This is a genomic window from Priestia sp. FSL P4-0332 (assembly GCF_038005845.1).
Classification (GTDB): domain Bacteria; phylum Bacillota; class Bacilli; order Bacillales; family Bacillaceae_H; genus Priestia.
On record NZ_JBBOUA010000002.1, the window covers coordinates 1 to 222,349 of the forward strand.

Below are 222,349 nucleotides of genomic sequence, written 5' to 3' on the forward strand. Positions count from 1 at the left end.
ATTCATTTTTCATTCCCCCAGAAAGTTTTTATTAAGACGCTATGTCTTATACATTTAATTTACCAGACGCTTTTTTATAAAGAATCCGTATATACCGCAATAAGATTTTGTGAATTTCCGCATATGCAAAAAAATACATAAAAGTATAGTATTGAAAAATAAATAGTTCTAATGTACATTTTTACTTATAGTAGTTTAATAACCATTTTCTAGAAAGAGGGTTTTTCTTATGACTAAAACACTATGGAATTTTTTAATGGAGATGAAAAAAAATAATCTTACCTTTGAAAATTATGAGTTATGTCCATCTTTGAATGCCCTGTCACCTGAAGAAAAAGTTGTATTAAATGAATATGCAAGAAGTTTAGTTTTAGAAAACGAGGTTGGAAATGAATGGGTTTAGAAGCGATTTAATTGATCATATTAACCAGCATCTTTCTAGCTATAAGCAAAGTGGAAGAGCAGAAGTAGACCTTCTTGCTCTAAAGCACCTCTCTAAAAGAGGAAAATTATTAAACCAAGAACTTTCAGGATTCTCATGGGGAGAACTATACCTTACTCTCTCTTATTTTTTAAAAAGAAGAAAAATGACAGAAGAAGATTTCGAAAAAGCTTTTGGTATTGAATGTATATTCTTATCTGCCGACATAGTAGATGATATATGTGATCTTGATGATCCGAATCTTCCAACCTTTCAAAATGAAGATCGATATCTTATACTCATTTCTCAATATCTACTGGCAAAAGGCTTCTTCTATCTCAGACCTGTATCAGACTCTTATGAAGACAATTGCCTCTTTAGCCTCATAATGGATTCAGGATGTGGAGAATGGAAAGACCTCCACTTTCGTTTCTCTATAAATAAAAGAGTTATACCTACTGAAGAGGAGTATTTTAAACTGATTAAACAAAAATCCGGTAAATTAACAGAGATAATTTCTCAAGCTATCGATCCTTCACAACTTATATTAAAAAAAATCACTTATTATATAGGCATAGCTGGACAATTGAGAAATGATGCTGCAGACGTGCTAAATGACAAAAAAAGTGATCTTCGAGATTTAAAAGCGTATCTGCCTTTTTTAAAAGCTTATGAGTACAGTTGTGAAGTACAAGATGAATTCTTTCATAAGTTAAAAGATGAAGAAATCATGACCTCTCCTTTAAAAAGACAGTTGATAAGAGAATACATAGAACAATCTGGCTCTATCGATTATTGTCATATCTTATCCAGGTTTTACTATATGAGGGCATTTAAGCTTTTAGAGGAACATTTTAAGCTTTCAAAGAAAGAAATGAACTACTTCAAATCTTTATTTCTACAAAGGAGTCAACAGCATGAACAAGCATAATTTATTAATTTGTTTGCCTTTAGGCACTTTGTACATCATCATTTTTATGGCGAATGGTTATTATTTATATCTAAGCGATTTTAGAAGATTTGTGGATTCGGCAACTTTAAATTCTTTTTATGTAACAAGTGTTATTAGTTTGATATTTTTTAGCATCGGATTATTTAGCTTTTTTAAGAAACAAAAATCCATCGTGATAAAAAATTTCTTCTTATTAACATCTGTCTCTGGTATTGCTATTTCTACTTCTGTTTTGTCCAGTCAGGATATACCAGTTTTTAAAACTATAGAGATCATTAGTGTATTTATGCTCTCTTACTTATTACTAAGTTTCTTCGCCCACTTCCCAGTTTCGACTAAACCTAATTATGTGAAAATTATAATTTTTTCATCATTACTTTTCTCAACCCTGTCATCTGTAGTGTACTTAATTTGCAATTACCTTGGTTATGTAGAGCATTCTAAATTTTTTTACATATACAGAGTTTTATTAATCGGTAACTTGTTCTTTAGTATTGTGGGCTGTATTTTTCTTATCTCTTTACATCTAAAAACTAATTCATTAAAAGTAAGAAATCAGTTATATATCTTGATCTTTGGAATTGTTTTTAGCTTTGGTCCACTTTTTTTATTCAATTTAATACCTGGAATGATTTTTGGAGAATCTCAAATACCTTTTGTCTATTGTTTACCCAGCATTATAGTCTTCCCACTGACAACTTCTTACTTATTAGTAAAGCATGAAATTATTGAAGTTGAATTGGAAATTTCTAAGTGGATTAATATATTGATTTATTACATACTTAACTTTTTGCTTTTTAGTATTTTAATTAAACAATTTATGCACCTTTCTAATAGAGAATTATTTGTCATATGTAGCGTTGGCCTTTTATCTGCATGGGCATCTATTTTCCTTTATAAAATAGGTATTAACACTTTTATACAAAAGAAGACAAAAAATAGAGAGAACACGGACCTGAATGAAATTGAACTTTTCCAAACATTGTCTAAAGAAAAACATGCTAAAAATCTTGCAAAAATTATAGGAAAAGTCATTCATCAGAAGTTCGATATCAATGGTTTATGCATTGTGTGGAATTCTAATAATATATATCATTCATTACATGAGACGGGCATTTTTCAAACCATGAATCAATTTAACTTTCTTAATGAAATAAACAAACTTGAAAAAGATATACTTCTTGTTGAAGATCAAACCCCTAGCATACATATGCATTTTGAAAAATATCACTTAATCTGTTTTCCAATCGCAATAAACCAATTAGTTCAAGGTGTTATTGTTATAGGTGAAAAAAACAACCATACTCTCTTCCAAGGGAAAGAGTTCATTGAGCTTAAAGAACTAATATGTGAATCAGCAGATATACTTTCAAGTGCAGCTATTCTCAATATTAATGACAAACAAATACGTCGAACAAAGACAAGAGTTCAGAACTGGAACCAATTTAATCACCAAGTCATTCAGTCTCTAGAAAAAGAGAGGAAAAGATTGTCCATTTTCTTACACGATGAAATCCTTCAAAGTCTTATTTTGCAATTGAATGAAGTTAGAATAATGCAAACAAAAAGGAATTTCTCAGTAACATTACTAGACGAAATGGATGATCAGCTTGAAGGAATGATTTATAACATTCGAAAGATGTGTCATGACCTCCACCCTATCATCGTGGAGGATTTGGGTCTAGAGCCAAGTTTACAGTCTTTAAAACGAGAATTTGAACTAAATTATAGTATCTTAATTCATGTTCAATTTAATTGTGAGTTCAAAATCATTTCTAAAAATCATGAAATACAAGTTTATCGAATAATAAAAGAGCTGTTAAATAATGCTGTTAAACATTCAAAAGGTAAAAACATTAAGGTTCTTATTTTAGAAGAGAATGGTTTCTACCAGTGCAGCGTAAAAGATGATGGCATAGGATTTGATGTCCCAGACAATTTCTTTGATTTTAGTAAAGGTAACCACCTTGGTTTACTAACTATTCATCGTCAAATTGCTGAATTAAATGGGAGTATGAGAATTTCTTCTGATAAAGGACAAGGTACTTTTGTTACATTTACTATTCCACTGGACTGGGAGGATAAAAATGAGTATACGTACGCTACTAGTGGATGATCATTTACTCGTAATGTTAGGAATCAGAAGATTACTCGAAAGCGAAGAAGACATTGAGATTATAGATACAGTCAGTGATCCCTCGTCTTTAATAGAAGTTGTAGCAACTACATCCCCTGATGTAGTCGTTACAGATGTTCGTATGAAAGAATTTAACGGAATTGAGTTAACAAAAGAACTTTTGTCTAAATTTCCAGAAATAAAAGTTGTCATTTTATCAGGCTATGATCACGAGGAATACTACAATGCAGCATTTAAAGCAGGAGCTAGTGCGTATATTACAAAAGAAAGATCTGCTTTCGATTTAGCAAATGCTATCCGTCAAAGTAATATGGGCTATATACTATTCTCTAAAAACCAGATTAGCACGAAGGACTTTGAAACCCTTACTTCTGCGGAACAAAAGATACTTCTTTTAATTTCCAAAGATAAGACGAATTATGAAATTAGTATGGATCTTTCAATTAGTAAAAGAACAGTAGAATATCATATTTCTTCTATTATTAGAAAGTTAGATGTAGATTCACGAGTAGGAGCAGTAGTAAAAGGCATTAAAAAAGGGTTGATTGAAGATTTTTAAAATTTAGAAATAGATAAAATAGCAGAAAAAGATATATAAATAAATTCAAAACTAGATATTTCTATATCGTAAGTGTGCACGATGAAAGATTTATCAGATGGAATACAGTTAAAGGTGAGCTTAATGAAGATATAGTAGATGACAATTGCCTTGCCTAACTAAAAGAAGAAGATAAATAATTCATTAGAAAAATAGAAAAAATCCCTGGTGCGTTAGGGGGAGCTTTTCTGTTACACATATCTTATTTAAAGAACAAACTCCTCAAGTCATCTTGAGGAGTTTGTTCCAATTAATAATAATTTATTTATTGATGCCATCTCTTGTCTACATACTTCTTGAAAATTTAGATTTAGTTATTTTTTAACTCTTGTTACACTAAAAAGTTTTTCTCCATAATTAACTTTACTAATACCAACTCTTGCAAGTCCACCCACAATAGCAGGAAGGATCCATCCTGACCCTATTTCATACATGGGAAAATATAGAAGGAAATAACTTATTAAAATGTGTAGAACATGCACTTATAAGTCCTACACTGTTTGTTTTATTTAATAATGACAAACGGTGTCTTTTACTTCTTATGGTATACAGACCTATCCTCTACTTACCTTTTAAGAAATTGTTTTATTAAAGACAACCAAATATAAGATTTATAAACATTCAATGTTATTATCTTTTTAAAAATATATATTTAACTGAAAATATAAAAGAAATGTACTCTATACAAAAAAGTAAATATATAAACTTCTTTATAAAAAATAAAGTTTTAATATTTACTCTTTGTGACGACAAATACGAAGTTTTTCTATAACTCTTGTGAGACTAAAAAGGTACACCTATTTAGACAGTTAATAGCCTAATGACAACGCGTCTATTAACTCTCAAAACTAAACCTTTTTAAACCCATAAAAAATAATATACCTTATTATACGTTTTGTCATGGATGGGTACCGTCACATGCCCATCATGTCACTTTGACCTATAAATTGCACTTATTTTAAGTGTTATTTTGCACATTTAACTTTAATACCCGGCTACCTTCACATGAAAAGATTAGTATAATGTATTGAGCTCTCGTTCTTCGTTAGCTTAACGAAGAGGCCTTGATTTTTTCTTGTTTGAGATTATTATTTGCTTTTCGTTTTTAGACAAAATCCTGTCTGCAACCAATCGCTGCTGCTTTTTTCAACCCGTCTTGTCCTCTCTTCATATCTGTCTATGAACGGGGCGGGAGGCTGCCATAAAGAAAGAACGAAAGCCGCGTTTTCCGCGCAGCTTCCGTCCCGATCTTCCGGATAACTAACTCAAATACCGAGTTCGGATAACCCCCATGTGATGAATCTCGTGTCCTGCAATGCCGTACGCGAGGGCACGCGCCGTAATGCTTGCGTTGTTGGCTGTGCCTTTGCGGGACCACGCCTCCGCCGGTAACCCGCGCAGCAGTGTGATCGTCGATTGCCGTACAGCCCGGTAGTCTTCAGCCAACTGCGCGGTTGACCAGCATCCGAAAGGAGGCATGAACAATTCCTGGTCGAAACCGGACAGAGGCGTCTGGTCCCCTCTTGCGAACCGGAGCAGGCGGTAGGTCATGACGCGTTCTCCGTCTGCGATGTGGCCCACGACTTCTTTCAGTGTCCATTTTCCTTCCGCATACCGATACGCGCCATGGCTTTCGGTCAACGATGCCAGCAGTTCTGTCATTTGCTTTTCCTGGGAGAGCAGAATGTCGATGATGTTGCCATCCGGCACCAACCGGATATACTCTCCGATGGCCCAGGCATATTCTTCTTCTGACGGTCTTTGATTCATGCGTAATCACCTCTCTATGAAGTTATAGAAAATTAAAATGCTCTTTCCAATGCTCTACCGCGATTTTTTTGCGAATTTCGTAATTTCAGCATGTATAATGAATTCGCGAAAGGATAAAGCTTTCCTTCCAATAATTGAGTGTAAGCAACCACTTAGTTGGTCGATGGCCGCGCTAAACTTCCCTTTAACTTAATAATAATCATCTCAATTTTTTATAATTTCCATAATAAGTTATTCAATATAATGGCCCGATTATTGAATATGCACAAAACCCGGTTCTGGTGCAAAGGTTGAAGCTATATAAAAGAGGTTTATAAATTCCTATAGGATTTGTTCTTATGCAGCTATTACGAATAGTTGATGAATGAAACTTATTTGATTTTGGACAGACTTCACCTCTTGATAAACCTGTTTCTTTTTCATCATATGCATGACCTCTATTCCAGAAATAATGGCTTTTGCTGTACGAAACGTTTTTAAGCCTAACATCGTAGAAAGGCGCTTCTTAATAAACCTGTGATCCTGCTCTACAATACTATTTAGATATTTAATTTGTCTTATTTGGATGCCTTCAGGCATCTTTTTTTCCTTTTTTAGCTCCTGGATAGCAATGGGATAAGCAGGATTTTTATCTACTGTAATCGTACGAGGTATCGAAACGTGCGAAAAAGCCAAGGCTTTCTTAAAAAAGCGCTTGGCTGCTTGTTTATTTCTTGCTTTGCTTAGATAAAAATCAATCGTATTTCCCTCCGAATCAACGGCACGATAGAGATACATCCATTGTCCTTTTACTTTTACATAGATCTCATCAACCCGCCAAGAATCGTTCGTTAGCTTAAGATGGCGTCGTACTCGCTCATTTAATTCAGGACCATATTGATGAACCCAACGCATAATCGTTGTATGAGCAATACATAATCCACGTTCCTCCATCATTTCTATCAAGTCACGAAAACTTAAATTGTACCGTAGGTAACATCTTACATTTAACAAAATAAGATCAGGCTGATAATGTTTCCATTTGAATACATTTTCCTTTTCCATACCGATCACACACCTTTTTAAGAATAATAGTATCAGTATATCCAAGTTTTAGAGATTGCTTATAAGTAAATTGAAGTATTTGCACCAGAACCAGACTTTTTCTATTTTGTTTTCTTTCAAATAATTCTCAATCTCCCTATTTTTTCTGAATATTTTAACATTTTTATAAATATATGTCTTTGAAATGGTATAATATAGAGAACGTCAGTTCTGGAGGCTTAGTATGCAAATTAAAAAAGTTTATATTTATGTATTTAACACAATGTCAGATTGGGAGTATGGATATTTAATTGCTGAACTAAATTCAGGAAGATATTTCAGACAAGGTTTAGCCCCTTTAAAAGTAATGACAGTAGGAGTTAATAAAGAAATTATTAAAACAATGGGGGGGCTGAGTATACAGCCGGATATTTCTCTTGATGAGTGCACTCTTTTGGATAAAGATCTTTTAATTCTACCGGGAGGAAATACATGGAGTGAGGAGATTCATCAACCTATATTGAAAAAAGTTGGGGAAGTTTTAGAGCTTGGTACTATTGTAGCTGCAATTTGTGGTGCTACTGATGCCCTTGCAAATAGTGGATACTTAGATTCTAGAAAGCATACGCTTAATAACTTAGAATATACAAAAATGGTCTGTCCCAACTATAAAGGGGAGAAGTTGTATGAGGTTGGACCTGTAGTATCCGATAATAACATGATTACTGCTTCAGGAGTAGCACCTCTAGAATTCGCGAGGGACGTATTAAAAAAATTAGATGTATTCGCATCAAATACATTAGATTCATGGTATAGGTTAAATAAAACTCAGAAGTCCGAATACTTTTTTCAGTTAATGAGCTCAATATAGATCCCTAATTATATACAAGGTGGATTACAATAATTTTCTTTTTTATTTTTGTAGATACCTATAATCCGTTTTATGTTAACTAAAGATGTATATCTTACACACCTTAAAAATACAAAAAAACCTATCTCTTTCCAATCCAAAGAGGTAGGTTTTTTCTGCTCTATTGCTGTAAGGATTTTCGCTGATGCCTCACAGCGTCTCGTGTAGTTTGCTCAGAACAGAAAGATTCATGTAAAAAAGAAAAACTTAGTGTTTTCTTATATCCAATATCTTAATAACGTTGTTTAAATGCTTTTCTGATTCTTCTAAACGTTTTTGAGTATTTACTAAAGATTTTTGAACAGATAAAACAGAGGGAACTTTGATATTTTTGGCTTCTGTGCATACTAGATGACCTATACTGTCCTGCCATTGGATCGTACATTTGAAATTCATAAATAACTTGTTGCTTGTTTGCAAAATAAGATATTGGGTTACAGGGTAAGAATTTGTAATCTGTGACAGCATTAATATTGCTTTATTTCGGTCTTCTTTATAAATAATATTCCATATGCTAGAGGTAGATTGAAAATATGAATGAGTTATATTTGAAGAATTTAGAATTGTACCATCTTGCCTAATTTGAAAATAAGGAACAGGAATCCATTTAGCTATATTACTCATATCCATGTTCTAACTCCTTTAAATTAATGAATTTTTTCACTTGGGACAATATGTTTCTAGAGCAGTGACCATGGTAAATTAAGATGTATATAATATACATCTTAATTATCAAAAAAACTACCCTATCTAAAGGTATTCCGAAAATTTTTTTATGTTAACTAAAGTTGTAGACGATATTCATTTCATATGATTAGCTTTTTATAAACAATAAAATATAAACCGCCATGTATATTAATCTATAAATACGATTAGACTAGTAACGTATTCCCCCTATTCCGTTATAGTTGAAAACCCTTTGCTATTTTATAGCAAAGGGTTCTTTTTTTGCCCTTGATAATACTCATAATGAAATTAGCTCAGGTAGCAAATGTGAATATCATGACATAAGGTTAATGAAAGATGAAAATAGCTGTTCCTATAAAATATGTTGTTAATTTAGATGTATAAGAGATTACTAGTTGGGGGACAATAAAAAATAGAAACTTACATATAGGAGGTAAAACTAGTGAGCGAACATAAAAACATTTTTTCTACGTTTGTTAATGAAAATCAATTTGACTTACATTCATACCTTACTTATTTATTCATCAATGAATGCCAGGAAGGTGTAGTAAACGAATTAGAACAGAAACATATAAACCAATAAATTTATAAATAAAAATGTGAAATGAGAGGGTAAATCATAGTGAATGAAAAAATGGTGTAGACGACTTTATCTTTCTGGGAAGAAGGAATAAGTCGTCTATTATACTTGCCTAATCAGGTACGCATAAAACAAGGTATCAGTAAAAATTCTCCTTCTAGTTCCATAACATATCATAATAAAAAAGCCGAAAAGGTAAGCCTCGGCTTTTTGAATCACGCGGTATCTATATAATGTTGTATATCATTAGTAATGGACCTTAATCTTCCCAAACTTCATTCATTAAATCTTCAATTTCTTTTGCCAGTTTTTTTGTTTCAGTTTTATCAATCTTCACTTTATCCCCTGTAATATAAACGACATCTCCAACTTGTGTTTCTTTGGGGAAAATACTCTTAGGGTAATCCTTTGTCGTTCCTTCAATTTCAACAACAGCAAAGCCCTCTTCAAATCGATCAATAATACCTTTTATCTTTTTCATAATTACCTCGATTTTTTAACAGAATAAGATGTTCCATCACCTGTGATAATAATTGTACCACTTTGGTCTGTTCGTAGAATACTTGCTTTAGAGTTTTTTAGTAAGTTCACAACTTGAGAAGTAGCATGTGAATGAAGAAAGAGATCTTATTTGAATCGTATGTCTTGCTGTTTGATATTGAAATAACAATTGTCAGTATAATAGAAAAAGAAATGACCACACATTATGGACATTGATGGCGACAAATTTTTTTCGCTGAAGGTGGAACTCAACTCTGCGATAATCTCCCCTTATTATTCCGATTAAATCTTCTTCAAGATATCTTCACTGATCATGAATTACGCGACCTATTTATATTAGTAAATATAAAAAACACTTTGAATCAACAATCAACTATTTCTCAGGATGATTTTGCCCACCTTAAGTATTTCTCTCACCAACTAAACAAAAAGAAATTCCTCTCATTATCTATCTAACTTTATTCGCAGTGAAAAATCTTAAAAACACTTAAGCATAAATAATAAGAAGTAAATAGGAGTTATATTTTTAAGAACTTAATGAATATGAAAAGCCTACTTGTAGAAGAACAAGTAGGCTTTTCTGCTACGTTAAAGTCTATAAAACATTTACGTATCATTCCCAAGATAATTATAGCATTTCCTATTTATATTTGTAGAAAATCTTCTACTTTTACATCCTTCTTTAACTTTCGCAATCCTTTATTTATTCTGTAGATTGTGGAGTATTTAGGTATGTAGTCTCTATCGTTACAAAGCCTAGATATAGTTGGGCGACTTAACTTTGTTGCCTTTTCGAGTTCTAATTGATTAATATCTTCTTGATTATCTAACCATCTTCCAAATCTTGTTCGCTTCTTTCCTAAGCCTAGAATCATACAGCCATCTCCTTTAAGAAGAAGTATGGACATTATGTAACTTTTTTAATCATTAGAAAAAAAGTTACATATAGGACAAGCAGTAGTTCATATCATAAATTAAGACGTCAGAAAGAGACGTCAACTTAAACTATTAGGAATGGAGCGAATCAAATGACAAAAGAATTAGCAATCTCGCTACTAAGTCGAAAAGACGTCTATTTAACGCTAGAAGGAAAACAGATGTTAGAGGTCATCTTGAAAGAGAAAAACGCGTATGAAGAGAAATAAGAAGTCGAAAAATCAAGTTGACACCTATCGACCAACCGTGCGTTACCATTCTATGTATCGTACATATGTAGATAGTCTGTTTCAATCTACAGAATTAGATCGAAATCAAATTATGAGGTGTGCGCTTTTTACTGCAGCGCACAATCCTGTTTTCTTAGCATTAATGAATCAGTATAAAATGAATGACGTCCCTCTCCCCTCCTCTCCATGGCAGCCTTCTTCCCACCAGTTATGGATGGAACAAGAGCCCAACATCGAAGAGAAAGGAGGAGGAGAACATGATGACCTTGAGCGAAAAGGAACGGCTACAAACACTTCTACGATACTTAGAACATCAACAGATGGCCAATCAATGTCAGAAGCAACTATTCAATCCAAACAGCAGCCTTCTACCAGTGAAAAGGCAGCAGGGCCTGCAAGACGTCAGCAACCGATTGAGAGACGAACAAGGACGTTTCCTACCTTACAATTATCAAACAATGGAGGAATCAAACTTGATTTCAGGTAAAGAAGTAGCATTACAACGAAAACTAAAAATAGAACCGATTGAAGGTTCTTATAATAGTTATGCGGTAAATGAAAAGGAAAAGAGGGATTGGAGTGGGAATATCTATTTAGCTTGTGTGGCAGCGATTTTAGCGATCGCCTTTTTTACCTGACGTCTTTTTAGAATAGTGTCGATATTTTGGTCATAAACATATAGCATGAATACAGTTAAGACCGCCTTATAAACTGATACGTAATGGGCGGTCTTTGTTGTAAATATGATTAAAAACTCCTGGGAAGTGGAAAAACAAGTATAAAGATTCATATAAAATATATCTTTTATATCTTATAATATGGATGACACAGGAGGTATGTAGATGGAAAATAGTCCTCGTTTCGCAGAATTAGTCTCTGATTTTGAAAAACGGTTAGGTGGACATTTAAATGCCAAAGAAAAAGAACTACTTGTATGGATATAAAACAGAAAGTAATAAGTATGTTCAATAATCGACATTTATCCTCTTCACCTTTTTAGAAATTTTCTTATATGTAGCGTAGAATTACCTATACACGATAGGTGACAAACAGAAAAAATCCTACACACTGAGGTGTAGGATTTTTAAATCGTCCCGAATATTAGATTAGAAACAGAGGGTATTCGGTATTGCAAACGAAATGAAAGTTTAACTTTCCATATTATTCTATCAAAAGTATCTTTACTATTGAATATGGCAACATTCTCAATTTGCTACCTGTATCTGGAACAACAAAAGGTAATAAGTTACAATTCACCCTATTGTAGATTAAGTATTAATCGACAAATGCTTGTTTATCCTCTATTTCACCTGGCTTTGAATATGTAACATACGTGCCTGCCATCATGTCATGAAGACTTCTTTTATCTTTACGGAAAACCACCATGAATACACTCACAATTAGCGCAATACCTAATGTAAGACCGTAAACAATGCCGGCTACAAGAACTCGTAATAGCATTGCTCCAATTCCAAGTTTCTTTCCATTGACTTTGACAATTCTAACTCCAACAATTCGTTTCCCTATAGTATATCCATACCATAATATAGGTACAGCAACCGCATAGATGAAACCTATGAGTGAGGTAATGGGATCTTCACCATCAAAGTCTCCTGTAATAAGAAAGCCAATAAGCCCCAAAGGAATACTTACAATAATGCCATCTAACAGATTTCCTAATAGGCGTATCCAAAATCCTGCTGGTTTTGTTACTTGATCCACTTTATATTTCTTCCCTTCTTGTAAATTAACACTTTATCTATCTAAATAGCTCCTCAAATGATGATAACATGATTGAAGAGGAAGGTAAAAAATATAAAATATTTTAAATTTATCCACTAATAATAAAATACATGTCTCTAGTATTGATATTACTAAAGAGATATTCATAGAAAAGAGATAAAAGATTAATTAGGTTTTTTTAATTGTAAATTTCCCTTATTAAAGATAATAACAGCATTATAAGCTTCATATAAGGCATACAAAGGGTAACAAAAAGCCATAAATACAATCATAGTTGGTACCTTTTCAACAACACGAAAATGGCCGGACATGAAACTTTTAACCGCAATTCCTAGGTAAACCAATAAAGGAATGATAATAACAGCTAATAACAATAACCACGGGGTCATTTTGGTTTCCTTCAGTTTTTCTCGACAATGTGGGCATTTCATTGTAAAAGGACTTGAAAAATCTTCGAAATGCTCAACCGTAATAGGTTTTTGACACCCTGGACAAGGTGTTGATTTTTTCATATAAGCTTCTCCTTTTTGAAATGTAAAAGAGTAGAAATAACAGGGTTATTGAATATATAACATTGCTCTTTTAAAAAAAGCTTTAAATAAGTTTAGAGCTCTCTACTTTGATAGGCTCTACACGTTTCATATAGGTAGCTGCCATCAAATCGTGTAAACTTCGCTTATCCTGGCGGAAAACCACCATAAAAAAGCTAATGATAGCAACTATTCCTCTTGTAAGACCATACATAAGACATGGAATGAAGACATGTAAAACCATAGATCCAAAGCCTACATCTCGTTAAGGTTATAGTTAAATCGCTTATATACCTTGTTTTTATGTTGGTGATTCGTTTTCATAATATTGATGATGACATGTTGCTCACTTTTCCAATGTACATCAACGTCATGAATCATAAAAGGTTGAACTCCTTGAAGCTCTTTATATTGATTAAGAGTGCTTCCAGGTTGTCCGTAGTACATTCTAAGAGAATCAGCCTTTTCTTTTTGCTCATAATCAAAGTAATCAGTGGTTTGTTTATACATCTTTTTTACTTCAACAATGTTTTGTTGATTAGGAGATGTGCTGGTTGTAAGTGAGACGCTACGTATCATGTTTGGTTGCTGTTGGCTTTTATCCAAGAAATGGTTCATCACAAATACAAGAAAAATTACTCCAAAGGATAACATGATCCAAAGCCAATTTTTCATGTCGACACTTCCTCTTTTATGATTGAAAATCAAAATGAGTAGATGATCTCATTACAAAATAGCATTTTCTGCTATTTCGTATTCTTAGATAATAACATACTCAAAAACTCTTGGAAGGTCTCAGCAATCTTTGATGTAACTGGATCACACTCATATGATTCTTCGTAATCTAGAAAATCAACAGACGGATTGTTTTTATCATAGTGAAAGTTCAAACATAAATAATCTCCCCATGCTAGCTTCGCAATTGGAATTAATTCAGATCCAATGAGATCTTCATCATAAAAATTCCGGCCTTGTTCTCCTAAAGAAGTTTCGCAGCAACCAATGTCATACACACCATAAGGATGCTCACTGAAGTTTTTAATAATGCCTAAAAAACGTTCAATTTGACATCTCTTATTGATGATTGTTAATGGTGTAGAATCTATTACTGTACATGCGTTATAGTGTTTCAAGAATTCTTTATAGGCATTGGGCAATTGGATGCGAAAAGAAGCCTCTATTTCTGCAATGTCTTGATCCTATGGTAATGGATAAATGATGCTTTCCTTCACAAATCTCCTTGCAATAGGTCATCTTCAAGGAAATACATTACGACTTTTGATATTCATACATAACTGGAACTTTATCCATTTTAACGGTTTTAGCTACAACATAACGACGGTAACCGTCTTTTAAGACATTCGATCCTTTTTCAATCGTCAATGGCTCATCTAAGCGTCCTGTACGTTTCACAAAATCAATGACCTTTTGTGTTTTTTCAGCGTTTGGACGTGTCTTTAAGAATGCTTCAGGTACGATAATGTCATCAAAGTTCAACAGATCCTGTGTTCCTTTAGGTTGGTTCGGTAGTGTTTTCTTTTTAGGCTCAGCCTTTTTTTCTTCTGTAGGCTCTTGCTTTACTTCCGGCTGAACAGCTTTTGTTTCTTTCTTTTCTTCTTTTGGTGCAGGTTGAGAAGTAGTTACCGGTTTTTCTTCCTGTTTAGTAGCAGCAACTTCTTGTTGCGCTGCAAAAGCCTCTTGTTTGGCCTCTTTTTTATCGTTTGATTCATTGCCTTCTTTGTCTTTCTTATTCGGGAGAACGGTAATCTGGAAGCAGATTACGCCTACTTCACCAGGGCATTCATCAATCGGAATGTCTAATGTTGGTTCTCCTTGAATTAAGATTTTTTCATGCATAATACTTTTTTTCGTGAGACCTGTTTTGTTAAAAGCCTTCTTTGCAACAAATACCGTATACGAAATAAACGTACTCTTCTTCAACCCTTTAGGCGCAGATGGTGACCCTTTTTCACGCATATCAAAGGCAACATAGCGATCGTATTCTCGTAATGGTCCTGTGGCTGATCCGGTTAACGTAATTTTATGTGGCATAATGTTCTCCTCCTGCGTAGATATAGATTTATTTATTATTTAGAACAGTGTTCTAAGTAAACATGTCATAATAATAATTCAGCTTATAAGGGGTTTCTTTACTCTTTGCATTTACTCTTATCGTACATATAAACAGAGACTATGCGCATACTTTGAGTATGGACTTGTAGCTCAATGGCAGAGCAGCCAGTCGTATTACACTATACAACTTTGGCGTCTTGCGGGTTCAAATCCTGCCAAGTCCTCGCTATACTTTAACTATTTTTAAACATTAAGAAGCTGGTTCCTTTAATTTAGCATGTTGATGCAATAATTTTTTCTCCTCAGGTGTTAATGCTTGTCCTAAATCTTGTTTCAGTTCCACCATTTCTAATGAACTGTACGTAGAGCAGTGTTCCTGCAGCAAGCATTCCTCTTCTGGTGTAAGCTCTTGTTTTAAGTCTTGCTTTAACTGAATCATTTCAAGCTGTTGTTCTAAAGATATTTCTACTTTTTTTGTACCCTTCTCTTGATCCTGCTCAGCCTTTAACCAATCCGGTAAGATTTCTTTACGGATAATATGTTTTGGTATAAACAATTTTGTTGATGACTCTTCTTTATGTATAACTTCCTCATGAGTTGGATATACTGATGAATAATCCTCGTTTTTATGATTAACCAACTGATAGAATTGGTTTTTAGCAATCTTATAGAGTAATTGGCACATATTATCTAGGGACAAAGGCTTTCCTTTATGATTAGCTTCATGTACATATTTGTCTAATCCAATAATAGATGTATACGCAATTTCATGTACTTGCCCTTTGGTAATATCAATCTCTGTATCTCGTTTGACCGTTTTTGCAGCATTTTGAATGCGAGCATAAAAGTCTTTTAATTGATGACCATACTTACCTGCGTAGACTTGATTGACTTTCTTAGGAACACCTTTGATATAAGTAAATGACTGTGAAGCAGACATTAAATGATTATTTATATGATTTATAGGTAAATCAGGGTTAATAAAGGCATCAGGTGATTTATCGGCCTTTAAGCTTGTTGTATCAACGTTTTCAGCAATTTTAGGATACATCACAGGAAGCGTCACAGGAGTTGTCATTTCTTCTTGTTGGACCGTTTGTATACCTGTTGTATCATGGGCAAAAAAGATTTCTTCGCAAATGTGATTAAAGTTCTTATGGCTTTTAAGAATAAATACATAGCTATCAGGATGAGTACCTGTTGCATCCTCTTTAATGTATCGTGCTACAAGCACAAACGGTGTCGCTTTTAACGAACGTACAAAACGAGAAACCGTACTTTTAGAAACTTTAAATTTCTTCATGAGCGTTTCAGAACGAATGGCTTGGATACCTGTAGCCACTAGGTTATAGATGACATGGTCGAGCATTTCCATTCTTTTTTTAGGAAATTCTTTATGTATGGCTGATTGGTTCTGTTTATAATGAGTACGAATAATTTTCAAAAACTCTTCTTTCTTTTTCCGAAGTGTGGATTTGTTCTTCCATAACCACTTAAACCGTCCGTTGAAGGTGTCTACATCTTTTAAATAGCAGGTCAATATTTTTGTCATTTGTTCATTATCTCCTTTAAGGAACAAAAAAAGACACTGTTTCCCTGGAAAAAGGAAAACAATGTCGTGATTTTGATGAACTAAGCCCTTGAAATAGATAGCTATTTCATATAAAATAAAACCATAAGTTTTATTTTGTAGAAAAACTAACTCTATTAACAAGAGACTTCGACAAGTGTTTTCCCTACTGTTACTAGGGGGAACGGTTTAAGAGTGCTACCAACACGTCTTAAACAGTTGAAGTCTTTTTTCTATTCCGGTCATTTTTGTTAGTTTTATTATAGCGTTAATTAATCTCATAATTCAATAAGAATTAGTAATATATCTCAAAAGATTTAGTTTTACATCTTTTATGAGGTGAAAATCCTATCTATATTTAAATGAATTTATTGTTGAAGGTATTAAGAAAACTCTCTCTGACAACTGCTACAAAAACAATAAAACAGCTTCTAATTACTGGTCAGTAATTAGAAGCTGTTTTATTATTTTGTGAACATTCTTTTCCATATGCTTTTTCCTTGTTCTTTTTGAATTTCGGTCATAGCTGAATGGATAGAATCTAATTTTTTAAGTAATTGATCATTCACTTCTTTTAAACGCTGATTGTCTTGTTCAAGTTTATTCATCTGTTCTTTTATCTCTATAACATCTTTTTTTTCTGCCAAATTTTCAGATGGAAGCGTTAGTTGTTCTTTCTTTTCCATTTTTTTATCCATTTCTTCTATTTTTTTAGCAAGTAATAAAAATGCTTCTTTAAAGGAGTTTTCGTTTGTATCTTCTTCCTCTAAATCCTTGTTAATAATTTTTGTTTGTTCTTCGCTCATTAAATTTGCTTTAATTAATTCTTCACGAATCATTTCATTTGGTGCATGTTTTCCGAATTTCTCTTTTAGTTCAATAATCTTCTCAATTTTTTTATCTTCATCAGTAAATATGTATCTTATTCTTCCAATTCTTTTATGTCGTACTAACCCGACTTCGCACCAGTCCCGTAATTGATGATTTTCTATATTAAATTTTCTAGCAACTTCTGAAATAACCATTGTTTCTTCGCTCATAATTGTACCTCCTTCACAAACGAATTAATCTAACTGAGTTAGTATCCTCTTATATGGAATATTTTTAATAACTTAATTAAGTCTAACTTAATTGGTCCTAACTAATTAAATGCTACTTATTTTGAACCTTGTCTTTATTATTCTAGCAGATTTTACACTTAACTGAATTAGATTTATTATATTTTACGTTATGTAGTTCAATTAAATTTGAACTGAATCCTTTAAAAAACTATAAATGAATTTATAGTTTTTTAAAATATTACAATAAGTTTAATTAAAATGCAATTAAGTTCAACTAAATGCAATTAAGTTCAACTTAATTGCATTTTAATTAAACGGCTCTTTAGTGCCCTTTTAATTTAGTTTGACTTATTTTATTATAAGTTCAACTAAATTAGAGTTGTTTGCAACGAGATGGTTTTGAGTTAACCTTAAGTTTAACTATTGGATTTAAATCAATAATTTAGAAGCAAAAAAGTTATGTGTTAAGTTATTTTTCTCATTTGATCCTCAATCTATTGAGGAGTTTAATAGCTGAGACTACTGTTGATTCTGTTTAGATAATACACTTCTTCTGTAATATGGTGTGAAACATATCTATGGAGGCATCATCATAAAAGCAGTCTTTTTGGCTGAAAAGATGCTTTATCTCGTATTTGTGTACATGCTGAGTAAACTCACCACTTATGTATTGTGAACCGAAATCGTTACGAAGAGGTAATCCCTTTCAGGACTTTTGGGCAGTGTAAGCTTTTTGAAGTGCTTCAATGATCAACTCTGATGTGATTAAACGAGAAAAAATAGCACACAATTTCTTTAGTGTGAATTTAATGAAGATGTTAAACAGCACCAACCGCCTCATATCATAGGGACATACTTAATTTCAGGCAACCATTGTTTAGAGAGGTTTGATAATTTTTTGAAACGCTAGAATGTATTTTACTTTTTCGTGAATATGACCATAGTCTTTTTTTTTGAATATCTAGCTCTTGTTTTAGCTAGAGGTTTTCTAATGAATCTTAGCTAATTCTCTAGGTATTAGAGAGCATTCCTCTGTATTAAAATATGTTAATACATTCACGCAATTATAAATTGTTACTTCTGATCACCATATTCGCTGCTTGATTCTTTAACCAAGTTTCCAGCATGATATAAATACATAATCGTTTTCTTAAAGTCATCATTTTATTTTCTGCCTGTCCACTTATGTTCATTTCCCACACCTCCTCTCAAAGATTATTATAGGGACTCAATTAAATCGTGTCCACGAAACTATAATAAATCCAGTATAGGGCTTTATCCTCCCTATACTCAGGGAATGATCTTTTCTTAAGGAGAGATTTCCCTAATTTTGTCCAATTGTGAAAACTAATCCAGACTCAATTGAATCTGGATTAGTTATTTTATTTGAATGAACATTACTTTAGTAGAGTCAGCTTTTATTGGTGCATTTAGTCTGTATATACCTAATTGGAATTAGTTTAAATTAATTAATTACTAATTGAATGTAAAAGAATATAGACTCGGTAGCTTTTAATCAGACAAGTTGATATGCTGTATTTTAATTAAATTAAACTTCTTTTTTATTGAATTAATTTTAATTTATTTTAGTCTAAATTAGTGATAATTAACTTGGGTTTTAAAAGAGTTAGAGTTAGATTCTTGCAGCAGAAAAAAGAAAATCTAATTGTTTAATTGTATATTAGGATGATCATAAAATTTTAAAAAGTTATTTAGTGAATTAATGAAATGTTTTCAATTTGAAAAGTACATGCCTTTAATTTGTATCAAAAGAATAGAGAAACAGAAACAGGGATATAAAAGATTCACTTTGAGGGTCAAAGCATTCAGCTTCATGAATATAAGCAGAAAACTTTACGTGAAAAGATGAAAAAAATGAATGAAAAGCAACAAGATTTAGCCATGAAGTGAAAAAACACATGTTAACAGTAGGTCAACATGTGTTTTTTTGAGGTTAACAGCAGGTTCACATCACTGTTTTTTTATGTTCACAGTAGGTTCACAAAGGAGAGTTTAGGTCAACAGTAGGTTCACACTTTAGAGGTTTTCGCGATATCACGGTTTTGCTAGGCTCTGCCTAGCCTATCACCCCGTGTGATAGCAAAAACCCCTTATGCTCTTCTCTCTTTTTAGGGGAAAGAGCATTACTACAAAAGAGAGGTCGGATAAAATGGAAATTAAAATTCGATATGTTGATCCAGTAGTAACGGGAAAAACATGGGATAAAACACCCGTTGGCTTTTTTAAAGTAGTGAACAAGATTAAAAATCGTCCTTATTATATAGGACATATTCCTGACGGCGATCCTCGCAATCCGTTAGGAAAACGTTGGTTAGGGTTAAATGCGAACGGTACGTATGGTGGATACATACGGCATTCACGGCAATAACAATGAAAGCAGCATTGGAAAATACGTGAGCCGAGGTTGCGTGAGAATGCACAATGCAGATATTGAAAAGCTTTATGATAAAATTCAAGTGTTGGTACACCAGTTGCGATTAAGTATTCTTATAAAAGCTTTGTGGATCTTACGAACGTATACGGATATAAATTCAAAGGCTACAAGATAAAAAATAATTAATATCTGAGCAACATTCTCATGCGCAAATAGCATGGGAATGTTGCTTTTTATGCGAATAAAAGAATCACTCTGCTCGTTTTCTTTTACACCGGTGCATTTAACCCCTTATTATGGAAGTAGAATAAAAATAAGGAGGATCTACCAAGATGAGAGCAAAAACTGAGAAGGCAAACCGGGTGGTCATGTTTAAATCGATTGGTGAGGTTTATGCACATGAAGTTACGGAGGATATCAAGGTTGGTTTTTTTGCTTGTCCTTCTTGCGGAGTGAAAGTGTATTATCAACAAAATCATTTCTTTTCTCGTGACCATGAACGGAGTTGTGAGTACGTCCAAGAACAAATTAGAAGAAAAGCTTAAAGGGAAAGGGATGACATGTTGTGAAGAATCATGTGTATGAAAATGGGCTACTGATCCAAACCAATAAGAAATTTTCTGCATTAAAACAAAAGCAAAAAGAATGGATTACGAATGAATTAAGGCAACGTTATATAAGTGCTATTTATTACCCTTATACTAAATTACGTCCTAAGAAACGAGACCAAATCTTAGATGAGGTATATGACCTTATTCAGAAAAAAGAAATTTGGGTACCTTATGATGAAGTAGAAAAATACTACTTTAGCAAAATCCCTTCATTTATTCGTAAGAATAAATGAAGGAAGAAATGATAACAGGTAGGTCACAAGATGAACAGGGGTTATAACCAGTAGTCTTAGGGTTACATAAATACGATGGAGACTGTTTGTTTTCACGCAAACTGCTAGGATGTAGGAATATTTGGATAATGAAGCATAACTAGTCAAGATAGAGGAGACGAATAGTATGAAATCAACAGGTATTGTACGAAAAGTAGATGAATTAGGACGTATCGTTATTCCAGTGGAGCTTAGAAAGGTGCTGTCTATTAAAGAAAAAGATCCTATAGAAATTTTTGTTGATGGAGACCACATTATTTTGAAGAATTACATCCCCCATAATGAATGCATTATTACAGGTGAAGTAAGTCCACATAATTGTGAATACGCAAAAGGAGTTGTGTTAAGTCCAAGAGGTGCAGAAATTCTCAAGCATGAGATAGAATGTAGATTTGGTAGTAAGGCTTAATTTACATAGAAATTCATACGTTTTTATTTGATTCCTAGATGTGTTGCTTATGTAAACAAGGTAAGAACCTATAGATTTAATATGAGTAAGGTAAACATCATGTAAAACCTCCAGAATGGATTTCTGGAGATTTTATATAAGTGCTCTTTATTTAACAGCTTCTTTAAATTCTTTTCCTGCTTTAAAACCTGGGACCTTTGTTGCTGGAATCGTCATTTCTTCCCCTGTTTGAGGATTACGTCCTGTACGCTCTGAACGTTCACGCACTTCGAATGTTCCCAATCCTACCAGTTGAACTTTTTCGCCTTTTGAAAGGGTTGTAGAAATCGTTTCAAATAACGAGTCTACAGCTTTTTTTGCATCTTGTTTTGTTAACTCTGACTTTGAAGCAACTGCCTCAATGAATTCAGCTTTTTTCATATGTAACTACCTCATCTCTTTTTATAGGGTATGTAGATTAAGAATATATCATATGTGTTGAGAAAAGTTCAAACGTATGTTCTTTTTAGGTGGAATTAGAGGGAAATACATAACAATAAAAAAGAAGAAATGGAAACCCATTTCTTCTTTACATACACGGTTAGCTAGAATGATTACATTATCGGATGTTACTGCCACCAAGTTGTTGTTCTGCCATTTGCACAAGGCGTTTTGTAATCTCTCCACCTACTGATCCGTTTGCACGTGCAGTTGTATCAGGGCCAAGGTTTACACCAAATTCACTAGCAATTTCATATTTCATTTGATCGATTGCTTGTTGAGCACCATATACTAACAATTCATTTGTGTTGCTATTTTTATTGTTTGCCATTGTATTCAACTCCTTATAGTTTATAACATTAAAATGTGTAGAAGAAAGATCGTTTATTCATAAGATGGAAAATTTTTTAAAAAAGTTGTTTTAGAATATATATATATGTGGTAAACAGATAGTACAGAGCCAATATAAGAATTTTAGAGGCTGCTGTAAAAGGTTAAATACTTAACTTGATGAAGGGACTGGTTTGGTTTTGAAAGACGTAACAGCGACTTCAGCAAATGTATTACCCAAATTGACAAGTAGGTATTGTGATTTAACGAACGGCACTCTCCTTATGAATCGATATACGTAACGAAAGAGCCTCACAAGGGCAAATGAACATGAGAATTATTTTGTTGTAAGAGAGAGCAGCCTGCATCATTTTTTGATGCAGGCTCTTTTTATGTTGAAGCTATAAAGTAAGGTACATAAGGTATTGAATCTGAATATTGTTTGTAGATAAACGTTCTACTTAATTTAAATAATTGTTGATAGATGTAAGGTTTTGTAGATAACTAAGTTGCTCCCACATATTGAATATTTATCCTATATCAAGTAAAATAAGTTGAATATAAGTTCAACTTAAAAAATGAGGTGTTTAGAAATGAAAATTTCACGTTTTAATAAAGATTGCGGGAACTCTGTTGATATGAACATTATGGATGGATATCTATTCGATTTTCCAACGAATGTAGTTGAACTTCAAAAAGAAGCTGCAGATTCTTTTTTTACAGATGCTGTTACGGCTCCAGAAGAATTTAAGAAGCGCATTTTACTTTCTACAACCATTGAGGGTGAAGAGAAAGAGCGTTATTTCTTAGTAGGTGACATTGCAGCAAGTCAATTGCTTGCTAACAATCACATTAATAAATTACATAATAAAATTACAAGTCATATTCCATACATCACCTTTTTAGCTGCCATTGCATACTACCATGCGTTACATGCGAAAGATAAAAAAGACAATACAATTGAAATTGACTATTTTTCTACGATGTTACCAATCTGGCTCCTTAAGAAAGAGAGCACATTTGGGGCGGCTCAAAAAGCTATGGCTAATCGCTTCTTAGGCGACCATACGTTTACCGTGCACACGCCTGGTTTTGAAAATACGTTAAAGGTAGTAGTAGAAGAAAGTGCGTGCTTAAAAGAGGGAGAAAGCGCACGTTTTGCGTTAAAAAAAGACTTAACCCTTGAAAATCGTGAAGATGCCAATGAGTATGCAGAATGTGAAACAGTGATGGTAGACATTGGTGGCGGATCTATTGATGTCGTTATTCTACCGGAAGGGTTGAAAGCTGCGAATAGCCGTGAATCGTTTCAAAGCATCGAAGGAATTCCGTATTTAGCTCATATTGATAAATTGCGTAAAGAGAAATTCCTAGAATTATTTACAGATTTACGTGCCTTTGATCAATTTATTCTTGATAACTACAGCAAGCAAAAGTTTGTATTGAAAAACGAGAATACAGGTGAATCCATTGATTTAACAAGCACAATCAAATCTTCACTACGAGAATATGTGGAAATCTTATTGGCTAAATTAAATGATGTCGCGCCACCACCAGCGAATAAACTGCGTAAGTATGTATACTGCGGAGGGGTAGCTCCTACTCTAGAAGTCGCTATCATGAATAGTATGCGTGAAAAAATTGGAGAAGAACGTACAGAAAAGTATCATAAGGTTCCTCAAGATAGCCGCCATTTAAATTTATTTGGCTTAGAGATTCGTAGTATTGGTTACATTCAAAAGAAGCAAGAAGCAGTGAAGAAAGCCGTTAAATCCTAACAACGTAGGTGATAGGGATGTCAGAGCGTCAAAATGCGTTTACGATTAAGACAAATCGATTGAGTGATGAAGTTTATAATAAACTAGCTACATACGCTAAATCGCGTAAGTTAGGGGATTATATTTCATCTTTAATTCTACGTGATCTAGATGATTCATCTACTGAAAGAAAAGAAATGGAAGACACAAAAACCTACGAAATACTTGAACATATCAAGAATGAATTAGCTGATTTAAAAACATTAGCAAAAACAACAGATTTTGTAGGAAACGATTCCTTCAAAGAAGAAGAGCCTTCAAAGGTTCTCCAACTGAAAGAAGGAAAGATTGCAGATTTAGAAAACATATCCGGCTCATTAGACGATGACGATCTAGAAGAATATAACGATTTTTAAACAGAAAAACCACTAGAATTGCACTGCACCCCAATCCTAGTGGTTTTTCTGTTTTTAAGCTTTATATTGTATACATCTTTAGTTCAATAAATAATGGATTTAGTTAAACAACTAACTTTTCATCCATTACTCATTATCGTCAATATGTGTTGAAATTTGCCAAGTAACACCGAATTTGTCTGTTACTTGGCCATATGATGGACTCCAAAAAGTTTCTTGAAGTGGCATTTCTATTTGCCCACCTTCTTTTAGTTTTTCGAACACTTCTTTTGATTTTTCTACGCTGCCTATGGTGATAGCTATCGTTACTTGTGATCCAATTTGGTATGGTTGGCCTGGGAATGTATCAGAAAGCATTAAATCCGTATCACCAACTTTTAAATGCGCATTCATTACACGATCTATTGCTTCTATAGGAGTAGGGAATTCTGGATTTCCGGGCATTTCTCCGAAAGTCTGAACACCAATAACTTTTGCATTCAATGCCCTCTCGTAAAATTTAACAGCTTCTTGTCCATTACCGTTCATAACTAAATAAGGATAAATTCCTAAAACCATGAAAAACACCTCTTTTAAAATTTTATTTAGATTTCAATAAATTATAGCTAATCAAATTAAAGAACGTAGGTTCGTTTTCGGCGTAACACTTACTACGTATCTATACAACAAATTTATTGTGTTATCCTGCACAGTTAGTTTGATAAGAAAAAAATTGTTTTAAAAAGGTGTGTAATAAAGGATCTAATAAAAAGCAATCTCAAACATTGCTTTCTGTTAACGTTCATGGGTAAGCCAGAGCTAACGCTGTACCTTGTTTACCATGAATACCATAGTAACCTAATTGAGACTATATCAATCCACAATAACTTCTAGTTTAATGATCATGACGACTAGTTAGTTTTCTTTTCAACATTTGCAAACACATCCTGCTATCTTATAAAATAAGGGTAAGAAATAAGAAAGATAGGAAGAGGAATTCATGTCCACAAAATTAGTGAATTTACGAATTGATTTTGCTTTTAAACAATTATTTGGTACCAAAGGTAGCGAGGACATCTTAACAGGTTTTTTAAACGCTGTTTTAGAAAAGTCTCTAGAAGCACCCATTACGTCTCTTCAATTGGAAGACCCACACCTTCACAAGGCTTACGAAGATGACAAGTTATCTATCTTAGATTTACTAGCCACATTGAGTAACGGAACACAGGTGAATATCGAGATTCAACTTCGTAATACGCATGATATGGTCAAGCGTTCTTTGTATTATTGGAGTAAATTATATACGTCACAAATGCAAGAGGGGATGCCTTATCGTGCTTTACGAAAAACCATCACCATTAATTTATTGGATTTCATTTTATTCTCTTCAGATGAAGAATTTCAGACGACAGGTCAACTGTGGGACACAACAAAGCAACGTGTTTTAAGCGATGATATTGAAATTCATTTTGTGGAAATTCCAAAGCTTGTGAAACAGTGGCGGGAAGAAAAAGTCAACCCGTGGGAAAATGCATTCGTTCGTTGGATATTATTATTACCAGCTCATGAAGATGAACATTTAACTCAAACATTGGAGGAGATTGCTATGAATCAAGATCCAATTCTACAAAAAGCGATGCATAAATGGGAAAATATGAGTCATGATTCTTCATTCCGAAGCGCATATGAAGCCCGTGAGAAATTGCTACTTGATGAACAAGCTAAACTAGCCCATGCTCGTGAGGAAGGATTAGAAGAAGGGGTAGAAAAAGGGAAACTTCAATTGATTCGTAGCATGTATGAGAATGGTATGACTTTGGATGATATTGCAAAGTTTACGGGATTAAATATAGAAGAAATAAGAAGAGTAATCGGATAATATAGAGGGTTACAAAAGCTTTGCGAAAGGTTTCGTAAAGCTTTTTTATTTTATAATTGGCTCAAAATAAAATAGTCTAAAAATGCACACCTTTTTAGACGCAGAAAAAACTAATGATAAAAGGTCTATTTAAATCTCTAAACAGACCTTTTTAAACCTATAAAAAAGCATTGAAATTATTGTATATTTTGTTATATACCAAACTATCTAATAAAAAGGGGAACCCGTTCTTTTATTGTTATTTCGCAACTAAAAAAGTACAAACCATATATAAGGGTTTGCGCTTTTTTGGTTTTATAGCTATCGGTAAGCCAATTTACGATAATTGATGTACCCGGTAGCAACTAAGGGTTGCATTGTAGTGCAAATAATGTGCTACAACATTTGTACAAAAGATAAGGCGTAGCCCGGATCAACATACCAAGTATCATAGTGAATCAAGAATCTTAATTTGCCCGGATGGCTAAAGGAACTAATAAAATATCAACTATTACAAAAGGTCTGTCAGGGTAAATGATTAATTGGCACTCTTTTTTATCTCTATAAATAATTCCCCTCTCTATTTATAAGCGCTGGTATTTACTAAGGTGACCTTTACCTTAATAGAGTCAATGGAGTCTGAAGTTAATTCATTAAGCTCTTGGATAGTCCAATGATATCGGTCAAAGCGATAAGCTTTTTCAGATAGATTAAGTACATCAGTATGCAGATCAAGACCTTTTTGAAACGTTCGCTTAATCTGTTTCTGGACTTGGGCTGCGACGATATGTTTTATCTCTGTTTGGGATATTTCTTTTAAGTTTTCTTGAATCGTTACAGGAACTTTTACCGATATCCTATAATGAGGGGTCAATTCGGCTCCCATGACTTTAATTTTAACCCGTGGTCTTTTAACTTTCACGCCTATTTTTTTCTCATTATAGACTAAATAAAGTCTTGTTGTATCCTTATCAAGCCAATTTATTCCTTCTAGTTCGTTTATGTTTAACCAGCCTGTTATTTTCTTGTGAGCGAGAAGGTATCCTCCTGAAATCTTGACAATTGATTTAGGTTTTTCACCTTCTTGCCATTGGCTTTCTTCTACTTTTATAGATGGAATTAACATGGAGCCTACTGGTTGTCTGTATCGTTGAATAAGGTTTTGGTACGTAATGGTTGGAATAAAAGAATCATTTTCCAAAACTTCTCCAGGATTAAACGTAAATGAAAAAGCAGGAGATTTTCCGAAAAAACCATTTAAAGACATGGCTTCTTTTATGTCTTTTTTTATACTGAAAACACCCGTATTGTAACGGATTACTTCCGTACGCCCTGCGTAATCAAGAAATTCATTTAGATGGTGCTTTAACATTGAAGGAGTAAAATAGAGTGTACTGATATGACCAAAGTATAACGGAGAAGGAGAACTCCTTTGAATGTAATCAAACGCTTCTTCTAGGGTATCTCCTTTTCCCGTGCCTACTAAAACCGGAGGTTCTTCAGAAGAAGAAGAACCTCCTTCTTGTCTAGCTACATTTGAAAAGCTAAGTGCTTGAAAATAAACATAATATTGTCCCTTTTTAAAGTCTAACCCTAACGCTGTGATATAAATTTGATGTTGTACTTCTTTCATTCCCCAGCACCCAGATAAACAAAGTAGAAAAACACAACTTGTAATTAACAAAAATTTTTTCATTAAATTACTCCTTTTGACGATCAGAATCGACTGGGGAATAGGCATGATTTCGTTCCTTTAGGTATTTAAAGGGCGCTTTTAAAAAGGTTTTCAGCAAGTCTCCTTTTTCAAGCATCTGAAAACCAACCATATACGGTTGCCCAAAACTTTCTAAACTAGCGAGGTAGAAGAGTACAAAAAAGACCCCTATAAAGAATCCGTATAGCCCTAAGAACGAAGCCAATCCAAAGATGAAAAAACGTAGGATTAAAATGTTTCCCGCCACATTTTGATTGACTAATGTATAACTTGAAATAACTGTAACTGCTCCTATGACAAGTGTGGAAGGGGAGGTAAGCCCTGCTCTAATGGCTGCATCTCCTACAATAAGTCCCCCTAGTACAGCTACCGTCTGCCCTACAGACTTAGGCAATCGTATACCGGCTTCTTTAAACAACTCAAAAAAAACAAGCATAACAAATAACTCTAAAGGACCCGATAGGGGTAAGCCCTGTCTAGATACTGCAACCGTTGCAAGTAAAGGGAATGGAATTTGATCAGGTTGATAAGATGTTAACGCTGTCCACAATCCTGGTAATAAGATAGTCGTTACAAGTGCACTTAATCTTAGGAATCTTGAAATACTGGCATAAAAAAAGCTAAGTTGATTATCTTCCGGACTTTTAATAAGAAACTCTAAATTAACCGGTCCAATTAAGCAACTTGGGCTTCCATCCACTAAAATAGCAAACCGACCTTGGTTAAGGGACTGAACTACATAGTCAGGTCTACCTGAATAATCTAACAGTGGCAAGAGAGAAAACGTTCGATCATATAATAGTTCTTCCACCTGGTAACTGCTACTTATAATGTCCATTTTGATTTCGCTTAATCGACATTTTATTGTATCTAATATATCAGGGCTAATAATGTCATCCATGTAGAGAAGAGTAACATTCGTATTACTTCTTGTACCTAAGGTATATGTTTCTGTAACTAAAGAAAGTGTTTTTAAACGCTGTCGAATAAGTACGGTATTAATTTCTGCACTTTCTACAAATCCGTCTCGGGGCCCACGAATAGATACCTCCATATTTGACTCATCAACGCTTCTTTGAGGAGGGTTTGCAATATTTACCGAGTACATGCTCTCTGATTGACAGTCAAATACTAAGAGTTGGCCCGAGAATATTAATAGTGACAGTTCTTCTTGCAAACGCGAAGAGTATTTAATCTCTACCACTTCAAGAAATTGACTAAGGTTTTCCAAGTATAAGCGTTCTCCCTGATGAAACAGATCAAAAACACGAGGTAGAACAAACTCATAAATGAGTCTGGTCTCTATCATGCCTTTGGCATAAAGCAATAGGATCTCCTGTTTATGCTCTTCATGATCAAAGAGTTTTGAACTGATATGAACATCTGATTGAGAGTCAAACAGATAGTACAAGCCATTCTTTGATAAAATACGTTGGCTTTGCGGGGAAGAAGAATTCATACCTTATTCATCTCCTTTTCACTTTAATTAAGATGAGAAGCATAATAACATAGATACTTAAGGCACCAGCTATAATAGGAAAATAAAAGGTATAGAGCCAATGTGTGAAATCAGCTTGATTCCATGGAAGTAGAGACCCTATCATTAATAGACTATATAGAATAAGAAGAGAAAACTTCTTTTTCTTAAACTGAAATAGTTCATTCGTCAAAAAAACGAATAAGCTAACTCTAATCAGTGCTCCTGTTAGCCATTGAAAGACTGAAAGAAAGTCTACCCGGGTAATATAACGCCCAATAGATAGTAATTTCCATTCCTCGTAGGCTGGGTTATGAATTCTCGCAGCTTCTTCAGCACCAAACTCTGCAATAGCTCCCATTAAAGGTCCTAGTGTCAGCCCAATTAATATGAAACTTAGAAGAACAATCCCTTTAAACGAAAAGGGCTGTTTAGAATAACCTTGGAAAACTAAAAGTAATACGATTTCAAAGATACCTGCACATACATAGATCATTCCTTTTAATGTTGGTTCCAAGCCTTCCTCAATTATCGGAAATAATAATTGATAGTCTTTTTTAGGAATATTGCTTATACCTATAAAAAAGCCCAATAACGTAACAGCTATAAAGAAGAGAGGTGCTAAAATAGCAATTGTTTTTAGTCCCTTTGAAGAGGCATAATAGCAGAGAACACTTCCGCCTACTACAATTATCATACTAGGTACGTCTTTTGCGTAATTAGCTTTAGCCCAGAACAAAGTGTGCTTCATTGTGACAAAGGCTTCGGATAATAAAAGGATAGCCAATAGATACGCTAGAGCCTTCCCTACAGGGATGCTATAATGGTCTTTTAAAAATAGAAATAAAGGCTGTTGCTTTAGAGAACGAGATATAGAATAGATAAGAAAGCTAATCATTAAAATAGGAAAAATACTAAGCAACACGCTTACCCATGAGTCTCTTTTAGCTGCGGTTAAGATGTTCGGTAAAATCAGGACATGAACCATAAATCCTGTAGAAATAATCATTAAAAAATAGCCATGAAGAGGTTTAATTAATCTGTTCATCATAAGCATCCTTTTACACATTTATAGCATTAGTTTGTTTAGGAATCTCCAGACTATACCTATAAAAAGTCCAGAAAAATACGTTAACATAAGAAAAGGAGAAATGGTTTCCCATTTCTCCTCTCCATATCTATGAAGTTTAAAGCAGCCCTTTATCGGCTACTTCTTCCTCCGAGTTGTTGTTCTGCCAATTGTACAAGGCGTTTTGTAATTTCGCCGCCTACTGATCCGTTTGCACCAGCCGTTGTATCAGGACCAAGGTTTACACCAAACTCACTCGCAATTTCATATTTCATTTGATCAATTGCTTGTTGAGCACCATATACTAATAATTCATTTGAATTGCTGGTTTGATTGTTTGCCAGTTTATCCAGCTCCTTTTCTTTTCCCCCAAGGCTTTATATAAGAGATAATGACTAAAGATCCTAAAAGAATAAAACTTATTCCAATACCGATGAATAGCATTTGCCGGTTCTGAAAATAGAGTGGATTTTGTAAAGGTTGCAAGTCACTGGAAAGAATTTTTGGAAATAAATTATATATTACATTGCCAGTAATTGATGACCCCAATAGGATTGCACACATATTACCTATCCATTTTACTAAAACCCAATAATATTTTGTCAGCCCTCCCCAATGAGTACGTAAAGCTAACCATATTCCTGTGAATAAAGAGGCTAATGCACCGGGTATTGTTAAATAATGATCAAAAGAGCTAACAAGTAAAATTCCTACGTAAATCTGTGCTTTTTCAGAAAAGAAGGTCATTGCAACCGTGACTAAAAGCTGCCCAAAAATACCACTGAAATAAATAATGACAGAGAGAACATGAGCGATAAGCCACCATTGTTTCCTCTTACGTGTTAGCTTTTTGGATAATCTTTTAGAAATGAATACACATAATAAAGTTAGCAGGAGAAGTGTTGCTAGTAGTGTGAAAATAAAAACAAACAACTGTTAATCAACCCTCAATTACAATTTTTCAGCAGTATAATGAACAAATTTGCTATTCTTTAAATACTATGTAGCTACTGCTATAAGCTTTCCTATTTAAGCTTATAAATAAAAGAGAACATATACTACCTTATCAGGGAAAGATTAGATGAATATAGAATACAGAATTTGTTTTCTGATGCCAGGGACAGGTCTTTAATTTTATAACAGGGAAAATTATTTTTTCTGTCAATAACGGTTTAAGTTTTTGTATTCTGCAACAAGACTATTCAATACTCATAATGCTACTGTAACAATCCTTATTATGAATAAAAAAGCTTAAACGACTCATATTGAGGGAAAAAATTGAATATGTATAAGTTCCCTTTTTATAACGGCAATTATGTAGCCTTAATTTCACAGTCTTATACTATACCTTAATAAATTAAACAATAATTATAACTATACAAAGGAAAAGAATAAATAAGACTATAACTGAAAGGATTGCTCATGAATTATAAAAAGATCATTATTCGTATACTAGTATTGCTATTTTCATTAACTCAACCGTTGTTTACACTCTTAGTGTCAAGTAATAGCTTTAATGATAATGGGAAAACGGAACCATTCATTACTCCAGCAGGTTATACTTTCGTTATATGGGGGATTATTATAGTTGGATCAGTGTTGTATGGATTTTTACAGATACTTCCTTCTAGCTATAAAGAAAGTCTATATGATGAAATATCAATCTTTAGTATTCTTACTTTTATTGGATTTGATCTATGACTAATATGTGCGAAAGAGCAACTATTAGCTCTTACAGTTTTAATTTTTATTTTTATGGGTACCTTTCTTTTTATTATTTATTGCAAAATTATAGATAATCCCCAAAAAAGAATTTAAAAAAAGAATTGTATACGGTGCATTTTCTCTCTATTTTGGATGGACTACTGTAGCTGTATTTGCAAATATAGCTGCTGCCTTAAGTTTTTATGGACTTCATGTTTATAATTTAACAGGTGTATTATGGCAATTTTTTTATCCTTATATTAGCGACTATTACGTCATATAAAATGTTTAAAGGTTTTCATTATCCTGTGCTTTATTTTTTGACAATCCTTTGGGCCTTTGTAGGTATATTTGTTAACACATTAGGATTAACAAGTGAAATGCTACTTCTCAATATTGTTGTTATACTAGCAACTATTTTTCTTTTAATTACATTTATTATAGGAAAACTAGGAGGTGAATAGTTCAGGCTATACAAATTCATCAAATAAATGGAATTTGTTTTTTCGACGAACTATTCTAATCTAAGCAATTGAAGGTAAAAAATAGCTTCATCCCTTAACCGAGGTAAATTTTCATCTGTTTTCTTACTTTAAATGATAGCAGCTTCAACTAAATCACTCAAATTGATCTTTTCTCATTAAAAAAACCACCTCTTCTTAGAAAAGAGGTAGTTTTTTATAGTTTATTTATTCACCAGTTACATAATAGTCTCTTACTATATAGATTTTCACTTAATTGTTATATCCAATTTGCTTTATAGTCTCTAATATACGTTTTTATACTTATAGGCTGCTTATGTGTAAGTTTTTCAAAATCTTGAGTAATTCCTTTGGCTAAGCCGAGCTTAGTTGGAAAGTGAATACCAATTACTACATTAATGAACGCTTCATTCTCTCCTATCTGAAGCATAAACTCTTTGAACTCTTTCACAGAAGGGTTTTCGTAATGAATGTTAGTTTCTAATACCTCTGTCATGATAGTAGCTACTTCATAAAAGTCAACCGCTTGATCTCCGGTGATTACGTACTTTTGATTATGATGCTTTTGACTATCTCGTATGGTAATGTAAACAACTTCTGCAATATCTCTTGTATCTACAAAACTTGTCTTTCCTTTTCCTGCGGGTATAAAAATTCGGTTCCTTTCTTTTATCTCTTTTCCAAGAAAGTCATTTAAATTTTGCATAAAATATCCTGCACGGATAAAAGTATAAGGAACGTTCAGCTTTTTAAGCATCTTTTCATTTTTAAAATGATGGATAAAGGGTAAAAACTGCACATCTTTTACAGATAAATAAACAATATGATCGACGCCATTCTCTTTTGCTTGATGTAAAAATAATTCAAACTCAATTTGATCACCAGGAGGGTACATGAGAAAGATCTTATTAATATTTTTTAAGGCAGATTCAAATGTAGTGGGATCTGAAAAATCAAGAGCTATAAACTCATACTCATTTCCATATTTTTGTTTAGCCTTTTCTACATTCCTTACTGCGCAACTTATACGCATTCCTTTTCCTTTTAATTTTCGGGCTACTTCAAAGCCTACTTTTCCATTAAATCCGGTAACAAGTGTATTCATTTTATTCCTCCGTTATGAATGCTTTTCATTGTTCTATAAATGAGACGATCCTTAACCACTCCTTTTAGTTTAAGCTACTTCTCAGGTTTAAATGTAACTGACATAACAAAATCATTTCAGTTAATCCATCCTTTATTCCTTTACTTTTCTGTTAAATATGGTAAAATTATCTTTAATTTTATACTACTTATCGAGAGAGGTGGAGGGACTGGCCCTATGAAACCCAGCAACCTTCAAACATTTGTTTGAAAAGGTGCTAATTCCTGCAAAGTTAGTTGCTTTGCAAGATAAGAAACATATTGCAGAATATGTAACCTCTCTATTTTATAAATAGAGAGGTTTTTTGTATGGAAAATACTTTAACTTTAATGTACAGGAGAATAGAGATGCAGACTAAATTAGCGCTAGAAACGTATAAGCAACCTGCAGAATTAGTATCATTTGAAATCACCTCATTCATTTTTAATTTTTACAATCATATCTGGAATCAACATAAGCTAGATCAAATTCCTTCGTATTACGCTGGGGAAGGTGTTCTATATAATAATAAAGAGTTTACAACAAATGATCAGATAAAAGCTGAAATTATCAAAACGTTGTTCCATATGGGAGATAACTCGATACTAATAGACAGCGTAACTTGCAATAAGAGAGGGAGATCAAATGATTGGGATGTAACAGCTAATTGGAGTACAACATTATTAAGTGAAGGGGATAAGACTATACTCGGTACAACACACTTTCAAATTTGTAATGCTAAGATCGTAAGAGAAACCATAACATTTACTAAGGGATTCCTTATGGGTTCTTCTCTCTAAAAATTTCATTATCATTTGATAGAATCTTATCGTATTAATAATCCCTCAATAGACGTGACTTTTTGGAGATAAATAAGTTGAGCTTGAACTATGTAACAGTTGCTGAGTGGGTTAAAAAGGGAACTGATTAAAAATATGCGATACTTTTGCTTTTTACTACAGGGATTTTCGACACTGTATAGAAGTTTAGTTCTAAGGTTTGATCAATTGAAGACGTTAGAAATTTTCTCGTGCAAAATCAAAAAAAGCCTCTAGCTAAATAAAAGAGGCTTTTTTAAACAAATTTTCTTCCTACCCATTTTTCTGTAGTCTCCCTGCAAATAACATAGCAAATGCTAGGAAAAATCTTGTTATAGAGAAGATCATAACTACGGAATTGAGCTCCCCATCGAATCTGTTAACTAAAGGCTAATTAAATAAACTCTATGTGTAAATGGTTCTTAGTTCTATTTGGATAATAATCATTTCGAGAATAAGAATACCAGTATGAATATCCCCTCCTTTCCTCCCGTAAACAATTCCTCCATCTTGATCTGATATACTTAGAAAGTAGTTACTATTTATTAGCAAAGTTCTACATAATCCCTCTACTTACAAAGTGTTGAGTGGTAAGCTAAAAATTTAGTGTATCTAAAAGGAAGTGGAAGATACCGAGCCTTCTTATAATCCATCTTTATAATAAAAATTTTTTATAAAAATAATTAGTTAAGAAAAATGTAAGATTTTCGTTAGAGTTTTGTAAGTTATCCTAGGTATCTTATTGGTAGAAACCAAATAAGGAGGAGATTCTAATGAAAAAATATGTAGCAAGTATTGCAGGAGTAGCTGTACTTTCATGTGCAGGTTTTTTAGGTTTAGGACATGGGGGTCAGGTTTTACAAAAACTTGGTGATGGAAATACTGTAGCACATGCGGCAAGCAATCAAAGTGATTCAAAAGAAATGGAGAAAACACAAGCTCCAGCAAAACCAAAGGGCGGCCTTTCTACACATGTTCTTGATGAGGCAAAGGGTAAACCGGCACCTAATATAAAAGTAAAAGTATACCGTGTGAACGAAGATGGAAAAATGAACTATCTACACACGGCAAAAACGAATAACGAAGGTCGAGTTGATCTATTGCTCTCTCCAAAAGAAATGACAAAAGGAACATATGAAATTCATTTCTTTGTAGGAGACTACTTTGAGAAGCAAGGTACAAAAGCGTCGGATGAGTTTTTAGACGAGATTCCACTTCGTTTTAAAGTAACGAATCCAAAACAGCATTACCACGTGCCAATTGTAGCAGCACCAGGCGGATATAGTACGTATCACGGAAGTTAATATGAAGATTAAAAATAGAGAAAAAAGGGGATACGTAGGTATTCTCTTTTTTTCCTTATTTATTGAACGAATGAAGGTGACGTAATGGCGAAAAAAATTTTAATTGTAGATGACGAAAGCAGCATAAGGGATGTTTGTAGAAGGTATTTACAAAGAGAGGGATATAGTACGTTTCTAGCAGCTGATGGCGTAGATGCTATTACTCAATGGAAAGCACAACAACCAGATTTAATTATTTTAGACTTAATGATGCCTCATAAAACAGGTTGGGAGGTATGCGAAGAAATAAGAGAAATAGATGATGTACCTATTATTATGCTAACAGCTAGAGGGGAAGAGACGGACAGAATTATGGGCCTTACACATGGAGCAGATGATTATGTGACGAAACCTTTTAGCCCTAGAGAACTTGTATTAAGGGTTAAGTCTATTTTTCGTCTCTTAGGAAGAGACAACGTACAAAAAGCTCATCAAGAAACAAAGCAAAATATAATAAAAACAGGCCATTTAGAGGTAAACGAAACGACTAGGAGCGTGTATCTTAACCAACAACCTATTGAATTAACGATGAAAGAATTTGATATGTTATGGTTGTTGCTAACTCATCCCAGACAAGTATTCTCACGTTCACAGCTGTTAGAAAAAGTGTGGGATATAGATTTTGAAGGAGATACGACTACAGTTACTGTGCATATGAGGAGATTGCGTGAGAAAATTGAAAGTGACCCCTCTCATCCCAAAATGCTAAAAACAGTATGGGGAGTAGGATATAAATTTGAGGAGGAGAGTAACCAATGAAAATAAGAACTCAGCTACTTTTAGCTAATCTCGTCAGTATTGGCGTCATTGGTGTTTTCTTGATCTTTAGTTACATTGAGATGGTTCTTCCTCCTAAAGTTTTTAATTTATTAGTTTTAATTACTCTAGTCGCTACCGTACTATCAACTATTGTTCATTTTTATCTAACTCAGCCTATTATTAAATCCATTCAAGATATCTCAGACGGCGCAGAAAAGATTCGGGAAGGAAACTTTAATGATCAGTTAAAGGGAAGTAAAATCGTTGAGTTACATACAATGGCTGTTAACTTTAATGAAATGAATAACCAACTACAAAAAACATTTCAACATCTAACTAAATCTGAATCTTCTCGGAAACAGCTGATTGCTAATATATCACATGATTTACGAACTCCAATCGCATCCATTCAAGCGTTTACAGAAGCCCTTGAAGACGGCGTAGTAGAGGATCAAGAAACCTTTCAACAATATTTACGAACCCTAAATCTTGAGACACAAAGACTGAGCCATTTAATCGATGAGCTCTTTCAATTATCCCAACTAGATATAGAAGGGGTTACGCTTGATAGGCAATCCTATCATCTCGATCAACTTATTCTAGAGACGCTTCAAAATCAGTGGTTTCAAATCGAGAATAAAAAGCTTGAAGTTGATGTTGATTTACCAGAACGATTGATGCCTGTCCTTATAGATTCTGAAAAAATGAAACAGGCCATTATTAATTTATTAGAAAATGCGATCCGTTATTCTCCAATCAAAGGGACCATTAAAATTGTAGGAAGGCAAGACGTAAAAGGATATATGAAGATCTCTATAATAGACGAAGGACCCGGTATTTCTCCAGAAGATATCCCCCATATTTTTGAACGACTATACCGAGGTGAAAAGTCCAGAAATAAAGAAACCGGAGGGTCTGGTCTAGGACTCGCCATTGCGAAGTCTATAATAGAGCTTCATTCAGGTGAAATAGGAGTTGAACAAAATACAAAAGCAGGATGTACGTTTTGGTTTACGATTCCAGAAGGTAAATAAAGAGAGCATCAAATAAAAGTTAATAGAAGTCAAATTCTTTATATGAAAAATTTGACTTCTATTTTTATCAAAAAAGTTAAATAAAATCAAGTAGGTTCCCATACTCTTTCCCAACAATACGGTGGTAAGTATAATAAATGGTAACGTCATCATCCCAACCGCAGCAATGCCAATAAAATTAAAAGAAACAACTAGAGGCCATTAATTATGAATTGAAAATACAGAGCCGACTCCAACACCACCTAGCAATAAACTAAGGACATAAACTGCTAGAGAGTTCTAAGCTGTGCCAAATGTTCACTGTAACTTCTTTTCATGGTAAACATGACGATTTAATAGTCTCTCAATAGTATTCATTGCTTGTTCCTCATCTTTACCGTTGATTAACAAGGTAACTTCCTCTTCATGTCTAATTGCCAGAGACATCACTCCCATAATGCTCTTTCCGTTGACTAATTTTCCTTGTTTAATTAAGGATACTTCGCTATTAAAAGAAGAAGTTTTCTGTATAAACTGGATCGCATTTCGAGCTTGAAGACCTTGTTTAAGATACACAATAACCTTTTTTTCTACCATTGAATTTATCCTCCTCAAAGTTTAGTTTTTTATTGAGTTATCCTTATATCTTGCAATTTATATGCCAGAATATAAAAAATGAAATTTAAGGTAGATAGAGTATCCTGAAAATTATAAAATTAAATTTGGGTGTTTTAGGTTATTTAATAATCATTTAACGAATCAATTTTTAATATTTAAATTTATGTAGCTTAAAGGTATAGAAGAAAGTTGGGATTGCTATGAAAAGAAAATTAGTGTTAATCAGTGGCAGTAAACAGACTAAGTTGATTTTAAATAAACAATTAATAGATCTGTTAGGGGACTATATTTCAATTCATTGTTTTGCTATTGATGAAGGGTTACCAAAGGAAATTGAAGGTGATGTTGTATTATATTCATCAGAAAGCATTGAGGAAGAAGCCAAGGAAATTTTAGCTATTAATAGTCCCAATGAAATTGTAGGAAATAGAACGATTCATTAAGCATATCAGTCAGTTACTAAAGATACCTGTTCATACAAAGGTGTTAATAGTAAATGATGATGACAAAGAAACACTAAAACTAATTGAATCACTCTATCAATTAGGCATAACCATGTTCAATTTATTCCCTTTAAGAAGCAAAAAACATATTATGAGGGCGTAGAAGTGGCAGTTTCTCCAGGAGAATTACATCTTTGCCCTCCATATATTAAAAATGTAATTGATATAGGAGTTAGACTATTTGACATGGCCACCGTTTTTGAAATTATAAAGTCATTTGGGTTTAATCAGTCTAATCATTCAATTATTTGGGATAGATACTTAAGAAACATCATTGAGTTACAAAAAAAATTAATAGAAGCACAAGAAAAAATGAAAACGCTTCATTTTCATGTAAAAAGCGTTGTAAATACAGTAGAGGATGGTATCCTTGCAGTTGATTCTACTCAGAAAATAACATTATTCAACAAAAGGCTAGAAGCTTTATTTCAGTTAGCTTCATCAGATGTAATGAATCACGAAATTAAAGACGTTCTTCCTCAACGAGATGTTGCTGATTTTATTTTATTATCTGAAGAAAAAAGTAAATATTTCATCATAAACGGCTATGAAATCGTTATTTATAAATCTTTAATAAAAGAAGATAATACAATTGTATCAACTTTTAAAAGTGTTAACCAAGCCTTTGAAATAGAAGGAAAAGCACAATTAGAAACAAGAAAAAATGGTTCTTCTGCTAAATATAATTATAGAGATATTATAGGAGAACATAAGTCTCTGACTAACACCATTGCGTTATCAAAGAAGATGGCTCTTACCAATTATCCTATTTTAATTCAAGGTGAAACTGGAACTGGAAAAGAATTATTTGCACAATCTATACATAATTATTCAAACAGAAAAAATGGACCCTTTCTTGCAGTTAATTGCAGTGCCATGACAGATACTCTTTTAGAGAGCGAATTATTTGGTTACGACGAAGGAAGTTTTACTCGGGCCCAAAAAGGAGGAAAGAAAGGTTTTTTCGAAAACGCTAACAACGGAACGATCTTTCTTGATGAAATTGGTGATATCAGTTCACGCTTACAAACTCAACTGCTTAGGGTTCTTCAAGAAAAAGAGATTAGGCGGGTAGGAGGTAGCAGAGTAATTCCTATCGATGTAAGAATAATAACAGCAACTCATAACAACTTGTTAGGTAAAATAAAACAGAATCTATTTAGAGAAGATCTCTATTATCGTTTAAATGTTTTAGGGTTAACACTCCCTCCTTTGCGAGAGAGAAGAGCTGATATTCCCTTACTAATTCATCACTTTATCTCGAAATCTAGAACATGGGCCAATATAGAGAAAGAAGCTATGGATTTACTTATAGAACATGAATGGTTAGGAAATATAAGAGAGTTAAAAGGAGTAGTAGAATACCTACTTACAATAAGTGAAGAAAATGAAATTAAAACTGAGGATGTAGAAAGTAGGTTAGGGAAACAGAAAATAAAAAGTACTTTAAATGATTTTGAAAATGAATCCTTTGACCTGTTAGAACTACAAGAAAATAGGGCTATCCTAGAGGCTATAAAAGAGTGTAATGAAAATGGAAAAGCAGCAAGTAGAGATTGGATAACCTTCAATCTAAGAGATATAAGCTTTATTCTTACAAATCAACAGGTTAGAAAGCGTTTAGACTTACTAGAAGTTAAGGAATATATTATAAAGCGTAGAGGGAGAGCAGGAACAAAGATAACAGAAAAAGGGTTAAACTATCTTTATTACTTAAAAGCAAAGCAAAATTGCATAATAAATAAATCTATCTATTAATTTACTAATTAAAGGGAAACTTCAAATTTGAAGTTTCCCTTTTTCATCATAACTAATAGTATATATTTACTCATTATAGAGAAGTGAATTACCTGATATTCCAGGGTTAGTCATCTCATAAGGATCTAAAATAAGATCAAGTTCATTTTCTGTCAAAACATCATACTGCAGGCACAAATCACGTACGGATTTCCCTTCTACTATTGCTTGTCGAGCTATTCTTGCAGCTACTTCATAACCAATATGAGGATTAACGGCTGTTATTATTCCGACACTCCTCTCAACATATTCTTTTAATTGTTCTTCATTAGCTTGAATGTCTTTAAGGCAATATGTTGTAAATACTGAAAAAGCATTATCCATTATTCTAATTGACTGAAGTAAGTTAAAGACAAGAACTGGTTCCATCACATTTAGTTCAAGCTGGCCAGCTTCAGAGGCTAAGGAAATTGTATGATCATTTCCTATAACTTGAAAAGCAACCTGATTAATCATTTCCGGCATTACGGGATTAACTTTACCTGGCATAATAGAAGAACCAGGTTGACGTGCAGGTAAAGTAATTTCAGTTAGCCCTGCACGAGGGCCTGATGCCATTAAGCGTAAGTCATTAGATATCTTCGACATATTTACCATACAAATTTTTAGTGTGGATGACACTAGTGTATAAGCATCCGTGTTTTGAGTCGCATCTACAAGGTGCTCGGCATTAATCAGTGGTAATTTACTTATGAGAGCTAAATGTTCTACTACACTTTTAATATAATATGGATCTGCATTTAAACCTGTTCCTACGGCTGTAGCTCCCATATTCACCTCGTATAAATTCTCATATGATTGCTCAATTCTTTTAATATCCCGTTTAATTACACGTGCATATGCTTTGAATTCTTGACCGAGCCTTATTGGGACAGCATCTTGTAAATGAGTTCGTCCCATTTTAATAATAGAATCAAATTGTATTGCTTTTTTATTAAATTCATCATGCATATTGTTCATAGTAATAAGTAAACGATTTAATAAATTAAGAGTTGCAATGTGAATAGCAGTAGGAAAGACATCGTTTGTTGATTGAGACATATTTACATGACTATTAGGGCTTAAATGAACATACATCCCCTTTTCATGCCCAAGCAATTCAAGAGCACGATTACAGATAACTTCGTTAGTATTCATATTAAGTGAGGTTCCAGCTCCACCTTGAATGGGGTCGACTATAAACTGTTCATCCATCTTTCCGTCTATTACTTCTTCTGCAGCTTTTACAATTACTTCGCCTAGCCCTTCGTAAAGTCTCTTTACGTCCATATTAGCTAGGGCTGCAGCTTTTTTTACCATTCCAAGTGCTTTAATAAGTTCTTTATCAATGGGATAACCTGTAATTGGGAAATTTTCAACTGCACGCAAAGTTTGGATTCCATAATATGCACTTCTAGGAACTTCTTTTATTCCTAAAAAATCTTTTTCAATTCTAATTTCTACTTTTTTTTCTTCATTTAAATTTAACATAATCCTCTTCTCCTCCTAAATCCTTCATTGCTATTAAACTTTTACATGCAATTTCTGCGCCAACGTTTCAGTGTTTATACATTAAGAAGCAGGTTTACCTTTAGGTAAACCTGCTTCTTAATGTATAAAGGAATTGCTTATGATTTACAATTTAATTATGGCTGATTCCCTCCGTAAACATTGCCTGTAGAAGAATTAATAACACCATTGTTTACATTTAACGTATAAGATAAGCCGCCAGCTCCTGTCCAAGTTGAAAGGTTAAAGGTACTGCCATTAAACAATTTATAGACAGAGATATTATTAAATGTAAGAGGAGTACCACTTACACACGTAGTAGGAGCTTGATTGGTTTTAGCCATATAGACAGCTGCATTTGTAGCTCCAGGCTGTGTGACGACTTTTGCTGACCCATCTTTTTCAACAAGAAGAGCTGATTGTTCATTAACAGCAATTCCTTTTGCGCTTGTTCCCGTTTCTTCTCCATCTTGAATGTCACGTGCTAAAAATGTTAAGAATCTCCCCATTCGGTCTCTTTGTTCAAAATGGGTATCTGTTTGGATATTATTATTATTTGGTGTTTGTACTAGATAGTCTGTAAATGAAATAAGTGAACTGTATGGATTTCTAAGGGCTGTTGGAGAATCTAAAGTTGTGGAACCTGCTGAGATAGAATCATAAATATGATCGCCCTGAATCATCGTGCCTGCACTTGTACCACCAAAAGGAATACCTTGTGCAATGCGGTTATTTAAAGCCGTAAGTGCTGAAGAACCTTTCAGAAAATCTACATAATCAGCCTGATTTCCTCCAGCAAAAAAGATTCCTTCTGCTTTATTAATTTTATCTATGAGAGAAGAGTTTGATCCTGCACTTGCTAAATCATTCACAACAATTGTACTCACAGAATTAAGTGGCTTACCAATAGATTTTGCTAAGTCAAAAATATATTGATTATACGCATCTGTCCCTGTAGCACGTATAACTAGAAAATCCCCACCGTTTGCCTTTTGGATCATCCATTTAAAAGCCTCGTCTACATCCGTGCTTCCACCCATATACACTTGTCCAAACGTGGTACTAGCTGTTTTATCAGTCGAACTTCCTACTGTATAAAGTGTATAAGGTGAAGATGCAGCAGAAGTAGAGGCTGGTAAAGAAGGTAAAATAAGACTTGTAGCAAGTACTGCACAAGCTAATACTCGTTTGCCAATTCGTTTGTTACTTTTTATTTTTTTCATAATATTCCTCCTTGATAATTTAAGATGTCATAACTACTGTCTTGCAAGATTTATACCATATATTAAAAGACTGTAATATCGCCAATACCTTAACTATTTAAGGTGTTTATTTTTATTATATGGTTGTTTATGGTTAGTAATAAGGTTGTTAAATAGCCAATGTAGTGTAAGAAAACATGGAAAAGTCACTTTTAAAAGAATCTTAAATCCTGTATTAGAACTAAAATTGCTATGCTGGACTTATTCTTTATATATTTTTTAATCTGCTTGTATTTTTCACTTTAAAGCATTAAATTAAATGTGTACTTCAATAAAGGGAGGGAGAAGATTATGGTTAATCAAGTAGAAGATTATACAATGAAAGAGGCCGTATTCTTCAGTTTGAAAATGATGCAAATGAGTAAAGCTTTATGGAGAGCTGTAGAGGAAGATGTGGAGGTATTAACTAAACCTTATGGAATTAATGTCAATGAATACTATATCATGGGTCTTGTTAACGATTTAGGAAAACCGTCAATTTCTAAAATAGCAGCTCTAGGATCTATGCATATTTCTACAGCATTTAACTTTTCTAAAAAACTACAAAGAAGGGGGTATGTGAAACTACTGAAAGAAGAGCATGATAAGAGAAATACCTATATTATCCTCACACAAGAAGGCACAAACTTGTTGTTAGATATTTTACATAGTTACAATCCAGAACAGACGAACATACATAAAGGTATTTCTGCTTTAAAAGAAGCATATGGTATATATCCAGAACTTTTAGAATTAGAGGCGGTGATCCGTTTAATCTATGGTAGAGATTTAATTAATGTGGCTAACAACTCCCTCCAAAGTGTAAGAGAAAGTTTAATTGAACAAGAGGGCTTATTCCGAAAAAATAAAAAAGAAATTGCGAGTAAACCTATATAATCAATAGATTAAATATTATAAATAATCTTAATAATAAAATGCCATAAAAGATAAAACGATTATTGCTAAGAAAAAAGAATAAATCAGTACACAGAGGACAAACTAAACAAGATGTGATGGCACATCTACTCCAAGTTCAAAAAACGGGAACAGAAAAAACTTCCTCTTCCGACGGGAAGTTTTTTTAATTTTTATACTTTAAACAATATAAAAAGATACTACTTATTGATAAGCATTTTCTTTCCATGTCTTTAAATATATAAATAAATCTCTTTCCCCTTCCACAAGCATCTCTAAACTTTTTTCACCTTTTCTGATATCTATTTTTTCGTACATCCTTAGGAATAGTTAATTGTCCAAAACGATGTATTTTGCTTGCGTGCGGAACATTGACCTATATTCATCCTTTGCTTATGTAATAAATCACATAATATAATTGCAAGTCATATTCCATATATCACCCTTTGGAGGGGCTGGGGAGATACTTATGAGGAGAAGAGGAGCCTCTATCAAATGGATTATCCTATGATAAGGAATTATAATCATAGATAAGAGTTACATATACCAGAGAAAACAACCGTCTAAAGACAGTCGTTTTTCCTGATTTTTAGGGAATATATCTAATACAAAATTAGTTAACATAAAACATATTATTGGTAACTTCTACAATCTCTTTTCATGTAGCATATTACCTTTTTTATAAGTAAAGAAATGGTGTCCTTTTTGCTTCAATAAAACAGGTAGGTATTGAGGCACTTTTTCCGGTATGCCAAGATTATTTGGATTCAGTATCCAATCAATTTCCTTCCAATCTAAAATACCTTCTCGGATCATTTGCGGAGTATTATTCTTAAAGTCCCTGTTCAATTCTCCTAAAAAAACATGTATCCCATCAACTATACCCTCTGGGGTCTCCCATGTTATTACTCCTTGGGATACAAAACTATCTAATTGAATACCTGTTTCCTCCCACACTTCACGAATTGCAGCTTCTTCGGGAGATTCACCATTTTCGATTTTGCCTCCCACGCCGTTCCACAATCCCATAATCGGTGCTTTTTCTCGATTTAACATAAGGATTTTATTTCCTTTTTTAATAAAACAAACTGTATATTTGAATTTCATTTTGTAACATCCTTTCATTAATCTATCTACGATTATCATAAAAAAACTAAACTTTATGTATATTACATACAATTTCAATTCACATAATCACTCTTTTCGGAAAACATCAAAAAAAGAACCCTTGCAAAATTAGGGTTCTTTTTTGTCGTATGCAGCCTTTTGCAACCACATAGCTACTTAAGCCCAATTAATTGTCATTGTAAGTTGTTTTTAACATGTAATAATAAATTTATCAATTCCCAAATAACTAATACAACTCCTAATATTAATAAAAACAAATAAATTGAAGAGAAAAGTTGTTGTATCAATTTCACATCATTTTGCTCCTTTAATTAAATAAGTCCCGTATCACTTACATCTTTTATAAAACAAGTCTTTTTATGAACAATATGAAGTAGAAAAACAACCTCATGACTTATTTTTCTTTCTATTCACCTTGTAGTTTCACCTTGTAGAAGGTGAAGGATAGAAGGTGAATAGAGAATAGTAGTAGCGCAATAGACAAGTGTTGACGTAGTGAAAGTAATACTAATTTGATTCCAACTTTTTGATTAAACTTATATATCATAAAAGTCCAACCACCCGAGTATAGGGAAGACGCTAAAAAGTTAGCTAGCAGGTATTTTTTTAGCGAAAACTTTAGAATTCCAGCTATATAATGAATGGGGTGCCGAACTCCCGGGACAAAAAAAGCTAACATAATCGCCCAAGCTCCAAAACGATCAAGTAGCTGTTCGGCTTTTTGTAACCATTTTTTCGCCATCCATTTTTCAATTAGAGGAACCTGTCTAAAGAATCTTCCAACTAAAAAGAACGATAGAAGGGCTATAAAGAGTGTAATCCAAGACGACATCCAAACCATATAAGGATTGATTCTCTTAGAAGCCCAGATACCGACTTGAGTTAGCATTATGATATCATCAGAAATAGGCGTAAACATAATTTCTAATGCTAATCTAATTAGTTCATAAATCCTCATAGATGGTCTCTTTCTCCTTTGTATCAGGAGGCAAAGGCAAGGTAACATAAATTATTATTCTATTTCCTTCACTTTCTGCCCATATCTCTCCTTCGTGTAAATCTACAATTCGTTTAGCAATTGCAAGTCCGATGCCTGATCCTGAAACAGTACTGGAACGTGCTTTATCTATTCGGTAAAATCGCTCAAATAACTTATCTAACTCCTCTGGTTCAATATAATGGGTTTCGTTAGAAATACTAACAATAACTTGATTTAGAGATTTCTGTAATGCGATTTTCACATCAGATGACTTATAACTATATTTTTCAGCATTAGAAAGCAAGTTATCAAAAACACGTACCATCTTCTCAATATCTATAGAAACAAGGGTAGGTTTATCAGGAATTGTTAGATGTACACGTAGGTCCTGACTTTCAAAGATAGGTGTATACTCTCCTACTAGCTGATATAGTACTCCATTCAAATCTACCTGTTGAAATTGCGCCTCTACATCCGATAAAGATAGTTTGGTATACTCAAACAATTCATCAACTAGATTTTTAAATTTCAATGAAATATTGTAAGTTGTTTCTATATAATGTTGGCGCTCTTGTTCATTGTTATATTGTTGATCCTTGACCAACCTCAAATAGCCAATAATAGACGTCAAAGGTGTTCGTAAATCATGAGAAAGGTTGGTCATTAATTCATTCTTTGCTTGTTCAACTTCACGTTCTCTCTCAAATCGTTGTCTCAGCTGTTCTGTCATCCAATTAATATTTGTCGCTAATGAAGAGAGCTCATTTTTTCCTTTTACAGGAATAGAGTATGTCCAATCTTTTTTGACAATCCTGCGAATCCCCTGCTCAATTTGTTTAATATATCGTGTAATAGGATTCATACATAAAATAAACAAAAGAATAAAAATAAGAACACTACAGCCAAAAGCTATATATATTTGCCGATTATATTGAGCTGGATTAATTGTTAGTTTTGAGGTGGATGAGTCCATAATGAGATAGCCAAGTCCATCTCGAAATGAGACTGGAGAGATAAAAGAAGAGTAGGTGGTATTCGACACCCTATTATTACTAGAGTAAAGCGTTAGTTTTTCTCTAAGCATATCTCTGACGTTTTTAGTATGTATATGAATATTATTTGTACGAAAAATAACATCTCCTTTAGCATTAGCCACTAAAAAATCCAATGCAGGGTGGGTATTATTTATAGGTTTTATTGTCGAAGCAATAACGTTTATGTTATCTGATTTAATATTTTTCGTTTGGAGTTGATCCGTTAATTGAAAAAGAATTTTCTCTTTCTTCTCTTCTTTTTTTTGTTGCTCTTCGAACGTATTCAATGCTGAATACTTAAAGATAATAATAAAAAATGCAATAACAGCAACTGTTAAACAGATGAGGAAAATGAGAAATAGCCTCATATTTAAACGTATAGGAGGAAACGAAACTCTTTGTTTTTTTGGAATAATACGCAGGCTTCTCATGATTTATATCCCACCCCCCATACAGTTTGAATATAGATTGGTCTCTTGGGGTTTTCTTCTATTTTATCTCGAATCTTTGTAATATGAACCATCACCGTATTGTCAGATTTATAAAAAGGCTCATTCCAGACGGATTCGTAAATTTGTTCAATACTAAATACTTGTCCTTTATTACGTAGTAACAGAGCTAAGATGTCAAACTCTTTAGGAGTTAAACGGACTTCTCTATTCCCCACAAATAATTGTCTTAGATTTTCATCTAACTTTAAATCCCCTTTTTGGAGAATATGAGTGGAGTTTTCTCTTTCAGATATCATATAATAGCGACGAAGTTGAGATTTAATACGTGCCATCAGCTCTAAAGGATTAAAAGGCTTGGTTACATAATCTTCTGCTCCACTTGCTAGCCCATGAATTTTATCCATATCTTCTGTTTTGGCTGATAGAAAAATGATGGGCATGTGGTACTTCTGTCTAATTTTTAAACATGCTTCTATTCCATTTACTCCTGGCATCATAACATCTAGGAGGATAAGATCAACTTTTTTCTCTTTTAATATATCCATTGCAATTAACGCGTCAGAAGCTTCTAAGACCTCATATCCTTCATTTTTTAAATAAATAGAAATAAGGTTTCTTATTTCTATTTCATCATCTACAATAAGTACTGTTTTCTCTGACATTTCGCTTCACTCTTTCTATTCTCTAATTGAGCAGGTAACACAACTGTTTGTCTGATAAATAGTTATTACATCATAGTATATGGTATAAATCTTGCTACTATAGCTAAACAAAATCAATGCAGCCATTTAACAACTACAAATAAACACATAAGCCGGCGGAACATTCCAATATACCCGTTCAAAATCAATGTTATCAAAAAAAGAAGAAAAAAAGGAGCGCTTTACTTTCGAGTACTGAAACGTAATAAACTTTCCTTCTTTCCCCAATACATGGGCTGTCTCCTGTAGTATAAAACTAGATATTGATGACGGTAAACTTGTGAAAGGAAGCCCTGATACGATACAGTCCACTTTTACTATTCCATATTTGTTTAAATATTGTTTTATATTTTCAGCAGAGCCATGAATAATATATACATTCTCTACGTGGGCATACTTTTCTTTTAACATCTGATAAAAAGTTTCATTTGCTTCTATTGCAAGGAAGATTGTATCAGGATGTTTATGCTGAATAATCTCGTCTGTAAACACACCTGTGCCCGGCCCATATTCGACAATACATGTTACTTTTTCAAAAGGAATCGGTTTAACCATCTCCTTGGCTAATTGTTTAGAGCTTGGCATGACAGCTCCAACTGTTCGTGGATGTCGAATATATTCTTGGATGAAATGAATAGCATTCATGTAATTTCCCTCTCTTTTCTATATTATTGTGTGCAATTCTTACTTTATCTTGCAAACCTTAATATAGAACGAGGAAAAATCTTAACAATTCTTAAGAAACTCTTATGTATCATTAATAAGTGTTTAGTTAAGCTAACTTCAGAAAAATTCACACTATCGCAATTACCTTATTTTACCTGGTAATCAATCTATAAACCTTCCCTAATTAGTAAAAACTATTAGTATGAAATTCTTTAACCTATTGAAAGAGAGAGCAGCAGAAGGCGTGAAGATTAAGCTTTCTGTGGATCGTTTTGGAGGAAATGATATGTCCCGAACACTTGTAAATGATCTTAAGAAAAACGGAGTTGAATTTACATTTAGTCGAAAAGCCAGCATGCAGCACTTTTTTTATAGTATTAATCATCGGAATCATCGAAAGTTTGTCGTAGTGGATGGAAAAGAAGCCTACCTCGGAGGTTTTAATATAGGAGAAGAATATTTAGGAAACCATAAAAAATTAGGCTATTGGCGTGACTATCATCTACGGATAAAAGGAGAAGGTGTTTTTGAAATTGAACAACAATTTCTGAAAGATTGGGAAGAAGATACAGGACAGCGCCTTTCTCCTCAACATGTTCATACCTCTGACTCTAACAGAGCGAACTATCAACTGCTATTTTCAACTGGGGAAGAACTTGAGCAAAAGGTAATTAAGCTAATTAATTGTGCCAGAACAAAGCTTACCATTGCTACCCCTTATTTTATTCCGAGTGAACGTTTAATGGATGCGCTTATTTCGGCAAAAGAAAAAGGCGTTTCAATTGATATTTTACTGCCGGACAATACCGATGCCTGGTTTACTAAACCACCTAGTTATCCTAAAACAGAGAAACTATTAAGCAAAGGCATTCGAATTTTCTTATATGAAAAAGGTTTTTTTCACGGAAAAGTAGTGATCATTGATCATACAGTAGCCAATATCAGCACAGCCAATTGGGACCCACGAAGTTTTTATTTAAACGATGAAGCTAGCTGTATCATTTATGATCGTGAGATAATTGCCTACGTAGAACGAGAAATTAATGAAGATAAAGCAAATAGTCGCAGATTAACCAAAAGAGTAATAGATGAAATACCTAAATGGGAACGTTCTCTCTAAAAAACACCGGAATGGATTTATTATTATTTTTGATAAAATACTCCAATTAGGTTTTTGATAAATAGTTCATTAAAAAAGAGAGCACTACTTTGTTGTAGTAGCTCTCTTTTTGACTTCAAAAAAACTTTAAGAAAGCATAATACAACTCGTTCGCATAAGTATACTTTTGTGAACGTTATTTACTTTATGGGGAAAAAATACATTAGAGATATGCAATAAAAAAGATGTTTTAAACCGTCTCTTTTTAGTTAACATACCTATTTACAAATTTAATATTCTGGCGTATAGTACCTAACGTACATATATAATCTTGCTATTTTTATACCTTTTATCGCTTAATCTGTAAGGAGTGGGGGACCCATTTTTGTGCTTTTGCACTAGGGGTGAATCTTTCTGGAAAGAAAGTAGGGCTACTTTGAAGGCCCGAATCCGACAGCTAACCTCATAAGCGTTTTTAGAGAGGGGTTGCTTTTATTTGTCCTGAAAAGAACACTAAGCAGAACCTTAGTGTTCTTTTTTGTGTTTTTTTTCTGCCATAGGGAATGATAAAAGTAAAATAATACAGTAAATGGTAAAGGTTTCAGGAGGAATTTAGATGAGTTATTCATCCATAAAGCGCTTGTTAATTGGCAGGCCACTTAAATCAAAAGAGTTAGGCGAACAAAAATTAAATAAGGTCAAGGCCCTAGCTATTCTTTCATCTGATGCACTTTCATCCGTGGCGTACGGCCCAGAACAAGTCTTAATCGTGCTTGCCACCATTGGAATGATCGCATTTTGGTACTCCATCCCAATTGGTATTGGGGTACTTATTCTTTTAACGGCACTTATTCTTTCGTATCGCCAAATTATTTATGCGTACCCAGAAGGGGGAGGGGCGTATGTTGTATCGAAATATAATCTCGGAGAAAATGCAGGTCTTATTGCCGGAGGATCTTTATTAGTAGACTATATTTTAACCGTGTCTGTAAGTATTTCCTCTGGAACTGATGCGTTAACGTCTGCTTTTCCTGTCCTTCATGACTACAAGGTCATCATCGCTTGCTTATTGGTTATTTTTATTATGATTTTGAACCTAAGAGGGGTAACAGAATCTGCGTCAGCATTAGCGTATCCTGTTTATCTGTTTGTTCTTGCACTACTTCTCTTAATAGGTGTAGGAATGTGGAAAGTAGCGACTGGTCAGGTATCTCCTAATGTTCATCCTGCTATTGGAACTGCAGTGCCAGGAATCAGCTTATTTTTACTACTACGCGCTTTTTCATCAGGGTGTTCAGCCCTTACAGGCGTAGAAGCTATTTCAAATGCTGTAACAAACTTTAGACAACCGGCTGCAAGAAATGCAGTACGTACGCTTGTTGCAATGGGTATTATTTTAGCTATTTTGTTTTCAGGTGTCATGTTCTTGGCTTATTGGTTTGGAATTGTGCCTAAAGCAGAGGAGACGGTTGTTTCCCAGCTTGCTTCCCAAGTATTTGGACGAAATGGTTTCTATTATTTTGCTCAAGGTACGACGGCTTTAATTCTAGTGTTGGCTGCCAATACAGGCTTTTCAGCTTTCCCTTTACTGGCTGTCAATTTAGCTGTAGATAAGTATATTCCGCGTATGTTTACGATGCGAGGAGATCGCTTGGGTTATTCAAATGGGATTGTGACACTCGGAATTGCCTCTATTGCGCTCATCATAGCGTTTCAAGGTAATACAGAACGGTTAATTCCTTTATATGCGGTTGGAGTATTTATTCCATTTACGCTATCTCAAACAGGCATGATTGTAAAATGGCTTAAAGAAAAGCCAGCTGGCTGGCAAGGGAAATTAGTGACCAATTTTATAGGAGCTTTGATCAGCTTCACTGTGCTACTTATTTTCTTTACAACGAAATTCTCGCAAGTATGGGCTGTTTTAATCTTTTTACCTCTTATCGTTTATCTGTTCCACCGTATTAAGAACCATTATGAAGAGGTAGGAAAGCAACTCCGTATCAAGCCGGGAGATAAAGAAGCAGTAGCTATAGAAGGAAATGTAGTCATTATACCAGTTGCAGGTTTAACAAGAGCTGTCGAGAATTCCATTAACTATGCAAAAATTATTGGCGACACAGTGATTGCTGTCCATGTGGCATTTGACCGTGAAAGTGAAAAGAGGATGGAAGAGATATGGAACGAACGATATCCGGATATACGCTTAGTTACCTTCTACTCACAATATCGAAGCTTAGTTGGACCTCTTTTACGCTTTATTGATCGTGTAGAAGAGCGAGCTGATGATAGTCATATGGCTGTCACGGTTTTAATTCCACAATTTATCACAAGGAAAAGCTGGCATAATGCATTGCATAACCAATCAAGCTTATTACTAAGGGCACATCTTCTTTATCGAAGAAACGTTATCGTGACAACGTTACCTTATAAATTCAAAAAATAAATTGGATAAATAGCCCATTGACATAAGTTGATGGGCTTTGTCTTTCTTTCCTATATAAACCATTAGTCTAACTATCTTCTTCTTACCTTTAGTGTAGAAACATTTTTATTAACTCAAACATAATAAATCAACATATTAATCTTTCGTTCCTAATATATCTGTATTTGGAGGCTCATATCCCATCATTCGTAACTTGGATACAATTTGTCCTTTATGATGAAATTCATGAGTAATCGTGTGCATAAGCAACTTATTAGGCGTAATTGATATTATTTCTGGTTCTTCTCTCCAAGGGATCTTTCTTTCGATTCGTTCATTTAATTGGTTCCCATATAGTTTATATACCTCATTTACAATAGAATCCACCTGTTCAAATCGTCCTTTTATTTTGTTGAAATTGAAATTATGTAGTTCCTTTCTAGGTGTAAGAGGTTTCTCTTTCTTTAATAAAACAAATGAGCCAAGCCAAGCATAATAACAATCTGCTATATGTACCAATGTGTTCCTTACACTTTGCCAAGCAAATCTGTTTTGTTGATTCAAACCATTTGGTTCTAACTCCTTACAAAAGTCTAACAGCGTTCCTCGAGTCTTTCGAACCCACGTATATTGATATTGATGCATCGATACACCTACCTTCAAAGAATAAATATCACCTATTCTATATTGCTTAAGTCAAAGTTAAAAAGTTGAAGCTAAACGCAAAGTGGCAACTTCTCTCTTTATTTTATGCATAGGTTTTAATATTGAGGACTTTAATTTTTGAATTTACATCTATTAGGCGTTCAGCTGCAAACTCTTGGCAAGAAGGCGATTTTTCTGAACGTAAACATAACCACAATGTAAAAAAGTTTAATTTTATACATATGTTGTAACTTGTCTGAAATAGTCCTGTCATAAAGATATGTTATGATTTAGGGGCACTATACAACTAAATAAAGAATATAAGTAACTTACCATTTCATCAATATCTATATTTTTTTCAACATGTTTAGTCCTCTAATCCTCATCTATTAGAGGGCTTTTACTTTTTTGGATAAAAGGAGGGAAATCCTTGCCATATATACAACAAGAAAAACTACATGCAATTAAAGAAACAATTTTACAACGAAAAGAAAAGTTAGCTGAAAATAAAAGACTAGATCTTGCAACGTCTCATAATATCTATACAGAGTTGACTACTTTTCGCTTGGACCTTCTTACAACTTATGCCGGTTCTCTTTTGATGGAAAAAGAGGCAGCAAATGAAGTCATGGAACAGTGGGGAAACAATATGGCTAATTTATTAGTCAATCATGGACTACCATTAAACCTAGCTTTAGAGGAGATTAGCTATTACCGAGATGTAATCGGAGAAATAATAAAAGAAGAAGCAAAGAATAATGATTTTTCCCTCGATGCTTTTTACCAAATCATTTCTCACTTTAATAGCATTGTAGATAATGCCATCCAATTCGTAAGTAAGTCGTATGTAAAAGATTACACTGAAAAAATAAATTATGCTCAATATGCCATTGATGAATTATCTGTTCCCGTTGTTCGTATGACAGAAGATATAGGCATCCTTCCTTTAGTAGGTGATTTAGATACCAAACGGGCACAATATTTGATGGAGAGTGCCTTAGAGAAAGGAAGCCAATATAAATTAGAATGGCTTATTATTGATTTATCAGCAGTTCCTATTATTGATACGATGGTAGCAGATCAATTATTTAAAGTAATAGCTGGGCTACAGTTATTAGGAATTGAAGTCGTCATCAGTGGGATACGTCCAGAAATCGCTCAAACCATGGTGAATTTAGGAATAAAAGTTGAGGAAGTTAGAAGTTTCTCTAGTTTACATCAAGCTGTTCAGTATACGAACTCATTTACAGGATCTTTAATGTGAATATTTTTATGGATTATGAGCAAACTACTCAAGATGCTGAGAAGTATCTCCAATCTATAATCTCATTAACCTACAGAAAGACTCCTTAAGGAAATAGGGAGTTTTTCTGCTTTTCAATTTGTATATCGTAACTGCTTAAAAAGAGAAAAAACCTACTGCGGAAGAAAGTAGGTTTTTTCTGTTACATAATTAAATTTTATGAGTGATGCCCCATTGCATCCTGAGTAGTTTACTCAATATGTAAAAAAATTAATCACTTATATAAAAAGGGAGAAAACAATCCGTGGGAGTTAGATTGTTTTTTTAAAAGAAAAGATCAGGCCGGTAGCTCCTTAGTGTATTTTATGTTTCTTACTTTCTATTCTTTAAGCCTAGAGTTGATGTAGGTTGACATCAGATTTCTTAAGCTTTGCTCTATTTTTGAAGAAAGCTACAGTAAGGAGCAAAAGAGGAAGTATGACTTGAAAATGTATATTTAAAGAAAATGGTAGTATTTTAAGCGCGTCTTGTATAAGTTCCTCATAATTATTTGCTAAGCTTAGAGAATAAAGTAGAAGAACAAGTCCTAAGGGAAAGCATATCTTAGATGGAGATTTAACTTTGAATAAATTTGCTGTACCTATTACAGTAGCATAGAAAAACAAACTTATTTTAAAAAATCCTCCAATAACTGCTGTGAGCATGAAAAACACGTCAAGACGCTCTAAAAAATCAGCCACCTGAATACTTTCTACTGTACTTAGAAGAGGAAACTGTGAGCGAGCAGTAAGACTTACTCCCAATACACTGACATTTATAATCATGGTAATCATTAAATTGATGCCTGTTAATCCAATAGCGCTTAATCCAATTCCTTTTCTCATATTTTTCACGTATGGTAAAATCATCAAGAATACAACCGTTTCTCCAAATGGAAAATATATATTTTGAGTCAGAGCAACTTTTAGAGGAAGCCAAATCCCTTCTTCTAATACAGGTTGTAAATTTGTAAAATCAATTATACCGGCACATACAATAAGAATAAATCCAGAAATAGAAGATAGGTAGAACAAAATAAACAGAAGTTGACTGGATCTTGCCAAAACTTCGATTCCTTTGCTCACGGTATAGATAACAACAAGCACCAGTAAGGCATTTACAATAAATAAAGGAGTATCTGGATAGGCAAATGTCAATAACATGTCCCCAAAATCTCGGATTACTCTGGAAGCAATGTTTGCAAAGTAAAAAATGTAAAGAAATGAAATAAAACGACCAATCCATTTTCCCATGATTTTTTGTGTGAATTCGACAAGTAATAAGTCAGGATAGTAACGATAGAGTTGATAGTAGACTAAAAATAAAAGTAAACCGCCTATCATCCCAAACATAATGGAAAGCCAAGCATCTTGCTTAGCATCTATAGCAATAGGAAGAATAAAGGCACTTCCAAATTCAAACAATATCATTAAGGTAAATAGTTGACTTCCACTAATCTTTGCTTTCTCCACTAAATAATTACCTCTTTCCGATGGCTATCTTATTAACTAGAAGTTACTTTGATAACATTTCTTTTCCTCATTAGGTTTATATAAAAATTGGTTCTATGTGTCTAAGATACCCAAAAATGATTTTTTCTTGCACAATTTGCAAGTATGTAAATCTTCATCTATATACTTGAATGAATGATAAAACATTTAATATAAATAATTAATTTTATTACTTATAAATAAGGACACCAAATGGAGAATCATTTTGCATACTCAAAGCTGAAAATCCTCTTGATATACGTGGGGGTTGGTTCCTCTAAGGCGCATTATGGTAACTTAAGTTATATATGATATGCAGTCTAAAAAACAAAAAACCACTGGACCTATACAGTGTTTTTTTTGTTCGCCTAATGCAGAAAATAAACAAAATATATTGCGTATACAATGTTTTGTCATTGTTAGATACATTTACGTATAGAAAATGAAACATCTTGTAGCATTATTGACACATTGTTTCTCAAAAATAGGATTAATTTTGTTTTAATCTAAGGTTATTACTTCTTATAATTAACGTTATGTAAATTAGTTTTATATATCATATATCTTATAATTAAACAAAACATCCTTAGGATTGGACAAAAACAACTCTTTTTTTTCTGCTATTATCAATAAGATAACATTTAATGCAACACATTAATGAAAGGTAGACTAACTTATAAAGATGGCGAGGAATGATTGTGGCAATAATTGAAGATTTTTTGAAGTTAGATATAAGGATTGGTACTATTATTAAAGCAGAACTATTTTCTGAAACACGAAAGCCTGCAATAAAGTTAGCAATTGATTTTGGAGAGATTGGAATCAAACATTCTTCAGCCCAAATTACGCGCAGATATGAGACAGAACAACTTATAGGTCGTCAAGTAGTAGCAGTAGTAAACTTTCCTCCTATGCGTATTGCAGGCTTTAAATCGGAAGTGTTGGTAGTTGGTGGCGTTTCAGAAGAAGGGGATGTCGTCCTATTAAAGCCCGATGAACCTGTTAAAAATGGTACGCCAGTTGCTTAGTGTGAGGTTTGTATACATTCATTCCTCGCACGCTCTTTTAAACAAGAGACGTTAGGTTTTAATTGTGTATTTTAAAAGAGAAAGATCCATAATAGAAATTAATAAACACTAGAGACTATTAATTATTGGTTTTTTTAAATTTAAAGTACGCATATGTACTTAATATGACAGCTACCATCACTATACAAGCAAGAGGAAATAGAATTGTATTGATAAAATGATCATAAAACCAATTATACAGAAAAATCACCTCACATAATTTCAATCTATTACGATAAATAAGTACTAAGCTTATAACTATTTAATGAGTGGAAAAATTTATATCACCCAAAAGTGAGCAAACGAACTTGTCGTGTATCATGCTTTCTGTTGCTTTCTATTTTTAAAGAATGCAACAAGAAAAAGCAGAACAGGAATAATCGCGAGGAAGGGAATTTGTAAAAAAAACATCTCTACTCCTATTCCTTCATGAAGGTGCTCTTGAAAATTTCTAGAAATCATTAGAGACATAAAAAGAACAATTAATCCAATAGGATAGGACAATCGTGAAGGTGATTTAATTTTAAATAAGGTGGCTGTAGCTATCATAGAAGCATAAAACAGTACACTAATTTTAGAGAAACCACCAATGACTAAAGCAAGCATAAAAAACACATCAAGACGTTCTAAAAAATCTGCTACTTGGATGCTTTGTACAGTGCTAAGAAGAGGAAACTGTGAACGTGCAGTCAAATCAACTCCTAGTACACTAATGTTAATAAGCATGGTAATGGTTAGATTGATTCCACTTAATCCTGTGGCACATAACATGGTTACTTTAGCCTTTTTAGGATTGTTCAAATAAGGTAAAATCATTGTAAACACAATTGCTTCACCAAAAGGGAAATACAAAGTTTGAATAAAAACAACTTTTAAAACTGGTAAAATTCCGTCTTCAAGTATTGGTTGTAAGTTTTTAAAGTCAATTAATCCTGAACACACAATTAGGAGAAAACCTGTGACAGCAAGGACGTACATAAATATAAAAAATAACTCTCCTGATCGAGCTACTACTTCTATCCCTTTTTGAACCGTATAAATGATAACTAGAATCAGTAAAGCATTTGCAATGAATAAAGGAGTATCAGAGTAGGAAAACGTCAACAACATCTCACCAATGTCACGTAAAACCCTTGCCACATCATAGATAAAATAGGAGATATAAAGAAAGGCTAGTACGCTTCCTATTGCTTTACCCAAGATTTTTTGCATATATTCTGTAGGCAGAAGATCTGGATAATACGAGTAAAGTTTATAATAAATTACAAATAGAACTAAGCTACCAAGCATTCCAAGTAAGATAGCCAACCATGCGTCCTGTTTTGCTTCCATTGCCACAGGTAACAACAAGGAAGTGCCTAGTTCAAACAGAACCATTAAGATAAAGAGTTGACTAGCACTAATTTTGGCTTTTTCCATTCAACTGCCTCCTTTTGGATTTTATTAAAGCTATCTCCTGTTTTTTTGAATTGTTCTTTAACCTACTTGTCACTTAAAATCTTTTGAACATTATGTAGTAGAGATTAGATTGATTTTAGGGGTCATTCTGGACTAAAAGTATTATTTGTACAGGCAAGGTTTTAGTAGAGTTTTCACTGATAATGCCAATATTCCATATAAAAATTAACTAGTTCAATGTATTTTTCCCATGCTTTTTCCTATTTTTAATGAAAGCTACAAGAAGAAGAAAAAGGGGAACGATTCCAAGAAGAGGGATATGTATAACACGCATTGCTACCTTTAGTCCTTCATAGTTATGTTCTTGTAGGTTACTCGCGATGGTAATGGACAAAAAGAGAACAATTAGACCTAAAGGATACGATAACTGTGAAGGTGATTTAACCTTGAATAAATGTGCTGTTCCTATGACAGCTGCGTAAAATAATACACAGATTTTAAAAAAGATAGTGATGATTAAGGCAAGCATAAAAAATACATCAAGCCGTTCTAAAAAATTAGCTACTTGGATGCTCTCAATTGTGCTAAGAAGTGGGTATTGTGAACGTGCAGTTAAATCAACACCTAGTACAGAGACATTAATAAGCATGGTAATAATTAAATTGATTCCACTTAATCCTGATGCACATAGCATGGTCACCTTTGCCTTCTTAGGATTACTTAAATACGGCAAAATCATGGTAAATACAATGACTTCTGTAAATGGGAAATACAAAGTTTGAGTAAATACCACTTTTAGGACAGGGAATAAGCCTTCTTCCAAAATAGGTTGTAAATTTTTAATCTCAATTAAACCAGAAGAAACAATTAAGATAAAGCCAGCAACCGCAAGGACATACATAAAAATAAACAGCAATTCTCCTGATCGAGCTATGACCTCAATTCCTTTTCTAATTGTGTAAATAATGACAAGCATTAATAATGCATTCGCGATGAATAAAGGCGTGTCAGGATAGGCAAAAGTTAACAGCATCTCACCAAAATCACGTAGAACCCTTGAGGCATCATACATAAAGTAAAGAATGTAAACAAATGCTAGTACGGTGCCCATCACTTTACCTAAGATTTTTTGCATATATTCTGTAGGTAAAAGGTCAGGGTAATATGTATAAAGCCTATGATAGACTAATAAGAGAACGAAACTGAATACCATTCCAAGCAGAATCGCAAGCCAAGCGTCTTGTTTTGCACCTATCGCAAGAGGTACCAGTAAAGCACTACCCAGTTCGAATAGGATCATTAAGATAAAGAGCTGACTAGAACTAATCTTAGCTTTTTCCATTCAATTGAGACCTCCTTTTTGGTTTTATTAAAGCGACCTTCTGTTTTTTTGAATCGCTCTTTAACCTTTTCATCACCTACGATCTTCTGAACGTTATGTAGTAGATATGAAATTTGCTTTAAAGGTAACTCTAATGTAGAGAGAATTTTTTTGCAGGTAATTACCTTATTAGGAAATGTTGCTATAAAGACAATATTTTATATGAAAACTAGCTAGTCAAACATGTTTGCCCCCATGGTCCTTCCTTTTTTGTAAGAAAGCTATAAAAAGAAGGATAGGAGGAATTATTATGAATAGAGGAATATGTAGAATAAACTTGGCTATATATAATCCTTCATGGAGGTGTTCTTGGAAATTACTCGCGATTGTGATAGATAGAAATAGAATAACAATACCTAAAGGATACGCTAGCTTTGAAGGTGATTTAATTTTGAATAAGTTAGCTGTTCCTATAGTGGCTGCATAAAATAATATGGTAACCTTAAAAAAAATGCCAATCACCATAGCAAGCATAAAAAATACATCAAGCCGTTCTAAAAAATCTGCTACTTGGATGCTCGCAACTGTACTAAGAAGTGGAAATTGGGAACGAGCAGTTAGATTAACACCAATTACACTGATATTAATGAGCATCGTAATAACTAAATTGATTCCACTTAATCCCGTTGCACATAGCATGGTCACCTTTGCTTTCTTCGAGTTATTTAGATACGGCAAAATCATTGTAAATACGATAGCTTCGGTAAATGGAAAATATAAGGTTTCAGACGCTGCAACCTTTACCGTTGGTAATATTCCTTCTTCCAAAACAGGTTGTAAATTCTTGAAATCAATTAAACCAGAAGAAACAATTAAGATAAAGCCAGCAACCGCAAGAACATACATAAAAATAAAAAGCAATTCTCCTGATCGAGCTATAACCTCAATTCCTTTTCTAATGGTATAAATAATGACAAGCATTAATAATGCATTCGCGATGAATAAAGGCGTGTCAGGATAGGCAAAAGTTAACAGCATTTCACCAAAATCACGTAGAACCCTTGAGGCATCATACATAAAATAAAGAATGTAAACAAAAGCCAGTACGGTGCCCATCACTTTACCTAAGATTTTTTGCATATATTCTGTGGGTAAGAGGTTGGGATAATACGTATAAAGTTTATGATAAACTAAAAATAAAACAAAGCTTCCTAGCATGCCCAGCAGAATCGCAAGCCATGCATCCTGTTTAGCTCTTATGGCAAGAGGTACCAGTAAAGCACTCCCCAGCTCAAACAGAACCATTAAAATAAAGAGCTGACTGGCACTAATTTTTGCTTTCTCCATTTGACTGGCACCCTCTTTTCCTTACTTTTGATTCTCTTTTACCCCTGAAAGAAACGATTTATTTCGTAAGCCAGCTCGACGTACATAGGCTTCCACTGTAATATCTACATCTAACTTTGGAAAGTACACATCATTCCATTCCGTTTTTAATTTCCTAAATTGATTTGGTCTCGTACGGTGAACTACTTCGCCAAATCCCAAAATATCCGTTTTGTTTTTTTGCGCACGTTCAATAGCTGTCTTGAGCTCTTTTTTAATTTCTTTCCTTACGGATTGTTCGATTTTTGTAATGACCTTTGGATTGGTGATATCAACAGGTACCTCCATGTCACCGATATCTCCTTCAACACGTGTATGAACAGAAATATGAGGTTTCCCATTCTTCACTTGGGCAGATACACTTGTTTTTTGTCGTACAGTTTGATAAGCAATAGCTTCTTTCTTTCCTGCCCAATTAATATTAATATCCGTTCCTTGGATTTTGTCGAGAATCCATACCGTTCCTCTTGCTGATTCTTTATACAGCCAATCCACTAATTTTCCTTGCTTTAAAACAGCAATTCCCGAAGCTCGAAGCGTCGCTTCAGGTGCACTTTCTTGAAGGTTATCCAGCTTTTGTGCTTGCTGGGGATTCCCATCTAGACGAAATCCTGATACGACAGTTCCTCTTCCGGGAGATTCAAGGCTCTTCATCACGTCTTGAAGCGATGTTTTTACATTCTCTCCCCATTTTCTTTCCGTAAATTCTAAGGTTTTTAGCACTTTATTCGCTGGAATCTTATCAACTGGCGTTAACGTTTTCACAAGATCAGCTGCGGACGAATGGTTGGCAATCACGAGGGTGGAAGTATTTCGAAATTCTGGATCTCGATCAAACGCATCCACTAATGTATTAATTCCTTCTTCTTTGGCCAGTTTTTCACCAACCACGACCAAGTTTGTATGCGCATAATACAATCGTCGAGAAATTCTGCCCGAAGCCCGTCTACTTGCTTCGACTACATTGTCTCCTGAAGCTGAATAAATGGTAATAGGAGGGCTCTGGGTACCACCACCACCTCCTTGCATACCTCCTGCCACATTCCCTGGATTAATAATTTGGAGCGTTATGTGATATCTTCCATCTTTTGTTTTATCGACGCCCAGAGCTGCCACGATGGCAAGGTCAGTTAACTCCTTTTTACTCCAACAACTTGTGAGCAAGATGGTTATCGTCATCATCAACAAAAGAAAAAATCCCTTACGCTTCATTGTTGTCACCTTCTTCAAGCTCCCGATTTACCATACCACGAGATGCAGGAGGATGTGGGTATTGATTTGCTCCTTCTCGAACCGTATTAGCAGTAATTAATCGTGGTCTTTGTCTCAGCGTCCACCACGGTAATCTTACGATAGTATCTCCATTATTTACGGGGATGAAGGGAGCAAATGGGGCCATATAGGGTACTCCAAATGAACGTAAGCTGCATAGATGGACAACCATCATTAAAAGACACAAAATGATGCCGTAGAAACCAAATGTTGCTGCACCAATCATAAACAAAAAACGAATTAAGCGAGCTGAAATCGCCATATCAAAAGAAGGTGTGGCAAAACTAGCAATGGCTGTGATCGATACAATGATAACCATTGCTGGTGACACAATACTTGCTTGAACGGCTGCTTGACCAATTACAAGGGCCCCGACAATGGATACTGCTGAACCAATGGCTTTGGGTAAGCGTATCCCTGCTTCTCGTAAGATTTCAAAAGTTAATTCCATTAGTAGAGCTTCCACAAATGCTGGGAAAGGAACAGCTTCCCTTTGTGCCGCAATGGCTACAATCAGCGTTGTGGGCACCATTTCCTGGTGGAAGGTTGTAACGGCGACATAGGTAGCAGGTGCAATTAAAGAAATCATAAACATAAAAATACGCAAAAGACGAATCGAGGTTGCAATGTCGAACCGGGCATAATAATCTTCAGCCGATTGGAAAAATTGCATAAATATAGCTGGCGCAATAAGTACAAAAGGGGTCCCATCCACAAATATAGCAATTCGTCCCTCTAACAGGTTTCCAGCTACAACATCAGGTCTTTCCGTGTTATACATAGTTGGAAAAGGGGTGAATGTTTGATCCTCTATTAGTTGTTCAATATAACCTGATTCCAAAATGCTATCGATATCAATTCGGTGCAATCGCTGACGAATCTCTTTAACGACTTTATCATTAGCGATGCCATGTATGTACATAATTGTTACATCTGTTTTTGTTACACGTCCGACTTTTAAAGACTCCATCCATAAATCGGGGGTCTTAATAATACGGCGTACCATGGCTGTATTGGTCCCCAGAGACTCGGTAAATGCTCCTTTTGGCCCTCTTACCACCATTTGGGTAGTTGATTCCGAAATGGAACGTTTTTCTCCACCTTTGGTGCTAGCACTCAGTGCTCGGTCTACTCCGTCTATTAAAATAAGAGTATCGCCTGCCATTAAAGATGCAAACAGGTCATCCAAGTTAGTGACGGAAGATATATTTCCAATTGTCATCATATCTTCAGAAAGCAGGTCTAACGCAGTGTGCTGATTTATTTCTCCTTTATGATCATCCTTCATCATAGATTGCAGTAGATACTCTTGAATCGACTGATTGTCTACAATTCCATCTACATAGACAATGGCTGTTTTAATATCGGAATTGCTCCCCATTTTTATCTCACGAATAACAACATCTGAACTATTTCCCGTTTTCTTTTTAATGTTATTAAGGTTTCCTGATAATGAAACTTCTATCTGTTCTATTGGATAATCAGTAGTTTGATTCTCACCATTCTGTTGTCGTTTCTTTTTGGGTTTTCGATCTTTAAAAAACGAAGGCATAGATTCAAGCACCCTTCTATAATTTTTTATTATTTTAACCATATTAATGTATTTTATGTAAAAATTAACAATAAATATTTATGTATCATCATAGAAAAAAGAGAAGACCCTATTAAATGGAGCGTGATAAATATGAAAATCATGGGTATTAGTCTTTTAATGATGGGATGCTTAATGGGTTTTTCTTTAGGCATCGATATTCTTCAAGGGTTTGATGTTTCTCAGGCGTTGTATAACGCCGTGAGTCCTTTTCGGGTAATGGAGGTTGCCGAATTATTTGTGCTCTTTTTTCTTCTTTTTCTTTTTTTTGCTGAATCTTTATATCTTTTTATGAAGAAGAAAAATCAAAGCAAGTAATTACATACTCTTATAAATGGTTATTTTTTCAAATAGGAAATAAAAATAATAGGAATGTAGTTCAAGCTATCCGTTTCAATCGGTTCTTTCATTAATCAAGATTCACATAAAATAATCCATCATCTAGATTATTTAGTTGATTTTTTATCCATTTTCTTACATTATTCATTCTGGAATCAAAAGCCATTTGAAAAAGACCCGTTAACTGAAAATTAGTGAAATGATTTCTTTTTAATTTGAGAAAAGCCTCGTGATAGGAAGAGAAATGAAGCTGTTTGAATAAGAAATCATCCATTGCCTCTCGAATATATTCTTCATTTTTCCAACAATTCATGGGAACATGAGCAAATTGCCAAGGCCTAAAGACACCAGGATAAATAGCTTCAACTATTTGAAAAGGGGAATAGCCTAAAAGAGTAAAGGCGCCACCTAAACCATGTTGTTTAAAAAAATGAAAATTAACTTGAAAGGGGATTTCTTCCATCGGAATCTTCATTTTTTCCTCTATTACATATCTTACCGCCTCAATGGCCCTTCTCTTTCCTTCTTCTCCGTCCCAATATTTATCAGGAGTTTGTTGAAACTCCCAAGGTTTAAATTTTCCTGGGTAAGCATTATCTATGACTTCATAATAATTCCATCCATATAGCATGGCAGGGGGTCTAAGACGATGAGACCATAATGTGTTTGCTCCTACTTGAAAAGGGATTTCAACGATGGAGATCGATAAGTGTTGTTCAAGTAAGTAGCATGTCATGTAGCGCATATATTTTTTCCCTTCATTACCTACAAAAAAATAATTAGGAAATCGTTTTCTCCTCTTTTCTAGAACATCTTTATAAACTTCAATGACTTGTTCTCTTTTCACTATCGAAAGCCCCTTTTAAGAAATTATATTTTATTATTATTGTGTATAATAATGGCATTTATATGCAAGTAAGGCTAAATCTCTATGAAATACATATTAAAAAGACAAGAAAAGCTACTGATTCTTTATCAGTAGCTTTCCTTGATATATGTTGTCAACTCGCAACAATGAGGATTTCCAAATAGACGCTTTATAGCGTCTTGAGTAGTTTCCTCCACTTATCGAGTGTTTATTCTTCATGAAGGAAACATTCCTTCTAATTACAAGAGTTTCCGCCTTTATATAGAAAATAACCTTAAGGTTTCATTAAAAATATGATACTGACTTCTAGAGAACTTATTTATAAAAGTTTTACTAGACGGTCAGGCCTTCAGGACTGGTCCCTCCTTGTTACCTAACGTAATTTCCGCACCGTCTTTTGTTTACTGTTTTCGTTTTTGCTACAGACGTTATAGGTCGTGCATTTTTTAGTGTAAAACTTCTTTCTCCTTACACTCGTTGTAAGCCTTCGACAATGATAATTAGAGAGACAGTTTAGAAAATTTAACAAAAGAAGAATTGCACAGCTTAAATAAGGTCGAATCAATTAAGCATCTTCAGGAGAAGAAACTGTTATACGCTAAGAAGTTAATGTATTTGCGGACTGGTATCAAGAGGAATTAATTCGTATAATAAAAGAAAATTAGTAGCAATACCATGGCGAGTGAGGGGGTGAGCGAATTATGAGTCTACGAGAAGAACTATTGGCACAGGAATATGACGAAAGAACAAAGCCGAGAGGATTCGTATACTTTACAGACGCTGACGGCCAAGTTGTCGCTAAGACTTGCCGTAAATGCCGCGAATTAAAACAGGCCGAGAACTATCATTATAAAAGCGATGGATTCGGTCAACTTGGTCCATACTGCAAGGTTTGCGTTTCGGATCGGGATCGAGAGTATTACGTTACAAATAGAGAGCGAGTAAAACGAGTTAAAAATGCTTATTACCATAGAAAAAGGTCCAAGCAACTTTCTCTGAATTTATTCAGGAATAGCGAGTAGGGTGATGGCGGCCAACAAGGTCGCTTTTTGTTTATATACTGATAAATCGTTTGAAATCTCCTTGTTGATCAAGTCTAAAATTTCCTAGCGTTGTCATTAACGGTAGCACTATCGATAATGATTCTATAGAGTAGAAGAATAATGGCGTCTTTTTCATCGTTAAGCTATCATTTATGACTATGTTATTTAATACAGATATTGTTCAGTTATAATGAAGTAACATAAACAGATTCGTTGTAGTCATATTACTTCCATTTAGAATAAACGTAGATGGTATTACATAAGAATAAGGCATGATCTCTACTGAAATAGCAAGATTAACAGGAATTCCAGAAGAAATAATTTAAAAGCTACTTCAGCAAGAATCAATTTACTAATCCATGATAAAGCTTAAGCAGTGTAATTTTTTTTATAATCAGCGAGTTTATTCTTTATTTCTGGTTAAAAAAGCGATATAAATTGAACATACATAGAGATGCCTAAATCTAAAAAGTAGACAATTGACCGTATATATTCTATAAAAATGTAGTTAACTTAATAAGTTACCAAACTCAATTTATAATCTCTTTTTAGGGTTATTGACGTCTTTTCACAAATAAAAGCAAGCTTCTTCAAAGTAAGCTTGCTTTGCTTATCCTTATTCTTATCCTTATCCTTATTCTTATCCTTATCCTTATTCTTATTCTCTTCTAAAATCATACTTGTCTTTCTCAACATCCAATGTATGACCATTTATAGTTACTGTACGATTATTTTCCCACGATACTGTATCTTTTTCTTCGTCATATCCCCAGTAAATATTTTTTGATTCCTTATTTTTATTATTACTGACTTCTCCTCTAAGAGTATAACTCGTAGTAGCACCACCATTGGCTCTGTAAAGCTCTACTTTATACGTATTATTTGGTGAATTAAGTGAATAGAACAAAAGAACGAAAGCGCTTTATTTATATTTTTATCATGTTAAAATACTTAAATTGTTTTAACCCGATTAACATATGTAATTTCTTTCTTGAGTAGAGCAAGCTACCTTTTTCTATTTGGAGGTAGCTCTTTTTATTGTAAAGAACGTCCGGTTTAATTATTTACTTGACCTAATGGAAATCATAAACACAAAGCATAGAAAAGCAACGTTCTCTTATACAGCCTTCATAAAATTACCGGTTTTGATAGATGAAAATGTGGAATATCAAACGTAAGATTATTTTAAAATGAAGGGAAGACAGGTATGTTTGGATGGAGTGATATGCCGAAATTATTATTTTCTTTTTTAATTGTCATTCCACTTGTGTCTGTTATTCACCAACTGGGGCACTCACTTATGGCTATTATTTTAGGAGGAAGGGTCGATTTTACCATTGGACAAGGGAAAACGATTTTTAAGTGGAAAAAAATTAAAATAAAATCTATTTATTTTTTGCACTCCTTTTGTATTTATGAAAAATTAAAGTATGATAACAGGTTTACTCATGCTTGTGTTTATGCTGGAGGTACCATAGCTAATTTAGCGTCTATCCTTCTTGTGTATGGTTTAATTATGTTGGGTGTTCTCTCAAAGAATCTCTTTTCTTACCAATTTGTTTATTTCTCTATTTATTATATTGTTTTCTCGCTCTTACCCTTTGAATATTCAGAAACGAGTTTAAGTGATGGGCGAGCTATCTATGATGCATTGAGATATGGAAAGATAACGTGTAATCCGGATTAACAAAGGAAAAGTGGCTAATTAAAACTGTACGTCCACAACGTGTATTAATGCGGCAACGGTACTGAAATAGATACTGATTAGTAATCAAGTCGTAATTCTTTAGATACTATGATGCAGCTACTGCAGTAAGCTTGTCTGTCCACTCAAAAAATAACAAGGAGCCCTTACTGCAGTAGGTAAGGGGTAGATGGTCATAGAATATGTGCTGGGTTTTTATATGCTGAGGGTTGTCCTAATCGCTTATCTTTTTCACGAAACAGTCGAGAAATGAGAAGGTATCCTTTTATATAAGAGAAAAGCTCTAATCAGGAAAAAAATAACAAGGTTAATGAGTTTTAGTGAGGGGTAAAGTCAACTAAACAATTTAAAAGGAGGGAAGTATTAATGGAGATTCTATGGATGCTAATTGTAGGTGGAATTATTGGGTGGCTCGCTGGTTTAATTACAGGACGCGACGTTCCTGGAGGTATTATTGGTAATATTATCGCTGGTTTTATTGGTTCTTGGCTAGGTGGCCTTATCTTGGGAAGTTGGGGGCCAGTCATTGGCGGTTTTGCAATCATCCCAGCAATTATTGGATCAATCATTTTAGTATTAATTGTAAGCTTTCTTTTAAGAAAAATGGGTCAAAAAAAGAATCATGGTCATCATGTATAAAAATTGAAAAAACTTAAATGGGAGTGACTAAAAATGAGAGAAGAAAATAATTCTATGCTATATGATTTTGTTGAAGGTAATCAATTTGAACTAGATTCTTATCTTACTTATTTGTTCGATCAAATTAATAATGATAGCGAAATTTTGTCAGAAGATTAATGAGATTACAGGTATTTTATTATAAAGAAACAGACAAAAAAATAATAAATCAGAATATAGTATAAGCGACCTTAGTAACTTTGTTTACAGTATATAGGGTCGCTTATTATTATGGGAAATATTCGAAAATAAAGTACAGATATGCTTCTTTACTGCAGTAGGTCAGGAGTAAACGGCCCTAGAATATGCGCTTTTTTTATAGGTTGGGTATTAGCTTCCTCACTTAAACTGAAGTATCTATTACTCAACCTTATTGAACATAAACAAAAGGCCCCTTTAAATTCTGAAGGGCCTGGTTATTATATATTTACATTTTATATACTCTTCTTCATGCCACATTCTCTACATTCACGTAAGAAAACGCCACCTTTTACGGAGCTTTTGAAGTAAGCTGAGTTACAGTTATCGCAACGGCCACTAACCTTATCTGGAAATTCCACGTAGTCATACATTTTTTCAAGATCGATTTTTTGCTCTTTTATTTCTTCCAGGTTGATCACTCTTTTCTATTTGACTTTTATTAGACTAACACAATTAGGTCTATATAAAAGGTGTATGTTAAAATTACTTTGGTTTTTCCACTAGTTGCATCTGAAAAATTTGTTTTTCTTGAATACCTGCTCTTTGGAGTTCCTCTTTAAATGATTCTCCTTCTTTTAGTTTAATGATTCTCTTTGAACCGTCACGTAACGTGTATACTCTGAAATTGTACATGAATGTACCTCCACCCAAATAAGTGATTCCTGCATACGATTTCTTGAGGAACTAAGCTAAGCGAACATCGATTAGCTCGCTTAATCTCATTTTATTCTTTAATTCAAATACGTCATCAATAAAAATAAATAAATCCCCAAGAGAATCAACAAACTGAATGAATCCTGTCTCTGTTATGCAATGACCTTGCTTATAGTATTTCTTAAAGGCATAGACTATTTCACGCTACGGAAGGTTAATATTTAAGTAACAGTTCTTCGTTATTAAAATATTATTCACTTCTATGAGACCTGTCTAAATAAAATGTACGCGAAATGAATAATAATTTTCTTGATTTATCTGTTGCATATAAATATAATGTAACTGAAGTACGCAAAAAGAGAACATGAAATTAAAAATAGACTTTTCGTTATTATCATTTTTTTGATTCCATTCATTACCTATATACAAGAAACGCATGTTTATTATAATGAGATTACAGTATGAAGAGATTAAAGGAGATACCCCAACTTAATGCTGCAGTTTCGTTAATTAAGTTGCACATGGAATAAATCCTAAATTCCTTTAGCTTTCGGAGAAGATATATGTAGTTACTACGATTGAGATTTTTTGAAAGCGATATCATTTCATTCGAAGAAAAACATTTTAAGAGATTTAATTATTTTAACAAGTTATAGAGATATCTAGTGTTATTGCTACCTTATCTCTAGACACTAGATAAAGAAGAAGATATTTCTTTATCTGAAATGAGGGAATAATAGATTAGAATATTATTGTCTGACATTCATATAAATCTAGAAGTGACTGTTACTAAATTCATATGGATGTTAGACAATAAACAGGATTTCAAAAAGGTTAAAAGGATAATAGAAAATCTCTTTATAAACGATACTATATGCTCAGGTATATAAGGTGAGTCGAAAAAGTGTATTTTTACAATGAAGATTTTGAAAACGCTTTACTGAAGGGGGGAGTTAATTTCAAATCATATTATTACCATTTATTTTAAAGATTCTTCACATATTGGACTTATTTTTAATTATTGTCTTTTTTATAGACGCTAGCCTAAGCATAGGCTCTCTTTAAGTGTTTTAATGAACCGCAAATTGAAAGGGGTTACAACTATGAAGAAATTGGGATTAGCTACACAAATATTTATTGGACTTGCGTTCGGTATTGCTATAGGCGCTATTTTTTATGGAAATAATACAGTGATGGCCATTCTTCAACCTTTAGGAGATATTTTTCTTCACCTAATTAAAATGATTGTTATTCCTATCGTTGTATCCGCACTCATCGTATCTATAGCTGGTGTAGGTGACATTAAAAAGTTAGGAAGACTAGGTGGAAAAACCATTCTTTATTTTGAAATTGTTACTACAATTGCATTAGCAGTGGGTTTATTAGCTGCAAATTTATTCCATCCAGGTAGTGGTATAGATATGGGGAACCTTGAGAAAGGTGATATATCCAAATATGAAGAAACATCTAAAACAACTGAGAGTACAGGTGTAGCAGCTCAAATCGTTCATATTATCCCAACTAATATATTCCAATCGTTGACTGAAGGGAATTTATTAGCGATTATCTTTTTCTCAGTCTTATTTGGTCTAGGAGTTGCAGCAATTGGAGAAAAAGGCAAACCAGTTTTAAACTTTTTTGAAGGCGTACTAGAATCCATGTTTTGGATGACAAACTTAGTTATGAAATTCGCTCCATTTGGCGTATTTGCTTTAATTGGTTTGAATGTCGCGAAGTTTGGAATCGGTTCATTAATCCCTTTAGGAAAGTTAGTACTCGTTATATATCTGACCATGATTTTCTTTGTTTTTGTAGTATTAGGTATTATTGCAAAAATGGCTGGAACTAATGTTTTAGTCCTTATAAAAATCTTAAAAGATGAGTTAATTTTAGCGTTTACAACCGCAAGCTCTGAAGCAGTATTGCCAAGGTTAATGACTAAAATGGAGAACTTTGGTTGTCCGAAAGCTGTCACATCATTTGTTATTCCGACAGGATATACCTTTAACCTTGATGGGTCATCCATTTACCAAGCCATTGCTGCCCTTTTCATTGCACAAATGTATGGGATTCATTTATCTTTCATAGAACAAATTACACTTTTACTTGTATTGATGTTGACTTCTAAGGGAATGGCAGGAGTTGCAGGAGCATCATTTGTTGTTGTATTAACAACACTGGGCTCAATGGGATTACCTCTAGAAGGTATGGCATTCATTGCTGGTATTGATCGCATTTTAGATATGCTTCGTACATCTGTCAACGTAGTAGGTAACGCATTAGCTGCTATTGTGATGTCTAAGTGGGAAGGCGGATTCGATAAAGAAAAAGCAAAGCATTATACAGATTCTATTAGAAAATCGGACGTAGCATAAAAAATTTCTTTTTATGTAAAGAAGGAGATCAATATTATGGCAAATATAGAAATACCAGAAAAACAAAATGTAAGAATTGAAAAAGATTTCTTAGGAACAAAAGAAGTTCCTACTTATGCTTATTATGGGATTCAAACTTTACGTGCAGTTGAAAACTTCCCAATAACAGGATATCAAATTCACCCAGAGCTTATTAAAGCATTAGGAATCGTTAAAAAGGCTGCTGCTCTTGCTAATATGGATGTTAAACGCTTATATGAAGGTTTAGGAAGTGTAATTGTTAAAGCAGCAGATGAAGTTATTGAAGGAAAAAAAGATGAGTATTTCATTGTTGATCCAATACAGGGTGGTGCCGGTACTTCAATAAATATGAATACAAATGAGGTTATTGCAAATCGGGCTTTAGAATTGCTTGGTCATCCAAAAGGATCCTATTCGGAATTAAGTCCAAATAGTCATGTGAATATGTCGCAATCTACAAATGATGTATTCCCAACAGCGATTCATATAGCAACGCTCAATTTATTAGAAAAGCTCTTAAAAACGATGAGCGAGATGCAATCCGTATTTCAAGAAAAAGCCCAACAATTTGACCACATTATAAAAATGGGACGTACTCACTTACAAGATGCTGTTCCAATCAGACTTGGTCAAGAGTTTGAAGCTTATAGTCGTGTTTTAGAGCGTGATATGAAACGTATTAAACAATCATTTGACCACTTATATGAAGTCAACATGGGAGCCACAGCCGTAGGAACAGGTTTAAACGCAGATCCTCGTTATATTGAATGTGTTGTGAGACATCTAGCTCATATTAGTGAGTTACCATTACGAGGTGCCGACCATCTTGTTGATGCTACTCAGAATACCGATGCTTATACAGAAGTCTCTGCTAGCTTAAAAGTTTGCATGATTAATATGTCTAAAATTGCGAATGATATCCGATTAATGGCATCTGGCCCTCGTGCAGGATTAGCTGAACTTATTTTACCAGCTCGTCAACCTGGTTCATCCATTATGCCTGGAAAGGTCAATCCTGTCATGCCTGAAATGATTAATCAAGTAGCTTTTCAAGTTATAGGTAATGATCATACAATTTGTCTGGCATCAGAGGCAGGTCAACTTGAACTAAATGTGATGGAGCCTGTTCTTGTGTTTAACTTGCTTCAGTCAATCAGTATTATGAATAACGCATTCCATGTCTTCACAAACCATTGTCTAAGAGGCATTGAAGCAAATGAGGGACGTTTAAAAGAGTATGTAGAAAAAAGTGTAGGGATTATTACAGCCGTAAATCCCCATATCGGATATGAAGTAGCAGCACGAATTGCTAGAGAGGCTATTTTAAATGGAAAGTCGGTACGAGAACTATGTTTGCAATATGACGTGTTGACTGAGGAGGAACTTGAATTAATTTTGAATCCCTATGAAATGACGAACCCAGGTATATCTGGCAGCTCTCTTTTTGACAGAAATTAATTTTTAAAAGCGTACTCCATATTAAGTTTATCGTATAAGCCACCTACTTTGGATATCCCTAGGTGGCTTATTTTCTGTATACACATCAAAAAATACCACCTAAATGCTTTTCTTCATGCCACACTCTCGACATTCACGTAGAAAAATGCCACCTTTTACAGAACTTTTGAAGTAGGATGAATTGCAGTGATCGCATCTTCCACTCACCTTATCCGGGTATTCGACATAGTCATACACTTTATCAAGATCGATTTCTTGCTACTCTTTCTCTTCTATATAGTAAGAAAGCAGTCCTTGAATAGTTAAAGGACTGCTTTTTTACTTTATTCTATGACTAAGCTAACTCTTTCTTCTTCGTTCTCATGTGAAAAATAATTTTAAATCTGTATAGCAGAAAGGAATTTATAGAAAAACTGTTAGGATTTATTTTCTTTAAATATGATTTTTCTTTTCTCCTGTTTAATCCGTTTTAACCGTAGTTCTATCTTTTTATCTAACGCTCTATACAGTATTTCGCTAGTTGCGCATATTAAAAATAAGATTAGAGTAATAATTGCAGCCTGTGGTACATGAAAATAGAAACAAAGTACGACTACAAGTAGGGACATAACGTAAATGGAGTTGGTTACCCATCTTCTACTTCTATGAGCTTCTAGGTTTCTCTCAAGTAATTCTTTTTGCCCTTCTTCTTTTTTTGTATCTTTTAAATGATGGTATGTAGAATTCATCGCTTTTTCTCCCCCATGAAAACTAATTGTAAATTATCTCTGTATTAAATATCCTATATGTTTCAATTAAGGAAAAATATGAGGTTTTTCCTTTTTCATATTATATACGAACGAATGTTCTTTTTCAATAAAAACTCTAAAGTTTTCCCGATTATTGGCTATTGCCTCTACTTCATCTTTCTACATTTTATAATTCAAGGGTCATTTACATAGTCATCCGTATCAAGTTTTAAATAGAAACCCACTGGGTACATGATATACACAATAAGGATGGAATAAAATGTGAAAAGAAGTTTTCGTTTAATTAAAATTTAAGGAGATGAAAAAATGAGAACGAGAAAACGAGTTGCAGGGACTTTTCATTCGAAGCAAGAAGCGATCCATGCAATTAAGGGGTTAAAATGTCAAGGATATCGTGAAACAGATATATTGGTAGTAGCAAAGGATAGAAGTAAAACACTACAGTTAGGAGCCGAAACACATGTAATGATAGAAGCTGGAACGCCAGCTGTAAGTTCATTGGCAGGCGTGATGGTCGATAGCTTTCTTACCATGATGACAGGTGGAATGGCTACTACACAACCTGATGGTCTAACTTCAAAACTTGTTAGAATGGGTATTCAAAGTTTTACTGCAAAACAGTGTGAAAGGGATGTAAAGGAAGGGAAAATCCTTGTCCTAATTGATGTGGATGAATCTCAAACAATTCCTTCATATACTACAGTTAGGGAGTCGCCATACGAGACAGAGGGGCATAGGTCAGTGCAACTTCGTGAAGAGCAACTCGAGGTAAGGAAAGAACGTGTTCAAACTGGGGAAGTACAACTTCGTAAGGAAATTGTAGAAGAACTACGAACTATCCAGGTTCCGGTTATGCGTGAGGAAGTCTACGTAGAACGTCGACCGATTATAGACGGTGAGTATGATGGTAGCCCATTGACAGAGAACGAGATCATTCGTATTCCTATTATGGAGGAGCAAATTGAAGTAACTAAGAGAGCTGCGGTTGTGGAAGAAGTGATCATTGGTAAGCGTAAAATTCAAGAGATTAAAGAGATGAAGGATACTGTCCGAAAGGAAAAAGCACAAATTGAACAGTCAGAGCTTCCTGTGGTTCATGAACTTGCTGACTCTGAAATCTATCAGAACATGGATAATCACGTTGATCAAAGTTATCAAGAAGTTGCTGCTGCAATTGCCTCTGATGCTCCAAAAGAGGAAAAAGTTAAACTTTCACCCAACAAGAAACAAGAAGCTCAACTTAAAGTGACAACTTCTCCTGTTATTAAAGAGATTGAAGAGATTGAAAAGGTTACAGCCTCAGTAAACAATCAGAAACCAGAAAGTCAAATTAAAGACACGGATATTACGACTTCTGAAAAAGGGAAAAACAATGAGAAATCAACAAACAAGCAAAAGAAATAAGTATATCTCCTCTATAGTTTATAATAGAGGGAATAATTGAGAAGATTTAAGGAAGGGCTGCCTAGCTGTATTGGCAGCTTTTTTTATTTCCCTTTAAATTAACATAAGTAATGTTCCTAAAATCAAAAAAGAACCAAAATAACTCATTAAAATGAGCATAACCAGGCAATAAAATAAAAGAAATGACTTTCATTACTGGGGGTCATTTCTTTTATTCCTAAAAGTCTTGGAGATTATATCAAATTCCAACAGGCATTCTCACTAAATTCTAGAAATATTACTTATCAAAATAACGTATAAATATTTCCAATTATGATAAAAGAAGGTGATTAAATGGAACGAAAGAAATTTATTGAACACATTGATAAGTTAATAGAACAATCTGATGCGTGGAGAAAGGATGCGGAGAAAAGAGAAGACTGGAACAGTGCATGTTTTTACCAAGGCGAGGTCAAAGCTTATGAGAGAGTAAAGAGATTGGTTAATCAACAGTTACATGCATAAATAAAAATTACAACCCTAACTCAGAAATGAGTAGGGTTGTAATTTTTATTTTTCTAGTTTCCATAAGTTTGATTATAGGAAGTAGACTTTTCAATCTATTACTTTGCTAAAAACGTTCGTAAAACTACATGTATTTTAAAGAACGTTCGTAAATTATTTTTAAATTTAAACGAACGTCGAGAATGATAAATTTTTTATACAAACTCAAAGTCCGTAAAAGTATACTTTTATGAACGATATATTTTGTGTTATTGTTAAATTTATACAAATAATCCTATTTTAAATTTGGGTTTAAATATTATATCTATAATTGCATAAAAAAACCTATTCCCTGGTGCTGTGATGTGGGAATAGGCTCAATGAGTTAAGATGACATTTCGAAAAATCTCCAATTAACATGCCTTTTTTATTTTACAACAAATCAAAGTAGAAAACGATTACATTTTTGTTTTAAACACAAAAAATTCGTAGCTTAGAAAGGATGGCGGACTCGTTGGAGTTTGGTTTCAAGAACCAATATGCACGCGTATATTATTTTTCCTTTATCAATTCCCCTATCCCTATTTACATAATAAAAAGAAAAGTTACTGATAAAGGATCAGTAGCTTTTCTTTTTATTATGTATCTTATCAGATTCAGCTCCATCCGTATATAAATCCCATTATTATACATAATAATAAACAAATATACTTTCTTAAAAGGGGCTTTCGATAGTGAATAGAGAACAAGTCATTGATATTTATCAAGATGTTCTAGAAAAGAAAAGAAAACGTTTTCCTAACTATTTCTTTGTAGGTAATGAAGGAAAAAAATATATGCGCTATATGACATGCTATCTACTTGAGCAACGATTATCGATTCCTATTCACGAGATTCCTCTACAGGTAACGGCAGGCACTTTATGGTCTAACCGTCTTAAACCACCTGCTATGCTTTATGAATGGAATTATTACGAAGTCATTGATAACGCTTATCCAGGAAGATTTAAAGCTTGGCAGTTTCAACAAGTTCCTGATAAATATTGGGATGGAGACGAAGGAAAAAAACGAGCTATTGAAGCAGTAAAGTACGTAATAGAGGAAAAACTAAAAATCCCTCTTAAAGAGATTCCTATTCAGGTTAATATTCACTTTTTTAGTCAACATAGTCTGAGAGGTGTCTTTTCCCTGTTCGGCCAATCCCCTTTTCAAGTAGTAGAGGCTGTTTATCCTGGAGTCTTTAAACCTTGGCAATTTGCTCATGTTCCCATGAATTGTTGGAAAAATGAAGAATACGTTCGGGAGGCAATGGTCGATTTTTTATTCAGACAGCTTCATTTCTCTTCTTATGAGGAGGCTTTTCTCAAATTAAAAGGAAGTCATTTCACCGATTTTCAGTTAACTGGTCTCTTTCAAATGGCGTTTGATTCCAGAATGAACAATGTGAAGGAGTGGATAAAAAACCAATTAATGAATATAGACAATGAATTATCTTATGTGAATCTTGATTAATAAAAGAACCAATTGAAACGAATAGCCTGAACTACATCTCTATTATTTCCATTTCCTTTTTTCAAAAAGCGATTTATAAGTATGCAGTTACTTGCTTTGATTCCTCTTCTTTATAAAAAGATACGCAGATTCAGCAAAAAAAAGAAAAAGAAGAAAAAAGAGCACAAATAATTCGGCAACTTCCATTACTCGAAAAGGACTCACGGCGTTGTACAACGCCTGAGAAACATCAAATCCTTGAAGAATATCAATGCCTAAAGAAAATCCCATTAAGCATCCCATCATTAAAAGGCTAATACCTATGATTTTCATATCAATCACGCTCCATTTAATAGGTTTTTCTTTTTCTTCTATGATGATACATAAATATTTATTGTTAATTTTTACATAAAAAGTTTCTATATGGTTAAATTAATAAAAATTTAAAGAAGGGTGCTTAAATCTATGCCTTCGTTTTTTAAAGATCGCAAACCAAAAAAGAAACGATCACAGGGTGAAGAGAATCAAACTCCTGATCATCAAATAGAACGGATACAAGTTTCATTATCAGACAACCTTAACATGATTAAGCAGAAAACCGGAAATAGTTCAGATGTCGTTATTCGTGAGATAAAAATGGGAGGGGATTCCGACATAAAAACAGCGATTGTCTATGTAGATGGAATTGTAGACAATCAGTCGATTCAAGAGTATTTACTGCAATCTATGATGAAGGATGATCATAAAGAAGAATTAAATCAGTACAATGCGATAGACCTACTTTCTAAAGATATAATGACAATTGGAAATATATCTTCCGTCACTAACTTGGATGACCTTTTTGCATCTTTAATGGCAGGCGATACTCTTATTTTAATAGACGGAGTAGACCGAGCACTGAGTGCTAGCACCAAAGGTGGAGAAAAACGTTCCATTTCGGAATCAACTACCCAAATGGTGGTAAGAGGGCCAAAAGGAGCATTTACCGAGTCTCTTGGGACCAATACAGCTATGGTACGCCGCATCATTAAAACCCCTGATTTATGGATGGAGTCTTTAAAAGTGGGACGCGTAACAAAGACAGATGTGACATTTATGTACATACATGGCATTGCCAATGATAAAGTCGTTAAAGAGATTCGTCAGCGATTGAAGCGAATTGATATTGATAGCATTTTGGAATCAGGTTATATTGAACAACTAATAGAGGATCAAACATTCACCCCTTTTCCCACTATCTACAATACGGAAAGACCTGATGTTGTAGCTGGAAACTTGTTAGAAGGGCGGATTGCTATATTTGTGGATGGAACCCCCTTTGTACTGATTGCGCCTGCTTTGTTCATGCAATTCTTCCAATCGGCTGAAGATTATTATGCGCGTTTTGACATTGCAACTTCAATTCGTCTTTTACGTATTTTTATGTTTATGATTTCGCTTATTGCGCCTGCTACTTATGTCGCTGTTACAACCTTCCATCAGGAAATGGTGCCAACTACGCTCATTGTAGCTATTGCGGCACAAAGGGAAGCAGTTCCTTTTCCAGCATTCGTGGAAGCTTTACTCATGGAATTAACTTTTGAAATTTTACGGGAAGCAGGGATACGCTTACCCAAAGCCATTGGTTCAGCCGTATCCATTGTCGGGGCCCTTGTAATTGGCCAAGCAGCCGTTCAAGCAAGTATTGTGTCACCAGCAATGGTTATTATTGTATCAATCACAGCCATTGCGAGTTTTGCCACACCATCTTTTGATATGGCGATTTCGGCCCGTTTAATTCGTTTTTTGTTTATGATTGGTGCAGCAACATTTGGTTTCTACGGCATTATTCTGTGCCTTCTAATGATGGTTGTTCATCTATGCAGTTTACGTTCTTTTGGGGTACCCTACATGGCTCCATTTGCTCCCTTCATCCCTGTAAACAATGGAGATACCGTTATAAGATTACCGTGGTGGACACTGAGACAAAGACCGCGATTAATTACTACTAATACGGTTCGAGAAGGGGGAAATCAAAACCCGCATCCTCCTGCATCTCGTGGTATGGTTAATCGGGACCTTGAAGAAGGTGACAATAATGAAGCGTAAAGCAGTTTTTCTTTTATTGATGATGACAATGACGTTCTTGCTCACAAGTTGTTGGAGTAAAAAGGAGTTAACTGACCTTGCCATCGTGGCAGCTCTGGGCGTCGATAAAACAAAAGATGGAAGATATCACATAACGCTCCAAATTATTAATCCAGGGAATGTGGCAGGAGGTATGCAAGGAGGTGGTGGTGGTACCCAGAGCCCTCCTATTACCATTTATTCAGCTTCAGGAGACAATGTAGTCGAAGCAAGTAGACGGGCTTCGGGCAGAATTTCTCGACGATTGTATTATGCTCATACAAACTTGGTCGTGGTTGGTGAAAAACTGGCCAAAGAAGAAGGAATTAATACATTAGTGGATGCGTTTGATCGAGATCCAGAATTTCGAAATACTTCCACCCTCGTGATTGCCAACCATTCGTCCGCAGCTGATCTTGTGAAAACGTTAACACCAGTTGATAAGATTCCAGCGAATAAAGTGCTAAAAACCTTAGAATTTACGGAAAGAAAATGGGGAGAGGATGTAAAAACATCGCTTCAAGAGGTGATGAAGAGCCTTGAATCTCCCGGAAGAGGAACTGTCGTATCAGGATTTCGTCTAGATGGGAATCCCCAGCAAGCACAAAAGCTGGATAACCTTCAAGAAAGTGCACCTGGAGCGACGCTTCGAGCTTCGGGAATTGCTGTTTTAAAACAGGGAAAATTGGTAGATTGGCTGTATGGAAAACCAGCAAGAGGAACGGTATGGATTCTCGATAAAATCCAAGGAACCGATATTAATATTGATTGGGAAGGAAGGAAAGAAGCTATTGCTTATCAAGCTGTACGCCAAAAAACAAGTGTGTCGGCTCAAGTAAAAAATGGACAACCTCATATTTCTGTTCATACGCGTGTTGAAGGAGACATCAGTGAAATGGAGGTACCTGTTGATATCACCAATCCAAAGATCATTACAAAAATCGAACAATCCGTGAGGAAAGAAATTAAACAAGAGCTAAAGACAGCTATTGAACGTGCGCAAAAAAACAAAACGGATATTTTGGGATTTGGCGAAGTAGTTCATCGTACTAGACCAAATCAATTTAAGAAATTAAAAACGGAATGGAATGATGTATACTTTCCGAAGTTAGATGTAGATATTACGGTGGAAGCCTATGTACGTCGCGCCGGCTTACGAAACAAATCGTTTCTTTCAGGTTTAAAAGAAAATCAAAAGTAAGGAAAAGGAGGTGCCAGTTAAATGGAGAAAGCAAAAATTAGTGCCAGTCAGCTCTTTATTTTAATGGTACTATTTGAGCTGGGGAGTGCTTTACTGGTACCTCTTGCAATAGATGCAAAACAAGATGCGTGGCTTGCGATTCTGCTTGGAATGGTATTCAGTTTCGTTTTATTATTAGTCTATCATAGGCTTTATACCTATTATCCCGATCTTTTGCCTACAGAATATATGCAAAGGATTCTAGGAAAAGTACTTGGAACCGTACTAGCCTTTGTTTACATTCTTTATTTTATGTACGATGCCTCAAGAGTTCTACGCGATTTTGGTGAGATGCTGTTAACCTTTGCCTATCCGGACACACCTTTATTCATCGCGAATGCATTATTAATGCTTGTCATTATTTATACCATTAGAAAAGGAATTGAGGTCATAGCTCGATCAGGAGAACTGCTTTTTATTTTTATGTATGTTCTTGCGATTGCTGGTTTTATCTTAATTGTATCTTCTGGATTAATCGAGATAAAAAATTTACAACCTATTTTGGAAGAAGGTTTATTCCCTGTTCTAAAAGTGGTATTTACTCAAACGTTGTATTTTCCATTTACAGAAGTCATTGTATTTACGATGATCTTACCCTATTTAGACAACCCCAAGAAAGCAAAGGTAACTATGTTATGCGCAACAGGATTAAGTGGAATCAATTTAATTATTACCATGCTTATTAATGTCTGTGTACTCGGGGTTGATTTAACTGCACGTTCCCAATACCCACTTCTTAGTACAATTGAGAGCATCCAAGTAGCTAATTTTTTAGAACGTCTTGATGTATTTTTTATGCTCGCATTAATCATCACGATTTTCTTTAAAATCTGTGTATTATTTTACGCAGCTGTCGTAGGAACTGCTAGTTTATTTAAGATTAAATCCCCTTCACGATTATCATATCCTTTGGGGCTAATCATTCTCTTTTTGTCTATTACCATTGCGAGCAATCTTCAAGAGCATAACCATGAAGGACTAAAGGTGGCCATGTTTGTTATACATATTCCTCTTCTTGCAATTGTTCCTCCTTTTCTTCTTCTTGTTGCTTTCTTTAAAAACAGGAAGAAGCATGGAGAAAACACATTGAACTAGCTAATTTTCATATGTAATATTATCATTCTTGTTAAATTCTTTAGTAAAGTTCTTACCCGTGGAAAGAATACTTTTAGCCTAGAATTAACCTTAAAGCAAATCTACTATCTATTACATAATGTTCGAAAAATCGGAAGTGGTGAAAACAATAAAGAGTAATCCAAGAAAAGTAAAATATTCCCTTGAATATAGTTGAAAAGGAAGGCGTATTGAATGGAAAAAGCTAAAATTAGTGCCAGCCAGCTTTTTATCTTAATGGTTTTGTTTGAGCTGGGTACTACTTTATTGTTACCTATTGCCATGGACGCAAAACAAGACTCTTGGCTTGCGATTCTGCTTGGAACAGTATTCAGTTTTGTTCTGTTTCTAGTCTATAATAAACTTTACTCGTACTATCCAGATATTTTACCTACAGAGTACATGCAAAAAATCTTAGGTAAAGCAGTAGGAAGCGTACTGGCCTTTCTTTATATCTTTTATTTTATCTATAATGTAGCAAGGGTTCTACGTGATATCGGTGAGATGCTGTTAACCTTTGCTTATCCTGATACCCCTTTGTTCATTGCGAATGCTTTATTGATCCTTGTTATTATTTATACAGTTCGCAAAGGTATCGAAGTAATAGCCCGATCAGGAGAAATCTTTTTTATAATCATGTATATCCTAGCCATTACTGGCTTTATTCTGATTGTATGTTCGGGGTTAATCGATATTACGAACTTACAACCAGTACTTGAAGAAGGGATATTCCCACCCTTGAAAGTTGTTTTTACTCAAATCTTGTATTTTCCTTTTAGTGAAGCAATTGTGTTTACAATGATTTTACCGTATTTAAAAAACCCGAAGAAGGCCAAAGTGACCATGTTATGTGCATCAGGATTAGCTGGTATCAACTTGACTATTGCCATGCTTATTAACATTAGTGTACTTGGGGTTGATTTGACTGAACGTTCCCAATTCCCTCTTCTTAGTACCATACAGAGTATCCAGGTAGCAAACTTTTTAGAACGTCTTGATGTATTTTTTATGATTGCTTTAGTTACCGGTGGTTTCTTTAAGATAAGCGTGTTGCTTTATGCGGCTGTCATAGGGACGGCCAACTTATTTAAGATCAAATCATCTTCACGACTTTCATACCCTATAGGACTTATGATTCTATTTATGTCAATGACGATTTCTAGTAATTTTCAAGAACACATCCATGAAGGATTGGGGATAGAGATGTTTGTTTTGTATATTCCCCTTTCTGCGATCATTCCTCCTCTGCTGCTTCTTGTTGCTTTCTTGAAAAATAGAAAGGACCATAAGCAATAAAAGGTTTATTTGCATTATTCCCTTCAAATATGAGGTGGTTCTTACAATCTGTTAACCCCCTCTAAGACAAGGATTATTAGGGGGAATTTAAACTATTTGAGGTGATTTTTATGTATACCTGGTTTTATGATCATTTTGTTAACACTATCCTGTTTCCTCTTACTTGTATAGTGATGGTAGCCATCACGTTAAGTGCATATGCATACTTTAAATTGAGGAAAACAAGTAATCAATAGTCTGTAGGAAGTGTTGATTTTTAATATCGATCTTTCTTCCCCCTTTAAAAAAGCTAAATATGTTTAGTTTTACTTTTCGTCATATCATTAAGTAAAACTAAACATATTTTATTAAAAATAGTGTTATTGATTTTACTCCAACACTAATAGATGCGAATAAGCCACGTACTTTCATACCTTTAACAAAAGATAGTCTCTTCTCTGGTTGAAAACGATGCATTACATAAAAGTAACCGTTCTCGGATAGGTAAGCTGAAATTTTTTCATCTATAATAGTCTGCATATCTTCCACCTTATTTGGGATACAATAAAATTTGACCTATCGGGCGACATTTTATCGACACAAGAAGTAATAAAGAACTTACCTAGCTAGGAATATTCTATACAAAGATGGAGGAAGGTATTATGAAAGGAAAGGATATTCATCCTGGGTTTCTTATTCTAGGAACGATCATTGTCCAAATGGGACTAGGAACAATTTACACATGGAGCTTATTCAACCAGCCCTTAGTTAATAAATTCAATTGGGAGCTCAGTTCAGTAGCTATAACTTTCTCTATAACAAGTTTTGCCTTAGCTTTTGCTACTTTATTTGCAGGAAAGCTACAGGAAAAATGGGGAATTCGCAAATTAATCGCTTTATCTGGATTTATTCTTGGGCTAGGATTAATTCTTACTTCACAAGTTTCCACCTTACTAATGCTTTATTTACTGGCGGGTGTTATCGTAGGTTTTGCAGATGGCACGGCCTATATTACATCTTTATCTAATTTAATTAAATGGTTTCCTAATCGAAAAGGACTGATTTCTGGAGTTTCTGTATCTGCATATGGATTAGGGAGTTTAGTTTTCAAATACATAAATGCAACTCTGATTGATACTGTAGGCATTTCTCAAACCTTCTTCTATTGGGGCATAATCGTTGTGATAATGGTAGTTGGAGGCTCTCTACTTCTAAGAGAAGCTATTGTAGTGGAAACACCAATTAATGCGGAGAATGCAGAGAATAAACGAGATTATACAGTTAAAGAAATGTTAGCAACAAAAGAGGTTTATTTCCTTTTCATTATGTTCTTTACAGCATGTATGAGTGGTCTATATCTTATTAGCATTGTTAAAGACATAGGTGTTCAATTAGCTGGTTTAAATGTTGCCGTAGCTGCTAATGCAGTAGCTATGATTGCTATTTTTAATACAGTCGGTCGCCTCATACTTGGTTCACTATCTGATAAGGTTAGTCGTTTAAAAGTCATTGCCTCTACTTTTTTCATTACAGCTATAGCTGTTCTCACGCTGAGCTTTGTTCAGTTAAACTATGGGGTTTTCTTCATTTGTGTTGCAGCTATTGCCTTTTGTTTTGGTGGCAATATTACAGTGTTTCCTGCTATTGTGGGTGATTTTTTTGGTTTGAAAAACCATAGTAAAAACTATGGAATTGTTTATCAAGGCTTTGGCTTAGGTGCACTTGCTGGCTCTTTCATTGCAGCATTTCTAGGAGGATTCAAACCAACCTTTATTGTCATAGGAACTCTTTGCGTTCTTTCGCTCATCATAGCTATATTTATTAAACCACCTAATCATTCAAAAAGGGAAAATGAATTAGAAGATATCTCAAAGGCTAAATTAGTTTAATAATGATTCTAGGAAGTAAATAGAGCACACATCTGTTAATTGACAACGGATGTGTGCTTTTTCTTTTCATATAGCTATACTTTGTTGAACACTCCTTAAGCACCAATGGAGTGCTTTTTTAATTTGTTCTGGAAAAATCCATTGCGTAAAGTAAATTTTTTACAAACTAAAGGGTTTAAGACTTGCAAGCAAGAATTTTCCTTATAAGTAATCTTAAATTAGATGATAAGGAGGGAAAAAATGATAATAGGCGATGAAAAGTTTGGGATTCGAGAGCTTTTGGAATCGGATAAACTTTTTTTGGTAAAGTGGCTAAACGATCCTCTGATACTTCAATATTATGAAGGGCGTGACAACCCTCATGATACTGAAATGGTTAATCAAAATTTCTATCAACAAGAGGATAATGTTACGTGCTGCATCATAGAGTTTGAACAAAAAGCTATTGGTTATATTCAATTCTATCCCTTAGATTCTCAAGAGAAAAAAGAATATGGATATGACGACTTAGATGATATATATGGAACAGATCAGTTTATTGGGGAGATAGATTATTGGGACAAAGGAATTGGAACACGTTTAATGAAATTAATGATTGATCACCTAATGTATAAGAAGCATTCAGAAAAAATTGTACTGGACCCACAAGCATGGAACCAAAGAGCAATAGCATGTTATGAGAAATGTGGCTTTAAGAAGGTTAAATACCTTCCCAAGCATGAATATCATGAGGGGGAACTTAGAGACTGTTGGTTAATGGAGTATAGTAGATAGAGCGTATAGACTTAGTATTCTATGCGCTTTTTAATTACAATAATACGTCTTACGTTAAGTGAATTTTTTCTAGAGGAAGACAGACTCGTCCTCTAGAAAATAAAAAGAAAGTTTTTTTATTGGAATTCATTTTAAATTTGGAGGATTACATATGTCATTTGAAAAATGTAAGTACATTACCTCTCTTTTATATGATTTTGACAAACCTTGGTTTTTTGCTGGCGGTTGGGCTATTGATCTTTTTATTGGCAGGGAGACAAGAAACCACTCAGATATAGAAATTGCATTATACCGAAAAGACCAATTAGAAATAAAGGCCTATTTAAAAGAATGGGATTTTAAAAAGGTCGTTAAGGGTGAGTTCTACCTCTGGAAAAATGAATTCTTAGAGCTCCCTATTCATGAAATACATGCTTTCAATAATCGAAATAAAGATATTATGGAGATACTCCTTAATGAAACAACTGAAGGTAACTGGTTATTTAGAAGGAATTTTAAAATATCATATCCTCTCAATTCATTATGGAGTTACTCTAACGAAGGTATGCCATACTTAAATCCTGAAATTACTCTTTTATATAAAACAAAGAATACAAGGAAGAAAGATCACGATGATTTTATTACTGTTAAAGACTTTCTTAGTGAAAAACAAAAAGAATGGCTTAAGAATGCAATCATATTACAAGAGCCAAACCATAGATGGATTGATTTATTATAGTAATTGAAAAAGGATTGCTACTAAGGGTGAGCTGAAGGTATATCTCAAAACTGGGGGGCATTGGCATGTTAGGATTAGAACGTGGTTTAGTAAAACTCGAACCTTATAATGATAAATGGAGTAAGTTATTTGACGAAGAGAGGGAATTGTTATCTTCTCAATTAAAGGAACTTATTATGGCAATTGAACATATGGGAAGTACGTCTATTGAGGGCGTCTTCGCTAAACCGATCATTGATATTGCAATTGGTGTTAGTTCTTTGGATAAGGTTATAAAAATAAGAGAAAAAGTAAAGGGAATTGGATACTTTAAGGTTCCCGTAAGTATAGATGGCAAGCACGTATTTGCAAAGAATAAAGAAAATAAGATCACTCATTTTTTACATATAATGATATATAATCAGGGATTATGGAGGGATCAAATTTCCTTCAGAGATTATTTAAGGTCCTTTCCAGATGCAAAGATGGAGTATGTAAAACTAAAGGGAGAACTTGCAAATAAATATCCTAATGATGGTGTTTCATACACAAATGAAAAGAAGAAATTTGTGGACAACATATTAAAAAGGGAAAAGGAATTGGAATGAAAGAAATTACTTCTATTAGGATTGATCCAGCAATAAAAAGGCTGTTATCTTATGCGACTTCAGAAGAGAAAATTGATGAAGAATATAATAAATACATTTGTTCGCCAAACCGAAAATTATATAGTGGTGGAGTTAATGGAAAAATAATTAGTTGTATAGGAGTTGAAATTCTTAATTCCAGAGATGGTGTAATAAAACACATTGCTGTTTTACCAAAAGAAAGAGGAAGTGGAATGGGAAGTAGCATGATTAGATTTATCTGTAAGGAATATAATCTAAATTCGATTTCGGCTGAGACTGATAAAGATGCAGTATTGTTTTATGATAACTTTGGTTTTCGCATAACTAGCTTGGGTGAAAAGTATCCTGGAGTGGAACGCTTTTTATGTGAGCTTGATTTGAAATGAATTCTTTAAGGTGACTTAGTGCCAGTAATGTCTGTTATGGTAACTTGCAAATAATGATAGTAGTAAAACTAGGCATATTGATTTTTTAAAAGGAGGGATCCTTCTTGTTAGAAAATTACCTTGGTAAAGAGGTAGTTGTAAAAGTAGACAGACCTTTGGGGTCGAAGCATCCAACGTATAATTATATTTATCCTTTGAATTATGGTTACATCCCTGGAACAAAGGCTGCCGATGGCGAAGAGGTTGATGCTTATATATTAGGGGAAGCTCATTCTTTAGACCAATATAAAGGCATTGTAATAGGGATAGTACGCAGAAAAAACGATATAGAAGATAAGCTTATTGTATCTAATAAAAGCTTTTCTTTAGAAGAGATTAAACAAGCCGTACATTTTCAGGAGCAGTACTTTAATACTGAAATTATTATGAACAGAGGCTTCTTATAAGGAGTCTTTTTTTATTAATACCGATAAAATTATATAAGTAAACAAGAACTTACTTTTGTTCTTTTTATTGTTTTATCATTTACACTTAGTGACTGTACGCATGTACATATATAAAATATAGTGCTGAGTTATAATTTGTCCAATCAAAAGGTAAGCAAAATAAAAAGCCACCCAGTATTTGCAGGACAGGTGGCTTTTTACTATAAAATGCATGTGCAGATACATAATATCACATTTTTTCCATATATACTATATTTTTCCTTACGAGCATATGTATAAAAGGTGCACTTCTTATACATTAGTTTCTCAACCACCTACTGAGAAAGCGTTGATAAATCAAGGATGTATAAAAAGCTGCATACTCCGGAAAAAGAACCCTTGTCAGAGTCCTTCTGCCATACGGGTTCTTTTTGTGGTGTCTTCCGGAAAGAGGTATTATGTTAACTTGTTTTGTATATGGTATGCAGTTCTATTATGTACGAGTCTTAAAGTAGTTTCGGATCTTTAAACAATATTGTAAATACTCATTGCAATAATAGTTTGGACCACTGAAATGATACTTAGCTGTATAAAAGAACTATTTCTTTTAGTAATATACGTATCGTATAAAATATTGACAATAAAGAAGCAAATGAGGCCTATAATAGTTTCGATTATAAACATTTTTCTACCCCTCCATTTTTAAATATTCACCATTAGATTTAACTGACTTCTACCTCCATATAACGGATACCAAAAAAGGTGTAATATATAACGCGATAATTTTTTATTGATTTTTGTTTCACACTGTTCCAATCGTGTCCATTCGGTTTCGCTTGATAAGCTTGCACCATAAATTTATCTAGTGGTCTAAGTGACCATTTTCTGAAATCCCCTTCAAGTTGTGCTACCTTTTTCTCTTCTTCTGGTGAACTTAAATAGCGTGCTTCATTACTTGTTACTCTCGGTATACTGATAGCTAAAATAATAATAACCCCAATGAAGATGACCCAATTCAACAAGCGTTTTTCCATCTTGGATATTTCTCCCTTTTTTATTTCATTATATTATATCTATCTATATACGACTAATATATTATGTCAATTAAATTAGTAAAGCTTCTTCGTCATATCTGTGCCGATAAATGACATTATGGTAACTAAGATTTTATAAGGTATGTACAGTCTTTATTAGGATTAATTACAACAAGAATCGATTGTGTAGATATCTTATAATTAGCAATCCTATATAAACAATAAGAACTGAAAAGAAAAAGGGGATTTTAAAGAAATAAATGTCACTTACATTTTCTAACATACCAAAGCTAATGGTAAACTTATGGGGATAGTCCACTGCATAATCTCCGTAAATTCTCATTAAATCTTGTTGAGCAAATGGAAAAGGATAACCAAACATTGCTACGCTTAGCTCTTCGCGTTCATCAATAGTAACTGGCATGAGGATAGAAATAAGAACTAAAAATACGCTTACAAACAAGAGATACAGCCATATAAATAGTCTATCTAGTAACTTACTCATTATTTTTGACCCCCTATCACCTTTGGCAGTTCCTTATAAAATGATATATAGGATCATTAAATTCTATTCATGTGTTTTGCTTCTGATAATATGGATTATGGTAACTGGATTGGTATATTATATTCATTCTGAATCAATACATAAATTTTGATATAATGTAATTATTAGGTAAGTGATAGTTAGGAGTGCTGTATTTGCATTTAAATTATATTGGGATGTTAGTAGGACTAATAATAGCTTTAATAAATATTTTTGATCCCCAATTTGAAGGGTTTATGCGTTGGGTTATTGTTAGTGTTGGATTATTAGCATGTATACTTCATTTAAAAATAATTTTAGGGAAAAAACGTAATAAAGCAGTTAAGGAAAATGGAACAAGGAGTTAAAAGTTAGAAAAAGGATTATCTATGGGACATAAAGTTCCCTTTGTGGTACCTAGAAATGGTTTTATGGTGCGACAAGAAGTCGCTTTCTTACAGTGTAGCTAACGCTACTCATCTAGACGCAGAGATGATCTCCATCCGAAACGGCATTCTTGGTAACGAGTCTGTCGGTTGCATGAGGAAATGTGGAAACAGAGGACAAATGCATGGTCCGGAATACTGCTAGGAGAAGATAGGTATGGTAAACGAAAGTGAAGGTTTATAAGCTTCGTCACAGTTAGCTCAAGATAATGCATATTCTTGCTTGGGTCTTGGTAAGAGGAAAAGTAGAATCATAAAGCTACTCTAATGCGTCCCGCATCTTGCCCGGAGTAAAGAACCTGCCTACCCCCATCGAATCTGGAGGAAGTGAAACTTGGTAAGCCCTACGTCATCTGCATAAGCAGTAGGATGACTGCAAAGTCAAACAATGTGACAGAGGGTATGGGATATGAGAAAAAGCTAAGGCCGTTACCCTGAAAAGGAACAGGAAAGCAGAATCATTGTATAACTGGACGGATACTGTCGGCTTTACAGACAAGGACAGGCTCGAAAGAGCGCCCACTTCTCATTGGTCTTCAACACGAAAATAAATTTGTGGCTATCTTCTAACGAAAAGGAGCGTGCTGTTATGAATACCTCTCTACGAGCGTCGGCGCACGTCTCGCATAAAGATTGGTACTCTATTGATTGGAGTATGATACAAAAATATGTAGCGAAGTTACGACAAAGAATTTATCGTGCCGAACAACAAAATCAACAAAGAAAAGTAAGGAAACTTCAACGTTTACTCCTTCGGAGTAAAGCAAATCTACTGCTTTCTATTCGCAGAGTAACACAACAAAATAACGGTAAGCGAACACCCGGTGTAGATGGCTATACTGCCTCAAAACCAAATGAACGTATCAATCTGTACAAACAACTAGTTCAATGCAATGTCTTTCGACATCGTCCAAAACCAGCAAAAAGAACATTTATTCCGAAGAAAAACGGAAAGCTACGACCTTTGGGCATTCCTACGATACGAGATCGAGTCTATCAAAACGTATTAAAAAACGCACTCGAACCCCAATGGGAGTTTAAGTTTGAGCCCACTTCCTATGGTTTTCGTCCTAAACGAAGTACACACGATGCTATAAGTAATCTTTTTAATAAGCTTAACACCAATAGTAAGAAAAAGTGGGTGTTTGAGGGAGATTTCTTAGGATGTTTCGATCATCTTAACCATAATTGGATAATGGAACAAACATCTATGTTTCCGGGGAGCACTCTCATTAAAAGGTGGCTTAATATGGGATACATAGAGCAGGATATGCTTCGTATGACAACAGAAGGAACCCCTCAAGGGGGAATTGTGTCTCCCCTTCTAGCTAATATCGCCTTATGTGGTATGGAAGAAGAGATTGGTATTGTTTATAAAAAGACTTACAAACCAAACGGAGGATACGCAATTGATCCAAAATGTAAGATAGGGCGTGTTCTCTACGCAGATGATTGTGTGCCACGAAAGCAAACACTAAGTGCTTGAAAAGCACTCTAGCAAGCTATGCTGCACTTAAGATGAGAGAAGGCCTCTCGCAATCGCTATACAGGTAGAGGTTGCAAACCACCCTAAGGTGCTATAGTCAAAAGCTATGGTATTGAGCGTTAGGGAAAAGGCAGAGCAAGACTCTGTCAGGTGTGTATTAAGGAGACGAAAGCCATTGAACCACTGACGAAGTATCGAAAGCGTATTGACGTCATCAAAACTGAGGGGGAGTCGTTAACTTAGGATAAGTTCGGAGGAAACCTGTTTACTGTCCGTTCGGTGACCGGTATAAAGGTGGCGTGAACTTAATATAGGCTTTAGTGTGGAACGTGGGAACCTACGACATGGATGCTAAGGGAGAGATTACAAGTGGAAGCCCCACAAGAATCAGAGTACCAATGCCATGTATAGGGGCGGAATAACTCGTAGTAGCAAGGAAGTCTCCTAACGGAGATGGAGCAAAGGGGTTATGTTATTCGGTTTTATTAACAAGTCAACCATCTAAGTGGGAGGAACTTATGGATAAAACAAAGCCATATGCTATATCAAAAAAGGTAGTTTATGAAGCCTTTCTAAGAGTAAAAGCGAACAAAGGGTCAGCAGGAATTGATGAAGAATCAATAGAAGAATTCGAAATGAATCTAAAGGATAATCTCTATAAACTATGGAACAGGATGTCCTCAGGAAGTTATTTTCCTCCGGCAGTTAAAGCTGTAGAAACACCGAAGAAAACTGGAGGTACGAGAGTATTAGGTATCCCAACAGTTACGGATAGAATTGCACAAATGGTGGTGAAATTGTATTTCGAACCTTCTGTGGAACCATTCTTCCATGAGGACTCCTATGGGTATAGACCTAGGAAAAGTGCTATTCAAGCAATAGAGATTACTCGCAAGAGGTGTTGGAAATATAACTGGGTTCTAGAATTCGATATAAAAGGTTTATTTGACAACATTGACCATCAGTTACTGATGAGAGCAGTAGAAAAGCATACCAAAACAAAATGGGTAAAGTTATACATCGAAAGATGGTTAAAGGCACCTTTTCACACGAAAGAAGGTGTAAAAGAGCGTACATCTGGCACGCCTCAAGGTGGAATTATAAGTCCAGTATTAGCAAATTTATTTCTTCATTACACGTTTGATAAATGGATGTCTATTAATCATCTAAACAATCCGTTCGCTAGGTATGCGGATGACGCAGTCATCCACTGTAGGACAGAAAGTGAAGCAAGAAAGCTGCTTAAATCCCTAAATAGGAGAATGAATGACTGTAAGCTTGAGCTACATCCAACTAAAACCAGAATTGTATACTGTAAGGATGAGGATAGAAAAGGAAACTATGAAACCATAGCGTTTGATTTTCTAGGGTATACGTTCAGACCAAGACTGGTAAAGAACAGATGGGGAAAACACTTTGTGGGCTTTACACCTGCCATTAGTAATAAATCTAAGAAATCAATTCGGCAAAACGTAAGGGAATGGAAACTACAATTAAAAGCAGAAAAGGACCTTACGGACCTATCAAATATGTTTAACTCAAAAATTAGAGGTTGGATTAATTACTATGGGAAATTCTACAAATCCGAGATGTACTCAACATTAAGGCATGTTAATAAAGCCTTAATTATGTGGGCAAGAAAGAAATATAAAAGGCTCACACGCCATAAGAAAAAGGCAGAATACTTTTTGGGTAGAATTGCAAAACAGAATCCCAGACTTTTTAAACACTGGGAATTAGGCATCAAGCCTACGGCTGAATAATGGGAGCCGGATGAGCTGAGAGGTTCACGTCCGGTTCTGAGAGGGGCTGCTGGGGAGGTTCCAGTGGTCTACTTGCCTCGTCATCGTAACGGAAACGAAGGAACAAGCTGAAAGTATGTATGGGAAACTCACCCCTTACCTACGAAAACGAGGAATTACACTTAGCATGGATAAAACTAGAGTTACACATATTGAGGGCGGGTTTGATTTTCTTGGCTTCTCGCTGCGTCAATACAATACGGGACAAGGAAAGAAGTTATTTATCAAACCTAGCAGAGACAGCATTAAAAAGGCTAGAAACAAGATAAAAGATACGTTCTCTGTGATGAGAGGACGACCAGTAAAAGAACTAATACGTGTTTTAAACCCGATTATTCGTGGCTACGGCCAGTATTGGAAACATGTCGTATCTAAAAAGACTTACAGCTATATGGACAATTATATTTTCCTAAAAGTGAGAAAACATCTTAAACAACTGCATCCAAAGAAGTCGAGAAAATGGATTAGCAAGCGTTATTTTAAGAAGCCCCACCACGGTGGAAATAATAAATGGATTCTCACATGTCCACTTACTAACATTCAATTGTTAAAGATGTCCTGGATTAAGATAGAACGACATGTCATGGTAGCCTACAAAAACAGCCCAGATGATCCGAGTCTAAAAGAGTATTGGGAAAAACGAGACCGTAAGGTCTTTAACAATGAAAATACATTCGATAGGATGAAACTTGCAAGAAAACAAGGATATCGTTGTGCATTGTGTAAGCAGACTCTACAAAATGGAGAAAAAGTTACAGTGCGAAACCTAGAGGTTTCTACAGGTCAATTTGCTAAATTAGTACATGTACCATGTATTAAATAAGTTGTTCGGATAAAAAGAAGGCTTGAGCCGTATGACGGGAAATCTGTCACGTGCGGTTCTTAGGGGGGCGGGCGCTCGTGAGAGTGCCTGCCTACCCGACTTAAGTAAATAGTAAAGTATTTATTGAAAATAATTAGTTTAACCATTTACTCTTACTGACGACAAAGAGGGCGATTTTTCTACATGATTCATTTACATAATATAACTTACCTAACTTTATAAATTAGTATGGATACTCTCTGTTAGGCAACTTACTCTCCTCCATTTCTATACCCTCAATAGCTTTATTAGTAAATATTAACCTATTATTTGGACTTAAAAACCTAATATTCTTCTAAAAAATCACTCTTTTAGAGTGACTTAAATTACACAAATGTTAATGTATTCTTAACCTGTAAGAAAGCAAGTAAAAAAACGCTTAAATAATTTTTTAAGCGTTTTTTTTATTATTTTACATTATTTAGCTGGTCGATATTGTTCGGAGACGATGAAATCATCTTCTACTAGGATATATGGATGTGTTTCCAACAAAATCGTTTTCAGATATTCTGGCATTCGCTCACCTTTGTACGCGCAGATTAACGGAAACGATAGCTGATTTACAGCCTCATCCACTATTTTTTCAAAATCTTCTATTAGATGTAAAGGATCTTTCATAGTGGTCCACTCTACATGTGCCCATGATCTAAAAGAGATTTTATTTTCTACATAAGGTTGTATCATTTTATTAAAGTAACTCTCGATTGAGGGAGGATGATAACTCCCACTTGAATAATAAAAATCAAAGTTATTTATACAGTGTACCAGTTTCATTTGATCTTTTGTTAATAGCGTGTCCAGTTGTTTTTTTATGAGGGGATAAATACGGTCATTTTCAATAAGAATAATGTAGTCTCCAGCGTAAATACCGTCTTTTATGTAATCTACAACTTGGTTAATGTAATTTTCCATTTTATTATAGGAATACAGTACATGAACATTCTTTTGATCTTTAAACAACTGATTTATTTTATTTTTCAAAAAATCATCCTTTCTCTTTGTACCCCTTAATTATATTAGTGTTCTTTGTATGGAGTAAATAGTGGATTTTTTAGTGAATTGAGCAAGATAAAATTAAACAATTATATTATTTCTATTCGATTTTGAAAAGGTGTATTACTTTCCCAATAAACGAACAAAAAATCTACCTCATTTTACAACCATTGGATGGATTGAGGTAGATTTTTTCTGAAATATTTTATAGAATATGCTGATCAATAAATCCTAACATATTTTTATAACAGGGACATTTCAGACAAGTTACAGCATATGTATAAAAGGCTGCATAATTATAATTTAGTTATAAGTATTGATTTATTGCGTGATTCACAAAGAGAATTGGCTGGGAATTTAATGATTAAATGCGTATTCAGATCTTATACTTTTTACGCTAAATGTAAAGAGGCGGGGTAATTTTACAAACTTTTTTATAGTGACCGTTATATATAATAAGTTACTCTATCCTGCTGATTCAATAAGAGAGTTTGTATATGTCACAGCTTGATGCAGACTAGAGAACGTTTTAATACTATTCATTTCTATTCCTAAATTGACCATAGTTTGAGCTATTTCTGGACGGATACCACTAAGAACAACGTTGATTCCTATTAGTCTCAAAGCTGCGATGACTTTAAAAACCTGGTCCGCGACCATGGTGTCAATAATAGGGACAGCTGACAAGTCAATAATGAGCAATTTTAAATGATACTCACTACCTTTTGTTAATGCATTTTCCATCAAAATTTGTGCTCTTTTTGTATCTAGATCTCCTACTAGAGGGAGGATGCCAATTTCTTCAGTCATACGAACAATAGGTACGGAAAGCTCATCAATAGCATATTGGGCATGTTTAATTTTATTCGTATAATCTTGGATGTAAGATTTACTCAACCATTGTGCAGAATGGTCTACAATCATGTTAAAATGCGAAATAATCTCATAGAAAGCGTTAAGAGAGAAATTTTTATCATCTGCTTCTTCCCTAATAATTTCTCCAATCGTATACCTATAAAAGCTAATTTCGTTTAAGGCTACTTCTAATGGCAGTTCGAGATCCACTAATAAGTTAGAAACGTCTTGGCCCCATTCGGAGATCACTTCAGCAGCACTATCTTTGTCTAAATCGATCGAGTCAGCATAAACTGTCAGAAGGTTGCTGCGAAATGCTGTCAAGTCTGTGCCAGTTCTATGAATATTGGTAAAATCTTGTCTTTTTCTTTCAACAAGTTCTTTCCTACGTTTAATAATACTTTCTTTTATAGGCTGTAAATACTCATTTTTTTTAAGCTGCATATCATCTATCTCCTTTCGTTTTATTTATATAAAGAGATAAAACACCTAACATTTATTCTTATTTAAATAAAAAAAGCACTCTAACTTTTATAAGTTAGAGTGCTTTTACATTATATCACACTTTATTGATACCTGTGAGTGAGTTTATACATATTACTATTACTGATAAAAGTAATTATGTTAACTACGTTGTATATAATATTCTTGTCTTACACGTACCTTACTCATTGTTTAGATCTCTCAGGGTGTCTTAAGTAGTTTGCTTAAAATATGAAAAGTTATTTAATGCTCACTGTTCGTTTTATTTACCTTGAAGAAAAAGCAGGGCCGATTTAACCGTATTAAATGTGTTTAGATTGTTAAAGGTAACTTGAAGGTCACCCATCTTTCTTGCAAGTGAAGGGTTGATCCCTGTAATAATAACCGTTGTACCTGTAAGAGAAATCAAGTTATTTAAATTATAGATACAATTTACTACGAATGTATCTATTTCAAGTAAGCCAGAAAAATCGACAATGAAATAATCATCTTTAGCTTCAGATATATACATTGACACTTGCTCCATTAAAGCGTCATATCTCTGTTCACTTAATACCCCAATAATAGGTAACACCGATATTCCGTCTTTAATAGGAACGATAGGGGTAGAGAGTTGAGTGATTTGCTCATGAAAATCGTTAATTAAATTCCCTAGTTTTACTTTCTCTGTAATATCTTTCTGTACGCCAACAAAATATAACTTTTCGTTCATCCACATGGGGTCTATAAATAATTCGTTCCAAAACGGCCTGTTGTCTTTTGTATAATTCAAGATTTGTACGTTGATGGACGTCTGGTTTGAAATCCCTCTTTTAATATCCTTTATAGTAGCTGGATTAGTTTCTTTCCCTTGAAGAAAACGACAATTATGCCCTATAATTTCCTCCATTTTATATCCTGTTATGTCAGCAAAACCTTTATTTGCATAGACAATTGGATTATCTAAAAGTGAGGCATCCGTAACTATTACACCGGCTCTGGTAAAATCTAATGCTTTTTCTAGAAAAGAAAATTTTGCTACACCACTTTCCTCTGAAATCATAATATCACCTCTTTTCTTTTTTATATTTCCTATCCGTATAGAATATATAAAGGATAGACTAAAAGCTATTTATAATAGGTAAATAAAAAATTGATTTATGATACAGATTAAAGAAGGTACTATTACTATTGTACGTGTTGCTTGTTGATGGAGTATATTATTGCGTATAATGCTTCTGCAGCAGTGTCAACGTCAAAATAAGTGGAAGTGTTTTTAGTAAGAATCGTATTAATTTGAAAAGCCTTAGATACTTTACAATAAGAAAACTCTACAAATCGAGGGATAGTATGAGTTATGTTACTGTCTTCATAGTAGAGTAAAGTTTTAAGTGTTTCTTTAATTTCAAGTAAAGTCATGGATTAACAAGCTCCTTTCTATTATAAGGAGACTTTAGAAGGCAAAGAAGCCAAATAATGAAATTCCTACCTTCACCCTATCATTACTCATAGAATAATGATAGGGATTTCATTAAATGTATTTATTATTTAATAATGGTATTGTTATGTAGAACTACTTATTTAAAAAATCAAACTAAAAATCTCAATGACTCTATAAGAAACAAAAAAGTCCTTTGCTTTCAAAGCTAAGGATTTTCAAATTTATCGAATAGGGGGAATACGTTATTAGTCCGGCCAGATTTGTAGATTCATATACATATAACTTTAAAAATAAATATGATGATCGACTCTGTTTATAGAAAATAACTTTATATAAGTTCTGTTGTTATTTGAGTAAATATTAGATTATTTATCATATTATTAAGGTTTTACTTTTTATTTATTGAATCTGTAATTTTTCATAAACCATAATAAATGTTCGTTTTATCCTGAAAACCGTTCGTAAATGTCGTATGTTAGATTAAAGGCGTTCGTATAATATTTCTATACATAAACGAACATCAATAAGCGTTCGCCAAATGAAATTGGAGTTTGTTCGTAAAGGTACACAAATACGAACGTTTATTTTACGAACTGTCTGTTTGTGATCATTTTTGTATTGATTGTTTATCTAATAATTGCATAGGAAAAATATTACGCTCTGTGATGTCTGACAACTTCAGCTCCTCTTGATGAGAGCGATCCTTCACCTTTTTTATAGTTTTTATTGTTTCATCTCTTAACGCAAATTCTTCTTACATTGCCATTCCATTTCCTCCTTTAATTTAAAACGTTCCTTTTATAATAGTATGCGAACTATTTTAGACTAATGGTCAAAACAGCTTTATAAAGCACAAATAAGGCAACGGAATAACCTGTTGCCTTTTAAATAACAGATGATTTTAGGATATTAGTCTAGGACCCGTACACGTACTGCTTCTAGACCCTTTTGACCTGTTTCTACGTCAAAAGAAACCTTTTGACCTTCTCTCAGGTCTGCATAACCATTTCCTTCAATAGAGCGATAAGAAACAAAAATCTCAGTTTCATCTTCTGTTGTAATAAAACCATATCCTTTATTAAAATTGTACCACTTAATTGTTCCATTTTGTCTTCCCATATAATCTTCCTCCTAAATTATCAGTCTTTTTATATTTTATAATATTTGTATCATATCGAGGGAATTAATGGGAAAAATTGAATTGTGTCATTATTATTAAGTATGGTTTTTCTAATCTATAAAATTAACGTAAATTCATTTTCCTTAATACACCGCCCGTAAAAGCATACAATTACAATAAAAAATATAATACAAAAACGCTTTAACTATTATAGTTAAAGCGTTTTTGTTTACTTACAGTTGTTATGAATTTTGTATTACACAAAACATTGTGATTTAGAATCATACTAACATAGCTGCTATTTTATTAAAACGAATAATACAAATTTTGTAATTTAAATCCTGAAATTGTTTTATATAATTAAGTTATATGTGCCTCATAAGACAGCTACAGTTACAGCCTTAGTTTCCACGATTTGGTGAAAATGATGGAAGAATGAGAATTATTTATGGCTCACATAACGATTATGCACGGGGTGCATCAATCTGGCCCCAAATTAGATGAACGTGTACGATGTCACCTTAAGCCAACAAACGATTATTGGCGAGTCGATATTTGGATTAGCTTTATAATTTAGCAATTTAAAGAAAACGGGTGCTCTATGTTTCTAAGAATAGGTTTTTTCACCAGAACCACTTGACTTATAGGAACAAAAGTATTACTATCTTTTTAATTGCTTAGTACTAAGAAAAATATTGAAGGTTGAAATATAAATCACTAGTCAATTGGACTACCAAAGGCTCTAAAAGTTCTCTTATTTATGAACTTTTGGAGCTTTTTTAATGGTAGTAAGTAAAATTTTAATTCAAATAAGTTAATAAAAAAGGGTCTGATACAAACTTCGGATTTTTTCAAAATACGAATGAAAACATACAACCAAATTCCAAGTATTAAATTTTTATAATAATTTGAATTTATTATGGCAATTCGGGAGGATTTTCATCTGGGATTGAAAAAGAGAAAGTGAGGTTTGAGTAATATGTCAAAATATCAGTTAACTCTGGCAAATCGAAGTATCGAATGGGGAACACAGTTTGATATCAATCCTCTTGTCGGTCAATTTGCTGAAAAATCGATAAAATCACATGAGGAAAATGGAAGTTTCGATTGGGATCTTCCAAGTGGAGTGTACCGAGCTAAAGATATTGTCCGTGAATTGAACATTCTTTTGGAAGCCATAATGGTTCAACTTGGAGAAGCAGCAGATTCGAAAGCGATGTTAGACAATCTTGAGGCTAATTTAGCAATCTCCGGGCGAGAATCAGTTTTGCCTCTTGGCCAGCTTTCTCTTAATGATACGTCCGGAATAGAACTTACTAAACAAGCAAAAAGTATAGGTGAAACTCTAACACGTTGGGCAAGTGAATTCAACTCACAGCAGCTAGCATTAAAAGAGTATGGTGAGGCAGTTCTTAACAATTTGAACTTTAGAAGCCACTGTGATAATCATCCATGGACGCCTAAGGTAGCCAATTTACTTTTGGGATCAGCAGGTAGTCCAACTGTCATGCAATTGTTTAATGAATACCTGCATCAGCTAGTGCTTTTAAGAGACGCACTCATTCCGTTCGAGAATTGGGAAGAGATACCCATTAAAATCGATGAAAGAAATAGTGTCAAGGGATTAAGATTTATGGAGCAAGCACACAGTGAATTTTTATATAAATTATTGGGAAAGAGAATGTCTCATAAGGCACTAGTTAAATTCGCTCAAAGCGTATTAAGTTCTGAGCTGACAACAGTAGGATATGGATTTCAGTATCACCTGGGTACCATACTTCCTGCAAGTTTGGGAGCTCTTCCAGCAACGGCGCCTAGATACCTTCTCTACTGGCACCCAGTGTGGACAATTGTGGATGATAATTTTGATGTTTCCATTCCTATCACTTTCAACTATGAATTTCCAGACTACCTTTCTGCACCTCGCAGCAATGCAGGTGACGGACAAGTTGCCTCTGAATTAGATGTTTTAAACCAGGAGCTTGAGAACGTCTATAAAGCGCAAATTCTAACAACTGGTAATCAACAAAGTGCTGTTCTTAAATACCATATCCAACTTGGTTCCAATGACTTTGTGGTTGATCTTGGTCAGATATTTAGAGGCCAGCGATTTATGTATCGGCCAGCGACGAATTCTAAGTCAGTTTCAGGAGCACATTCTGAGAAACCAGCAGATTTCAAAGAGCATCACGTATGGGGTATTTTGGAAACTCCGGGTTTAATAACGAACGAGTCTGGTAATCATCTTATTTCTGCAAGGGGCAATTATCTAATACTCTGGGCGTTGTTGGGCAAGCTGTACCCTGAGAATGTAATCATTCTTAATAGCCTTAGTGAAGAAGAGTTTAAGGCAGCTAATATTACAGGTAAGGGGTTTGGTGCGAAATTCTTAATTCATTAATCTAGATAATGTTGTATATCGTAGTCATCTTAAAAAACAGAAAAACCTATCTCTTTCCAGTCAAAGGAGGTAGGTTTTTTCTGCTACATTTATTTAGCCAAAGGATTGAAGCCTTACAACTTCTTGAGTAGTTTGCTCAAATCATTAAACATTATCCTTAAGAAATACAAAATAACCCATATTTCCACTTATAACTACAGGGATTTTCGACTTTATAGAGAAGTATTAGTTTTAAGATTTGATCAAACATATGATAGTAACTGCTAGAGATCTTATTTATAAAAATAAGTTGGGGGATATCATATCAGTGTCGAATGAGAAAAGGTTATCACCAAATGAAGTCCAATGGATATTTCTTATGAAAGAAGCTAAAGATTTAGGTTTATTAATTAAGGATGTTAGGAGTTTTATAGTACAGAATCAAAAGAAGCCTCTTTCTAGATAAAAGAGGCTTTTTTAAATTGATTATTTCCTATAAGGCTCATTATGTTACTAAATGAAAGGACTCATAAACTGAGTCAATTGTGATTTAGGTTGCCCTCCAATTTTGTATTTTACTATTTTTCCGTTTTTAAAAAGAATGAGCGTTGGGAACACGTCAACAGGAAACTTCTTAACTACATTCTTTTCTTCTTTACCGTTGATTTCTACTACCTTAATATCTTTTCCTATATGTTTCTCTAAGGCTTCTAAGTTTGTTCGAGTAGTTTGAGATTCTTCATTCTCTGGGTTTGAAAAATAAGCTAATGTTATACCTTCTTTTATAAGGGTGAAAAAGTTTTCATTTGTTCCTTTTAAAATGGTCATTTTAATCCCTCAAATCACTAATTAGTTTAGAATGAAAATTTTAACCATGTTTTATTTACTGTCTTGCTGATGATTGGCATTATGAGAACTTAAATAAATGTAGTGTTTTTCAAGATGAAGAACATCTAAAAAAGTAGTATAATAAGATGGAATGTTAACCTTAACCAAGTACATTCATTCGGACTAGGGAAAGTCTTTCTCATCTGAGAAAGACTTTTTCGTTTTTTCTTTAATTTTGATAAATAGAAAAGCTACCTAGTGGTTGCAATTGGTAGCTCATTAGAGAATTTGTCTTTGAATACAAATAATAACATGTTTTATTCGTGTACTTCAAACGCTTTGCCCCACTAGATATCTAATGGGGCTATTTATGGTTGGTTCTTCCTATAATTTTGATTATGTGAACTAATTTTGCATGTGATATACATTTTTTACCTCATTTTTTACTGTGTAATAATTCCCTTAGGATATTATTCTAGGACCCGTACCATTTCTGCTTGCATACCTCTTTGGCCATTCACTACTACAAAAGTAACCTTTTGCCCTTCTTTTAAGCTTTTAATAACAACCCCTTCAGTCCCTTTAGTCCGTTCAATAGCTGTAAAATGGACAAAAAGATCAGGTCCACTTTCTGGTGTAATAAAGCCAAATCCTTTCTCATCATTGAACCACTTAACTGTTCCAACTTGTCTTTCTGCCATATAAATCTTCCTCCTAAAGTATCAGTATTTTTTTGTTTCGATAATGGTGAATATGTTAGCTGAATTTGTATATTATATACATGCTTTATTGGTGAATATTCTTATTGCCTTTTCCTTTTAAAGCTTCCACTACAGATATGATTATTAGGGAGAGAAGTGATGAGATGAAAGCAGTAAAACTAATTGCTCCTACTCCCATACCAGTCCATCCTCCGATAAAGAAACTTACTATAAAAACAATAACACTCAGTATTCCTACTATTAGAGGTACTTCATATTTTAGGGTAGAGTTCTTTCTGCCAATTATATATGACAGTATGATTAAGATAGCGATCATGATTATGGAAATTATGTACAAATTATCCGTTATTAACCTCCTTTTAGTTTACGATATACATATTATCATAATCTTCTAAGGCTTATCGAATGAATATCTGGTTTATTTCCGATAATACCTGTTACGTTAACTAGCTATACGTTGTCCACCTTGCCCATTTAATTATGTTCCAGTGAGGAAGGGTTTCTCCAATTTTTAAGGAATTAATTATCAGTAGCAATAAACTTAACGAGGTATCTAGAGTAGTGAAATAAATGGAAAATAAAATTAATTATTGTTACATGTAAATATAGGTGTTTATTCTGAAAGGGGCTGGGACTATGAGTGTTTCTATCTTAACTAATTTAATGAGAAAAAGAGTATCTAAAAAGGACAAAGGGGAGTTCAACCAATGGACAGAAATAAATTCTCATCAATTGCCCACAGTAAACATTTATTTAGTAACCCGATAAGTGAAACTAAAATCAATAGAATTATAGATTTTCTTCAGTTAGAACCTCCTGCAAAAGTGTTAGATATCGGGGCTGGGAAGTGTGAACTGTTAATACGTTTAGTTAAAAAATATGGTATTGAAGCAACAGCCGTAGAGTTATATGAAGGTTCTATTTTAGAGGCAAAGCAACAGGCCCAAAAAAGAATCCCTGAAGAAAAAATTACGTACATTGTAAAAGATGCCAAACAAGTGGTAAGTGAATACGTCAATCATTTTGATGTAGGAATTTGTGTTGGTTCTACTCATGCTTTGGGTAGTCTGGAATTAACGTTACAATCTCTTAAAAGAAATGTTAAAAAGGGCGGCTTTATTCTAGTAGGAGAAGGATACTGGAAGAAGAAACCTAGTCAGGCATATTTAGAAGCACTTGGTGGAGCAGATGAGTCAGAATTAAAAGAACACCATGAGAATGTTTTTATGGGAGAAAGTATGGGGCTCGTGCCGATTTGGTCAGTTGTTGCAAGTGACGATGATTGGGATGAATATGAAGGACTATATGCTATGTCTATGGAAAAATATTGTTATGAAAACCCGAACGACCCTGATTGTAACAGTATGTTAAATAAAATTAGGTCATGGAAACGTACTTACCTTACATGGGGTAGAGATACTTTAGGATTTGGTCTCTATCTTTTTCAAAATCAATAAATTTTAACGGAACCTGAAATCACTTCCATTATGGAACAGGGAATTTCAGGTTTTATATTTTCTGTAATCACATTATGATAACTAACTACTTGTACGTTATACATATTTCTTTCATCAACTAACAAGCCAAAATATTTGAAGAAGGAATTAAAAAATATAAACAGAAATAAGCATTTATTATTAATATGGTTAATTACGGAAAATAAAGACCGGATATGATTAATCACCTGATAAAAAATTACACCTACCATGTATGGTCTCTAAAACAATATTATTGAATATTAAAGTCATTTAATTTATTTAATAAAGATTATTTAATAAGAAAGGTGAACTAGATATGAAACTTGAAACTAATCGACTAATACTGAAAACCGTTGATCTTAATCTAATCGAGGCGGCAGCCCAACGTAATACACAAGCAATCGAAGCTTTAGGATACAAAACCAACGGCGAATGGCCCGGCCATGATTTTTTTGAAGCTTTACCTTACTTTCGAGAGCTCCTTCTTAAAAACAATGGTACTAAAGGATTTGACTCATGGATTATTGTGTCGAAGAACCACAATGAAACAGTTGGAGGCATTGGATTTTTTGGAGACCCAGATCCAAATGGTATGATTGAAATCGGTTTTGCTACTAATAAAAGCCACTGCCGCAAAGGTTATTGTTTTGAAGCCGCCCAAAAATTATTAGAGTGGGCCTCAAGTCAAGATTCAGTTAAATGTATTCGTGCTAGATGTGATCCTGACAATATCGCTTTTAAAAAAGTATTAACGAAATTGGGATTCCAAATTGACTATAGAGATACAGAATTGATTTATTGGAAATATCGTAGGGTCATATAATAGTCTCATTATTAATGACATATTTGATTAATCGTTAGAAGAAGTTAAGGTAGATTCAAAGAAATATAAAAAATTTTCATACGTTACTTCAAAGTTCTTTAAAAGGTAATGTTTTTTTACGTGAATATAGAAAACACAGTATGGAGAAGATTAACTAAGCATAAATGATGAAGAAGGATATCTAAGAACACTATGGAATGATAGTATACCTGTATGTTAGAGGTGGATGGATGAAACTAAGAGTAGCAAAAAAAGAAGAACATAAATTTACTGAAAGTTTTGTATATGAGATATTCAAAAACACCAGTTACTCAGACGGAATAGTTGAAAAAGCTTTAGTAAAAGAGATTCGAGAAAAACAATATTATATTCCTCAGCTTGATTTGGTTGTTGAGGAAGGTGGAGAAATTATAGGACACCTTATCCTTTCAAAACTACCAATCAGTGCTAAGTACGAAGATGAAATATTGATGTTATCACCTGTTTCAGTAGCCATCGATAAACAGCAACAAGGTGTTGGTGCGTATATGATACAAGAAGGTATTAGATTAGCTATTGAAATGGATTATAAGGGAATTATTGTGGAAGGAGATTATCGATACTATCGACGTTTCGGATTTAGAACTTCAACTGAATTTGATATACATGCGTCCAGTAAAAATCCTCCACCTTCTAAGGAGAATTTGATGGTTATGGTACTATGTGAAAAGAGGATAAAGAACATTTCAGGAGAAGTAGATTATTCAATTTATAATGCATTAGCACATTGAAAACATTACGTTTTTTATGAGTTCTCATATCAGAAGAATTCCATTAGAAAAGAGAAGAGTTTTTCTTCTCTTTTTTATTTATTCCTATAAGAGCCGTATTATGGTAACTAAAATTAATATATGATTTTGTATACTTTGAATGTATTATAAGGAATGTAAATGGAGGTAGTTTATGTTCTTTAAAAAATTATGGAATAATAAAAACTGTAAGCATGATACATATAAATTAGAAGCCGATTTTTCCACAGATCCTATTTGGTGCAATAAATGTGGAGAAAACCTTGATATTGAGGATTTCTCATTGTCTAATATTCTCCAAGAAGAACTTGAGTGCTGGGTTAGTGATTATGGGGATTGGATCGATTTTGGTAATGATTCTTTAAAGGAAAAAGGAATTGAAATGGAAAACGAGCATAATAAAAAAGGTTTAGAGCTCTTACGAAAGATAAAAGAAGAACTAGGAGGAGATTACCCTATTGTATTTAGTCCTTCTAAGTCTAGAGAGCTATATCAAGGTGTAAAAAAATAAGACTGGTATGGTTTACGAAGGGTGGAGTTTGATATAGACAAAATGAAGTTAATTAACAATTTAAAACAACTTGAAGTTGAATTGTATCACCCCTTTCCTCACGACGATGTTGATAAAATGAAAAATGAATTCAATGAAAAGTTTCGAGAAGATGATGTACTAACTGCGGATCTAGACAGTTATTGGGCCAATATAGCTGGGAGTTTAAGCTATGTTTTAAAAGGCAAAACGAAAAAAATTCCTCAACATCAAATAAATGAATTAAGGTTGACCTTCTTTGAAGTTTTTCCTCAATATTCTTTTTTAGAAAAAGAAATCTTTAGGTACCCAACTTTTTATGAAGAATATAAAATTTATGAGAAAACCAGATTGTTTATGTTAAGTTATTTATTTAATACAAGCCAACAAAAAAAGCGCTGATAAATTAATTTATCAGCGCTTCTTTTGTTCTTAGGGATAGTATGATCTCTATTAGAAATTTAATTAAAGCAGGTTACTGTAATAAAAAGATGTATAATAACTCTATATATCTATTATTTTTCATATATTTTCTTTATTTGTAGTGCTATATTGATATTAAAAAGGAAAAGGTATACATTTTATGATAAAGAAAAGAAAAAAGATTTTTGCTGTTGTTATCATCGCACTGTTATTAGGCAGTTATTTCAAGCTAGCTTATACTCCATCTCCGGATGTTGAGGGATTTCCTATACCTCGCGAAGCTCACTTAGTAAAAACAACTGTAGGTGAGGACTATATCACTGAAAAATATAAATGGTTTATTGCATCTGAGGCAGGAAGTATTCCTCCTTGGTACGAAGTAAGCATTTGGTTGTGGGGATGGAGAAAGGGAGAAACAATGGGGGCAGATCAAGTTTATAAAAAAGGATCTAGGGAAGTTGATCTATCTACTTTTGATAATGAATTTTACCTTAGTAAATAAAATAAAGGTATGGAAAAGGACTTAATATGACTAAAGGCTCCTTAAGAGGAGTCTTTTTTATTAGCGATAACGTTTGTCATGTGAACTAACTTTGTGGTTTTTTGTAATTTCATCAAATATTTGTACTGAAATTGAAGGAGTAAAGAATGAAAAAAATCGGATACATATTTGTGGGCTTATTGCTGTTAGTTGGTACAATCTATTTTTTGTTTTTTCATGAACGAAGAGGAATAGATACCGTATATTTAATCCCGAATGGTTATACAGGTTGTGTTGGCGTCTTTTATGATGTAGAAGGCAAGCCACCTTTAAAAGTCCAAAATGAGAAAATTATTCATAAAATTTCTAAGGATGGAAAGCTAAAAACGTCTTCCCCAGAATCTTTTGGTTGGTATTCTAGGGTAGATTCAGGTTGGCATAACTCAGAATATTATTATGTAGATGATCAAGGGAAAAAAGTGAAGAAATTAAATTGGGAAAAGGATATTAATTGGGAAATGACTGCTGAAGATGATTACAACGGAAACTATTTTACCTTTTTTGTGGGTGGAAAAGATGATGCTAGTACACCTCAACCCGAATGTTTCAGTCAGTAAATTTAAATTAGTGTTTTTATATTCTTCTACCGATAAGTTACATTATGGTAACTAACTTTCTATAGAGTATACAGTTAATTTTGTCACTTTCTTCTTTTTCTTGGTTTATAGTCTTTCATAAAAGATCTAGCTGCTTGATTCTCCGGATCTACTTCTAATATGGATTCAGCTGTTTCCAGACTTTCTTCACGAGTTAATAATTCTTCTGGAAGATCAGGACAGATATAAAGAAATAGCAACATCTCTTTATGACCTATATTAGTTGGATTTAATCTTAAAGCTTCTCTAGTATGATATAAAGCGCCTTTGTATGCTCCTTCTATGCGACATAGGGGGTTAGCAAGAACGTCGCACGCTAAAGAATGAAGATCTTCACTTTCTTGTTGAATAAGAAGATGACAAATGAATGTATAGTATATAAGATCGTAATCGTCCTCAAATGCCCACAATATAATTTGCTCTTCAAATTTTGAGAACTTCATTTGTTTAACTTGCTTATTTGCTTCCTGAAAATTAGCATTTAGAATATATTCCCTAAGTGAATTTTTCATTCTTATTCCCCTATACTCTTTTTAGAAATTATAGCATAGGGACAATGTAAACTATTAAAAGGTACCTAGAAAAAAACATTATGTTAATTAGAAACTATATGATACGCAGGGTCGACTAATATACTAAAGAGATTAACCATTACAACGGATGGTGTAGAGACAATGAAAGTAAAATACTTCATATTAGACACCTCTAATTCTTTTCTTTAGTAAACTGACCTTAAAAAAGATGTAATAAGGTGTAGAAAAACAACAAATGGTATAATGACATGAACTATTTATATTATAAAAGGAGGAATTAAGATGGGAAAAGTTTTATTCCTTAATTATCCTGGAGAAGGTCACGTCAATCCTACCATTGCATTAGTGGAAGAACTCCTAAAAAAGGGTGAAGAGGTTGTCTATTACTGTGTAGAGGAATATAGAAATAAAATTGAGAAAACGGGAGCTACATTTCGTCCTTATAAAAATTTTACACGCAATGGAGATCTAGTGAAAAAAATGGCGAAAAGAATGGACCCTCTTGAAATGCTATTATATATGGTACGCTCTGCGGATACAGTCATAGAAGGTGTTCTAGAGGACATAGGAGCTGAAAAATACGACTACGTTATTTATGATAATAATTTCGCCGCAGGATGGATGATTGCTGATATATTGAATATACCTAAAATATCCTCTTGTACAACGTTTGCTATTGATGAAGAGGTCTTTTCGAACGTGATGAAAAGTCGAGGAGAAATTAATAAGACACCTCCAACATATCAAGAACTTGAAGAGATATTAAAAAAATGGAGACAAAAATATGGTATAACAATCAACGATAATCATAAGCTGATGTCTTGCCCTGGCGATATTACTCTTGTATATACTTCAAGATCATATCAACCTCGTGCTGAAAAGTTTGATAACTCTTTTATTTTTGTTGGTCCTTCTATTGCGCCTCGAAAAGATGTAGAAACTCTTTCATTAAAAAATATTCCTGGTAATAAGCTTATCTTTATTTCAATGGGAACAATATTTAACCAGCAACCTGAGTTATATACTACCTGCTTTGAAGCATTCCAAGAAATACAGGCTACAGTTATACTATCAGTAGGGAAACAGACGGACATTAGCCAATTTAAAGATATTCCATCTAATTTCATTATACGTAATTATGTACCTCAGTTAGAAATATTAGAACAAACAGATGTTTTTATTACTCATGGTGGAATGAATAGTACGAGTGAAGGGCTTTATTTTGGAGTTCCTCTTGTGGTTATGCCTGTTGTGGGCGATCAGCTAATAGTGGCTAATCGGATTGAAGAATTAGGAGCTGGTCTACAACTTAATCGTCAAGAATTAGATGCTATTACCTTACGAAATACAACAGAACAAGTGCTATCGAACTCTTCATTTAGAGAAAAAAGCTTGGAAATTGGAAAATCGTTAAGGGATTCTGGAGGATACAAAAAGGCAGTAGAAGCCATTTTAAAATTTAAAAAGGAAGCTAAAATAGAAGGTCTTATTTAATTTTATCAGATTTTTAACCCTAACATTTAAATCAGTCTAAAAAGAAAAATTAATGAAGATAGAAAAGAAGTCTCAATGGGAGACTTCTTTTACTTACTGTCTATATTATACATTAGGTTACCAAAGCCCCTTTATTCTATGCAGGATAGAGGGGGCTTTTGTTCCTGTAATACGTTTTATGTTAACTAAACTTGATATAGGATTTTATATACTCTGAGTGTATTATAAGGAATGTAGATGGAGGTAGTTTATGTTCTTTAAAAAATTATTTGGTACTCGAACTTGTAAACATAATACGTATAAACTAGAAGCTGACCTTTCAGTAGACCCTATCTGGTGCAATGAATGTGGGGAAAATCTAGATATTGAGGATTTCACTTTATCTGGAAGTCTTCAAGAAGAGCTAGAGCATTGGGTTAGTGAATATGGAGAGTGGATTGATTTTAATACTGATACCTTAAAGAGAAAAGGAATCGAAATGGAAAACGAACATAATAAAGAGGGGCTAGATTTATTGGAAAAAATCAAAGAGGAGCTAGGCGTAGATTACCCTATTGTATTTAGCCCTTCTACATCTGGAAAACTATATCAAGATTCAAAAGAAAAATAGTTTATAAAGAGGAAATTTATGAAACCAAAAGATTTACTAAAATCATACATTGAGACCGATCTTCTTCACTTGTTGGAGCCTTTAGGCTTTAGATATGCTAAAAGTGGCCCAAAATTCTCTAGAAAGTCAGGGGTATTTACCTTAAGTTTATCTTTTTGCATAAGTCAGTATAGCTCACAAGATGAATGTGTTTTTTGGAGCGTGTGGGATGTATCGTCAAAATATTATGAAAAATGGTATGAGCAAGTATGGGATACCAAGTTAATCGACAATATAGTTGTTGCTAGTTCAGATTGGAATATTCCTAATTGGTTGGAAAATGATGAGGATCATTTTACACTTTACAATACGGAGTCAGATAAAAAAGAGTTTAAAAAATTTGTCCATAAGGTGATAAATGTAGGTATTCCTTATTACGAACAAATTATTGATTGGAATACAGCAGCAGATTTAGCCCTGCACGAGCCCGATGTATTTTATGACAAAGTCTGTGATTTTTATTTAATGGCCAATGAAAAAAAGAAAGCAAGAGATATTCTTAAACATGGCATGGAACAAGCTACAGATGAGAACTACGAAGATTTAAAAGGAAGAATGGACAAGTACTTTAATTAAAGACTAGGTTAAACAACATTATTGTTTTCAGTGTAAAAGTTAGAGTTAACCAATAAATTCGGTCAACTCTAACTTTGTTATGATACCTCGAAAGGCTAATAAATTATAATAGCCCTAGTTTTCTATTCTGATGAAACATTTCTCATAAATTTCTATAGTATCTATTTGTAGATTATTTAAATCAATTTTCAAATTACCCTCGTACTCTTCCTCTTCTTCTCCCAACCAGCATATATAGATTTCACAATAATCACCTTTTGGAAGTAATTTTTTTAGAAGATCACATAAATAGAGGAAAGTTTTTTGTGATTTTTCGTAGTTATGTGGAGAGTGAAACTTATGATATTCGTTCATTTCCCAAATTGGATTCTCTTTTTCAGCAACTTCATAGAGATAAGGTGTAGTAAAATATTTCTGCTGAACTACCTTACGATTTTCTTCATCTGAGAAAACATAGTCAAATTCAACCTCATCTTCCGTATAATATTCATTAAGTTTTACTGCAAAATTTAAACCAATGTAGGTTGCAATGCTCATTTTCATTAACTCCTCATTATTACTTCCTGCGATTCCAAGATCTTATGTTTAATCCTGGATAATTGTATCATAGTTTTTTGTTTTAATTTTATTTATGGGTTAGGTATTAAACCTTTTTATATTGTTTAACTATAATAAAACTAACTCAATCTTATAAGTAAATATTAAATTAATTATTAAATAATAAAAGTTTTATCATTTACTCTAACTGACGACAAATACGCAGTTTTTCTATAGGGTATTAAATGATAAAATCACCTTTTATAAGTACAATAAGGTTTATTACAAATGTTGAATCGATTTTTTATTATTGGCTTTTTCACCGTCTAAATATGTGTATCCTTTTGGATGATTTATGTTGAACATCGTTAACAATTGATTAAGTATTTTATACTCAGTAGATCACTCTTACAAAATAAGTACAACATTCAACCCTAGAGGCTGGAGAGACAAATAAAAACAGCCATAAAATTGGCTGCTTTTATTTTAATCCAAATATTTCATCTCTTAGAACCTTCACATATATGTATTTATAAAATAGAAAACCAATTCCAGAACCAATTGTGTTTAGTAGTAGGTCATCTACATCAAAGCTTCTATATGTAAATCCTATAATTGAAGAAATAGTAAACTGTGATGATTCAATAAGAAGAGAGACTAAAAATCCTATAAGTACAATTGTCTTACATTTTGTTAGTTTAGGAAACAAAATTGGAATAAAAATTCCCAAAGGAAACAATAGGATAAGGTTTCCACCTAGTTGATGAATCATTGACATAATGAAATTTCCATCTATCGCTCCAATAATAGATTTTAAAGGAATCAAGTTATTTACTTCATTATCTCCACTACTAATTCGATATTGGATTAAATTATCATCTACAGGCATAGGAAATAATGTTACAGATATTAAACCTATTAAATAAAAGATTGATAATAATAACATAAAAACCTTTTCGAATTTATATTTCTTTTTCAAGACTATACGATTAAACAAAAGAATTAATATAACAATACCTAAAAACCACGAACCATAAATGAAAGGAAACATTTCTGTTAGCATTCTATTTTAACACCTACCATATACAAGATTATAAATTCTTTGGATTAATTGTTGTCAATATACCCATATCCTCCAGTACCTAGAGAAGTAGCAGATTTTTTAAATATCATGTAAAAGCTACCTTTTGTACCATTTGAATAAACTCGGGAAGTCGTTCCATTTTTACTAAACGTTTTAGCATCTAAGAAAGTAGATTTTCCGCCACTCTTTAGTCTGTATAATTCAATTGTAAAGTTACCTGCTTCGCCATATGTATCAGCTGTAGTAGTGATTTTTACATCTTTACCACCTAAAGCGTAGCTTCTTGATGTTAACTGATGTTTAAATTCAAAATTAAAATCAGGAGTTGATGCTGCACTTGCAGCAACTGGAGATAAAAGTGTTGTGGCTAAAGCAGTTGATAGAATAATTTTCTTTAATTTCATTAATTGCACCTCTTATAGAATAAATTTCCTTATAACAATATAACAATTAGAGATGCATGTAAACATGTATTTTATATTTTAGAAAAAGAAGAAAATTTTGTTTAATCTATTCTGTAAGCGATTTATCATATGGGAGAGTAAGAGATGGTGGATTTTTAGATGTGGTTATAAATTATATTAAAATAATTTTCTGGATTTAAAATCTTCAATTATAAAATGTGAAATTTATCTTTCTACAAAGAATATACATACAGAAAATGAATTTTTATATGCTTTTCTTTCAAAAATCTAGAGGAAGAGACTTATTAGATTAAGAACATATAAAGAGCTGTATGCTTTAGAAAGAGAAATTATGGTAACTAATTCACGTGAATCCAAATTGTTAAATTAAAGATTAATTTCTATATATTATGTTATACTTCTAAACATGTATTATGATTGTAGAGGAGTTTTCAATTGAAACGTAGAGAGATTTTTTCATGGATCAAATCAATTATTATTGCTTGTATCTTGGCTTTTGTTGTAAGGGAGTACGTACTTGCTCCTATCGTGGTGAACGGCGAGTCTATGATGCCTACTTTAAAAAATAATGAACATATTATTCTTAATGAAATAGGTAAAAATAAGGCAGCCAATATAAAAAGGTTTGATATTATCGTTTTTCATGCTACAAAGGAAAAAGATTATATTAAAAGAGTCATTGGTTTACCAGGTGATCATATAGAATATCGCAATGATACGTTATATATAAACGGCAAAAAATATGAGGAACCTTATTTAGATCAATATAAAAAAGAAATCGTAACAGGTCCATTAACTGAGGATTTTAAACTTGAAGAGTATACAGGTAATAAAACAGTTCCAGAAGGCCAGTTATTTGTTATGGGGGACAATAGAATGTATAGCCTAGATAGTAGATCTCCTAGAGTAGGAACAATATCCGTAGATAAGATTGTAGGAAAAGCGAAATTAGCTTATTGGCCTTTAAAAGAGTTCCAATGGATTAAGTAACTTCCTTAAAAGTTCCCTTATCAGAGGGAGCTTTTTTATTAGTTCCTGTAAATCACATTATGTTAACTGCTAATGTATGTCTCATATACAAAATTCAATTTATTTAATCTTATATATTCTGCTACTATTCCTATCTTACTTAAGGCTCTTCTATGTTATAATTATAACTTCGTTTACATTTATGGTTAATAAATGATAATTAATCACATAATGGTAATTTCATTTAATGGTAGGAGTGTTGTATGAAGTACGTAGAAGTTGTCACAGAAAGTAGAGTAAGAACAATCTCTTTAGTGCTACTACTTGTCTTTATGAGTTTAGGGTGGTATCTAGATAGTTCTTTTTGGTACAAGGCAGTCATCATGGTTGTCTCAATTGCATTTATCTTACATAGTTTACATTATTATTTGACAGGACGAAATAAAACAGTAGGTACTATGGCTATAGTAGCAAGTTCAGCCTTTGGTTTGTTTAATTTATTGAGAACTTTTCTCTAAAATCATATGTTTTATACTGCAAGAAATGAGGATATTTCAATGTTTAAAAAGGTTTTAAGGTGTTATGACTACAAGCTTATTATAGCTTTAGTTATCTTAAGTATGATTGGTTTAATTATGGTTTATAGTGCTAGTATGGTAACAGCTATTGCTCGATATGGATTCACGGGTGATTACTTTTATCAAAAACAAAAGCTTGCACTTATAGCAGGTTTTTTCTTTTTTTGTGTTACAGCTTTTATTCCTTATAAGATATATCAAGAAAAAAAAGTGTTGAAACTTGCATTAGGAGGAGTAACTACACTTCTAGTTCTGGTGCTTGTATTTGGACATACAGCAGGAAATGCCACAAGTTGGCTTGTACTTGGTCCAATTAGAATACAACCATTAGAATTAACAAAACTTGTAATTATTGTGTATTTATCAGCTGTTTTTACAAATAAGCAGCAATATATAAATGACTTAAAGCGTGCTATTATTCCACCTATTCTTATCGTCTTCTTTCTTTGCTTTTTAATTGCAATGCAGCCTGACTATGGAGGGATTCTCCTTATTTTAGGAATGGTTGCAGCTATTGTCTTATGTTCTGGTATTTCTAAAAAATCAATGTTAAAGATTGCGATGTTAGGAGTAGTAGGAATAGGAGTTATGCTTTTTGTTTTATTAGTAACTGGCCATATTGCTACAGTCTTTTCGCCAGTACGTATTTCTCGTTTTACAGGATTCTTACATCCATTTGAAAATCAACAAGGCGACGGTTACCAACTTGTTAACTCCTATTTGGCTATAGGAACCGGGGGACTACAAGGATTAGGCCTAGGACAAGGTGTGCAAAAAGCTGGTTATCTACCCGAATCTCATACGGATTTTATCATGGCAATTATTGCAGAGGAATTAGGTTTCTGGGGAGTACTTATTGTCCTGGGATTATTGTTTTTTATCATTGTAAAAGGGTTAAGAATAGCACAAAAGTGTAAAGAACCGTTTGGAGCATTATTAGCTATAGGTATTTCAGTTATGATTGGCATTCAAGTATTTGTTAATCTCGGCGCAGTAACTGGTATCTTACCTATTACAGGTGTAACTTTACCATTTGTGAGTTACGGTGGATCTTCCCTCACTTTGTTAATGTTGTCTATGGGAGTACTAACTAATATCTCTATGTTTAATAAGTTCGAAGAAAAGTATAAGAATGAATTAGTTAGGCAAAGTAAGTTAAAAAGCGTTTAAATTGAGTAAACAAGGCATCTTATTTCATAGGATGCCTTGTTTCGTTTCTGATAAAGTACATTATGTTAACTAACCTTGTATATGGTATACATTATAAAAAATAAAATATTTTTTTAAAAAAATGAAGATAGTGAAACTTTTCGTGTGTTGAGACGACTCTAATTAATGAAAGGAGTGGTAATACTGTGAAACATGATATACATACAGTAAAAAAAGCAATTAGTGGAGACGCTAAGGCTTTTGAAGAATTACTTTTCCAAGAAGAGAAAATGCTTTATTATAAAGCTCTTTCTTATGTTGGAACAAAGGAAGATGCTCTTGATGTCATACAAGAAACAGCATGTAAAGCCTTTTTGGCGATAGGTAAATTGAGAGAACCAGAGTATTTTTCAACTTGGCTATTTAAAATTCTTATACGAGAGTGTTACAAGCTATTAAAGAAACGGGAACAAATCGTACCTTACGAAGAGCATGAATTGTTAAAGAGGTTAGATGAGAAACAAGAAAGAGAAATTGAATCTTTTCATTTAAGTGAGGCATTATCTAAGCTTAATTCATCTTATCAAACATCTATTATCTTATTTTACTATCACGATCTATCCATTCAGGATATTTCGGATGTGATGGAAAAACCAATTGGTACAGTAAAAACGTATCTACGTAGAGCAAAGAAAAAATTGAGAAGTGAATTAGAAAGGAGCTATAAATTAAATGAAAGAATCTCGTGAGCAGGTAGAAAAATTTCCTAAAGAACAGGTTAGATTAGCTATTCAAGCAGGTCTTAGCCAAGCAGAATCACAAATGAATAGCAACAAGATAAGTTATAAATATAGCCATAAAATTAGCAATAAAAAAAGAAAAGGCTTATATGCTATGTCTAGTGTGGCAGTCGCTTTTGGACTATTAGTTGCTTCTTCTTATCAATCTCCAGCTCTAGCAAGCACCTTGTCTCAAATACCTGTTATCGGTTCTATTTTTGCAGATTCTAATTATGTTGGTTTGAAACAAGCTCAGAAAAATGGATTAGTCAGCCAAGTTGGAGAGACACAGACTGTCAATGGAATCTCTGTGACGCTTGAAGAAATTTTATACGACCAAAGTGGCATTAGACTTAGTTACATTATAAAATCAGACAAAAAATTAGAAGAATACTATTGCGGTAGTGGAATGGATTATACTGTGAATGGGAAGACAATTGGTGGATCGGGTGGATATGAAGAAAAAGTCCAATCTCCTACAACTCGAACCGCCATTCAGGAAATAAACATATCTAAAGATATGCCAAATGCTTTTGAGCTTGGATTAATCCTGCATGGACAAAACGGAGAAACGTGGTATTTCTCAAATCCAGTCAAAAAAATTAAAGATGTTAAGAAGGTTCCAATACATTATTCACAAAATGTAGACGGCATTGGCCTTAATATTGATGACTTATCCTTCAGTAAAACGGGGACTAGTATATCTTATGAGAGTTCTGAAAAAGGAGAGGACTTCGAAGCAAGTAGAGCTGGAAATATAGAACTTAAAATAGTTGATCAAGATGGTAAAAAGATTAAGAGTTATTCAGGTGGAGCAGAAGGTAGACAAGTAAAAGATAAACTAGTGTTTACCAGTAATAAAAAGTTTGACCCACTCAGCTCAAATGTTACCGAATTGACTGTTACTCCTTATTTATTCCTTCCGTCACAAGGTGGAGGAGTGGAGTACGATGAAAATGGTGAGTCAAAAGAGATAGGATTTAAGGGTGGTTCTTCAAAACCTGTTAAATTCAAATCTTTTAAAGTAAAGATACCTCAGTAATTATACGCAGCTTTTAAGAAATAATTTTTAGTTCTTAAAAGCTGCATTAATTATAGGAACGGAACTCATTGTCCCTTTGCGCTACAAAAGGGTTAGTGAGTTCTGTTCCTATAATACCTGTTATGTAAACTGAAAATGAATATAATAGACAAAGGGTATTTTGTTTAAAACTAAGGAGATCAGTATGAAAAAAAGAATTAAATCTGAATTAGGGATATTAGTAGGGTCTAAGTTAAGCAATATTGGCAGAGCATCTAATCTGTTTTGGCTTGAATTTGGAGAAGCTTTATCTGTAATTAGAAGAGGAAGAACTCAAGAATTAGCTGAATATGTTTTACATATTCAATGCTCATGGCGTATTACCAAAAGTAATAAAATTTTAGTAGCCTCACGGGATTTCTATTCTCCAAGAACAGGATTAGATGGTGAAGACGAGCATTTCGAATGGGATGTGCAAGGAAATAATCGATTTGATGAAAGAACTGAATACTTTATAAAAAGCTTAAAAGAACCATTAACTGTAAAAAGTATTGATTCAGACGAAATTGGAGGACTAAAGGTTATTTTGTCTAATGGCTTTACATTAAACGTATTTCCGGATATTTCAGAGGACGATGAATACAGTGAGTTTTGGAGATTCTTTACTCGTGGTAAGGATAGTTTCCATTTTGTCGTTGCAGGTAATGGGATTGAGAAGGATTTTAACTAAGAAATACATAAAACAAAAATGGTCCCTTTACTAAGTACCGTTTTTGTTTCACTACCTATAATTTACATTATATTAACTACACTTATATAGGAGAATTAAATATGGATTCTAGACAGCTATTTTTACGAGAAATACATAACATTATCAAGGAATACTCAGAGGTGGGAGAACAATTAAAGCAACCTTCCAAAGAATTATCATGGGAGGAATTTAATTTAACTAAAAATGAAATAAGTGCTTTAGACGCTCAGAAATTCACCGACCAAAGCATTAGTGCAATTGAAAAAATCGTCAGAGATAATATTATGGGTGCTTTTCATAGTGCTTTTTGTTTACTAGATGGTGTGAGTGACCCTGTATCAGAAAATGAGGAAGACGTATGGGTTGGGTTAAAGTTAGAAGAAAAACAAGAAGATGAAGAAAATGAAGAATTTTTACATGACGAACTGTATAGTTCATATTGGGACTGGCACGAGTCAAATAATAAAGACAAATAAAGTTATAACAAAAACCTTTGTTGGAGAACTAAAATGATTACAGATTCTTTAAAAAGAGAAACGGGAAAAAAACTGAAGGTATTGATAGATCAACTCGTTGAAGGTAATATAGAGAACATTGTTTCTTCTGGTTTTTCTGAACTAACTGAGGCAGAGATTAGAGAAGAATTGCAATACTACCCTGGTAAAATGAATTTACCTCCAAATGCAGCATATCAGAATTGGGGAGAGGAAATAGATATATATGAGATAGGATATAAGCCCCCTCCTAACTATGAAGGAACCATTAATTTATACTACGATGGAGAACAAAGTGATTTAACTTTAAAATTCAATATATATGTGGAAAACAATGATGAAATTTTAATTAAAATACGTGACTTAGATGTAATGTGAAAACAAAAGGTCCTTCATTAAAAGGACCTTTTGTGCTGCCTATCGTGATTATGTTAATTAAAAATGTATGTTCTATTCGTCTTTATTTTTAATTTTAGCCAAGTGTTTTTCTTGCATCTTTCTAAAGATTCTTTCATATTTGTCTAACTTTTCCTTATCTCTTTGATAATTTAAAAGAGGCTTTCTTTTACCGACTACCATAGTATTAAGCTCATAAATTGGGTAAGTTAATTTGAAATAAGGCTCAAATTTATTGCAATGTGTATTAGGCAATAGGACAGAAAGCATCGCAAATTCTTCAGTTGGAAATTGATTAGACGTTTTAAAGATCTCCAAGCCTTTTAGAACTGAAATAGGTTCTAAAGATTCATCCATTACTCTAATATTAGACAATGCTAAATACTCTAGGTTTTGAAGAGATTTTAGTGGTTGTAGATTCTCTATTTTCAATTGATTCGAATCGTTCCCTTCTAAATTTAATATCTTTAGGTTAGATCCATGTTTTAAATATTGAATATTAGTAAGTTTAGAAAACCCTCTAATTAATAAAGATTCTAAAAATGGATTAGCTTTTAAATCCCACAACTCCTGAGCTCTTGTATTAGATTCTAATCCAAGAATTTTTAGATTTGTTAAGTTTTCTAGCCCAGATAAATCCTCTACTCTCATACCATAGATATAGAGGGATTCAGGGTTAATTAACTCGATGAGTTTATCGAATTCCCTTTGGTTCACAAACTCAATCCATAATTTTTTTATTCTAGACAGTTCTGTAAGTTTTGAAAGGTTTTTTGTATCGCCTCTAATCAAAAGTTCTGTTGCTGATGTCTCTACATTTTTTAAGTCATATGTAATATCAGGTCTTTTATTATCATGAAATACATATTCTACATGTTTCTTTTCTAAATCCATACATTCTCACTTTCGCTCCACAAAGTATTTGATTATTACTATTTATTAAAGCACATAATTAATGAGTAAAACATGCTTTTGTACCGATAATACATTTTTGATAAATTAGAGATGAATAAGATATACATAACTAATAGAATTATAGTATCTTAATAAAGCTGAATAGATTATAGATTAATTGAGGAGCATGAAACATGTTTAATTTTAGAAAAAAAGAGAAGAAATTTTATTTAGATGCAAGCCAAATCAAACAACTCATTGATTCATATGAAGGGTGTATTGCAACTGATAGGATTACAGTAGATGGTTGCAAGGTTGGTTATATGTATAGAGAAGAACCCTATGAATATAACGAAGCAGATAGTGGTTGGAGATTTCTTTCTGGAGATGAAGATGATCGTTATATGGATAATTCTAAAAATCATGGTGTTTATCTGGTAAATACAATATGCAATTATGATCCAGATATAATGCCGTTTCTTGATGCAAAACCGGGTACTGCATATATTCGTGATGAAAAAGGTAATTTCATTCTTGATGAAGAATAGATACTGGCTGCCGAAAATCTGAATTGTAGTAATAAGAAATAAATAGAATATACATAAGATAATAAGAAAAAGAGGTATCATAATGAGAGAAATTTATTCAATTAGGATTGATCCTACCATAAAAAAGCTATTATCTTATGCAACTTCAGAAGAGAAGATTGATGCAGAATACAAGAAATACATTTGTTTACCGAATCGAAAATTATATAGTGCCGAGGTAAATGGAGAAATAGTTAGCTGTATAGGAGTTGAATTTCATAATTCCAAGGAAGTTGTGATAAAGCATATATCTGTTTTACCAAAGGAAAGAAGTAGTGGAATAGGAAGTAGCATGATTAGATTTATTTGTAAGGAATATAATCTAAATTCTATTTCGGCCGAGACAGATAAAGATGCAGTAATGTTTTATTCTAACTTTGGCTTTCATGTAACAAGCTTAGGTGAAAAGTACCCTAGAGTGGAACGTTTTTTATGTATATTTGATGTCAAATGAGTCACCTTAAGGTGGTTTAGTCCCGATAATTAGTATTGCGTAAACTTACCTATAATAAATTACATTTAATAAAAAAAGAATCCTTTGTCCATATAGACAAAGGATTTTCAAATTTATTGGAATAGGGGGAATACGTTATTAGTTTGGCCAGATTTGTAGATTCATATACATATGCCTTTAAAAATAAATATTGTAATTGATTTTTTTAGGAGAAATAACCTTGTCTATGTTTCGTAATTCGGTAAGTAAATATTAAAGCATTTATTATATTGTTTAAGTTTTACCATTTACACTTAGTGGCGACAAATTGTAGGTTTTTCTACAATATATAAAAGCTAAAATTTGTTTTTATAAAATACGTTTAGTTTGACTTAACAATATAGTGAAAAGGAAAACTAATCATAATCAGAATTATGTAAACTAAAAAACTTCAAAAATGAATTTCACTCGTTAAAGTGTAAAATCCTATTTAGCTTCTTTGTTTTATTTTCATTCATCTCAAATCAACTGGAAACCACATCACTAATTCCTCACATTGTTAGCTCGACTCTTAGAGGACCCATCTGCATGAATCGTAACACAGCCGATTGTAAGTGATAGAAATCTTATTTTTCGTCCGTATTAACAACCTCCAAAATACTAATAAGTATTCATCTCATTATTAATATGATGCGTTATTAAGAAATGTATGTTCAAAAACTGAAAAGTGGAGAATAGATTTAAGTCTACCCTCCACTTCATGCCATTTTTTCCTATAAGTTAAAAAATTATATCCTTATCTCTTTCACTACATAGGCAAACCAAAAGACAATAGTAATTATTGAAGAGAAAAACAACTGAGGGTAAGTTAGAAATATAGGCATTGCAACTGCTACAACAACTACTACGACTGATCCGGTTATTCTTTTTTTAGAAAACTTATATGCTAAATAGCCTAATAGAATACTAATTCCTATTACAAAAAGACTGAAAAAAATGGTAGTCATTATCAGAAACTCCTTTACCTTTTATTTGAATATATGTTATTATTTAACACTGTAAACATATATATGTTAATTTACTATAAGTAGGAGGAGATTTCAAGAATGAAGAAGGTTGTTACATTTTTAGTTGCACTTGGTCTAGTTATTCCGAGTACAATGACTTCAGCAGAATCAAACTCAAAAGACGACGTCGATTATGACAAAATCGCAGCACACATGAAGGAAGACGGATCTTCGCAAGAAGATATCGATAATGTTATTAAAAAAATCAAAAATGGTGAAGAGTTAGATGCAGATAAGCCTGAAAATCAAAAAAAGTTAACTTTATCTAAAGCACAGCTACATTCTACTTTGACAGAAGGCGATGAAGACTCAGAAGATGACGAAAACGATTCTTTTAGTATCACAGATGCTGAGCCTACAAAAAAATTCACTTTTGATGATGGATCCTATGTGAAGCTATCAATTGAAGTTGTTGATGAAGATGCAGATTCAGTTAAATCATTAGGTGGAAACATGTCTACTATGGCTACAAACGAAAAAACAATTAAGGTTACTGGTAAAAGTACTTGGGGAGATGCTTGGTATAAAGCTAAGATTTATTTAAGTGATAGTCCAGTAGGGAATGACTATATCTCAAAGGTATACGACAGAAACATTCACACCTACTTTGGCACTTATTCAGATCCAAGCTTGAAAATCTCTAGAAAGTATGAAGTTCGTAGCAAAAGTATAAGTGCTAAATCTTACCTATTCTATAAATATACTAATATGACTAATTTTAGTTCGAAAACAAAGTATTTGAAAATGCATGTCGGAGATGCTATCAACGATAAATATGGTATTTATGTTTCGTACACAGATGGAAAAGCTAGTTACAAATAAATATTAGAACAAAGAGAGGATAGACATGAAATTCTATCTTCTCTTTTTATTTCTTTGTTATAATTACTTCTTTTCCTCATAAGCCCTTACCTTATTGTAAAACGTCGCTTTTTTCATGCCCATTTCCTTCATAAATGCGACAGCCGTAATTGTTCCAGACTTCCATTCTTTATATAACCTATCCCATTCTTTAGGAAAAGCAATGATGGGACGTCCCAAATGTTTTCCTTTTGCCTTAGCAACGGCTATTCCTTCTCGTTGGCGCTGTAAGATGGTTTCTCGTTCCTGTTCCGCCATAGATGTATAAACCTCTATAATGAATCAATGTAACACCATAATAAATATAGTATTATATATTTTTGCTACAACAATATTAGAGGTTCCAGAGATTCATTATAAAGACAACTTGACTTATGGGAATAAAAGTATTATTATTTTTTTAAATTGCTTTAGTACTAAAAAAATATTGAAAATTGAAATACAAATTACTAGTCGATTGGACTACCAAAGGCTCTAAAAGTTCTCTTATTTATGAACTTTTAGAGCTTTTTTAATGGTAGTACGTAAAGTTTCAGTTCAAATAGGTTAATAAAAGTGATCTGGTGCAAACTTTCAATTTTTTCGAAATACGAACGGAAACATACAACTAATTCTAAATAGTACATTTGTATAATAATGTGAGTTTATTATGGAATTTCGAGAAGATTGAAAAAGAGAAAGTGAGGTTTAAATACTATGTCAAAGTATCAGTTAACTCTTGAAAACCGAAGCATTGAATGGGGAACTCAGTTTGATATCGGTCCTCTTATAGGCCAGTTTACTGAAAAAACCATAAAATCACATGAGAAAAAAGGAAGTTTCGATTGGAATCTTCCGAGTGGGGTGTACCGTGCTAAAGATATTGTCCGTGAATTGAACCCTCTTTTAGAAGCCATAATTGTTCAACTTGGAGAAGCTGCAGATTCGAAAGCGTTGTTAGAGAATCTTGAGGCTAATTTAGCAATCTCCGGGAGAGAATCAGTTTTGCCTCTTGGTCAACTTTCTCTTAATGATATGTGTGGAATAGAACTTACTGAGCAAGCAAAAAGTATAGGTGAAACTTTAACACGTTGGGCAAGTGAATTCAACTCACAGCAGCGAGCATTAAAAGAGTATGGTGAGGTAGTTCTCAACAGTTTAAACTTTAGAAGCCACTGTGATAATCACCCATGGACGCCTAAGGTAGCCAATTTACTTTTGGGATCGGCGGGTGGTCCGGCTGTCATGCAATTGTTTAATGAGTACCTACATCAGCTAGTGCTTTTAAGAGACGCACTAATTCCGTTCAAGAATTGGGAAGAGATACCCATTAAAATTGATGAAATAAATAATGCCAAGGGATTAAGATTTATGGAGCAAGCGCACACTGAATTTTTATCTAAACTGTTAGGAAAGAGAATGTCTCATAAGGCACTGGTTCAATTCGCTCAAAGCGTATTAAGTTCTGGTCTGACAACAGTTGGATATGGATTTCAGTATCACCTAGGAACCATACTTCCGGCAAGTTTGGGAGCTTTTCCAACAACGGCTTCTAGATATCTCCTCTATTGGCACCCAGTGTGGACAATTGTAGATGATAATTTTGATGTCTCTATTCCTGTCTCCTTCAACTATGAATTTCAAGACTACCTTTCTGCACCTCGCAGCAATGCGGGTGACGGACGAGTTGTCTTTCAACTAGATGTGCCAAATCAGGAACTTGAGAACGTCCATAAAGCGCAACTTTTAACAGCTGGTGATCAGAAAAATGTTGTTATCCAATACCGTATCCAACTAGGTTCCAATGACTTTGTGGTTGATCTTGGTCAGGTATTTAGAGGCCAGAGATTTATGTATCGTCCAACTATGAATTCTAAGTCAGTTTCAGGAGCACATTCTGAGAAAAAAGCGCATTTCAAAGAGCATCATGCAAGGGATATTTTAGAAACACCAGGTTTAATAACGAACGAGTTCGGTACACATTTTATTTCTGCTAGGGGAAATCATCTTATACTATGGGCGTTATTGGGTAAGCTTTATCCTGAGAATGTAATCATCCTTAATAGCCTTAGTGAAGAAGAGTTTGAGGCAGCTAATAGTACAGGTAAGGGATTTGGTGCGAAATTCTTAATCCATTAACCTATATAATAAAGAAGATATTCGGTTCTGGTGCAAGAAATGTTAGTTAGAAACATAGAGTAGCAGTTTCTTCTACATTTCTTGCATCAGAACCACTTTTTCTATGCTTATCATGGATTTCTTCCTCCTTCTTATTGTGTATTGGTTAATTTTTAGTATATAAAATGGATATAGATAATCTAACCTTTTTTTAATTAACTAGTCTTAAATATTTACAAAATTAATTCATAACGGAGTTATTGAGTAAAATAGTTAACGATAATTTCTAGGTATGTATATTAAAATACATACCTTTATCAAAACAAACATTAAAATAAAAATAGAAAATGTTATACAATGTGAAAGCTATTAATTGATTGGAATATTTAGTGATTTTATTATTATACCAGAAGGAATTATTAATGTATTTTATAAAAATATAATTCAATTATTACCTACAATGTAGAAAAACGTTGTATTTGTCGTCATTTTGAGTAAATAATAAAACTATTATTTTTATAAGTTATTTTATACATTTACTTCTTTGTATAAAATACAATGATTATGTATTTAAAGTTGAAAATATTTCACTAAAAATATATAAACATTAAGTGTTTTTGAATTTTATGTTGAAGTTAGAAGGAATAAATCGATTTTCTAAAAGGAAAGTAGAAGATAGATTGGTATATGATAAAAGGCAAAAGTCTCTATTTTCCGTAAATAAGTGTAATTAATAAAACATTAATCTTTAAAAGCTAATTTTTATCCTTTCTCTAATAAATAAAATTAATTGTTAATCACCATTATTTCTCATTAATCAATTAGTTATTAATTATGTGGTCATATCTTTTTTTTTCTAATTGAAGAAATATGAAAAATATCTAAAAGGAATATAGGAACGTAATCATGCATATTACTCTATATCTCACTTCATCTATCAACCTTGCATAAAAAAACGGCAAAAGGGAATACTGTTTGCAAAAGAGAAAAGATAAAGGGGTTGACGTTTTATGGAAAATAATATGCTTAATGAAATGGACCGAATTGATCCAAATTTACGTGATGAAATGTTGGCTGAACTGTTTTTGAATCAAATGATGAATGACTTCAAAAGAAGTAAGATTCTCGAGGAAATTGATCAGTCCTTAAAGAATAAAGATAAGGAAGCTTTTTTACGTTTAGCAGAGAAGCTTAAAACTGTGTCTTAATAAAATACGCATCATATAATAGAAGAAATTGGTCAAAAAGAAGCCTTTGCAGTTCCTGCAAAGGCTTTAATACTGCGCTTAAACGTGAAGCTCAGTTAGGGAATTTCTACATGGTAGACTAGTCAAAAGAATTTAATTAATTGTCCTTCATGCATCAATTTTGTCCAATAATGAAATACAGCTAATTTTTGAAAAGTATTTTTTCTAAATCGGCAATGCTCCCGTTAATGTATAAACAGCGAGGTATATAAATAGAATTGGCCAAGCATATTTTATATATGTTTTTTGAAAGTCTATAAAGTTTGTTTCAGTCGAAGCAACTAACATATATAGAGCTGGAATAACCGGTGAAATTAAACGAAATGCCTGTCCCACCATGGAAGCTACCGCAGCTTCACCAGCAGAAATTCCATATTGACCCATAACATCTGATATAACTCCGGCTATTCCAAAGTAGAAGGCATCTTGTGGTAAAAATGTAATTGCAGGTGCTGCAATCAACGCGTAAATTGGTGCCATATTTGATCCTAATGATTCCGGAATAATAGCTGTAATAGATGTTGCCAAAGCACTTGACATCCCACTACCTGTTAAAACACCAGAAAAAACGCCAGCAGCCAAGGTTGCCAAAGCTGGTGCTAAAGCATCTGCTGCTAAAGCATCGAGTCGTTCGTTGATAAGACTTGATGACTTATAGTTTACCGTAAGTGCAATTGCTGCACCTATACTAAACAAAACACCGCCATGTGCAACATCCATCACGAGCATAACTAAAATAACAAGCGTTAAAATCAAATTAAAAGCATATAACTTGGGTCTCTTTAATTCAGGATCTTTTAGACGAATAGCGTTTAACATACTTTCCATTTGCTCTGGGGAAATGTCTTTAGCAGTTTTAGGATCAAAGTTTAAGCGTTTTCTTTCTTTTATACCAATAAAATAAGCCATACAAATTGCAAATACTTCAGCAACTAGCATACCTGGTAATAAGTCTGCGAACAATTCACTAATACTTACGCCCATTGCTGTGCTTGCAGCTATTGTTGGGCCTCCCCATGGTAACTGATTAAAAATTCCAATAGGCGTAACAATAATTACGGCTAAATAAATTAGTTTAATATTCATTTGTTTATAGAGTTGAAGGAAGGCAGCCACACAAATAATAATAGTGGTAGTAGTATCACCATTCATAGTGACTACTGTCGCAGTTAAAACTGTTGCCATTGTAACTTTCAATGGGTCACCTTTTGCTTTTTTAATAAAGAATTCGCATAAAGGATCAAACAAACCGACATTAAGCATCAAACCAAAGTACAACACCGCAAATAAAATAACAATCGCAGGTGAAATAACACCCATAGAAACCTTTCCTGTTTCTTCATTTACACTAAATAAAACACCATCTTTAATCCATTCAAAGAGATCCAAAAAGGAGGCACCCGTTACAAAGGTTGCAATTGCTCCAAAAACAAATGGAACAATTGTTAATGCCCCGAATACAGATAACTTATTTTTTGAGAGAAGTACAATGAATACAATAATCATTAATAATGCTAGGAATGTTAACATATAAACCAGCTCCCGTAAAAAGTATGAAATTAAATTATTTGTAATTTTGAATAGTTAAGTGTTACTAGGTTAGTAAGTTATACATATGTCAATCTTTTATCCAGAACCTTATTAGAAGGATTAACTTTTAATGGGGTTCTAGGTTTTTATTCATTTGCTTGACGAAACTAACTCATTAAAAATGGAAGCGTATACAAAATGGTTATTACTTAAGAAATTACGAAAAGATAAATCATGTCATGTAGGAGATAAATTGGCAGGGAAATGTTGCTCAAAGGATCTCTTTTTACCTACACCTCCATTTCCTTAGTTTTTTAAAAGCATAACTGATAATATTAATCCTTATATTTCTAAGTTAGATTTTATGTTAATGTATACATTAGTGTCAACATAATTTTTAGAATATTTAACTTTTTAAAGTGTGGTAATTATACTAAATTTATACTTTCTATATATAATAGGATTTATAGATGGATGAGCATATCGTATTAAAATTTATTGTGTTAAAGTAAATCAAAACTATTGACTTTAATGTATACGTTATTTAATAATTAACTCATAAGATATTTACATGAAAGAGATGCAGATAGTGGTAGAAGCCCTATCAATGATTGAAAAATGTGTTTTGCGTCTAGCCATTATCTCTGATGAGGAATTTGAAAAGTGGTAAACAGTACTGTTACATGTACTGGCTGATTTAGTTCAGGCATCAGGAGAGAACTTTTTTTGAAAGCGATTTCTTGTTGTGGGGTGGTGATTATTACTTAGAAAGTTGGCGTAGGGTGGATGAGAAATGATTAAAAAAACTTAAATATGATTTTATTATTTGTAGGTTCACTCAAGTTAGCTAAAGCAATCAATATAGCTGAAGTAGGGAGGTATCGCAGATTCTACCCCTGGAGTTTTAGGAATCACCAATCTGCTTCTCTTTCTACCCAAAAAATTAAAGATAAAAAAGGAGAGTTATTATGAGCGTTATTATGGATAAGATACAGCAAAAAGAAAAGATGACTAATTTGATGGCAAAGTTTGTATCTCTTGTCAGTTATAAGCTTCCTGATGATGTAGAAAATAAACTAAAAGAGCTAAGTGAAGATGAGAATAACAAGCTTGCAAAAACTATATATAAAACTATGTTTGAAAATCAAAAGCTAGCTTACGAGTTAAAGAGACCTTCATGTCAGGATACAGGTGTTCTTCAGTTTTTTGTTAAATGCGGACAGAACTTCCCTTTGATTGGGCAGTTAGATAGTATTCTGAAGGATAGTGTGTATAAATCAACTCAAGAGACGCCATTGAGACACAACTCTGTAGAAACATTTGATGAATATAATACAGGAAAGAACATTGGTGACGGTTCACCAAGTATCTTCTGGGAAATTGAAGAAGATAGTGACAAAGTGGAAATCTATACTTATATGGCAGGAGGAGGCTGTACTCTACCTGGAGTGGCAACGGTTCTAATGCCGGGTGAAGGCTATGAAGGTGTGGTAAAGTTTGTGCTTGATCGGATGACTAGTTATGGAATTAACGCATGTCCTCCACTTCTTGTAGGTGTAGGGGTCGGTACTTCCGTTGAGACAGCTGCCATGAACTCTAAAAAAGCTCTTATGAGACCTGTTGGAAGTCATAACGAAAATGAAAATGCTGCTAAGATGGAAAGACTTCTTGAAGATGGAATTAACGCTATCGGTCTTGGACCACAAGGACTTAAAGGAGCTAAATCTGTCATGGGCGTAAATGTTGTAAACACGGCAAGACATCCTTCTACGATTGGAGTTGCAGTGAATACAGGCTGCTGGTCCCATAGACGAGGAAAGATTACCTTTGACAGTAATTTGGACTATGAAATCAGTACTCACGAGGGGGTAACACTATGAGTAAAAAAGTATTAACCACACCTATAAAGGACCAGGATCTTAAGGGCATAAAAATTGGAGACATTATCTACCTAACAGGGACACTGGTTACTTGCCGAGATGTTGCCCACAGGAGACTTATAGAAGAAAAAATTCCTTTACCTGTAGATCTTAAGGGCAATGCTATTTTTCACGCTGGACCGATTGTTAGAGATCTAGGAAATGAAGAGTATGAAATTGTTTCTATCGGTCCCACAACGAGTATGAGAATGGAGAAGTTTGAAAAGGAATTTATTGAAGAAACAGGCGTTAAACTCATTGTCGGAAAAGGTGGAATGGGTAAGAATACAGAGGAAGGATGCAAAACTCATAAAGCACTTCATCTTGTCTTCCCAGCTGGAAATGCTGTTTATGCAGCAACAAAGGTTGAGCAAATCAGAGAAGTACATTGGAAAGACCTTGGTATGCCTGAATCCCTTTGGGTTTGTGAAGTAAATGAATTTGGTCCTCTTATTGTGTCTATTGATGCGGAAGGAAATAACATCTTTGAAGAAAATAAGGTAGAGTTTAATAAAAAGAAAGAAGAACAATACAAGTTAATCAGTGAGCAGGTAAGGTTCATCAAATAAGTTATGAAGTTGGTGTGAGTATGCAGGTACTACAAAAAACACAAACGATAGTTCGCTATCAGCGACATAACAGGGAAGTATATTACGGGATTGTTGCAGGTGATGAAATTGTACAATTGTCTAGTAACTTTACTGAAATTGTAAACGATAAATTGAAATATGATGGATCAAGAGTTAAATATAATGATGTAAAGATTTTGGAGCCAGTAATACCCTCAAAAATTGTTAATTTTGGCTGGACATATGCTGAACATGCAAAAGAAACTGGGGGGAGAGCCAACCTGAAAGAACCGTTTTTATTTTTAAAACCGACGTCTTCGGTAATCCCAGATCAGGGAGAAATCATCCTCCCCTCAAGTGATTTAACCAAGCAAGTGGAAATGGAGGGGGAAGTGGCACTCATTATTGGTAAACGCGGCAAAAATATAAAAGAAGAGGAAGCATTAGAATATGTTTTTGGCTGTACTGTATTTAATGATGTGACTGCAAGAGATCTCACAAAAGCTGATCCTCAGTTTACACGTGGCAAAGGTTTTGATACGTTTGGCCCGTTGGGTCCGTGTATTGTAAAAGGTGTAGATCCTACTAATTTAAAAATCGTTACAACTTTAAACGGTAAAGTTGTACAAGAAGGTAATACTAATCAGATGTCACTTTCAATTCCTTTCCTTATCAGTTGGATTTCACAGGTTATGACATTAGAGCCGGGTGATGTTTTGGCGACTGGTTCCCCTTCTGGAAGTCGTCCAATGAAGTCAGGAGATACTGTGGTTGTTGAAGTAGAACAGATTGGTAAGCTTTGTAACTACGTAAAATAGAAAATATTATAATGAAACCTAATGGTTACTAACCCACCTTTAGGTTAGTTGCTGATAAACATCATACCATAACTGGTTTATTAATATTAAGTATGTCTTTCCAACGAAAAAAGCTGTAGTTGATTTCGAAGAAATCTCTACAGCTTTCTTTTTATTATTTAGGGATAGAGCGAATCGCCTCTAGGATTTCATTGCGGGCTCTATGACGATGGGATTGTAACAGCGTTCGCACTGCTCCAGGTTCGTTAGCTCTCATGGCTGCTAAAATGGCTTTATGTTCTATTACTGAATGAGTGGGTTTTGGTCGAAGACCGATGGTATATAAGCGCGCTCGATAGAGTTGATCAGACTGGCTATCTACAATTCCTCTCAAGCGTTGATTCTCCGCCAAATCAACAATAAAATTATGAAATTGGTCATCTAATTCTGTCCATTCCAATAGATTATCTAACTCTAGGGCCTTTTCTTGCTCTTGGATGAGTTGTTCAAGATGGTTTAACTCTGTAGCAGTGACTTTTGGAGTAGCAAGGTATCCTGCAACGCCATCAAGGGCTTCTACAACTTCGTAAATTTGTTGAAGGTCATCTGCCACAAGTGGAGCTACAATAAATCCTCGGCGTGGAATTAAACGTACCCAACCTTCTGTTTCTAAACGAACAAGAGATTCTCGTACTGGAGTCCTGCTCATACCTAGAATTTCAGCCATTTCTCTTTCTAATACAGTTTGACCTGGTTCAAGCTTGAGATGGCGTATTGCATGTCTAATAGCTAAATAAGCACGTTGTGGTAAGCGTGATTCATCATTCGTATCTAATGTTGATAAAAATGAACGAACGGATGAGAAAAGGGGTGACTCCTCTTGCGTACCTTGTTTGAACTCAGGGGTTTGAGGTGTTGATGGTTTATTCATTTGTATTCCCTCACTCCGAAAAACGTTAAATTTGATATCACTATAAAAAAGTGTAAAAGCAATGCACAAAAAGATTTGTTAATTTATAAATAAAATCATAACAAATGAGATTTATATTGCAAACTCTAAAAGTAATATTTACGAGCTATTTTCATCCTGAATTAAAACAGAATTAAATATACCGTCCATAAAAGTATACGTTTGTAGTTAACATAAAACAATTTAACGGAATCAAAAAAAGACATTCAATTAAGATGTCTTTTTTGTTGGAGATAAGAAATTATCCAACTAGTAACAAAAGTAACAGGAAATATAAGGAGAATCCTAATGACAAATAATAATTCAGGAAGTGGCAACAATCCGCCACCAGCTGGTACAAATCCCCCGCCCCCGCAGGCTTACAGACGTAAGGAAAGTCACATCAAAAGAGAAACAGACTTTACGAAAACAGGGGATAGCTCAAAAAGTAAGTGAAGTAATGTGTAAAAAAAAACGGTGCTTGTACCGTTTTTTTATTTTTAAAAACATTTTGTTGTTCAGTTACTTAAGAAACAACGATACTTGCTATTTGTTCATTTCTATAATCATAGCAATAACCGTTATGACCCATCCAATAACCAGCAATACAGGTAGTGCAAGCGTTAAAATGAAATCCAAATTATCAAGTTCCTGTTTCTCTTTTAAATCATTCATGTTAAATACATCCTTTCCCTGTATAAGCCTAATTATGAACCAAATCCCTCTCCAATGTGTAACAACAAAGCGAAGCCTGCTAATATTAGGTTAAAAGACACTCCTAGAATAATAAAATAGGAAATTCTTGAGCAAACGGCAAATGCCACTCCGAGTACAGCTAAAATAGTTAAAACCGTATCCATTTGATTATTAAACGCGCTTGGACCTCTGTGTATTAAAACATAAAGGCAGCCTGCTAAAAATGTAACGACTGATAGATACCCACTTATAGTCTTCAATAGAGTTCCTCCAGTCTGGCATAACAGCAAGTAGCCAACTAGTTTATTTTTGTGATTCCTTATATTTAAGTGTTTTCAAATCGTAACGAGCAATTTCTTCCTTGTTTCGGTAAAGGACTAGATCTCCTTCTCTTGCTTTTTTTCTAAGCTTTTCAAGCTTATCTTTTGGTGGAGAAAGAGGGACAGCGTCATTCTTTTCGTTAGCACCTAACTCATAATCTAAGTTAATATGACCTTTACCTTTATCGTTAAAATCGTTAATTCCAATACCTGTTCCTAAGCCTTCTTTCGTATGAGCAAATACATTGTACCCTAGTACTTCTTTTGAAGTGGAAACTAAGGAGTCATTCGGAATAACTTTAACATCCATCTCCGAGTTAGGTTTGTGTAATTGCTTACGACCGTTCTTATAAATGTCCATTGAATAATAAAGTGAGTTACTTACGATTTGTTTTGTTTTACCGTTCTCATCTTTTCCTTCTGTACTGCCTGTTAGTTTTGCATCGTTGACAATGGACACGTCAAAATTTTTAATACTAAAAGGTCCTTCTTCTTTTTTTACTGAAGAACAACCTGCCAACCCTCCGATTGCTAACATGCCAGTTAAGACACATACCATAATACGCATTTAATTTCCTCCGTTCGTAGCTGTTGCGTTTACTATATATATATGTATTGAATAAGCGATTCATAAGCAGTTACGCTTATTTTTCAATAGGTTTTAAGTCTTCTAATGAATAGCGAGCAATTTCTTTTTTATCTCGTGTTAACACGAGTGTCCCATGTCTCGCTACTTTTGCTAGTTTCTTAAGTTCTTTATCCGGTGGCGCTAGAGGAATATAATTATTTTTAACCGTTGCTCCTACTTCATAATCGACACTTACTTTTCCTAATTTTGTAGCATCGAAACCTACCATGCCCATGCCATATCCATATTTGTCGTGGTTCTTCTTAAAAATGTCCACGCCAACAATATCTTTAGATGCTTTTTTTAGGTCTGGATCAGGAATGATAGTTGCTTCAAGAACATCCTTGTCCTTTTTAAATTTGTCGCGGTCTCCGTTTTGTTTCATCTTAAACTCGTAATATAGTGCTTTGTTCTTTACATCAACCTTTTTTCCACTGTTGTCTTTCGCAAAAGTTTGGCCAATAAGATGAAAGTTATCTGTAATGGCTACATTTACGTTTTTTACTGTATAATCTGGTTGCTTCTCGCTTGTTGAATTGGAGCAAGCTGCTAAGGATGTTGCTAGAAATATACTAACTAACACTATTGCTATTTTCTTCATGTTGTCACCTCTAGATTATTTTACCATATAAGGAATTTAGATGGGGGTTTAATAAAATTATAAAAACTATAAATCTATATAGTTTTATAGTGATATAAACATATTTTTAAAGAGTTTTATGGAATGTCTTTTAATACATAAAAAACATGTGTTAGGAGGGGAAATTATGACGGATATTCATACTACCGATAATGTGTTTTATGGTGCGACATTCTAGGTACTCTTAGTAGCCTGAAAGTCTAACTCAACCACTGGTTTATATAGGAGTTTACTAAAAACAACTAATATTATGATGATTGTCTTCCTAACTTCGTCTATATTGGGAATGAAGGAGGAGAGACAAATGAATTTAGGAGATAAATTAAAAGAACTTCGAAAAGAACATAATTACTCTCAACAACAATTAGCAGAAAAACTACATGTAACTGCACAGGCTATTTCAAAATGGGAAAACAATAAATCAGTTCCAGATATAATCAACCTTGTCCAGTTAAGTGAAGCATACGGTATTAGCCTAGATTATCTAATAAAATCAGATAAACAGTTACAGAAGAAGCTATCTATCAACAATATTCGTTTAAAAATTTTTAACTTTTTTGTAGTAGCTTTTATTTTAGTTATGATCTTAACCTTTAGTATCTTGATAAAAGCTCAGTTTTTTATGTCTAATCATAGCTTAGGTGGATGGCTATTTGTAAGTTTGGGATTTTTATTTATTATCTTTTCGTTTTTAAGCCTGTATTGCTATATAGTAAAGAAAAAGTATTTTATATTCCTTTGGAGTGCTTTTTTAACGTTAGGCTGCATCGTATTTGTAGGGCTGTTTTATGACTATATTATGCAATTACTATTTCCCTTATAAAGTGGTTGTAATTAATGAATACCATATACAAAATCAGTTAACATAATGTTAATTATCGGCATTCTTATTATGATTTTTATAAAATTCGATCCACCTACAATGTTATAATAAGATTCTTACAAATATAGAAAATATATGAATAAGTGGGTGGTAATGATGGATAACAAAAGAAAATACTTTAAATACAATGAACAAGATATTCTTGAGATACTGTCTGAGTACCTTTATACAAACTCTAACTCTGAAACTATAAGCTCAAAAGCAATATTACTTGGTGAGACTGCGAAAGATTTAAGATTAGTTGCAGTTATAGGCGATGGTGAAGATGAAGAGCTTTTTGAAACGGATTTAGAGGAAATCGATAAGAAAATAGATTTTAATGGTTCACATTAAAAATACACTCTAGTTAACGTAATACCAATTATAGGAAGAAATCTAACAACGAACGATTACGAGTTTAATTAGAATAATGTATTAGTGGTATACCAACAGATATAATATAATGAAATAAAAAGGGAGAAATATCCAAAATGAAAAAACGCTTGTTGAATTGGAGCATTATCATTGGAATTACTACTATTTTGGCTATTGGTATACCACGAACAATAAGTAATGAAGCAGAGGGTTTGAGTTCGCCAGAAGAAGAAAAAAAGGTAGAACAACTTGAAGGAGATTTCCGAAAATGGTCACTTAGACCACTGGACAAATTTATGGTGCAAAGTTACCAAGCTAAATCGAATGGACATCAGTGGAACACCGTAGAGCAAAAATCAATTGAAAATTATCGCGTCACATATTACACCTTTTTTGGCATACGTTACATGGAAGTAGAAGTTAGTTAAATCTAATAAATATATATAAACATAAAGATAAGAAGCCGTGGGAACAAGTAGTTCCTACGGCTTCTTATCTTTATGTTGCCCCCAAAACTGCAACTATTGTGATTGATAAAACAGTGCTTAATAACAAAGAGATGATCCAGTCTTTTTTATCTGTCATTTTCAAAAGTATATTTAAGGTTGAACTAATCGCAAGCAGAAAAAGAAAAACGAATAAAGTCATAATAAATTCCATTTCCTCATCTCCTTTTTTCCTTATAATTACATTTTATCACATTAGAAAGATAGAAAAGTGAATGAATACAATATTCATTGCTAGTTTAGTCGGGTAGGCAGGCACTCTCACGAGCGCCCGCCCCCCTAAGAACCGCACGTGACAGATTTCCCGTCATACGGCTCAAGCCTTCTTTTTATCCGAACAACTTATTTAATACATGGTACATGTACTAATTTAGCAAATTGACCTGTAGAAACCTCTAGGTTTCGCACTGTAACTTTTTCTCCATTTTGTAGAGTCTGCTTACACAATGCACAACGATATCCTTGTTTTCTTGCAAGTTTCATCCTATCGAATGTATTTTCATTGTTAAAGACCTTACGGTCTCGTTTTTCCCAATACTCTTTTAGACTCGGATCATCTGGGCTGTTTTTGTAGGCTACCATGACATGTCGTTCTATCTTAATCCAGGACATCTTTAACAATTGAATGTTAGTAAGTGGACATGTGAGAATCCATTTATTATTTCCACCGTGGTGGGGCTTCTTAAAATAACGCTTGCTAATCCATTTTCTCGACTTCTTTGGATGCAGTTGTTTAAGATGTTTTCTCACTTTTAGGAAAATATAATTGTCCATATAGCTGTAAGTCTTTTTAGATACGACATGTTTCCAATACTGGCCGTAGCCACGAATAATCGGGTTTAAAACACGTATTAGTTCTTTTACTGGTCGTCCTCTCATCACAGAGAACGTATCTTTTATCTTGTTTCTAGCCTTTTTAATGCTGTCTCTGCTAGGTTTGATAAATAACTTCTTTCCTTGTCCCGTATTGTATTGACGCAGCGAGAAGCCAAGAAAATCAAACCCGCCCTCAATATGTGTAACTCTAGTTTTATCCATGCTAAGTGTAATTCCTCGTTTTCGTAGGTAAGGGGTGAGTTTCCCATACATACTTTCAGCTTGTTCCTTCGTTTCCGTTACGATGACGAAATCATCTGCGTAGAGAACACGCCCTATCTTACATTTTGGATCAATTGCGTATCCTCCGTTTGGTTTGTAAGTCTTTTTATAAACAATACCAATCTCTTCTTCCATACCACATAAGGCGATATTAGCTAGAAGGGGAGACACAATTCCCCCTTGAGGGGTTCCTTCTGTTGTCATACGAAGCATATCCTGCTCTATGTATCCCATATTAAGCCACCTTTTAATGAGAGTGCTCCCCGGAAACATAGATGTTTGTTCCATTATCCAATTATGGTTAAGATGATCGAAACATCCTAAGAAATCTCCCTCAAACACCCACTTTTTCTTACTATTGGTGTTAAGCTTATTAAAAAGATTACTTATAGCATCGTGTGTACTTCGTTTAGGACGAAAACCATAGGAAGTGGGCTCAAACTTAAACTCCCATTGGGGTTCGAGTGCGTTTTTTAATACGTTTTGATAGACTCGATCTCGTATCGTAGGAATGCCCAAAGGTCGTAGCTTTCCGTTTTTCTTCGGAATAAATGTTCTTTTTGCTGGTTTTGGACGATGTCGAAAGACATTGCATTGAACTAGTTGTTTGTACAGATTGATACGTTCATTTGGTTTTGAGGCAGTATAGCCATCTACACCGGGTGTTCGCTTACCGTTATTTTGTTGTGTTACTCTGCGAATAGAAAGCAGTAGATTTGCTTTACTCCGAAGGAGTAAACGTTGAAGTTTCCTTACTTTTCTTTGTTGATTTTGTTGTTCGGCACGATAAATTCTTTGTCGTAACTTCGCTACATATTTTTGTATCATACTCCAATCAATAGAGTACCAATCTTTATGCGAGACGTGCGCCGACGCTCGTAGAGAGGTATTCATAACAGCACGCTCCTTTTCGTTAGAAGATAGCCACAAATTTATTTTCGTGTTGAAGACCAATGAGAAGTGGGCGCTCTTTCGAGCCTGTCCTTGTCTGTAAAGCCGACAGTATCCGTCCAGTTATACAATGATTCTGCTTTCCTGTTCCTTTTCAGGGTAACGGCCTTAGCTTTTTCTCATATCCCATACCCTCTGTCACATTGTTTGACTTTGCAGTCATCCTACTGCTTATGCAGATGACGTAGGGCTTACCAAGTTTCACTTCCTCCAGATTCGATGGGGGTAGGCAGGTTCTTTACTCCGGGCAAGATGCGGGACGCATTAGAGTAGCTTTATGATTCTACTTTTCCTCTTACCAAGACCCAAGCAAGAATATGCATTATCTTGAGCTAACTGTGACGAAGCTTATAAACCTTCACTTTCGTTTACCATACCTATCTTCTCCTAGCAGTATTCCGGACCATGCATTTGTCCTCTGTTTCCACATTTCCTCATGCAACCGACAGACTCGTTACCAAGAATGCCGTTTCGGATGGAGATCATCTCTGCGTCTAGATGAGTAGCGTTAGCTACACTGTAAGAAAGCGACTTCTTGTCGCACCATAAAGTCTCTTCTAGGAAGTTAAATATTATGTAGTTAATTGTTTAATCCAGGAAGAAGACAGAAACTCAGGAGCAAAAGCGAAACGACTTGTCTTGAAAAAAGCTCGCAAAGATTATGAAGAATTGCAAAGTGAAGCTAAATATGGACGTGAAAATCTAAAAGAACTGGGCTATAAAGGACAACAAGGTTTATAACAACAACAAAGCCGTATGAACACAATGGAGAAAACAGTCGTCCCATGGTTAGAAAAAGAAATAAAAACATATGAGAGCAACATAAACGCTCTAAATAACCTTTTTAATGCTATTCACCAAGCTACTTGTAGTCAAGAGCAAGCACAACAAAGACATCAATTGAGAAGAATGAGAAGCACAAATATAAATAAATCGAAAAACCAAGGACTAGATTTTAGCCGTTAAATAGTTAAACGAAAAATAGCCTTAAGGCAATTAGAAACAACTTAAAGTTGTTATTGCTCCTAGGAGATACTCTTTATATGTTAAAATTCGGTGATTTTAGACTCTATAGATGAATTTCTTTAAGTCTTAAGAATTACAATAAAATTCCTGATTTTTGAACATTTCTAGTAATTTATTTTCAAATTAACAGGAATGCAACTCACCCTTATTAATATCTGGTAGGATAATACATATAAAGTATATTTTAGGGGTTGGGGGATTTTATAGAGATGCGATTTATGAAAAAAATTAGACTTTCCGTATTTACGACTTTAACTGCTGGTATATTACTTACATCTACTGCTTTTGGAACACATTTAAATGCGAATGCAGCAGAAAATACGGAACTTTCTAAAGCAGAGCAAGAAGAACTTAATACCGTATTAGAGCATTTAGAATTTAATAAGGACGATAATCAAATTACGATTGTTAATGAAGATGAATTAAAAGATGATCTTAATGATTCTACAGTTTACAATCAATTAGAAAGTTCAGTTGAACAGCTCAATAACATTTTAAAGTATGTAAATTTCGATGAAGATGAAAATCAAGTAGTCATTGAGGATAAGGACAAGGTAAAGGCTGACCTTGATTCTACGGCATATAATCAGTTAACAGCTACAGTTAAACAATTTAATGAGATTATAGATAGTCCAGAGGGTAAAGAGTTACAAGAACAAATCTTTAAAGAATTAGGTGAGAGTAAATCATCTTCAAATACAGTTTCTATTCAAGGAATTAGTGGTTGTGGAGCAGCTTCAATTGCCGGTTTTGCTCATACTGCTGCTTTCAGTGGGCTAATGACTGTTGCTGGAGTAAGTGGACCAGCAGGTTGGGTTATTGGAACCGGAGTTGGTGCTGTATGGTTAGGTGCTAGTGCTGCTGCTGGCTGTTTATCATAATAAGGTGGTGATTACATGAATCCTGATAACACTTTTAAAGAGTTTTTAGGCGGTAAAATAGATCTATTTGCAAGAGGATCTTTTCAGATGTTTACTTTTTTGATTCTATTCTCTCCACTTTTCACACATACGTTTAAGGAAAATGTTTTACTTTATGTGATGTTTTCTTTACTCATTACGATTAATAATTTAGGAGTAGAATTCTTTACTATCAAAAAAAGAGGCCCTGAACCTAAAAAATATATGCTTCTTTTTCTGAGTATTAGTTTGCCTATTGATATTTTGTTACTATGCTTATTCTATGTTTTAGGTTAACTGATTAAAGAAGCCATCTATTAACTAATAGATGGCCTTTTTTTACCACAATGTCTATTACAGTAACAGAAAAACCAACCTTTAGAGCTCACAGGTTGGTTTTTCTGGTTTTTAGATTTTATATCTTATACATTTTTGTAGTTAACATAAAACGTATTATCGGTATAAAGATTATGTTTATAGTAAAAGAAAACAGGGCCTTGATAATCAAGGCCCTGTTTATCATCACGTACTTCTTTTAAATAAATATATACTGTAGACTAACAATAAAATTACTAAAGATAAGGATATCCAATAAATACTCATTAGACTATTCGGAAAATAAGTAATAGCTCCATATAAAAGAAAAGCAGCTATCAGGAAAAAACAAATGAAGCGACCTAAATAACGTATCGAAAAGCGAACAACCTCTCTCACTTAATTTCCTCCTCCAAACAACATTATCTATATTTTACCAAATAATCTTACTAAAGATTACATGCAGTACAATTTTAGATTTACATAATCCACATTATAGGCACCAAAACAAACAGCTTTGAGTTAACTCAAAGCTGTTTGTTTATCTGCATTTCCTCTATACAATTATTAAGAGTTTCTTTATCAATTCCATTCACGTTAAAATATTTTTCTTTATAAAGAGATATTATGGCCTTATATAAGACATCCCTTTTTATTTCACTGTGTCCATAATTTTTTACAAACAAATTAAGGGGAAATGAAGGTTCGCCTTTATGTAAAGGGGGCTGTTTGTAATCAATAAAGTTAATGTAATTATATTTATTTCTCTCAAAAAACTTATTTCTTTTAAAACAGTCTTTTTTTTCACTATCAGTATGGACCATTTCTATTGTTTCTGTTTCTAACATTATTTTATCTATACACTTAAAACCTGCTTTAATGGCATCTTCATTTAATAGACCTTCAATTTTTCTAAGTGTTTTAGAACCTAATCCTCGACTTCTTGTATAAGGATCTGTAACGATATAAACTATAAATCCCGTATTAACATCAGCTAAAAAGTGTCCAGTTGTAAAAGACACTACTTTCCCATCCTCAATTCCTACCAAAAAACGAAAAGTATTTGGAAAGCTAGTTTTGGAATATTCTAAGCTACGAAGAAAAATATCCTTTGATTCCCTTACTTCTATCGGAAAAGTCTCTTCATGTAATTTCATCACATGTTCAAAGTATTTTGTATTTCCTTTAGTAATCTCAAACCATTCTAACGACACATAATCACCATACCTTTATTCCCTAAAATATAATAAGTTAAATTTACCATATTTTGTTTATTTTGTATCGTTATCTTTGTTGAGCGCTCTGTATATGATATACAAAGCTAGTTTACATAATGTCTCTTCAAGGAACCAAGCAAGCAAAAGAACCCTTGGGGCAGTAAGATTCCACCAAGGATTCTTTTTCCGGAATATGCAGCTTTTTATACATCGTTGATATGACTACATTCTTTGAATAGTTGAAAGAAACGAAAATGTATAAAAAGCGCACCTTTTATACATATGCTAGTACACCAAAAAAATAGTCCTTATGGCAAAAATGTGCTATTGTTTACTTGCGGTTATATTTTGGTACTTTATAATTAGCAATCCTAATAAAAGGCTATCTCATTCTATGAGATAGCTTTTTACTTTTATTTTTTATAGCATGCTTTCAGTAAATTCAAGTAAAGTAATAAAAACAATAAGCCCTATTATAGTCCCTAAAATTAGGGAAATAATATTAACCCACCATCTATTATTTGACTTGAGAAACCATAAGCCAGCAAGTATTATAAATAAATATTTTGCAACAGTCTCATTTACATGTAAAACTTCAGGTAAAAAGATGACTGATAAATAAAGACCCACAGCTATTATTAAAGAGCTTTTAATCAAAATCAGCAAATAGGTATCCTCCGTTAAATATTTTTAAATATAAATTTTATAACCTATATTGCGTTAGGTTGTTTGCTCAACACATTAGTCACTGCTTATTGCATATGAGATTGATTGTATTATGTCAATAATTTCTCTCTTATAGGCTCTAACTTTTTGAATTTCTTATGATAAGATTTCCGTTGTAATAAACTCTCCACTAGCTTAAGAGCATCCTCTTTTCTATTGGCTTTTACATAGCTCTCAATAACTTCTATAAATTGTTCATCATATGGAAATTTCTCTTCTTGAACCAGTTCAAAAGCTTTATCAAAACAAAGACTAGCATTGTTATAATCCTTCAAATAAAGGTATGTTCCTCCATTTCCAGCATATAGTCCCGCGTGCTCGGCATTGTTCAACCCTTTAAGCTTTAGACCTTCATTTCTAATTTCAAGTGCTTTCCCATAATCTTTTTCCGTTTCGGCAATAATAGCCGCATTATGAAAGTGCTTAAACTTTGTTCGTTTTTTCTTAGGACGAGTGATCCTAAAGATAATCCAAATGACAATTAAGTCTCTTATTACTGAGGAGACGTCATAACCAAGGTTCTCAAGGCTATACTTTGTTACAGTCCTATAGATTAAACGGACCACATCATAAATAAGAGAGAAATATAGCATATAAAGAAGAAATTTTTTCAATTCGTTCCCGACTTTCTATTATTAAGTTCCTTTATTATACATGATGTATGGTAAAATGAGTCGATAATATGGCAAATGAAGAAATTTATGGAACTTAATCATTCTACTAAACTACTAATGTCACTAAAAGATTGAATGCGAGGAAATAAGCATGAATGACTACCCTAGAACAGGTTTAAGATTAAGGAGTGAGCCTGGCGTAGACCCTGAAGTAAGAATAGCGTGCATTAACTTTTGTAAATGGTTAAGGATGCAAATGGAGTTTCCTATTCGAGTTGTTATTTACCTAAAAAAAGATGATCAAATTAAGAACCGGACAACAAAGGAGATGGTAACAGCTACTTTCTTTGCTCCCTACGAAAAAGATGTTGAACCATATATCCGCATTGCTACTGGGGATTATAAAGATTTGATTAGAGAAAGAGGAAAAATAGATGCCTTGTATGCGATGTTAGACAGCATTGCCCATGAACTTTGTCATTATCAACAGTGGTTGGAAGATAAGGAATTAGAGGAGGAAGAAGCTGAAGAGAAAGGGGCTCAACTAGTTGATGAATATGCCGAAAACATTGATTCAATTTTAGATTTCTAACCATCTTCACTAACTTTTTATGAAGGCTTGAAGTACCTAGAATATACACTAATTGGACGGGAGGAGATAGAATGAACCCAACTATTGTAGATGCACTCATAAAGAAGCTTTCCTTACTCAATTCAAACAAGGAATATGTTGAATTAGCAGTTGATTTAAACGACATTTACGAAAGTAGTAATAAACTTGATCGATTGATTACAGACACTCTTAGTTCTTCACTAGACCAAGAGAAGCTAATAGAGCAATTAATTGAAATAGAGGTCGAGCTTGATCATATTAATTGGCATTATAAAAGCTTGAAAAAGGAACTAAAACAATTACTTAACACTTAAAGCGAAAGAAGGTAAAGATTTTGAAAAAAGAATTTTATCAGGGAGATAGTTTTTGGAGCGACGATAGTGAATATAAGCGTATAGATTACCCGATAAATGATGAAATCATAAAGCAAGCTGAAGTTATTTTAGGTGTTAAGTTACCTAGTTCATTACTGGATTTAATGAAAATAAGAAATGGTGGGGGATTAAACTACCCGTACTTTATGTTACCTGATGGAGATGCAGAAAGTATTCCTTATGGAGGCAGGGCAAGCATTAGTACAATTGATCCTATACATTTCGAAAATGATGATATAAGTATCTTGTCTTCCAAAGAACTATTGGAAGAAGTCAAACTCAAGGGTGAATTTGTGGTTTTGTGGACGGATTTTCACTATTGGGTTGTGTTGGATTATCGTAATAGATTTCAAGATCCTGCTGTTATGTATATCGCAGAAAACTTCTCAGCTTCAACAGACGATACTACAGAATGGGAGTATATCAAAATAGCAGACACTTTTGATGATTTTCTAAAGCAATTATTTCGTGTACCCCCATTAGATCCAAAGCAATTAAAAAGCAGTTATAGACGTAAATAATTAATAAGCTAAGTTGGACTTGTAGAAACTACATATTTTGCTCCGAAATAGCACGGCTTTATTTTAGTAAGCAATAGAAAATCACTTCGATTTAATGTCCTTTTTCAACCTATAATAAGAGCTATTATTAACCTGTATGATATAATTAACAAAAATAGGAAGTTAGGAAGGGGTAGACCTATTGTTTGGAGGAATGATACTTGGCATTGTTATAGTATTAATTATATTTTTCGCTATGGCTAAAACAATAAAAGATACTCAAAAAGCCAATGATAAAAAGAGGCGTTAAATCCATATATATGCTATCCATATTTTGTACCTTCTCATAACAAAAAGGAGAAAATAACTAAAATGAAAAAATACTTATGGAATTATGGTATTCTCGTTGGAATCATTATATTTCTAGCTGTTGGTATACCACGAATAACAAGTAATGAAGTAGCATCTTTACACTCTCCAGAAGAAAAAAAGAAAGTGGAACAACTTCAAGAAAGTTTTCGAAAATGGTCACTTAAACCACTGGATAAATTAATGGTGCAAAGTTACGAGGCTAAACCGAATGGGCATGAATGGGACAGTGTCGCAAAAAAATCAATTGAAAATTATCGGGTTACATATTACACTTTTTTTGGAATCCGTTATATGGAAGTAGAAGTGAGTTGAATGTAACTTAACGATAGTACGTGAAACGGAAACAAAAATCCCTTAGAAACAAATTTTCTAGGGATTTTAATTGCCATTGTTGTTGTCATAAAACCATATTTCCTACATCAAAGCTAAAAAATAGTTATTTTTCTCCAATGAAGGAATGGGAAATGCTTTACATGAAGCTTGCCATATTCGGATTTATAGCTATGTAATGCGGCATCCAGCAATCTGAATTCTCAGTACCAATTTCATGACCATTTGAACAGACTCTGTTCATACCGTCTAATCCATCTAAACCGCAGCATCCGTTTAAACGATCTCCATCTGGATGATGCTTAGAATTGATTAGGTCCTTCATATTTATAATAATTGTACCTTTTTTATCAACTTCATCATCTTCACCAACGATCAAGAAATAACCTTGAGGGATATAGTCTAAAGGAGTATGATCTTCTCCAATTTCTTCGTTAAGTAAGCTTAAATCCCGTAGTTCTGTTAATACGTTAGAAATTTCTATTTCACAACTTTTACAAACTAACTTCAATATAGTAAAACCCCTTTAACTAGTTTATATTCAAGCACAACACTTATAAATATGATGCTTTTCCAATAATTTGTCTACTTAAGTGGTTTTCTATTTAGAAATTCATATTACTTTGTTTCTTATATGAAATTTCCGTTTAGTCTACTTTATACTACACATACTTCCAATAACAAAAATTATCGGTTCTTTAACTTTAAGGAAACATTCATAGACCTACAACATCATCTTTAATTTGAAAAAGAGTTCGCAAAAGTATACCTTTACGGACTTTTCTTTTTCATAGAAACTCTATCATCTTTATCGTTCACATAAGTTAAAAAACAAATTACGAACGTCCTTTGGTAGGTAAACACTTTTACGAACATTTTGATAGAGTGATAGGACTATAATTGAAAACTAGTGCAATAATTTAATTTAGGCTAAACTAATCGATGGACCCCATTAAATATGACTGTTAAAAGTTAGTTTGGAAATTTCTTTTAACAAGTAAATAAAAAAGCTTTTTGCTTCCTTTAGAATTTATAATTATGAAATAAAAATGCGGTTAGCAGGAGAGTTATAAATATATATTAAATACTATTTGATTTCTTACTGTATCTATCAAACTCATATAAAAATGTTCGAAAAAGACAAAAGAAAAAGAAGCCTTGATATATCAAGACTTCTTTTTAATAATATTTTAATTTATCTCTTTACAAAGGTCGTTAAAATAGTCTCAATTCTTTTTAGTACACAATAATTTTAAGAGGAGAATAGAAATTTATTACTATCTATTCACTAAGTCGAAATATGCAATAATTCCGTCCTTCTCAGAAGAGAATAAACTAATTGGCTAACAATTATCCCGAACTGATAATGATTTTGTAATTATAATTTCACCCTATTAATGTGACATCCTCTTAAAAATGAAAGTTAGCTTTCGTACTCCCAGATTGCATATCGATTAATTATTTTAGCTGATTCACTCCAATTACTTCTTCCACAATGTAAAATCAATTTCTTTAATCTTTCTTCTATCTTTTTAATATTGAAATCATTCATTATAAAAAAACCACGTCCAAGTTCTATATCAGCCGTTTCGAGCATTGTATTTAACCTCAATGGACTAACAGCATAAATAGTAAATATTTCTGCAGAATCTTCATCATTTTTTATACCAATATCAGCTTCTAATTCAATCCAAAAATCTTGTGGGTCATCACCCCAAACTTCATCAATAGAAGTTAAATTAAATAATTCCAAACTTAACATTTATTAAATTACACCTCACTATCTAAAGTTCAAATGAGCATTTCTTATTTTATATTTCTTTTTACTTATCTCGTGTCTACCATACTCTTCAAAGTTGGCTTGGTGTACCCCACGTTTCTTCTTGTAATGTAACCTGAACGTTTTAGTACCATCTTTACTGCTATAACCTATTACTTTTCCTTTTTTCATCATAGGTTTAGCACCATGTCCTACCCATGCCTGGCCAGCTTTTTTAGCAACTCTTTTACTTACTCTCCCTACATTGATAGTAGTATTACCTTTTCCTTGCTTAGCAGCCATTAAAACTCTAATAATTTTCCTTGTTTCTCTAGCTTTATATATTCTGTAAGCAATTTTTCCAGCCTTATATCCTCCACCGCCGATAAGTCCTAGACCAGCAGCAACAGCTACTTTTTTCCATCCCTTACCTGATTTATATGCCTTGTACCCATCATAAGCTGCAAATCCTGCATTAACTGCTAACCACACAAAATGGCCATCTGGATCTACGTGCATGACAGGATTGTTATCTGCATAAGTATATCCATTTTGAGTAATTGGGTCATCATCATCGCCTGGATCTGGGTCAGCTGAAATGAAGACAGCTTGCTCTGGATTATAATAACGAGCAATTAGATAATACATACCCGTTTCATCATCTTGCATGTAACCTGCATAAGTAAATGGGTTTTTAATATCTGTTTGACCAGATACCACTTGCTTTTTCGCATTTCCCCATGCATCGTACGTATATTTTACCACAGCAGCTCCACTGTCATCAGTCATTGCTACGACATCACCATGTGGGTTGTAGTGATAATAATACGATTTTCCACCTGTTTGCATGGATAGACGTACGCCATCCATCGAGTAAACATAAGAGCGTAGGACGTTGCCATTTCCGTCTGTTTCATATAATGGGTTGATACTATCGCCATCATAGTAGAAACGCGTAATCGTACCGTTGACATTTTTCTCAATACGACGATCATCATCATCATATTTGTATGTCGCAAAGGCTTTGGTTTCGCCTTTTTTAGTAATAGATGTTAATTGATCAGCTGCATTCCATGTGTATGTGTATTTACCATCTTCTAGACGATTACCATTCTCATCATATTTAATTGTATCATTACCAAATTTGACAAGTTCATTTCCGATATTAAACTCGGCATTCGTTTGAACAGCTGATTTTCCTGGCTCTGTTACTTTAACCGATGTTCGATTTCCAAAACCATTATAACTATATTCTTTTACCGTTCCATCTGGTAGCGTTTCTTTTAGTAATTGATCCAAAGAATCATAAACATAAGATGTTGTACCATCGACTGAACCATCTGCTTTATAAGATGTAATCTCTGTACGGTTATCATTTTCATCATATTTGTATGACTCTGATAGAATGCTATCGTTATTGGTGTTACCAATGTCCAATGACATTACTTTTCCTGTCACGTCATACGTAAAGGCTGAACCAGCATAATTGCCAGCTGTGTAAGCACGCACGTTGCCTTTTTCATCATAATCAAAAAGGTACGTTTTACCTTTTGAATCTTTTACAACCGTGTTTTGATCTAACGCATTATACTCATAAGTGTTCTCATTTGTAGTACCACCTTGAGAGAATTTTGATTTGACAATTTTGGTCGAATCTTTTTTGTATTCCCAGCCAAATGTGCCACCACGGTCTGCCATGCTCGTAATTTGTCCAGCTTTATCATAAGCTTTTGTGCGAACACTACCATTTACAGAGTCCGTTACTTTCGTTTCATTCCCATTCTTACGGTGAGAATGTGATAAATCACTGACGAACTCGCGAATGTACGCTTCGATAGCTTTACGGCTTAGAAATGAGTCGGGTCTGAAAAGATGACTTGGTTTAAGGAAACAAAGGTAATCGAAGATGCCCTAATTCTTACACTGTTATAGGCGGTGGAGCAAACTACGGAGTAGAGTGAGCACCTAAGTATAATTAATGATAGCTGAAAAGGAACGTCGGAAGCTACCAACGTATAGTGTGAAATAAAACTAGGCAGGCATGTCGAGTTAGAGGGGAAAATTCCGTAAGGATATAACTCTCTTTAATGGTAGATGAAAGTAGTGGCACGACCGATGAAGGTTATGTAATAGAACTGGAGGAACAGCCACGAGGCAATAACTAAGGTTAAAACATGATTTCACTAAATCCTAGCATGGATTCTGGTAGGACTAAAAAGGTCACTGAATTTCAAAGGACGGTGACAAACCATGAATAAACACTCAGTAGGAAAAAGGCTTAAAGACAAAAGTATCCGAAACTCAGAATACTACAGTATGACAGAGACTTTCGATAACTTGTATCAGAGGGCTAAGAACAAAGAAAACTTTCGACAACTAATGAAAATAATCGTTTCTGAAAAGAATATCCTACTAACCTATCGAAATATTAAGCGAAATAAAGGAAGTAGAACACCATCAGTCGATAAGATTACCATTAAAACTGTCGAAAAAATGTCCCAAGAAAGTTTTGTTAAGTCTGTTAAAATGCGATTTAAAAATTACACACCAGGTAAAGTTAGGCGTAAGGAAATTCCAAAACCAAACGGAAAAAACAGACCTCTTGGCATACCATCGTTTTGGGATAGACTTATCCAACAATGTATCCTGCAAGTTCTGGAACCGATATGTGAAGCACACTTTTGCCCTAGGAGCTATGGATTCAGACCTAATCGGTCTGCCGAACAAGCTATTGCAGATTCAGTTAGAAAGATTAATCGGCAGGATTTAACTTTCGTGGTAGATGTCGATATTAAAGGCTTTTTCGATGAAGTAAACCATGTAAAGCTAATGCGACAATTATGGACATTGGGAATACGAGATAAACAACTGTTAGTAATTATACGAAAGATACTCAAAGCCCCAATTATAATGACTGATGGTTCAACCATATATCCTACAAAAGGAACACCGCAAGGTGGAATATTAAGTCCACTGCTCGCCAACATCAATCTGAATGAATTTGATTGGTGGATAAGCCGACAATGGGAAACGTTTGTGGTAAAAGAGAGGACGCCCAAGCTAACAAAGCAAGGAGCGCAAAACCGTTCACACGAGAATGTCGAACTTAAAAAAACCAGACTAAAACCAATGTACATAGTGAGGTATGCAGATGACTTCAAAATATTTACGAATATAAGAAGCAACGCCGAAAAGATTTACAAAGCGTGTAAACGATGGCTCGAGGAAAGATTGAAACTTCCTATCTCTGAAGAAAAGTCCAAAGTGACGAACCTAAAAAGGGAAAGAAGCGAATTTCTTGGCTTTACCTTAAAGGCGACCAAGAAAGGTAAGCGTCTTTCCACGGGGAAAACCAAATACGTGGCAGAGACTCATGTATCACCAAAAGCTATCAAAATTCAAATAGCTAAATTAACAGACCAAATCAAAAAGTTACAAAAATCAGCAAGCCATCGAGAGATAATTAGGAATATTGGAAAGTACAACAGTATGGTGATTGGAGCGCACAACTACTATTGCATTGCCACCCATGTAAGTCGAGATTTTCATTGGCCCGGAAGAAACTTAACTAGGAAAATGTACAACCGGCTTCCAAGAGCTAGCAAAGCAGATACCTTCGGTTTCTCAAGGGTAGGTAAATATAGTGGCAAAGATAAAGGAATTATTCCCTATCTCGGATCAAAAACCATAAGATTCTACATGAAAAAACCAATTCTTCCTTTTGCGTATGTTCTGCATAAGAATCCTATGAGCAAACGTATAGCTATTAATAAGTACACACCAGAAGGACGAAAACTAATCCATAAAGGACTGGAAAACGTGACCGAAGCAGAATTAAGGTGGCTAAGGGAACATCCAGTAATTAATGACAGAGCAACAATTGAGTTCAATGATAATCGAATCTCCCTATTCGTTGCACAAAACGGAAAATGTGGGGTTATGAATGAAAAGCTTGAACTGACAGACATGCATTGTCATCACAAACAATTATGGAGTGAAACGCAGGACGACAACTACGCAAATCTTATTCTCGTAAAATCAGAAATTCACAAGCTGATACATCTAACTAATGAACCTCTGGCCAAAAAGCTAGTGGACAAACTAAAAATGACAGATAAACAAATCGAGAAATTAAATAAACTGCGATTTCTTGTGAAAAACAATTTAATCTGTACTAACAAAACTTACTATGAACAACTAACTTTGTTCTAATGAACTAAACCAATAAAGTGTTTATGACTTAGTAGAAATCAAACTTAGGAATTGCTGGAGCGCCGTGTGAGGTGAAAGTCTCACGCACGGTGTGGAACGGGGGAAAGCCCAAAAGAGAATGGAATCATACCAGATTTTACACTTAGTAGGCTACCTATCGTTATCTTCGGTTTCATCTGTCATACGGGGGTTAGATCCGTTGAAAACAAGGCTTGCTGTTGTAGGAGATATCAAACGGTCGGGATCTGTTGTCTTAGCTGCCACACCTTTATTAAAGAAAGAAGGGATCAAAACAGGAAGTCGCCTCTTTGAAATTCCTAAAAGGAAAGATATCCATGTGGTGAATCCATCCATGGAGAGATACATCAAGGCTTCGAACTATATTTCGAGTTTGGTGTTACAGTATGTGGCTCCTGAGGATTTTCATGCGTATAGCATTGATGAGTTGTTCATTGATGCAACGGCTTCTTTACATTTATTTGCTCAAACACCAGAAGAGTTAGCTCATCGAATTATCAATGAAATTTATCGAAAGACCTTTCTTACAGCTACCGCAGGAATCGGTCCTAATCTTTTATTGGCTAAAGTCAGCTTAGATCATGAAGCGAAGCACAGTCCCACAGGGGTTACTTATTGGCGATATGAAGATATTCCCTTTAAATTATGGGCGATTCATCCAATGAAGGATTTCTGGGGGATCTCGTCAGCTACCGAAAGACGCTTAAACCGTTTAGGCATCCATACTATAAAAGAACTCGCTCTTTCTTCGAAGGAGATGTTACAAAAAGAATTTGGCATCATGGGAGAGGAACTTCACCAACATGCGAATGGGATTGATTTTAGTCGCATTTCCGATGTGTACATCCCTAGTTCCCGTTCCTTTGGGAAAAGTCAGATTCTCTTTCGAGATTACACAAGCCGAAAAGAAGTGGAGTTATTACTATTGGAGCTATTGGACGATGTTTGTTTTCGTTTACGCATGCATCAAGTGGTGGCTCAAACGATCCATTTATCCATTGGCTATAGCAAACAAACAGGTGGAGGCTTCTCAAGACAAAAGAAAATGGGGAGAGCTTCGAACTTAAGCCAAGATATTTTCCCCTATTGTTTAACCATATTGCATACTTTTGATAGTGGAATGCCGATTCGCTTCATTGGGATTTCGTTATCCAATACTAGCATTGAAAAAGAGGAGCAAATGAGCTTATTTGAAGATATCGATCAGCGAGAAAGAGCCTATGCTCTTGCCAAAACGATAGATGAAATCCGGCTGCGTTATGGGAAGAATAGTGTTCTACGAGCTTCAAGCTATTTGGAGCATTCAACAGCTCGTTATCGAAACGGCCTTATAGGAGGCCATCAAGCCTAAAGGAGGATTATATCATGAATCACGATAGAGGAATGAAAAAATGGCGCCCGTTTGCGAGTATGCCCGAACAATACATAGGATTACAGGAATTCATAAACAAGCAAGTAGAAGTACCTCAACCTCTTTTAACAGAAGAGCAAATGGAACAAATCAATTTCACCTTGATTGAAGCCTTACATACAAATAAACAAGTTTATCTTACATACTACAAAAAGGGACAATGTATTACAGAAAAGGGATTCATCCAATTTGTTGATTTCCTGGGGAATTTGTTTGTTTTTATCGATGAAGTATTTGAATTAAAAAACAAAATGAAGTTAAGTGAACTAATTGATGTTCGTTTTACATAATATGATTCCACCTTCAATTTTTGTGGTAATCTAATAAAAGTCAATTAGAAAAGAGTGATCAACATGGAAGAGAAACAGCAGCAAGAAATCGATCTTACTAAAGTTTATGATTACGCTTTACTTCAAGAGTTCTGTAAAAGGTGGCATTTTCTTACGTGAATGCCGCGAATGCGGAATGAAGAAGAGTATATAATCGTGTTTTCACTCTTAAAGCATTATTATATAAAATAAGAGCCTGACTAGTTATAGCCAGGCTTCGATAATTAATCATATCTTAGTTCTGTATAGTGCAAGACTTCTGGGTCACTATCAAAGAAGCGTCTGAGCAGAGAATCCCATTTCTTGAATTTAGCACTCCCCACGAAGCTATCCAGATGATCGTGTAAACTATTCCAATGAACAACGAGTATAAAATGAGTTGGCTTCTCTTTATTTCGAAGCAGTTTGTGAGATAAGTGCCCCTCAGAACTGCTTAAAATAGGGAATGCTTCGTTAATTGTCTGTACAAATTCTTCCACTAACTCTTCTTTGCTGGTCAACAATGCATGTTCGATAATCATTCGTTCATTAACCCCTTATTTTTTCAAGAAACGTTTTACTCCCTCAACAGCATAATCATGATCAAGCTGAGGGGTAAGTCCTGCTACTGTTACAGTTCCAATTACGCCTACGTCTTTAATACGAATAGGGAAAGAGCCGCCTACAGCTTGATAATCTGATGATTGAAGAAGAGAGCTTTCATCATGAGTCGTTCCTTGCTCTGCGAATCTTGCTCCAATATAATGTGAGCTTCTGTTGTAATGATCCACTGTGCGTTTTTTTCGATATAGCCAGAATACATTTTCTTCAGATGTACCATCCATTAAGTGGGTGAATAAAGGTACTCGATTACGTTCAATGTGGATAGCTACTGCTTTATTATTTTCTTTTGCATAATCAATTAATGTCATACCAAGATTTAAAGCATCTTCGTTTGTAAATGTTTCAAATTGTAATTCATTTTCTACGTTTTCTAGTTGTTGTAAGTTCATTAATAAACTCTCCCTTAAAATAATTTTTGTTTTTTATCTAATTTATAATTCAGTACGGATAGAAGAAATGCGAATGCCACCATAATGGCACCAATCCATGCCGTATCTAAATACGTTAAATAGTCTACTGCTACTCCACCTAAGGTAGATCCTGCAGCAATCCCTACATTAAAAGCTGATATATTTAATGCAGAGGCAATATCTTTTGCAGAAGGTACTAATTTTTCAGCAAGCGTTACAATGTACGCTTGAACTCCTGAAGACATCATAAATGCAAATAAACCTAGCAAAACAATAGATAAAATACTTAATCCTTTACTAGGTAGTAGTACCATTTGTAATAAAAGTACGATTCCTTGAAATAAAAATACAAAACGTAACGATTTAACAGGATGCTCGTTGGCCATTTTTCCACCTATTATGTTTCCAATTGCCACGGCAACCCCATAAACTAAAAGTAATAATGAAATAGATCCTGATGAATACCCACTAATTTCTTGGAGAATAGGGGCGAGATAGGTAAACAAAGCAAAGGTTCCACCAAATCCTAGGGCAGTCATTAATAATGCCAGTAGAATACGTTTATTTTTCACAAGTTGCCCTACATCTTTTAGAGTAGGAGGATTTGTTTGTCTGTTCACTTTATCAACGGCAAATATATTTACAATTAGCCCAATAATGCCGAGTACAGCTACCGCACCGAATGTAGCGCGCCAACCAAAGTGTTGTCCAATATAAGTCCCCATTGGAACACCTGCTATGGTTGCTAGTGTTAACCCAGTAAACATAATTGAAATAGCTGTTCCTTTTTTGTTTTCTGGTACGATATCGGCAGCGACTGTAGCTGCAATAGCAAAAAATACACCATGAGCGATAGCAGTAATAACCCTTGAAATCATTAATAATTGATATGTTTCAGCAATGGCTGACATTGCATTACCCAATATAAAAACCATCATTAAGATGAGTAAAAAGCCTTTTTTAGGAATGCGCCCTGTAATAACTGTTACAATCGGAGTTCCAACAGCTATTGCTACTGCATAACCAGAAATTAAAGTACCAGCTTTTGTCACAGAGATAGATAGATCATCAGCAACTGTTTGAAGTAAGCCAACAATGACGAACTCGGTTGTTCCAATAGCAAAGGCACTAATAGCCAAAGAAAATAAAGCAATGTAGACTTTTGTTGACATTTCTTTCATCTTACCTCTCCCCCATATTTTTCATGTTTTCTATCAAAGCATTTTTGATATACGTGAACTACATTGAATAAGTTTTTTACTAAAAGTCTTATCTAATTTTTTATTTAAACGAAGTGCTGGACCAGATATCGCCACAGCTGAAACCACATTCCCCTCAAAGATGACCGGGGCAGCAATACAGCGTAGGCCTATTTCTGTCTCTTCGTCATCTACTGCGTATCCTTGCTTACGAATGACCTTTAGGTGCTCTTTTAATAAATGCAAGTCTGCAAATGTATTTTTGGTATTTTGCACTAATGTCAGTTCTTTAAGGACACCTTCGAGTTTGCTTTTGTCTAAAAAGGCTAATATGACTTTTCCAAGAGCGCTTAGGTGTACAGGAGCCCGGTCACCAACCTCTGAGTGTGCCCTCATAGAATGGGGGCCATCAACAACTTGTGCTGTGACTACATCCGTTCCATAAAGGATTCCAACATAGGCTGTTTCCCCAACTTCTCTACTCAACTCATGTAAAGGTGGAACCGATAACCAATTTGCTTTTGAGTTATAGGAAGTAGATAAAGATCCCACTTTATTAGTAAGGCTATAGGAATTATCAATTTTTTTGATATAGCCCATTATTTCAAGCGTATATAACAAACGGAAAGCTGTTGATTTATTAAATGAGAATGTTTGTATAACTTCACGAAGTGTCATATTTTTTTCTTGCAAAGCATCTAAAATTAGAAGTCCTTTTTTCAGTGTAGCTACTTCGTATTGCTTCAATGGATTCACCTCTTTTTCTTACGTTGTTCATAATAAAAGGCTGAGAAATAAAAATCAAAAAAAGAAAAAAAGTTTCTATATTTGAAACAGAAACTTAAAAATAACGATTGTATGAAGAAATGTTTACCTTCTTAAACGTAGTATTCAAAAATATGGAATGAATTATTTAGTATTGAAAGAATTATTAAGGTTGAGCTTACTTGTACATAAATTCGACAAAGAAGTAAAAAATAATGAAAAGAGAAGGTAAATACCTTCTCTTTTCTAATTTAATCTTATTTTCACTCTTTTTAAAACTTGAAGCATTTGATTCACCAAGCTTCCACTGATCCTACTTACGTTCTACTTTAGCTGTTGAGACATCTTTCGCTCTCTCATCCATTTCATGAAAAAGATAGGACACTAGGCAACTCCCAGCATATAAAACCTGAATACATCTTACACCAATACTTACTCCTCACATACTGCAGTAGGGTTTCTTTTTTATTTTTCACGTGGACAGGCAAGCTTACTGAAGTAGCTACATGGTATCTAAAGAATCATAGCTCCAGGTATCTATTTCAGTAGCGTTACCCCGTTAAAATCGGTTTTTTTTATTCTTATAATGAGACATTATGTTAACTATCTTTGTATATCATATACAATCTGAAAACAAAAAAACGAACAGAGGTTAACCCGTTCGTTTTTTTGTTTTATTTTAATGTTTCATTATTATCTTTAAAGATTAAAAATAAAGCTAACAACATAAAGACCAAACCAATGAATCTTGAAGAATCAAAGTGAACAATTTCCCCACCGAATAATCCAAATTGATCAATAATAAAACCTGCGACAACCTGACCTACAATAGCTGTTAAGTTTGTTGCAGTAACCCCAATTTTAGGAACAGCTAATATAGTCAAAAACATATAACCTACCCCTAGGAAAACAGCAAGTAGTTGCCAAGTTGGTGCTTGAGCTATAGCTAATAAATTACCTTTACCAAAGAAGATTAGCCATAATGCCATAAATAAAGTTCCCGTTAGAAATGTAACAAGGGCTGTTTCTAACGTCCCTAACTTATTACTTAATTTACCGTTAATAGATGATTGAGCACTTAAAGTAACTCCTCCGAGAAATGTAATAATAACTGTTATGATACTCATGAAACTTCCTCCTAGTATATAAAGATTAGTGCTACCAACATAAACACGATAGCTAGAGATCTTTTTTTAGTGATTGACTTTTTTTCACTGCCCAACCAACCAAAGTGTTCAATAATCATGCTCATAATCATCTGACCTACGACTATGGCTATCATAGATATACCTACTCCTACTTTAGGAATTCCAAATACAAGAACGGTTAAATATATTAACCCTAACAAACCTCCTAGTAAGTACCATTTAGGAACTTTAAAAGTATGAGTTAGATTACCTTTACCGAAAAATAATACAATTAACGTGAGTAGAATTGTACCTACAAAAAAGTTATAAAAGCTACTCTCGAACTGACCAATAATTTTACCAAGCTCTCCATAAATAGCACCTTCCATACTTAATGCAATTCCTGAGAATAGTGCTACCAAATAAAATATTGTTTTCTTCATAATAACCTCCAATAAATTAAATATCTAAATATATAGATATAAAGATTAAAAATATAATGATACAAAAGAACACTTTAAATCAGTTCTTTTATATCATTAGCAAATTTTTTAATTGCTTCTTCATTTCTTCTGTAATAAGTCCACTTACCATGCCTTTCGGATTCTAACAAACCTGCATCTTGTAATGTGGAAAGGTAAGAAGAGATAGTTGATTGAGAAAGGCCAGATTTTTCTTGAATATCTCCAACACATACACCACCCTTATCACTCAAAGTTTTTGATAATAAAGCTGTAGGTTTATCAAAATGTTTTAAAGGCTCTTTTAACCAATCGAGTATCTCTAATCTAGTTGGATTCGATAATGCTTTGAAAACTTTAGGATTAATATTCATAAGTAACATTATATCTATTTTTTTCGATATGTCAATAAGCTCTGTTTTTTAGTTCTTCTTTTAAATATTATAGTGTATTTCTGGTATTTCTTTGTAATATCCCAATAAGATGAAAAATAATAAATAATTGCTGTATGTGATACTTCCAACTATCTACAATGTAATTGTTCTACATATTATAAGCTGCAAAAAGCTCTTGATAAAAGAGCTTTTTGGTTCCTGTAAGAGGTATTATGTAAACTTGTTTTGTATATGATATACATATTTAATTTCTATAAAAAGGGTAGTTTGCTTAGATAACTTCTGTTAAATTAAAGTAATTAAGGTATATAAAGTTATGTAAGGGGCATTTCATGAAGAAGAAAAGTGGTTTAAAATCATTTTGGAATCTTAGTATTATCGCAACTATAATTTTTGCTTTTATTCCAAAGATTGGTATTAGGGTTGAAGGACCTTATCATTATTTTGGCTTTCCTGCTGATTGTTTAATATATTATAAAGGTCCAAGATTAACTCCTGATATAATAGGCATCGTATTTAATATTGCTTTCTTTTATTTTGTTTTCTTTATTTTAAACAAAATATTTAACAAGATTTTAAGAAGTACTATAAGGTAATGAGGAAAGGAGCACATTAAGTGCTCCTTTTGATTCCTGTAATTTTGATTATGTTAACTAGAAATGTATGGGGTATACAAATAGTTTTCTAGTGAGAAGAAACCGTTTTAAATGCATATTTCAATATAATTGAACTAAGTCCAAAGGGTACTGAGCAGCTTAGACCAAGAATAAGAAATGTTTTAAACATCAGGAAAACACTTATGCCATCACCTAACGAAAATAGTAACAACACAACTGAAGTACCTATAACTCCAGAAAGGACGTACAGTAGGAGTTCAATTAAAACTTTATATTTCTTTATATCTCTTATGATTGTGTCAACCATAAGAGATAATGGGATACCAAATACTAAAACAAATGGAATAATGATAAATCCAGTCACCAATTGACCAATAAAATCATTAAAATCCATATATCCACCTTCTAAGAATAAAGCTGAAAAAACTAAACTACCGCAGATAGATGAAATAATTACTGGTATAACCTTTGTTTTCATAAATGTAGTCTCCCAATAAAGTTTTATTATTTATATTAGCACTTTAAGTAAATAAACACTCTGTTTTTATTTGCTGCCGATAAAAAACATTATGGTAACTAGCTTTGAGTATGGTATACAGCTTAAAGAAATAAAAAAAACTACCAATCGGAAAGAGATAGTTTTTCTATAGCGCAAATGGAATCGTGCTGATGCTTCATTGCATCTCGAATAGTTTGCTCAAGATATTAGAGTTATTATTTATTTTTTATTGTTTTTCTTTTGCAATTTCTTTTCTATTAGGAGCAAGTGGTGGCTGTTCTAGCCACTTGTTTTTCACCATAATATCAAACCAGTTTTTGGTGATTACTAGACTTTTTAGAATGGCTTTTTCATAAGCTACACCAAGGTCTGTTCTCATGGCTGATGCTAGACCTGTCCCGTGATATATTTGTGCAGTTTGAGTCAAGAAACCAATATGATACAACATTAATTTATCCGAAAAAGGAGAGTCTTTTGACGTTGTAACTTCTGATTCCCACGACATTGGAACTGGCAAATTATCCTTGTGCATAATTTTTGTTAAGGCTTGTATGTTTTCATCAGCCGTTTTTTCAGAATGCTCCAAGAACTCTCTTACCTCTTTCGATTCAGTGACTTGACTGAATCCGATTGAAAGAGCTTTAGCCATAATGCTCTTTTTAATGTTAAGAGAACTACTGATCATTTCGGTAGCAGATAAAACTCTACCTTTTCCGAAGAATCCATCAGAAAAATCTTTGGTAGATATAAATTCAGGGCTCTCGTTAGGATAGAAATAGGGGTCTCTTTGGAATTTTCCTTTTTCAAGCAATAACTCAATGGTTAAATCGTACATATTTTTTGCATCATTATCACATGAATTGTAAAATTCCCGTAAGTCCTTTCTAACAGAAACACTTAAAGAAGTTGTATGTCCCAACAAACCATGCACAGTCATAAGATGCAAATAATTTAAGCAGAATGTGTCAGAAAACAATCTCTCTGCACTTTTATTAAGGTCGGACTCAGTAAATCCAATTGGAACGGGAAATCCATCTTTCTCAAGGAAGGAAACAATCTGCTTCTTTTGCTTTTCGAAGGTCTCAAGGGCAATTAAAAAAAGGTTTTTTATTGATTCGTCTTCAATAATAGAAAACATATACCTATTTACTATATCAGTCATTGTTCCGTTTACATACTCCCCCCAAAGTGTTCCTATTTCAGAAGATGTAAGTTTTAAATTATCATTTTTCATTTTCTCACCTCTTGCGTATTATTTACTAATTTATTAATAGATATGAATTATTTCTTGAATTAATGGGACTTGAGTTAAAGAAGGACAATGAGAAATCACATATCCTTAATGCCACGTATTGAATATATCTAATACAGAAAAAGGGAAGCTCACATTTATGAGCTTTCCTTTTAGTTTATAGGTTCCTGTAATGTCTGTTATGTTAACTACTTTTGTATACACAACTAAAAAAACAGAAAAACCAACCTTTAAGTCCCTGAAGATTGTTTTTTCTCACTACTTTATCCAAAGATACTTCACGGCATCTTGAGTAGTTTGCGTAAAGGTTGCAATATCCTCTTGCATAGATATTTAATGCGTTCCGAAAAAATCAATCATGATAACTAAAAATGTACACGTTTACGGACAAGATAGTGAAATCCGTTATAAGATGTTAAAATAAGTATTATTTTTAACCAAATAAAAAGCCACCTAGCGTGAGGTAGCTTACTTTTTACTCTATATTATTTTGAATTAGCTTTGCTTCTTTCTTCTTAAACTAAAGATCAAAGAAATAATGCCTAATACTAATGCAATAATGGAAAGAGTAGTAGGAAGTGTAACATTTGAGTCATTGTTAGTTGCTTCATTAGTAACAGTAGTTTCGTTAGTAGCTGATGCATGAGAATCTCCTTCTGCTCCATTCCCTTTTACTACTGTTGTAATAGATGCAGGTGTATCTGCATCAGCTGGCCCTTCCCATGCTACTGTTGATCCATCTTTATATGTTTGATAAGCCTTCCAAACAATCTTCTTAGCATTATCGCCTACTTTTCCTTGCATATTGAATTCCCCAAACTCTGTAGGTGACAAACCTGCATCAGTAGCTGTCCATGTCACACTTGTAATCAAACCTGAAGAGTCTTTTTGAAGTTCATATTTCCACCCTTCTTTAGGCTCGAATCGAGATATTTCTACATCTTTTGGAATCTCAATTTTCACTTTTGTAGTTGGGATCTCTTTTTCAGTTGGAACGCGTACAGTAAACTTTTCATAAGAGCCTTGTGTCGCTTCCTGAGGATATACGACAACATGTGCACTTGCTGTTCCCGCAAATGCAATCGTTGAAAGAACTAATGCAGATAAAAGAGTTGTTACTTGTTTTTTCATTTCTTTTCCTTCTTTCTAAAATCATTATTTAACATCATAAACAACGATGTCCTTATAGATCACAATCTCATCTAGGTTTGATGTCACAAGCCGTACGGCCATTTGCCATCTTCCCGCATAAGGAATGACAAGGTTGTTTGTTTCATACATCTTATACTGTACTTGTTGTTTCTTCTGACTTTCGTCTTTATTTACTTTTAAGGGCACATCAATTGGTGCAAGTTCTCCTTTGTCCTTAGGAGAAAGTGCGATGTCTATCGATTGAATGGAAGATCCATCCTGTGGTAAAGATGCTTTTACCCAGAGAGAGCCCCTGCCAGGAGATAAGGTTGACGTTTTTACGAGAAACTCTATGTCTTGCTTATTTTCTTTCCATACCAAGGGTTCATTCTGTGGAACGGGGTTTAAGTGTGTAATCGTTCCTATAATTAATACAATAATCAGCATAAAACTTATATCAGAAATTAAAAACTTTGCAAGGCTTGGCGAATCATTCTTTCGGAGATGTTCTCTAATGAGTATCCCTACACCAGCTACTAACATGACCATAAATATTTTAGCTAACAATAACAGTCCCCATGTGGTTTTAAAGAGTGCTGTTATATCTGGAAGAAGCTTTAATGTATAAAGAACACCTGACAGGATTAATAGTATAAGGCTCACAAAGGCTATCCGAGAAAAAATCGGAAGAAAAGCTAGAGCTTGTTCTCTCTCCTTACGCCAAATCATGAAAAGGTAAACCAACCCAGATGCCCATAAAGAGGCTGTAATCAAATGTATGAAGTCTAGAATGATTGTATAAGCTGGTATACCTGATGCTACAGCGTGACCATTTAAGGTAGTAGCTACTAACAGCAAACCTACCCATATAAAATCAAGCCACTTATTCTTTAGTAGGAAGAGAAAACCTACACATGCAAGAAGAATACAAGTCATCCATGACCAACCAGTAGAAGAATGCATGACAAATGTTTTTATTTGGGAAAGGCTGGAACCTTTTAATAGCGCAGTACTTTGAACTCCTATACTAACCAGTAAAAAAATGATATAACCAACTTGGAGATACCTTACATTCGTTTTATACTTTTGTTTTTGTTGATCTGATTGATAAGGAACATACCATTTCCATAGAACAAAGCCAACTAACCATAATAAAGCCAGATAATAGAATGTCTGCACTAAAGAAAATCCTATATTATAAAAAGAACTCTGCTTACCGTTTTCGCCTTGATCACTAGTATCATTTGTAATAGCTTGATCTATTTTTTCTCCTACAGAAAAGACGTACGTTCCTTGTACAGGATGGCTATCTGCAGAAATGACTGAATAGCTAACGGTGTAAATACCTTTTTTGGAAGACGGTACATCTAGGGAAATGGTTTGGTGAGTTGGATTCATTGTTGCTTTCTTAGTAGTAATAAGCTTCCCTTCATCATTGCGTACTTGAAGACTAAAAACACCTTCTCCTAGTCGTTCATTAAACGTCAATGACACCTTATCAGGCATTTGCTTTAGTTGACTTCCTTCTTTCGGTGATGCATCCAAAAGGACTGCGTGTGCTGATACATTAAGAGGAGCACCTAAAGCAAAAAAAGATATGGATAGGAGTAGAGCTATCTTTTTTAACATACATTTTTCACCTATATATTCTTAATTTTTTACTATTCATTCTTAGTATAAGTTTAGCCTTAAACAAAGAAAATCACTCAGTAGAGTGATTTTCTTTAAATAGTAGACAAAAATATTGAACATTTTAGAACAAATGAGAAGCAACACAATGAAGTAGAAAAGCTTTTTTAGGTATTAGGTTCCTGGAACATGAATTATGGTAACTAGAGATACATGTTCTATAATATGTGATTTATGTAAATTTAAATTCAAATGAAGTTGACATAAATTACGTATTTCATGCAAACTAGTAAGAGTAACTAGAAAAGGGGAGATTATTTGAAACCAAGAAACTGGGATACTTGTACAAGTTTTCATCATGGGTATTCCAATCGCACAAGCCATTAAAATCAGCTTAATCTATATTCCTGGTGATCTTATAGAGGCTCTTTTAGCCTCATATCTCGTATACAAACTTCAAAAATCGCCAGTACTATATCATGTCACCTTAAAAAAGCGCAAGTCACAATAGTGCCTTGCTTCTTACAAAAAGATATGTTCAAAGACAGTTATACTTATAAGGAACAGTTATAGTGAAAGTAAGGAGAATTAAAATATGTATGATATCACAATTGTTGGCTCAGGTGTAAGCAGTATCTTTTTGGCTTACACCTTGTTACAAAGCGATCAAAAGATTTTAATCCTCGAAAAAGGAAAACCATTGGAACAAAGAGATTGTGCATCAGATCACGGTGAACCATGTCATTGTGACTTATGTGAAAAATATTTTGGCTTTGCCGGCTTAGGAAAGTCCGAAGGGAAATTTAATTATACGAGTAACTTCGGCGGAGAGTTGGCACAAAAGATAGGGAAAGAACATGCCATGCAAGCGATGAGAGAAGTGGATGACATTCTCTACTTGTTTGGAGGTAAAGAAATTGCAAAGTATTCTACAGTAGATGCCCATCTTGCAAAGAAAGCTCAATCATGTGGATTACAGATGTTAACAACAGAAGTGAGACACTTAGGCACTTCTCTTTCAACACAAATTTTTCAGAGAATGTATGACATGCTGTCTCACAAGATTGAAATTCGATTTGAGGTAGATATCACAGAGATAAAAAAAGAGGCACATTCTTTTATAATTACTACAAATCAGGGAATGATACACTCACATAAAGTCGTACTTGCGACAGGTCGTTCCGGTACAGAATGGTTACAAAGACAATATTCTATGCTAGGTGTCAACCAAGGTACAACCCGATTAGATTTAGGCGTGCGAGTGGAGATGAAAGAGCAGCAGCTTCGGTCTATCTTGCAAGATACCTTTGAGACCAAACTTTCTTATACACATGAGGATCTTGTGTCTACCACATATTGTATGAATCCACGAGGAAGAATTATTCGTAAACATCAAGAAGGGTTTGTTATGCCAGATGGTCAAAACTTTCGAGAGAAAGCGAACGGCACTTCGAATCTAAATTTCACTTTATTCACTTCCCGTTACTTCTCTACTCTTGTGGATGCCAATGCGCATGCACAAAAAGTGATTGGAAGCATTAATGACAATAGAGAGCGCATTATTGTGCAACGTTTAGGAGATTTACGGGCAGGTCAGCCGACAACAGTGAAACAGATGGAGGTCAATCGTATTTTTCCTACCCTGCAAGCAGAGTGTGGAGATCTCACTGCACACGTCCCTTCCCTATATATACATATTTTGCAGGAATTTCTACAGTGCCTAGAAGCATTTATCGGCGAAACAATTGATGAGGATACGCTACTCTACGGGATGGATGGGAAGTTTTATTCTCCTATCATAGAAACAACTACACATTTTGAAACGAGTGTATCTGGTTTGTATCTCGTTGGAGATTGTTCAGGTATTACACACTCTTTATCACAGGCGTCGGCAAGTGGAATCTATGTAGGACACCACCTATGTGATAGTGGTAGTCACAGGTAAACAGAATGAGCATTAGAAAACTGTTGGGTTCTGTGCTTATTCTTAATAGGCAGGGTCTCAAGGAATCTACCCTAATATTGATTTAGTCTAGAAAAAGCAAATTTATAGCATTAAGTCATTATTTATATAAAACAGCCTAAATTCTAAGTGTTTAATACAAAGAATTTAGGCTGTTTCTTAAAAGTCGTAAATATTTAATGATTACTTTCACTAGGAATAAAATTAACTTCAAGGTACATAAATTTAATGAGTTAATATTAAGTGTTTTATCATTTATAGTTATTAGCGACAAATGGTTCGTTTCCCTTCTTATCATATACCATTCTATCTTCTGCCCCTATTTTAAGAAATTGTTTTATTCATGATAACCCAACAGAAAAATTAGAAGTATTTAACGCTAACATGTTTTTAATAAGATAAATACAATTGAGAATACAAAAATAATGTATTTTACTTAAAACAGTAAATAGATAAACTACCTTATAAAAAATAAAGTTTTACTATTTACTCTAGATGACGACAAATATGGTCTTTTTCTTTTCGCACGTATAAAACATAAAATTTTATTAAATATGATATAAAAAACGAAACCTATAACACTAATTTGTGTAAATGTAATTTAATGTTAATAATAAGAGTAATGCTTAACGTATTTCATTAAAAAATAGTTTAATAATTACTTACTTTGTAGAAAAATCTCCTATTTGTCATTATTAAGAGTAAATGATAAAACATATATTTTTATAAATTAGTTATAGAATTTACATATATACAAAAATAACTTTTAAACTATAACTCTATATAATTATGGTATAATATATTATTGACTAGAAGAAAAATAAAAGGAGTGTATATCATGATTGATAATCCTACTAAAATTATTACTATTGAAGATGTGATGGAGATGTTAGCTATTTCATCGAAGAAAACCATTTATACATATATCCAACAAGGAAAATTAAATCCTATTAATAAAGATGACTGGCATATCGAAGGACGTTATGAATTTGATATCGAAGATGTCGTTCGTTTGCAAGAAGAGTTAAAAAAGCCTGGATTTACAACAAAAGAGGTAGCGCAGCAACTAGATATCTCAGTTACAACAGTCAATAAGTATATTAAACAAGAATTGTTACCAGCGTTCCAAGAAGAATACAGAGGAATCAATTGTTATTTTGTGAATGAGGAAGATCTAGACGCGTTTAAGCGTACGCATGAAGTGGGGCGCAAGCCAAGTAAACGTCATTTCTATCATGCTGAACAAAATATTGCGCTATTTCAGCTTTTTGTGAAGAAAAGCGAAGAAAAAGAGCAGTTTGCTCGTATCATCTCGGTAGAAGATCCAATTATGGCGGTTACAGAACAACATGAAGAGATAGCATTAGAAGAGTTACTTCACCGAGGCTTTGAAGCAGCCTATGAGATTGAATCAAAAAAAACGATTACTAAAGAAGGCTATGCTACATTTGCTTTCAAGCAAACAGCCTATGCCAAATCACAGCTTTATAAGCTCATGGATTTATTTTATCAGTACCTAAGCCCGACCAATATGAGAATTACGCCACAAGAAGAGAAAGAGCAATTCATCATTGAAATCAAACCTGTATTATTAACAGAATCAACACAAGAGCTCGTTGAGTTATTAGAGTCTGTTCTTATCTCAGGGAAAATTAACAAGCGCACCCGTGGCATTTATATTGATAGCGATTTAGAAGTTGTACGAGTGAAAGTAACAAGTGATTTGAAGGAAGAATTGCAGCAAAAAGCGAAGGAATTAGGCAAAAAGAATGTGGAAGAATTGTTACTATATGCTGTACAAAAATTATAGATGGATTAATAAATTTTAAATCTTAAAACCAACGAAAAGGGATTATATATATATAAAAGAAATTCATCTAATTGAAAAGGAGCCTTTGCTTTATTTAACAAGCAAAGGCTCCGAGCTTTTATTGTCTTGTATTGGTAAGCTTATTCATAGGAGAAGTTAGCTTGTCATTCATATTTAGACCATTTAATTAGTCTTTCTAACAGAATAGATATTAATATACCGGTTAGTAATCCGTTACTAATTAGTGGGCGAACGTAAAAAGAAATGTTTTTGAAAACGTTGGGTGACATATTCATTAAAGATACACCTATTAAAACTGGAAAAGCAATACGATAGATAGTCCTTGAATTAAATGAATAACTTTGGATACTTCTTAATGCTGTCCCAAATAGTTGCAAATAAGCCACAAATAGAACAGCATTTCCTACTGCGACTGGTAACGTTGAAAAGAATGCTCCTAATGGAGCAATAACCCCCAATAGAGCAAATAGACCGCCACTAATAATAAAAGGTTTTTTACTCAAGATTTTTGTACTTTCTAAAAAACCAATAGTAGATGTAAAAGGAGCATAAGGAACAAGCCCAAACATGGCACCTAAACAAGTAAAGATTCCTGTAACGGTAAATGAAAAACGGTATTGTTTGCTATGTGTCTTTATTCCATGTAAACTTTCAGATGCTTTAAGTGACGCAATTGTATTGCTAGCGTTCAGTATACCTGCTAAACAAGCAGTAATGGCTATGCCCATTTGTAAATGGGGCTTTCCCCATGGGAAAATGGAAAAATGGAAATTTGTATAGTTAACTGATGGATTACTAGGAAATAGCCATACATAAAAGATCCATCCTACTATCATTCCTATTAGAATTGCAAAGTTACTAAAGATGCCTTTTCCTTTAATACTAATAATAATTACTAGAATAACCAGACCTGTGGAAAAGGTACTGACAGATATATCAAGTGAACCATTCGGTGTTAATTTTAGCATTCCTTTAAAAAAAATTAAGATAAGCTGAATGGTTAATAAAAATAAGTATATACTCATCACCATCGGTGTAAAAATTTTTTGTAAAAGAGGAACAAGGTTAAATGCTCCTACTATTATAGTTATTATACCTGCAAGAAAAATTCCTAATGCAAGACTGCCCCCGAGTTCTACGTATGTCATGCCTACCGAAGAAGCTGAGGTACACAAACTAAGTATAAGTCCCCACCACATACCTGAATGACCTTCTAACAGAGGATAACGGTGTCCAATCCAGGCCTGTAATATACAAGCAATTCCTGTAAGGAAAAATGAACTTCGGATAGTCATAATTATTTGATCAGAACTTAATTGAAATGCATCTCCAATTGAAATTGGAACGACCACTGTATTAGCAAAAATAAAGAAAAACCATTGAACGGAAGCTAAGAGAGTTGTCGATGAAGATAATTTACTCACACTTTCTCCTTCTTTCGCTATATTTAACAATCTGTTGTAACATATTTCTTTTTTAATTTAGATGATTATTATTAACGATAAGAATATTACCTTGATGAGAAACCAGGTAATGAACTGGATAATAATACTCGTTTCTTGGTACTTATATATATGTTCTATATATAACACTCGCTCAAAAAAACTTATTTAAACTTACAAAAACTTATTATACATTAATTTTTGTTGATTAAAAACTTATTATTACTTATAATAAGGAATATAAGTTTTTGATATATCAGTTTTCTTATCTCAGTGAAAAATAACATCTTTATTTTTCTGAATAATTGCTCTAGAAAGAAAATTTTAGATTGAATTTTCATTAATATGTTTGCAGGAGAGGTGGGTTTAAGGTGGAGCAAAAAAATAATGAATTATCACGGAGAAGTTTTATTGGCAAAGCTTCCAAGATTGGAGGAGCTTCAGCAGTTTTAGGGATGTCAGGAGCTATGGGACTTTTTATGGAAGACGATAAGGAACATGTAGAGGCTAAGCAACTAGACAAACAAAAACATCAAAAAAGCCCCAAAAAAGGCGATACATATATGCTATTGAATGTTCGCTTAGAAAGTGGATACGAGTATGAAAATGGAAATGTAGTTGCTACTCGCTCTACAATTCGAAATCTAGAGATAAAAAAAGGTATTATATCAAAAATACTAGATACCAAGGAAGCTTACCGTAGAGACATAGACTGTTATGATGTTCAAGGTATGCTATTACTTCCAGGATTTAAGGATATGCACATTCATTTAGATAAAACTTTCTATGGAGGACCATGGAGAGGAGCAGTACATAGAAAAAATATTTTTGACATTATTGAAGTAGAAAAAAAGCTTCTTTTAGAGTTATTGCCCACTGCCCAGGAAAGGGCAGAAAAATTGATTGAGCTTATTATGAGTTTTGGATCTACTTATGTTAGAAGTCACTGTAATATAGATCCAACTGTTGGTCTTCGTAATCTTGAAAAACTAAAAAAAGCCCTAGCAAACTATTCAGATAAGATTTCACACGAGATCGTTGCTTTCCCACAACATGGACTCCTCCTCTCAAACTCTGAGTCACTCTTACGAGAAGCAATGCAGTTAGGCGCTACTCATGTTGGAGGACTAGATCCTACCCTAGTTGATGGAAATATGGAAAAATCTCTACAAACTATGGTACAGATTGCCGTTGATAATAATGCAGGCATTGACATTCATCTTCATGAAGGTGGAGAAACAGGTTTAAAAGCAGTAAATCGCCTTGCGGATTTAACTGAGGAGGCTGGACTTCAAGGAAAAGTAACAATTAGCCATGCCTTCTCACTTGCTTCGTTATCCCCAGATCAGGCTAATGAAATGGCAAATCGTTTAGCTTCCCTGGGGATTTCTATCGCTTCAACCATTCCAATTGGAAAAAACGCTATGCCTATTCCAATTCTACAGAAGCAAAAAGTAAACGTTATGCTTGGAAACGATAGTATCATGGATCATTGGTCTTCCCTTGGAATTGGTGACACCCTAGAAAAAGTACACCTTGCCGCAGATTTATACGGTTGGTCTTATGAATACGAATTATCTCAAGCGCTTTCACTTGCTACAGGAGGCATTACACCGTTAGATAAAGCAGGAAAGCAAGTGTGGCCAAAAGTAGGAGACGAGGCTTCGGTAGTTATTGTTCCTGCAACCTGTTCAGCAGAGGCTGTAGCTCGTTTGCCAAAACGCGCGGCGGTTCTTCATAAAGGTGTATTGTCATCTGGTGAGCTTAGCCACGTAAAAAAATAGACATTACATGTGAGGGGATAATAGAATGCTTCAAAACATTGGAATGCCAGGTTTAATTATTATTTTAGTTATCGCACTTATTATTTTTGGACCTTCAAAGCTTCCCGAAATAGGAAGAGCATTTGGATCAACTTTACGTGAATTCAAAAAATCTACTCGAGATTTAGTAGGAGAAGACATAGAAAAAAAAGAGAAAGAAATAAAATAAAACAAAAAGAAGGTGTAGACTAATAGTCTTACACTTTCTTTTTTTACGGAGTGATAGGAACATGTCTGAAAAACAAAACATGAGTGCAATTCAACATCTTGAAGAATTACGAAGACGAATTATTATTATTTTAGTTTTTTTTATAGTTTTTCTACTTATAGCCTTTTTATATGTGCAGGATATCTATCGTTCCCTAGTAAACGATTTACCGTTTAAGCTTGCTTTATTAGGTCCTACAGATATATTATTCGTCTATTTGATGATTGCCACAGTCATAGCAATCGCGGCTACATTGCCTTTCGCATCCTACCAGCTATGGCTTTTTGTAAAACCTGCTTTAACAAAGAGAGAAAGGCAAACAGCTTTAGCTTATATACCAGCTTTATTTCTCTTATTCTTAGGAGGGATTAGCTTTGGATACTTTATCTTATTTCCAATGGTATTAAAGTTTTTAATGTCATTATCCGACGAAATGTTTGCAACTCTTTTTACTACCGAGAAATACTTTAGATTTTTACTTCATATGACATTGCCTTTTGGCTTGTTATTTGAACTTCCAGCTGTTGTGATGTTTCTGACTAGCCTAGGGTTTATTAACCCTCATCGTTTGCAAAAGGTTAGAAAATACGCTTATTTTTTATTAATTATTATATCAATTTTAATAACCCCACCTGACTTTTTATCAGATGTTCTTGTAACAATTCCATTGTTGCTTCTATATGAAGCTAGTATTACACTATCTAAAATTGTATATAGAAAAAAATTAAGGGTTAAAGGAAATACAAGCCACTCTTTCAAATAAACTGAAAATTGATCAGTTCCAATTTTCTATCCTCATGTTGTAACGAATCAAAGTTGAACCTATAATTAGGGGTATGAGGTGAACTTATGTTACAAGATGAACGATTAGAAGCTATTCTTCTCTATCTAAAAGATCATGAACGGATCACGATAGAAACTGTATGTGAAATAAATAATGTATCTAAAGATACTGCACGAAGATATTTGATTAAATTAGAAGAATTAGGAAAGGTTGTACGAATAAGAGGAGGAGCTAAAAAGTTATCTTATTCTAATGAACTGTATGATTACAGTCAAAGACTACATATGTCCTCTACAGTTAAAGACAGAATAGGTGAATATGCAGCAACTTTAATTAAGGATGGAGAAAGTTTAATACTAGACGCTTCTACCACAGTACAGTGTGCGGCTAAATATTTGAAAACAAACAATCATACTGTAATTACAAATTCTATAAATGTAGTAAATGAATTAGTGAGGAAAGATCGTATAAAAATAAACATACTTGGAGGGACCCTAGACCCACAGCATCAAGCTATATACGGATCAAGAGCTATTAAGGATATTCAACAATATAAAGTAGACAAATGTATCATCGGTACTTGCGGAATCTCTGAAGAAGGTATATCAACTTCGATAGAAGAAGAAGGCCTTTTGCTTAGAGAAATGATTATGCGTTCACAACAAACTATTTTACTGGCGGATTCAACCAAATTTAACAAATTATTTTTTCAAAAGGTCTGTGGTCTAGAATTGATTGATACGCTTATTACCAACGAAAAACTTCCAAGTAATTTAAAAAAAGAATTAAGCAGACATTCAGTTGAGGTAATTGATATAACTGACCATTCTTTAAGTCCGCAAATAAAAAAATAAGGATTTCAGAGATAATTCAGTAAATAGACTTCTTAAATATTGTTATAATGAGGATGAAGCCAGGAGACACTGTTATACAGTACACCCTGGCTTTTAAGTTTCCTTAATACAATGACTTATATAATGAAACGATTATACACGCAGAATTTTGGGTTACTTCTTACTTCGTCCACTACATACGTCAGTATTATTCAAAAGTGAGTATCTATATTTTTGATTTACAAGGTGCCGGAGTAATATTTCCTAGAACAACAGAATATTTAGCTCCAGTTGCTTTTAAAACATTGCTACTTTTTCCATGATATGTTTCATTAGCTAAAAGTGCAAATGCCACAGCTTCCTTCGCTTCAGACGAATAACCAATTTCCTCCTGAGTAAGAACAGAAATAGAATTCCCAATAAGCATTTTAATCATTTTCATTAATGTGAGATTGTAACTTCCTCCTCCTCCTACTATAATTTCGTCAATATCAGTCTTTGGTAAGATAAATTTACGATAGCTATCTACGATAGAACTTGCTGTAAACATAGTGGCAGTGGCTAGAATATCTTCCTTAGATAAATAAGAGAATTTTCTTAGTAGAGTTTCCACATATTGTTTGCCAAACATCTCTCTTCCAGTTGTTTTAGGAGGAGAAGCTGCAATGTAGGAGTGTGACATGCAATAATCCAATAAATCTTTATTTACGTTTCCTTTAGCAGCTAATCGCCCCTCTGTATCATAAGGAATGTCAAATAGTTGTTGACATACTTCATCAATAATCATATTGCCTGGTCCTGTGTCAAAAGCATACATATCATTCAATAGTGCTTCCTTAGGCAACACAGTTACATTTCCAATTCCCCCTATATTTTGAAGCAGTCTTCCCTTTTGTTTATCCTTGTATAGAATATATTCTGTATAAGGTACTAAAGGAGCCCCTTGACCTCCTGCTGCCATGTCCATCGTACGAAAATTTGATATGACTGTTGTATTTGTTTCGTATGCAATAACTGCAGGTTCACCAATTTGAAGCGTTGAAGGAACAAAATTAGCTTCTTTCATAGGCTGATGATAAATAGTCTGTCCGTGAGATCCTATTAAATCTAATTTTTCTAGAGGGAATTTTGCCTTTTCACATACTTTTTTTACTGCCTCTGCAAATAATTTTCCTAATTTAAAATTCAGGCTGCAAATTAACTGGACATTTGATTTTTCTAATGATAAGGCAAGTTTAATCTCATTCTCTATTTCTTTTGAAAATGGATATGTAATAAATTCAACTACCTTTAATTTCGTATCTGTACCACTATTCTCCACAATAATAAGCGCAGCATCAATTCCATCTAGTGATGTACCAGACATTAAACCCACAATATACATAATACTCTTCCCCTTTATGAGTAGATATGTGAATTTTATTTTTCACATCCCCTTGCGAATAACTGCTGTTTACGGAAGTTATTCTCGTTAATAAACGTACAATTAAAATAGATTATTATCAATATTTTATAAAAAAAAATTTTAATTTAATTTAAATATATTGAAATTTAATTTTAAATAAGTTATTCTGTACGTGAGAACGATTTCATAATAAATGAAAAGATAGGATGGTCAATGATGTTAGAACATTTAACTACTGAGACTCGCAATGAAAAAACAATGAATCTGGATGAAATGTCTATTTTAGATTTTCTTACAACCATGAATGAAGAAGATGAAAAAGTTGCGAGTGCGATTAAAAAAGAACTTCCTTCTATTGCGAAAGCTGTAGAAGCTATTATAAAAGCTAAAAAACAAGGTGGTCGTCTTATTTATATAGGAGCAGGAACCAGTGGCCGCATCGGCTTGCTAGATGCTGTTGAGTGTCCACCTACATTTGGTACGAACCCAGATGAAGTAATAGGCTTAATTGCTGGCGGGGAAAAAGCCTTTATCAAAGCAGTAGAAGGAGCAGAAGATAGTAAAGAGTTAGGCATGGAAGACTTACAAAACATTCGACTTACTAAGATGGACATTGTTGTGGGGATTGCAGCAAGTGGTCGTACACCTTATGTCATTGGAGCATTAGAATATGCTAACTCAATTGAAGCTCAAACAGTAGCAGTTAGTTGCAATAAAGATTCTGATATTGGAAAAGTAGCAAACATTGCAATTGAAGTTGTAAACGGTCCTGAAGTATTAACAGGTTCTACTCGTTTGAAAGCTGGAACAGCACAAAAACTGATTTGTAATATGCTTTCGACAGCTTCTATGGTAGGTATCGGAAAAGTGTATGGAAATCTAATGGTAGACGTGCAGCTGACGAATGAAAAGCTTGTAGAGCGCGCAAAACGAATTGTGATGGAAGCAACTTCATGCACGTATGATACGGCAGAAGAGTACTTAGCAAAAGCAAATTGTAATTCTAAGCTTGCTATAGTCATGATTTTAACAGGCCTTTCATACGAGGAATCTTTACATCGTTTAGAACAAACACAAGGATTTATCCGTCAAGCAATCGTTAATTAAGTAGCGAAAATATAAGGGAGATGGGAACAACTATGAGTAAACATCATCAAACAGCTAAAGAACTGCTTCAAGCTCTTGGAGGCAGTTCTAATATAGCTAATTATACACACTGTATGACAAGACTCCGAGTCACCCCAGTGAATCATAATAGAATTGATGAAGCCAGTATAAAACAAGTGAAAGGAGTGGTAGGGGTTGTCGATGATGATACGTATCAAATTATTTTAGGACCAGGAGTAGTTACTAAAGTTGCTGAACAATTTGGTATTGTACTCCAAGAAGATTCTGCAGCTCCTTCACAAGAAGAAGCTTCACCTGAAGATTTGACGTCAAAAGGTGCAGATATGAAATCTGAGCTAAAAAAGAAAAACAATACACCATTTAAAAATTTTTTACGAAAAGTTGGAAGCATTTTCATACCTCTCATTCCAGCATTCGTAGGTGCAGGTTTAATAGCTGGTATTGCCTCTATTTTAGCTAATAGCATAACCGCGGGAGACCTTGATAAAGATACTTGGCAACAATATGTTACGATTCTTAATGTTATTAAAAATGCAATTTTCAGCTATTTAGTTATTTATGTAGGTATTAACGCAGCAAAAGAGTTTGGCGCTACTCCGGCCCTAGGTGGAGTTATCGGGGGTATTACCCTTTTAACGGGAGTTACAGAAGAGTTTCCTATTATGAATATCTTTACTGATCAGCCCTTAACTGCTGGGCAAGGCGGGGTAATCGGCGTTTTAATTGCTGTATGGTTACTCTCATTTTTAGAAAAATTCTTACGTAGATTTATTCCTGATGCAATCGATATTATTGTAACGCCTACAATTGCTCTTCTGACTGTCGGATTGCTAACGATTTTCTTTATTATGCCTTTTGCAGGTCTCATTTCTAGTAATTTAATTGGTGGAATAGATTGGACACTTGAACGTGGAGGGATTTTTGCAGGTTTTGTACTAGGAGTGGCATTTTTACCATTGGTAATGCTAGGCCTGCATCAAGTATTGATCCCTATTCATATTGAAATGATTAATACAGCTGGTATGACCATCTTGCTTCCGATTCTTGCAATGTCTGGTGCTGGACAAGTAGGTGCAACTTTAGCGCTTTGGGTTCGTTGTCGTAAAAATAAATCACTTGTTACCATTATTAAAGGGGCTCTTCCTGTCGGAATATTAGGTATTGGAGAACCACTTATTTACGGAGTTATTCTTCCATTAGGACGCCCGTTCATTACTGCTTGTATCGGTGGAGGAATTGGAGGAGCCGTAATTGGAATGTTCGGAAATGTTGGTTCCATTGCTATCGGTCCATCCGGTCTAGCTTTAATTCCATTAATTGCTCACGGTTTATGGCTGAAATATATCGTCGGCTTACTTGCAGGATATGCTGGAGGGTTCATCTGCACATATTTATTTGGCATACCAAAAGAGGCTATTACAGAAGGATCTAATAATAAAGAAGTACCTGAAACAAAAGCAAAAACTGAAGTTGCTCCAACAGCTGAAATAGAAGGTACAAATTACACAATTTCAGAAAGCGCCTTCATCCTTCCGTTTGATGGATATGTTATGCCTCTAGAAGATGTTCCTGATGCGGTGTTCTCTTCAAAGATGATGGGAGATGGTTTTGCCATCGAACCAACTAATAATACTCTTGTTTCTCCTATTAATGGCGAGGTCGTTAGTATCTTTCCTACGAAACATGCCATAGGTTTGAAAACAGATGAAGGATTAGAAATATTAATTCATGTCGGAATCGAAACTGTAGCTCTAAAAGGACAAGGATTTACATGTCTAGTGGAAGATGGACAAAAAATTAAACAAGGAACGCCTCTTCTAAAGTTAGAGTTAGATTATATTAAAGAGAATGCAAAGTCGATTATAACGCCAGTTATTTTCACAAATTCACCTAAGGAAACGAAGGTAGAGCTAAATAAAACGGGCTATTTTAATCAAGGAACAAATAATATTTTTACATTTTAAATCCGAAAAAGCTGTTCAGTTAGTGAACAGCTTTTTTATATTATTACCTTTATAAATGGTGTTTAATAAATACTTAACATGCCATTTATTTTGGGATTTTCTAATTCTGAAGATAACTTAAACCGATCTCCTGCATAAGCTAAGGTAACATATACAAATGGTCTTTTATTCGTGAGATATAGAACATCCTTAATAACTAATAGTGGGGCATTTTTTTTCAATTGCAAGCACTCTGCGTCTTTTTTGCTTGCAATACTTGCCTCTATAGACTGTTTTCCATGCCCGATCTGAACATTAAAGTTTTCTTCAATAAATCGATGTAAAGAGCAGTTAATATTTTTATCTATTATATGCCCTTTGTATTCTGTAGGAAGAAAAATAGTTTCAACAGCTAGAGGAGTATCATCGGCAAAACGGATACGTTTAATGCATAAGACCTCTGAATGTTTGCTAAGATAAAGGATTCTTTGTACAGTTTTAGGAGGAGAAATTTTTTCAATAGAAAGGGTTTCATTTCTAGGAACTTTCCCCTGCTCTTCCATTAGAGATGTAAAACTAGTGGTTGTTAATAATTTTTGTTCAATTTTCTTTTCTAAGATAAAGGTTCCTCGTCCTCTTTGTTTTGATAAGTAACCTTCATCTACTAATTCTTGTATAGATTGTCTTACAGTTAACCTGCTCACTGAAAATAACTCACAGAGCTTCTTTTCAGACGGTATTGTACTTCCAACTACCCATTCTTTTAATTCAATTCTTTGCTTTATGCTTTCTTTAATTTGATAATAAAGGGGGATGGAAGAATTTTTATTAATCATAAATTACACCCTTTATCTAAATAATAATTATACGGAATAACTGTATTAAAAAATTTTGCTAAGTAAAATTTCATTTATTTAAGCTTTTATTTCTTTTCTGTTAACTTAGATATAGATTCTCTTGAACGCGCTATTTCCTTAATGTTCTCGTCAAAATAATTAGAAACATATGTGTAAAATAAAATATCTATCGTCAAAAATTGTGCAAATAATGACGTAGTAGCTGCACTACGATGCTTAGCTTCAGGCGCACGCACATGATGAAGAGAAATATCTACCTTATTTGATAGGCTATTGTTTCCTAAGCGTGACAATCCAATGGTTTTAATTCCAGATGACTTAGCAATATCCACCAACTGTAAGACCTCTTTTGTCTCTCCACTATTAGAAATACAAAAGAAAAGTGCATCCTTATGAGATGAAGCAAGAGCTGTAGCAGTAATATGTGAATCTTGATAAGCACTTATTATTTTCCCTACACGCAGCCACTTATGAGAGATATCTTCTGCTACCAACCAAGATGCTCCCACACCATATACATAAATAACAGGTGTGTCTTTGATAATTTTAATTGTTTGATGAATAATATCTTCGTCTAAGTTTAAGGCTGTTTCCTGAATCACTTGGACGGAGTTAGAAACGATCTTATCTTTAATTGATGCAATTGTTTCATTAGGTTCAATATCATAAAAACCTGCTTTTTCAGGTCGTGAGATATGTGAAGACAATGATACTTTCAATTCAGAAAAGCTACCTACCTCTAGAGATCGACACAGCCTTGTCACAGCTGAACTACTAGCGTTAGCTTGTGCAGCTAGTTCATGTATAGTCATCCGAACCACTTGTTCAGGATGTTCTAAAATGTATTGAGCTACCTTTCTCTCTGATTTTGGTAGTTCGTATAATGAGCTTTCAATTCTTAGTAATACATTTACAGCGTTCATCGTAAATCACTTCCTCAACTTTCTTTATTCATACTTTTTAAGGCCAAATAATAGCAACCCAATGTTGACGATGTATCTTTTAAAATAAATGTTGTATCAGGCTTATATTTTTTAATCGTCTTAACAAATGTATCTCGAACGAGAGGAATATTTGTTAAAATACTACCTTTAGCAGCAACTTTTATATTATCATGAAAGTGACATTTCTTATAAACGGAAAGTGTAGTTTGAGCTAAATGCTCTCCTGCCTTTATTAAAATAATTTGAGCTAGCTCATTTCCTTTTGAGGCTTGATCTACCACTATAGGTACAAAAGAGGCGATCTCCCCTTTAGATGCACTGTAAACGAACTTTTTAATTTCTGGTATGTTATAATAATGAAGTTTTTCTAGGATTTCTTTACTTAACGGACTAACAGGTAAACCATAATCATCCTCCCGGCACATTTGAATAAAAGCTTGTAAAGCAATCCAATACCCACTTCCTTCATCTCCGAGAATGTGTCCCCATCCACCACACGCACATTGAAGGTCTTTATTAATTCCTACGCTAATAGAACCCGTTCCTGAAATAGTTAAGATTCCATCCTCGCCTTTTAAAAGGGCTGCATGTGCAATCACCGCATCACTTACAATTTTAAAGGGAACATTAAATGAGTCTAATAAGGAGTTTTTTAAAAACTCTTTATCTGAAACTCCTTCGTACCCTGCTAAACCCATATAAATATACCTACATCCTTTTAGAGGCAGGGCATTTATACATTGCTTAATAGCATCCAGAATATTGTAAGTAGCCTGTTTTTTATCTACCAGTAAATTTCCATACCCTGCTTTACCTTGACTTAGTATATTCCCATCTAAATCATAAGCAATTGCCTCCGTTTTTGTCCCCCCACCATCTACTCCAATAATATAATTCATTTAACTTTCTCCTTCTTTTTTATATTAAAAAACGGAAGGGACCTGATATCTCCCCCCTCCGTATCATTTAGTTAGACAATTTTTTATCTCATTTAATTAAGAAAGCAAATTTCCCCCAAGGTTCTAGATAGTCAAGCAAAAAGATTTCTTCTTTCACTATGTGTCCGACTACATTTGTTTTCCCCGAATTCTCCATATCTCTTAAAGCAATTTGCAATTCGCCTTTATATTGTCCGTAAAGTTCATTCTCAATGAGTATATCCCCACGTCTAATATTTGGAGTATAAGTAGGTTTGAATTCTTCTTGCTTATATTTTACACGTGATTGAGTAGAGCGAATAAGGTAATCTGAAACATCCCCCCGGTAAAAATGGGGCTCTTCTAATACGATTTTTCTTTCTAACTCCGATATTGTATTATACAACTCTACATTAAACGTAAGTTTTTCGCTATTTAGCATACTTAGTTGTTTTAACTCTTCCTCAGATGCGTAAGCATTAGCAATAATCACTTCATTGATTAGTTCTGTAGCAAATAAATGTTTTGCTTGAGTTTCAATAGGTAATGCCCTGTGCATTTCCAAAGTACATAAACCCTCTGTGACTGGCCAAGGGCCAAATGTTGCGTCGTTTGAACTAATAAAAGCTGCAGTAGGAATGCCATGCTTCTTGAATTGTTTGGTGCATTTTACAAAATGATCATAGCTGAGTCCTGCATAACGATGAGGATAAAAATTATGCGACCCTACTAAGTTACTTATTTTGGGTTTATACGCCATGATATTATCTAAATAGCTTGTGGCGTTACTCATTGTAATCTCAATTTTTAAATTATACGGGTTATACGTCATCAGAGACTCTTCATTACCTGTAAATCCCATATCAAGTCGAATACCATAAACGCCCAAATCTCCAAAGAATGATAAATCATCATATGAAATGCCTAATTTATTAAAAATACGAGGTGTGATATCCACCATGACTTCCATTCCTAATTCATTGGCAAATTGAATTGACTCTTTAAATTCTCTAATAATAGTTTCTTTATCGCCTTCCACTGAGAGCAAACAGGTAAAGATTTTTTTAAATCCGTATTTATGTGCTAGTGCGATATATGCTTTATCCTTCTCTACTGTAGAATGCTCAGGGTAGATTGAAATACCTAACTTTTTCATAACTTTATTTACCTCTCTTTAAAATTCTACATCATTGTTTAGGAGCTAGTTTTTTAATAATACGAATCATATGTTCAATTAATTTTTGCTCACTAATAGCCGTCATAAGGTGATCTTGCGCATGAATCATTAATAAAGTTTTTTCTGCAGCTTCACCATTAAGCTCAGCTTGAATTAATTTGGTTTGAGTTTTGTGAGCTAGACCTAACTCTTCTGCAGCTTGTTTAATTAGATCTTCTGCTTTCTCAAAATCAAATTCTTCTGCAGCTTGTAAGGCTTCATAAGCTAAACCTCTAGCATTGCCACCATGAGAGATTATCTCAAATATTTCCATTTCATTTTTAGTAGTACCTTCTGTCATATCTTAACACTCCTAAACTTCTATATATTTCAAGTATAATTTCTTTAAAATTTAAAACTATGATATCTAGAAGAATAAACGTAATTTACCTTCTAATTTATTAATTATTGCTTAAAAAACAACGGTAAGTATTCCTTATGTGCTTCTAACAAAGCTTGTAAAACATCTTCGGCTAAATCATCACTAGGAATTAATGGATTAATCGTTAATGCTACTAATGCTTTTTCGAAAGAACCTGTAACAGCTGCTTCAGCACCTAATATTTCAAAAGATTTAATTTGTTGTACAAGCCCTTTAATTTGAACAGGGAGTTTCCCTACCGTAAGTGGAATAGGTCCATTTTTAGTAACCATACAGTTTACCTCTACTGCTGACTCATAATCAATGTCTGCTATAGCACCTTTGTTTTGCACATTTAATACTTGGATATCTTTTTTATCGTTGTAAATAGAAGAAATAACATTACATGCTGCATCGCTATAGTAAGCTCCCCCACGTTTCTCTAATTGAGGAGGTTTAATGTCTAACATCTCATCTTCATATAGTTTAAAGAGCTCTTCTTCTAACTTTTTTACAACCTCAGCTCTTGTTTTTCCTGTTTTATACGCTTCTAATTCTTCTTCTAAAATATCTTTTGTCTTATAAAAATATCGATGATATGGACAAGGAACAACGCCTAGCTCTTTTAAAAATTGCGTGTTCCATGGTAAAGGCGCAATATTTTTCATATTCATTTGAATATCTGGATCTCCAAGCATTTCAAGCACTTTTTGAGTTACTTCTTGATCATCGACGTAAACGTGTAACCCAAACAACATATGATTTAATCCAGCAAACTCAATATATACACGTTCCATTTCTACACCTAGCATCTTAGAGATAGATAGATGCATATTAAATGGTACATTGCACACGCCAATGACATTTTTATGATTGCTATAACGAAGTAACGCTTCCGTTACCATTCCAGCAGGATTAGTAAAATTAATTAACCAGGCATTTGGACAGAGTTCTTGCATTTCTTCTGTGATTTCTAAAAGAACGGGGATAGTTCGCAATCCTTTAAACAAGCCCCCTGCGCCATTTGTTTCTTGTCCAATCATACCCATTTCTAATGGAATACGTTCATCCTTGACTCTAGCATCCAATAATCCTACACGCATTTGAGTTGTTACAAAGTCAGCATCTTTTAAAGCTTGACGACGATCCAATGTTAGGTGGATTTCTATAGGAACCCCTGCTTTTTCAACCATTCGTTTAGCTAAGTTTCCTACTATCTCTAACTTTTCTCTGCCTGCTTCAATATCTACAAGCCATAATTCTCGCACCGGTAATTCGTAGTAACGTTTAATAAAGCCTTCAATCAGCTCTGGTGTATAACTAGAGCCTCCTCCAATTGTAACAATTTTAATTCCCTTCCCCATGTTGCTAACACCTCATTCTAACTTCTTCTAATTTCCTTACGCGTATACAATGAAATAACAAGCTATAGAGCTTAAAAGCAATAAAGACAAGAATAGAATGTAACCTTGTTTCTTGTTCTTAAGCTTACCTTCAACGAAAACAATAAGAATTGTTAGTCCTAAACTGATAGCAAATGTATTACCTATATAAAGAGACAATTGCTTATCGATTCCTACAATATTCATTAGAGAGTTAAAGATAAGATTAAAAATAAGAATAAAACTGAAAAACAAAAATGCGCCCTTATAACTAAAAAAATGAAATCTAGATGTTTTGCTCACTCTTCTTCCTCCTAGACTATTATTAATAAAGGAAGTCTGAAGCCACTGTTTCAAACTTCCTTTCATTTACCTTATAGTGCTATATTTGTATCTTCCGATGTTTCAATATTTCCTTCTTGTGCTAATAATTTGCGATCGTACATCTTAAAGAATGGAAGATACACAAAGAAAGAAATCGCAATATTTACAAGTACAAGAATTATGGCTCTCCAATCTCCTCCGGTAGATAGATATGCACCTATAGGAGCTGGTAACGTCCATGGGACCATTACGTATGTTGGATTCACTAACCCTATCGTAGTTGCGATGTAAGCTAACGTTGCACCAATTAAAGGTGTTACAATAAACGGAATAATTAAGATTGGATTTAATACGATTGGCATTCCAAAAATAACAGGCTCATTAATATTAAAAATACTTGGAACAATTGTCGCTTTTGCCATTGTTTTGCTGTAACTTGATTTAGCTACTAGTAACATTGCGAGTACTAAACCTAATGTGGCACCAGAACCCCCAATCCAAATAAACCATTGAAAAAATGTTTCAGGTGCTACGTGTGGAATAGCTTTTCCAGCTGCAACTGCTGCCGAATTGTTTGCTAAATATACTTCCCACACAGGACGTGCTACAGCACCTACAACTGATACACCGTGAATACCAAATGACCAGAAGAATGTAATTAAAAACACTGGAATTAATACTCCTGGAAGTGTGTCACCAGCCTTAATAAGTGGTGCCACTGCTTTATCTACAAGTGAATGCAAATCAATTCCAAGAACAACTGTGATGATTGTCATTACAATTAATACAATTGTTACCGGTATTAATGCTTCAAATGAACGTGCTACTGAAGTTGGCACAGAATCAGGCATTTTAATTGTCACATTCTTTGTTTTACAAAAACGTAAAATTTCAACTGCAAAAATAGAAACAATCATTCCTACAAATAAACCGTGTCCCCCTAGGTTTGTCATTGGTAGTACAAACCCTATTTTATCCATCATTTCAACACCTATTGTGAATAAAAAGGCAGCTAAAGATAAAAGTCCCCCGGATAACGGATCGAGCTTATAACTTTGAGATAAGCTATACCCAATCCCAAACGTAATATATAACGTCATGATAAACATTGTTAGACGGTAAGGTATTAAGATGTCTGCTATATGTTTTGCTGACCACTCACCAATTGCCGATTCGGCTGAAACAGGTGGAAATGCAATAATAAGAAATAGACTTCCAAAAATAATGAAAGGTAATGCAGAAACAACACCATCTCGTATTGCACGTAAATGTTTCTGCTCAGACAATTTAGCCATGGGTGTTGATAAATTATTTTCTAAAAAAGCAACAAATTTTTCCATTCATTGTTTTCCCCTTTGATTGGTTAATAGTTAAACTTATCTATTTCGTTACTTTTCTAAAAGTTCGTTTACTAGTTTTAATAGTGTTGGACCACCAAGTGGGCTGTAAGCTTGAGGTGGAATAACTTGACATGGAACTCCAACTTCATCTGCAGATTGCTTAAAACCATCAAATCGATGTTTTACTTGGGGTGCTACCATGGCTACATCCCAACCATTGCGAACTTCTGAATCAAATTCTTGAGTTCCTACTGCTAAGACCTCTAGATTTAGATCATGCTTTTGTCCTTCTTTTTTTAAAGCGTTTACAACAATAGCACTCGACATTCCACCTGCACATACGAATAAAACTTTCATCTTTATTCCTCCTAATTATATCTTTTGTTTTTTATGTAACTTTTCTCATAAAGCCTTCAGCGTGTTTTACACACTCCAGCTCCCTTCATACGAGAGACTTGTTAATGTGATGACTGTAGCAATTACAAGTTGAGCGTATCCTTTAGTCAGATAATCTGCTTCTATTTATAGTTACATTCAGTAGCCTCCATCTTTATAAAGTAAACGACCTTTATATCATCTTCATTATTCACCTCCAACAATTGAAGTCTACCCTTCTCATTCAAACTGTTCGTTTTTTTATTAGAGCATTCTGTCTTTAAATGCTCCAACATTACGACCATCCCTTATTTGTTGTAGAAATCAGAATTGAAACCGTTTTCTATAAAAAAGAATATATCACTTTTGAAATTAATTATCAATATTTATTTTATTTTTTGAAAACAAATTTTATTTTAGTCTATGCAACTAGTAATTCAGGAGGTATAATCTTAAGTTGGTAACGCTTACAAAAATATGAAATGAGGTTATGTGATTGTTTAAGAAACAAAGCAAGAATAAAAGAGCAAGTAAATTACTAGTTTCAACTCTTTTAGGAGGTTCACTCCTCTTATCACCTTCTGTAATGGGGCATGCACAAACATATTCTAAAAAAAGTTTTCAACAAACATCTTACTTAAAGCATGAGCTAAGAGCTACTTGGATGGCCAGTGTATTAAATATAGATTGGCCGTCTAAACCTGGTTTGTCGATAGCTCAACAAAAGTCTGAATTTATAAATTATTTAGAGGAACAAAAAAAGATGGGAATGAACGCGGTTGTTATGCAGATTAAGCCAACTGCAGATGCTTTTTATCCCTCTGAATATGGACTGTGGTCGGAATATTTAACTGGTACACAAGGAAAAGACCCAGGTTATGACCCTTTATCTTTTATGGTAAAAGAAGCTCACAAACGTAATATGGAATTTCATGCGTGGTTTAACCCTTACCGTATTACTATGCCTTTAGGAAAAGAAGCAGCTCTTTCCGACCTTGATAAATTACCAGAAAATCATCCGGCTCGGAAACATCCTGAATGGGTAGTGCCTTATGGACAACAACTTTACTTCAATCCGGGCATTCCCGAAGTACAAAATTTTGTAATCGAAGGTATTATGGAAGTGGTCAAAAACTATGATATAGATGCAGTTCATATGGATGACTATTTTTATCCCTATAAAATTACCGGAAAAAATTTTCCAGATCAGGAAGCATACCAAAGATATGGTGCAAGTAAATTTAACAACATAGAAGATTGGCGCCGCGATAACGTAAATAATCTTGTTAAAAATATTAATAGATCTATTAAAGAAGAAAAACCATATGTTAAGTTTGGTATTAGCCCATTTGGCGTTTGGCGTAATAAAGCCGTTGATCCTACTGGATCGGAAACTACTGCAGGACAAACAAATTATGATGATTTATATGCTGATACAAGAACGTGGATTAATAATGGATATGTTGATTATATCGCTCCTCAGTTATACTGGAATATTGGTTTACCCGTAGCTGACTACGCAAAGCTTCTTGACTGGTGGACAAAGGAAGTAGAAGGAAAAAATGTACAGCTTTATATCGGTCAAGCTGATTATAAGATTAACACAAATTCAAATGGAGTACAGAACTGGTTTAATCCAGAAGAGCTACCCAATCAGCTAAAACTAAACCGTGCATATAATAATTTTAAAGGAAGTATGCATTTTAGTGCTAAAGATTTGAGAAGTAACCCTCTTGGCATTGCAGATCGTTTAACAGAAGATATTTATAAGCAACCTGCATTAGTTCCCCCTATGCCGTGGATTGATAACGAAGCTCCTAAAAAACCTAAGGTTCTTCAGATTAAGAAAAAATTAGGAGAAACGAAATTTAAAATTAGAGAAAACGATCCTGAAGAGGTAGCCTATTATGCTATTTATAGATTTGAGGGTAATCAGGTAGGAAATATCAATGATTCCAAACACCTTCTAACTACCGTTCGAAAAGAGCATAACAATCAAGTATACGTTGATCCAACTTCGGAAAAGGGAGAAACTTATACATATGTCGTAACATCATTAGATCGAAATCACAACGAAAGTAAACCTTCTAACCCTATAAAAGTGGAAGAAAAGTAATTTTCCAACATATATCAAAAACAATATGGAGAGTATTTCATATTTAATATGTTGAAAAAAGCTTAATAAGTAGAAAGAGCAGTGATTACTACTGCTCTTTTTTAAGTTAAAGGAATAAAATTTTGAAGTAGTAAACAATAGATTATTAATATAGCATTTGGTAAGTTTTTTAGGGTCTCTCCCCTTCTTATCGCTAATTCTAATATTCACCTAACCGTAAAGTATTCTTCTTTTTTATTTTAACAAAAAGGAAATATTATTTAAAATTTTATTTTTGTTTTTTATATTTTTATTGAAATTTATTTTCGTTAAGTGGTAATCTAAAACATGAAATTCTTCCTTCAGTTCTCTATAAAATTATAGCTATTTAAATTGCTCATGAATAAAGGAGAATTTCAGCAGTGATGGCGTATATTTGTGATAAGAAGGAAGTGCTACTAATAATGAAAATATGTCAGATTGTAGGTTGCATGAATAAACATGCTGCAAAAGGGTATTGCCACAAGCATTATAAAAGGTTTATAAGAGAAAAAAATGGATTAGCCATCAGGAAAAAAGCTTCACTACAATTGCCTTGCAGGATAGAAGGTTGTAATAAGAAACCTTTTTCTTTAGGCTACTGTCTGAGTCATGCTAAAAAAATAATTGATCCTACTGATCCCTTTTATTATCGTATAGATCAACGGAACCTTTTTAAAATCTGTTCTGTTGATTCCTGTAAAAGACCATCAGATGCAAACGGATATTGCAAAAAGCATTATTCACAATATATGCACAAACAACCCTAAATCAAAGGTAGACTATAAATAATTTGATATTTATCAAAAAAGAGGTAAAAGGGGATAAAATAGATGGTTCGTTTTGGAGTACTTGGAACTAGCTTAATTACAGAAACATTTTTAAATACAGCAAAGCACGTGAAAGACTTCAAGTTAGAAGCTGTATATTCAAGAACTCTAGAAAGAGCAGAAGAGTTTGGTAAGAAATATGGTGTTGATACATTCTTTACAGACTTAGAGGAGATGGCGTGTAGTCCTCAGATTGATGCTGTATATATCGCTACTCCCAATGCATACCATGCTGAACAAGCCATTTTGTTTTTAAGAAATAAAAAGCATGTCTTATGTGAAAAGCCTATGGCTGCAAATGCAATAGAAGTTAAAAAAATGATTAATTGCGCAAAAGCGAATGAGGTATTGCTAATGGAAGCCATGATTCCTACCTTGCTTCCGAACTTTAAAGCTATTAAGGATAATTTACATAAAGTAGGGAGGATTCAACACCTATTTATTAACTACTGCAAGTACTCATCTCGTTATGATGACTATAAAGCAGGGATTGTACATAATGCTTTTAATCCCTTGTACGCTAATGGTGCTTTGATGGATATTGGAGTTTATTGCTTGTATCCACTTATTGCGCTATTTGGTACTCCTACTAAGATAGCAGCAACTAGCAAGATCCTGGATTCAGGAGTTGATGGCAGGGGTAATGTTCTTTTAAGCTATCCTAACAAAAATGCAATTGTTACTTATTCCAAACTTTCTACTTCCCATTTGCCAAGTGAAATTCAAGGAGAAGATGGGAGCCTTATTATTGATAAGATTGCTACTATAACCAAAGTGAAGTTTTACCATAAAGATGGCGTAGTAGAAGATTTATCACTCAAACAAGATTATCCTTTTATGTATTATGAATTAAAAGAATTTATTGATTTGATTGTTATGGGTAGAAAAGAATCTAAGGTTAACTCTTATAAAAATTCCTATAATACTATGCTTGTTATGGACGAGATAAGAAGGCAAATAGGGGTATATTTCCCAAACGATATCTATAAATAGGGGTATATTAAAAAAAATATTTGATTGTACATTTCCTCCTGTGATAATGACAAGTGGTGTTTTCTTTTCTATACATAAGTTACTGATAGCTTGAGCAAACTACTCAAGACGCTGTGAAGTGTCCTTTTGGAAATCCTCACTATGTTTTCGAGTTAACAACATTTATTCATTGAAGAAAAACCACTGATATACGCCAGTGGTTTTTCTCTTTTTAAAATGTAAATACTATATATCTTTAGTTAACATAAAACACGTTATAGGTAGTGAGAATTATTTAAAAAGGTTCTTTATTATATACTTCAAGATCTTTAAACTCTTTAAACCTATTTCTAAAATTAGTAGATATTTCTTCATCCTTACTCAAAAGTAATACTAAAGATGAGTCCCATAAAACTAATTCTGTCATTGCTTTAGGATGCTGAATAGTTGGTGTTTTAACCCAAAAATTTGGATTTCCATCAGCATAAGGTTCTTCCTTAAGCATATCTAAATCTATATGTTCGTTCTTATTGAAGGCAGAAAAGACTCCCCATGCAAAATATATTTCCTCTTTATTGGCGAGCTCTGTAAGCTTTTCACCTGTAATCCAATAAGTACTTTCTTTCGTCCCATCAGTGTAAATTCTATAATCAATAAAGTGATCAAGATACTTGTCTGGTAAAGATCCATCTAAATCAGTTAACAACCAATTGTACTTCTTCTGAAGAGTGTCAAAAGAACTTAGTATTTCTCTTAACTCGTAAAAATCCTCTAAAATAGTATTCATTTATTTCTTCTCCAAACTTTTTAACTTTATTTTAACATTTCTCTCAATGATTTCTTTGTATACCGTATACAAAGCTAGTTTACATAAACACTCTTTCCGGTACACACGCAAAAAACAAGCTCTTGGTACACAAGGACCTGTTTGCTTATTCGTTTTGTCATTTATGCAGAATTTTATACATCGTTGTTACAGCAATGCTTTAGGAGGCACTGAACGCGCGTATAGTTGCATAAAAGTAAGCTTCCAATATCGTTTTTTCACCCTCTGTATCGTCCATCTTCATATGGAGAAACTAACTAAAACAAATACTAACAGGAGGGATAACGGATGAAACGATTCATCGTCGCCACAGCTCTTGTCCTATGCTTAACAGGAAGAATGGCCACTTGTACAGAAGCTGCTCCCAAACCGTCCATCACACAAAAGCATACGGATTTCTATGATGCCTTTTTGATGCTGCTGAATCCCTATGCAGAGAAAGCGATTCGAACGAAATACCCTGATCGTAGTTATAGTTTATGGAATGCAAATATTTTGAGTTTGAAGCGTGTATCGGGTGGGTTTTCGAACTATGATTTCGTGGTGAAAGTGAAATACCATACGTTTACAGGTCCACACAACCCACCTGAAGGACCTTTGGTAATCACATTTTCGGTGAGCAATGAAGTCAAGATTCTGAAGGTTGAAGATAATGGGTAAATAAAAAGCGTTAGAAACGTTTCTGACGCTTTTTTCTTATATTGATTGAAGTGAATAGAAAAGGAATATGAGATTTTAACTGTCATTGTTGTTCCCATAAAACCATATTTCCTACATCAATGCTAAAAAAAGTTATTTTTCTTCAATGAAGGAATGGGAAAAGCTTTACGTGAAGTTTACCATATTCGGATTTATAGCTATGTAATGAGGCATCCAGCAATCTGAATTCTCAGTACCAGTTTCATGGTCATTTAAACAGACTCTGTTCATACCGTCTAAGCCATCTAAACCGCAGCATCCGTTTAAACGATCTCCATCTGGATGATGCTTAGAATTGATTAGGTCCTTCATATTTATAATAATTGTACCTTTTTCATCGACTTTATCTTCTTCATTCACAATTAAGAAATAACCTTGAGGAATATAATCTTCCTCCATTTCCTCTTTGATCAGGCTTATGTCATTTAGTTCTGTTAATACGTTAGAAATTTCTATTTCGCAACTTTTACAAACTAACTTCAATATAGTAAAACCCCTTTGACTAGTTTATATTCAAACACAACACTTATAAATATGATGCTTTTTCAATAATTTATCTAGTTAAGTGGTTTACTATTTGGGAATTCATACTGCTTTGTTTCCTATATAAAACTCCTGTTTAGTTTACCTTACCTTGTACTACTTTCACCTCAAATAACAATGATTATCGGTTCTTTAACCTTAAGGAAATATTCATAGACCTATAACATTATCCTAAAGTTGAAAAAGCGTTCAAAAAAGTATACGTTCACAAACTTTTATTTTTTATAAGTAATCTATTGTATTGATTGTTCGCTTTATCATGGAATTAAAACCCAAAAGTTTTTATATAACCACTTTTTATATTTTAAAATATAGTGTAGAAAATTTATTTTTCTAGTTAAGAATTGTTTTTGTGTGCCCTCTTATTTTCCTTTTGAAGCTTTAAAACTATCTACTTGTTTTATGTGAAATTCATATTCCCCTTATACTTTCTTTTTCATTATAAATTACTTATCATCTTTTCATTTTATGAGAACCACTCCCTAACCTTTATCTCTTAACTTTATAATAAGTTCAACTAATCAAATTTAATTGTTGATATATGTAAGTTTTTGATGATAAATAAGTTAAACTTAAGGATTGAACATTACCCCTTTTTTGTGTATAATGAGTTCAACAGAAGTTCAACTTAAAAACGAGGTGTATAGAGATGAAAATTTCACGTTTTAACAAGGACTGTGGGAACTCAGTCGATATGAACATTATGGATGGGTACCTATTTGACTTTCCAACTAACGTAGTAGAACTCCAAAAAGAAGCTGCTGATTCATTCTTTACAGATGCGGTAACAGCACCAGAAGAATTTAAGAAGCGTATCTTACTATCTACAACAATCGGTGACGAAGAGACAGAACGTTATTTCTTAGTCGGTGACATCGCAGCAAGCCAACAACTTGCAAACAATCACATTAATCACCTACATAACAAAATTACAAGCCACATTCCTTACGTAACATTTTTAGCTGCCATTGCATACTACCATGCGTTGCATGCGAAAGATCCAAAAGATAATAACATCCAGATTGACTACTTCTCTACGATGTTACCAATTTGGTTACTGAAAAAAGAAAGTACGTTTGGCGAAGCGCAAAAAGCCATGGCTACTCGCTTCCTAGGTGACCATACATTCCGTATTCATACTCCAGGATTTGAAAAAGAATTAAAGGTAGCTGTGGACGAAAGTGCTTGCCTGAAAGAAGGCGAAATCGCGCGCTTTGCGTTGAAGAAAGACCTAACACTTCAAGACCGTGAAGATGCCAATGAATATGTGGAATGTGAAACCGTGATGGTTGATATCGGTGGTGGCTCGATTGATGTCGTCATTTTACCGGAAGGATTAAAGGCTGCGAATAGCCGTGAATCATTCCAAAGTATTGAAGGTATTCCATACCTAGCGCATATTGATAAGTTACGAAAAGAGAAATTCCCAGAGTTGTTTACCGATTTACGTGCTTTTGACCAATTTATTTTAGATAACTATAGTAAACAAAAATTCGAGTTGAAAAATGAAAACACAGGCGCAGCCATTGATTTAACAGCTCAAATTACATCTTCTTTAAAAGAGTATGTGGAAATTTTACTAGCGAAGTTAAATGATGTGGCCCCACCACCGGCAAATAAAATCCGTAAATACGTATATAGTGGTGGTGTCGCTCCAACACTAGAAGTAGCGATTATGAAAAGCATGAGTGAAAAGATTGGCGAAGAACGTACAGAGAAATATCATAAAGTACCAGAAGATAGCCGTCACTTAAACTTATTTGGCCTAGAAATCCGAAGCATCGGTTACCTTCAAAAGAAACAAGCTGAGAAGAAAGCCGTTAAATCCTAACAGCGTAGGTGATAACCATGTCAGAGCGTCAAGACGCCTTTACAATTAAGACCAACCAGTTGAGTGATGAAGTCTATGACATACTTGCAAAATATGCGAAGTCTCGAAAATTAGGAGACTATATTTCATCTTTAATTGTTCGGGACCTTCATCGTTCATCTAACGACCAAGTAGATTCAGGTCACAGAACAGAAGAACTTCTTGAACATATCAATTCAGAACTGAAGGAATTAAAACAATTAGCTAAGGCTAATGGCTTTGTAGTCAAGCAAGAGGATATAGAAGACAAGCCTTCAGAAAGTCAAACCTTAAAAGAAGGTAAGATTGCAGATTTAGAACAGGTATCTGGCTCTCTAGATGATGATGATTTAGAGGAATATAGCGATTTTTAAGTAAAAAGCTACTAGGAATACTAGTAGCTTTTTTGCTTTCAGTCGTTTATTGGTTTTAAATGTATTCTCATATGTACAAAGAACGTCCTCGAATTAAAAGAATAATGGCAAAGAGGATTTTATTTATTAGCAATAGCAATCAGCACGAGTACTTCTATTTATTCTAAATACTCTTCTTGCTTCTTTGTCCGAAGAACATTCATAATTAGGTGTGATAAATACCGTATTGATACTCAATTTGTTCCTAAAGTGTTAGATAGAAGGAATCGGTACAGTCATGGTATACTAATAACAAACATGGAAATGATGGAGGGTATTATGAAAAAACGATTAGACTTGCGTGTCGACTTTGCATTTAAATCACTATTTGGCACACATGGGAATGAATCTATTTTAGCTGCTTTTTTAAACGCAGCACTCCGTTTTCCAGATGATAAAAAATTCAGATGGTGCAGTTATTAGACCCACATTTTAATAAAGAAAACCAAGAAGATAAACGCTCTATTTTAGACGTACACGCACAGTTAGAGGATGGAAGCCGCGTCAATATTGAAATTCAGCTTAATAACAAACATGACATGGAAAAACGAACACTCTATTACTGGTCTAAAATGTATAGTAGTCAAATGAAAGAAGGCATGGACTACGGAGAGCTTTGTAAAACGATTACCATTAATATTGTGAACTTCCGTTATTTATCTCATATTCATAATTATCACTCGACCTTTCAGTTATATGAGCGAGAGCAGAAATTACTTTTAACAGATATGCTAGAAATTCATTTTATGGAGTTACCTAAGTTACTCATTAAATGGCGTAACAGAGAGGTAGATCCATGAGAAGATCAACTTGTGCGATGGTTATTATTACTTGAAGCATCCGAAGATGAAGAAATCACTCAGGTATTGGAGGAGATTGCGATGCAAGAAGATCAAGTATTAAAGAAAGCGATGGATGAATGGGAACGTGTTAGCCAAGATCCAGAAGTGCTATTAGCATATGAAGCACGAAGAAAAGCATTGTTAGAAGAAAAGTCAGCGTTAAAAAGAGCTGAAAAACTTGGAGAAGAAAAAGGAAAACAGATAGGTGAAGAAATAGGCGAAAAGAAAGGAATCATAAAAGTAGCTTTAAGTATGATTCAAAAGGGTTTAGATAACCAAACAATCGCTGAATTTACAAACCTTACACCAGAAGAAATTGATAAATTACGTCGCCAATAATCATATTTTGAAAAGGTACTGCCTGATAAATTACTTTTATCAGGCAGTATCTTTTTTAACTTTTCTCTATCGACACATCTAATTTGAAGCTATGGTATTTGTAATATTAAGGAAGTCATTTCTTTTTTATAAGATTTACCCACATTTATCGTATCTTCATTACACAGTGGAATAAATGTTATTGCGTACTATAGTAGAAAAATATAAGTCTTCTATTTTTTATTAAATTGAAGACTTTTTCTTATATATCCGGCTTTAGGTTGCGCTAGCATTTTTCTTTTTTTTCACAGGCAATCCGTACTTATTAGAGTTTTCTTTTATTTTTTTTGCGATCTCTTGTGCTTCTGCCTTCGTCATTTTCATACAAAAGACTCCTCTCATGTTCTAGTATTATAAGTTTTTTCCACTATCTCAAAAAAATATACATGCTCCTCCCTCCCCTGCCATATACATGTTTTAGGTATGTACAAAAAGTCATTGTCCTAGAGATAATTTTAGATTTTAGGAGTGATTATGTGAGAGTAGAAGAGAAGAAAAGAAAAATCCGAAGTGACAAAAAACGAGATGTAAAACCGTCACTTCCAATTGATCTTAAAGAATGTATTTATCGATTGTCTTATATTACGAATACACCTGTAAAAAGTGTAGTTGAGTCAATTTGTATATCAGGCCTTGCTTCTTCAAAAGTGATGGACTATTTATCAAATTATTTTAGAAGAGGATTTAGTTTTGGCAGCACTGTGTATATGGGCGATATGTCTAAAGAGCCAATTAGACACTTATATAGAAATATAGAAAAAGAGCGTGTTTCTACTCGCTTAAAGGATGGACATGGAGAAACGTATGATGTTCTAAAACGCTTAGCTTACGCTTTAGATTGTTCTCCAGCATTAGCAGCATCTTTCTTAATTGAGGCTAGCATTAGAAATTCTGATTTTGTTGATGAATACATGACTCCCCATTTAGAAGAAGAATTGGACCAGGGAAGAATAAAGGAATTAAAAGAGGTTTTAAAATTCATCAATAAAAATAATCCTTATAAAGAAGAGTACAGTCTACACAATTTGATTTCTTATATTATGGATGAATTAAAAGTAGGAGCAACTAGTTTGGGATCTTCTGTCCAAAATTGGTTAGAGAGTATACAACATAAAAAATAATTCAATAAAAAACCTTTGAATTTATGATTCAAAGGTTTTTTGCTTGTCTTTTATTTCGTTATATAAAATTTTTGCACCTAATGGACTTAGAACTAAGTTATTTGCATATCTACGGCTTTGAGGCGTTATCTCACCTGTGATTAGACATTCATTAGATTCTTTGTATTTTTTTATCTCTATATGATCATCTTCCAATATAATCTCTACTTCATCATCTTTACCTATATCTAGTAGCTTTCTTAGCTCAATAGGAATCACTATACGACCCACTGCATCTATCTTTCTCAACGTACTTAGTCCCTTCATGCTGACTCTCCTTTTATACGTTCACAACTACAACTTTAATATTATACTATAAATGTATAAATTAACCAATAATAAATTTACAAACTCGGTTTTAGAATACAGTTTTAGAACTTTATCTTAGATTGCTCTTGTACGTAAGTACACGTACGCGCATGATCATGTGAAAAGAAATGGTCTTGTTTATGATAAACTTTTACTCCACAAGAGGGGCAAGCAAAGAAACCCACTTTAGGACCTTGAGTCACTTCGTGTGCATAAAACTCACCAGTTGTTTCAAACATCACTACATGGTTCGCTTTCTCAATCTTAGCTCTCATACAAGCATCTCCCACCTTATTTTGAGTTTAATTCCATAATAAGGTTTAATATGTTGAATTGTAAAAGAAAATGTATAGGTATAACCTACATCTGTAGAAAAAAGAAGCATGCCTATGCCATTTACGCATAAGAATGCTTCTTTTTCTACATCTATTTCTTTATAGGTAAATAAAGGTTTTCTAATCATAAAACCATAAAAAAAGACTCCTTTACAGGAGTCCTTTTTTTGATTACTTTTGATTATGATTTGTGAACGTTAGCAGCTTGTGCTCCGCGTTGACCTTGCTCGATATCGAAAGTAACTTTTTGACCTTCTTCTAATGATTTGAAACCTTCACCTTGAATAGCACTGAAATGAACGAATACATCGTCTCCGCCTTCGATTTCAATGAAACCGAAACCTTTGTCTGCATTAAACCATTTTACTGTACCTTGTGTCATAATGTTGCCTCCTGCTGTGGAATACTCCACAAATGTATTACCAATCTTGCCCAAACATACTATTTCAAGATAAAAACTTCTAATTAGGGTTTTTTCTTTTCTCAATATACCGAACAAAAATAAGTTATCTGCAGTGTAACATGTAGTAGGATTGATAGCAAATAAGGAAAACAATACCTTTAACAATTTCATCTATTCATCTTTCCCCTATCAAAAACTTATGATACGGCATAAATGGCATGGCTTTTCGATGCTCGAATACATCGAATAAAATGAATCGATACATACATATCTCTGTTTATTATAGCTATCCATAATAAGACTTCGTTATTTAATCTATCTTATAGATGAAGGATACATGTAATCCAAAAAACACCTGTTAGCTTTACTGAATTATAAATAGGCTATTGGGATATTCTATATAGGGAAGAAGGAAAACAAGTTATTGATTACAACTAATCATTACAAAGCTTCTTACATTTGGGATGAGGTGTCTACAGCAGGCATATTTCAGAAAACCTTATTGTAAATCGATGTATGTTTGATTCATAAGGGGATGGTAGTCATGAACGTAGTAAGAATATATATAATGGGTAGACAATAATATTCATTTATAATTATACAAATGAGGTGTTTGTCCCAGACCAAGAACGATTTCGTTCACATTGTATATTTTTTTAGCTCAATGCTTAAATGAGGTGTTTGTTAAAGAGAATATACTTTTTCAAGTTACTGTTTCATTAGGCAATGCAATTACGTAAATGAGGTGTTCCTTAAAGATCATATGCTGCATTAAAAGCTACTTTTTCCTTCTTCACATGACGGGATGCATAATCGTTTGCATCCCGTTTTTGTTATATATAATATGTACAGTATACTTATTTATTTGTATGTAAGGCTTCAATAAAGGTGAAATTGATTTGTTCTATTTGCTCTTCTGTTAAAACAGGTTGAGCTATTTCTACTTGCTTATTTATTCATGTCTTTTAACTCTCTGTATTACTCTGGCATAGTGGCGAATGGACGCCATTTTTCATTTTATCAAGATTCAATAAAAAAACCTTTTGTTTTAATTGTTTTTACTCATTTAGCTATGTGTACATGGATAATTATTTTTTTAATCTTTCTTCCATTAAAAATCCAGATTGTTGAAAATCTTAAAATTACTATTTTTTATCGAACTAAAGTACCCTTTAATTTAAGTACCACCTTTTACAACCTGCAATCTTTCTTTATTTAAACGTAGTGTTCTCTCATTCGCTTTATATCTACTCTAGGTGGAAAGCCAAACATTCGGGAATATTCTCGACTAAATTGCGATTGACTTTCGTATCCCACCCTGAATGCGACATCAGCTACATCTAATGACTCAGCTAATAGCAAGCGCCTTGCTTCCTGCAATCTCAGTCGTTTTTGAAACTGAATGGGACTCATTGCCGTTACATCTTTAAAATGTCGATGTAGCGATGAAACACTCATATTCGCTATTTCAGCAAGCTCTTCAATACGAAAAGACTCTTCGTAATTATTGATGATATGATCTATAACCTCTCTTATTCTAGAGGCATTGCTACCTTCTAATGCCATTTGTTCAAGCGCTTCGCCATGTGGACCTTGCAAAATCCAATAAAGAATTTCTTTTTTTAATAATGGAGCAAGAACAGGGATATGTTTTGGAGTGCCTAGCAAAGATGCTAACCTTACTACGGCGTTCAACAAAGATGGTTCTATTTCGCTAACGTACATAGCTCGTTTTGCGTTCTTTCCCTGCCCCGTTTTAAAATCTGTGCCATTCAAAACCTCTAAAACTTGGCTAGAGGTAAATTCAAGTTTGAAGGCTAAATATGGGGAATCGGCTGAGGCTTTGATGACTTGACCTGTAACTGGTAAGTCAACTGATGCCACAATATAATGGCCAGGACCGTATAAAAATCTTTCCTCTCCCAATAATACCTCCTTCTCTCCTTGGAGGATAATGCAAAAAGATGGCTCGTTAACCCTAGAAATAGGTTCAGTAATAATGGATTCGCGGATGAGAAATAAAGATGGAATGGTAGTAGGATGAACACCGTCCTGCTTGCAAAGGCGTCCAATGAGTCTAGAAAGTTCATATTGCTGCTTATAGGGTGTGTTAGACATAACTTATTCTCCTTTTCTTTATTTTCGGTTCATTATACCTGATAGTCATAGATTTTGTAAGAAAGTTTGAGAGGATTAGGCAAAAACTTGATAATAATAGGCTAAGGCTTTTTTGATATTTATGACATAATTAAAAGCGTTAAGGAAAAAGGATTTCAAAGAAGCTCACAACTAATCAACTGTAATAAAAGTAGCTAATATAAATGTGAACTTGTCTATTTTTTATCAGGAGGCTTGTTTATGAATCGTATCGAAAAGAGCGAAGAAAAATTCAAACAGCTATTTGGTGAAGGAGTACCTGGTACACATGCCACTGATCCTGATTTCCAGGACATTCTGAGCTATTTTATTTTTGGGGAAGTTTTTTATCAAGGTAATCTGGATGACAAACAGCGTGAGTTAATCACCTTGGTGGTTCTTGCTACTAACCAGACGTTACCTCAATTAAAAGCATATGTTAGTGCAGCATTGAATGTTGGGCTAACACCTGTAGAAATCAAAGAGGCGGTTTACCAATGTGCTCCGTATATTGGATTTCCGAAAACGTTAAATGCTATCAATGAAGTTAATGAGGTATTCAAAGCAAAGAATATCGCTTTACCGGTTGAAAGCCAAAAGACGGTCGATGAAGATAATCGCTTTCAAAAGGGCCTTGCAACTCAAGGAGAGATTTTTAGAGATGGCATAAAAAAAATGCAGGAGAGTGCTCCATTAAATCAAAGCATATGCAGGAATTTCTTTCTTCTTTTTGCTTCGGAGATTTTTATACTCGTAACGGACTCGATTTGAAAACCCGAGAGCTATTAACGCTCTGTATTATAAGCGCGTTGGGCGGCGCTGAAGGTCAAGTGAAAGCACATGTGCAGGGTAACATAAATGTGGGCAATGACAAGGAAACATTAATCACTGCTATCACTCACTGCCTACCATATATGGGCTTTCCTAGAACACTTAACACATTAGCATGTGTCAATGAAATTATTCCTAAAAATTAAGAGACCTTGCTGAAAAAAAGTTGTTACCGTTAAGGTCTTTTTTTAAAAAAGTGTATGACTCATTAGAAAAGTAGGGGGCAATTAAATGAAGTATGTAAAACTTGGTAATACAGGCTTAGATGTATCTCGACTTTGTCTTGGATGTATGGGTTTTGGGGACGCCAACAAATGGCTTCACCAATGGGTGCTTAATGAAGATGACTCTCGCATTGTTATAAAAGAAGCCCTGGACTTAGGGATTAATTTTTTTGATACAGCAAATGTATACTCACTGGGTACAAGTGAGGAATATCTTGGACGAGCTCTTAAGGATTATGCTAATCGTGATGAAGTTGTCATAGCAACTAAAGTACATGGACAAATGCATAAAGGTCCAAATGGCTCTGGTCTTTCCCGAAAAGCAATTATGAGTGAAATAGATAAAAGTCTTAAGAGACTGGAAACTGATTATGTAGATCTTTATATCATTCATCGCTGGGATTACGATACTCCTATTGAAGAAACGATGGAAGCATTACATGACGTAGTGAAGGCTGGAAAAGCAAGATACATTGGTGCTTCTGCCATGTACGCTTGGCAGTTCCAAAAGGCATTACATGTGGCTGAAAAAAATGGTTGGACTAAGTTTGTTTCCATGCAGAACCATTTAAATCTAATATACCGTGAAGAGGAACGAGAAATGTTACCTCTTTGTAAGGAAGAGAAAATTGGTGTCACTCCATATAGCCCTCTTGCATCAGGGAGATTAACCCGTGACTGGTCAGTAACAACACATCGTTCCGAGACAGATCAAATTCAAAAATCTAAATACGATGCCACTGCGGACTCAGATCGATTGGTTGTAGAACGGGTAGCATCCATCGCAGAAAAACATGGTATTCCTCGTACACACATTGCACTTGCCTGGTTACTACAGAAAGAACCAGTAACAGCTCCTATAATTGGTGCTACGAAAACATCACATCTTGAAAATGCAGTAGATGCTTTATCGATTAAGTTAACACCTGAAGAAATTGCGTTTCTTGAAGATCCATATGTACCACACCCAATAGTTGGTCATAACTAAGTGTTTTGCTGATAAATAGGAGGAAACCCAATCTTCTATAATGGTAAGATTGGGTTTTTCCTTACTTTAACCTTTGATTTCGTCTCCTAATATTTATTTCTATGAATACTATAGATACTGCATATTTTTATTATTGTTATCTACCTTATAAAGAAACAATAATAGGTGAATGACAATCTTTGTATACTTTATATTCACACTTATAATATACTGTTGTTAGTTTCATTCCTCTATGTTCCATCTCTTTTTCCTACTTAAGCTTTATGGCCACCCATAAGGCCGTTTCGATAACGAGCTGTTGAATAAGGAAGGTGACTAGACGCACGTAGTACACTATTCTTCCCATAACGCAGCCGAATGTCATCAATCGTTTTGGCAAGAGCATAGGCTCTTTCACGCTGATCGATGTCATCAAATAAGCTCATTTGCTCCTCTTCTTCAATGCTTGTGTTTGATAAGGAGATCCCAATGGAGCGAATCGGCATTCCATTATCATATGTATGTAAGATGGTTAAACAATACGGAAAGATATCTTGGCTTAAGTTCGAAGCTCTCCCCATTTTCTTTTGTCTGGAGAAGCCTCCACCTGTTTGTTTGCTGTAGCCAATGGATAAACGAATCGTTTGAGCCACCACTTGATGCATGTGTAAACGAAAACAAACATCGTCCAATAGCTCCAACAGCAATAACTCCACTTCTTTTCGGTTTGTATAATCACGGAATAGAATTTGACTCTTTCCAAAGGAACGAGAGCTAGGAATGTACACATCCGAAATACGACTGTAATCAATACCATTCGCATGTTGATGCAACTCTTCACCTAGTATGCCAAATTCTTTTTGCAACTTCTCCTTTGAAGAAAGAGCGAGTTCTTTGATGGTGTGAATGCCTAACCGGTGTAAGCGTCTTTCCGTAGCAGACGAGATCCCCGAGAAATCCTTCATTGGATGAATCGACCATAACTTAAAGGGAATATCCTCATAACGCCAATAAGCAACCCCTGTTGGGCTGTGCTTCGCTTCATGATCTAAGCTGACTTTAGCCAGTAAGAGATTCGGACCGATTCCTGCGGTAGCTGTCAGCCGTGTCTTGCGATAAATCTCGTTAATGATTTTATGGGCTAATTCTTCTGGTGTACGAGCGAATAAATGCAAAGAAGCTGTAGCATCAATAAATAACTCATCAATGCTATACGCATGAAAATCCTCAGGAGCCACATACTGTAACACCAAACTTGAAATATAGTTCGAAGCCTTGATATATCTCTCCATTGATGGATTCACGACATGGATATCTTTCCTTTTAGGAATTTCAAAAAGACGGCTGCCTGTTTTGATCCCTTCGTTCTTTAATAAAGGTGTGGCAGCTAGCACAACCGATCCTGACCGTTTGATATCTCCTACCACAGCAAGCCTTATTTTTAACGGATCTAATCCCCGTATGACAGAGGAAACCGAAGCGAAAAAGTTCCTCATGTCGATGCAAATAATGACTCTGTTTGGTAGCTGCCCATAATCCATTAAAAGAACTCCCCAAATAAAAGAACGTTTGTTCTCTATATTATATAAGAACAAATGTTCTTTATTCAATAAAAACGCTAAAGTTTTCCCGATTATTGTTACTATAATAAGAGAGAAGAATATTGTAGATGAATTGAGAAGACGAAGGATTGAGCAATGGTTAAAAAACGCTCTAATTATATTATCTTTTTTTCATGGTTTTTAGTTTTGGTTCTTTTATGGTTCGTCATTTCATTCTTTGAAGGTGTAAATGGACAGTGGTGGTCTATGTATCGTTTGAATCCACATAAATACGGTCCGTGGGCCTTAGAACTTTCTTACATAAAGGTTAGTATTGCTGCTGTTATCTCCTTGGTAATAGCTTATATGGTGAGTTTTGGCTTCAAAAGACATAAATAAAAAAAGCAAACTCCTTGTCACTAGAGTTTGCTCTTTTACTTTAATGCTTGCTTGTCACTTCTCAACATTTTTTTTAGTATTTTGAAAATATAGTTTAGGGTGGCAGTTAGGATATAAAAGGACATTAATCTGGCTCTTCAGCGAGTACCTAAGGAACTTCTACAATTAGGGCATGGTTTGCCAGATGGATTCGATTTTGGGTATCTTTACTCCAACTTAAATAGCAATTTGCAATTATATTTTATCAAGGATTTAAACTCCCTAAAAATATACTCACTCGTATTTCTTTAAAACAATGGCTGCATTATGACCTCCAAACCCAAATGAATTAGATACACCAGTATTTATTTTTACTTGGCGAGCAATACCTGGTACATAATCTAAATCGCATAATGGATCCGGATTTTCTAAGTTTATTGTTGGAGGAATTATGCCTTCCTTAAGGCTCATTGCCAAAGCAATTGCTTCAGCCCCCCCAGCTGCTCCTAACATGTGACCAATCATAGATTTATTAGCTGTTATTGGAATCTGATAAGCTTGTTTTCCAAACAGTTCCTTGATAGCCTTGGTTTCAGAGATGTCACCCACTTTTGTACTTGTTGCATGAGCACTAATAACATCAATCTCTTCAAGGGGTATGTTTGCATTTTTTAAAGCTGCTTTCATTGCAAGATAAGCACCTTTACCCTCTGGATGTGTAGCAACCATATGGTGTGCATCTGAACTTGCACCGTATCCAATGACTTCTGCATAAATTTTTGCTCCTCTACGCAAAGCATGAGACAGAGATTCTAAGATTAGAATTCCAGCTCCTTCTGACATGACAAATCCATCACGGTCTTCATCGAAAGGACGGCTAGCTTGAGTAGGAGCGTCATTTCTTGTTGATAATGCGGTAGCATTCCCAAAACTGGCTACTGACAAGTCAGTTATAGCAGCCTCTGTTCCACCCGCAAACACAGCATCAACTTCTCCAGAACGAATAAGTCTAAAAGCTTCGCCAATAGCAGTATTTCCAATGGCACAGGCAGAAACTGGTGACATAGAAGGGCCCATTGCATTCCACTTGATGCTAATTTGTGCTGCAGCAGCATTAGAAATCATACCCGGCACGAGAGTTGGACTGACTCTCCTTGGCCCTTTCTGTCTAAGTGCATCAATATTTTCAATTAAGGTTTCAATGCCGCCTATACCTGAACCTACGTATACGCCTAACCTTTCTCGATCTATATGATTGAGATCTAACTTAGAATCTGCCCAGGCTTGTTCAGCTGCAGCTATAGCAAATTGGGAAAAGCGATCTAAACGCCTTGCTTCTTTCTTTCCTAAAATTTCATCTGCATCAAAATCCCGAACAATTCCTGCAATTTTTGCCTTATGGTCAGTAATATCAAATGTATCTATAGAGGAGATGCCGGACTCTCCTTTAATTAGGTTGTTCCAAAATGTTCTGATGTTATTTCCTATAGGAGAGACTACTCCCATACCTGTAATCACAACTCTTTCCACTTTTCATCACTCCAAATCAATAATATACTTGTATTTTACAGTCCTTTTATCCTATTACAAGGGATTGTTTATCCTGGTATAACTACTACTAGGGTAAATTGTATGATGAGGAGTTTTAAAAATGAACGATAAAACTAGGCTTGAGGCCCTGTCTACATTCCTAAAAGCTAAACGTGCTCAAATTAAGCCAGAGTCTATTGGGTTACCAGCTGGAACCCGAAGAAGGACACCCGGATTACGACGAGAAGAAGTTGCACAATTAGCAGGGGTAAGTACCACTTGGTACACATGGTTAGAGCAAGGAAGAGATATAAAAGTTTCTTCTATTGTGCTTGATTGTATTTCTACAGCTCTACAACTAAATAGCGATGAAAGAGACTATTTATATGATCTAGCATTAGAAACAAAGTTAGAAATTGTTCATCCAAAAAAAGATCAATTAGAGCTTAGCCCTTCTCTCAAGCGAATACTAGCTGAATTAACCTATTGTCCGACTATCGTGACAGATCGCCATTGCCATATTGTAGGATGGAACCCCGCAGCAGCTCATGTTTTTCTAGATTTCGAACAAATTCCAAATGATCAAAGAAATCTAATTCAATTAGTGTTCGCCCGAAAAGAATTGAAAGCATTAGCTGTCAATTGGGAGCATTTTGCGAAAGGTTTTCTTGCTATTTTCCGTACCTATTATGGACACTATTTAGGTGATGAATGGTACAACCAGTTTATTAGTCAGATGAGTCATTTACATCCAGAATTCCAAGCCTTATGGAATGAAAGCCAAGTAAGTAAAGCTCCCGAAATGGTTATTGAATTTAGACATGCCAAAGCAGGGAAAATGTTATTTAATTTAACTTCCCTCCAAGTTCAAGGGGATATGGATTTGCGGTGTAGTATCTACACACCAGTAGAGGAAACGGATACGGAAAATAAGTTAAAACGGCTAATGAAAAGAGCTTCTATAGAGAAATTATAAAGAAATCTTATTATAGTAAGCAGATTAAGATGACAGTCTCTTACTTCGAGACTGTTTTTTATGCAAACCAATTGCAAAAATTTGCGATATGATGAAGGCTTGTTATTATTCCTTTGGTGTTCTCTTTTTTACTTAAAATAAAAGAATAAAATGCAACTTCTAGAGCAAACTAAGAGGATAGGAACCCCAATTCCTACTATTCTTCATGTATGATGTTCTAAGGAAAAGCTACTTCCATGGGTAAGGGAGTAGCTTTTTTCTTTAGAGTTTACATAAGTTTGATTATGGTAACTAGATATGTATGAAACACTTGGGTTAATTGATTATAAATTACTAGCTCTTATACTTGTCCTATCTTTTTCTTATATTTGTACAGATATATCTTTTCAGCAATATAACAAGCAATTAAGCCAGCAATAATTGGTAGCATTGAGCCTGCATTTATATAAAGTCCATCTCTTCCCAGTCAAAACTGAGTTAACCCATTTTATCGAGAAATATAAAGAGCAATACACAGGAGTAAAGAACAAACTTTATAAAATTTATGTGTTTTGCGGGATATACTAGTTATTTATTCGATATATTCAGATTATAAATCTATCATTATTCGTTATCTTATATTTATAGGATCTAGGTGGAATAGCCAAGTGGTTAAGGCAAAGGTCTGCAAAACCTTGATCTCCGGTTCAATCCCGGATTCCACCTCTAAATTATAAATATAAGGAGAAGATTATGAAAAAAACCTCTATGACTATTATTACTACTCTCTTAATTTGCTTTTGTTTTACTAATTATGGGCATGCTAAAACAGAAACAAATCAATATTACACAGTTATCTTGAAAGACCGTTCTAAGTGGACGCAATCTATTAAGAAGATTAAAAAGAGCCAGGGAGAAATTACTTATACCGTCCCTGAGATAGGACTAATTCAATTTAAAGGAAATCAAAAAGTGGCTAAAACAAATGCTTCTTTATTTAAATCTTTAAGTCCTTCTTTAAAATTAGAAAAGCCTTCTACATCTACGTCTAAGTCTTTTAAAAAACCTAATTCAAGTGTAAACTCAATAAAAGGTTTAGATAGCACTCTTCCTGCCTTATGGGATATGCAGTGGGATATGAAAGAAATTACGCACAATGGAGAAAGTTATAACATAGAATCAGGTTCTTCTAATGTAACTGTTGGAATTGTTGACTCTGGAATTGACATTGACCATCCAGACCTCGTAGACAATCTGAAAAGTGGATCAAAAAATCTTGTTCCCAAAGGTGGGCTTAGAGGGACAGAGCCTGAAGAAACAGGCGATATTAATAGTATTAACGATATTAATGGACATGGAACTATGGTAGCTGGATCTATTGCTGCCAATGGTGAAATTAAAGGGGTAGCACCGAATACAGGAATTAAGGTATATCGTGTATTCGGTAATAAGTCAGCTGATGCTGTGTGGATCATCAAAGCAATTATTCAAGCAGCTAAAGATGACGTGGATGTCATTAATCTTAGCCTTGGTTCTTATTATATTGATGGTAACATATATAAAGATGGTGAACTTTTAGATAATAAGTGGGCAGATGTTGAAGGATATAAACTTGCAATTGAGTATGCTAATAAGTTAGGTAGTGTGGTAGTTGCTTCTGCAGGCAATGACTCAATAGATGTTTCCAACAAATCAGAGCTGAATGATTTTCTTAAGAAAAAATACGCGGAAGAAGGAAAAACATTTAACGGAGTAGGAATTGAAGCTCCAGGAGAATTGCCTGGTGTAGTCACAGTATCTTCTACTGGTCCTACGCAACAACTTTCTTTATTCTCTAATTTCGGAAAAAATTATATTGATATCGCTGCTCCAGGGGGAGATTCTAGATTGTTAGAGAAATACGGCCAAGAGGCATGGTGGGATGGTGGACTTTTCCGACAAGAACAAGTATTAACTACTTTTAACACTGGAAGATATTTATTTGCTTCTGGAACTTCGATGGCTGCACCCAAGGTTTCTGCTACCCTCGCCTTAATTATCGACCAACGTCACTACAAAAACCGTCCAAGTAACTCCATTGATTATCTATACAAAAACGGAGTAAAAAAAGATATTGAACCTAATTTAGCTTATTGGGGAAATGGTCAACTGGATGTATACAACGCGGTTAAATAAATAAAAAATGAACTATGATACTCATAGTTCATTTTTTATTTATTTATGGAAGATATGGTGAATTCAATACATGCTCCTTGAGGTTCATTATTTCTGGCATGAATTTCTCCACCATGTTTTATAACTAACTCTTTTACAATATATAACCCCAACCCATGGTGAAGTTGGTCATTCCTTGAAGGATCTCCTTGATAGAATTTACTGAATAAAAAAGGTAAATCTTTGGTATCAAATCCTTTTCCCGTATCGGAAATAGAAAAGGACATCATATCTTTCTCTATCTGAACTTGAACATCGATACTCCCATTCACTGGGGTAAAACGAATGCTGTTAGAAATTAAGTTAGTCAGAATTTGATGCAATCGTTTTGGATCTAATGCAAATTCGGAATTTCCCTCTCCAGGCTTTCTATTCAAGCTGTAAGTGAACTTTATTTCTTCATCCTCTGCCCATTTTTTAAATTCCTCTAGCATTTCCGGTAACATTTCTATAGGAATAACACCTTCAATATCAAGTGTAAAATCTGGATTATCTACCTCAGACACTCTTTTCATTTCCTCTGTCAAATGCAATACTCTTTGGGTATTATTTTTTATTGTTTGCAAATATTGTGGCAAACGCTTCTGTCCATTTAATGATGGATCCATTAAGACCTCTACATGGGATAATATAATTGTTAGAGGCGTTCTTAAATCATGGGCAATCGAGGCAACCATATCTCGACGCTCTTGCTCTAATTTCCATTGAAGATAAAGTGACGTTTTCAACTCTTCTTTCATACTGTTAAAAGAGTCAATTAATACACCTATTTCATTTTCACTCTCATATTTAATCTCAAAATCCAAATCTTGATTTTTAATTTTCTGAGAAGCAGCACTCAGTTCTTTAATCGGCTTATTTAACTCTTTCCCAAAACGTCTCGCAAATACGTATGAGTAAAGTGTTAAAAATAAAAAAGGAATTAATAATATTATAAGAAATATGTATTTTATATAATAGTCAATAGATGATGCTAACACATATCGTACAGCTAGAACTCCTTCCATTCGATTTTTGTCGAGGATAGGAAGATATTTCGTTATGACCTTCCCTTTTTGATCGGATCTATTAACTTTTTCATATATACTTTTGTTATTTTCTATTAATTGGTCATCTAATGTACCATATATTTTATTTCCTCGAAGGTTTATGACCTGATATGTAATTCCTTCCATAGGAATAACTTTTTCTAAATTTTTCTGAAAAGATACTTCTAATATCTTTTCTCCTTTTAACTCAACAAATTTTTCTATGCTAGGAACTTTTTTCTCGTAATAATTAGCAGGTTGGACTGACTTTTCATTATAAACGGAGAGAAAATAATATAATAAAACTAAGCTGCAAATTGTACTTATAAGGCTTAAAAAGATTACTGAAGCAAAGGTTAAAATAAACTGATTTTTTAAAGATAGCCGTTTAATCATTAACGTTTTTCCAACTTATATCCTACTCCCCACACCGTTTTAATGTGATAAGTTGACATACCTGAAGTCAATTTAGCTCTTAAATTATTAATGTGAACTATAATAGTATTTAAGTCACCCATTGCATCAATACCCCAAATTTTCTCATAAATCTGTTCTTTAGAAAATATTTGTCCTAAGTTTACTGTTAAAAGTTCCAATATCTTAAACTCTTTACTTGTTAAGTCTATCTTTTTACCATCCAATAAAACGTCATGTTGTGAATAATTAATAGTTAAATTACCTAAGAGACGTTGATTCTGAGTACTAACTCGATCCCTCTGTTCACGTCTTAAGTGCGCCTCTACCCGAGCAATAAGTTCTTTCACTTGGAAAGGCTTCGTTATATAATCATCTCCTCCTAAAGTAAATCCCTTTACTTTATCCATCTCTGAGTGCTTCGCACTTAGAAACAGAATAGGACAATAAATTTGTTCTCTGATAACTTTACAAAGATCAAAACCATCCATCTGGGGCATCATAACATCTAATATTATTAAATCTACATTTGTCTTTAATTGATCTAATGCTTGCTCCCCATTATAAGCTTTAAGAACTCTATAACCTCGGTCTTCAAAGATATCAGAGATTATATCTACAATCTCCAGCTCATCATCGACTACAAGAATACTTTCTTGCATAAGTATATACCTCCCCGCCCCCCTAGTATTTTAATTATCTAGGAGAGATAAATTAGTACCCTCCTAGACAAAATATCATCTTTTCATAGAACCTTTTTAGAGTAAAAGTAACTAGAAATAAGATAGATAATAAACTGAGACACTCCAAATATTAAAAATATTACTATTATAGAATAAATTGTAATTCCTTCTAATATATTTTGCAAGGCATTAGTAGCTATAAATAAATTCAATCCCCCTAACGATAAAGGAACAAAGAATATTACCGAAATTTGAATGTACAAAGTCCTTTTAATTTCTTTAGCTGTAAGACCCACTTTTTGTAATGAGTGGAATACTTTTTTATCATCGTTCATATCTTCATACAGTTTAAACCAAAGCAGACTAGCTAAAGCAAGAAACAAAACTAAGCATATAAACAGTCCTGTAAGTCTCAATATTGAAGATAATTGAACTGTATTTTCATAATCGAGAAGTCGAATACTATGAAGATTATCCGATTTGAACAAGGTTGTATCTGATAATTTCTTTAAAATGTTATAAATTTTTGCATCCTCTTTAAAATCTAATTTATAGAGTGACAATCTTTTTTCAGAAATCGTTGTTTTATATATTTCACTAAAAGTGTTTTTCGGTACAGAGATAATACCCTCAATTCCATCTATAGGATTAAGAACTCTTTTACCGTTCATATTTTTTACTTTTAGATCTCTCTCCCCTTTTTCAGATTTTAATTTTAAGATTTCATTAGTAATATCATCAGTTTTTTTATTATTAAAAATATAATTATTATTTTTTAATGAATCTTCATCTTTTATAAAAGATGGGTCATTCTGTATTACTAAAAATTGCTTCTTCCCACTCTCAGAAGAAATTTTTAATCCTTTCCACTTATTCATGTGTAAATCCTTTATTCCTTGTCTCTTCAATTCAGCTATAATATCTTCTATTTTGTTTTCCTTCCCCTTTGATGCAACAAATAATGCTCCTTGAGGGTGAGTGCTTTGCATTCTTTGACTGTTCTTTTCTATATATAACTGAATAGCACCGATTGATATCATAATTGCAGATAATAGAATAGATACGATGAAGATAATCTTTGCATTATAATATAATCTTTTTCTCAAACTTATAAGAGTTAACATCTTTATCCCATTCAACTGCCGTTTTTCTTTATTATTTAAATAAGATATTACACCTACTAAACCATTTGAACAGAATAGGTATGTGCCTACTAGTAATAATGCTAATAGGGGTAAAAAAGCAAATAATAGCATAGGTAAAGATGCATAAGAGATAAATATATAAGAAACCAAAAGAAAGCAGATAGATAAAATGAATTTAACCCTAGAGAATTGAGCTGAAGGTTTAGGTTTTTTTTCTTCTTGAAATAACTCTAGAACTGCAATTCGTTTAATCTTGAAATAACTACGACATGAAACAAGTAAAAATACTATTCCAAATAAAATAACCGTAACAAAAACAGCCACGGGAGAGAAAGTATAAACGAACGATTGATTTGAAAATAGAATATCACTCATGAAATCAAAGAAAATCTTTGATAACAGCATTCCAAATAAAATGCCAACTAAAATAGAAAACGTACCAACTACGGCGTTCTCTAAAACGAGCACGTTAAACAATTGCTTTCTAGAGGCCCCAAATGTTTTCCAAATACCCATTTCTTTTTTTCTTTCTCTAAGGAAATGCTCATGTGAATATGCGATAAAAAAACAAGAAAATAGCAAAATAATAATTTCACATGCAATTAATAACTGTTCTGTTCCCGAAACCTTTGGATATAAAAGAAAGGCTGCGTACATATAAAAAATTGCTACAGAAAGAATGCTACTAAGTATGTATACTGTATAATGAGAAAGATTACGGGTTATATTCTTAGTTATATATTTCCACATTGATATCATTATCCTCCACTTCCTTAGCGATAAAAGATAAGATTCTTTGATTGAACTTAGACGTATCTTCTAATTTGGAACGCTTCATTTCATGGACAATTTGGCCATCCTTTAAAAATATGACTCTGTTACAAAAGCTAGCAGCTACCGAATCATGAGTTACCATTAAAATAGTTGTTTTGTACTTTTCATTTAACATTTTTAAAGTATGTAGAACATTTTGAGCAGATTTAGAATCTAAATTCCCTGTAGGCTCATCAGCAAATAATAAAGCAGGATTGTTAATAAGAGCACGAATGATGGCAGCTCTTTGCTGTTGCCCCCCAGAGACTTCATAAGGATATTTAGTTAAAAATTTTGTCACTTCCAACTCTTCAGCAAATTTTTGAAGTTTATTCTGTACACCTTTCTTATCTCCTTTTTTTAAAGCAGCAGGTAATAAAATATTTTCTTCAATAGTCAAATGATCTAACAAGTTGTAATTTTGAAAGATGAAACCAATATGCTCACGTCGGTAAATACCTAATTGTTCTTCTTTCATACCTGTGAGAGTAGTTCCCCCGACCTTGATATCCCCTTCTGAGGGGATATCAAGGGAAGAAAGCACATTTAATAAGGTAGATTTTCCACTTCCCGAAGGACCCATAATTGCTACAAAATCGCCTTCTTCAATATCTAAACTTATATTCTTTAAGACAGGGTACGTTCTGTACTTAGTTTTATAAACTTTTGTAATTTCTCGTGCTTCCAATATAGCCATTTTAATTCTTCCTCCTATCTTTATTTAAGAAGTAAATTCTTTTTTACTCCAAATCCTTACACAAGCACCAAAACCAACTAACATAATAACAAATGCAAAAACATATAAAGAATTGCTAGTAGTACTCAGAGTATGAAAGATACTTTGAACTGATAATAAGAAAAATGAAAGTTGGCTGGAAACATACAAACAACCTACATATAACCCAATTAACAAGAAGAAGCTAATAACTGCATTTGAAATAATTACACTAATTAAACTAGCAAGAGCTAAACAGCACATCTGGATGATGAAAAAGAGACCATACACTTGTACTGTATATAATATAGCTTCTATAGCATTCTTCTGTTGACCATAAAAAGTAAAATCATTATCTGGTTTTAAGAAGATAAAACCAAACGCTATACTAATCCCTAGGATAATTAATAAATGTACTAGTACCATTAAGGCAAGAGAGAACCATTTTGAAATTAGAAATGATTTTCTTTTAAAAGGTCTAATTAAAAAAAGACGATATGCTCCTGAGTTATATTCTACATTAAGGCTATTCAGAAAAAATACTGGCATAAAGATCAATGTAAGTAAGAATGAAGATTCTTTTAATAAGAACCATGGAAAATTCCAAGTATTTAAAGGAACTTGCTGATCGTTATTGTAAATTCCAACTCCATAGTATCTTAAGAACCAAGCTTGAAGAAGTACAATTACAGTAAAAATCCCAATCATCCATTTACTTTTTCTTTGGCTCCAAAGTCTCTCCCATTCGCTTATAAATAATGCTTTCAATTAAAACCCTCCTTGAGTCAAATAAAATAATCTCTCTTCACAAATGTCCAATAACCAATTAAGCCAAATAGAGCAATGTATACGGCTTGAACTAAAATGATGTAAGAATTTAGATTGTTAGTTGATGAAAGTAAAAACGCTATTCCTGTGTGCTGAATTTTCACGATAGACATGTACATAAGGTGAACCACTGTGCTGTGCCCGATAATTGTTTGCGTCGAGAATTCTAAGAGCTGAGGAATGGCAATTGCTAAGAAAATAAAGCCAACCCCTGCCCCAAGTGTTATCATTGTACTTCTGCTTATCGATCCTAATAATGTAAAAACTGATACAACGCTAATCATTGTCACAAAACAAGCAAAGAAATATTTTACGTTATATAATAAAGCTGATGCTAAAGATAATTTCTGCTCATCTAGAAATGTTATTAAGGTATTAACCTTAGGAAAAAAGATATAACCAGCAACGGTATTTAAAATCCAAAATAGAGTTAAATACAAGAACATGGTTGTTAAAATAGTAGCTAATTTTGCTAAAAAAAGTTGAGTGGTAGAAAAAGGGCGGATGAGGATCATTCTTAGCTGCCCATTTTCTATCTCATTAGCTATAACCGTAGAAATTAGTATTATAGCTATGATATTAAAAGAAACAACGAGATGTTCAGAAATGCTAATTATAGGGAAGTTCAAAGAAGTTACATAATCTGGTTGTCCTGGTGACACTCGTTCATTCCAATTTAAGTAATATTTAACTGAACCTAGCGACATTAAGGGTATAAAAAATAGTATGATCCATGATATCTTTTGGGACCATAATCGTTCTAACTCTGAAGTGAAAAGTCCTTTCATGATGTCATCATCTCCACAAATACATCTTCCAGTCTCTTGCTTGGATCTTTAATTAACTCTTCTTTACTTCCTTGTGTAACAAGTTTACCGTTACGAATAATGACAAGATGATCACACATTTGTTGGATTTCATCAAGTAAATGACTAGAAATGAAAAATGTTAGATTTTTCTTTTCTCGAAGTTCAAGAATTAATTCTCTTAATTCTCTCATTCCCATAGGGTCAAGACCATTTGCTGGCTCATCTAATAAAATGACATCTGGTTCTCCTAAGAGGGCTTGAGCAATTCCCAGCCTTTGTCGCATACCTAATGAATAATTCTTAATTTTTACATCGGCATCTTCCGTTAGTCTTACAACAGATAATGCTGCCTCCACTTGCTCTAACTGTTCTTTTCTCGAAAGGTCGGGATATAGCCTCGCTAAATTTTGTAACATCTTTCTGCCTGACATATACGGGAAAAAGATAGGGGACTCTATAATCGCTCCTACATTTCTTAAAGCCTGTTGTCTATCTTTATTTACATCTTTACCCCCTACCATTATTGTGCCTTGAGTAGGGCGAATAAGCCCTGTAAACATTCGCATAACAGTTGTTTTTCCAGCTCCATTTGGTCCCAAAAACCCGCATATATCTCCTTTATACACCTTAGTTGAGAATTGACTTACAATATTCTTTCCACTCACTGTTTTTGTGATATTATTTGCTTCTAAAACAATTTCTTTTTTCATATTCAATCCCTCCTTATGGTTTAATATAAAAGACAAATATAAATAAAAAATAAAGAAAAGAAAAAAACTCACATTTTTGTGAGTTTTTATTGAACTTCAACTTTTTCACAAATATTCGCTAGTCTATTTCTTTCTTCTAATTGTTTAGAAATGATGTTCAATATATTTTGCGGATTAGGTAAAACATAGTTAGGTCTCAATGACATAGTTGCAATTTCAAAAGCTGTTGTTTTTACAGGAGGTACAACAATATGATCATATTGTTGTAGTAGCTTAACATTATGCTGAACTACTTTCTTTTCCCACATTAATTTATTCATGTTTGGAAAAAAGATAACAGGTTTATCATGAGCTAGTATTACTGTACTTAATAAATCAGTTGCTAGACCATGAGCTGCTTTAGATAATGTGTTTCCTGTAGCTGGAAGTACGGCCATTAAATCGGCCCACCTCGCTAATTCCACATGTCCTATGGTTCCACTTATGCTAAGCTTTTCATCAATAAATACCTCGTCACAATATAACTTTACTGTCTCAGCTGGGATAAGTTGAACTGCACCTTTCGTCATTACAACTTTTACCTCACTAAAGTTTGCCTTTAGCATAGCTAAATATTGAAAAATGCCTGCTACTGCAATCGACCCACTTACCCCTACTAGTATTTTTTTCTCTACAATATTCTTAACGTCCATTTATCATAGCCCCCTGAATCTTAATTAAGAAAGTAAAAATGCCCCGTCCCACCAAGGTTCTTCCACTGAACTTAAACTTAGTAAAGGTAATAATACGCCAGTTACACCTTCGAGTAATCCAGCCTTGTTTAATTGATGTGACTTCTCTCCATTGGATTCTATATCTCTAAAACCAAAGGGTGCATTAGGGTCATATGATTCTTCTATATAATGTACTAACTCTACTATTGATTGAACTGAGATTTGATTCTCTTCATCTTTTGCCATCCTTATAAGCATTTGTAATAATCCTGCTCTTCCATGACAAAATGTTGGCGATACTAATTCCCATTCTTCTTTTGGTTCTACTATTATGTCCTGATAAGCTCCCACTGCACTCCTTATTGCTGCTGTGTCGCCCAAGGCCTTTCCTGCTAAATATATACTTCTCGCTACGCCTGGGTCTCCATAACACCAGCCCTGACGTTTTGGATAAGAATGAGATATTTTAGAAGTGGCTACTTCTTGAAAACTAAGTCTGGAAGGCCAACCACTGTCTACTTGTTTCCACTTCATTAACCAATTGGTAATCTTGAGTACAGCTTCCCTCTGACCAGGTATTTCAATTCCCTTTTGAATCGATAAAGCCATAAAAGACAGTGGACCCGGTATGCCATGAGCAAGACCACAATTAAAATTCCCTTCTGGAAACATAATTCTATCTTTTTCTAGTAGTTGATTCGCTTTTGAAACATACCACCCCGGTACTTTTTCACCATTTACCTCGATATCAGAAGCCATATCTACAAAATAAGCAAGTATTTTTTTTAGTGCCTCATGATTTTCTTTATGCTTCGTATTTTCAATGAGATAGCGACCTATTCCTGTCATTCCTTGTATCACATCATATTTTAGAGGATGTACACCTAGTTCCTTCTCTGGTTCATTTAATATCTTTTCTAATTGCATCAATATAAAATTATTTAAGACTTGGAGGAATCTAGAATACCTCTCATAATTATGGGATATATATAACGTGGCATAAGCGACACCTGTTATACCTCCAAACATCGAAATACTATTGACCCCTTGCCTTTCAATAACCTTCTGTACTTCTACTAAATGGTTATGTGCGACAAGGTCAAACCCACTATCAGGGAACTGACGGTCAAGTTCTCCAAATAATAAAATAGTGCCTGGAAAACCATGGGACAATGTGATAGGGTCCCATGGATTCAAATTACCTGCCAATGATACGTTATCAGGAGCCATTACTATCTTTTCTATACCACTTGGATCCTTTAACTTTTCAGCTATGCTTAACACTAATTTTAGTGCTTTATTTCTTGTCTCATTATCAATTCCCTTTAACCAATACGTTTTTTTGTCAGTAGTAGATGGCATAATTTTCTCCTTTCTCCTTACATCTTATGAGCTTGCTTGTGTTGCACTAGCTTCTATATAACTCTTAGCTTGCAGATTAAATAATCTGGCGTATATTCCATTTGTGTCTAAAAGTTCTACATGAGTCCCATACTCCGCGACCTCTCCTTTATCAAGTACTATAATCCTGTCAGCGTATTTTACGGTTGAGTAGCGATGAGATATGAAAAGTCCCATACTTTTCTGAGCAATCTCTTGAAAATCTTGAAAAACTTCTTCTTCGGCTGCTGGATCTAAAGCAGCAGTCGGTTCGTCAAGAATATATAAACTTGCTCTTCTCATATAGGCTCGCGCAATAGCAATTCTTTGCCATTGGCCTCCAGATAATTGAATACCGTTAGCAAAAGTTTTTCCGAGCTGAGTATCCATTTTATCAGGCAAGCTATCAATCATTGTAAGCGCTCCGGACCTCTTAGCTGCTGCTTGTATAGCTACTAAATGATTAGACCTTTTGTAATCACCATAACCAATGTTTTCTTTGACATCTAACTCATATCTCACAAAATCTTGGAAAATAGCACTAATTCTATCCTGCCAATCTTGCGGCTGATAGTCCTCGATTCTTTTACCATTCAAGAGAATAATCCCCTCATAATCTGTATATAGTCGTGTTAGCAGCTTAACAATTGTTGATTTTCCAGATCCATTAGATCCTACTAAAGCCAAAGTCTCTCCAGGTTTAATATGAAAATTAACATTTTTTAATGTGTAATTCTCTTGCCCTGGATATTTAAAGGATACATTTAAAAATTGAATACCTTCTTCCGTTGAAGAGACATTTTCTAACGTTTTTTCCTCTGAGACATTAGGTTTATCTGTGCTTTCTGGAACATTAAGGAAGGAAAATAATTGTGTCATATATAGATTGTTTTGATGCATGTTAAAAACCATATACATTAACTCATTTGACGTTTTTTGAGTCGTGTTGACAGCTTGAAAATAAGCAATAAGGCTACCAATAGCAATTAATCCCTGGATTGTATCTTTAACAATCATAAATTGAACGAATATTACAAAAATTACACTTATCAATTGAAAAGATAAATCAATTCTCATCTTTTTTAAAAGCAAATGGCGATCCTGATTATAGAACTTACTAAATAAGTCTGAATAGTTTCTTAGTAGTAAGCTGCCTAACCCAAATATTTTAACTTCTTTAACGGTAATATCAGTGGTCATTAGATAGTAGTAATAAAACTGTTTTCTTGTCTCCTCTGCTCGCTTATGGCTTACTAAAAATATTTCTTTTCCCACATTCACAATAGACCAGGCGGATATTAAAGGTAATAAAATTAAGATCAATGTAAATTCCCAGTTCCAAACCATTAAAATTATTGAAATAGAAATTAAAGTAATAGCACCTTTTACGATCCCCATTAACTCTTCAAAAATAGCAAACGGCTTATACGTGGAATCTTGCCTTGCTCGTTGGAGTTTATTGTATACCTCTGGGTTTTCAAAGCTTGCATAAGGTAGTCTTTTCGCTTTTTCAATCAATTTTACATTTATCTTGTTAGACAGTAGGTTTCTGTATAGTTGCTTATGCGTTTCTAGGATTGAACCGGTAGCGCTGGTTAATAAAGTGACAACTGAAAAGAAGATAAAAAAAGGTAAAATGTCGTAAAAATAGTTATCTTTGTACCCTTGGATATACAGATTTTGCACCATATTTACAAGATATTTTATTGCTAAAATCAAGGAAGCTGGTAATAGCCCATTTAGAAAATTTAGGACAAGAACACAGAAGAAATATCCTCTGTGTGTCTCCCACAAAAGCTTAAATAGACTCGGCCAGTATCGAAAAGATTTTAGAATGCTAACAAATGATACTTTCTCATTTTCCATTGTAGGATCTAGCGTATTCTTCATTCTTATTCCTCCAATACTTCTGGCTGGACAAAATATGTCTAGTAAAAGCTAATGCTTTCTTCTCTAATTCTCTATTTGCTCCTAATAATCGATTACAGTACATATGAATAATTGCTCCCATAATCATTTGATGCTCATTCCAAAGCATATCTCTTTTCTGTAACTCTTTAATTTCAGTCACATAACGGGTTAAAGATTCTTTACGAATCAAGAAACTTTCATATATAGACTTACCGACTCCAGAATTATAATTACGCAAGTTTTCCCAATCATTTCGTGAATCTCCTATTAGAGATAATTCTTTTCGCAACGGTCTAAATTCATCTATATACTCATATTTTTCTGTATTATTTTCTATAGAGGCTACTTGTTGCGCGTAATTCAACCCAAAGTTATCCATGATGTCTATAATTGAGAGCGATGCCATTACATAAGCTGGAAGATGATTTTGTTGATTTAACGTACTGAGAATCATGGCTACAGACTGACTATCGTAATGAAAATAATCCTCAGCTTTTTCTATTAACATGGGACCACCATAACGCTCTACTTCTCGTTCATATGTGTCGATAGTAATCTTTTGGAGTAATCCTAAATCCATTAGTTTATCTGCCCATTCCCTTAAACGAGGAAGAACTAGACCACTAAGTTTAGAAGGGTCTCCCTGAAAGCGTAACCGAATATGTGCATCAGGGTCTCGGTAACGCATAAAGAACCATGATGATGCCATATCACTTTTAACCATTTCACTAGCGAAAGGCGTAAGATATTTTAGTATTAAGTCATTCTCTCTTGCGTTTGGAGCATAGAGTTTTACATATAACCACTCGCTCCCTGGTAATTTGTAGATTATTTTATTACTTACAATATCTTTTTTCGCTTCCCCTATTGCACCAATTTTCTTTCTTCGCTCAGTATTTTCTGTTTTCTTTAAAGGAACAACTATTTCTACAGCATGTCTCCCTAAAGGGCTATTTAAGCAATTTTGATCCCGATCTTGAAGAGTTTCTCTTAATTGCAACCTTCCTTGCTTGAATAATTCATTTTTTAGTTCACGTAGGTGTAAAGTGTTCTCCAAGTCAATTAAGATGCGATTGTCTCCATAAGTCATAAATACATTACGAGGAACTGACCACTTTTCGCGCCATTCTCCAAAAGCTTTAAAAAATTCTTCCTCATTCTGAGGCTTCTCTCTCATACCGAAAACCTCTTTATTTAATTTCCAAATACCAGGCGAAAGAACAATGTTTTTATAGCGAATTCTTGGATAGTAAGGAGAGTGTGCCATACTTCCCCAATTAAATGGTCGCCATTGGTCTAAATCATTGAGTGAAATCTCCCTCATAAAACGATAAATATTAGGCGCACTTTGATAATTAAGCATGTTACCGGCTACTACTTTAATTCGTTTGCCTAGTTTTTTTGACTTCATATAGAAGTTCTCTAACGATGCTCCTACCACAATATCATCGATAGGTAACTGGATTGTCTCTTCATCACCGTTTGTTCCCAGAGTGACGTTCACTTTTCTTGTCGTTTTTCCAATTGCTACGTTGGCTGATCGGCCAGTTGCTGGCAGAAAGGAGCCTTCTACCATCACGGTATCTTCGTTGAATTCAAGGTCAATTTTTTGTTGATACTGTTGTATTTTTAACGAAACATCCGGATCTAAGATATCTAAAAATCGACCAAATGTGCTACCTAAGGCATTAGATCCAGGGTTAGGACTTAAACAGAATGTATAGTTACCTTGATCTAAGTCCTCTTGTGAAGCAGCATGTAACTCTCCATATACTTCTAAAGAGTCAGGCGCATATCTTCTATCTTTTTCTTTACTCATTCTCTGAGCTATTTCTTCTGTAATCTCGATTTCTTTTTCTTGATTATGAATAGCTTTAATAAGAAGATATGATAACTGACTATTACGTTCTTGATTTATAGAAGAGGTGGTAGTATCTCCTCCCCTTTTCCCATGTGGATTTTGATAAGAGGCAGGTGCACCGAGACCTAACTCTTCACTTAATAATTCTAGTAAAGGAACTTCTCTAGATGTTCCGTATTTTTCTAAAAAATCAACATGATACTTTTGTAAATGTGGAAATCCCACTCCCTCATCAGCTATCGACCATAATATTTGGGCAGCTTTGCTTATGTCTTCTCCTACCTTTTCTCCAATAGTTAAGTCTGTGGCATTTAAGGAGAAATCTACTTGAAGGGGAGTTGTAACTTCATAAATATGTCGCATTTGTGAAATCAAATCACTATAAAGGGAGAGACCTTCTCCTAATGGTAATTGATTATAAGTATTGATTAGTTCCCTTACCTTTAACAGTTCCTCATAGAGCTCTATCTTCTCATCTTTTTCTTCTAATTTTCTAATGAGATAATTAAATGGATTATCAATAGTTAAAGGAGGCCTTAGTTCCGTTATAAGATATTCTTGTTCCAATAGCTGTATAATAAAGCGTTGGATTATTGTCACATCTGTATTTGGATAAATAGTATGTAACCTTTGTGTAATTTCTCTCACTGTTATTCTTTCCTCAGCTAAATTAAGAACCTTTTCAACCACTTCGCTATAAATTATGGAAATATTTTCTCTTTTCTCCATTCCCTTTTTTCTAAGTTGACCACATTCAGTTGAAAATGGCAAATGAAGACGATCGCCTACTACATACGATGCACGATTCTTATCTACAATTAGAGAAGGAAGGATATTGCTTCTTTCTAAAACTGAAATAACTCCCAAAAGCCACTCCATATCTGGTCGTGCCCTCTTCTTAAACTCTTTGAAATGATCTATTTTCAGGGAAGAATTCTTTTTAAATTGTCCAGCTGCTACTCCTGAAAAAGCTCCAAAAGGAGTTGGTCTAGTTGTCATTCTTAACATGTAACGCAACATAGAAGATAAAACTTGTTGGGTTTTTCTATTATTTAAATCACCATGTATGTAATGAAGGGAATTTAATAGAGAAGGACTTGCAATAGCAATGGCTTCTTTTACATAATCTTTTTCTGCATAAGCTCTTAACTTTTCCACTAATACTGCTTCGTCTTTAAGTTGGTCGAAGGTATGGGTTGGTAAAAACGGGGCTCTTAACATAAAAAATGGAAGAGGTTCAAATAAATTATTTTCAGTAGTTACGCTAGATTTATGATTGAATTTTTCTTTTTGTAATATCAATTTTAATCTCCCTTTCCTTTTATAATATAATTCAAAAGAAGAGAAAAGAGGGAACAACATTGTTTCCCTCTTTTTCAACTTCTAATTAGCAGCAGAAGCTGTTCCAACTACCTGTATCTCCACAACCTGGTGTACATAAAGATACACTTGTAATTTGTGGATCTACATCACTTGAAGCAGTTGTTACTTGTACATCTAAATCAAAAAGGTTTTTTACGTTATTCATTTTTCATTCCCCCAGAAAGTTTTTATTAAGAATTACATCTTTTTCATTTCCTTCTTATAAAGCTCTATTACTAATTAACAGCAGAAGCTGTTCCAGCTACCTGTATCTCCACAACCTGGTGTACATAAAGATACACTTGTAATTTGTGGATCTACATCACTTGAAGCAGTTGTTACTTGTACATCTAAATCAAAAAGGTTTTTTACGTTATTCATTTTTCATTCCCCCAGAAAGTTTTTATTAAGAATTACATCTTTTCCATTTCCTTCTTATAAAGCTCTATTACTAATTAACAGCAGAAGCTGTTCCAACTACCTGTATCTCCACAACCTGGTGTACATAAAGATACACTTGTAATTTGTGGATCTACATCACTTGAAGCAGTTGTTACTTGTACATCTAAATCAAAAAGGTTTTTTACATTATTCATTTTTCATTCCCCCAGAAAGTTTTTATTAAGAATTACATCTTTTCCATTTCCTTCTTATAAAGCTCTATTACTAATTAACAGCAGAAGCTGTTCCAACTACCTGTATCTCCACAACCTGGTGTACATAAAGATACACTTGTAATTTGTGGATCTACATCACTTGAAGCAGTTGTTACTTGTACATCTAAATCAAAAAGGTTTTTTACATT

224 protein-coding genes, 1 tRNA gene, 9 pseudogenes and 2 riboswitches are annotated in these 222,349 nt (G+C 33.9%); of the genes and pseudogenes, 116 read left to right on the forward strand and 118 right to left on the reverse strand.

Annotation, left to right across the window (positions count from 1 at the left end; genetic code table 11):
- Window positions 1–229: 229 nt before the first annotated feature.
- From MKY06_RS26890 to MKY06_RS26905, 4 genes are read left to right on the forward strand one after another with little or no spacing between them, the layout of a single operon-like run.
- Window positions 230–403, forward strand: a complete 174-nt coding sequence (locus MKY06_RS26890; protein WP_013060080.1) for a hypothetical protein — start codon at window positions 230–232, stop codon at window positions 401–403.
- A complete protein-coding gene (locus MKY06_RS26895) occupies window positions 390–1,352 on the forward strand; it encodes a polyprenyl synthetase family protein (protein WP_053488454.1) in 963 nt (320 codons plus the stop codon). The genes MKY06_RS26890 and MKY06_RS26895 overlap by 14 nt, the downstream gene beginning before the upstream one ends.
- Window positions 1,339–3,489: a sensor histidine kinase gene (locus MKY06_RS26900; RefSeq protein ID WP_013060082.1), complete on the forward strand. Its 2,151-nt coding sequence runs from the start codon at window positions 1,339–1,341 to the stop codon at window positions 3,487–3,489. Before MKY06_RS26895 ends, MKY06_RS26900 begins: the two co-directional genes overlap by 14 nt.
- Window positions 3,461–4,069 carry a response regulator transcription factor gene (locus MKY06_RS26905; protein ID WP_013060083.1) on the forward strand — a complete coding sequence of 203 codons (609 nt, stop codon included), beginning with the start codon at window positions 3,461–3,463 and terminating at the stop codon, window positions 4,067–4,069. The genes MKY06_RS26900 and MKY06_RS26905 overlap by 29 nt, the downstream gene beginning before the upstream one ends.
- 1,299 nt (window positions 4,070–5,368) lie before the next feature.
- Here the strand turns inward: MKY06_RS26905 and MKY06_RS26910 are convergent.
- Both MKY06_RS26910 and MKY06_RS26915 read right to left on the reverse strand, forming a co-directional pair.
- Window positions 5,369–5,878 (reverse strand): DinB family protein, encoded by a 510-nt coding sequence (locus MKY06_RS26910; RefSeq protein ID WP_053488456.1) that lies wholly within the window; start codon window positions 5,876–5,878, stop codon window positions 5,369–5,371.
- A 336-nt stretch (window positions 5,879–6,214) separates the two neighbouring features.
- Window positions 6,215–6,922: an IS6 family transposase gene (locus tag MKY06_RS26915; protein WP_194758134.1), complete on the reverse strand. Its 708-nt coding sequence runs from the start codon at window positions 6,920–6,922 to the stop codon at window positions 6,215–6,217.
- 223 nt (window positions 6,923–7,145) lie between these two features.
- On the opposite strand from MKY06_RS26915, the gene MKY06_RS26920 reads away from it, so the two are divergent.
- The gene (locus MKY06_RS26920) at window positions 7,146–7,772 is read left to right on the forward strand and encodes a type 1 glutamine amidotransferase family protein (protein WP_053488458.1); all 627 of its coding nucleotides are present in this window, start codon (window positions 7,146–7,148) and stop codon (window positions 7,770–7,772) included.
- A 246-nt stretch (window positions 7,773–8,018) separates the two neighbouring features.
- Here the strand turns inward: MKY06_RS26920 and MKY06_RS26925 are convergent, their stop codons facing one another.
- The 3 genes from MKY06_RS26925 to MKY06_RS26935 form a co-directional block, all read right to left on the reverse strand.
- The gene (locus tag MKY06_RS26925; protein ID WP_029321023.1) at window positions 8,019–8,441 is read right to left on the reverse strand and encodes a hypothetical protein; all 423 of its coding nucleotides are present in this window, start codon (window positions 8,439–8,441) and stop codon (window positions 8,019–8,021) included.
- Window positions 8,442–9,337: 896 nt separating this feature from the next.
- A complete protein-coding gene (locus MKY06_RS26930) occupies window positions 9,338–9,559 on the reverse strand; it encodes a DUF3006 domain-containing protein (RefSeq protein ID WP_053488459.1) in 222 nt (73 codons plus the stop codon).
- 664 nt (window positions 9,560–10,223) lie between these two features.
- Window positions 10,224–10,451: a helix-turn-helix domain-containing protein gene (locus MKY06_RS26935; protein ID WP_053488564.1), complete on the reverse strand. Its 228-nt coding sequence runs from the start codon at window positions 10,449–10,451 to the stop codon at window positions 10,224–10,226.
- 259 nt (window positions 10,452–10,710) lie between these two features.
- Here MKY06_RS26935 and MKY06_RS26940 point away from each other — a divergent pair, with 259 nt between their 5' ends.
- Window positions 10,711–11,232, forward strand: a complete 522-nt coding sequence (locus MKY06_RS26940; protein ID WP_053488460.1) for a hypothetical protein — start codon at window positions 10,711–10,713, stop codon at window positions 11,230–11,232.
- Window positions 11,219–11,383, forward strand: coding sequence for a hypothetical protein (locus tag MKY06_RS26945; protein ID WP_156322662.1), 165 nt, complete (start codon window positions 11,219–11,221; stop codon window positions 11,381–11,383). Before MKY06_RS26940 ends, MKY06_RS26945 begins: the two co-directional genes overlap by 14 nt.
- A gap of 637 nt (window positions 11,384–12,020) precedes the next feature.
- Here MKY06_RS26945 and MKY06_RS26950 read toward each other — a convergent pair.
- The 5 genes from MKY06_RS26950 to MKY06_RS26970 all read right to left on the reverse strand — a co-directional run bounded on the left by MKY06_RS26950 (window position 12,021) and on the right by MKY06_RS26970 (window position 15,070).
- Window positions 12,021–12,467: an RDD family protein gene (locus MKY06_RS26950; RefSeq protein ID WP_053488461.1), complete on the reverse strand. Its 447-nt coding sequence runs from the start codon at window positions 12,465–12,467 to the stop codon at window positions 12,021–12,023.
- A 185-nt stretch (window positions 12,468–12,652) separates the two neighbouring features.
- Window positions 12,653–13,000 carry a hypothetical protein gene (locus MKY06_RS26955; RefSeq protein ID WP_053488462.1) on the reverse strand — a complete coding sequence of 116 codons (348 nt, stop codon included), beginning with the start codon at window positions 12,998–13,000 and terminating at the stop codon, window positions 12,653–12,655.
- A 273-nt stretch (window positions 13,001–13,273) separates the two neighbouring features.
- Entirely contained in the window at window positions 13,274–13,693 is a 420-nt protein-coding gene (locus MKY06_RS26960) for a hypothetical protein (RefSeq protein WP_194758135.1), read from the reverse strand.
- Between the two features lie 71 nt (window positions 13,694–13,764).
- Window positions 13,765–14,208, reverse strand: coding sequence for an SMI1/KNR4 family protein (locus MKY06_RS26965; protein ID WP_081113366.1), 444 nt, complete (start codon window positions 14,206–14,208; stop codon window positions 13,765–13,767).
- Window positions 14,209–14,287: 79 nt separating this feature from the next.
- Window positions 14,288–15,070, reverse strand: coding sequence for a hypothetical protein (locus tag MKY06_RS26970; protein ID WP_029321039.1), 783 nt, complete (start codon window positions 15,068–15,070; stop codon window positions 14,288–14,290).
- Window positions 15,071–15,230: 160 nt separating this feature from the next.
- Here MKY06_RS26970 and MKY06_RS26975 point away from each other — a divergent pair.
- Window positions 15,231–15,315: pseudogene (locus tag MKY06_RS26975) on the forward strand.
- A 26-nt stretch (window positions 15,316–15,341) separates the two neighbouring features.
- Here the strand turns inward: MKY06_RS26975 and MKY06_RS26980 are convergent.
- From MKY06_RS26980 to MKY06_RS26990, 3 genes are all read right to left on the reverse strand, one after another.
- Window positions 15,342–16,643 (reverse strand): replication protein, encoded by a 1,302-nt coding sequence (locus MKY06_RS26980; protein ID WP_097812058.1) that lies wholly within the window; start codon window positions 16,641–16,643, stop codon window positions 15,342–15,344.
- 482 nt (window positions 16,644–17,125) lie between these two features.
- Window positions 17,126–17,701, reverse strand: coding sequence for a MerR family transcriptional regulator (locus MKY06_RS26985; RefSeq protein WP_029321043.1), 576 nt, complete (start codon window positions 17,699–17,701; stop codon window positions 17,126–17,128).
- A gap of 1,085 nt (window positions 17,702–18,786) precedes the next feature.
- Window positions 18,787–18,915 carry a hypothetical protein gene (locus MKY06_RS26990; RefSeq protein WP_255260822.1) on the reverse strand — a complete coding sequence of 43 codons (129 nt, stop codon included), beginning with the start codon at window positions 18,913–18,915 and terminating at the stop codon, window positions 18,787–18,789.
- A 977-nt stretch (window positions 18,916–19,892) separates the two neighbouring features.
- Here MKY06_RS26990 and MKY06_RS26995 point away from each other — a divergent pair.
- The 5 genes from MKY06_RS26995 (at window position 19,893) to MKY06_RS27015 (ending at window position 21,409) form a co-directional block, all read left to right on the forward strand.
- Window positions 19,893–20,111 (forward strand): L,D-transpeptidase, encoded by a 219-nt coding sequence (locus MKY06_RS26995; RefSeq protein WP_272812613.1) that lies wholly within the window; start codon window positions 19,893–19,895, stop codon window positions 20,109–20,111.
- Window positions 20,080–20,292 (forward strand): L,D-transpeptidase, encoded by a 213-nt coding sequence (locus MKY06_RS27000; RefSeq protein ID WP_272812620.1) that lies wholly within the window; start codon window positions 20,080–20,082, stop codon window positions 20,290–20,292. Before MKY06_RS26995 ends, MKY06_RS27000 begins: the two co-directional genes overlap by 32 nt.
- A gap of 157 nt (window positions 20,293–20,449) precedes the next feature.
- Window positions 20,450–20,662, forward strand: coding sequence for a hypothetical protein (locus MKY06_RS27005; protein ID WP_029325149.1), 213 nt, complete (start codon window positions 20,450–20,452; stop codon window positions 20,660–20,662).
- A 20-nt stretch (window positions 20,663–20,682) separates the two neighbouring features.
- Window positions 20,683–20,961 (forward strand): hypothetical protein, encoded by a 279-nt coding sequence (locus tag MKY06_RS27010; protein WP_194758136.1) that lies wholly within the window; start codon window positions 20,683–20,685, stop codon window positions 20,959–20,961.
- Window positions 20,962–21,127: 166 nt separating this feature from the next.
- Complete coding sequence (locus MKY06_RS27015; protein ID WP_053488467.1) at window positions 21,128–21,409, forward strand: AbrB/MazE/SpoVT family DNA-binding domain-containing protein; 282 nt, start codon at window positions 21,128–21,130, stop codon at window positions 21,407–21,409.
- Between the two features lie 147 nt (window positions 21,410–21,556).
- Here MKY06_RS27015 and MKY06_RS27020 read toward each other — a convergent pair whose 3' ends face one another.
- Window positions 21,557–21,829: an HU family DNA-binding protein gene (locus MKY06_RS27020; RefSeq protein WP_053488468.1), complete on the reverse strand. Its 273-nt coding sequence runs from the start codon at window positions 21,827–21,829 to the stop codon at window positions 21,557–21,559.
- A 178-nt stretch (window positions 21,830–22,007) separates the two neighbouring features.
- Window positions 22,008–22,220 carry an alpha/beta-type small acid-soluble spore protein gene (locus MKY06_RS27025; protein WP_025753343.1) on the reverse strand — a complete coding sequence of 71 codons (213 nt, stop codon included), beginning with the start codon at window positions 22,218–22,220 and terminating at the stop codon, window positions 22,008–22,010.
- A 592-nt stretch (window positions 22,221–22,812) separates the two neighbouring features.
- On the opposite strand from MKY06_RS27025, the gene MKY06_RS27030 reads away from it, so the two are divergent.
- Window positions 22,813–23,997, forward strand: a complete 1,185-nt coding sequence (locus MKY06_RS27030) for an Alp7A family actin-like protein (RefSeq protein WP_029325151.1) — start codon at window positions 22,813–22,815, stop codon at window positions 23,995–23,997.
- Window positions 23,998–24,014: 17 nt separating this feature from the next.
- Complete coding sequence (locus MKY06_RS27035; RefSeq protein ID WP_053488470.1) at window positions 24,015–24,392, forward strand: hypothetical protein; 378 nt, start codon at window positions 24,015–24,017, stop codon at window positions 24,390–24,392.
- Between the two features lie 126 nt (window positions 24,393–24,518).
- On the opposite strand, the gene MKY06_RS27040 is transcribed toward MKY06_RS27035, so the two are convergent.
- A complete protein-coding gene (locus MKY06_RS27040; RefSeq protein WP_029325153.1) occupies window positions 24,519–24,950 on the reverse strand; it encodes a VOC family protein in 432 nt (143 codons plus the stop codon).
- A 421-nt stretch (window positions 24,951–25,371) separates the two neighbouring features.
- On the opposite strand from MKY06_RS27040, the gene MKY06_RS27045 reads away from it, so the two are divergent.
- On the forward strand, window positions 25,372–26,250 hold the full coding sequence (locus MKY06_RS27045; protein ID WP_053488471.1) for an Rpn family recombination-promoting nuclease/putative transposase: 879 nt from the start codon (window positions 25,372–25,374) through the stop codon (window positions 26,248–26,250).
- Between the two features lie 559 nt (window positions 26,251–26,809).
- Here MKY06_RS27045 and MKY06_RS27050 read toward each other — a convergent pair.
- The 6 genes from MKY06_RS27050 to MKY06_RS27075 form a co-directional block, all read right to left on the reverse strand.
- The gene (locus tag MKY06_RS27050; protein WP_170960155.1) at window positions 26,810–27,925 is read right to left on the reverse strand and encodes a Ger(x)C family spore germination protein; all 1,116 of its coding nucleotides are present in this window, start codon (window positions 27,923–27,925) and stop codon (window positions 26,810–26,812) included.
- A gap of 4 nt (window positions 27,926–27,929) precedes the next feature.
- Complete coding sequence (locus MKY06_RS27055) at window positions 27,930–29,402, reverse strand: spore germination protein (RefSeq protein ID WP_194758137.1); 1,473 nt, start codon at window positions 29,400–29,402, stop codon at window positions 27,930–27,932.
- 7 nt (window positions 29,403–29,409) lie between these two features.
- Window positions 29,410–30,468: an endospore germination permease gene (locus tag MKY06_RS27060; protein ID WP_170960156.1), complete on the reverse strand. Its 1,059-nt coding sequence runs from the start codon at window positions 30,466–30,468 to the stop codon at window positions 29,410–29,412.
- A gap of 152 nt (window positions 30,469–30,620) precedes the next feature.
- The gene (locus MKY06_RS27065; protein WP_098287615.1) at window positions 30,621–30,833 is read right to left on the reverse strand and encodes an alpha/beta-type small acid-soluble spore protein; all 213 of its coding nucleotides are present in this window, start codon (window positions 30,831–30,833) and stop codon (window positions 30,621–30,623) included.
- A 1-nt stretch (window position 30,834) separates the two neighbouring features.
- Entirely contained in the window at window positions 30,835–31,422 is a 588-nt protein-coding gene (locus tag MKY06_RS27070; RefSeq protein ID WP_098287616.1) for a DUF2269 domain-containing protein, read from the reverse strand.
- A 1,512-nt stretch (window positions 31,423–32,934) separates the two neighbouring features.
- Window positions 32,935–33,780, reverse strand: a complete 846-nt coding sequence (locus MKY06_RS27075; RefSeq protein WP_098287618.1) for an SDR family oxidoreductase — start codon at window positions 33,778–33,780, stop codon at window positions 32,935–32,937.
- A gap of 184 nt (window positions 33,781–33,964) precedes the next feature.
- Window positions 33,965–34,074, forward strand: a riboswitch (SAM riboswitch).
- A gap of 92 nt (window positions 34,075–34,166) precedes the next feature.
- Between MKY06_RS27075 and MKY06_RS27080 the strand changes: the two genes are divergently transcribed.
- The 4 genes from MKY06_RS27080 (at window position 34,167) to MKY06_RS27095 (ending at window position 37,752) form a co-directional block, all read left to right on the forward strand.
- Entirely contained in the window at window positions 34,167–34,598 is a 432-nt protein-coding gene (locus MKY06_RS27080) for a hypothetical protein (protein ID WP_029325161.1), read from the forward strand.
- A 791-nt stretch (window positions 34,599–35,389) separates the two neighbouring features.
- Window positions 35,390–35,920 (forward strand): hydroxyisourate hydrolase, encoded by a 531-nt coding sequence (uraH, locus tag MKY06_RS27085; RefSeq protein WP_029325162.1) that lies wholly within the window; start codon window positions 35,390–35,392, stop codon window positions 35,918–35,920.
- Between the two features lie 84 nt (window positions 35,921–36,004).
- A complete protein-coding gene (locus MKY06_RS27090) occupies window positions 36,005–36,718 on the forward strand; it encodes a response regulator transcription factor (protein ID WP_029325163.1) in 714 nt (237 codons plus the stop codon).
- On the forward strand, window positions 36,715–37,752 hold the full coding sequence (locus tag MKY06_RS27095) for a sensor histidine kinase (RefSeq protein ID WP_029325164.1): 1,038 nt from the start codon (window positions 36,715–36,717) through the stop codon (window positions 37,750–37,752). The genes MKY06_RS27090 and MKY06_RS27095 overlap by 4 nt, the downstream gene beginning before the upstream one ends.
- Window positions 37,753–38,049: 297 nt before the next feature.
- On the opposite strand, the gene MKY06_RS27100 is transcribed toward MKY06_RS27095, so the two are convergent.
- The gene (locus MKY06_RS27100) at window positions 38,050–38,328 is read right to left on the reverse strand and encodes an HPr family phosphocarrier protein (RefSeq protein ID WP_029325165.1); all 279 of its coding nucleotides are present in this window, start codon (window positions 38,326–38,328) and stop codon (window positions 38,050–38,052) included.
- 221 nt (window positions 38,329–38,549) lie between these two features.
- Here MKY06_RS27100 and MKY06_RS27105 point away from each other — a divergent pair.
- A pseudogene (locus MKY06_RS27105) lies at window positions 38,550–40,610 on the forward strand (sigma-54 interaction domain-containing protein).
- 66 nt (window positions 40,611–40,676) lie between these two features.
- On the opposite strand, the gene aspA (MKY06_RS27110) reads toward MKY06_RS27105, so the two are convergent.
- Complete coding sequence (gene aspA / locus MKY06_RS27110) at window positions 40,677–42,119, reverse strand: aspartate ammonia-lyase (RefSeq protein ID WP_194758139.1); 1,443 nt, start codon at window positions 42,117–42,119, stop codon at window positions 40,677–40,679.
- Window positions 42,120–42,274: 155 nt separating this feature from the next.
- Window positions 42,275–43,360 (reverse strand): cyanophycinase, encoded by a 1,086-nt coding sequence (locus MKY06_RS27115; protein WP_029325168.1) that lies wholly within the window; start codon window positions 43,358–43,360, stop codon window positions 42,275–42,277.
- A gap of 330 nt (window positions 43,361–43,690) precedes the next feature.
- Here MKY06_RS27115 and MKY06_RS27120 point away from each other — a divergent pair, with 330 nt between their 5' ends.
- Window positions 43,691–44,275 carry an HTH-type transcriptional regulator Hpr gene (locus tag MKY06_RS27120; protein ID WP_098287620.1) on the forward strand — a complete coding sequence of 195 codons (585 nt, stop codon included), beginning with the start codon at window positions 43,691–43,693 and terminating at the stop codon, window positions 44,273–44,275.
- A gap of 663 nt (window positions 44,276–44,938) precedes the next feature.
- On the opposite strand, the gene MKY06_RS27125 is transcribed toward MKY06_RS27120, so the two are convergent.
- The 5 genes from MKY06_RS27125 to MKY06_RS27145 form a co-directional block, all read right to left on the reverse strand.
- The gene (locus MKY06_RS27125; RefSeq protein WP_035439467.1) at window positions 44,939–45,400 is read right to left on the reverse strand and encodes an NUDIX hydrolase; all 462 of its coding nucleotides are present in this window, start codon (window positions 45,398–45,400) and stop codon (window positions 44,939–44,941) included.
- A gap of 427 nt (window positions 45,401–45,827) precedes the next feature.
- Window positions 45,828–46,379, reverse strand: a complete 552-nt coding sequence (locus tag MKY06_RS27130; protein WP_194758140.1) for a DedA family protein — start codon at window positions 46,377–46,379, stop codon at window positions 45,828–45,830.
- Window positions 46,366–47,865 carry a sensor histidine kinase gene (locus MKY06_RS27135; RefSeq protein WP_029325172.1) on the reverse strand — a complete coding sequence of 500 codons (1,500 nt, stop codon included), beginning with the start codon at window positions 47,863–47,865 and terminating at the stop codon, window positions 46,366–46,368. Before MKY06_RS27135 ends, MKY06_RS27130 begins: the two co-directional genes overlap by 14 nt.
- Entirely contained in the window at window positions 47,862–48,548 is a 687-nt protein-coding gene (locus tag MKY06_RS27140) for a response regulator transcription factor (RefSeq protein ID WP_029325173.1), read from the reverse strand. Before MKY06_RS27140 ends, MKY06_RS27135 begins: the two co-directional genes overlap by 4 nt.
- A gap of 126 nt (window positions 48,549–48,674) precedes the next feature.
- Window positions 48,675–49,232 (reverse strand): class I SAM-dependent methyltransferase, encoded by a 558-nt coding sequence (locus MKY06_RS27145; protein ID WP_029325174.1) that lies wholly within the window; start codon window positions 49,230–49,232, stop codon window positions 48,675–48,677.
- Window positions 49,233–49,455: 223 nt separating this feature from the next.
- Here MKY06_RS27145 and MKY06_RS27150 point away from each other — a divergent pair, with 223 nt between their 5' ends.
- Together MKY06_RS27150 and MKY06_RS27155 are read left to right on the forward strand one after the other, a co-directional pair.
- Window positions 49,456–50,373: a phospholipase D-like domain-containing protein gene (locus MKY06_RS27150; protein ID WP_228541123.1), complete on the forward strand. Its 918-nt coding sequence runs from the start codon at window positions 49,456–49,458 to the stop codon at window positions 50,371–50,373.
- A 322-nt stretch (window positions 50,374–50,695) separates the two neighbouring features.
- Window positions 50,696–50,840, forward strand: a riboswitch (cyclic di-AMP (ydaO/yuaA leader).
- A gap of 128 nt (window positions 50,841–50,968) precedes the next feature.
- Window positions 50,969–52,798: an APC family permease gene (locus MKY06_RS27155; protein WP_340961906.1), complete on the forward strand. Its 1,830-nt coding sequence runs from the start codon at window positions 50,969–50,971 to the stop codon at window positions 52,796–52,798.
- A 135-nt stretch (window positions 52,799–52,933) separates the two neighbouring features.
- Here the strand turns inward: MKY06_RS27155 and MKY06_RS27160 are convergent, their stop codons facing one another.
- Window positions 52,934–53,422, reverse strand: coding sequence for a DinB family protein (locus MKY06_RS27160; protein WP_194758142.1), 489 nt, complete (start codon window positions 53,420–53,422; stop codon window positions 52,934–52,936).
- Window positions 53,423–53,852: 430 nt separating this feature from the next.
- Between MKY06_RS27160 and MKY06_RS27165 the strand changes: the two genes are divergently transcribed.
- Window positions 53,853–54,686 carry an STAS domain-containing protein gene (locus tag MKY06_RS27165; RefSeq protein WP_029325178.1) on the forward strand — a complete coding sequence of 278 codons (834 nt, stop codon included), beginning with the start codon at window positions 53,853–53,855 and terminating at the stop codon, window positions 54,684–54,686.
- A gap of 371 nt (window positions 54,687–55,057) precedes the next feature.
- On the opposite strand, the gene MKY06_RS27170 is transcribed toward MKY06_RS27165, so the two are convergent.
- Complete coding sequence (locus MKY06_RS27170) at window positions 55,058–56,176, reverse strand: GerAB/ArcD/ProY family transporter (protein ID WP_053488482.1); 1,119 nt, start codon at window positions 56,174–56,176, stop codon at window positions 55,058–55,060.
- A 716-nt stretch (window positions 56,177–56,892) separates the two neighbouring features.
- Here MKY06_RS27170 and csaA point away from each other — a divergent pair.
- Window positions 56,893–57,222 carry a chaperone CsaA gene (gene csaA / locus MKY06_RS27175; protein ID WP_053488567.1) on the forward strand — a complete coding sequence of 110 codons (330 nt, stop codon included), beginning with the start codon at window positions 56,893–56,895 and terminating at the stop codon, window positions 57,220–57,222.
- Between the two features lie 357 nt (window positions 57,223–57,579).
- Here the strand turns inward: csaA and MKY06_RS27180 are convergent, their stop codons facing one another.
- From MKY06_RS27180 to MKY06_RS27200, 5 genes are all read right to left on the reverse strand, one after another.
- Entirely contained in the window at window positions 57,580–58,680 is a 1,101-nt protein-coding gene (locus MKY06_RS27180; RefSeq protein ID WP_272812574.1) for a GerAB/ArcD/ProY family transporter, read from the reverse strand.
- Between the two features lie 208 nt (window positions 58,681–58,888).
- Window positions 58,889–60,001 carry a GerAB/ArcD/ProY family transporter gene (locus tag MKY06_RS27185; protein WP_098449396.1) on the reverse strand — a complete coding sequence of 371 codons (1,113 nt, stop codon included), beginning with the start codon at window positions 59,999–60,001 and terminating at the stop codon, window positions 58,889–58,891.
- A gap of 216 nt (window positions 60,002–60,217) precedes the next feature.
- On the reverse strand, window positions 60,218–61,327 hold the full coding sequence (locus MKY06_RS27190; RefSeq protein WP_055991748.1) for a GerAB/ArcD/ProY family transporter: 1,110 nt from the start codon (window positions 61,325–61,327) through the stop codon (window positions 60,218–60,220).
- Between the two features lie 21 nt (window positions 61,328–61,348).
- Window positions 61,349–62,578, reverse strand: coding sequence for a Ger(x)C family spore germination protein (locus MKY06_RS27195; protein WP_338789679.1), 1,230 nt, complete (start codon window positions 62,576–62,578; stop codon window positions 61,349–61,351).
- The gene (locus MKY06_RS27200; protein WP_098786066.1) at window positions 62,568–64,190 is read right to left on the reverse strand and encodes a spore germination protein; all 1,623 of its coding nucleotides are present in this window, start codon (window positions 64,188–64,190) and stop codon (window positions 62,568–62,570) included. Before MKY06_RS27200 ends, MKY06_RS27195 begins: the two co-directional genes overlap by 11 nt.
- Before the next feature lie 132 nt (window positions 64,191–64,322).
- Here MKY06_RS27200 and MKY06_RS27205 point away from each other — a divergent pair, with 132 nt between their 5' ends.
- Entirely contained in the window at window positions 64,323–64,547 is a 225-nt protein-coding gene (locus tag MKY06_RS27205; protein WP_053488490.1) for a hypothetical protein, read from the forward strand.
- A gap of 91 nt (window positions 64,548–64,638) precedes the next feature.
- Here the strand turns inward: MKY06_RS27205 and MKY06_RS27210 are convergent, their stop codons facing one another.
- A complete protein-coding gene (locus MKY06_RS27210; protein ID WP_055991736.1) occupies window positions 64,639–65,415 on the reverse strand; it encodes a hypothetical protein in 777 nt (258 codons plus the stop codon).
- Between the two features lie 722 nt (window positions 65,416–66,137).
- Here MKY06_RS27210 and MKY06_RS27215 point away from each other — a divergent pair.
- Complete coding sequence (locus tag MKY06_RS27215) at window positions 66,138–66,458, forward strand: hypothetical protein (protein ID WP_029325499.1); 321 nt, start codon at window positions 66,138–66,140, stop codon at window positions 66,456–66,458.
- Window positions 66,459–67,137: 679 nt separating this feature from the next.
- Here the strand turns inward: MKY06_RS27215 and MKY06_RS27220 are convergent.
- The gene (locus MKY06_RS27220; RefSeq protein ID WP_053488492.1) at window positions 67,138–67,386 is read right to left on the reverse strand and encodes a DUF5412 family protein; all 249 of its coding nucleotides are present in this window, start codon (window positions 67,384–67,386) and stop codon (window positions 67,138–67,140) included.
- Between the two features lie 300 nt (window positions 67,387–67,686).
- On the opposite strand from MKY06_RS27220, the gene MKY06_RS27225 reads away from it, so the two are divergent.
- From MKY06_RS27225 to MKY06_RS27235, 3 genes are all read left to right on the forward strand, one after another.
- Window positions 67,687–68,166, forward strand: a complete 480-nt coding sequence (locus MKY06_RS27225; protein ID WP_053488493.1) for a site-2 protease family protein — start codon at window positions 67,687–67,689, stop codon at window positions 68,164–68,166.
- 384 nt (window positions 68,167–68,550) lie between these two features.
- Window positions 68,551–68,823 (forward strand): GlsB/YeaQ/YmgE family stress response membrane protein, encoded by a 273-nt coding sequence (locus MKY06_RS27230; protein WP_028408939.1) that lies wholly within the window; start codon window positions 68,551–68,553, stop codon window positions 68,821–68,823.
- A 33-nt stretch (window positions 68,824–68,856) separates the two neighbouring features.
- Complete coding sequence (locus tag MKY06_RS27235; protein ID WP_255219823.1) at window positions 68,857–68,982, forward strand: hypothetical protein; 126 nt, start codon at window positions 68,857–68,859, stop codon at window positions 68,980–68,982.
- 564 nt (window positions 68,983–69,546) lie between these two features.
- Here the strand turns inward: MKY06_RS27235 and MKY06_RS27240 are convergent.
- A complete protein-coding gene (locus MKY06_RS27240; protein ID WP_170960154.1) occupies window positions 69,547–69,696 on the reverse strand; it encodes a hypothetical protein in 150 nt (49 codons plus the stop codon).
- A 1,124-nt stretch (window positions 69,697–70,820) separates the two neighbouring features.
- Here MKY06_RS27240 and MKY06_RS27245 point away from each other — a divergent pair.
- Together MKY06_RS27245 and aspA (MKY06_RS27250) are read left to right on the forward strand one after the other, a co-directional pair.
- Window positions 70,821–72,092 carry a cation:dicarboxylate symporter family transporter gene (locus MKY06_RS27245; RefSeq protein ID WP_029714754.1) on the forward strand — a complete coding sequence of 424 codons (1,272 nt, stop codon included), beginning with the start codon at window positions 70,821–70,823 and terminating at the stop codon, window positions 72,090–72,092.
- A 36-nt stretch (window positions 72,093–72,128) separates the two neighbouring features.
- Window positions 72,129–73,571, forward strand: coding sequence for an aspartate ammonia-lyase (gene aspA, locus MKY06_RS27250; RefSeq protein WP_055991739.1), 1,443 nt, complete (start codon window positions 72,129–72,131; stop codon window positions 73,569–73,571).
- A gap of 416 nt (window positions 73,572–73,987) precedes the next feature.
- On the opposite strand, the gene MKY06_RS27255 is transcribed toward aspA (MKY06_RS27250), so the two are convergent.
- Window positions 73,988–74,299, reverse strand: a complete 312-nt coding sequence (locus MKY06_RS27255; protein WP_053488495.1) for a hypothetical protein — start codon at window positions 74,297–74,299, stop codon at window positions 73,988–73,990.
- A 327-nt stretch (window positions 74,300–74,626) separates the two neighbouring features.
- On the opposite strand from MKY06_RS27255, the gene MKY06_RS27260 reads away from it, so the two are divergent.
- The 3 genes from MKY06_RS27260 (at window position 74,627) to MKY06_RS27270 (ending at window position 77,718) form a co-directional block, all read left to right on the forward strand.
- The gene (locus MKY06_RS27260; protein WP_055991742.1) at window positions 74,627–75,724 is read left to right on the forward strand and encodes a YsnF/AvaK domain-containing protein; all 1,098 of its coding nucleotides are present in this window, start codon (window positions 74,627–74,629) and stop codon (window positions 75,722–75,724) included.
- Between the two features lie 333 nt (window positions 75,725–76,057).
- A complete protein-coding gene (locus tag MKY06_RS27265; protein ID WP_164798540.1) occupies window positions 76,058–76,228 on the forward strand; it encodes a hypothetical protein in 171 nt (56 codons plus the stop codon).
- A 713-nt stretch (window positions 76,229–76,941) separates the two neighbouring features.
- Window positions 76,942–77,718 carry a hypothetical protein gene (locus tag MKY06_RS27270; RefSeq protein ID WP_053488497.1) on the forward strand — a complete coding sequence of 259 codons (777 nt, stop codon included), beginning with the start codon at window positions 76,942–76,944 and terminating at the stop codon, window positions 77,716–77,718.
- An 87-nt stretch (window positions 77,719–77,805) separates the two neighbouring features.
- On the opposite strand, the gene MKY06_RS27275 is transcribed toward MKY06_RS27270, so the two are convergent.
- Window positions 77,806–78,030 carry a hypothetical protein gene (locus MKY06_RS27275; protein WP_053488498.1) on the reverse strand — a complete coding sequence of 75 codons (225 nt, stop codon included), beginning with the start codon at window positions 78,028–78,030 and terminating at the stop codon, window positions 77,806–77,808.
- A gap of 132 nt (window positions 78,031–78,162) precedes the next feature.
- Here MKY06_RS27275 and MKY06_RS27280 point away from each other — a divergent pair, with 132 nt between their 5' ends.
- From MKY06_RS27280 to MKY06_RS27295, 4 genes are all read left to right on the forward strand, one after another.
- On the forward strand, window positions 78,163–79,785 hold the full coding sequence (locus MKY06_RS27280; protein ID WP_338789682.1) for a spore germination protein: 1,623 nt from the start codon (window positions 78,163–78,165) through the stop codon (window positions 79,783–79,785).
- Window positions 79,775–81,004, forward strand: a complete 1,230-nt coding sequence (locus MKY06_RS27285) for a Ger(x)C family spore germination protein (protein ID WP_272812576.1) — start codon at window positions 79,775–79,777, stop codon at window positions 81,002–81,004. The genes MKY06_RS27280 and MKY06_RS27285 overlap by 11 nt, the downstream gene beginning before the upstream one ends.
- A gap of 21 nt (window positions 81,005–81,025) precedes the next feature.
- Window positions 81,026–82,138: a GerAB/ArcD/ProY family transporter gene (locus tag MKY06_RS27290; RefSeq protein WP_053488501.1), complete on the forward strand. Its 1,113-nt coding sequence runs from the start codon at window positions 81,026–81,028 to the stop codon at window positions 82,136–82,138.
- A 213-nt stretch (window positions 82,139–82,351) separates the two neighbouring features.
- Window positions 82,352–83,452 (forward strand): GerAB/ArcD/ProY family transporter, encoded by a 1,101-nt coding sequence (locus MKY06_RS27295; RefSeq protein WP_053488502.1) that lies wholly within the window; start codon window positions 82,352–82,354, stop codon window positions 83,450–83,452.
- 366 nt (window positions 83,453–83,818) lie between these two features.
- Here MKY06_RS27295 and MKY06_RS27300 read toward each other — a convergent pair.
- Window positions 83,819–83,974 (reverse strand): annotated as a pseudogene (locus MKY06_RS27300) (GMP reductase); the annotation flags it as partial.
- A gap of 119 nt (window positions 83,975–84,093) precedes the next feature.
- On the opposite strand from MKY06_RS27300, the gene MKY06_RS27305 reads away from it, so the two are divergent.
- The 6 genes from MKY06_RS27305 (at window position 84,094) to MKY06_RS27330 (ending at window position 88,252) form a co-directional block, all read left to right on the forward strand.
- The gene (locus MKY06_RS27305) at window positions 84,094–85,320 is read left to right on the forward strand and encodes an L-lactate MFS transporter (RefSeq protein ID WP_053488504.1); all 1,227 of its coding nucleotides are present in this window, start codon (window positions 84,094–84,096) and stop codon (window positions 85,318–85,320) included.
- Window positions 85,321–85,560: 240 nt separating this feature from the next.
- Window positions 85,561–86,094, forward strand: coding sequence for a GNAT family N-acetyltransferase (locus tag MKY06_RS27310; RefSeq protein WP_053488505.1), 534 nt, complete (start codon window positions 85,561–85,563; stop codon window positions 86,092–86,094).
- A 151-nt stretch (window positions 86,095–86,245) separates the two neighbouring features.
- Window positions 86,246–86,812 carry a nucleotidyltransferase domain-containing protein gene (locus MKY06_RS27315; RefSeq protein ID WP_194758457.1) on the forward strand — a complete coding sequence of 189 codons (567 nt, stop codon included), beginning with the start codon at window positions 86,246–86,248 and terminating at the stop codon, window positions 86,810–86,812.
- 65 nt (window positions 86,813–86,877) lie between these two features.
- Window positions 86,878–87,399, forward strand: coding sequence for a GrpB family protein (locus MKY06_RS27320; RefSeq protein ID WP_194758456.1), 522 nt, complete (start codon window positions 86,878–86,880; stop codon window positions 87,397–87,399).
- Window positions 87,396–87,806, forward strand: coding sequence for a GNAT family N-acetyltransferase (locus MKY06_RS27325; RefSeq protein WP_053488508.1), 411 nt, complete (start codon window positions 87,396–87,398; stop codon window positions 87,804–87,806). Before MKY06_RS27320 ends, MKY06_RS27325 begins: the two co-directional genes overlap by 4 nt.
- Window positions 87,807–87,910: 104 nt before the next feature.
- Complete coding sequence (locus tag MKY06_RS27330) at window positions 87,911–88,252, forward strand: inorganic diphosphatase (protein WP_053488509.1); 342 nt, start codon at window positions 87,911–87,913, stop codon at window positions 88,250–88,252.
- A 701-nt stretch (window positions 88,253–88,953) separates the two neighbouring features.
- On the opposite strand, the gene MKY06_RS27335 is transcribed toward MKY06_RS27330, so the two are convergent.
- Together MKY06_RS27335 and MKY06_RS27340 are read right to left on the reverse strand one after the other, a co-directional pair.
- A complete protein-coding gene (locus MKY06_RS27335) occupies window positions 88,954–89,265 on the reverse strand; it encodes a hypothetical protein (protein ID WP_194758455.1) in 312 nt (103 codons plus the stop codon).
- Window positions 89,266–89,431: 166 nt separating this feature from the next.
- Window positions 89,432–89,770 carry a hypothetical protein gene (locus MKY06_RS27340; protein ID WP_194758454.1) on the reverse strand — a complete coding sequence of 113 codons (339 nt, stop codon included), beginning with the start codon at window positions 89,768–89,770 and terminating at the stop codon, window positions 89,432–89,434.
- A gap of 194 nt (window positions 89,771–89,964) precedes the next feature.
- On the opposite strand from MKY06_RS27340, the gene MKY06_RS27345 reads away from it, so the two are divergent.
- The 4 genes and pseudogenes from MKY06_RS27345 to MKY06_RS27360 all read left to right on the forward strand — a co-directional run bounded on the left by MKY06_RS27345 (window position 89,965) and on the right by MKY06_RS27360 (window position 94,345).
- Window positions 89,965–90,156, forward strand: coding sequence for a hypothetical protein (locus MKY06_RS27345; protein ID WP_088568260.1), 192 nt, complete (start codon window positions 89,965–89,967; stop codon window positions 90,154–90,156).
- Between the two features lie 667 nt (window positions 90,157–90,823).
- A pseudogene (locus MKY06_RS27350) lies at window positions 90,824–91,708 on the forward strand (reverse transcriptase N-terminal domain-containing protein); the annotation flags it as partial.
- A 530-nt stretch (window positions 91,709–92,238) separates the two neighbouring features.
- Window positions 92,239–93,483 (forward strand): group II intron reverse transcriptase/maturase, encoded by a 1,245-nt coding sequence (ltrA, locus tag MKY06_RS27355; RefSeq protein WP_194758491.1) that lies wholly within the window; start codon window positions 92,239–92,241, stop codon window positions 93,481–93,483.
- A 166-nt stretch (window positions 93,484–93,649) separates the two neighbouring features.
- On the forward strand, window positions 93,650–94,345 hold the full coding sequence (locus MKY06_RS27360; RefSeq protein WP_340961938.1) for a group II intron maturase-specific domain-containing protein: 696 nt from the start codon (window positions 93,650–93,652) through the stop codon (window positions 94,343–94,345).
- Between the two features lie 456 nt (window positions 94,346–94,801).
- Here the strand turns inward: MKY06_RS27360 and MKY06_RS27365 are convergent, their stop codons facing one another.
- From MKY06_RS27365 to MKY06_RS27385, 5 genes are all read right to left on the reverse strand, one after another.
- Window positions 94,802–95,365 (reverse strand): MEDS domain-containing protein, encoded by a 564-nt coding sequence (locus tag MKY06_RS27365; protein ID WP_194758436.1) that lies wholly within the window; start codon window positions 95,363–95,365, stop codon window positions 94,802–94,804.
- A 477-nt stretch (window positions 95,366–95,842) separates the two neighbouring features.
- Window positions 95,843–96,676, reverse strand: a complete 834-nt coding sequence (locus tag MKY06_RS27370; RefSeq protein ID WP_172737984.1) for an STAS domain-containing protein — start codon at window positions 96,674–96,676, stop codon at window positions 95,843–95,845.
- A gap of 301 nt (window positions 96,677–96,977) precedes the next feature.
- Window positions 96,978–97,757 (reverse strand): PAS domain-containing protein, encoded by a 780-nt coding sequence (locus MKY06_RS27375; RefSeq protein WP_172737985.1) that lies wholly within the window; start codon window positions 97,755–97,757, stop codon window positions 96,978–96,980.
- Between the two features lie 125 nt (window positions 97,758–97,882).
- Window positions 97,883–98,113, reverse strand: coding sequence for a hypothetical protein (locus tag MKY06_RS27380; RefSeq protein WP_172737986.1), 231 nt, complete (start codon window positions 98,111–98,113; stop codon window positions 97,883–97,885).
- A 931-nt stretch (window positions 98,114–99,044) separates the two neighbouring features.
- Window positions 99,045–99,254 (reverse strand): cold-shock protein, encoded by a 210-nt coding sequence (locus MKY06_RS27385; RefSeq protein WP_098590584.1) that lies wholly within the window; start codon window positions 99,252–99,254, stop codon window positions 99,045–99,047.
- A gap of 395 nt (window positions 99,255–99,649) precedes the next feature.
- On the opposite strand from MKY06_RS27385, the pseudogene MKY06_RS27390 reads away from it, so the two are divergent.
- Both MKY06_RS27390 and MKY06_RS27395 read left to right on the forward strand, forming a co-directional pair.
- Window positions 99,650–99,808, forward strand: a pseudogene (locus tag MKY06_RS27390) (IS6 family transposase); the annotation flags it as partial.
- 426 nt (window positions 99,809–100,234) lie between these two features.
- On the forward strand, window positions 100,235–101,656 hold the full coding sequence (locus tag MKY06_RS27395) for a hypothetical protein (RefSeq protein WP_172737987.1): 1,422 nt from the start codon (window positions 100,235–100,237) through the stop codon (window positions 101,654–101,656).
- A gap of 492 nt (window positions 101,657–102,148) precedes the next feature.
- Here MKY06_RS27395 and MKY06_RS27400 read toward each other — a convergent pair whose 3' ends face one another.
- The 3 genes from MKY06_RS27400 to MKY06_RS27410 all read right to left on the reverse strand — a co-directional run bounded on the left by MKY06_RS27400 (window position 102,149) and on the right by MKY06_RS27410 (window position 103,522).
- Window positions 102,149–102,463: a thioredoxin family protein gene (locus MKY06_RS27400; RefSeq protein WP_098590833.1), complete on the reverse strand. Its 315-nt coding sequence runs from the start codon at window positions 102,461–102,463 to the stop codon at window positions 102,149–102,151.
- Window positions 102,464–102,933: 470 nt separating this feature from the next.
- Entirely contained in the window at window positions 102,934–103,164 is a 231-nt protein-coding gene (locus tag MKY06_RS27405; RefSeq protein WP_172737988.1) for a cold-shock protein, read from the reverse strand.
- An 85-nt stretch (window positions 103,165–103,249) separates the two neighbouring features.
- Window positions 103,250–103,522, reverse strand: coding sequence for a YesK family protein (locus tag MKY06_RS27410; RefSeq protein WP_228541228.1), 273 nt, complete (start codon window positions 103,520–103,522; stop codon window positions 103,250–103,252).
- 370 nt (window positions 103,523–103,892) lie between these two features.
- On the opposite strand from MKY06_RS27410, the gene MKY06_RS27415 reads away from it, so the two are divergent.
- From MKY06_RS27415 to MKY06_RS27445, 7 genes are all read left to right on the forward strand, one after another.
- Complete coding sequence (locus MKY06_RS27415; RefSeq protein ID WP_172737990.1) at window positions 103,893–104,642, forward strand: SAM-dependent methyltransferase; 750 nt, start codon at window positions 103,893–103,895, stop codon at window positions 104,640–104,642.
- 337 nt (window positions 104,643–104,979) lie between these two features.
- On the forward strand, window positions 104,980–105,486 hold the full coding sequence (locus MKY06_RS27420; protein WP_194758434.1) for a GNAT family N-acetyltransferase: 507 nt from the start codon (window positions 104,980–104,982) through the stop codon (window positions 105,484–105,486).
- Between the two features lie 230 nt (window positions 105,487–105,716).
- On the forward strand, window positions 105,717–106,256 hold the full coding sequence (locus MKY06_RS27425) for a GNAT family N-acetyltransferase (protein WP_029325334.1): 540 nt from the start codon (window positions 105,717–105,719) through the stop codon (window positions 106,254–106,256).
- 172 nt (window positions 106,257–106,428) lie between these two features.
- Window positions 106,429–106,785, forward strand: coding sequence for a hypothetical protein (locus tag MKY06_RS27430; RefSeq protein ID WP_172737992.1), 357 nt, complete (start codon window positions 106,429–106,431; stop codon window positions 106,783–106,785).
- A gap of 42 nt (window positions 106,786–106,827) precedes the next feature.
- Complete coding sequence (locus MKY06_RS27435) at window positions 106,828–107,205, forward strand: YxiJ family protein (protein WP_172737993.1); 378 nt, start codon at window positions 106,828–106,830, stop codon at window positions 107,203–107,205.
- A gap of 181 nt (window positions 107,206–107,386) precedes the next feature.
- On the forward strand, window positions 107,387–107,728 hold the full coding sequence (locus tag MKY06_RS27440; RefSeq protein WP_029325315.1) for a hypothetical protein: 342 nt from the start codon (window positions 107,387–107,389) through the stop codon (window positions 107,726–107,728).
- 146 nt (window positions 107,729–107,874) lie between these two features.
- Window positions 107,875–108,324, forward strand: a complete 450-nt coding sequence (locus tag MKY06_RS27445) for a DUF6843 domain-containing protein (protein ID WP_340961960.1) — start codon at window positions 107,875–107,877, stop codon at window positions 108,322–108,324.
- An 83-nt stretch (window positions 108,325–108,407) separates the two neighbouring features.
- On the opposite strand, the gene MKY06_RS27450 is transcribed toward MKY06_RS27445, so the two are convergent.
- Window positions 108,408–108,875, reverse strand: coding sequence for a hypothetical protein (locus MKY06_RS27450; protein ID WP_194758433.1), 468 nt, complete (start codon window positions 108,873–108,875; stop codon window positions 108,408–108,410).
- Between the two features lie 303 nt (window positions 108,876–109,178).
- Here MKY06_RS27450 and MKY06_RS27455 point away from each other — a divergent pair, with 303 nt between their 5' ends.
- The 3 genes from MKY06_RS27455 (at window position 109,179) to MKY06_RS27465 (ending at window position 111,615) form a co-directional block, all read left to right on the forward strand.
- Window positions 109,179–110,390, forward strand: coding sequence for a macrolide family glycosyltransferase (locus MKY06_RS27455; protein ID WP_172737995.1), 1,212 nt, complete (start codon window positions 109,179–109,181; stop codon window positions 110,388–110,390).
- 250 nt (window positions 110,391–110,640) lie between these two features.
- Window positions 110,641–111,000 carry a hypothetical protein gene (locus MKY06_RS27460; protein ID WP_140457155.1) on the forward strand — a complete coding sequence of 120 codons (360 nt, stop codon included), beginning with the start codon at window positions 110,641–110,643 and terminating at the stop codon, window positions 110,998–111,000.
- Between the two features lie 18 nt (window positions 111,001–111,018).
- A complete protein-coding gene (locus MKY06_RS27465) occupies window positions 111,019–111,615 on the forward strand; it encodes a DUF4304 domain-containing protein (RefSeq protein WP_140457154.1) in 597 nt (198 codons plus the stop codon).
- Between the two features lie 114 nt (window positions 111,616–111,729).
- On the opposite strand, the gene MKY06_RS27470 is transcribed toward MKY06_RS27465, so the two are convergent.
- The 3 genes from MKY06_RS27470 to MKY06_RS27480 all read right to left on the reverse strand — a co-directional run bounded on the left by MKY06_RS27470 (window position 111,730) and on the right by MKY06_RS27480 (window position 113,640).
- The gene (locus MKY06_RS27470) at window positions 111,730–112,152 is read right to left on the reverse strand and encodes a hypothetical protein (RefSeq protein ID WP_140457153.1); all 423 of its coding nucleotides are present in this window, start codon (window positions 112,150–112,152) and stop codon (window positions 111,730–111,732) included.
- Window positions 112,153–112,633: 481 nt separating this feature from the next.
- Window positions 112,634–113,215 carry a VanZ family protein gene (locus MKY06_RS27475; RefSeq protein ID WP_116299336.1) on the reverse strand — a complete coding sequence of 194 codons (582 nt, stop codon included), beginning with the start codon at window positions 113,213–113,215 and terminating at the stop codon, window positions 112,634–112,636.
- A gap of 44 nt (window positions 113,216–113,259) precedes the next feature.
- Window positions 113,260–113,640 carry a hypothetical protein gene (locus MKY06_RS27480; protein WP_078082504.1) on the reverse strand — a complete coding sequence of 127 codons (381 nt, stop codon included), beginning with the start codon at window positions 113,638–113,640 and terminating at the stop codon, window positions 113,260–113,262.
- A 456-nt stretch (window positions 113,641–114,096) separates the two neighbouring features.
- On the opposite strand from MKY06_RS27480, the gene lepB reads away from it, so the two are divergent.
- The 8 genes from lepB to MKY06_RS27520 all read left to right on the forward strand — a co-directional run bounded on the left by lepB (window position 114,097) and on the right by MKY06_RS27520 (window position 119,780).
- Window positions 114,097–114,651: a signal peptidase I gene (gene lepB, locus MKY06_RS27485; protein ID WP_078082505.1), complete on the forward strand. Its 555-nt coding sequence runs from the start codon at window positions 114,097–114,099 to the stop codon at window positions 114,649–114,651.
- 242 nt (window positions 114,652–114,893) lie between these two features.
- Complete coding sequence (locus MKY06_RS27490; RefSeq protein WP_098792131.1) at window positions 114,894–115,148, forward strand: hypothetical protein; 255 nt, start codon at window positions 114,894–114,896, stop codon at window positions 115,146–115,148.
- 39 nt (window positions 115,149–115,187) lie between these two features.
- On the forward strand, window positions 115,188–116,378 hold the full coding sequence (locus MKY06_RS27495; RefSeq protein WP_194758432.1) for an FtsW/RodA/SpoVE family cell cycle protein: 1,191 nt from the start codon (window positions 115,188–115,190) through the stop codon (window positions 116,376–116,378).
- A gap of 185 nt (window positions 116,379–116,563) precedes the next feature.
- On the forward strand, window positions 116,564–117,106 hold the full coding sequence (locus MKY06_RS27500) for a sigma-70 family RNA polymerase sigma factor (protein ID WP_048018846.1): 543 nt from the start codon (window positions 116,564–116,566) through the stop codon (window positions 117,104–117,106).
- Complete coding sequence (locus MKY06_RS27505; RefSeq protein WP_048018845.1) at window positions 117,090–118,178, forward strand: DUF4179 domain-containing protein; 1,089 nt, start codon at window positions 117,090–117,092, stop codon at window positions 118,176–118,178. The genes MKY06_RS27500 and MKY06_RS27505 overlap by 17 nt, the downstream gene beginning before the upstream one ends.
- A gap of 184 nt (window positions 118,179–118,362) precedes the next feature.
- Window positions 118,363–118,887 carry a hypothetical protein gene (locus tag MKY06_RS27510; RefSeq protein WP_328250813.1) on the forward strand — a complete coding sequence of 175 codons (525 nt, stop codon included), beginning with the start codon at window positions 118,363–118,365 and terminating at the stop codon, window positions 118,885–118,887.
- Window positions 118,888–118,988: 101 nt separating this feature from the next.
- Complete coding sequence (locus tag MKY06_RS27515) at window positions 118,989–119,384, forward strand: hypothetical protein (RefSeq protein ID WP_194758430.1); 396 nt, start codon at window positions 118,989–118,991, stop codon at window positions 119,382–119,384.
- Window positions 119,385–119,417: 33 nt separating this feature from the next.
- Window positions 119,418–119,780, forward strand: coding sequence for a DUF7668 domain-containing protein (locus tag MKY06_RS27520; protein ID WP_194758429.1), 363 nt, complete (start codon window positions 119,418–119,420; stop codon window positions 119,778–119,780).
- Between the two features lie 72 nt (window positions 119,781–119,852).
- On the opposite strand, the gene MKY06_RS27525 is transcribed toward MKY06_RS27520, so the two are convergent.
- Window positions 119,853–120,692, reverse strand: coding sequence for a leucine-rich repeat domain-containing protein (locus MKY06_RS27525; protein ID WP_194758428.1), 840 nt, complete (start codon window positions 120,690–120,692; stop codon window positions 119,853–119,855).
- Window positions 120,693–120,886: 194 nt separating this feature from the next.
- On the opposite strand from MKY06_RS27525, the gene MKY06_RS27530 reads away from it, so the two are divergent.
- Entirely contained in the window at window positions 120,887–121,240 is a 354-nt protein-coding gene (locus tag MKY06_RS27530; RefSeq protein ID WP_194758427.1) for a DUF2185 domain-containing protein, read from the forward strand.
- Between the two features lie 82 nt (window positions 121,241–121,322).
- Window positions 121,323–121,733 (forward strand): GNAT family N-acetyltransferase, encoded by a 411-nt coding sequence (locus MKY06_RS27535; protein WP_194758426.1) that lies wholly within the window; start codon window positions 121,323–121,325, stop codon window positions 121,731–121,733.
- Between the two features lie 767 nt (window positions 121,734–122,500).
- On the opposite strand, the gene MKY06_RS27540 is transcribed toward MKY06_RS27535, so the two are convergent.
- Window positions 122,501–122,719: a TcpD family membrane protein gene (locus MKY06_RS27540; protein WP_098449622.1), complete on the reverse strand. Its 219-nt coding sequence runs from the start codon at window positions 122,717–122,719 to the stop codon at window positions 122,501–122,503.
- Between the two features lie 99 nt (window positions 122,720–122,818).
- On the opposite strand from MKY06_RS27540, the gene MKY06_RS27545 reads away from it, so the two are divergent.
- Window positions 122,819–123,601 carry a DUF5626 family protein gene (locus MKY06_RS27545; RefSeq protein ID WP_098449623.1) on the forward strand — a complete coding sequence of 261 codons (783 nt, stop codon included), beginning with the start codon at window positions 122,819–122,821 and terminating at the stop codon, window positions 123,599–123,601.
- A 63-nt stretch (window positions 123,602–123,664) separates the two neighbouring features.
- Here the strand turns inward: MKY06_RS27545 and MKY06_RS27550 are convergent, their stop codons facing one another.
- Window positions 123,665–123,898 (reverse strand): hypothetical protein, encoded by a 234-nt coding sequence (locus MKY06_RS27550; protein ID WP_223269047.1) that lies wholly within the window; start codon window positions 123,896–123,898, stop codon window positions 123,665–123,667.
- Between the two features lie 438 nt (window positions 123,899–124,336).
- Here MKY06_RS27550 and MKY06_RS27555 point away from each other — a divergent pair, with 438 nt between their 5' ends.
- Both MKY06_RS27555 and MKY06_RS27560 read left to right on the forward strand, forming a co-directional pair.
- The gene (locus tag MKY06_RS27555) at window positions 124,337–125,758 is read left to right on the forward strand and encodes a hypothetical protein (protein ID WP_098449624.1); all 1,422 of its coding nucleotides are present in this window, start codon (window positions 124,337–124,339) and stop codon (window positions 125,756–125,758) included.
- A 989-nt stretch (window positions 125,759–126,747) separates the two neighbouring features.
- Window positions 126,748–126,945, forward strand: a complete 198-nt coding sequence (locus MKY06_RS27560) for an IDEAL domain-containing protein (protein ID WP_194758425.1) — start codon at window positions 126,748–126,750, stop codon at window positions 126,943–126,945.
- A gap of 204 nt (window positions 126,946–127,149) precedes the next feature.
- Here MKY06_RS27560 and MKY06_RS27565 read toward each other — a convergent pair whose 3' ends face one another.
- Window positions 127,150–128,514 carry a citrate:proton symporter gene (locus MKY06_RS27565; protein WP_194758424.1) on the reverse strand — a complete coding sequence of 455 codons (1,365 nt, stop codon included), beginning with the start codon at window positions 128,512–128,514 and terminating at the stop codon, window positions 127,150–127,152.
- 968 nt (window positions 128,515–129,482) lie between these two features.
- On the opposite strand from MKY06_RS27565, the gene ttdA reads away from it, so the two are divergent.
- From ttdA to MKY06_RS27580, 3 genes are read left to right on the forward strand one after another with little or no spacing between them, the layout of a single operon-like run.
- On the forward strand, window positions 129,483–130,394 hold the full coding sequence (gene ttdA, locus MKY06_RS27570) for a L(+)-tartrate dehydratase subunit alpha (protein WP_228541227.1): 912 nt from the start codon (window positions 129,483–129,485) through the stop codon (window positions 130,392–130,394).
- A complete protein-coding gene (gene ttdB / locus MKY06_RS27575; RefSeq protein ID WP_194758423.1) occupies window positions 130,391–131,002 on the forward strand; it encodes a L(+)-tartrate dehydratase subunit beta in 612 nt (203 codons plus the stop codon). Before ttdA ends, ttdB begins: the two co-directional genes overlap by 4 nt.
- 20 nt (window positions 131,003–131,022) lie before the next feature.
- Window positions 131,023–131,820, forward strand: a complete 798-nt coding sequence (locus MKY06_RS27580; protein ID WP_194758422.1) for a fumarylacetoacetate hydrolase family protein — start codon at window positions 131,023–131,025, stop codon at window positions 131,818–131,820.
- 154 nt (window positions 131,821–131,974) lie between these two features.
- Here the strand turns inward: MKY06_RS27580 and MKY06_RS27585 are convergent, their stop codons facing one another.
- The 5 genes from MKY06_RS27585 to MKY06_RS27605 all read right to left on the reverse strand — a co-directional run bounded on the left by MKY06_RS27585 (window position 131,975) and on the right by MKY06_RS27605 (window position 134,993).
- A complete protein-coding gene (locus MKY06_RS27585; protein ID WP_194758421.1) occupies window positions 131,975–132,730 on the reverse strand; it encodes a GntR family transcriptional regulator in 756 nt (251 codons plus the stop codon).
- 564 nt (window positions 132,731–133,294) lie between these two features.
- Window positions 133,295–133,423: a hypothetical protein gene (locus MKY06_RS27590; RefSeq protein ID WP_258198374.1), complete on the reverse strand. Its 129-nt coding sequence runs from the start codon at window positions 133,421–133,423 to the stop codon at window positions 133,295–133,297.
- A 32-nt stretch (window positions 133,424–133,455) separates the two neighbouring features.
- Window positions 133,456–133,704 (reverse strand): hypothetical protein, encoded by a 249-nt coding sequence (locus MKY06_RS27595; RefSeq protein WP_048018880.1) that lies wholly within the window; start codon window positions 133,702–133,704, stop codon window positions 133,456–133,458.
- A gap of 43 nt (window positions 133,705–133,747) precedes the next feature.
- Window positions 133,748–134,332, reverse strand: a complete 585-nt coding sequence (locus tag MKY06_RS27600) for a hypothetical protein (protein WP_078082521.1) — start codon at window positions 134,330–134,332, stop codon at window positions 133,748–133,750.
- A 76-nt stretch (window positions 134,333–134,408) separates the two neighbouring features.
- The gene (locus MKY06_RS27605) at window positions 134,409–134,993 is read right to left on the reverse strand and encodes a hypothetical protein (protein WP_194758420.1); all 585 of its coding nucleotides are present in this window, start codon (window positions 134,991–134,993) and stop codon (window positions 134,409–134,411) included.
- A gap of 343 nt (window positions 134,994–135,336) precedes the next feature.
- Between MKY06_RS27605 and MKY06_RS27610 the strand changes: the two genes are divergently transcribed.
- The 3 genes from MKY06_RS27610 (at window position 135,337) to MKY06_RS27620 (ending at window position 136,697) form a co-directional block, all read left to right on the forward strand.
- The gene (locus MKY06_RS27610; RefSeq protein WP_078082519.1) at window positions 135,337–135,855 is read left to right on the forward strand and encodes a helix-turn-helix domain-containing protein; all 519 of its coding nucleotides are present in this window, start codon (window positions 135,337–135,339) and stop codon (window positions 135,853–135,855) included.
- A gap of 156 nt (window positions 135,856–136,011) precedes the next feature.
- The gene (locus MKY06_RS27615; protein WP_190238273.1) at window positions 136,012–136,248 is read left to right on the forward strand and encodes a hypothetical protein; all 237 of its coding nucleotides are present in this window, start codon (window positions 136,012–136,014) and stop codon (window positions 136,246–136,248) included.
- A gap of 137 nt (window positions 136,249–136,385) precedes the next feature.
- A complete protein-coding gene (locus tag MKY06_RS27620; RefSeq protein WP_029324447.1) occupies window positions 136,386–136,697 on the forward strand; it encodes a hypothetical protein in 312 nt (103 codons plus the stop codon).
- Window positions 136,698–136,767: 70 nt separating this feature from the next.
- Here the strand turns inward: MKY06_RS27620 and MKY06_RS27625 are convergent, their stop codons facing one another.
- Complete coding sequence (locus MKY06_RS27625; RefSeq protein WP_171843214.1) at window positions 136,768–136,929, reverse strand: hypothetical protein; 162 nt, start codon at window positions 136,927–136,929, stop codon at window positions 136,768–136,770.
- A gap of 188 nt (window positions 136,930–137,117) precedes the next feature.
- On the reverse strand, window positions 137,118–138,767 hold the full coding sequence (gene ltrA, locus MKY06_RS27630) for a group II intron reverse transcriptase/maturase (RefSeq protein ID WP_340961989.1): 1,650 nt from the start codon (window positions 138,765–138,767) through the stop codon (window positions 137,118–137,120).
- 1,301 nt (window positions 138,768–140,068) lie between these two features.
- On the opposite strand from ltrA (MKY06_RS27630), the gene MKY06_RS27635 reads away from it, so the two are divergent.
- Window positions 140,069–140,731: a hypothetical protein gene (locus MKY06_RS27635; protein WP_142759518.1), complete on the forward strand. Its 663-nt coding sequence runs from the start codon at window positions 140,069–140,071 to the stop codon at window positions 140,729–140,731.
- A 15-nt stretch (window positions 140,732–140,746) separates the two neighbouring features.
- Window positions 140,747–141,046 carry a hypothetical protein gene (locus MKY06_RS27640; RefSeq protein ID WP_116327360.1) on the forward strand — a complete coding sequence of 100 codons (300 nt, stop codon included), beginning with the start codon at window positions 140,747–140,749 and terminating at the stop codon, window positions 141,044–141,046.
- A gap of 545 nt (window positions 141,047–141,591) precedes the next feature.
- Here MKY06_RS27640 and MKY06_RS27645 read toward each other — a convergent pair.
- The 3 genes from MKY06_RS27645 to MKY06_RS27655 form a co-directional block, all read right to left on the reverse strand.
- Window positions 141,592–142,278, reverse strand: a complete 687-nt coding sequence (locus tag MKY06_RS27645) for a GNAT family N-acetyltransferase (RefSeq protein WP_323744542.1) — start codon at window positions 142,276–142,278, stop codon at window positions 141,592–141,594.
- A 423-nt stretch (window positions 142,279–142,701) separates the two neighbouring features.
- Entirely contained in the window at window positions 142,702–142,947 is a 246-nt protein-coding gene (locus MKY06_RS27650) for a hypothetical protein (protein WP_029319588.1), read from the reverse strand.
- A 110-nt stretch (window positions 142,948–143,057) separates the two neighbouring features.
- Window positions 143,058–143,621 (reverse strand): tetratricopeptide repeat protein, encoded by a 564-nt coding sequence (locus MKY06_RS27655; protein WP_194758108.1) that lies wholly within the window; start codon window positions 143,619–143,621, stop codon window positions 143,058–143,060.
- Between the two features lie 151 nt (window positions 143,622–143,772).
- On the opposite strand from MKY06_RS27655, the gene MKY06_RS27660 reads away from it, so the two are divergent.
- The 4 genes from MKY06_RS27660 (at window position 143,773) to MKY06_RS27675 (ending at window position 145,792) form a co-directional block, all read left to right on the forward strand.
- A complete protein-coding gene (locus tag MKY06_RS27660) occupies window positions 143,773–144,213 on the forward strand; it encodes a hypothetical protein (RefSeq protein WP_194758109.1) in 441 nt (146 codons plus the stop codon).
- Window positions 144,214–144,284: 71 nt separating this feature from the next.
- Window positions 144,285–144,548, forward strand: a complete 264-nt coding sequence (locus MKY06_RS27665) for a hypothetical protein (RefSeq protein ID WP_098197820.1) — start codon at window positions 144,285–144,287, stop codon at window positions 144,546–144,548.
- A 20-nt stretch (window positions 144,549–144,568) separates the two neighbouring features.
- The gene (locus tag MKY06_RS27670) at window positions 144,569–145,129 is read left to right on the forward strand and encodes an SMI1/KNR4 family protein (RefSeq protein ID WP_194758110.1); all 561 of its coding nucleotides are present in this window, start codon (window positions 144,569–144,571) and stop codon (window positions 145,127–145,129) included.
- 351 nt (window positions 145,130–145,480) lie between these two features.
- Window positions 145,481–145,792 carry a hypothetical protein gene (locus MKY06_RS27675; RefSeq protein WP_098197818.1) on the forward strand — a complete coding sequence of 104 codons (312 nt, stop codon included), beginning with the start codon at window positions 145,481–145,483 and terminating at the stop codon, window positions 145,790–145,792.
- A gap of 157 nt (window positions 145,793–145,949) precedes the next feature.
- On the opposite strand, the gene MKY06_RS27680 is transcribed toward MKY06_RS27675, so the two are convergent.
- The 3 genes from MKY06_RS27680 to MKY06_RS27690 form a co-directional block, all read right to left on the reverse strand.
- The gene (locus tag MKY06_RS27680; RefSeq protein WP_165575026.1) at window positions 145,950–146,321 is read right to left on the reverse strand and encodes a hypothetical protein; all 372 of its coding nucleotides are present in this window, start codon (window positions 146,319–146,321) and stop codon (window positions 145,950–145,952) included.
- A gap of 912 nt (window positions 146,322–147,233) precedes the next feature.
- Window positions 147,234–147,572: an Imm8 family immunity protein gene (locus MKY06_RS27685; RefSeq protein ID WP_116299552.1), complete on the reverse strand. Its 339-nt coding sequence runs from the start codon at window positions 147,570–147,572 to the stop codon at window positions 147,234–147,236.
- 18 nt (window positions 147,573–147,590) lie between these two features.
- Window positions 147,591–149,267: an RHS repeat-associated core domain-containing protein gene (locus MKY06_RS27690; protein ID WP_194758111.1), complete on the reverse strand. Its 1,677-nt coding sequence runs from the start codon at window positions 149,265–149,267 to the stop codon at window positions 147,591–147,593.
- 552 nt (window positions 149,268–149,819) lie between these two features.
- Between MKY06_RS27690 and ltrA (MKY06_RS27695) the strand changes: the two genes are divergently transcribed.
- From ltrA (MKY06_RS27695) to MKY06_RS30745, 4 genes and pseudogenes are all read left to right on the forward strand, one after another.
- On the forward strand, window positions 149,820–151,781 hold the full coding sequence (gene ltrA, locus MKY06_RS27695) for a group II intron reverse transcriptase/maturase (RefSeq protein ID WP_194758112.1): 1,962 nt from the start codon (window positions 149,820–149,822) through the stop codon (window positions 151,779–151,781).
- 118 nt (window positions 151,782–151,899) lie between these two features.
- A complete protein-coding gene (locus MKY06_RS27700; protein WP_194758113.1) occupies window positions 151,900–153,150 on the forward strand; it encodes a Y-family DNA polymerase in 1,251 nt (416 codons plus the stop codon).
- Window positions 153,151–153,164: 14 nt separating this feature from the next.
- On the forward strand, window positions 153,165–153,500 hold the full coding sequence (locus MKY06_RS27705) for a YolD-like family protein (RefSeq protein WP_194758114.1): 336 nt from the start codon (window positions 153,165–153,167) through the stop codon (window positions 153,498–153,500).
- 121 nt (window positions 153,501–153,621) lie between these two features.
- A pseudogene (locus MKY06_RS30745) lies at window positions 153,622–153,693 on the forward strand (hypothetical protein); the annotation flags it as partial.
- Window positions 153,694–153,763: 70 nt separating this feature from the next.
- Here MKY06_RS30745 and MKY06_RS27715 read toward each other — a convergent pair.
- The 7 genes from MKY06_RS27715 to MKY06_RS27745 all read right to left on the reverse strand — a co-directional run bounded on the left by MKY06_RS27715 (window position 153,764) and on the right by MKY06_RS27745 (window position 158,478).
- Entirely contained in the window at window positions 153,764–154,060 is a 297-nt protein-coding gene (locus MKY06_RS27715; protein WP_194758115.1) for an antibiotic biosynthesis monooxygenase family protein, read from the reverse strand.
- Between the two features lie 15 nt (window positions 154,061–154,075).
- The gene (locus MKY06_RS27720) at window positions 154,076–154,531 is read right to left on the reverse strand and encodes a heme-degrading domain-containing protein (protein WP_098590544.1); all 456 of its coding nucleotides are present in this window, start codon (window positions 154,529–154,531) and stop codon (window positions 154,076–154,078) included.
- 14 nt (window positions 154,532–154,545) lie between these two features.
- Window positions 154,546–155,733 (reverse strand): MFS transporter, encoded by a 1,188-nt coding sequence (locus tag MKY06_RS27725; RefSeq protein WP_194758116.1) that lies wholly within the window; start codon window positions 155,731–155,733, stop codon window positions 154,546–154,548.
- A 33-nt stretch (window positions 155,734–155,766) separates the two neighbouring features.
- Window positions 155,767–156,498, reverse strand: a complete 732-nt coding sequence (locus tag MKY06_RS27730; protein ID WP_194758117.1) for an IclR family transcriptional regulator — start codon at window positions 156,496–156,498, stop codon at window positions 155,767–155,769.
- 692 nt (window positions 156,499–157,190) lie between these two features.
- Window positions 157,191–157,643, reverse strand: a complete 453-nt coding sequence (locus tag MKY06_RS27735; RefSeq protein WP_194758118.1) for a DMT family transporter — start codon at window positions 157,641–157,643, stop codon at window positions 157,191–157,193.
- Between the two features lie 11 nt (window positions 157,644–157,654).
- On the reverse strand, window positions 157,655–158,086 hold the full coding sequence (locus tag MKY06_RS27740; RefSeq protein WP_098590549.1) for a DMT family transporter: 432 nt from the start codon (window positions 158,084–158,086) through the stop codon (window positions 157,655–157,657).
- A gap of 74 nt (window positions 158,087–158,160) precedes the next feature.
- Window positions 158,161–158,478, reverse strand: a complete 318-nt coding sequence (locus MKY06_RS27745; protein ID WP_098590576.1) for an ArsR/SmtB family transcription factor — start codon at window positions 158,476–158,478, stop codon at window positions 158,161–158,163.
- Between the two features lie 353 nt (window positions 158,479–158,831).
- On the opposite strand from MKY06_RS27745, the gene MKY06_RS27750 reads away from it, so the two are divergent.
- A complete protein-coding gene (locus tag MKY06_RS27750) occupies window positions 158,832–159,095 on the forward strand; it encodes a hypothetical protein (RefSeq protein WP_194758119.1) in 264 nt (87 codons plus the stop codon).
- A gap of 88 nt (window positions 159,096–159,183) precedes the next feature.
- Here the strand turns inward: MKY06_RS27750 and MKY06_RS27755 are convergent, their stop codons facing one another.
- The 4 genes from MKY06_RS27755 to MKY06_RS27770 all read right to left on the reverse strand — a co-directional run bounded on the left by MKY06_RS27755 (window position 159,184) and on the right by MKY06_RS27770 (window position 163,627).
- Window positions 159,184–159,594 carry a hypothetical protein gene (locus tag MKY06_RS27755; RefSeq protein WP_194758120.1) on the reverse strand — a complete coding sequence of 137 codons (411 nt, stop codon included), beginning with the start codon at window positions 159,592–159,594 and terminating at the stop codon, window positions 159,184–159,186.
- A gap of 247 nt (window positions 159,595–159,841) precedes the next feature.
- Complete coding sequence (locus MKY06_RS27760) at window positions 159,842–160,849, reverse strand: DUF3231 family protein (RefSeq protein ID WP_098660457.1); 1,008 nt, start codon at window positions 160,847–160,849, stop codon at window positions 159,842–159,844.
- A gap of 513 nt (window positions 160,850–161,362) precedes the next feature.
- Complete coding sequence (locus tag MKY06_RS27765) at window positions 161,363–161,998, reverse strand: YcnI family copper-binding membrane protein (RefSeq protein ID WP_098590609.1); 636 nt, start codon at window positions 161,996–161,998, stop codon at window positions 161,363–161,365.
- Between the two features lie 24 nt (window positions 161,999–162,022).
- Entirely contained in the window at window positions 162,023–163,627 is a 1,605-nt protein-coding gene (locus tag MKY06_RS27770) for a copper resistance CopC/CopD family protein (RefSeq protein WP_194758121.1), read from the reverse strand.
- A 595-nt stretch (window positions 163,628–164,222) separates the two neighbouring features.
- On the opposite strand from MKY06_RS27770, the gene MKY06_RS27775 reads away from it, so the two are divergent.
- On the forward strand, window positions 164,223–165,572 hold the full coding sequence (locus tag MKY06_RS27775; RefSeq protein WP_194758122.1) for an NAD(P)/FAD-dependent oxidoreductase: 1,350 nt from the start codon (window positions 164,223–164,225) through the stop codon (window positions 165,570–165,572).
- Between the two features lie 856 nt (window positions 165,573–166,428).
- The gene (locus MKY06_RS27780; RefSeq protein ID WP_194758123.1) at window positions 166,429–167,400 is read left to right on the forward strand and encodes a helix-turn-helix domain-containing protein; all 972 of its coding nucleotides are present in this window, start codon (window positions 166,429–166,431) and stop codon (window positions 167,398–167,400) included.
- A gap of 164 nt (window positions 167,401–167,564) precedes the next feature.
- Here MKY06_RS27780 and MKY06_RS27785 read toward each other — a convergent pair whose 3' ends face one another.
- Window positions 167,565–168,845, reverse strand: coding sequence for a uracil/xanthine transporter (locus MKY06_RS27785; RefSeq protein WP_194758124.1), 1,281 nt, complete (start codon window positions 168,843–168,845; stop codon window positions 167,565–167,567).
- Window positions 168,846–169,234: 389 nt separating this feature from the next.
- On the opposite strand from MKY06_RS27785, the gene MKY06_RS27790 reads away from it, so the two are divergent.
- The 4 genes from MKY06_RS27790 (at window position 169,235) to MKY06_RS27805 (ending at window position 172,532) form a co-directional block, all read left to right on the forward strand.
- A complete protein-coding gene (locus tag MKY06_RS27790; protein WP_237656834.1) occupies window positions 169,235–170,647 on the forward strand; it encodes an amidohydrolase in 1,413 nt (470 codons plus the stop codon).
- A 25-nt stretch (window positions 170,648–170,672) separates the two neighbouring features.
- Window positions 170,673–170,855, forward strand: a complete 183-nt coding sequence (tatA, locus tag MKY06_RS27795; RefSeq protein ID WP_053488542.1) for a twin-arginine translocase TatA/TatE family subunit — start codon at window positions 170,673–170,675, stop codon at window positions 170,853–170,855.
- Window positions 170,856–170,916: 61 nt separating this feature from the next.
- Window positions 170,917–171,657, forward strand: coding sequence for a twin-arginine translocase subunit TatC (gene tatC / locus MKY06_RS27800; RefSeq protein ID WP_194758125.1), 741 nt, complete (start codon window positions 170,917–170,919; stop codon window positions 171,655–171,657).
- A gap of 86 nt (window positions 171,658–171,743) precedes the next feature.
- Window positions 171,744–172,532 (forward strand): DeoR/GlpR family DNA-binding transcription regulator, encoded by a 789-nt coding sequence (locus tag MKY06_RS27805; protein ID WP_053488544.1) that lies wholly within the window; start codon window positions 171,744–171,746, stop codon window positions 172,530–172,532.
- A 205-nt stretch (window positions 172,533–172,737) separates the two neighbouring features.
- Here MKY06_RS27805 and anmK read toward each other — a convergent pair whose 3' ends face one another.
- Window positions 172,738–173,895, reverse strand: a complete 1,158-nt coding sequence (anmK, locus tag MKY06_RS27810; protein WP_053488545.1) for an anhydro-N-acetylmuramic acid kinase AnmK — start codon at window positions 173,893–173,895, stop codon at window positions 172,738–172,740.
- 237 nt (window positions 173,896–174,132) lie between these two features.
- Here anmK and murQ point away from each other — a divergent pair, with 237 nt between their 5' ends.
- The 3 genes and pseudogenes from murQ to MKY06_RS27825 all read left to right on the forward strand — a co-directional run.
- A complete protein-coding gene (gene murQ / locus MKY06_RS27815; protein WP_029320913.1) occupies window positions 174,133–175,023 on the forward strand; it encodes an N-acetylmuramic acid 6-phosphate etherase in 891 nt (296 codons plus the stop codon).
- A gap of 32 nt (window positions 175,024–175,055) precedes the next feature.
- Window positions 175,056–176,462, forward strand: a pseudogene (locus MKY06_RS27820) (PTS transporter subunit EIIC); the annotation flags it as partial.
- Between the two features lie 120 nt (window positions 176,463–176,582).
- Window positions 176,583–177,008, forward strand: a pseudogene (locus MKY06_RS27825) (PTS sugar transporter subunit IIA); the annotation flags it as partial.
- 62 nt (window positions 177,009–177,070) lie between these two features.
- Here MKY06_RS27825 and MKY06_RS27830 read toward each other — a convergent pair.
- The 8 genes from MKY06_RS27830 to MKY06_RS27865 all read right to left on the reverse strand — a co-directional run bounded on the left by MKY06_RS27830 (window position 177,071) and on the right by MKY06_RS27865 (window position 184,685).
- Window positions 177,071–177,823 (reverse strand): GntR family transcriptional regulator, encoded by a 753-nt coding sequence (locus MKY06_RS27830; RefSeq protein WP_053488546.1) that lies wholly within the window; start codon window positions 177,821–177,823, stop codon window positions 177,071–177,073.
- A gap of 86 nt (window positions 177,824–177,909) precedes the next feature.
- A complete protein-coding gene (locus MKY06_RS27835; RefSeq protein WP_029320923.1) occupies window positions 177,910–178,767 on the reverse strand; it encodes a MurR/RpiR family transcriptional regulator in 858 nt (285 codons plus the stop codon).
- Window positions 178,768–178,781: 14 nt separating this feature from the next.
- Window positions 178,782–179,687: an N-acetylglucosamine kinase gene (locus tag MKY06_RS27840; protein ID WP_029320924.1), complete on the reverse strand. Its 906-nt coding sequence runs from the start codon at window positions 179,685–179,687 to the stop codon at window positions 178,782–178,784.
- Window positions 179,688–179,775: 88 nt separating this feature from the next.
- A complete protein-coding gene (locus tag MKY06_RS27845; RefSeq protein WP_053488547.1) occupies window positions 179,776–180,861 on the reverse strand; it encodes a DUF871 domain-containing protein in 1,086 nt (361 codons plus the stop codon).
- A 31-nt stretch (window positions 180,862–180,892) separates the two neighbouring features.
- Window positions 180,893–181,222: a PTS lactose/cellobiose transporter subunit IIA gene (locus tag MKY06_RS27850; protein WP_029320926.1), complete on the reverse strand. Its 330-nt coding sequence runs from the start codon at window positions 181,220–181,222 to the stop codon at window positions 180,893–180,895.
- Window positions 181,223–181,326: 104 nt separating this feature from the next.
- Window positions 181,327–182,646 (reverse strand): 6-phospho-beta-glucosidase, encoded by a 1,320-nt coding sequence (locus MKY06_RS27855; RefSeq protein WP_098591369.1) that lies wholly within the window; start codon window positions 182,644–182,646, stop codon window positions 181,327–181,329.
- 392 nt (window positions 182,647–183,038) lie between these two features.
- Entirely contained in the window at window positions 183,039–184,328 is a 1,290-nt protein-coding gene (locus MKY06_RS27860; protein ID WP_053488548.1) for a PTS sugar transporter subunit IIC, read from the reverse strand.
- A 48-nt stretch (window positions 184,329–184,376) separates the two neighbouring features.
- Complete coding sequence (locus tag MKY06_RS27865; protein WP_029320930.1) at window positions 184,377–184,685, reverse strand: PTS sugar transporter subunit IIB; 309 nt, start codon at window positions 184,683–184,685, stop codon at window positions 184,377–184,379.
- A 604-nt stretch (window positions 184,686–185,289) separates the two neighbouring features.
- On the opposite strand from MKY06_RS27865, the gene MKY06_RS27870 reads away from it, so the two are divergent.
- From MKY06_RS27870 to MKY06_RS27880, 3 genes are all read left to right on the forward strand, one after another.
- Entirely contained in the window at window positions 185,290–186,819 is a 1,530-nt protein-coding gene (locus MKY06_RS27870; protein WP_194758151.1) for a glycoside hydrolase family 10 protein, read from the forward strand.
- Window positions 186,820–187,220: 401 nt separating this feature from the next.
- Entirely contained in the window at window positions 187,221–187,607 is a 387-nt protein-coding gene (locus MKY06_RS27875) for a hypothetical protein (protein ID WP_029320932.1), read from the forward strand.
- A gap of 63 nt (window positions 187,608–187,670) precedes the next feature.
- Window positions 187,671–188,660 (forward strand): Gfo/Idh/MocA family protein, encoded by a 990-nt coding sequence (locus MKY06_RS27880; RefSeq protein WP_194758126.1) that lies wholly within the window; start codon window positions 187,671–187,673, stop codon window positions 188,658–188,660.
- 274 nt (window positions 188,661–188,934) lie between these two features.
- On the opposite strand, the gene MKY06_RS27885 is transcribed toward MKY06_RS27880, so the two are convergent.
- Complete coding sequence (locus tag MKY06_RS27885; protein WP_053488551.1) at window positions 188,935–189,426, reverse strand: hypothetical protein; 492 nt, start codon at window positions 189,424–189,426, stop codon at window positions 188,935–188,937.
- A gap of 327 nt (window positions 189,427–189,753) precedes the next feature.
- Between MKY06_RS27885 and MKY06_RS27890 the strand changes: the two genes are divergently transcribed.
- A complete protein-coding gene (locus tag MKY06_RS27890) occupies window positions 189,754–190,125 on the forward strand; it encodes a DUF3888 domain-containing protein (RefSeq protein ID WP_053488552.1) in 372 nt (123 codons plus the stop codon).
- A 165-nt stretch (window positions 190,126–190,290) separates the two neighbouring features.
- Here MKY06_RS27890 and MKY06_RS27895 read toward each other — a convergent pair whose 3' ends face one another.
- Entirely contained in the window at window positions 190,291–190,647 is a 357-nt protein-coding gene (locus MKY06_RS27895; RefSeq protein ID WP_194719248.1) for a hypothetical protein, read from the reverse strand.
- Between the two features lie 709 nt (window positions 190,648–191,356).
- Here MKY06_RS27895 and MKY06_RS27900 point away from each other — a divergent pair.
- The 4 genes and pseudogenes from MKY06_RS27900 to MKY06_RS27915 all read left to right on the forward strand — a co-directional run bounded on the left by MKY06_RS27900 (window position 191,357) and on the right by MKY06_RS27915 (window position 195,310).
- Complete coding sequence (locus MKY06_RS27900; RefSeq protein ID WP_013060062.1) at window positions 191,357–192,538, forward strand: Alp7A family actin-like protein; 1,182 nt, start codon at window positions 191,357–191,359, stop codon at window positions 192,536–192,538.
- A gap of 17 nt (window positions 192,539–192,555) precedes the next feature.
- Window positions 192,556–192,930, forward strand: coding sequence for a hypothetical protein (locus tag MKY06_RS27905; protein ID WP_194758127.1), 375 nt, complete (start codon window positions 192,556–192,558; stop codon window positions 192,928–192,930).
- A 318-nt stretch (window positions 192,931–193,248) separates the two neighbouring features.
- A pseudogene (locus tag MKY06_RS27910) lies at window positions 193,249–194,150 on the forward strand (Rpn family recombination-promoting nuclease/putative transposase).
- Window positions 194,151–194,665: 515 nt separating this feature from the next.
- On the forward strand, window positions 194,666–195,310 hold the full coding sequence (locus MKY06_RS27915; RefSeq protein ID WP_194758129.1) for a hypothetical protein: 645 nt from the start codon (window positions 194,666–194,668) through the stop codon (window positions 195,308–195,310).
- Window positions 195,311–195,331: 21 nt separating this feature from the next.
- Here the strand turns inward: MKY06_RS27915 and MKY06_RS27920 are convergent, their stop codons facing one another.
- From MKY06_RS27920 to MKY06_RS27935, 4 genes are all read right to left on the reverse strand, one after another.
- Window positions 195,332–195,616 carry an AbrB/MazE/SpoVT family DNA-binding domain-containing protein gene (locus MKY06_RS27920; RefSeq protein WP_013060057.1) on the reverse strand — a complete coding sequence of 95 codons (285 nt, stop codon included), beginning with the start codon at window positions 195,614–195,616 and terminating at the stop codon, window positions 195,332–195,334.
- A 104-nt stretch (window positions 195,617–195,720) separates the two neighbouring features.
- Window positions 195,721–195,933 (reverse strand): hypothetical protein, encoded by a 213-nt coding sequence (locus tag MKY06_RS27925; RefSeq protein ID WP_013060056.1) that lies wholly within the window; start codon window positions 195,931–195,933, stop codon window positions 195,721–195,723.
- A 241-nt stretch (window positions 195,934–196,174) separates the two neighbouring features.
- Window positions 196,175–196,375 (reverse strand): cold-shock protein, encoded by a 201-nt coding sequence (locus MKY06_RS27930; protein ID WP_041816937.1) that lies wholly within the window; start codon window positions 196,373–196,375, stop codon window positions 196,175–196,177.
- Between the two features lie 1,236 nt (window positions 196,376–197,611).
- A complete protein-coding gene (locus tag MKY06_RS27935) occupies window positions 197,612–198,514 on the reverse strand; it encodes an AraC family transcriptional regulator (protein ID WP_098278897.1) in 903 nt (300 codons plus the stop codon).
- Between the two features lie 240 nt (window positions 198,515–198,754).
- On the opposite strand from MKY06_RS27935, the gene MKY06_RS27940 reads away from it, so the two are divergent.
- The 3 genes from MKY06_RS27940 (at window position 198,755) to MKY06_RS27950 (ending at window position 200,575) form a co-directional block, all read left to right on the forward strand.
- Window positions 198,755–199,303, forward strand: a complete 549-nt coding sequence (locus tag MKY06_RS27940; RefSeq protein WP_228541119.1) for a carboxymuconolactone decarboxylase family protein — start codon at window positions 198,755–198,757, stop codon at window positions 199,301–199,303.
- Window positions 199,240–199,509: a carboxymuconolactone decarboxylase family protein gene (locus MKY06_RS27945; protein WP_228541121.1), complete on the forward strand. Its 270-nt coding sequence runs from the start codon at window positions 199,240–199,242 to the stop codon at window positions 199,507–199,509. Before MKY06_RS27940 ends, MKY06_RS27945 begins: the two co-directional genes overlap by 64 nt.
- A gap of 85 nt (window positions 199,510–199,594) precedes the next feature.
- Window positions 199,595–200,575: an aldo/keto reductase gene (locus MKY06_RS27950; RefSeq protein WP_098278898.1), complete on the forward strand. Its 981-nt coding sequence runs from the start codon at window positions 199,595–199,597 to the stop codon at window positions 200,573–200,575.
- Between the two features lie 254 nt (window positions 200,576–200,829).
- Here MKY06_RS27950 and MKY06_RS27955 read toward each other — a convergent pair whose 3' ends face one another.
- Window positions 200,830–202,095 (reverse strand): Y-family DNA polymerase, encoded by a 1,266-nt coding sequence (locus MKY06_RS27955; RefSeq protein ID WP_194758130.1) that lies wholly within the window; start codon window positions 202,093–202,095, stop codon window positions 200,830–200,832.
- A 156-nt stretch (window positions 202,096–202,251) separates the two neighbouring features.
- On the opposite strand from MKY06_RS27955, the gene MKY06_RS27960 reads away from it, so the two are divergent.
- A complete protein-coding gene (locus MKY06_RS27960; RefSeq protein WP_194758131.1) occupies window positions 202,252–202,494 on the forward strand; it encodes a hypothetical protein in 243 nt (80 codons plus the stop codon).
- A gap of 273 nt (window positions 202,495–202,767) precedes the next feature.
- On the opposite strand, the gene fabF is transcribed toward MKY06_RS27960, so the two are convergent.
- On the reverse strand, window positions 202,768–204,003 hold the full coding sequence (gene fabF, locus MKY06_RS27965) for a beta-ketoacyl-ACP synthase II (RefSeq protein ID WP_097812024.1): 1,236 nt from the start codon (window positions 204,001–204,003) through the stop codon (window positions 202,768–202,770).
- A gap of 121 nt (window positions 204,004–204,124) precedes the next feature.
- Here fabF and MKY06_RS27970 point away from each other — a divergent pair, with 121 nt between their 5' ends.
- From MKY06_RS27970 to MKY06_RS27980, 3 genes are all read left to right on the forward strand, one after another.
- Window positions 204,125–204,979 (forward strand): helix-turn-helix transcriptional regulator, encoded by an 855-nt coding sequence (locus MKY06_RS27970; protein ID WP_029320988.1) that lies wholly within the window; start codon window positions 204,125–204,127, stop codon window positions 204,977–204,979.
- Window positions 204,980–205,612: 633 nt separating this feature from the next.
- Window positions 205,613–205,684: transfer RNA gene (locus tag MKY06_RS27975), tRNA-Cys, on the forward strand.
- A 27-nt stretch (window positions 205,685–205,711) separates the two neighbouring features.
- The gene (locus tag MKY06_RS27980; RefSeq protein WP_013060067.1) at window positions 205,712–207,133 is read left to right on the forward strand and encodes a S8 family peptidase; all 1,422 of its coding nucleotides are present in this window, start codon (window positions 205,712–205,714) and stop codon (window positions 207,131–207,133) included.
- A gap of 35 nt (window positions 207,134–207,168) precedes the next feature.
- On the opposite strand, the gene MKY06_RS27985 is transcribed toward MKY06_RS27980, so the two are convergent.
- The 15 genes from MKY06_RS27985 to MKY06_RS28055 all read right to left on the reverse strand — a co-directional run.
- A complete protein-coding gene (locus MKY06_RS27985) occupies window positions 207,169–208,596 on the reverse strand; it encodes a HAMP domain-containing sensor histidine kinase (RefSeq protein ID WP_013060068.1) in 1,428 nt (475 codons plus the stop codon).
- Entirely contained in the window at window positions 208,596–209,276 is a 681-nt protein-coding gene (locus MKY06_RS27990; RefSeq protein ID WP_013060069.1) for a response regulator transcription factor, read from the reverse strand. Before MKY06_RS27990 ends, MKY06_RS27985 begins: the two co-directional genes overlap by 1 nt.
- Window positions 209,277–209,359: 83 nt before the next feature.
- Window positions 209,360–211,201, reverse strand: coding sequence for an FtsX-like permease family protein (locus MKY06_RS27995; RefSeq protein ID WP_194758132.1), 1,842 nt, complete (start codon window positions 211,199–211,201; stop codon window positions 209,360–209,362).
- Window positions 211,173–211,952, reverse strand: coding sequence for an ABC transporter ATP-binding protein (locus MKY06_RS28000; RefSeq protein WP_029321001.1), 780 nt, complete (start codon window positions 211,950–211,952; stop codon window positions 211,173–211,175). The genes MKY06_RS27995 and MKY06_RS28000 overlap by 29 nt, the downstream gene beginning before the upstream one ends.
- 24 nt (window positions 211,953–211,976) lie before the next feature.
- Window positions 211,977–212,738 carry an ABC transporter permease gene (locus tag MKY06_RS28005; RefSeq protein WP_013060072.1) on the reverse strand — a complete coding sequence of 254 codons (762 nt, stop codon included), beginning with the start codon at window positions 212,736–212,738 and terminating at the stop codon, window positions 211,977–211,979.
- A gap of 17 nt (window positions 212,739–212,755) precedes the next feature.
- Window positions 212,756–213,586, reverse strand: a complete 831-nt coding sequence (locus tag MKY06_RS28010; protein WP_053488561.1) for an ABC transporter permease — start codon at window positions 213,584–213,586, stop codon at window positions 212,756–212,758.
- On the reverse strand, window positions 213,583–214,317 hold the full coding sequence (locus MKY06_RS28015) for an ABC transporter ATP-binding protein (RefSeq protein WP_013060074.1): 735 nt from the start codon (window positions 214,315–214,317) through the stop codon (window positions 213,583–213,585). The genes MKY06_RS28010 and MKY06_RS28015 overlap by 4 nt, the downstream gene beginning before the upstream one ends.
- Window positions 214,318–214,403: 86 nt before the next feature.
- A complete protein-coding gene (locus tag MKY06_RS28020; protein ID WP_013060075.1) occupies window positions 214,404–215,009 on the reverse strand; it encodes a flavoprotein in 606 nt (201 codons plus the stop codon).
- A gap of 24 nt (window positions 215,010–215,033) precedes the next feature.
- Window positions 215,034–216,392: a lanthionine synthetase C family protein gene (locus tag MKY06_RS28025; RefSeq protein WP_194758133.1), complete on the reverse strand. Its 1,359-nt coding sequence runs from the start codon at window positions 216,390–216,392 to the stop codon at window positions 215,034–215,036.
- 24 nt (window positions 216,393–216,416) lie between these two features.
- Window positions 216,417–218,300, reverse strand: coding sequence for an ABC transporter ATP-binding protein (locus MKY06_RS28030; protein ID WP_013060077.1), 1,884 nt, complete (start codon window positions 218,298–218,300; stop codon window positions 216,417–216,419).
- Window positions 218,266–221,484: a lantibiotic dehydratase gene (locus MKY06_RS28035; RefSeq protein ID WP_098278901.1), complete on the reverse strand. Its 3,219-nt coding sequence runs from the start codon at window positions 221,482–221,484 to the stop codon at window positions 218,266–218,268. The genes MKY06_RS28030 and MKY06_RS28035 overlap by 35 nt, the downstream gene beginning before the upstream one ends.
- A gap of 85 nt (window positions 221,485–221,569) precedes the next feature.
- Window positions 221,570–221,710, reverse strand: coding sequence for a gallidermin/nisin family lantibiotic (locus tag MKY06_RS28040; protein WP_013060079.1), 141 nt, complete (start codon window positions 221,708–221,710; stop codon window positions 221,570–221,572).
- A gap of 74 nt (window positions 221,711–221,784) precedes the next feature.
- Window positions 221,785–221,925, reverse strand: a complete 141-nt coding sequence (locus MKY06_RS28045) for a gallidermin/nisin family lantibiotic (protein WP_013060079.1) — start codon at window positions 221,923–221,925, stop codon at window positions 221,785–221,787.
- Between the two features lie 74 nt (window positions 221,926–221,999).
- A complete protein-coding gene (locus MKY06_RS28050; RefSeq protein WP_013060079.1) occupies window positions 222,000–222,140 on the reverse strand; it encodes a gallidermin/nisin family lantibiotic in 141 nt (46 codons plus the stop codon).
- Window positions 222,141–222,214: 74 nt separating this feature from the next.
- Window positions 222,215–222,349 (reverse strand): gallidermin/nisin family lantibiotic (locus MKY06_RS28055; protein ID WP_340962048.1); only part of this gene is annotated, 135 nt, incomplete at its 5' end.

What these genes read in the sequence shown, in the direction of transcription:
- MKY06_RS27560 (WP_194758425.1), top strand. Translation starts at nt 126,748, where the DNA reads ATGGAAAATAATATGCTTAATGAAATGGACCGAATTGATCCAAATTTA.
- MKY06_RS27075 (WP_098287618.1), bottom strand. Translation starts at nt 33,780, where the DNA reads ATGAATACACTTGTTACCGGATTTAATGGAAAAGTAGGCTTTGAAGTA.
- MKY06_RS27135 (WP_029325172.1), bottom strand. Translation starts at nt 47,865, where the DNA reads ATGAGAAGCCTGCGTATTATTCCAAAAAAACAAAGAGTTTCGTTTCCT.
- MKY06_RS28015 (WP_013060074.1), bottom strand. Translation starts at nt 214,317, where the DNA reads ATGAAAAAAGAAATTGTTTTAGAAGCAAATAATATCACAAAAACAGTG.
- MKY06_RS27320 (WP_194758456.1), top strand. Translation starts at nt 86,878, where the DNA reads ATGTTAGGATTAGAACGTGGTTTAGTAAAACTCGAACCTTATAATGAT.
- MKY06_RS27145 (WP_029325174.1), bottom strand. Translation starts at nt 49,232, where the DNA reads ATGAATGCTATTCATTTCATCCAAGAATATATTCGACATCCACGAACA.
- MKY06_RS27995 (WP_194758132.1), bottom strand. Translation starts at nt 211,201, where the DNA reads ATGATATCAATGTGGAAATATATAACTAAGAATATAACCCGTAATCTT.
- MKY06_RS26895 (WP_053488454.1), top strand. Translation starts at nt 390, where the DNA reads ATGAATGGGTTTAGAAGCGATTTAATTGATCATATTAACCAGCATCTT.
- MKY06_RS27950 (WP_098278898.1), top strand. Translation starts at nt 199,595, where the DNA reads ATGAAGTATGTAAAACTTGGTAATACAGGCTTAGATGTATCTCGACTT.
- MKY06_RS27120 (WP_098287620.1), top strand. Translation starts at nt 43,691, where the DNA reads ATGGTTAATCAAGTAGAAGATTATACAATGAAAGAGGCCGTATTCTTC.
- MKY06_RS27805 (WP_053488544.1), top strand. Translation starts at nt 171,744, where the DNA reads ATGTTACAAGATGAACGATTAGAAGCTATTCTTCTCTATCTAAAAGAT.
- MKY06_RS27685 (WP_116299552.1), bottom strand. Translation starts at nt 147,572, where the DNA reads ATGTTAAGTTTGGAATTATTTAATTTAACTTCTATTGATGAAGTTTGG.
- MKY06_RS27275 (WP_053488498.1), bottom strand. Translation starts at nt 78,030, where the DNA reads ATGAAAATCATAGGTATTAGCCTTTTAATGATGGGATGCTTAATGGGA.
- MKY06_RS27530 (WP_194758427.1), top strand. Translation starts at nt 120,887, where the DNA reads ATGTTTAATTTTAGAAAAAAAGAGAAGAAATTTTATTTAGATGCAAGC.
- MKY06_RS27265 (WP_164798540.1), top strand. Translation starts at nt 76,058, where the DNA reads ATGGAACGAAAGAAATTTATTGAACACATTGATAAGTTAATAGAACAA.
- MKY06_RS26995 (WP_272812613.1), top strand. Translation starts at nt 19,893, where the DNA reads ATGGAAATTAAAATTCGATATGTTGATCCAGTAGTAACGGGAAAAACA.
- MKY06_RS27520 (WP_194758429.1), top strand. Translation starts at nt 119,418, where the DNA reads ATGATTACAGATTCTTTAAAAAGAGAAACGGGAAAAAAACTGAAGGTA.
- MKY06_RS27615 (WP_190238273.1), top strand. Translation starts at nt 136,012, where the DNA reads ATGGATAACAAAAGAAAATACTTTAAATACAATGAACAAGATATTCTT.
- MKY06_RS27505 (WP_048018845.1), top strand. Translation starts at nt 117,090, where the DNA reads ATGAAAGAATCTCGTGAGCAGGTAGAAAAATTTCCTAAAGAACAGGTT.
- MKY06_RS27765 (WP_098590609.1), bottom strand. Translation starts at nt 161,998, where the DNA reads ATGAAAAAACAAGTAACAACTCTTTTATCTGCATTAGTTCTTTCAACG.
- MKY06_RS27080 (WP_029325161.1), top strand. Translation starts at nt 34,167, where the DNA reads ATGCAGACTAAATTAGCGCTAGAAACGTATAAGCAACCTGCAGAATTA.
- MKY06_RS27240 (WP_170960154.1), bottom strand. Translation starts at nt 69,696, where the DNA reads ATGTACAATTTCAGAGTATACACGTTACGTGACGGTTCAAAGAGAATC.
- MKY06_RS27830 (WP_053488546.1), bottom strand. Translation starts at nt 177,823, where the DNA reads ATGATTAATAAAAATTCTTCCATCCCCCTTTATTATCAAATTAAAGAA.
- MKY06_RS27305 (WP_053488504.1), top strand. Translation starts at nt 84,094, where the DNA reads ATGAAAGGAAAGGATATTCATCCTGGGTTTCTTATTCTAGGAACGATC.
- MKY06_RS27840 (WP_029320924.1), bottom strand. Translation starts at nt 179,687, where the DNA reads ATGAATTATATTATTGGAGTAGATGGTGGGGGGACAAAAACGGAGGCA.
- MKY06_RS27475 (WP_116299336.1), bottom strand. Translation starts at nt 113,215, where the DNA reads ATGCTAACAGAAATGTTTCCTTTCATTTATGGTTCGTGGTTTTTAGGT.
- MKY06_RS27255 (WP_053488495.1), bottom strand. Translation starts at nt 74,299, where the DNA reads ATGAATTCTACATACCATCATTTAAAAGATACAAAAAAAGAAGAAGGG.
- MKY06_RS27515 (WP_194758430.1), top strand. Translation starts at nt 118,989, where the DNA reads ATGGATTCTAGACAGCTATTTTTACGAGAAATACATAACATTATCAAG.
- MKY06_RS27090 (WP_029325163.1), top strand. Translation starts at nt 36,005, where the DNA reads ATGGCGAAAAAAATTTTAATTGTAGATGACGAAAGCAGCATAAGGGAT.
- MKY06_RS27035 (WP_053488470.1), top strand. Translation starts at nt 24,015, where the DNA reads ATGTCAGAGCGTCAAAATGCGTTTACGATTAAGACAAATCGATTGAGT.
- MKY06_RS27930 (WP_041816937.1), bottom strand. Translation starts at nt 196,375, where the DNA reads ATGACACAAGGTACAGTAAAATGGTTTAATGCAGACAAAGGTTTCGGT.
- MKY06_RS26905 (WP_013060083.1), top strand. Translation starts at nt 3,461, where the DNA reads ATGAGTATACGTACGCTACTAGTGGATGATCATTTACTCGTAATGTTA.
- MKY06_RS27605 (WP_194758420.1), bottom strand. Translation starts at nt 134,993, where the DNA reads ATGAAGAAAATAGCAATAGTGTTAGTTAGTATATTTCTAGCAACATCC.
- MKY06_RS27990 (WP_013060069.1), bottom strand. Translation starts at nt 209,276, where the DNA reads ATGCAAGAAAGTATTCTTGTAGTCGATGATGAGCTGGAGATTGTAGAT.
- tatA (WP_053488542.1), top strand. Translation starts at nt 170,673, where the DNA reads ATGCTTCAAAACATTGGAATGCCAGGTTTAATTATTATTTTAGTTATC.
- aspA (WP_055991739.1), top strand. Translation starts at nt 72,129, where the DNA reads ATGGCAAATATAGAAATACCAGAAAAACAAAATGTAAGAATTGAAAAA.
- MKY06_RS27335 (WP_194758455.1), bottom strand. Translation starts at nt 89,265, where the DNA reads ATGGAAAAACGCTTGTTGAATTGGGTCATCTTCATTGGGGTTATTATT.
- MKY06_RS27665 (WP_098197820.1), top strand. Translation starts at nt 144,285, where the DNA reads ATGAACCCAACTATTGTAGATGCACTCATAAAGAAGCTTTCCTTACTC.
- MKY06_RS27440 (WP_029325315.1), top strand. Translation starts at nt 107,387, where the DNA reads ATGATAAAGAAAAGAAAAAAGATTTTTGCTGTTGTTATCATCGCACTG.
- MKY06_RS27290 (WP_053488501.1), top strand. Translation starts at nt 81,026, where the DNA reads ATGGAGAAAGCAAAAATTAGTGCCAGTCAGCTCTTTATTTTAATGGTA.
- MKY06_RS27285 (WP_272812576.1), top strand. Translation starts at nt 79,775, where the DNA reads ATGAAGCGTAAAGCAGTTTTTCTTTTATTGATGATGACAATGACGTTC.
- MKY06_RS27770 (WP_194758121.1), bottom strand. Translation starts at nt 163,627, where the DNA reads ATGTTAAAAAAGATAGCTCTACTCCTATCCATATCTTTTTTTGCTTTA.
- MKY06_RS27060 (WP_170960156.1), bottom strand. Translation starts at nt 30,468, where the DNA reads ATGAACAGATTAATTAAACCTCTTCATGGCTATTTTTTAATGATTATT.
- MKY06_RS28025 (WP_194758133.1), bottom strand. Translation starts at nt 216,392, where the DNA reads ATGCCATCTACTACTGACAAAAAAACGTATTGGTTAAAGGGAATTGAT.
- MKY06_RS27025 (WP_025753343.1), bottom strand. Translation starts at nt 22,220, where the DNA reads ATGGCAAACAATAAAAATAGCAACACAAATGAATTGTTAGTATATGGT.
- MKY06_RS26985 (WP_029321043.1), bottom strand. Translation starts at nt 17,701, where the DNA reads ATGAGCGAAGAAACAATGGTTATTTCAGAAGTTGCTAGAAAATTTAAT.
- MKY06_RS27635 (WP_142759518.1), top strand. Translation starts at nt 140,069, where the DNA reads ATGAAAAAAATTAGACTTTCCGTATTTACGACTTTAACTGCTGGTATA.
- MKY06_RS27935 (WP_098278897.1), bottom strand. Translation starts at nt 198,514, where the DNA reads ATGTCTAACACACCCTATAAGCAGCAATATGAACTTTCTAGACTCATT.
- MKY06_RS27920 (WP_013060057.1), bottom strand. Translation starts at nt 195,616, where the DNA reads ATGAAGGGACTAAGTACGTTGAGAAAGATAGATGCAGTGGGTCGTATA.
- MKY06_RS27005 (WP_029325149.1), top strand. Translation starts at nt 20,450, where the DNA reads ATGAGAGCAAAAACTGAGAAGGCAAACCGGGTGGTCATGTTTAAATCG.
- aspA (WP_194758139.1), bottom strand. Translation starts at nt 42,119, where the DNA reads ATGTTAAATTTAAATGAAGAAAAAAAAGTAGAAATTAGAATTGAAAAA.
- MKY06_RS27690 (WP_194758111.1), bottom strand. Translation starts at nt 149,267, where the DNA reads ATGGCAGACCGTGGTGGCACATTTGGCTGGGAATACAAAAAAGATTCG.
- MKY06_RS27610 (WP_078082519.1), top strand. Translation starts at nt 135,337, where the DNA reads ATGAATTTAGGAGATAAATTAAAAGAACTTCGAAAAGAACATAATTAC.
- MKY06_RS27425 (WP_029325334.1), top strand. Translation starts at nt 105,717, where the DNA reads ATGAAACTAAGAGTAGCAAAAAAAGAAGAACATAAATTTACTGAAAGT.
- MKY06_RS27340 (WP_194758454.1), bottom strand. Translation starts at nt 89,770, where the DNA reads ATGAGTAAGTTACTAGATAGACTATTTATATGGCTGTATCTCTTGTTT.
- MKY06_RS26930 (WP_053488459.1), bottom strand. Translation starts at nt 9,559, where the DNA reads ATGAAAAAGATAAAAGGTATTATTGATCGATTTGAAGAGGGCTTTGCT.
- MKY06_RS26900 (WP_013060082.1), top strand. Translation starts at nt 1,339, where the DNA reads ATGAACAAGCATAATTTATTAATTTGTTTGCCTTTAGGCACTTTGTAC.
- MKY06_RS26915 (WP_194758134.1), bottom strand. Translation starts at nt 6,922, where the DNA reads ATGGAAAAGGAAAATGTATTCAAATGGAAACATTATCAGCCTGATCTT.
- MKY06_RS28000 (WP_029321001.1), bottom strand. Translation starts at nt 211,952, where the DNA reads ATGGCTATATTGGAAGCACGAGAAATTACAAAAGTTTATAAAACTAAG.
- MKY06_RS27215 (WP_029325499.1), top strand. Translation starts at nt 66,138, where the DNA reads ATGAGTCTACGAGAAGAACTATTGGCACAGGAATATGACGAAAGAACA.
- MKY06_RS27550 (WP_223269047.1), bottom strand. Translation starts at nt 123,898, where the DNA reads ATGGCGGAACAGGAACGAGAAACCATCTTACAGCGCCAACGAGAAGGA.
- MKY06_RS27675 (WP_098197818.1), top strand. Translation starts at nt 145,481, where the DNA reads ATGAAAAAATACTTATGGAATTATGGTATTCTCGTTGGAATCATTATA.
- MKY06_RS27620 (WP_029324447.1), top strand. Translation starts at nt 136,386, where the DNA reads ATGAAAAAACGCTTGTTGAATTGGAGCATTATCATTGGAATTACTACT.
- MKY06_RS27585 (WP_194758421.1), bottom strand. Translation starts at nt 132,730, where the DNA reads ATGAATAAACCATCAACACCTCAAACCCCTGAGTTCAAACAAGGTACG.
- MKY06_RS27715 (WP_194758115.1), bottom strand. Translation starts at nt 154,060, where the DNA reads ATGATTATCGAACATGCATTGTTGACCAGCAAAGAAGAGTTAGTGGAA.
- MKY06_RS27960 (WP_194758131.1), top strand. Translation starts at nt 202,252, where the DNA reads ATGGTTAAAAAACGCTCTAATTATATTATCTTTTTTTCATGGTTTTTA.
- MKY06_RS27360 (WP_340961938.1), top strand. Translation starts at nt 93,650, where the DNA reads ATGGATAAAACTAGAGTTACACATATTGAGGGCGGGTTTGATTTTCTT.
- MKY06_RS27510 (WP_328250813.1), top strand. Translation starts at nt 118,363, where the DNA reads ATGAAAAAAAGAATTAAATCTGAATTAGGGATATTAGTAGGGTCTAAG.
- anmK (WP_053488545.1), bottom strand. Translation starts at nt 173,895, where the DNA reads ATGTATATTGTGGGTTTAATGTCTGGTACATCACTAGATGGAATTGAT.
- MKY06_RS27740 (WP_098590549.1), bottom strand. Translation starts at nt 158,086, where the DNA reads ATGAAGAAAACAATATTTTATTTGGTAGCACTATTCTCAGGAATTGCA.
- MKY06_RS27750 (WP_194758119.1), top strand. Translation starts at nt 158,832, where the DNA reads ATGAAGAAGAAAAGTGGTTTAAAATCATTTTGGAATCTTAGTATTATC.
- MKY06_RS27140 (WP_029325173.1), bottom strand. Translation starts at nt 48,548, where the DNA reads ATGTCAGAGAAAACAGTACTTATTGTAGATGATGAAATAGAAATAAGA.
- MKY06_RS27535 (WP_194758426.1), top strand. Translation starts at nt 121,323, where the DNA reads ATGAGAGAAATTTATTCAATTAGGATTGATCCTACCATAAAAAAGCTA.
- MKY06_RS28040 (WP_013060079.1), bottom strand. Translation starts at nt 221,710, where the DNA reads ATGAATAACGTAAAAAACCTTTTTGATTTAGATGTACAAGTAACAACT.
- MKY06_RS27095 (WP_029325164.1), top strand. Translation starts at nt 36,715, where the DNA reads ATGAAAATAAGAACTCAGCTACTTTTAGCTAATCTCGTCAGTATTGGC.
- MKY06_RS27850 (WP_029320926.1), bottom strand. Translation starts at nt 181,222, where the DNA reads ATGACAGAAGGTACTACTAAAAATGAAATGGAAATATTTGAGATAATC.
- ttdB (WP_194758423.1), top strand. Translation starts at nt 130,391, where the DNA reads ATGAGTAAAAAAGTATTAACCACACCTATAAAGGACCAGGATCTTAAG.
- MKY06_RS27590 (WP_258198374.1), bottom strand. Translation starts at nt 133,423, where the DNA reads ATGAATGATTTAAAAGAGAAACAGGAACTTGATAATTTGGATTTCATT.
- MKY06_RS27600 (WP_078082521.1), bottom strand. Translation starts at nt 134,332, where the DNA reads ATGCGTATTATGGTATGTGTCTTAACTGGCATGTTAGCAATCGGAGGG.
- MKY06_RS27420 (WP_194758434.1), top strand. Translation starts at nt 104,980, where the DNA reads ATGAAACTTGAAACTAATCGACTAATACTGAAAACCGTTGATCTTAAT.
- ltrA (WP_194758112.1), top strand. Translation starts at nt 149,820, where the DNA reads ATGAATAAACACTCAGTAGGAAAAAGGCTTAAAGACAAAAGTATCCGA.
- MKY06_RS27480 (WP_078082504.1), bottom strand. Translation starts at nt 113,640, where the DNA reads ATGAAATTAAAGAAAATTATTCTATCAACTGCTTTAGCCACAACACTT.
- MKY06_RS27925 (WP_013060056.1), bottom strand. Translation starts at nt 195,933, where the DNA reads ATGAGAGCTAAGATTGAGAAAGCGAACCATGTAGTGATGTTTGAAACA.
- MKY06_RS27195 (WP_338789679.1), bottom strand. Translation starts at nt 62,578, where the DNA reads ATGAAGCGTAAGGGATTTTTTCTTTTGTTGATGATGACGATAACCATC.
- MKY06_RS26970 (WP_029321039.1), bottom strand. Translation starts at nt 15,070, where the DNA reads ATGCCACATAAAATTACGTTAACCGGATCAGCCACAGGACCATTACGA.
- MKY06_RS27230 (WP_028408939.1), top strand. Translation starts at nt 68,551, where the DNA reads ATGGAGATTCTATGGATGCTAATTGTAGGTGGAATTATTGGGTGGCTC.
- MKY06_RS27245 (WP_029714754.1), top strand. Translation starts at nt 70,821, where the DNA reads ATGAAGAAATTGGGATTAGCTACACAAATATTTATTGGACTTGCGTTC.
- MKY06_RS27045 (WP_053488471.1), top strand. Translation starts at nt 25,372, where the DNA reads ATGTCCACAAAATTAGTGAATTTACGAATTGATTTTGCTTTTAAACAA.
- MKY06_RS27885 (WP_053488551.1), bottom strand. Translation starts at nt 189,426, where the DNA reads ATGAATACTATTTTAGAGGATTTTTACGAGTTAAGAGAAATACTAAGT.
- uraH (WP_029325162.1), top strand. Translation starts at nt 35,390, where the DNA reads ATGAAAAAATATGTAGCAAGTATTGCAGGAGTAGCTGTACTTTCATGT.
- MKY06_RS26980 (WP_097812058.1), bottom strand. Translation starts at nt 16,643, where the DNA reads ATGACAAAAATATTGACCTGCTATTTAAAAGATGTAGACACCTTCAAC.
- tatC (WP_194758125.1), top strand. Translation starts at nt 170,917, where the DNA reads ATGTCTGAAAAACAAAACATGAGTGCAATTCAACATCTTGAAGAATTA.
- MKY06_RS27940 (WP_228541119.1), top strand. Translation starts at nt 198,755, where the DNA reads ATGAATCGTATCGAAAAGAGCGAAGAAAAATTCAAACAGCTATTTGGT.
- MKY06_RS27040 (WP_029325153.1), bottom strand. Translation starts at nt 24,950, where the DNA reads ATGGTTTTAGGAATTTATCCTTATTTAGTTATGAACGGTAATGGACAA.
- MKY06_RS27835 (WP_029320923.1), bottom strand. Translation starts at nt 178,767, where the DNA reads ATGAACGCTGTAAATGTATTACTAAGAATTGAAAGCTCATTATACGAA.
- MKY06_RS27235 (WP_255219823.1), top strand. Translation starts at nt 68,857, where the DNA reads ATGAGAGAAGAAAATAATTCTATGCTATATGATTTTGTTGAAGGTAAT.
- MKY06_RS27745 (WP_098590576.1), bottom strand. Translation starts at nt 158,478, where the DNA reads ATGAATATTAATCCTAAAGTTTTCAAAGCATTATCGAATCCAACTAGA.
- MKY06_RS27845 (WP_053488547.1), bottom strand. Translation starts at nt 180,861, where the DNA reads ATGAAAAAGTTAGGTATTTCAATCTACCCTGAGCATTCTACAGTAGAG.
- MKY06_RS26955 (WP_053488462.1), bottom strand. Translation starts at nt 13,000, where the DNA reads ATGAAAAAATCAACACCTTGTCCAGGGTGTCAAAAACCTATTACGGTT.
- MKY06_RS27985 (WP_013060068.1), bottom strand. Translation starts at nt 208,596, where the DNA reads ATGATTAAACGGCTATCTTTAAAAAATCAGTTTATTTTAACCTTTGCT.
- MKY06_RS27125 (WP_035439467.1), bottom strand. Translation starts at nt 45,400, where the DNA reads ATGAAATTCAAATATACAGTTTGTTTTATTAAAAAAGGAAATAAAATC.
- MKY06_RS27050 (WP_170960155.1), bottom strand. Translation starts at nt 27,925, where the DNA reads ATGAAAAAATTTTTGTTAATTACAAGTTGTGTTTTTCTACTTTGTTTA.
- MKY06_RS26920 (WP_053488458.1), top strand. Translation starts at nt 7,146, where the DNA reads ATGCAAATTAAAAAAGTTTATATTTATGTATTTAACACAATGTCAGAT.
- MKY06_RS27855 (WP_098591369.1), bottom strand. Translation starts at nt 182,646, where the DNA reads ATGGGGAAGGGAATTAAAATTGTTACAATTGGAGGAGGCTCTAGTTAT.
- MKY06_RS27780 (WP_194758123.1), top strand. Translation starts at nt 166,429, where the DNA reads ATGATTGATAATCCTACTAAAATTATTACTATTGAAGATGTGATGGAG.
- MKY06_RS27775 (WP_194758122.1), top strand. Translation starts at nt 164,223, where the DNA reads ATGTATGATATCACAATTGTTGGCTCAGGTGTAAGCAGTATCTTTTTG.
- MKY06_RS27455 (WP_172737995.1), top strand. Translation starts at nt 109,179, where the DNA reads ATGGGAAAAGTTTTATTCCTTAATTATCCTGGAGAAGGTCACGTCAAT.
- MKY06_RS28045 (WP_013060079.1), bottom strand. Translation starts at nt 221,925, where the DNA reads ATGAATAACGTAAAAAACCTTTTTGATTTAGATGTACAAGTAACAACT.
- MKY06_RS27375 (WP_172737985.1), bottom strand. Translation starts at nt 97,757, where the DNA reads ATGATTTCAGAGGAAAGTGGTGTAGCAAAATTTTCTTTTCTAGAAAAA.
- MKY06_RS27000 (WP_272812620.1), top strand. Translation starts at nt 20,080, where the DNA reads ATGGTGGATACATACGGCATTCACGGCAATAACAATGAAAGCAGCATT.
- MKY06_RS27945 (WP_228541121.1), top strand. Translation starts at nt 199,240, where the DNA reads ATGCAGGAATTTCTTTCTTCTTTTTGCTTCGGAGATTTTTATACTCGT.
- MKY06_RS27200 (WP_098786066.1), bottom strand. Translation starts at nt 64,190, where the DNA reads ATGCCTTCGTTTTTTAAAGATCGAAAACCCAAAAAGAAACGACAACAG.
- MKY06_RS27155 (WP_340961906.1), top strand. Translation starts at nt 50,969, where the DNA reads ATGAGTTATTCATCCATAAAGCGCTTGTTAATTGGCAGGCCACTTAAA.
- MKY06_RS27880 (WP_194758126.1), top strand. Translation starts at nt 187,671, where the DNA reads ATGGTTCGTTTTGGAGTACTTGGAACTAGCTTAATTACAGAAACATTT.
- MKY06_RS27540 (WP_098449622.1), bottom strand. Translation starts at nt 122,719, where the DNA reads ATGACTACCATTTTTTTCAGTCTTTTTGTAATAGGAATTAGTATTCTA.
- ttdA (WP_228541227.1), top strand. Translation starts at nt 129,483, where the DNA reads ATGAGCGTTATTATGGATAAGATACAGCAAAAAGAAAAGATGACTAAT.
- MKY06_RS27190 (WP_055991748.1), bottom strand. Translation starts at nt 61,327, where the DNA reads ATGGAGAAAGCAAAAATTAGTGCCAGTCAGCTCTTTATTTTAATGGTT.
- MKY06_RS27955 (WP_194758130.1), bottom strand. Translation starts at nt 202,095, where the DNA reads ATGGATTATGGGCAGCTACCAAACAGAGTCATTATTTGCATCGACATG.
- MKY06_RS27130 (WP_194758140.1), bottom strand. Translation starts at nt 46,379, where the DNA reads ATGAGGATTTATGAACTAATTAGATTAGCATTAGAAATTATGTTTACG.
- MKY06_RS27445 (WP_340961960.1), top strand. Translation starts at nt 107,875, where the DNA reads ATGAAAAAAATCGGATACATATTTGTGGGCTTATTGCTGTTAGTTGGT.
- MKY06_RS27400 (WP_098590833.1), bottom strand. Translation starts at nt 102,463, where the DNA reads ATGACCATTTTAAAAGGAACAAATGAAAACTTTTTCACCCTTATAAAA.
- MKY06_RS27555 (WP_098449624.1), top strand. Translation starts at nt 124,337, where the DNA reads ATGTCAAAGTATCAGTTAACTCTTGAAAACCGAAGCATTGAATGGGGA.
- MKY06_RS27565 (WP_194758424.1), bottom strand. Translation starts at nt 128,514, where the DNA reads ATGTTAACATTCCTAGCATTATTAATGATTATTGTATTCATTGTACTT.
- MKY06_RS27020 (WP_053488468.1), bottom strand. Translation starts at nt 21,829, where the DNA reads ATGAAAAAAGCTGAATTCATTGAGGCAGTTGCTTCAAAGTCAGAGTTA.
- MKY06_RS27465 (WP_140457154.1), top strand. Translation starts at nt 111,019, where the DNA reads ATGAAACCAAAAGATTTACTAAAATCATACATTGAGACCGATCTTCTT.
- MKY06_RS26940 (WP_053488460.1), top strand. Translation starts at nt 10,711, where the DNA reads ATGAAGAGAAATAAGAAGTCGAAAAATCAAGTTGACACCTATCGACCA.
- MKY06_RS26960 (WP_194758135.1), bottom strand. Translation starts at nt 13,693, where the DNA reads ATGAAAAATTGGCTTTGGATCATGTTATCCTTTGGAGTAATTTTTCTT.
- MKY06_RS26910 (WP_053488456.1), bottom strand. Translation starts at nt 5,878, where the DNA reads ATGAATCAAAGACCGTCAGAAGAAGAATATGCCTGGGCCATCGGAGAG.
- MKY06_RS27030 (WP_029325151.1), top strand. Translation starts at nt 22,813, where the DNA reads ATGAAAATTTCACGTTTTAATAAAGATTGCGGGAACTCTGTTGATATG.
- MKY06_RS27160 (WP_194758142.1), bottom strand. Translation starts at nt 53,422, where the DNA reads ATGCATCAATATCAATATACGTGGGTTCGAAAGACTCGAGGAACGCTG.
- MKY06_RS27725 (WP_194758116.1), bottom strand. Translation starts at nt 155,733, where the DNA reads ATGAAAGAAATGTCAACAAAAGTCTACATTGCTTTATTTTCTTTGGCT.
- MKY06_RS27970 (WP_029320988.1), top strand. Translation starts at nt 204,125, where the DNA reads ATGAACGATAAAACTAGGCTTGAGGCCCTGTCTACATTCCTAAAAGCT.
- MKY06_RS27450 (WP_194758433.1), bottom strand. Translation starts at nt 108,875, where the DNA reads ATGAAAAATTCACTTAGGGAATATATTCTAAATGCTAATTTTCAGGAA.
- MKY06_RS27860 (WP_053488548.1), bottom strand. Translation starts at nt 184,328, where the DNA reads ATGGAAAAATTTGTTGCTTTTTTAGAAAATAATTTATCAACACCCATG.
- MKY06_RS27890 (WP_053488552.1), top strand. Translation starts at nt 189,754, where the DNA reads ATGAAACGATTCATCGTCGCCACAGCTCTTGTCCTATGCTTAACAGGA.
- MKY06_RS27150 (WP_228541123.1), top strand. Translation starts at nt 49,456, where the DNA reads ATGAAATTCTTTAACCTATTGAAAGAGAGAGCAGCAGAAGGCGTGAAG.
- MKY06_RS26890 (WP_013060080.1), top strand. Translation starts at nt 230, where the DNA reads ATGACTAAAACACTATGGAATTTTTTAATGGAGATGAAAAAAAATAAT.
- MKY06_RS27525 (WP_194758428.1), bottom strand. Translation starts at nt 120,692, where the DNA reads ATGGATTTAGAAAAGAAACATGTAGAATATGTATTTCATGATAATAAA.
- MKY06_RS27415 (WP_172737990.1), top strand. Translation starts at nt 103,893, where the DNA reads ATGGACAGAAATAAATTCTCATCAATTGCCCACAGTAAACATTTATTT.
- MKY06_RS27055 (WP_194758137.1), bottom strand. Translation starts at nt 29,402, where the DNA reads ATGAATTCTTCTTCCCCGCAAAGCCAACGTATTTTATCAAAGAATGGC.
- MKY06_RS27980 (WP_013060067.1), top strand. Translation starts at nt 205,712, where the DNA reads ATGAAAAAAACCTCTATGACTATTATTACTACTCTCTTAATTTGCTTT.
- MKY06_RS27545 (WP_098449623.1), top strand. Translation starts at nt 122,819, where the DNA reads ATGAAGAAGGTTGTTACATTTTTAGTTGCACTTGGTCTAGTTATTCCG.
- MKY06_RS27700 (WP_194758113.1), top strand. Translation starts at nt 151,900, where the DNA reads ATGGAATCATACCAGATTTTACACTTAGTAGGCTACCTATCGTTATCT.
- MKY06_RS27720 (WP_098590544.1), bottom strand. Translation starts at nt 154,531, where the DNA reads ATGAACTTACAACAACTAGAAAACGTAGAAAATGAATTACAATTTGAA.
- MKY06_RS27115 (WP_029325168.1), bottom strand. Translation starts at nt 43,360, where the DNA reads ATGAAAAAAATAAAAAGTAACAAACGAATTGGCAAACGAGTATTAGCT.
- ltrA (WP_340961989.1), bottom strand. Translation starts at nt 138,767, where the DNA reads ATGAATACCTCTCTACGAGCGTCGGCGCACGTCTCGCATAAAGATTGG.
- MKY06_RS28010 (WP_053488561.1), bottom strand. Translation starts at nt 213,586, where the DNA reads ATGAAAGGACTTTTCACTTCAGAGTTAGAACGATTATGGTCCCAAAAG.
- MKY06_RS27280 (WP_338789682.1), top strand. Translation starts at nt 78,163, where the DNA reads ATGCCTTCGTTTTTTAAAGATCGCAAACCAAAAAAGAAACGATCACAG.
- MKY06_RS27640 (WP_116327360.1), top strand. Translation starts at nt 140,747, where the DNA reads ATGAATCCTGATAACACTTTTAAAGAGTTTTTAGGCGGTAAAATAGAT.
- MKY06_RS27225 (WP_053488493.1), top strand. Translation starts at nt 67,687, where the DNA reads ATGTTTGGATGGAGTGATATGCCGAAATTATTATTTTCTTTTTTAATT.
- MKY06_RS27460 (WP_140457155.1), top strand. Translation starts at nt 110,641, where the DNA reads ATGTTCTTTAAAAAATTATTTGGTACTCGAACTTGTAAACATAATACG.
- MKY06_RS27015 (WP_053488467.1), top strand. Translation starts at nt 21,128, where the DNA reads ATGAAATCAACAGGTATTGTACGAAAAGTAGATGAATTAGGACGTATC.
- MKY06_RS27900 (WP_013060062.1), top strand. Translation starts at nt 191,357, where the DNA reads ATGAAAATTTCACGTTTTAACAAGGACTGTGGGAACTCAGTCGATATG.
- MKY06_RS27185 (WP_098449396.1), bottom strand. Translation starts at nt 60,001, where the DNA reads ATGGAAAAAGCTAAGATTAGTTCTAGTCAGCTCTTTATCTTAATGATC.
- MKY06_RS27870 (WP_194758151.1), top strand. Translation starts at nt 185,290, where the DNA reads ATGGGGCATGCACAAACATATTCTAAAAAAAGTTTTCAACAAACATCT.
- MKY06_RS27580 (WP_194758422.1), top strand. Translation starts at nt 131,023, where the DNA reads ATGCAGGTACTACAAAAAACACAAACGATAGTTCGCTATCAGCGACAT.
- MKY06_RS27405 (WP_172737988.1), bottom strand. Translation starts at nt 103,164, where the DNA reads ATGGCAGAAAGACAAGTTGGAACAGTTAAGTGGTTCAATGATGAGAAA.
- MKY06_RS27865 (WP_029320930.1), bottom strand. Translation starts at nt 184,685, where the DNA reads ATGAAAGTTTTATTCGTATGTGCAGGTGGAATGTCGAGTGCTATTGTT.
- MKY06_RS27100 (WP_029325165.1), bottom strand. Translation starts at nt 38,328, where the DNA reads ATGGTAGAAAAAAAGGTTATTGTGTATCTTAAACAAGGTCTTCAAGCT.
- ltrA (WP_194758491.1), top strand. Translation starts at nt 92,239, where the DNA reads ATGGATAAAACAAAGCCATATGCTATATCAAAAAAGGTAGTTTATGAA.
- MKY06_RS27315 (WP_194758457.1), top strand. Translation starts at nt 86,246, where the DNA reads ATGTCATTTGAAAAATGTAAGTACATTACCTCTCTTTTATATGATTTT.
- MKY06_RS27430 (WP_172737992.1), top strand. Translation starts at nt 106,429, where the DNA reads ATGTTCTTTAAAAAATTATGGAATAATAAAAACTGTAAGCATGATACA.
- MKY06_RS28020 (WP_013060075.1), bottom strand. Translation starts at nt 215,009, where the DNA reads ATGGACGTTAAGAATATTGTAGAGAAAAAAATACTAGTAGGGGTAAGT.
- MKY06_RS27370 (WP_172737984.1), bottom strand. Translation starts at nt 96,676, where the DNA reads ATGCAGCTTAAAAAAAATGAGTATTTACAGCCTATAAAAGAAAGTATT.
- murQ (WP_029320913.1), top strand. Translation starts at nt 174,133, where the DNA reads ATGTTAGAACATTTAACTACTGAGACTCGCAATGAAAAAACAATGAAT.
- MKY06_RS27760 (WP_098660457.1), bottom strand. Translation starts at nt 160,849, where the DNA reads ATGAAAAATGATAATTTAAAACTTACATCTTCTGAAATAGGAACACTT.
- MKY06_RS27325 (WP_053488508.1), top strand. Translation starts at nt 87,396, where the DNA reads ATGAAAGAAATTACTTCTATTAGGATTGATCCAGCAATAAAAAGGCTG.
- MKY06_RS27905 (WP_194758127.1), top strand. Translation starts at nt 192,556, where the DNA reads ATGTCAGAGCGTCAAGACGCCTTTACAATTAAGACCAACCAGTTGAGT.
- MKY06_RS27205 (WP_053488490.1), top strand. Translation starts at nt 64,323, where the DNA reads ATGAAAATCATGGGTATTAGTCTTTTAATGATGGGATGCTTAATGGGT.
- MKY06_RS27625 (WP_171843214.1), bottom strand. Translation starts at nt 136,929, where the DNA reads ATGGAATTTATTATGACTTTATTCGTTTTTCTTTTTCTGCTTGCGATT.
- MKY06_RS28030 (WP_013060077.1), bottom strand. Translation starts at nt 218,300, where the DNA reads ATGAAGAATACGCTAGATCCTACAATGGAAAATGAGAAAGTATCATTT.
- MKY06_RS27755 (WP_194758120.1), bottom strand. Translation starts at nt 159,594, where the DNA reads ATGAAAACAAAGGTTATACCAGTAATTATTTCATCTATCTGCGGTAGT.
- MKY06_RS27660 (WP_194758109.1), top strand. Translation starts at nt 143,773, where the DNA reads ATGAATGACTACCCTAGAACAGGTTTAAGATTAAGGAGTGAGCCTGGC.
- MKY06_RS27385 (WP_098590584.1), bottom strand. Translation starts at nt 99,254, where the DNA reads ATGGGAAGACAAAATGGAACAATTAAGTGGTACAATTTTAATAAAGGA.
- MKY06_RS27470 (WP_140457153.1), bottom strand. Translation starts at nt 112,152, where the DNA reads ATGAGCATTGCAACCTACATTGGTTTAAATTTTGCAGTAAAACTTAAT.
- MKY06_RS28050 (WP_013060079.1), bottom strand. Translation starts at nt 222,140, where the DNA reads ATGAATAATGTAAAAAACCTTTTTGATTTAGATGTACAAGTAACAACT.
- MKY06_RS27735 (WP_194758118.1), bottom strand. Translation starts at nt 157,643, where the DNA reads ATGAGTATCATAACAGTTATTATTACATTTCTCGGAGGAGTTACTTTA.
- MKY06_RS27705 (WP_194758114.1), top strand. Translation starts at nt 153,165, where the DNA reads ATGAATCACGATAGAGGAATGAAAAAATGGCGCCCGTTTGCGAGTATG.
- MKY06_RS27295 (WP_053488502.1), top strand. Translation starts at nt 82,352, where the DNA reads ATGGAAAAAGCTAAAATTAGTGCCAGCCAGCTTTTTATCTTAATGGTT.
- MKY06_RS26990 (WP_255260822.1), bottom strand. Translation starts at nt 18,915, where the DNA reads ATGAACATAAGTGGACAGGCAGAAAATAAAATGATGACTTTAAGAAAA.
- MKY06_RS27180 (WP_272812574.1), bottom strand. Translation starts at nt 58,680, where the DNA reads ATGGAAAAAGCCAAAATTAGTGCTAGTCAACTCTTTATCTTAATGGTT.
- MKY06_RS26925 (WP_029321023.1), bottom strand. Translation starts at nt 8,441, where the DNA reads ATGGATATGAGTAATATAGCTAAATGGATTCCTGTTCCTTATTTTCAA.
- MKY06_RS27380 (WP_172737986.1), bottom strand. Translation starts at nt 98,113, where the DNA reads ATGACTTTACTTGAAATTAAAGAAACACTTAAAACTTTACTCTACTAT.
- MKY06_RS27395 (WP_172737987.1), top strand. Translation starts at nt 100,235, where the DNA reads ATGTCAAAATATCAGTTAACTCTGGCAAATCGAAGTATCGAATGGGGA.
- MKY06_RS27260 (WP_055991742.1), top strand. Translation starts at nt 74,627, where the DNA reads ATGAGAACGAGAAAACGAGTTGCAGGGACTTTTCATTCGAAGCAAGAA.
- MKY06_RS27490 (WP_098792131.1), top strand. Translation starts at nt 114,894, where the DNA reads ATGAAGTACGTAGAAGTTGTCACAGAAAGTAGAGTAAGAACAATCTCT.
- MKY06_RS27310 (WP_053488505.1), top strand. Translation starts at nt 85,561, where the DNA reads ATGATAATAGGCGATGAAAAGTTTGGGATTCGAGAGCTTTTGGAATCG.
- MKY06_RS27495 (WP_194758432.1), top strand. Translation starts at nt 115,188, where the DNA reads ATGTTTAAAAAGGTTTTAAGGTGTTATGACTACAAGCTTATTATAGCT.
- MKY06_RS27435 (WP_172737993.1), top strand. Translation starts at nt 106,828, where the DNA reads ATGAAGTTAATTAACAATTTAAAACAACTTGAAGTTGAATTGTATCAC.